Genomic DNA, 230,686 nt, shown 5'->3' with positions numbered 1-230,686 from the left:
AAATGAGCCAGGCGCTGGACTGGGCCGACGTGGCTATCACTGAAAACCAGGCGATGCCGGAAAACTTCAAAAGTACCATGCCCGCCTTTGTGGCCGATACGGTGCTGGAGTGGGCAACGCTCCAGGCGGAGGCCGGTCACAGCATCGAGCCGTATTTCGGGCGCACGTTTGAAAACATCCGCGAAAAGTGGCGTTTGCACGAAGACATTAACGCGAAATGGTTCAAGTTCGCGGGGCTTTATCTGCTGCGCGACGAACGGGGCCGCCCGCGTGCCACTGCCGTGGATGATGTGGAAACGCTTGAACAGGCCGATGCCCTGCTGGCCCAGGCGCACGCCTTTAACAATAACTCTGGCGTCAGGACCGCACGCGACAAGATTCGCGCCCGGATTAACAGCCTGACAAAGCAATAACGACTCCCGCAAGCCGGGACGGGCGCGGGGGAGGCATCAACCCTTTAGGGTTGTTGGCTATGGATCCCGTTAGCCCGTTTCTTTTGCAAACAAGGTGTAAACCATGAGTGGTCCAAGTTTCAGCATTAGCGGAAAGCCGTTAACGGTCACGCCAGCCGTGATCACCAATGGAGTGACGTTCTGGCCTGATTTGGATCTGGCTGAATTTCAGACGTCGCGCACCCTGCCAGCAGACCTGCCGCCAGACACCGCAGGCGTTGCCCTGCTGGCCGCCATTGCGGAGGTAAATACGACGCTGGCCGACGTGGTGGCCTACTGGAACGGGAAAGGATGCGAGCGGGCCGCCGATGTACCGGGCGCAAAGCTGAGAGACGAAAACCAGTTAACAGCCCAGTACAAAAAAGCAGTTTATGCGCGGGCAAAAGCCGATTTGCTGGGCGAGTTCGCCACCATCGGGCGACGTGAGTCGCACCCGGGCCAGGAAAGCCTGGACACCCGCGCCAATCTGCTGGCCGAAGCGGCCAACGTGATGCGCAACATGCTGCAACAGCCACGCGTGGGGGTACATCTGATATGAGCCAGCTTGAGAGCCTGACGGCGTTTATCACGGCGAATCTGCCCCCCGATGCCATGCAGATGTTTTCCAGTTCAATGGACGATTGCGAACTGGTCCGCAGCGCCAAAGCGCTGGGGAACAATCAGCGCCGCATCGGTGTGCTGACGTATAGCGCCCGCTTGTCGTGGGATAACTTCCCGTTTCGCGAATATTCGCCGGGGCTGATTTATGCCCTGGTGCTGGCCTGGGTGGATGAACATGCCAACGAGCTGCGCGACGAACTGAAATTACCCGATCCCACAGTGGACCCGGAATTCGACGACGAAGGAAGCTGCATCCTTGATGTGGTGGTCGGGCTGGCTGATCCGGTGATCATCCGCGAAGTGGACGACGGCCCGATCCCGTTCAGGGGCAAAGCGTGGGACATCGTCAACCCGGAAATCTGGGTCGCGGAGGAAGCGGAATTCTTTATCCAGCGTGGTGACGCGTCGTGATCCGTGGGGAGTTAAACCAGCAACAGCTAAAGCAAATGCGCGAAGCGCTGGCAAAAGCTGACCTGCCACCACGGAAGCGCCAGCGCCTTTTGTGGCGTGTCGCAAAGCTGGGAATTATTGCGGCCGCCAAACGTCACCAGCGCCAGCAGGCTGCCCCGGACGGCACGCCGTGGGCCCCGCGTAAGCGCGGCAAAGGGAAGATGTTAAAGGGACTGCCTAAGCTGCTGGCCGTCCGGGAAATGCCGGAAATTCAGGGCGTCAGGGTTTACCTCATAGGCGGCAATTACCGCAACGGAAATAAGCCCGTCGCGGCGGGTCTGGTCGGTGCGGTCCAGCAGGACGGTGCGCGGATCCAGATGAAAGCCAGCAACGCCCCGCGTAAACCGCAGACGAATCAGCCAGCGCTGCCGCGCCAGGCAAAGCGGCTGCGGGCGCTGGGGTACAAAGTCCGCAAGGGCAAGCGCTGGGTGAAGCCGTCCAGCAAACAAATCATGGAAACCATGAGTATGGCGCAGGCCGGGCTGGTTATCCGCAAGCTGAAAGGCACACCGGCCAAACGCACATGGACCATAGACATACCGGGCCGCGTTTTTCTGGGTGTCAGTAACGACGAATTTAACCAAATCATAGCGCGGCAAATGCAGGCAATCGGCTTCGGCTGGGACGTCAACGCGCAGGATATCAGGGGGTAAAAATGACGTGGCCGAATGTCACAGTTAGTCAGAAAAACCGCTACAACGGCACAACGAACGATATCGAACGCGTTGTCCTCTTTGTCGGTTATGGCAGTACCAACGCCAACAAAACCCAGGCAGTCAACACCGGCACCGATCTGGATAAGGCGCTGGGCGATACCGACAGCCTGTTAAAGCGGATTGTGGCCGCAGCCGCCAATAACGCCGGTCAAAACTGGTTTGCTTATGTGCATGTCATGCCTGAGCCAGATCCAGACGATGCAGACTACAAAGTCGATGATGCATGGATGAAAGCCGTCACGGCTGCCCAGGGCGTCGCATCCGTTGAAGGGGTTGTCCTGGCGCTTGATGTTGCAGAAAAAGCGACCATCAACCGCGCCACAGAGATGCGGGCGACCTTACAGGCTAAATTCGGGCGCTTTGTCTGGTTTGTGCTGTCTGTGGGTGGCCCGGAGGGGGACGAATCATGGGCGGATTACCAGACGCGCATGGCTGCGCTTGAAAACGGTATCGCATCGCCTGGCGTCCAGCTTGTGCCGCGACTGTGGGGCAACGAACCGGGCGTCCTCGCCGGTCGCCTTTGCAACCGTGCGGTGACCGTCGCCGACAGTCCGGCCCGTGTGGCAACCGGCGCGGTCACTGCGCTGGGTAGTGACGACCTGCCGAAAGATGGAACCGGGCAAGAAATTGATCTGGCCGTCTTGCAGGGATTGCAGGCAAACCGCTTCAGCGTGCCGATGTGGTATCACGACTATGACGGGATTTACTGGTCAGACGGTCGCACGCTGGATGTTGAGGGCGGCGATTATCAGGTCATTGAAAACGTCCGCGTCGTAGATAAGGCATCCCGCCGCGTCCGCTTACGCGCCATTCCAAAAATCGCGGATCGCTCGCTTAACAGCACGCCGGGCAGCATTGCGGCGCATGAAACCTACTTCGGCAAGCCGCTGCGCGAAATGTCGATTGCAACGCAGATCAACGGCGTGGAATTCCCCGGAGAAGTGAAACCGCCAAAAGACGGCGACGTCACTATCACCTGGACCAGTAGCGTTGCGGTACAGATTTATTTGATTGTCCGCCCGTATGAGAGTGCGAAGGAAATCGGCGTCAGCATCGAACTGGATACATCACTGGAGAATCAGGCATGAGCGGAGAACGCATTAGCGGCGGATCGTTCGATGTGAACTATGACGGCGTCATGATTCACGTCGAAAACGCAACCGTCACCATTACGGATAACAGCGCCGTGGCGCAAACGCGTGGCGTTCCGAACGGCCACACAAAGGGGTCGGTGTCGGCGGATGTGGAAATCGAAGTCGATTCCCAGAACTTTAAAAAATTCACCGCCGTGGCCCGCGCTGCCGGTTCGTGGCGCGGCATCCCCGCAAAGGACTTTTTGTTCTATGCGAACGCCGGAGACGACGAAGAAAAAATCGAGGTGTTTGGCTGCGTTCCCGCGCTGTCTGACATCGTCAACATCAACCCAAACGAGGCCAGCAAAACCACGAAGAAAATTAAATTCATGGTGACCAGCCCCGACTTTGTGGCGATTGACGGCGTTCCGTACCTGTCAGCCCGCGACACCCGCGATCTGAAAGGTTAACAAGATGCCAAATGGAGAAACATCACTGCTGGCGAAGCTGCTGCTGATCGGGGCCGTGATCGGCCTGGGGCAACTGATGGTCAGCAGTGAGCAGATCACAACCCGCCTGCTGGTCGGGCGGATGATTCTGGGGGCTGCGGTGGCCCCGCTCGCCGCAATCCCGCTGCTGAAATTTCCCGATATGCCGGAACTGGTTGTCGTGGGCATTGCCTGCGCCCTGGGCATCCTGGGGAGCGCCTTTATCGAGGCCGGTTTGAAACGCCTCGCGGAATACTGGATTAAACGATGGGGAAGCAAACGCCATGAAACTGAGTGAAAAACAACAGCTTTTCACCGTGATGATCGCAAATCTGATCCACTTCGCGGATGAAAAAGGCTACCGCCTGACGTTTGGCGAGGCATACCGCACGCCTGAGCAGGCCGCGCTAAATGCCAAAAAAGGCAGCGGCATTGCAAGCAGCCTGCATACCCAGCGCCTGGCCGTGGATTTCAACCTGTTTATCAATGGGGAGTACCAGACCGACAGCGCCGCCTATCGCCCGCTGGGCGAATACTGGGAATCAATCGGCGGCTCATGGGGTGGCCGTTTCAGTAAGCCGGACGGCAACCATTTTTCCCTTGAGCATAACGGGGTGCGCTGATGCGTAATTTGCTGGGGTTGCTGCTGATCCTGATTGCTGCCATGTCAGCAGGGTGGCAGGCGCACGACTGGCACGACGCAAAGCTAAAGCTGGCCGCCAGCGAATCGGCAGAGCAAACCCGCCAGATTGTCGCCGAAGTGACGCGGCAGTCCGGTGAAGCGCTGGAAGCAAAAATCGCGGAGCTAAAAGGTAATGAGATCCACACGGAACGGGAAATACGCACCGAAATCATCAAGCCGGTATTTAGTAACGTTTGCGCTTCTGATGGTTACGTCCGGTTGTTCAACGAAAGTGCAGATCGCGCCGAGCGAGCATTATCAGGAAAACCAGCTAACGCTTTGCCCGGTGAATCTGCCCAGACTGGCGGGGCCAACCGGTAACGACTTTGACGCGGCGTTAACTGCCTATCGGCAGATGTACACCGATTGCGCCGCACGACATAACGCCCTGGTGGGCATCATTCGACAACGTAAGGATTTAACAAAATGAGCAAGTCCCAAAAAATCACCATGACCGTGGCGGGCGTTGGCCTGAGCTTTGAGCCGAACAAAACCGCTTACAACAACCTGATTAACGAAATGACCATGACCAACAAGGTTGCGCCGATGGTCACCTATCTGGGCCGCATTGTTGATGCCGAATCCAAAGAGGCATTAAACAAGCTGATGGAAGATTACCCAGGCTGTGAAATGCAGATCGTTGAGAAGGTTAACGAAATTTACTCGCCGAAACTTGAGATCGAAGTAAAAAACTAGCGGCGCGGGTGGCGGCCATTCGCACGAACGGGCTGGAGCAATACCTTGCCCTTCGTCGCTACTACCTCCCGCATGAACCTGACGACGAAGAAAGCATCGCCCGCGCCCTATGGCTGGACGAGTATTTCGCCAAAACCAGGGCGAATAAAACGGCGGAAGGTATCGCCATTGCACTAAACGGAAGCTGATATGAGTCACCTGGATTTTACGCTGAGCCTGATTGATAAGCTGACGCGGCCACTGAAAACGGCCCAGTCTTCGCTGACTGGCTTTGCCGAAAAATCGCAGGCGTCTTTTGCAAAGATCGGCATCGGCGCGGCGGCGGTCTGGGGTGTTGCCCAGTCCATCGCGGGCGTGGTTGGGCCCGCGTATGAAATGAATGCGGCGCTTTCCGAAGTGGGCGCCAAAGGTGTGGCAGAGGACACGCTGAAAAGGTTGTCCAGCGAAGCCCTGAAATTCAGTATGCGCTACGGTAAAAGCGCGGTTGATGTGGTGAATTCCAGCTATGCGATGAAAGGCGCAATGTCCGGCCTGAGCGATGCAGATCTGCCACGCGTGACAGTGGCGGCCAACACCCTGGCGGCAGGTGTAAAAGCCAGCGGCGAGGAAGCGGGCGAATATATCGGCGCGATGGCATCCCGTTTCAACGCGGAACTGTCCAGCCTGGGGCATGTGAAATTTGCCGAAGAACTGGCCGGTAAAACGGCGTACATGGTGCAAAACTTCGGCGTGAAAATGCAGACCATGCAGGAGCTTATCGAGGGGACCAAAAACGCCGGTGCTGACTTCGGCGTCAGCATGGATGAACAGTTCGCGGTGCTGGGTACGCTTTCGCGCACCCTGGGAACGGAGTCCAGCGGCATTTACGAGCAGTTTTTGCGAAGCGCACCGGCAGCGGCTGAAAAGCTGGGCATGAGCTTTGTAGATGCGACCGGCAAAATGCTGCCAATGGGCGACATCCTGCAAAAGTTACAGGACAAATACGGGGCCAGCATTGAAGGGAACGTCAAAGCCCAGCAGGCGCTGGACGCGGCCTTTGGTGGCGGTGCTGATGTCATTAAAAAACTGTACGGCCAGCAGAATGATTTAAATCGCAGCATCACCGAACTGGGGCGCAATGACGGTATGAAACGCGCCCAGGAAATGGCCGCACGTATGGCGAAGCCGTGGGAACGCATCGTCGCCACGTTCTACGCGATGCGCGTCGCGCTGGGTAATACGCTGATCCCTATCCTTACGCCGATGATGAACCGTGTCGCCGACGTGGGGGCAAAATTTGCCCGCTGGCTGGAAATGTTCCCCAACATTGCCCGCTGGCTGGGTTATATCACCCTGGGCGTGCTGTCCTTCGGGCTGGCCGGTGCTGCAACCAATATCGTGATGGGTATTTTTGGGTTCACGATGGTGGGCCTGAGCGCTATCGCCAAAGTGCTGGGCGGTGCATGGAAAGCCCTGTTATGGACTCTTAACTTGCTGCGCCCGTCATTGCTGACAACCCGCATCGGGCTGGCCGCGCTGTGGATCCAGTCAAAGCTGTTAGCCCTGTGGACCGGCGTTTGTCGTGTCGCGCTGGCCGCCTGGAATGTGGTGTTAAAAGCCGGTGCGGTTGCCATGCGCGTTTATGGTGTGGCGACCATGTTTGCCGGTGTGGCCATGCAACTGCTGACCAGTCCGATCACCCTGATAATTGCCGCCCTGGCTTTGCTGGCGCTGGGTGTCTGGTATGTCGTGAATCACTGGGAGGAGCTGAAAGCGGCGGTCATGAATACCGAGGCTTTTGCATGGGTGATGAATGTTGCCGGTCAGGTGGGCGACGTCTTTTCCGGTGTCTGGCAATCCATCACTGACGGCTGGGCCGCCGTGGTTGCGTTCTTTGTCGGTCTGTCACCCATCGCCGCATTTGAAGGATTCGCGGACACCATCGGCGGTGTATTCAGCAAGCTTTTTGACGTCCTGAAAAATGCGTTTGCATCCACCTATAACTGGATTGCGGAAAAGCTAAACAAAATCCCCGGCGTCAATATCGACCTGAAAGCCGTTTCGCCGCCTGCTGGAGCAACGACACCGGCATCCACTGTTATTCCTGATGGTGCAGCATCGCCGCCAAAACTTAACGCACCGTCACTGCTGACGGGTAACAAAATCAATGCGGACCTGCCGCGCGGTGGCCTTATGAGCCAGGTCAAAAGTGACAGTAAAACCGTTGTGGATAGCCGTAAAACATGGGGCGATACCTATATCAACGCCCCGAATGGAATCACCCCGGCCCAGTTGGCCGAATGGCAGGAGCTTAACGCCGGATGAGTACCGAACCGTTATATATCGACCTTTTGATCACAGACGGCGATTTCACGCTGGACAGTGGCAACGAGCCGCAGCGGTGCAATAACCGAGACAGCATAGCCCAGGACATCATCCACAGCATTCTGGAAAGCGGCATCACCACCCGCCTGATCGGTGAGCGAAGCCCGACGATGCGCGGCGACGCGCTGACCCAGTTATCGCTACTGGTAGAAAGTGACGAGCGTCTGGTCCCCGGCACGATTGTGATCACAGAGGAAAGCATCACGCGGCTGTATGTCACCGCCGAAACCTACGATTTCGGCAGCGTTGGCACGGAGGTGAATTATGACTGAGAAACCGGAAGTTGATTTCGAAAAAGTCCTGAGTGACAGCGGTATGCCAACGACGGAAGCGGAAATCACAGCCGTGTTTAAAGAGACGGTTAAGGCTGAGGGATTTATTACCAATACTTCCCGCATGTCACCGTTCTGGCGTCTGATTTCGAAAATAGTCACCACACCCGTGCTGTGGTTGCAGGCTGCGCTAATCAATGTCGTCCTGCGAAACATGTTTGTGGCAACCGCCACGGGTGCAATGCTGCGCTTGCTCGCCTGGGCAGTGAACATCACCCCGAAACCGGCAAGCGCTGCCGCAGGGGTGATCCGCTTTTACAAAACAAATCCTTCGGACGTTGTGATCGTGCCTGCCGGTACGCTGATTCAGACAGAGCGTATTAACGGCGTGATCTATGTGCTATCCGTCAACGAAGACACGACACTGGGGGCGGGTCTTGGAAGCGGTCAGGTTCCCGTTACCGCGACCGACACCGGCAGCGGTTACAACCTTGCACCGGGATATTTTCGTATTTTGCCCGTGGCCGTTGCAGGTATTGCCAGCGCAGTGAATGAGGAAGACTGGTTGATCACACCAGGCGCGGACGAGGAAAGCGACGACGAGTTGCGCGACAGAACGCGCAACCAGTTCAACCTGGTGGGCAATTACCACACCGATGCTATATACCGCAGCATGATTGCGGGGGTTGTCGGCCTGAGTATTGATCGCATTTTCTTTCTGCATGACGCCCCGCGCGGGCCGGGCACAGCAAATGCCTACCTGCTGCTGGATAGCGGGGAAACATCGCAGCCCTTTATTGATACGGTTAACGATTACGTCAACTCACAGGGCCACCACGGCCACGGCGATGATTTGCAGTGCTTTGCGATGCCGGAAACGACACACGCGCTGGCGGTTAAGGTGTATGTGGAAAGCAAAGAAAATATGGAGCCGGAAGAACTGAGCCAGTTAGAAAGCGGGGTTTCAGATTTGATCCGATGTGCATTCAGGGAAAACGCCAATTATGACGTTAAAAAGACGTGGCCTTATTCGCGTTATTCCTTTTCGAACCTGGGCCGGGAGATTCACAAAGCATTCCCGGTCATAGATTCACTGAGTTTTTCACTGACAGATATTGTCAGCGAATTATCGGTCCCGCGCCTGGCCTCCTTAACAGTGGAGATCCTCAATGACTGAGTTTGCCAGACTGCTGGCCGGTTTGAAGCTGCCGTCATGGATGGACCGTGGCGACCCCGCACGGCTGCTGCGTGCCTGCGTAAAATTCTGGTTGCAGGTTTACGAGTGGATCACCTGGCCGTTAAGGCAGTTCGACCCGCTGACCTGCGTCGAGCCAGTGTTAAACCTGATCGCATGGGAACGTGACATCACACGCTTTAAAGGTGAACCGTTAAGCCTGTTTCGCAAACGGGTCAGCTACGCCTTTATTAATGCGCAGCAGGCGGGCGAGGTGGCGGGGTTTATCGCCATTTTTGAGCGGCTGGGGATCGGGTATGTCGAACTACTGGAACGCCAGGAGGGGATGGACTGGGACGTGATTACCGTCCGCGTCACCGATAGCCAGATAGCGGATAACAGCGATCTCCTGCTGGAGATTATCCGCAAGTATGGTCGAACCTGCCGACGTTATCAGTTTGAAGTGATTACCGCTCTGCCTCTGCATATCAATATTGGCTGGTATCAGGGGGATTATGTTTGCTGGCCTGCAACCCTGGGCGACGTGCAAAACGAGTTAAGCGCGACATTTAGCGCAAGTTTGGAGTAAAGGAACTATGTCACAGGCTGTTATTACAAAAGCGTTTTCAGAGTGGAAAGCCCAGCAGGCAGTAAATAATCAGCCTGTAACGCTGGATGAATTTATCTTCGCTTATATTCCCGATCTGGATGTCACTAAGCCGATTGATAACACGGAAGGGATCCCTGCTGCCGATAAGATAGTCCACCGCCAGGCGGTGAGTAAATCCGGTGTGGTAAATGCCAACTCCGTTGTGTATTCCGTCACGCTGGGCGCGGACGTTGGCGATTTTAGTTTTAACTGGATCGGCCTGATTAACAAGGCAACCAGCACGCTGGCGATGATTATTCACGCCCCAACCCAAAGCAAAATTAAGAACGCCAGCGGGCAACAAGGTAACGTCCTGGTACGTTCCATGCTCATGGAGTATAGCGGGGCTGAGTCGGCAACCAATATCACCACGCCAGCAGAAACATGGCAGATTGATTTTACCGCACGACTGGCGGCAATGGACGAGCGCCAACGGCTGGAGAATATCGATCTTTATGGCACTGCGGCGTTCTTTGGTGCGGGTTACCTGGTATCAAAAAACGGATCACAGTATTTCGTTACCCAGGGCGTGGGCTATGTCGCCGGGTTGCGCTCAGTGCTGGCCGCAAATCAGAACATCACCGTATCAACGAAGCCGGTTAAAGTCTGGCTGGATGTTGCATGGTCTGGCACGCTGACCAGCGAATGGAGGGTCCTGAGTAAAATCACCGTTGCGGCCAGCCTGGCGGACTATGCCGAAAACGGCGTCCAGCATCACGTCTTTGCCCTGGCGAGCATTGACGCCAGCGGTAATATTACGGACCTGCGACCAAAAGGCACGCTGGATGAACAGGCCGCCAGCGACGCCCTGGCAAAGCATGAAAAATCACGTAATCACCCCGATGCGACTACGTCAGAAAAAGGTTTTACACAATTAAGTAGCGAAACCGGCAGTGATTCAGAGTCTAAGGCCGCGACGCCAAAAGCGGTAAAAGCGGTCAATGACGATTTGCAGAAAGTGAAAAAAGCGCTTGGAACCGCTGCGGGGGGCGACGTTGTAACGTCAGATAAGGACACGACCCAGGGACGCATCCCTACGGTTGGGTGGATGGGGTTAGGTGCGGTTTCCGGCGTGAGCTTTACCGATGCCAACATCCCAGACTTTAACTGCACTTTCCGAATGAATGCCCAGGGGATTCATGGGCCGGTTGCGGGTGCGCCTTCAAATATTCATCAATTCCAGTATGACGCCAACGCAGGCCAGCAAATTGGCTTTCGAGCAGGCGTTGCAGAAGCTGCTATGTACCACCGTTCAAAGGTGAACGCGGTATGGGGAAACTGGCTTCAGGTGTTCGATACCGCACATCCACCATCCCCCGAGCAGGTCGGAGCGCTTCCAAATTCAGGCAGTTTATTGAGCAGTATTTTTGATATCAAAACGAGCAATTTGCATGCGGCGCTTGGAAGAGGATCGCAGGATGCGACTACCGGAATGCCTGAAAATTCAGGCAACACGCGCTTTGCAGTTTTTGCGACCCAAATTTACAGCGGGCAATTCTGGGTCACATTAATCTCGCGTGACCAGAACTACACCGGACTGGTCAATACCTCACAAAAAACGGTCGCCTGGACTCAGGTTTATAATACCGCCAACAAACCCTCAGCCGGTGATGTGGATGCGGTTTCCGCGAAGAACGGCGGCACCTTTCAGAAAGAAGTTCTTTTCCAGGGCGGTATGCGGGTTCGCTCTGAAACCGGAATTTATTCAGGGGGGGATGCTGCAAGTTTTTCAGATGCCAACATGATTTTGAAATCATGGTATGGCATCGCCTTTGCCACGACATTAACTGGTGGCGAAGGCATCACGGGTTATATCAATACCCGTAGCGGACGTCTGGAAATGAAAGAACAAATCATTCCCGGCGATTATCGCAATTTTGATGCTCGTTATTACACCCAGACTGCGGCGAATGGGCGATATGTGACAGCAATCCGCCTGGGTGCGATCGCAGAAGCGGACAATGGAAATAATGACAACGCACATGCCTCAGCCCCAAATGGTGCGGTTGTGGTGAGTGTGCAGCAAAAAACAAACTGGACGGCGGTTAAATACCGTTACCAGCAGTACAACATCAATGGGACCTGGTATACGGCGGGAGTGGTCTGATGATTTTAAAGAACTTTGCCTCTTATATTCCGACTGACGAAGATAAAAAAAATATCCATGACATGGGGCTGGGGATTGCTTTCTGGTGTACTGAGGATGGGCTGGACTGGTATGAGAGCCAGCATTTATTTGCAGCAGACTCGGTAAAACTGGCGTTCGACCAAAACAATATCGTGCGTCAGATAAGTGCAGATGTCTCAGCTATTTGTCCATCCGAGGGAATGTCCGTTGCTGAGATTAGCCCCGAAAGTGTGCCGGAAGAGTGCTGGCTAAATGCCTCTGAATGGATATTTGATGGCGTGTCCATTATCAAGCGGGCTTATTCACCGGCAGAACTGGGGGCCCAGGCAGAAAGCATTAAAACGGAGTTACTGGAAACGGCCGCAAAAAAAATCGCCCCATTGCAGGATGCCGAAGAACTTGAGATAGCAACAGCAGAGGAAAGAGAAGCGCTCAAGGCATGGAAAAAATACCGGGTACTGCTGAATCGCGTTGATACCAGCAAAGCGCCGGATATTGAATGGCCGGAGCCTCCAGAAAATGTGGCGTGATTCAGTTATCAAAATTGCCGACGATATGGCGGGCTTGAGTTGCTCAATCATTCCGGCGCACCCGTGGGTTTATGGTCTGGGCCAATCGGCAGATTCAGGGGGGTATCTGAGTCCGGCTAATGCCCTGGGTTATCTGGCGGGGAAGCTGGCAACCAGCAGCGGGAGCGGTGACATTATCGTGATGATGATTGCCGAAAATACCCATGATGGATTTATGAAATCCCTGAACGGGCTTGCCACGGTGTTTCCTGCGCCCGCATTTACCCAGGTTAGCCGCATGGCGGCTGCGGCGGCCGAACTGAGCACGGTTAAAATGCAACTGCCGTCGAAATCCAGTTCGCTGCCGGTCGCCGCGCCGCTGTCCGTTGCGACAAACCGCCTTGCGGTGAACGCGCAGCGGGTTGCCGCCGCGCAGCTAGCTGCCGCTGTCAGCACGACAACCGAAGGGCTGAAAAAACAAATTGCCGAATTCGTCCAGGCGCGTGCTGGTCTGCTTTCTTCGGTTAGTCAGTCTCTTGAAGACCTGAAAGGGGCCAGCGCGAAAGCCTGGTCATTCAGTTACACCGGCAATCACAGAATGGCGGCAATTGAATTACTAAAAGACATACCGCAGGCAACCGCCGTGCATACAGCGGCAATGATGTTTATCGGTGATTCGCTTGCAGATTTGGGGAAGATGATAAATGAGCCAGACCGCACTACTCGCGCTTAATGGTGAAGGGATCGCGATGCAAAACATGCTGGTTTCCCCTTCAATGCAGTTTCAGGAAAAAGACCAGTCAGGCCAGACATCGAGCACGACCAATTCCGAACAGGGCATCAAAGCCAAAGAATTGCGCGTGTCGGGACTGGTGACATTTGACGACGAGGCAGTTTTACAGCGCCTTTTCCAGTTGGCATCCGCTACAGAGGCCAGCGGAGCCTTAAAGACTTATCGCGTCGCCAATGCCACGGCAACCGCAATCAACTTCCGCGAAGCCACCTTCACCGGTCAGATTGATGCCGTTCCCCAGGAGGACCGCCTGGCCTGGCAGGTCAGTTTCACGCTGCGGGAAAAAAACAGCGTGCCGGAAAAACGCCAGGCACGAAAAGGCAACGCAACCGCCAGCACGAAGCAAACCGGCGCAGGGGGTAAAGGTGGCGCGGCGGCAGACGAACCAGCCGACAAAATGAGCTGGTTTGAAGAAAAAGTCCTGAAACCCGTTAATGATGCGCTGGGGTAAAACATGAAGCCAATTAAACGCCTTTTCCTGTCCAGTGACCCGGTCCACATGGTGGACTGCAATATCGTGCTTGAGCAAAACGCCTGCGGGCGTGGATTCATCACGGCCAGCACTGAAATGGATTACACCGGCAAATTGGTTCGGGTCGATGTGGGTTATGACGGGCTGGTCCTGCGCTGGTTCACCGGCTATGTTGAACGGTCGCAGCCTGCTGATAATGGAGCCTGCCGGTTGTTCGTTCGTGAACTTGTCGGGGTGTTCGATAAACTGTGGCCGTGTTCGTTCCAGCACCCAACGTTACGCCAGATCACTGACTGGTTAACGGAGCAAAGCGGGTTAACAATCGCGCCGCCTGCCGGTGCGGCTTATGCGGATAAACCTATCCCGCACTTTACCCACAGCGGAACCGGCTATCAGCTATTAGCCAGCCTGGGGCGGGCTTTCTCAATCAAAGATTATGTCTGGTATCAGTTGCCGGACGGGGCCGTCTTTACCGGCGCAGCAGAGCATAGCCTTTTTGCCGGTAAGCCAGTGGAGATCCCGCACGAATTTAGCCAGGCATCCGCAGCCGGTAATTCAATGGTTGTGCCGATGATCCAGAGCCTGCGCCCCGGTGTTGAGGTCAACGGCCAGCGCTTAAGCCAGGTTCAGCTTAACAACGACGATATGACAATCACCTGGCTGCCACGCAATAAGGCAACCGGCAAGCCACTGCAAAAATCACCGATTCAGCGCCAGATAGAAAGCGCCTACCCGGAACTGGCTTCCGGGCTGCATTTGCCAAAACTCGCCAGGGTAGAAGCGCCAAGCGAAGACGTTTCAGGGGGTAACATCGCGGACCCATTCCGGCCCCGTTACGCTGTGGATCTGCAACTGCTGGATGAAGACGGCAACGCGGCAGCCAACACGCCGGTTTATTCCGCCGTGCCGCTGCCGGTTCCAATGGCCGGTAGTGAATCGGGAATGTTTCAGTTTCCGCCGCCTGGCACGCTGGTTGAGATTGGTTTCGTGGAGGGCCGACAGGATAAGCCGTTTATTCGTCAGATCATGCCGCAGGGGCATAACCTGCCAGCGGTTAAGCCTGGCGAACAGTTACAGCAACAGCGCGATGGTGTATCACAGCGCGTTACCGTCGCCGGTGACTGGGTGCGCCAGACCGACCAGACGATAAGCGAAACATCCATGACGCGGGAAGTGACCGCAGATGATGAAAAGCGAAAGCTGGTTGCCCGTGAAACAACAGTCCAGGCCACGGATAAAACAACCGTGCTGGGAACGGCCACACTTCTGGCCGGTGCGGTTATGCATGTAAGCGAGGGAGACTACAGCGTCGGCACGTCTGGCAACCTGACAGTGACCTGCAGCAAGGACAATTCTGTCAGTGTTGGCCAGAACGTAAAACGCGACGTCGGCGGAAAGTTGGAAGACAACATCCAGGGTAATGCCGACGTCACTATCGGCGGAGCGCTTAACGAGAAAATTGCAGGCATTAAAAAAAGCGTGGCCGCAGCGCAGCAGTTGATCGGGGCGTCCGTTAAGCTGGGCAGCGAGGAAACCAACGTCCTGACGTTGCTGACCGACACCCTGGACGTTGTCCGCGAACTGGCGCAGATATGTGCGACCCATACGCACCCCAACACGGGAACCAGCGGGCAGGCATCGCAGTTCACCGGAACCGCCGAAAAAACAAACGCTTTGAAAGCAAAATACAGCCCCCTTATTGCCTGACAAAACGCAGGCGAAAACCATCACGTCACCAGACGCCACAGAACGCCCCACAGCAAGCGCAAAAACATAAGGCCGACACCGTTCGGCCTTTTTTGCGTTCGTTTAACCAGGCCCCAGAGACGAAGCGACAGAACGCAGACGGAAGCGGATCCGAGACGGAAACGGCGCTACACCGCACCCGCCTGCGGTATTTGGATCATAAAAATTTTGCAAAAGAATTTTTGCGCAAAGCAACTCGCCAGCCCGCGCCGCTGCTGGGCTTCTGCGGTCTGCTGGCGTTTGCACACCGCGCAAGGATTTGCAGCGTTTTGCAAAATTTGCCGACCAGTCAGCACCTAACCGATTGGTTAACATGATGTTTTTAAAAGGATCGTTTTGCTTTCCGTCACGATCAAAAGTGCGGAAAGGTAGCCAGTGGATTTCCGGTCAGAAAGTTGCAAGGCCAGTAGTGCCAAGGGTTGGCGACCAGTTGGCTATAAATTTGGTTTTGCAAAACACTGCGTGCTTGCTGGCAAAAAAGATCTGCAATGGGAGTGCAAAAAACCCCGCAGAAACGCGGGGTTTTCATATACGTCCCGTGGACGTTTTTTTCGATGTGTGGACGATGTGTGGACATCATTAGAAACAAATCCTTTTGTTTCATGGGATTGCGTCTAATATTAAAACAGCATTGCTGGCTTTCAGTATATACATCATCGCATTACTGGCGACTGTCATTTGCCTGGCGCAACAGCGTCCGGCTCTCACTCTGGAAACGCTGCGCGTAATCGCCAAACCAGTGCTCAACCTTGCGGAAGCTGTCGATAAACGCCTGCTTGTCTCCGTGCTCCAGCAGCGTAATGGCTTCACCAAAGCGCTGATAGTAGCGCTTGATGAGCGCCAGGTTGTTCTCGGAGGACATAATAATGTCCGCGTAAAGCTGCGGATCCTGAGCAAACAGGCGCCCGACCATCGCCAGTTCCAGACGATAGATAGGTGAAGAGAGTGCCAGCAGCTGTTCAAGCTGCACGTTCTCTTCCGCCAGATGCAGGCCGTAGGCAAACGTCGCAAAGTGACGCAGCGCCTGAATGAACGCCATGTTCTGATCGTGCTCGACCGCGCTGATGCGGTGCAGTCGCGCACCCCATACCTGAATCTGTTCCAGGAACCACTGATAGGCTTCCGGCTGACGACCGTCGCAGTAAACCACCACCTGCTTTGCCAGGCTGCCGCTGTCCGGGCCAAACATCGGGTGTAGACCCAGCACCGGGCCCGTATGCGCAGCCAGCATGGCCTGCAGCGGACCATTTTTGACGGAGGCCAGATCCACCAGGATGCAGTCTATCGGTAAAGGAGGCAGCTTTTCGATGATCTGCTCCGTCACGTGGATCGGCACGCTGACGATAACCATCCCGGCATCTTTCATAAGTTCCGGAGCATGCGCCCAGCCCTCTTTTTCCAGAATGCGCACCTGATAGCCAGAAAGCGTCAGCATTTTTTCAAACAGACGCCCCATCTGTCCTGCCCCGCCGACAATCACCACCGGACGCAGGGACGGACAGAGGGTTTTGAAGCCCTTGTCGTTTTCACTGGAGTAGGATTCCCGCATCACGCGACGCAGAACATCCTCAATCAGATCTGGCGAAACGCCCAGCGCCTGCGCCTCTTTACGACGGGAGGCCAGCATTGAGGCTTCGCGCTCCGGAACGTAAATCGGCAGGCCGTATTTGCTTTTCACCTCACCGACTTCGGCAACCAGCGCCATGCGGCGCGCCAGCAGGTCCAGCAGCGCCTTATCTACTTCATCAATTTGATCGCGCAGTGCGGTCAATTCAGCAACCATAACTAACCTCTTAAGCCAGACGCGTCGCCAGCTGGCCGTTCAAATCTTGGTGGATCTCACGCAGCAGAGCATCGGTCGTCTCCCAGCTGATGCAGGCATCCGTCACGGAGACGCCGTGCTTCATTGCGCTGCGCGGTTGTTCAGATGACTGATTGCCTTCATGAATGTTGCTCTCAATCATCAGACCGATAATCGAACGGTTGCCATCTTTGATCTGTGCGATCACGGATTCCGCAACCGCAGGCTGGCGACGGTAATCTTTATTCGAATTACCATGACTGCAATCTACCATCAGTGCCGGGCGCAGTCCCGCCTGCTCCATCTCTTTTTCACACTGCGCCACGTCCGCCGGGCTGTAGTTAGGTGCTTTCCCGCCGCGCAGGATCACATGGCCGTCCGGGTTGCCCTGCGTTTGCAGGAGGCATACCTGGCCCGCCTGGTTAATACCGACGAAACGGTGCGGCATGGCGGCAGCGCGCATGGCGTTGATCGCCGTCGCCAGGCTGCCATCGGTACCGTTTTTAAAGCCAACCGGCATCGACAGGCCAGACGCCATCTCGCGGTGGGTTTGCGATTCCGTGGTACGCGCACCAATCGCGGACCAGCTGAACAGATCGCCCAGGTACTGCGGGCTGTTTGGATCCAGCGCTTCGGTTGCCAGCGGCAGCCCCATGCTAACCAGCTCCACCAGCAGGCGACGCGCAATCTTCAGGCCTGCTTCCACATCAAACGAGCCATCCATGTGCGGATCGTTAATCAACCCTTTCCAGCCGACGGTCGTACGCGGCTTCTCAAAATAGACGCGCATCACCAGATAGAGGCTATCGCTGACCTCCTCCGCTAATGCTTTAAATCGACGAGCGTACTCAATGGCGGTTTCAGGATCGTGAATAGAGCAAGGACCGCATACCACCAGCAGGCGCGGATCGCGGCCGGCGATAATGTCAGAAATGGTCTGGCGAGAGTGCTCGATCTGAGCCTCCTGCGCGACGCTCAGCGGAAATTCCGCTTTCAGCTGGTCCGGGGTGATTAAAACCTGTTCATCAGTGATATGTACGTTGTTCAGCGCGTCTTTTTGCATGATGGCGATCCTGTAAAGCTCGTTTGCGATAGTTGTTTTCCTCAATGAGGTGAAACCACGATACCATAAAAAGTAAACATTTCAATCCAAAATACGTACACATTAGTTTACACAAGCCGATTTATTGCAAAAATCAGCCAATAAAAACGTAAACTTTAAATTACAGACAGATTTTCTTTAGCCAGGCTATGCTGAAGAAAAAAGGAGAATGGCTATGCGTTCAATTGCTCTCGCGCTGTTGTCGCTGTTTTTAACGGGCTGTCAGATCAATCCTTACACCTTCCAGCCCGACTGGACCAGCCCATCCTGGTTTGATGCCGGTAAAGAAGACGCCATGAATGGCCTGCCGGTTAAAGATAACCAGGCCCTGGCCGATAGTTTTAACGACACACACGTTGATCGTAGTGAATATCTTCGCGGCTATGCCGATGGTCAGAAGAAAGTCTGCGAAGAAGGGTTTATTCACGCGTGGGGTTTAGCCGGCAAATCTTTCCCTGCCAGCTGCGATACTGCCGAAAACGCGACAAAACTGCGTGCGTCATGGCAGAAAGGGATGGATGAAAGTATGCAATCCAGCAGGCTGAATTAAGGCTATTTTTATCCACCGGAAAATAAGCAACAGTAAGATTTAGCTTAGGTCGGCCTCAGGCTATTTCTGACATAATGACGGCTCTGACAAACAATGGTATTCTGCCCGCAACTCTTAAGGACATCTATTTCCGGAGCGATGTGGCGGATTCTGGTGAGAAATTTATTCTTGATCTCTTTTTTCCGACTCACTCTGGTGTTAATGCTGTTCCTTATGGTGGGCCCTGCGGCGGCAGGCACACTTACGGAAACGGATAAATCGGTACGTTCGATTGTCTCAGGCATTGTGAGCTATACGCGATGGCCGTCACTTTCCGGGCAGCCTAAACTCTGCGTCTACGCCACTTCTCACTATACGCACGCCCTCAGCGGCGATGAAGGCCATAGCGAGTTACCTTATACTCCCGTTATTGTACGTAACGATCGGGAAGCCCTGGCCGCGACGTGCGATGCAATTTATTTCGGGTCTGAATCACCGGCAAAACAACTTGAATTAATAAGTCAATATCAGGGCAGAGCATTGCTATTAATCTCAGAGCAAAATCCGGAATGCGTAATTGGCAGTGCCTTTTGCCTGATAATCGATCGCGGCCAGGTTCGGTTCTCCGTCAATCTGGATGCATTGACGCGCAGTGGCGTTAGAGTCAATCCGGATGTATTAATGCTTGCACGGAATAAGCAGCATGGATAAAGATTTCACTTCAACGCCGCGTCCGACGTTTAAAAGAACGTTGAGGCGAAACAGCATGATAAGCGTCATCATCACGATGACGTTAATATGGCTGTTGCTCTGTTTTGCTTCCGTCGTAACCTTAAAACAATACGCGCAAAAGAATCTCGAATTAACCGGCGCCACAATGAGCCACAGCCTGGAAGCCTCACTGGTCTTCAACGATTCCCTGGCGGCCAACGAAACGCTCGCAGCCCTGGGTAAACAGGGCCAGTTTGCCCAGGCCGAGGTTATCAACGCGCATAAAAAGCGGTTTGCCTACTGGTCCTGGAACCCGGAAGATAACAACGACACGCTGGGCGCGCTGGTCAGCCGCTGGCTTTTCCCCGTACCGGTTGCGCAGCCCATCATGCATAACGGTGCAATGATCGGCGAAATCCGCCTTACCGCGCGCGACAGTCTCATCAGTCATTTCATCTGGATGTCGTTTGCAGTGCTGACCGGCTGCATTCTTTTTGCTACCGTCGTCGCGCTTGCCATTACCCAGTCTTTGCATCACGGCATGGTCACGGCCCTGCAAAACATTACCGACGTCGTGCATGACGTTCGTACTAACCGCAACTTCTCCCGCCGGGTGAAAGACGGGCGTATCGAAGAGTTTCACCAGTTTGGTGAAGACTTCAACAGCCTTCTGGATGAGATGGAAGAGTGGCAGCTGAAGCTCCAGGCGAAAAACGCCCAGCTGTTGCGTACCGCCATGCACGACCCGCTCACCGGTCTTGCCAACCGCGCAGCGTTTCGTAACAGCATTGCGGCCTTAATGAACGACCCTTCAGCCAAAACAAACTCGGCCCTGCTCTTCCTCGACGGTGATAATTTTAAGTTTATTAACGACACCTGGGGACACGCGGCGGGAGACTGCGTGCTGATTGAAGTCGCCAGCCGGATGATGGAGTTTGGCGACAAACGTCACCAGGCATACCGCCTTGGCGGTGACGAATTCGCCATGGTGCTGTACGGCGTGCACTCTGAGCTTGAGGTTCAACACATTTGTGCTGCGCTTTCGCAGCAGTTTATCCGTCCGTTTGATCTTCATAACGGACAAAAAGCATCAATGTCACTCAGCATTGGCTTTGCTCTGGCGTGGGAAAATGCTTCCGTGGAAGCATTACTGGAGAGGGCTGACCGCAATATGTACCAGGTGAAAAACCAGCGTACGAAAACAATAAGTTAGAAAGGATACACTATGTTAAAACGTTACTTCGCGCCGATACTATTGGCCTCACTGGTTCTCGCAGGCTGTCAGTCGCCGCCGGAAGGCAAATTCACTCCTGAGCAAATTGCGGCGATGAAGTCTTACGGTTTTAACGAACTGAACGGTGACTGGTCGCTTGGCATGTCGGACACTATCCTGTTTGATAAAAATGACGCCAGACTGCGCCCGGAAAGTGAAACGCAGATCCAGTCCATGGCCTCCCGCCTGGCGGAAACCGGCCTGAACCACGCGCGAATGGACGGTCACACGGATAATTACGGTGAAGAAAGCTACAACGAAGCGCTGTCGTTAAAACGCGCCAATGCCGTGGCCGATGCCTGGGCGAAGGGCGCAAATATCCCACGCAGCAATCTCACCACTCAGGGATTAGGTCAAAAATACCCGGTTGCGAGCAACAGTACCCCGCAAGGGCGCGCTGAAAATCGCCGCGTCGCAGTGGTTATCAGCACGCCATAGGGTTATTTAGCGGATGGTTCGGCGAGCGTCACCCTGGTTGCCGCTCGCCAGCGCAGCCAGTCCACCAGAATAAACAGCGCCAGGCTCACGCCCATGACCGGCAAGGCCAGCCCCAGCAGTACGCAGATTACCACCGTAACCCCTCTTCCCCACCCGGACAGCGCCAGCCAGCTCTGACAAAGCGTCTGCACCGGATCCACGGCCGATTGCGCCGGACGACGCATCCACCACATCCGGTAACCCCAGATGATGAGCACGCACAGGGCGAGGCCGAACGCCACGAGCAGCAGCTGATTCACCAGCCCGAACAATATTCCCATATGGAAATCCACGCCCCAGCGGGTCAGTTTTGCCATTAACGGGAAATCCTCGAAACGGGTTCTGTCCAGGATCTGCATCGTAGAAGGATCAACCGCAACGGCATCGACCTGGGTCGGCCAGCTGCGATCGATTTCCGTCACCGTCCAGGCGCGATCCGCCGTTTTCGCCGGGCGGATCTCTAGCCTGTTGGCATCAATCCCTGCGTTACGCGCCGCGTTTAACACTCCGTCAAACTGCGTCAAATCCATCGCCATTTCCGGCATCATCATTCCGCCGTGATGGCCACGGTGTTCGGCATGTTCATCCACGATCTCATGTTGGCCGGAAAGCGTCGTGTTCACCTGCGGGGTCAGCCAGTTCATCTCTGCCCGCAGCCTGTCAACGTTCCCGCCAGCCCACTGGGACCAGGTCAGCCCGGTTGCTGAGAACAGCAGCATTCCGCCCAGAAGACTCCAGCCCAGCGTCACGTGCAGGCGACGTCGATTCTGGAAGCGATTATTGATCCGCCGTTTGGGTCGGGTATAAAACCACAGGGCAACACCGCCCAGCGCGGCAACCCACATCCAGGAGGCCGCAAGCTCGCTGTAGAGTCGCCCGACGTCGCCCAGCATCAGAGAGGTATGCAGGTAATCAATGGTCTGACGCAGCGGTAAAATCCCGCTGGTGCCGTATACCGTCATATCTCCCAGCACCGCCAGGCTTACCGGATCCACGAAGATAGCCCGGTTTTCCGATGGCCCAAGCGCAGGGTCAGCAAACATCACGCGGGTGGTTTCACCTTCAGCCAGCCCCGGACGCACGGCGTGCAAACGTAAATCTGATCCAACGATTTTTTCCGCCACGGCAATTTGTTCCGCCAGCGGCTGCGGCTCGCCCACGGCATTCGTGTGGAGCGCGTGCCGGTAGAGCGCATTCTCCAGCTGCGGGGTCGCCACATACAGCGTCCCGGTCAGCGCGGCAAAGAAGATAAACGGGCCGACAAACAGCCCAACGTAGAAATGGAGGCGACGCAGCAGGTTTCCCCATGCCGCGCGCGGAGTGCAGGTAGTCATACTTTTCCTTTTTAAGGCAGTAAGTTATCGATTTATTTTTTAAAGGGAAAAAGCAGACTGCCGCGGCGGCGCGCGGGTATCAGGATAAAGCCAGGGGAAAAAGTGCCAGTGACTGACCGCCTGGCGCGGCGGCTTAACGCGAAGCCTCTGCAGCATCACGCTGAGCAGGACGATCAGCGCCAGCATCACGCCAGGGACATGCGCTAACAGCACGCAGTAGCCGCACGCTTCTGCATGGTCGAGAGGCATCGTGTGCGGCGTATTGCCGTGATGCTCATCCATCGACATCATGCTCATGTCATGATGCATGCCCGGCATCGCGCTCATGGGATCTTTCTGCAACGAGACGGAGATAAGCGGCGCTACCACGATCAGCAGGATCGCAAACAGCGCGGTCAATGCCGCTGCGCGTTTCCGGTTAGGCTGATGCAGTACGTTATCCACTTCTCCTCCACTCAAGAGGCAAGCATTGTAAATGATTTATGACAAAAGGGTTAACGTGAGAAATGCGCAGGGATAAAAAAAGGGCCAGCCTTTCGGCCAGCCCTTTCTAACAGGATGTCGCTTAAGCGAATCTTAGTTCAGACGCTCTTTAATACGAGCAGACTTACCAGTACGCTCACGCAGGTAGTACAGTTTAGCTTTACGTACAGCACCACGACGTTTAACAGCAATGCTGTCAACTACCGGAGAGTGAGTCTGGAAGACACGCTCAACGCCTTCGCCGTTGGAAATTTTACGAACAGTGAATGCAGAGTGCAGACCGCGGTTACGAATAGCGATAACCACGCCCTCGAATGCCTGCAGACGTTTTTTGGAACCTTCAACAACCCATACTTTCACTTCCACGGTGTCACCTGGACGGAAGGAAGGTACGTCCTGCTTCATCTGCTCTTGTTCAAGTTGCTTAATAATGTTGCTCATAATTTAATCTCTTATCCTGGGTAAACTGATATTCGGGAGCGTATTACGCATTCCCATCATGTTCATGCTGCTGGTGCGCGTGTTCAGTTTTGAACTCGGCCAGCAACTTTGCTTGCTCTTCAGTCAGAGCCAGGTTTTCCAGAAGTTCAGGTCTTCTAAGCCAGGTTCGGCCCAGCGACTGCTTCAAACGCCAGCGACGTATCTCGGCATGGTTTCCAGACAGTAACACCGCCGGTACTTCCATCCCTTCTAACACTTCAGGACGAGTATAGTGTGGACAGTCCAGCAACCCATCGGCAAAGGAATCTTCCGTTGCCGAAGCTTCATGGCCCAGAACCCCCGGAATGAACCGGGCGACGGAGTCAATCAGCGTCATTGCGGGTAACTCACCACCGCTGAGAACGTAATCGCCGATAGACCATTCTTCGTCAATCTCGGTTTGAATTACGCGCTCATCTATCCCTTCGTAGCGCCCACAGACCAGAATCAGCTTTTGATTCGTCGCCAGTTCGCTCACGCCCGCTTGATCAAGCTTGCGTCCCTGAGGTGACAGATAAATCACCTTTGCGCCTTCACCTGCCGCGGCTTTTGCTGTGTGAATGGCGTCCCGTAAGGGTTGCACCATCATTAGCATCCCCGGTCCGCCGCCGTAAGGACGATCGTCCACGGTACGGTGCCGGTCATGAGTAAAGTCACGAGGACTCCAGCTCTGGATGCTCAGCAGGCCATTCTTTACTGCCCGGCCAGTTACCCCGTAATCGGTAATCGCGCGGAACATTTCAGGAAACAGGCTAATTATGCCAATCCACATAGCGCCGTCTTTTACCGTTTATCCGGAGAATTTAAAAACCAGGATCCCAATCTACTTCAATGGTTTGAGTAGTAAGATCGACTTTCTTGATAACCTGTCCATCGAGGAACGGAACCAACCGCTCCTTGATGCCAAATGCATCTTTCAGGTTTGCCTTAATGACGAGAACGTCATTTGACCCGGTTTCCATCATATCGATGACTTTCCCCAGGCTGTAGCCTTCAGTAGTGACTACCTGGCAACCCATAAGGTCTTTCCAGTAGTAGTCGCCCTCTTCCAGCTGTGGCAACTGCGACGAATCCACGACAATTTCACAATTAGTCAGCGCATTCGCGGCATCACGATCGTCAACGCCTTTCAGCTTGATGATGATGTCCTGATTGTGGTGACGCCAGCTTTCCAGCTCGACCTCTTCCCACTTACCGCCTTTCTGGATAAACCAGGGCTGGTAATCAAAAATGCTATCAGCGTCTTCAGTGGAGGAAAACACTCTGAGCCAACCACGGATACCGTAGCAAGAACCCATTTTTCCCAATACGATCGGTTCAACAGGTGCTTTATTGCTCATCATGACCACCGTGACAGATTAAGCTGCTTTGTTTGCTGCTTTGATCAGCGTAGCAACGCGATCGGAAACAGTAGCGCCCTGGCCAACCCAGTGAGCGATACGATCCAGATCCAGACGAGTTTCTTCTTCTGCGCCAGCGGCCAGTGGGTTGAAGAAACCAACGCGCTCGATGAAGCGACCGTTGCGTGCATTACGGCTGTCAGTAACAACAACCTGGTAGAACGGACGCTTTTTAGCGCCGTGACGAGCTAAACGAATAGTAACCATAACATCCTCTTGTGTGAATAAAACAACCGGGCCCCATCGAGGAACGGAGCCCGGGTGTCATATTAAAAGCCCGAAAATTTTACTGATTTTTGGGGAAAATGCAATCAGCAGTTGATAAGTCTGCTGTAAAAGGCCGTCGGCGGTGCAGCCAGTTTGGCGTCGGCGAGCGCGCAGAAAGCGGAGCGTACACGTAGTACGTGAGCATTTCGAGCACTCCCCGGCGTCAAAATGGCAAACAAGCCAGGCCGATTAACGTCCTGGGAATCCTGGAGGCATCATTCCTTTCATACCGCGCATCATCTTCGCCATACCGCCTTTCTTCATTTTCTTCATCATGCGCTGCATGTCGTCGAACTGTTTCAGAAGACGGTTAACGTCCTGCACCTGCATGCCGCAACCGGCTGCGATACGGCGTTTACGGGAACCTTTGATGATGTCCGGGTTAGCGCGTTCTTTGAGGGTCATCGAGTTGATGATCGCCTCCATACGCACCAGCACCTTGTCATCCATCTGCGCTTTCACGTTGTCAGGGATCTGGCCCATGCCCGGCAGTTTGCCCATCAGGCTGGCCATGCCGCCCATGTTTTTCATCTGACGCAGCTGCTCAAGGAAGTCGGTGAGATCGAAACCGTCGCCTTTTTTCAGCTTGCTGGCCAGCTTCTCGGCCTGCGCGCGGTCAACCTTGCTCTCGATATCTTCGATCAGCGACAGCACGTCGCCCATGCCGAGGATACGGGAGGCAATACGATCCGGGTGGAACGGCTCCAGCGCTTCCGTCTTCTCACCCACGCCGAGGAATTTAATCGGCTTACCGGTGATGTGACGAATGGAGAGCGCCGCACCGCCGCGGGCGTCACCGTCCACCTTGGTCAGCACCACGCCGGTTAACGGCAGCGCTTCGTTAAATGCTTTCGCGGTATTCGCCGCATCCTGACCGGTCATGGCGTCGACAACAAACAGGGTCTCTACCGGATTGATAGAGGCATGCACCTGCTTGATCTCGTCCATCATCGCTTCGTCAACGTGCAGACGACCGGCGGTATCCACCAGCAGCACGTCGTAGAATTTCAGCTTCGCTTCTTTCAGAGCCGCGTTAACGATGTCGACAGGCTTCTGCGCCACGTCGGACGGGAAGAAATCTACGCCGACCTGCTCGGCCAGGGTTTCCAGCTGTTTGATCGCCGCCGGGCGATAGACGTCCGCAGACACCACCAGCACTTTCTTCTTGTGCTTTTCGCGCAGGAATTTACCCAGCTTACCGACGCTGGTCGTTTTACCCGCACCCTGCAGGCCCGCCATCAGCACCACGGCCGGAGGCTGAGCCGCCAGGTTAAGCACCTGGTTCTCTTCGCCCATCGCCGAAACCAGTTCGTTACGAACGATTTTGACGAACTCCTGACCCGGGGTCAGACTCTTGTTAACTTCATGACCAACCGCCTTCTCTTTTACGCGGTTGATAAAATCACGAACAACCGGCAACGCGACGTCTGCTTCCAGCAGCGCCATGCGCACTTCGCGCAGCGTTTCCTTGATGTTCTCTTCAGTAAGGCGTCCGCGGCCGCTGATGTTGCGCAGCGTGCGCGACAAACGATCGGTTAAATTATCAAACATTGTCTCTCGCCTGAGTAGAAACGTTGGGCCGCCATGGGCGACACATACACAGAATTTTGCCGGAGTATAACATGAAGGCGCCTTTGTTGTTATGCAACGGTTGGAGCAGGCGTCACGTAACGTTATACTGCTTCTCTTTCTTATTAAGACAACTGTCGATGCCTATATGCCTGTTTTCGCACTGATCGCCCTTGTTGCCTACTCTGTCAGCCTCGCGCTGATCGTTCCCGGACTGCTGCAAAAAAACAGCGGCTGGCGGCGCATGGCTATTCTTTCCGCGGTGATCGCACTGATTAGCCACGCGTTTGCGCTGGAATCACGCATCATTCCCGGCGACGGCAGCGTGCAAAACCTGAGCGTCCTCAACGTCGGCTCGCTGGTCAGCCTGATGATCTGTACGGTAATGACCATCGTCGCGTCTAAAAATCGCGGCTGGCTGCTGCTGCCGATTATCTATACCTTCGCGCTGATCAATCTGGCTCTCGCCACCTTTATGCCTAATGAATTCATTACGCATCTTGAGGCCACCCCGGGGATGCTGGTGCATATCGGCCTGTCGCTCTTTGCCTACGCGACGCTTATCATCGCCGCGCTTTACGCCATGCAGCTCGCCTGGATTGACTACCAGCTGAAAAACAAAAAGCTGGCGTTTAACCATGAAATGCCGCCGCTGATGGTCATTGAGCGTAAGATGTTCCACATCACCCAGGTGGGTGTGGTGCTGCTGACGCTGACGCTCTGCACGGGCCTGTTTTACATGAAGAACCTGTTCAGCGTGGAGAACATCGATAAAGCGGTGCTCTCCATCATCGCGTGGTTTGTCTATATTGTCCTGTTATGGGGCCATTATCATGAAGGCTGGCGCGGCCGTCGCGTGGTCTGGTTCAACGTCGCGGGTGCGGGCATTCTCACCCTTGCCTATTTTGGCAGCCGCTTCATACAGCAATTTGCTGGCTAAGAAACAAAGGAGTTCCCCCTGGAACACATCTCCACCACCACGCTGATCGTTACGCTGATCGTCATGGTGGTCATCTCCGCCTATTTCTCCGGCTCGGAAACCGGCATGATGACCTTAAACCGCTACCGGTTACGTCATCGCGCTAAGCAGGGTAACCGTGCCGCACGTCGCGTTGAAAAATTGCTCCGCAAGCCGGATCGCCTGATAAGCCTGGTGCTCATCGGCAACAACCTCGTCAACATTCTTGCTTCTGCCCTCGGTACCATCGTCGGGATGCGTCTGTACGGCAACGCCGGGGTGGCGATTGCCACCGGCGTGCTGACGTTCGTGGTGCTGGTGTTTGCCGAAGTGCTGCCGAAAACCATCGCCGCGCTTTACCCTGAGAAAGTCGCCTACCCGAGCAGCTTCCTGCTGGCACCGCTGCTGATCCTGATGATGCCGCTGGTCTGGCTGCTGAACATGGTGACGCGCGTACTGATGCGCATGGTGGGAATCAAGGCCGATGTCACCATCAGCAGTGCGCTCAGCAAAGAAGAACTTCGCACCATCGTGCATGAATCCCGCTCGCAGATCTCCCGACGCAATCAGGACATGCTCCTGTCGGTTCTGGATCTGGAAAAAGTGAGCGTGAACGACATCATGGTGCCGCGTAACGAAATCGTCGGTATCGACATCAATGACGACTGGAAAGCCATCGTTCGCCAGCTGACGCACTCCCCGCACGGGCGCATTGTGCTCTATCGCGACTCGCTGGATGACGCCATCAGCATGCTGCGCGTGCGCGAAGCCTACCGTCTGATGACCGAGAAAAAAGAGTTTACCAAAGAGGTGATGCTGCGCGCCGCCGACGAGATTTACTACGTGCCGGAAGGGACCCCGCTCAGCACGCAGTTGGTGAAATTCCAGCGCAACAAGAAGAAAGTCGGCCTGGTGGTCAATGAGTACGGCGATATTCAGGGGCTGGTGACGGTCGAAGATATTCTGGAAGAGATTGTCGGGGACTTTACCACGTCAATGTCGCCTTCCCTCGCGGAAGAGGTCACCCCGCAAAACGACGGCTCGGTGCTGATTGACGGTAGCGCGAACATTCGTGAACTCAACAAAGCCTTTAACTGGCATTTGCCGGAAGATGAGGCTCGAACCATTAACGGGATGATTCTGGAAGCGCTGGAAGAGATCCCCGCGGCGGGCACGCGGGTGCGCATCGAGCAGTACGATATTGATATCCTGGACGTACAGGACAACATGATTAAGCAGGTGAAAGTCCTGCCCGTGAAACCCCTGCGCGAAAGTATCGCTGAGTAAGGCTGTAGGCCGGGTGAGGCGAACGCCTCCACCCGGCACTACGAATGGCAAATTACGCTTTCGCTTTCGCCACGGTCACCATTGCAGCGCGAATGGTACGGCCGTTCAGGGTGTAACCTTTCTGCATTACGCCCAGCACCTTACCGGCTTCCACCTCTTCGGACTCCACCATCGCAATCGCCTGGTGAACGTTTGGATCCAGCGGAACGTTGGTATCGGCAATCACTTCCACGCCAAACTTACGCACTACGTCGAGCATGGATTTCAGCGTCAGTTCGATACCTTCGATCATCGCCGCGTTGTCCGGATTTGCTTTGTCAGCCACTTCCAGCGCGCGATCGAGGCTATCAATTACCGGCAGCAGTTCGTTGACGAATTTCTCCAGCGCAAATTTATGCGCCTTCTCAACGTCCTGCTCGGTACGACGACGCAGGTTTTCCATTTCCGCCTTGATGCGCAGAACACCATCGCGTTCGCGATTCTGTGCTTCTACCAGCTGGGCTTCCAGATTCGCAATTTTTTCATCGCGCGGGTCCACCTGCTCAGCAGATGCGTCTGGCTCTACAGCCTCAACTTCATCGTGCTGTTCCGTGATAATTTCTTCAGGGGCTTGCCCCTCAGGCGTTTTCTGTTCTTTACTACTCATGAATTTCTCCGCGTTTTTCTGCATTCATCTCGCTAACTTCGCTTATTATGGGGATCAGTTTCCGGGATTCAAGGGAACAAGACAGATTGTCATCATTCATCAGGCACAAGGACCTCCAGAAAATGAATAATCATTTCAGGTGTATTGGGATCGTCGGGCATCCGCGTCACCCTACCGCACTAACGACACATGAAATGTTGTATCGCTGGTTGTGTAGCAAAGGCTATGAAGTGATGGTCGAGCAGCAGATTGCCCAGGAGCTGCAGCTAAAGAGCGTCAAAACCGGCACGCTGGCGGAAATTGGCCAACAGGCCGATCTCGCCGTGGTGGTGGGCGGCGACGGCAACATGCTCGGTGCGGCCCGCACGCTGGCGCGCTATGACATAAAGGTCATCGGCATCAACCGTGGCAATCTCGGCTTTTTAACCGACCTTGACCCGGACAATGCGCAACAGCAGCTGGCCGACGTCCTGGAAGGCCACTATATCAGTGAAAAACGCTTTTTACTGGAAGCGCAGGTGTGCCAGCAGGATTGCCAAAAGCGCATCAGCACCGCGATTAACGAGGTGGTCCTTCACCCCGGTAAAGTGGCGCACATGATCGAGTTCGAAGTCTACATCGACGAAATCTTTGCCTTCTCCCAGCGTTCTGACGGGCTGATTATCTCCACCCCGACCGGCTCAACCGCCTACTCGCTTTCTGCCGGCGGCCCGATCCTGACGCCCTCACTGGACGCCATTACCCTGGTGCCAATGTTCCCGCACACGCTCTCCGCCCGCCCGCTGGTCATCAACGGCGACAGCACGATACGTCTGCGCTTCTCGCACCGCCGTAACGACCTGGAGATCAGCTGCGACAGCCAGATAGCGCTGCCGATCCAGGAAGGTGAAGATGTTCTGATTCGTCGGTGTGATTACCACCTGAATTTGATTCATCCGAAAGATTACAGCTATTTCAACACATTAAGCTCGAAGCTTGGCTGGTCAAAAAAATTGTTCTGATTTTGCATCCAGTACTTTACTGTATATAAAACCAGTTTATACTGTATGAAAAAACAGTCATGGTTTTTCATACAGGAAAACAATTATGCTGGCACAACTGACCATCAGCAACTTTGCCATTGTTCGCGAGCTTGAGATCGATTTCCACAGCGGCATGACGGCGATCACCGGGGAAACCGGTGCAGGTAAATCCATTGCCATTGATGCCCTCGGCTTGTGCCTTGGCGGCCGCGCAGAGGGCGATATGGTGCGCATGGGCGCAAACCGTGCCGACCTGTGCGCCCGCTTCTCCCTGAAAGACACCCCTGCCGCCCAGCGCTGGCTGGAACAGAACCAGCTTGAAGATGGACGTGAGTGTTTACTTCGCCGCGTGATCAGCAGCGACGGTCGTTCACGTGGCTTTATCAACGGCACGGCGGTTCCGCTTTCCCAGCTTCGCGAACTCGGCCAGCTGCTTATCCAAATCCACGGCCAGCACGCGCACCAGCAACTCGTCAAACCAGAACAGCAAAAAGCGCTGCTGGATGGCTATGCGGGTGAGTATGCGCTTACTCAGCTTATGGCGGAGCATTATCGCCAGTGGCATCAGAGCTGCCGCGAGCTCGCTCAGCACCAGCAGCAAAGCCAGGAGCGCGCCGCACGTGCGGAGCTGCTGGCGTACCAGCTCAAAGAGCTGAACGAATTCAACCCGCAGCCGGGTGAGTTTGAGCAAATCGACGAAGAGTACAAGCGTCTGGCGAACAGCGGCCACCTGCTCTCAACCAGCCAGAATGCGCTCAACCTGCTGGCGGATAGCGAAGACGTGAACCTGCAAGGCCAGCTGTATAACGTCCGCCAGCTGATTACCGAACTGGTCGGCATGGACAGCAAGCTTTCTGGCGTCCTGGATATGCTGGAAGAAGCGGCGATTCAGATCTCCGAAGCCAGCGACGAACTGCGACACTACTGTGAACGTCTGGATCTCGACCCGAACCGTCTGTTTGAGCTGGAGCAGCGTATCTCCCGTCAGATCTCACTGGCGCGCAAGCACCACGTCACGCCGGAAGAGCTGCCGGGCTACTATCAGTCTCTGCTGGAAGAACAGCAGCAGCTTGACGATCAGGCTGACTCACAGGAAACCCTCTCTCTAGCGGTGAACCTGCACCATGAACAGGCGCTGGCGACAGCACAAAAGCTGCATGAAATCCGTCAGCATTACGCCAAGGAGCTAAGCCAGCACATCACCGACAGCATGCACACGCTGGCGATGCCGCACGGCGTCTTCACCATTGATGTCCGCTTTGAAGAGAACCACCTGACGGCGGAAGGTGCGGACCGCATCGAGTTCCGCGTCACCACCAACCCGGGGCAGCCGCTGCAGGCTATCTCCAAAGTGGCCTCCGGCGGTGAACTGTCGCGTATTGCGCTGGCGATTCAGGTGATTACCGCGCGTAAAATGGAAACCCCGGCGCTGATTTTCGATGAAGTGGATGTCGGTATCAGCGGCCCAACGGCGGCGGTGGTGGGTAAACTGCTGCGCCAGCTAGGCGAATCAACGCAGGTGATGTGTGTCACCCACCTGCCGCAGGTCGCGGGCTGTGGTCATCATCACTTTATCGTCAGCAAAGAAACCGACGGTGAAATGACCGAAACGCACATGAAGCCGCTGGATAAACGCGCGCGTCTGCAGGAGCTGGCACGCCTGCTCGGCGGCAGCGAAGTCACGCGTAACACGCTCGCGAACGCGAAAGAACTGCTGGCGGCATAAACTTTTTCGGGATCTCAGGGTCATACAGAACAACAAAAACGCCGCCAGACCGGTTTCAAAGTGGGGCAAGGTCTATTATCATCGGCATATTACATATGAGCCGCGTTCTGCTCGGGCCCGAAAAGGAATCAAATCACTATGCGTTGTAAAATGCTGACCGCTGCCGCAGCGGTTCTTCTGATGTTGACCGCAGGCTGTTCCACTCTGGAGAAAGTGGTTTACCGTCCTGACATCAACCAGGGGAACTACCTTACCCCTAACGATGTGTCCAAAATCCGTCTGGGGATGACACAACAGCAGGTCGCTTATACACTGGGAACCCCGATGATGTCCGATCCGTTCGGCACTAACACCTGGTTCTATGTATTCCGTCAGAAGCCGGGCCACGAAGATGCGACCCAGCAGACCCTGACGTTGACCTTTAGCAGCGCCGGTGTGTTAACCAACATCGACAACAAGCCTGCCCTGACCAAATAATCAGAAGTCAGAAATGCAAAAAGGTGCTCAATGAGCACCTTTTTTGTATCTGAATTCTTACGCAGAATCGTAGCCCCGGTAAGCGAAGCGCCACCGGGGGAGAAAGCGCTACTTACCCGCTTTCTCCGCACGCTGACGACGCAGCTCTTTCGGATCGGCAATCAGCGGACGATAAATCTCCACCCGATCGCCCTCTTTCAGCACATCACCCAGCTTCACCGGACGGCTGTAAATTCCAACCTTATTCTTCGCCAGGTCGATATCGTTGCGAAGCTCAAGGATGCCGGACGCGCGGATAGCCGCCTCGACGGTCGCGCCCTCTTCCAGCGTCACGCGCTGCAGGTACTGCTTCTCCGGCAGCGCGTACACCACTTCTACAGCTATCTTATGCGACACTGTAAACCTCTTTGGCGCGGGTAGTGAACGCCTGAACCATATTGGACGCCAGCTCTTTAAAGATGCGGCCAAACGCCAGCTCAATCAGCTTATTGGTAAATTCAAAGTCCAGCTGGAACTCGATGCGACAGGCGTCAGCGCTCAGCGGCGTAAACTTCCAGCCCCCCATCAGGGTTTTAAACGGACCATCCACCAGATGCATCAAAATACTCTGATTGCTGGTCAGCGTATTGCGGGTGGTGAACGTCTTGCTGATCCCCGCTTTGGAGACATCCACCGCCGCGGTCATCTGCGTCGGGCCGGACTCCAGAACGCGGCTCCCGGTGCACCCCGGAATAAATTCTGGATAAGACTGAACATCGTTCACTAACTGATACATTTGTTCCGCGCTGTAAGGCACAAGCGCAGTACGGCTAATCTGAGGCATAGCATTTCCCATGGTCACACAACGGACAAATAATAACATTTATCACCTGTTAAAAAAACGCTAAGCCTCATCTCGTGCTAAGATAGCGCGTTAGACCTCACAGGACGCAATGAGGTGACTTTTTGAAATCAGATTACCGACGGCTTTACGACACTTATGACGAAGAAAAAAGCACATAAACCAGGCTCGGCGACCATTGCGCTCAACAAGCGTGCTCGCCACGAGTATTTCATTGAAGAAGAATTCGAAGCTGGCCTTGCGTTGCAGGGCTGGGAAGTAAAATCGCTGCGCGCCGGGAAAGCCAACATCGGCGATAGCTACGTGATCCTGAAAGATGGCGAAGCCTTCCTGTTTGGCGCGAACTTTACGCCACTGACCGTCGCCTCTTCACACTACGTGTGTGACCCAACGCGCACCCGCAAGCTGCTGCTGAACAAGCGTGAGCTGGAATCCCTCTACGGACGCATCAACCGTGAAGGTTTCACCGTGGTCGCCCTGTCGCTGTACTGGAAAAACGCCTGGTGCAAAGTGAAAGTTGGCGTCGCGAAGGGTAAAAAACAGCACGACAAACGTACTGACTTGAAAGAGCGCGAGTGGCAGTTGGACAAAGCGCGCATCATGAAAAACGCAGGACGTTGATTCTGCACACTTATTGTACTATTCAATAAGTTAGCGTTCCGGGCTGGTATCCAGGAAGTGAAATCTGGTATACTTAGTTCAACACTATTGGGGCTGATTCTGGATTCGACGGGATTTGCGAAACCCAAGGTGCATGCCGAGGGGCGGTTTGCCTCGTTAAAAGCCGCAAAAAAATAGTCGCAAACGACGAAAACTACGCTTTAGCAGCTTAATAACCTGCTCTGAGCCCTCTCTCCCTAGCTTCCGCTCTTAAGACGGGGATCAAAGAGAGGTCAAACCCAAAAGAGATCGCGTGGAAGCCCTGCCTGGGGTTGAAGCGTTAAAACTAATCAGGCTAGTTCGTTAGTGGCGTGTCTGTCCGCAGCTGGCGTGCGAATGTAAAGACAAACTAAGCATGTAGTACCGAGGATGTAGAAATTTCGGACGCGGGTTCAACTCCCGCCAGCTCCACCAAAATTCTCCATCGGTGATTACCAGAGTCATCCGATGAAGTCCTAAGAGCCCGCACGGCGCAAGCCCTGCGGGCTTTTTTGTGCCTTGAATTTGTCCCGCGAAGTCCGTAAAATTTTCCGGCTACACTGCAGCATTACGCCATTAAACGTTGTTTCTCTCATGCTCAATGAGCCATTCTTTGCGTGAAATCCCCCCTCCGTAACCTGTCATCGCCCCCTCTTTTCCAATTATCCTGTGACAGGGGATCACAATCGCAATCCGGTTTGCACCATTAGCTGCAGCGACGGCGCGCACAGCATTTGGCTTATTAAGCCGTAGCGAAATGGCCTGGTAGTGTGAAGTCTGTCCATAGGGAACGGCACGCAGCTCGTGCCAGACAGATTGTTGAAAATCACTGCCCGGAGCATCTACAGAGAGATCGAACTTTCGACGGGTTCCGGCAAAATACTCGCTGATCTCTTTTACTGTCTGCCGGGTATGGCTGTTTTCTCCGGTAACAATTCTGGCGTTAAATAAACGCTGGATATCGCGAAATTCTGTTTCTAACATCCGGCGATCGGTAAACTCCAGCAGACAGACTCCCCGCTCTGTCGCGCAGACAAACATAGGCCCAAGCGTGGTGGTAAACCGGTGAATGACTATCACCTGGGTTGCCTGAGTCGGCGCTGCGCCAGTAAGCCGCTTGTAGGTGTAACCAAACCCGCTCAGGGATTCATAGCCATTGTCCAGCGCAACGTCAGTCGCCGCTCGTCCGCTTTTCAGCTCCTGCAGGGCAACGTTCACCCGCTGCATTCGCTGGAAAGCCTGGAAAGTGATGCCGTGATGTTGCAGAAACCAGCGTCTTACCCGCTCCGGGCTGATTCCATGCTGACGAAGCTCCGCGTCTGTTACGCGGGATTTTATATCGCGCCTGACAAGCGCAAGCGCCTGCTCAACGAATAATGGCGCGCTGTGCGCATTTTCCGCAGGTCTGCAGACCTTACAGGGACGAAAGCCGTCCGCCAGGGCAGATTTGGCATCTTTATAAAATTCGACATTTTCACGTTTAGGCTTTCGCGCCCGGCATACCGAAATGCAGAATACGTCAGTGGTTTTGACGCCAACAAAAAACACGCCAGTATATTCTGAAGCACGTTCAAGTAATGCCTGATACCAGATATCGCACAAATTCTTATCGGTTATTTTCATCACCAAAAAGTCCTTCAAACGTCTGACGAGATCGGATCGCATGCATGACATCAGTCAGCGTTGACTGCATGGCTGAATGAACAAAATTGCCCATTGAAATGCGGCTTGCCCCGGCCAATTTCAGCCTGCCGAATGATGGAAGATTAGGCATACACATGACATTCAGAGGCAGACCCGTTGCCTCTGCAATGAGGCTGATGCCTCTCTCTGACGTCAGGCAGGGAACAAAAAGGCCGTCAGCACCTGCAGCTTTATATCTTTGACCCCGTAATATCGTCTCCTGCAACGCATCTTCATGCCCGAGAAGGTACGTGTCAGTCCGGATGTTCAGAAACAGGCTGTAATTTTCGCTTCTCAGCGCATCGCATACTGTTCTTAGGTTACGGGAAAAATCAGAGACATCGTCGAGATGACGCCCCCCGTTTATGACTCTGCTGTCTTCGAGGTTAACGCCCGCGACGCCTGTCTGAGCAAGGCGCCTCAGATTGGCTATTATCTCTTCGGCTGAATCACCATATCCTGCTTCCATGTCAACGCTCAATGGCAGGTTGCTGACAGCCCTGATCCGGGTGACCATATAAAATAACTCATCAAACGGCACTCCCTGCCCGTCTTCATATCCTAGTGTGGACGCTATAGCTGCACTGGATGTTCCCAGTACCTGATAGCCTGCTTTTTGCGCTGCGACAGCACTGGCGGCATCCCAGACGTTGGCGATAAGAAGAGGCTCATGCTGATAATGGAGTTCTGCAAAGTTCATATTCATATCCTCTCGATAGATTGAAAATGAATCTAAGCATTGAGTAAGAACCTCACAACCGAAATTCAGACAACCATTTTTTTAGCAAAGGTCGTCTGAACGCGGAGGCGGAGCAGACCAAAACCTTTCAGGGTCAGGTTCCAGCTTTCAGCATGGCAAGGACCGCCCAATGTGCCGCATCGTCTGCGATATTTTCCGGCAGCGCATCCGCCCGCAGAGTGATATAAGCGTCAGCAGCCTTTCTGATGGCCATGCTGACGGAGTCACGATCGTGCGTTGCCAGCGTGGAAATAAGCAGACCATCAGGATCAATGCTGAGGAATTCAATGCGGCGAACCCCACGTTGCGGAAGATTTGCACGACGGAAAAGCATAGGTCCCAGCACTTGCTCCCGGAAGAATGACAGCATACCAATCGCTTCAAAGAGTTCGCCCCTTCCCAGCTTCACCACCGCATAATGAAGCCAGATCCAGGCTCTGGACTCAAACCACTCCGGCGTCATATTAGGCCAGTGAGCGCTAAATTTTGCCAGTTGACGGTCCAGAGCCCGGCTATCACGGGTAAACAGCACTGCTGGCTCTTCAACGCGTTGAGTGAGCATTTCCAGGGTGACAAATTTCAGATCGACGTGAAGGAGTTCGGGGCCATACAGGCAGATAAGCAGACGAGGCTCTCCGACATGTTCTCCGGTGAAAGCATGGAGCAGATGGCCCAGTGTTCCGGCGAGGACAATACGCTGTGCCAAGACTTCGTCATAGTAGAGAGGGTCTACCACAACGACAAAATCGAGGTCGGAGTATTTATCGAACCCGCCATGAACAAGCGAGCCGCCAGCGAGAAGGGAGTGAATCCGCGAGTCAGACTGAAACTTAAGCTTGAGTTGCTCTGCAAAATTTCTGTGTAAATCGGGTAACGTACTTAGCATACTTTTTCCTGTTCACAAAAAAGACAAAGCATTACAGAATATCGCGCTGTGTATAGGCAGGCCAGATATTTTTGCAGGAACAATAGTGTCCTAAGAGGGTTCTCCCGATGCGTTATATTGCCCTGTAAATTCGGAGAAATTTCTGGCCATCGTCGATTATTCCGATATATGACTGACATAGTCTTACCAGTAAAGGCAACAAAGCAGTCTTTATGAGATTATGACACACCCTCTGCGTTGCCCTTGTACTGCAAGAACAATATGCAAACGAGTAAACATTGTTATATGCTTTTGGCCTGTGCTGTCATAACTGGTTCATGAGGGTAAAATGGATATTTCACTTCTTACAGGACAACGGACTAACGCATGGTCAGCGACCATGATTAATCTGGAAGCTCGTAAACTCATCAATACTGCAAATATAGTAGCGGCTAACCATCTCAAGGACGGACTCACCAGAATTCAGTTTATGGAAGACATTAAGTCTTTTGTCACTGAGCAATTTTCTCTTGCGCGCAAAGCGAAATCCGACGAAGAAGGGATTTCCTATATAAAAAATCTTCGGGCAGAGAACGAAAATCTTCTGGAACAAGATCGTCTGCTCAGAACGAAAGCCGCCCAGCTTTATGCCAGGGTAGAGTTCATCAAGGAAAACAACAAAGTTGTTGGCTATGTTATCTCAGCTGTACAGGTTGTTTTTGCTGGGTTACAAGCCGCAGGTGGATTGATCCTTGCAAGCTCAATGACACCTGTCGGTGTATTGTTAGGTGCCACACTGGTTATTGATGCGGCTAATACCGTATCCAGAGAAGTTAATAATCAATTACTGAACAAACCTGGTTCGCAAGGATTTGTTGCTGACACAGCGATGTCGGTTGCTGAATTTATGGGATTTCGCGGTGAGACTGGCCTGGCTGCATATAAAACGGTAAGCCTTGCCGCAAATGCATACAGCGTATTCGGTTTACTTCGAAAACCTGGTTCCTGGCGTCTATTTTATTTCATGCGGTCAGATTTTTACAGAAAAATGGACTCAATGAGTCGGCCAAAATTGACTATGAAAATTATTGGATACGGCATAAACGCAAAAATTGTTTTTGACTTACTGTCTATTGATAATAATCCCTCGTAAAACGCCAGGCTTTATACGTTAATTTCAGGGGAGTCATCCAACAGAAGATGCCAAAGATAAATAGTACAGCAACACCTGATGAGATGATATTTTCGCGCGAAGCGAAGCACACCGCCAGGATGAACAGAACAGTGAGTACGATTGAAAGAATGAAAGTACCTTTAAAACGGTTTGAAAGTGCAGGAAGCAAAATATCCAAAGTAGTACTTTGTGTATCAACATAGCGTTTAAGCTTTTGTAGCTCTTCTTTGGTGAAACCCGATCTAAGCAACGTTTCTTCCGTTATCGCCATACTATTCTTCCTCCCTCTAATCAAAGCCAGTATACCGTGATCTTTGCAAAAAAAAACCGGCCAATTGACCAGTAGTTTATATTGTTACCCCCCATCCCTTTGACAAACATCAACACCCTCTCCCCCCTCCTGTGCAAAATTACCCACACCACCCAGCGCTACGGATTAGCCGCCTCAACCCGGAAGGAACCGCAACCATGTACAAACCCATAACCATCATAATCTTCATTCTCCTCACCCTCGCCGCCCTTGCTGAAATAGGCTTTTTATCCTTTGGATAATTCTCAGGCGAAATACTCCGCATCAGGGCACATTGATCTCATTACAGTTTTTTCCTAAAGCCATCCCGCTTCGCCTGTGCCATGCTGAATCACGCTCATAACCGATAACGTTAAATGAGGATATTATGAAAAAAACAATTATCGCATTATCTGCCGTTCTGCTGGCTTCCCCAGTATTTGCTGCGACCACACATGCAACTGACGATACCGTCGCTGCGGCGAACGCAAACGCCAACGAGGCGAAGCAAAAACTGCACGAAGAGCAGAACAAAGGTGAAGAGCTGAAGCTGAAACAGAAGCATGCTGCTGAAGGCAAAAGCGAGAGCCTGGGCAGCAAGGTCAGCGAAGATTCCCAGAAAGCCTGGCATAAAACCAAACAAGGCACTGAGAAAGGGTGGGATGCCACCAAAGAAGGCGCTGAGAAAGGCTGGAACAAAACCAAAGAAGGTGCCAGCGAGCTGGAAAAGAAAGTCACTGAGTAATCCCTTCGAAAGGCCGCGCACGCGGCCTTTTTTATTCCCCACTTCTCTGCGTTCTCAAGGCTACACTTGTCACCAGGTCCGGTTATCGCGCTCCGGTTGAAATAATGTCAACAAAGCCGAATAGATCCCGGAGGTAATGCGTTTACTCCCTGCCCCCCTAAAAGAGATCCTGAGATGCTGCGACGCCTGGTGATAGTGCTTGTTTTGGTTTGTCCGTGGGCGATGGCAGCCCCGAAGAGCTACATTATCGACACCGATAACACCGACATTCGGCTATCCTGGCATGCCTTCGGCGGCATCCTCTCATGGGCGACGTTCAGCGGCGTGACGGGCGCCGTCACGCTCAACCCGGAAAAGGACGTCGACGACCATATTCACGTTACCATTCCCGTAGCGACTCTCGTGGCCTCAAACAAGCTGCTCACCTGGCAGTTGAAAAGCGACATGTTTTTTGAATCTGAGCGCTACCCGACTATCGAGTTCATCAGCTCTCGCGTGGTCGCCCAGGGCGACGGGCGGTTCAGGGTGTTCGGCACGCTGATCGTGCGCAACATTGCCCGCCCGGTGATCTTGGAGGCCCTCGTGAAAGACCCGCACGCGCAGGCCCTCACGCTGGATGCCACGACGGCGATCTCGCGCTCGGCCTACGGGATGGATAAATTTGCGCTGGTGGTGGACGATCGGATTGCCATCGACATTGCGATTAAGACGAACGACGTGCCGTCATCCTGAGATGAGCCGCTGTAGCTGCTCCGCGTTTCCCCGCAGGTGAGACGGCGGGTTGCGGCCAATCAGGACAAACTGGTAGCCCGCCTCCTGCCACCACGCCAGGTTCATGCTGTGCCGCTGCTCCTGGCGAAGAGAGGCCGTCGTCTTCTCATCAACAGGAGAGATACAGAGCGCCATCGGGCCGTAGTCGGCGTTGATCCAGGCAATCTGCGCGATCGAGGTGGTTTCATAGCGCAGCATGCGCACCATTTTCAGCTCTGCCCCCTGCAGGACAAGCTGCGACATGTGCAGCTTCATGCCGATATCCTGCGCGGCCCGGTCCAGCCCGCGCTGCAGGACCGGTGTTGCGCTGTCCATATCCAGCAGCGTCTCAACGCTGTACAGGGACATATATTGCGCTTCCAGGTCGCGAATATGGGCGTTCTCATCCGAAGGCGCGGAAGCGGGCCGCATCAGGTAGCCCAGCCCGGAGCCGACCATCAAAAAACTGACGGACGCGGCAATCAGCGCCCGTCTACTGACGCCGATCGGCGTGGAGGACTGTGGATCGGGAATCGCTGCCAGACGCGCCTGCATCGTCTCCAGAGGGGCGTCATCCAGCAGGGAGGCAAACGCCCCGGCGAAATCCTGGCTGCTTTTCATCAGCTCGTCGGTTCGCCCGGAGAGGCGTTCGTCACTTTTCATCTGTTCTTCAAATTGCTGCGCGTCGGCGCGGCACATCTCGCCATCTATCCATGCCACGATAGCGTCGTCGTTATAGGGCGGTGCAAAACGGTGCGAGTTCAAGAGCGTTTCTCCTTTACCGGAGGCAGTGCGTCGACGGACCTGGCAAGCGTTGCCCGCGCCGTCGCCAGTCGGCTCATCACGGTACCGATTGGCACCGCCAGCGTGTCCGCCGCCTCCTGGTAGGTAAAGCCTTCGACATAAACCAAAAATACCGCGTTGCGCTGGGCTTCAGGCAGCGCGTTGACGCGCTGCATCACCCTCAGGTAATGCAGGCGCGTCTCATCCTGTTCGCGGGTGTCCGGCGCCAGAAGCTCGTCGCTGGCCACAAATCCCTGCCCCTGACGAACGTGTCGTGCCCGAAGCTCAGAGATCCAGATGGAGTGCAGTATCGCGAACAGCCACCTGTCGATGCGTGTGCCCGGCGTATACTGGCAGCTTCTTTCAAGCGCACGCACACAGGTGGACTGAACCAGCTCTTCGGCGATATCCCTGTTTCGCGACAGCACCAGCCCATAGCGCCAGAGACGCGGCAGGTGTGCGGCTAACTGTTGACGAACCTCACTGGTAGCGATGTGTTTACCCTCCACCAGAAAATCAGGATTCCGGATGGCCGTTGATGGCGGCCTGCAGGTCGCGGTACTCCTCGCAGGACTGGCCACAAATACCGGCAATCACCTTGAGCTGTTCTTTCGCGAGGTCAGGACGTCCTTTCACCATCCACGCTTCCCCGAGATACTCCCGGGCTTTGGCATAATCCGGTGCGATAGCCAGCGCGCGCTGGTAGTAACCAATGCCTTCGTCCGTACGGCCAAGTTTGCGCGTGGCAAACCCGCGATAGTTCCACGCTTCAGCCGTATTGCCATTTTTCAGCGAATCAAGCAGATTCAGCGCCGCCTGGTATTCCCCTTTCTTTGCGAGATGGTACGCATAGTTGGTTTTGTCCTGGTCGCTGAGGCTGCTGCTCTTGTCCGGCACGCATTTCTGGGTGGCGCTGTCATACACCTGTCCGGAAGGACAGTCGGGCGTTTTGCTCTCGGTACTATTATTGCCCATTGCCAGCGCCAGGGGGGACAGCAGGGAAAAAATCAGCACCGGGATCAAACGAAACGAGGTCGTGTTCATATAAAGCTCCAGGGTAAGAAGGAAGTGACGTCAGTAAACGCCCGACTGGCGATTTTTATTCATGCGCCTCGTAATTTTTTTGCTGTCGCAAAATCATGCTGACGTCGTAGCCCCAATGAAAATGAATCAGGTTATTTTATCCTTGTTTTAACGTTATTATTTTCGCGTGATAGCAGAATTTAAACCCGTCATAAGAATATATTTAATTGCGCAGGCGATATAATATATCTTATATCAAAAACGTTACCCTAACTTAAACAGATATTAAGCACAATTAAACAATAACGTTTTACATTATATTAAAAGCACCTCCTACCAATTATCACACTGCCTGGCCCACATTAATAAATAACATCACGATACGAAATTAAATGCATACAAAACAGAATGTTGCATCAGTGCCATTATTAACAACACCAATATATCAATGCCCTCCTCACTGTTTCCGCATTTATTTACGAAAGCTTAAGTTGCACAAGCCGTGTTTTCTGTCTATATCATTTTTATATCCTCAAAAATAATTCCTCTATTAATTACAGGGTTTTATACGACAAAAAACACCAATAAAAACGCTTCTCTTTCATAAGTAATTAGATTCGCTCTGATGTTGCCACTCTGAATCCTGGCGGGCATCGTGCGCGCTAAAAACAACGGTCAGTGCTGCGTTATAACAGCGACTGCGCCGGGGGCGCCCTTTACCTTCTGCAGAGATGGCTCGTCTTGCTCGCCGTTCATGACACATCTGCTGGAGTAATACCTAAATGAGCCAAATCTCTGTTATTTCAAAACTTACTGGCGTGGAAACGACCACGGAAGGCACACAGATTACGCTGAGCCATTCCTCTATCGTTGAGCTTCATGTCGAGCGAGCGAGCGTCTCCCACTTCGCGCGAAATGGTAACGATCTGCTGGTTACGCTGCACTCCGGCGAGGTGATCACCCTTAAAAATTTCTACGTCACGGACGCGCAGGGCGTGAGCCAGCTGGTATTGCAGGACAGCAGCGGTGCGTTATGGTGGATAGAAGATCCTACCGGAGCCGCCACGTACGAATCCATCGCATCTACGGACGTGCTGCTCGCGGCCTCCGGAAGTGATACCGGCGGTGCCGCCATCTGGCCATGGGCACTGGGCGGCATTGTCGCCGCAGGCGGCATCGCGGCGGCGGCAAGCGGCAGTGGTGGTGGCGGCGGCGGTGATGGCGATAATGGCGGCAATAACAATGGCTCCAACCCCAGCAACCCCAGCAAACCCACCGTTCCTGCCGATCCTGGCGATCCGGATACGACACCGCCGAATGCGCCTTCCGGTCTCAAGTTCTCTCCAGATGGCAAAACAGTCACCGGTACCGCCGAACCCGGCAGTACCATCACGCTGAAAGACGCAAACGGCAATGTCATTGGCACAGGAAAAACGGGCAGCGACGGCAACTTTACCGTCTCTCTCGGCACGCCGTTGACCAACGGTGAGCAGGTAACAGCCACCGCGACGGATGCCGCCGGCAATACCAGCCCGGGCACCACGCTCAACGCGCCGGACACCACCGCGCCCGATGCGCCAGCAATCACCAGCGTAACGGACGATATTGCCCCGCAGACGGGGGCAGTCAGTAACGGTGGCAGCACCAACGATCAACGCCCGCAGATTACCGGCACCGGCGAAGCGGGCTCGACCGTGACGATTTATGACGGCGGAGTCGCCATTGGTACGGCGGTCGTGGCCAGCAACGGTACCTGGACCTTTACCCCGTCGGCGGCCCTGAGTGAAAGTACTCACCAGATTACCGTTCGGGCAACTGACGCCGCCGGCAACACCGGTCCAGCCTCACCGGTGTTTACGCTGACGGTGGATCTTACTCCGCCGGACGCACCAACCGCGATTGTGCTGACCGACGATACGGGCCTTATCAGAGGAACAATCACGTCGGGCGTACCTACCGATGCTTCAAAGCCGATCCTGGCGGGAACGGGCGAGCCCGGTGGGACCATCACCATCTACGATAACGGCGTGGCGATTGGCACAACAACGGTGCGGCCCAACGGCACCTGGAGCGTTACGCCAGACCGCCCGCTCCAGGACGGAGCGCACTCAATTACCGTCACTGAAACCGATGCCGCCGGGAACAAAAGCGCGGCATCGGAGCCTGTCAGCTTCACCGTGGACACCACGCCGCCGTCTGCCCCAGGAAACCTCGTGGTTTCAAATGATGGCACTTCCATCAGCGGTATCGCGGAGGCAGGCAGCACGCTGACCATCCGCGAAGGTAACGTCACCCTTGGCACAGCTGTTGCCGATAGCCAGGGTAACTTCAGCCTGACGCTGACCCCAGCGAAGCTCAACGGCGAAATCCTGACCGCTGACGCCACCGACGCGGCAGGCAACACGGGGCCTGCAACCTCTGCGGCGGCACCGGATCTTACCCCACCGCAGACCCCGGTTATCGTGTCTGTGATTGATGACGTGCAGGCCACCACCGGCCCCGTGGGCCCTAACGGGCTTACCAACGACCGGGCGCCGACCGTGAACGGAACGGGCGAGGCGGGCTCGACCATCACGATTTACAACGGCAGCGATGTCCTCGGTACGGTGGTGGTTCCCTCCTCCGGCCTGTGGAGCTTTACGCCGCCCACACCGCTGACCGATGGCACGTACGTGCTGACGGCAACGGCGACCGATCCCGCCGGAAACCCGAGCGGCATATCAACCGCGTGGACAATTAACGTCGACGGGACGGCACCTGGCGCCCCGGTGATTTCACAAGTCGTGGACGATGTTCCCGGGCGTACCGGCTCGCTCGATATCAATGAGACCACCAACGACGCCACCCCGACGCTCAGCGGTACCGCCGAACCAAACGCGACGGTCACCCTCCGCGTGGACGGTGTTGCTATTGGTACGACCGTCGCCAATGGCCTCGGCGTATGGATCTTTACGCCGCCCTCGCCGATCGGTGAGGGGCCGCACGCCCTGACCGCCGTCGCGACCGACGCGGCAGGTAACACCAGCGGCGTCTCCAACACCTGGACTCTGACGATTGACAGCGTTGCGCCTGCTGCTCCGGTTATTACCCAGGTGATAGATGATGTGCCGGAGCGCCTCGGGGCGCTCAACCCGAACGACAGCACCAACGACACCACGCCGACGCTCAACGGCACGGCTGAACCGGGCTCAACCGTCACCATCCGCCTGGATGGCGCCGATCTTGTTACGGTCCCGGTCGACAACAACGGCGCGTGGACCTATACCCTCACCACGCCTCTTGGCAGCGGACCTCATACCTTTACCGTCGTCGCCACCGACGCGGCGGGTAACACCAGCCAGCCGTCAAACGGCTTCACCCTGACCGTCGATATCACTCCACCGGCGGCCGCCACCATCGCCACCGTGACCGATGACGTCGGCGGCGTTCAGGGCACGCTCAGCAGCGGCGATACCACCGATGACACCAAACCGCTGCTGCAGGGCTCCGCCCCGGCTGATGCGGTGATCACCATTTATGACGGTGCCACCCTGCTCGGTACCGCCACCCTCGACGGCAGCGGCGGCTGGAGCTTTACGCCCGTTAATCCGCTCACCGACGGCCCGCATTCCCTGACGGTTCACGCCACGGATGCCGCCGGCAATACCACCATTTCCAGCCCGTTTGTGTTGACGGTAGATACCGTCGCGCCTGCCACGCCGGATATTCCGGCAATCACCGTCAATCCTGACGGAACAGCAACGCCGCTGAACCCGGGCGAAACCACCCGCGACACCACGCCAACCCTGAGCGGTACCGGCACGGCGGGCGATACCGTGACAATCTACAACAACGGCGTCAAACTTGATGATGTCATCGTGGACGGTACCGGCCACTGGACCTGGACGCCATCAACCCCGCTGCCTAACGGCACCTATGACATTACCCTGACCGTGACCAATATGGACGGCACGGGCAACGAAAGCGCCCCGTCGCAGCCGGTAACCATCACCATTGATACCGACCCGCCGGCTACGCCTGCGGCACCGATCGTCACCGACAGCGTCACCCAGATCACCGGCCCCGTTCCCGATGGCGGCACCACCAACGATCCGCGCCCGGTGCTGAGCGGCACCGGCACGCCGAACGACGTAATCAACATCACTGACACGGTCAACGGCGGCACATCGTCAGTCGTCGGCACCGTCACGGTAGACAGCAACGGCAACTGGAGCTGGCGCCCTGGCAGCGACATTGCGGAAGGCAGCCACGTCTATACCGCCACCGCCACCGATGAGGCGGGCAACGTCTCTGACCCGTCGCCAGCAATTACGATTACCGTGGATACCGTGGCGCCGGATACGCCGGTCATTAGCGCCGTCGGCGGTGAGCCGAACGGCGGCTATATCACGGATACCACACCGACCGTGGGCGGAACCGGCGTTAACGGTGAGACGGTGATCGTCTACAACAACGGCGTCGAGCTGGGCCGCGTCGTGGTGGCTAACGGAGAATGGAGCCTGACGCTTCCAACACAAACGGACGGCCCGCTAAACATTACCGTGGCGGGCGTGGATGCAGCGGGCAACGTCAGCGCGCCGAGTTCGGTCTTTACCGTCACGCTCGATACCGTTGCGCCTGGGATACCGCAGATTAATGCCGTCTCAGACAGCCAGCTCACCAACAACGTGCTCTATACCCGCGACGGTACGCCGACCCTTACCGGGACCAGCGAACCCGGCACCACCGTTATCGTCTCCGTCGACGGTATCCCGTCGGGCGTGCCGGTGACGATACAGCCGGACGGCAGCTGGAGCTGGACAGCAGGCACAACGCTTTCGGATGGTTCGCATACGTTCACCGTCTCGTCTGTCGATCCTGCCGGCAACACGTCAGGAAGTTCAGCCCCGCTGAGCGTGACGGTGGATACCCTGGACCCAGCCGCCCCGGGCAATCTTAGCCTTGCTCAAGAAGGTACGCCCCTGACAGGCACCGCCGAAGCAGGCGCACTCATCACCGTTAAGGATAGCGGCGGTAACGTCATTGGTACCGGGGTTGCGACCGGCGGGAACTTCTCCATCGCGATCAGCCCGGCCCCGCAGGATGGCGCGACGCTGACCGTCAGCGCCACCGATGCCTCCGGGCGTACCAGCCTCGATGCGACTTACAATGTCACTGGTACGTTGCCGAATCTTCCTGATGTCCCCGTCATCACGGCGATCAACGACGACGTCGCCCCGATCGTCGGCGACGTGAAGGACAAAACCACCAACGACACCACCCCAACCCTCACCGGTACGGCTCAGGCGGGCAGCCTGATTACCCTCTATCTGGACGGTAGCGCGACGCCATTGACGACGGTAACCGCCGACGGCAGCGGCAACTGGAGCTATACGTCACCCGCGCTTGGCGAAGGGCTGCACACCTTTGAGGTGACCGCGACCCTCAATAGCCTGACCAGCGGCCGCTCTCCGGCGGCCAGCGTCACCATCGACCTTACCGCGCCGGGCACGCCAACTATCGGCGCGGTGATTGACGACGTCGGTCCGGGGACCGGCCCGCTGACCAGCGGCCAGACCACCAACGACAACCAGCCGACCCTCACCGGCACCGGCGCGGTCGGCGATACTATCTCCATCTATAACAACGGGACGCTGCTGGGCAGCGTGGTCGTCGGCAATACCGGTACCTGGAGCTACACCACGCCCGTCCTGACAGAGGGCAACCATGTCCTGACCATCCGCGAAACCGATCCGGCAGGCAACCAGAGCGGTCCTTCGGCGGGCTTCACCGTCGTGGTGGACTCCGTTTCCGCCACGCCGGTCATCACCAACGTCACGGATAACGTCGGTAACGCCGCCACCACGGTGGTCAGCGGCAGCGAAACGAACGACGCCACGCCAACCCTTTCAGGGACAGCGGATGCAAACAGCGTGGTGACCATTTTCGACGGCGGCACGCAGATTGCCGTGGTCACGGCTGACGGCACCGGCGCGTGGACGTTTACCCCTGACACCGCGCTCGGCGAAGGCTCGCACAGCTTCACCGTCCGGGCGACCGATCCGCAGGGCAACGTCAGCGCGGCCTCTGCCCCCTGGAGCGTGGTGGTTGACCTGACGGCACCGACGGTTCCAACGCTCGATAATGTGAACGACAACGCCCCTGGCGGCGTTACGGGCAACCTCACCAGCGGGCAAACGACCAACGACAGCACCCCAACCATCAGCGGCACCGGGCTGGCGGGCAGCACGATTCACATCATGAACAACGGCACGCAGATTGGCACTGCCATCGTTGACGTAAGCGGCAACTGGACCTTTACGCCGACCGCGCCGCTGGGCGACGGCAGCTACTCCCTGCGCGCGTATGCAACGGATACGGCAGGCAACGCCTCGGCTAACTCATCGGTCTTCGCCTTTACCATTGATACCGCAGCCCCTGGCGTACCGGTGGTAACCAGCGTGATTGACGATATCGGCCCGGTCACCGGGACGCTCACGTCGGGCAACAGCACCAACGACGCGCGTCCAACCTTCAACGGCACGGGCGAAGTGGGTTCTACCGTGCACGTGATCGTTGATGGCAACGAAATTGGCACTGCGGTGGTCAATGGCCAGGGCAACTGGACCTTCACCCCGGGTACCGATCTGGCCGACGGGCCACACGCTATTACCTTCAACGCCACCGACGCGGCAGGCAATACCGGCAGCACGACGACGCCGTTTAACCTGACGGTGGACACGGGCGTGCCGTCGGCGCCGGTCATTTCGACCGCAGGTGACAACGTGGGCAGCATTCAAACCCCGCTCTCTTCCGGGCAGAGCACCGACGACACCACTCCGACGCTCAACGGCACCGCGACCGCCAACGCCACGGTCACCGTGTATGAAAACGGGCAGCCGGTCGGCACCGTTCAGGCGGACGGTACCGGCGCATGGAGCTTTACGCCGTCAACGCCGCTGGCCAGCGGTAGCCATACCTGGACCGCCACGGTCACCGATGCAGCGGGCAACGTCAGCCCGACCTCGCCGAACTTTACCCTGATTGTTGATACCGCGGCACCGAACGCGCCGGTTATCAGCCAGGTGATAGACGACGTGGGCAGCATCACCGGCCCGCTCACGTCCGGGCAAACAACCGACGACACCGTCCCACGCCTTGTCGGAACCAGCGAACCGTTTGCCACGGTGAAGATCTATGAGGGAACTACGCTTGTCGGAACGGGCACCGCGAGTGACACCGGTAGCTGGAGTATCTTGCTCAACACCACGCTGACGGCGGGCGCGCACAGCTTCACCGCGCAGGCGACGGATGCGGCGGGCAACACCAGCGTGTCGTCCACCAGCTTCAGCCTCACCGTCGACACCACGCCGCCTGCGCTGCCGGTGCTGACCAGCATTCTTGATGACGTGGGCAATGCCGCAACGCCGGTTGTGAACGGCGGGTTCACCAACGACGCGCAGCCAACCCTCAGCGGCACGGCGGAAGCCGGATCGACGGTGAAAATCTTTGATAACGGCGTACAGATCGGCAGCGTAACGGCGACCGGCGGGGCGTGGAGCTTTACGCCATCCCCGGCGCTGAGCAACGGTCCGCACAATTTAACCTTTACCGCCACCGATGCGGTGGGCAACGCCAGCGCGCCCACCGCCGGGTATGTGATTAACGTCGATACCCTCGCGCCGGGCGCACCTGTCATCAGCTCGGTCATTGATGATGTCGGCAGCGTCACCGGGCCGGTGACCGGTACGAATCCGACCAACGACACGCGCCCAACGCTTAACGGGACAGCCGAAGCAAATGCCACGGTCCGGATCTACGATGGCATCACGCTGGTGGGCACGGTGACCGCCGATAGCAGCGGCAACTGGACCCTGCCGCAAACCACCACGCTGACGCAAGGAACGCATAACTTCACCGCCACGTCCACCGATGCGGCGGGCAACACCAGCGTGGCGTCAGCCGTGACGACCATTATCGTCGATACGACCGCCCCAACGGCGCCGACCGGGACCTTCAACGCCGACGGTAGCGTCCTGACCGGGACTGCGGAAGCAGGCAGCACCGTCGCTATCCGCCTTGCGGACGGCTCGACGGTCACCGCCATTGCGGGCAGCAACGGCACCTACAGCTACACCTTCATTAACAAACAGATCGAAGGCCAGACGCTGCAGATCACCGCCACCGACGCCGCAGGCAACACCTCGCTGCCGGGCTCCGCCCTTGCGCCGGTGGTGCCGCTCTCCGCCAGCAATAACGTCGAAGAGCTGGACCTCAGCACCACGGCAACCGTGACCAACAGCCAGTACAGCGATTACGGCTTCCTGCTGGTCGGCGCCGTGGGCAACGTCCTGACGCTGCTGGGCAATGATACCGCCCAGGTGAACTTCACGGTGGGCAGCGGCGGCAGCGCGGATATCGTGGTGAACGCCAACGCTACCGGGGCAGTGCTCTCTCTGCTCAACACCCTGGAGCTGGTGGTTCAGCATTACGTCAACGGCGCCTGGACCACCGTGGTGGATACCGGCCAACCGCAGTTTGCCGATCTGCTGACCCTCGGTGCAACCGGCGTATCGCTGAACCTCAGCGGGCTGGCTGACGGCAACTATCGCGTACTCAGCTACAACACCAACCTGCTGGCGACCGGCTCCTACACCAGCCTCGACGTGGCGGTGAAAGAGACCGGTCCGGGTACGGTCACGGGCGATACCAGCCTTAACGGTAACGTAATCCTCGATACCGACCCGACCGCCGGCAGCGACAACGCGCCGGCTGGAACCACCCTCTCCGCGGTCACTAACGCCCAGGGCGTCACCACCAGCGTGAACGCCGACGGCACGGTGATCCAGGGTCAGTACGGTACGCTGACCATTAACCGCGACGGTAGCTACACCTACAACCTGACCGACACCAGCGCGTCGGTCATTGGCCGGACGGAGAGTTTCACCTACACCATCACCCATAACGGCGTCAGCGCGTCGGCACAGCTGGTGCTGTCTCTGGGCGCAGGCACGGTTATCAACGGCATTGTCGCCGTTGACGACACCAACGCCCTGACCTTCGACACCACCGTGCACGAAATCAATAACGGCGCCTCGTCTCAGGGCGGCTTTACCCTGGTGGGCATTAATCTCGGCAGCACGCTGGGGCTTAACCTGCTGGACGACATGACCAACCCGATTATCTACAACGTGGAGGAAGGCACGACCCGCACCATGACCATTCAGGCCTCCGTGGGCGGCGTGGCGCTGGCGTCGGTATTCGATCTGTACGTCTATAAGTTCAACAACGCCACACAGACCTTCGAGCAGGTTCGCGTCGAGTCGGGCTGGCTGCGCGCCCCGCTGCTGGGGGGAACGTCATCCCAGCTGACGCTGAATCTGCCTGCCGGTGAGTACCTGTTCTTGCTCAATACCGCCTCGGGCATCGCCGTCCTGACGGGCTACACGCTGAGCGTCCTGCAGGATCATGTCTACAGCGTGGCGAGTATCAGCGAAACCACCACGGGCGACGTGCTGGCGAATGACCCTGTTCCGGCGGGCACGGTGGTCACCGAAGTAAACGGCGTGACGGTCAACAGCAGTGGAACAACCGACATTCAGGGGGAATACGGCACGCTGACCATCAATTCGTCCGGCCAGTACACCTATACCCTGAGAAGCGGCGTGGGGGCGGACCATATCAGCACGCCGGACACCTTCGTCTACACCGTGACTGCGCTAGACGGCTCGAAGGATACGGCATCGCTTAACATCACCCCAACCGCACGGGCGATGGATGCGGTCAACGATGTCAGCAGCACGATGGATGTAACGTCAGTGCACCATACAACCGTCTACTCGGATACGACCGTAGGCAGCGCAAGCTGGAGCACGCTGGCGCTTCCCTCATCGGGAAGTGGTAGCGGCACCTTTGTGGTGGATCCAAACACCGCCCTGCATAATGCAGTACTGCACTTCAACGTGGCCTCGCTCCTGTCACTGGGTGGATTGACGGTCAACTGGACGCTGTCACTGGACGGCACAACGATCCGCACCGGCTCATTTAACGGCGGCATATTGCTGGGCGGTAATGCGGATGTTCCTTTAACAGGTCTTGACCTGAGCGCAGGCACTTACACCCTGAGCTATACCGGTAACGTTGGTGCACTAGGTGTAGGCACCATCACTATCACCCCAAGCGTCACGGGCACCAGCTACTCTCTGTCACAATTCGACGCGACCGGCAGCCACACCGTCAACGGCAATATCTTTGACGGCACCGACTCAGGCGGCGTGCTGGATCAACTCCACTCGGTGGATACCCGACTGAGCGTGACCGGCTACAACGGCGTGGCCACCACGCTGGATCCGTATACCGGAAGCGCAACGGTGAACATCACCGGCCATTACGGCATCCTGGCGATCGGCGCAGACGGTCATTACACCTATACCCTCAACAGCGGGGTATCGCTCTCATCCATGACATCGAAGGAGACCTTCAACTACACCCTGACCGATTCTTCCGGGAGAACGGACAGCGCCACGCTGACCATCAATATGGCGCCGCAGTTCATCAGCTCGGAACACAACGACGCCATCACCGGTACGGCCTACGGCGATACGCTGATTTACCAGGTGCTGAACAGTACGGTAGGGAATGCCACGGCGGGTAACGTCAGCAGCACTGCGGGCGATCACTGGACCGGCTTCTCGCTGGCGCAGGGGGACAAGATCGACATCGGCGATCTGCTGGTGGGCTGGAACGGTAGCGCCTCGACGCTGGGGAATTATCTCCATGTCACTAATAGTAATGGCAATACCGTGATCTCCATCGACCGTGACGGTACAGGGAGCACCTACACTAATACCACGCTCGTTACGCTTGATGGCGTTCAGACCACCTACGACGAGCTTGTTAACCAGCAGCACATCATTACCTGATAGCACCTGCAAGAGATGACCCGGGCGCACAGCGCCCGGGCATAAATAATAAAGCCGTACTCTTTTTAATAGGGACATGACATGGGAATGAAGATGCCTTACTGGTGGCTCTCGTGCTGCCTGATATCTGTGCCCGCTCTCTGCGCGAACCCGGCGGCAACCATCAATACCGGACAGCTCCGCGAAACGCAGGAACTCCCCTCGCTCAATGGTCGCGTGGCCCCTGCGGCTGGCCAAGCCGCTCCCGGTTCATTACAGCTTGGCGAGGCCGTCAACCGCGCCGTCACCTGGCACCCGGCCATCAGCGAAGCCGTGGGGAAACTCTACCAGCAGAGCGAAGAGGTAGACGTCGCGAAATCAAAATACTATCCGCAGATTAATGCCGGCGTGGACAACGGCTATTCCCATGACGGCGATCAGAACGGCTTTACGCCGTCGCTGGTGCTCTCTCTCTCACAGATGCTCTACGACTTTGGCAAAGTGGACAGCCAGGTGCGCGCCGAAAGCGCGGGCGTTGCCCAGCAGCAGGCCAACGTGCTGGTGAGTATCGACACCATCGCTCACGATACCGCCATCGCCATGGTGCAGGTGCAAACCTTGCAGCAGATGGTCGAGACCGCCAAAGAGCAGCTTGCGGCCCTCTCTTCCATTGGCACGCTGACCCGCCAGCGTAACGACGAAGGGGCCACGTCGCTCTCTGACGTAGTGCAGACCGATGCCCGTATCGAAGGCGCGCGCGCCCAGCTGATGCAGTACCAGGCCAGCCTGGACAGCGCCCGCGCCACGCTGATGAGCTTTCTCGGCTGGAACAGCCTGAACGCGGTCGGCAATGACTTTCCGCAAAAGCTGGGCCGGAGCTGCGACATCGCCGAGCCGGACGACCGCCTGGTGCCCGCAGTGCTTGCCGCCTGGGCGCAGGCTAACGTCGCCCAGGCTAACCTCGACTACGCCGACGCGCAGATGACGCCAACCGTCTCGCTGGAGCCGGAGGTGCGTCACTACATGAACGATCGCTATGCGGGGAGTGAAACCCGGGATCGCACCCAGTATTCCGCATGGGTGAAAGTGCAGATGCCGCTCTACCAGGGCGGCGGCCTCACCGCCCGGCGTAACGCTGCCGGACACGCGGTGGAGGCGGCACAGTCCACCATTCAGCGCACGCGTCTTGACGTCCGCCAGAAGCTGCTGGAAGCCCGCAGCCAGGTGATGAGCCTGCAAAGCACGCTGCAAATCCAGGGCCGCCAGGAGGCGCTCAGCGCCCGCACCCGCGAGCTGTACCAGCAGCAGTATCTCGATCTCGGCTCGCGCCCGCTGCTCGACGTGCTCAACGCCGAGCAGGAGGTTTATCAGGCGCGCTTCACCCAGCAGCAGACCCTCGGTCAGCTGCACCAGCTGCAGCTCAACTGCCTGTATAACACCGGGCAGCTGCGTCATGCGTTCGATCTTGATAACCGCACCATCCAGACCGTGGAGATCCAGCCATGAAGCAGCGTGATATCCCGCAAGGTGAAAACATGACGGATGAGGCGCTGGCGCAGTGGGCGCAGGCCTTTGGTTTTGTCGCCACGCGCTACCGCGTCGCCTGCTCGCCCGGCGCGCTAATCGCAGGCGCACCGTGGCTGAAAGGCAAACCGATGGTACCCGCCCTCACCCAGCTGGCCCGCGAAGCGGGGCTGTCGTTTCAGCTCCTTACCGACGATCGGCAGGCGATCAACAGCTGGCGTCTGCCGGTGGTGGTGGCGATGCATGACGGCAGGATCGGCGTGATCGAGCATTTCGACGGGGACGATACGCTGGAGGTCAGCTTTTTCGGCGATGAGACCTACACCAACCGGCTGTCGATGACGGCGATGCTGCCCGCGATCCGGCACGTTATTGCCCTGCGTCCACTCGCCGCGCTGAAGGACAGCCGCGTGGACGCTTATATTTCAAAATACCGCCCTGACTGGCTCTACCGTCTGGTGATGCGCGACCTGCGCCCCTACAGCTGGGTCATGCTGGCTGCCCTCTTTATCAACGTACTGTCGCTCTCCGGGATCGTCTTTTCCATGCAGGTCTATGACCGGGTGATCCCCGCCCAGTCCTATCCGACGCTTTACGTCCTGACCATCGGGGTGCTGATTGCCACCCTGTTTGGCTTTGTGCTGCGCGTGGCGCGCGGGCACATTATGGATCTGCTGGGCAAGCGCTCGGATATGCGCGTTTCGGATCGCGTCTTTGGCCACGCGCTGCGGCTACGCAACAGCGCTATTCCCCGCTCCACCGGCAGCTTTATCTCCCAGCTGCGCGAGCTGGAGCAGATCCGCGAGATGGTGACCTCGTCCACCATCTCAACGATTGTCGACCTGCCCTTCTTTTTACTCTTCGTGGTGGTGCTGGCGATCATCGCCCCGCAGCTGGCGTGGATCGCCCCTGTCGCGGCGGTGATCATGGTCCTGCCCGGCCTGTTGATGCAGAAGAAGCTGGCGGAGCTGGCGAAGCAGTCGGCCCATGAATCGACCCTGCGCAACGCGGTGCTGGTGGAGAGCGTGCAGGGGCTGGAGGACATCAAGCTGATGCAGGCGGAAAACCGCTTTTTGCAGCAGTGGAACAGCTATATCCAGATCACCGCGGAATCCGGCCTGCGCACCCGCGAGCTGACGCAGAACCTGATCAGCTGGGGGATGACCATTCAGAGCCTGGTCTACGCCGGGGTGATTGTGGTCGGCGCCCCGATGGTGATCGACGGCACCCTGACCACCGGCTCGGTGGTCGCCGCGTCGATGCTGGCCTCCCGCATGATCGCCCCGATGGCGACGCTGTGCGGCGTGCTGGCCCGCTGGCAGCAGGTCAAAGCGGCAAAAGAGGGGCTGGACAGCATCATGCAGCTTCCCACCGAAAACCAGCGCGAGGAGACGCCGATCCGCCAGGACGTGCTGCGCGGTCACTACCTCTTCGAGCAGGCGCAGTTCCGCTATCAGCCGGACGATCCGCGCATGGCGCTGCGCATTAACCGGCTGGAGATCAAGCCGGGAGAAAAAGTGGCGATTCTGGGGCGCAACGGCGCGGGCAAATCGACCCTGCTGCAGGCCATGGCGGGCGGGATGGATCTGGCGGCCGGCGAGCTGCGGCTCGACGGCTTCAGCCTGCCGCATCTCGACGTCGCCGACGTCCGGCGCAACGTCGGCTTTATGACCCAGAACGCGCGGCTGTTTTACGGCACCCTGCGCGAAAACATCACCCTCGGCATGCCGCGCGCCACCGACGAAGAGATCTTTGAGGCGCTGGAGATGACCGGCGCGGCGGCATTCGTTCAGAAACTCCCCAAAGGGCTGGACTACCCGATCATGGAAAACGGCGTGGGATTATCCGGCGGGCAACGCCAGTCGATTCTGCTGGCGCGAATGCTCCTGCGCGACCCGAATATCGTGCTGATGGATGAACCCACCGCCTCGCTGGACGAGCACACCGAGCGGGAGTTCATCCAGCGTCTGGGCGACTGGCTCGGGCATCGCACCCTGATTGTCGCCACGCATCGCGTACCGGTGCTGGAACTGGTGGAGCGGGTTGTGGTGTTGAAAGAGGGGATGCTGGTGATGGACGCGCCGAAAGCCCAGGCGCTGAACAACAGCCGTATGCAGCAACAGCAGCAGCAGGCAGCAACCGGACGGGAGTGGAAAAATGAAAATCAGTCAGCGTGACGTGGCGGCAATGGACGATCTGGATAACGCCCTCGACTCCGAAAGCGGCTACACCGGCGCGCGACGGATCGTGATCTTCTCGCTGCTGATGTTTGTGGTGCTGGGCGTCTGGGCGTGGTTTGGCGTGCTGGACGAGGTGTCAACCGGCTCGGGGAAAGTGATCCCCAGCTCGCGCGAGCAGGTCTTACAGTCTCTCGACGGCGGGATCCTCACCGAGCTGAACGTCCATGAGGGCGATCAGGTGCAGGCCGGACAGGTGCTGGCGCGGCTCGATCCGACGCGTTCCGAATCGAACGTCGGCGAAAGCGCGGCGCGCTACCGGGCTTCACTGGCCTCCAGCGCCCGCCTGTACGCCGAGGTGAACGATCTCCCGCTGAAGTTCCCCCCCTCGCTGGCAAAATGGCCGGATTTGATTGCTGACGAAACGCGACTCTACAACTCCCGCCGCGCGCAGCTGGAGGATACCCAGCGGGAGCTGCGCGCCGCGTTAGATCTCGCCAATAAGGAGCTGGCCATCACCCAGCGGCTGGTCAAAACCGGCGCCGCCAGCCACGTGGAGGTGCTGCGCCTGCAGCGGCAGAAAAGCGATCTGGAGCTGAAGCTCACCGACGTGCGCTCGCAGTATTACGTTCAGGCGCGCGAGGCATTATCCAAAGCCAACGCGGAGGTGGATATGGTTTCGGCGATCCTCAAGGGCCGCCAGGACTCCGTCACCCGTCTGACGGTAAAATCCCCGGTACGCGGGATCGTGAAAAACATCAAGGTCACCACCATCGGCGGCGTGATCCCGCCCAACGGCGAGCTGATGGAGATTGTGCCGGTGGACGATCACCTGCTGATTGAAACCCGCCTGTCGCCGCGCGATATCGCCTTTATCCACCCGAACCAGGAGGCGCTGGTCAAAATCACCGCCTACGATTACGCCATTTACGGCGGGCTGCACGGCGTGGTGGAGACGATATCCCCGGACACCATTCAGGACGAAGCCAAGCCGGAAGTGTTCTATTACCGGGTGTTTATCCGTACCAGCCAGGATTACCTGGTGAATAAGGCGGGCAGGCACTTCTCGATTGTGCCGGGGATGATTGCGACGGTGGACATTAAGACCGGAGAGAAAACGGTGCTGGATTATCTGATCAAGCCGTTTAACCGGGCGAAAGAAGCGCTGAGGGAGCGGTAGTCAATCGCCGGGTGGCGGCTTCGCCTTACCCGGCCTACAAAACCTCAAACCGCACAATTAATCCCCTTACCCCTGTGGGGAGAGGGGTACAGGCTGCCAGGGCTAAGCTGTTTACCGCTCATTCCAGGCATCTGAGAACTGAACATGACCATCGACATAGCGCCATGTTATTTTGTCATAACGCAGTTGCACACTTTCCATATGACCGGTTCCCGGGCAATTACGCGTGTCGAGCATAATCGGTGTAATAGAGACGACTTTTACAGCTTCCATTAAAATATTGAAGTACTCAACTTCCTGCCCGGCATCATTAATGTGATACCACTTTATTTCTGCAGACTGCAGTGTCTGCCCTGTCGCAACCGCTCGATAAAGATAGGGGGAAGCACTATCAATCTCCTTCTCAAACAAAAATGCGGCGTGCTGACGCGTCCCGGTAAGTTTTCCTGTGGTTTCGTCAACAGGGATACTCAGGTTATGCGTTAAACCTCGTAATTCAATACTCCCTTCCCGGCGTTCTACATCAGATGAACCCTTAATAAGATTTCCTGCATCATCCTTAAGCCATAAATGGACTGGTACCGCCATCTTAACACTCCTTATTATTCATATAGCCATCGCCCTGCTCTCGCAGATTCAGCAAACATCCTTACAGTTAAAGGCGTTGAAATTTGTTCTACGGGTTTATTAGTAAACCATTTTCTGAAAAACCATGTGCGAAACCATGGATAGTAAGCATTGTAATTCATCAGAGATATATCAACGTCAAATTTAATACTGAACTTATCCATACAAAAAACTAAATCATCATCTTCGGCATATTCTTGTAAAACATCATCCAACTGTAACGGGATGAGTTTCCCGGTAAATGTCCCGAGTACCGGTAACTCGTTCTGGAAAAAAGCTAAAACCTCTTGTTCCGTTACCATAGTCGATCTTTCTCGTGAGCAATCGTGTTATAGGTTTTAATTGTCTTATAGCATATCTGAGCCAAATCACCTGCAACCATTGTCCAGCCAATGACAGGCAGTCCTCTCCCAATGAAGGCACCCAGATTAGTAACATACTTAGGTTTTAATGTGGTAATACTTGCTTCCGTTAAGGTAGGTAGTCTTACCGGTAACTGAACATTGAGATACTGGCGCAAATATTTTGAGGCTATGGACGTTCCCGCAGTGGTTCCATAAGGTTTATTTCTCGTCTTTAATAAGGGCAATCCTAAAATGATACAACTCAGCGTTACTACATCTACTATCCCTCCGAACTGTTCTTCAATTTTATCCAAAAAAATCCAGAAAAATAGCTCCCCCGCCGATATATTGCTGATCCCTTTGTAGACGTACGTTCCGTTTAATTCCTCGACCGTATCCATACGCGCCTTCCTGACAGTTTTTTAATAACAGACACCATACTCAACTCAAACGGCTATGTTGATAAAAAGAACCTTTATAAAATCCTAAATAACTAAAATTGAGATCTTTTAACGAGGAGACATTTTTTCCTGAAGCAGCCTCGCAAAATATAACTTCATCCATCTGACCTCCTTTTTATTTTGTTAAAGCAGGCGTATGTTCCTTCCACGCCAGCAAAATCTGGCGTCGGGATTGGCATCCCGGTTAAACTTAATGGCGGCGTGAGCTCTTGTTGCGCCGTGCGTCTGGCTACATTCCAATGGTGGGCTGGACGGGGGCGTCGCAAGACGCGCCTGTGTCCATTAAGGCCGGTAATGCCAACTCCGTTCAGTCCTGCCACCCGGGAAATTGGCATTTCTCTGGCAGTGTCTTAATCACTTAATGGAAACTGTCATATGACCGCCAGTAACGCACTTTTCACTACCCCATTCAGCCACAATACCGACTTCACTGAACTTGCCGACAACTGCCAACGCTATTGCGAAGCATTGGTGGAAGAGACCGATCATGCACGAAAAATAGCGCTCTGCGGTCGTCTTGCATCGACCCTCGCCCTGCTTCGCCCGATGCTGCTGAATCCGCTCGTGTAATGGGGGATTTACTCTTTGAACTAACAGGATATTTTGCTGACCAGCTAAAAGCCCCGCGCTGGCTGAGAACCGAGGCTGGCGTCGCGTTGCTGGGTTGACATGGTTTTCTCCCTCTCCCTGTGGGAGAGGGCCGGGTGAGGGCATCAAACCGCACTCATTTTATATTTATAAACAGGACGTTAATTATGAATAATCAGCAAAAACTACGCATCTCAACCACACCAGGCGAAGTGTTGCTGCACGATTATCTTAAGCCACTAAGTCTCGGCATCTCAGAACTGGCAGAGAGAATAAACACCGATCACACCACTGCTAGCGCGCTGGTAAACAATAAAATAAAACTCACCGCCGATATGGCGTTAAAACTGGCAAACGCATTCGATACCAGCATTGAATTCTGGCTGAATCTGCAACAAAACGCAGAAAACCAAGGAATGAGAATCGAACACCCCTAACATAACCTCCCCCACCTTATCTGCTAAAGTAGGCCAAACTCATTTTTCAGGAAGAAATCATGCGCCAACGAACCATTGTCTGCCCCATCATCCAGAACGACGGTGCCTACCTGCTGTGTAAAATGGCCGACGATCGCGGCGTGTTCCCCGGCCAGTGGGCCCTCTCCGGTGGAGGAATGGAGCCGGGCGAAACAATGGAACAGGCGCTGCGCCGTGAGATCCGCGAAGAGCTTGGCGAGGCGCTGGAGATCGTCTCGGTCACACCATGGGCTTTTCGCGATGACATCAGGGTGAAAACCTACGCCGATGGCACCACTGAGGAGATTTATATGATCTATTTGATCTTCGACTGCATCAGCGCCAACCGGGAAGTCACGTTTAATGAAGAGTTTCAGGAGATCGCCTGGGTTTATCCGGAATCGTTAAAAGAGCTGGATCTCAACGAAGCCACGCGCATTACCTTCGCCCAAAAGGGCCTGCTGTAAATTCAGACCGGAACACGGGCGACATACACCCCAATATAGCGCGCAAATTTCCCGAGAAACACGCCGGCAAACACGCCGCCGGAGACGATCGCCAGCGCGCTCATGGCGGGCTGCTGCATCGTCTGGGGAGAGACCGCGCTCATCACGCCCAGCACATATTTCACCCCGAACGCCAGCATCATAAACGGCAGCGCGGTGTAGTCGGCCTGGCGGTAAAGGCTGCGCGGCGCCTCCGTGCGGGTGATAACAGCCTGCTTAATCAGGAAATACCCCAGCGCGGCCCCGGCAAGGATCCCCGCAGTCCACAATGCGACAGTCCCGGGAGTCAGCGTGCGGTAAACCACCAGATCGTAAATATCCCAGATAAGAAAGATCGCCGGAATGATGGCAAGCCGCTCCAGCGTAACGGTGGCGGGCCTGCGGGCTTTAATGCCGCGAGAGATGAGGAAGATAAACAGCACCCACACCCAGACGGGCGTGTGCGTAACGACACCGATCAGAAATTCAAACATGGAGATCTCCATGGACGATCGCGGCCCGTGCCGCCCTGAACGCGTATTGCGCATAACGGCAGAAATGCCATTATGCGCAGGTCTTTTAGAGCGATTTTTTCAGGCGTTGAACCGCCTCTTTCAGATCTTCATCCGTTGGCGTCACAAATGACATGCGCAGCGTCGTTGGGTCTGGCTCATTGCAGTAGAAAAATTCGCCCGGCACAAATACTACGCCGTTACTTAACGTTTTTTCCAGCCAGCGGGTGGTATTACTACCATTATTCATTTTCGCCCACAGGAACATGCCGCCCTTCGGCTTGTGGAACGACATCACATCGCCCAGTTCGGCCTCCAGCTCGGTTGCGAACGTCTGGTATTTCTGGCGATAGGCTTCGCGGATCGTTTTAATCTGATCGGGCAGACGACCGGTTTTCAGGTACTCATACGTCATCAGCTGCGACAGCGTGCTGGTGTGCAGATCGGTGGTTTGCTTAAGGTTCACCACCGCGCGCTTCAGCCATTCCGGCACCAGTACCCAGCCTACGCGAGTCCCCGGCGCGAGAATTTTAGAGAAGGTCGAGGTATACACCACGTTCTCTTCGTTGCCGATATCTTTGGCATGGGCAATTAACGGGCGGAAGACTTCGTCGGTATAGTTAATTTCGCTGTACGGGTCGTCTTCAATAATGACGAAGTCATAGCGCTTTGATAATTCCACCAGCTGCTTACGGCGCGCTTCAGACAGCGTCACGCCGCCGGGGTTACCAAAGGTTGGAACGATATAGACCGCTTTGATAGCTTTCTTTGCCACCAGGGCCTCAAGTTCGTCGACCTTCATGCCGTCGCCGTCGGTGCCAACGGATTCAAAGTTGGCCTGCGCCAGGCCGAAGACCTGCAGCGCGGCGAGATAGGTTGGACGCTCAACGACAACGGTGTCACCCGGGTTGATTAACGCACGCGCCAGCACGTCAAGCGATTGCTGTGAACCAGAGGTCACGACTACATCATCGGCCTTACAGGCGATACCGCGCCCCTCGCAGATGCGCTGAATTTCTTCCCGCAGCCCCGGGACGCCTTCCGTCAGGCCGTACTGGAACGCCTCGCCAAAATGCTGTGATAAGACGGCATCGGCAGCAATTTTAAGCCCTTCGTGATCGAACAGATCGGGATTAGGAATACCCCCGCCCAGCGAAATCACCCCTGCCATTTTGCTATGTTTTAATAATTCACGGATGGCAGATGATTGCAGGCCCTGCGCGCTGCTGGCGAGTTTGTTTGCAGACATTCTTTGATTACCTTCTTTTTTTATATTGTGCCCAATCTTAGCAGAATATGGGCGATAAATTCCGTAAGCTTAGGCAGTTGACGTAAATCCTGACGCCACAATAAATGCACGGGTCTCGGTGCCGGAATGTACTCCTCCATCACCCGCACCAGCCTGCCGCTTTCCAGATCCTCCGCCACCAGCACCTCCGGCTGCAGCAACAGCCCCGCCCCGGCTCGCGCCGCCATGCGTAAGCCGTAGCCGTCGTTACATCTTAAGATCGCATCCCGCTTCCAGCGCACCTCCCCTTCCACACCCGGCAGCCGCCACTCGTTGCGTGCCGTCCACACCGTGTGCGAAAGACACAGATGATCCACCAGATCGGCAGGCGTTTGCGGCGTGCCGTGTCGCGCTAAATAATCCGGCGCGGCGCAGATCACCATGTTGTAGGGGCACAGGTATTTCGCCACCAGATCGTCATTGCGAACGTCACCAATGCGAATGGCCAGATCGACGCCCTCCTCCACCAGATCGACCATCCGATTGGTGAGATCCAGCTCGATGCGTACCTCCGGGTAGCGCTGTAAAAAGGTTGCCGTCAGCGGGGCAATCACGCAGCCGCCAAACGACGTGGGTGCCGTGACGCGCAGGGTGCCGGACGGTGCGGCGCGCAGCCGCTCGACTGCATTTTCAGCAATGGAGACCTGCTCCAGCACCCGCTTCGCCTCGTCGAAATAGACCCGTCCGGCATCGGTCAGGCTCTGACGGCGCGTGTTGCGCTCCAGCAGGCGGGTACCAAGCTGTGATTCCAGCAGCGCAACGTACTTCCCCACCATCACCGCCGACATCTCCAGACGTGACGCCGCGCCGGTAAAGCTGCCGCTTTCCACCACTGCAATAAACGTCTCCATACCGCGAAGCTTATCCATATTCCAAACTCCTGGTTAGCAATCTTCTAACTTTAACCCAGTTTATCTGCATTTTAATTTATTAAAGAATGAAGGCTCACAACATGAGGAGTCGGCTATGAAAATCGTCATTATTGGTGCCAGCGGTACGGTCGGTCGTGCAGTAGCGGAAGAGCTGAGTCGTCGCCACGAGGTCATCCGCGTCGGTCGCACGCAGGGAGACGAGCAGGTGGATATCACCTCGCAGGCGAGCGTCCAGGCGCTGTTTGAGAAAATCGGCCCGGTGGATGCGATTGTCTCCGCCAGCGGTGGCCTTCACTTTGGCCCGCTCGCGACCATGAAAGACAGCGACTTCAACCAGGGCCTGCAGGATAAACTGCTCGGGCAGGTGCGCCTGGCGCTGACCGGCCAGCACTACCTGAACGAAGGCGGCTCGATTACGCTGATAAGCGGGATTGTGGCGCACGAGCCGATTGCTCAGGGAGTTAACGCCACCACGGTAAACGCGGCGCTGGAAGGGTTTGTGCGCGCCGCAGCCTGCGAGCTGCCGCGCGGGATCCGCATCAACCTCATTAGCCCAACGGTGCTCACCGAATCCGCCGAAGCGTATGACGGCTTCTTCCCCGGCTTTGAGAGCGTTCCCGCCGCAACCGTGGCGAATGCCTACCGCCGCAGCGTGGAAGGGGTGCAGAGCGGGCGGGTGTATAAGGTGGGTTACTGAGCCTTACGGGCGGCGATCAGCACCAGCATCGGGCGCTCCGCCTCTTCGGCCAGCGCGGGCCAGGCGTCAATCTGCGCCTGCGTTGGCCCCCACTCGTTGACTTCGCTTACCGTTAATCCGGCCCTAATGAGCGCGTTAAGCGTGGTGCCCAGCGTGCGGTGGTATTTCACCACCCCGTCCGCCAGCCAGTTGCTGACGCGCTTGCCTTCGTCCTGATAGTGGTTCACGCCCCAGAACCGCTCGCCGCTGTCGTCGGTCAGCCAGCCCTGACGGGAGGCGCAGGTGTATATCGGGTGCTCCATCGAAAAGACCAGGCTGCCGCCGGGCTTGAGCGCGCGCTGAACCCCGGCGAACAGCGTGTCCAGTTCCGGCAGGTAGTGCAGCGCCAGGGAGCTGTAGACCAGATCGAGGCTGCTCTCGTTGAGTGTGAAAGATTCCAGATCGCTACGCTGATAGCGAACCTGTGGGTCAGCGGTAAGCTCCGCCGCGCGGGCGAGCATCTTTTCTGAGATATCGACCCCCGTGACGTCAGCAGCGCCCAATTCGCGCGCTGCGCGGCAGAACCAGCCGTAGCCGCAGCCGAGATCGACAACCGATTTGCCGGTTAAATCCGGCAGCATGGCCTTAAGCGCGGGCCACTCCGGCGCGCCGTCCAGACCCTGCACCGAGCGCGGAAGCTGGGCGTAGCCCTCGAAAAACGCCGGATTGTCGTAGATGTTTTGTGCCATGGCAGATCCCTCTTTAAGAATGTGACTCCCAGTATAAAACATTGCCGGGTGGCGCTGCGCTTACCCGGCCTACATTGGGGGGATTTTGTAGGCCGGGTAAGGCGAAGCCGTCACCCGGCTCGCTTTTAGCCCACGGTACCCCAGACCAGATTTCCGTTATGGAACGTCGCGGTACGCGGTGAAATGCGCGCCACGGCCTCGGCGGAGCAGGAGGCATCCACCAGCACAAAGCTGGCGTCGTCCTGCGCTTTTGGCCACACGCGTTCGCCCTTGTCGTTCAGCGGCAGCACGTCGCCGGTGGCGATACCGAGCGCGCGGGAGAGCGTCTGCTCGTTGGGGCGAATATAGAGCTGCGCATAGAGATTCGCTTTCTCCAGCATGTCCCCCAGACCGTACGGCGACCAGTGATCGATCACGCTGTCGGTGCCGGTCATCACGAATACGCCCTTCTCGCGCAGCTGCTTCAGCGGCATATGCAGGGTGCCAATCGGCACGGTGGAGGCGATAGTCACCTGCTGCGCCGCCATGCGGGTGGCGATCTCATCCACCTGCTGCTCGTTGAGCGTCGCCAGCGCGAAGGCGTGGCTGATGGTCAGCTTGCCCTTCAGCGCCGGCGTTTTCTCCACGGTTTCGACCATATAGTTCACCGCCGCCACGCCCGCCGGGCTGGTTTCGTGCAGGTGAATGTCCACCCCTTTGTCGTAATCCAGCGCAATCTGGAACATCGTGTCGAGGGATTTCTCCATGGCGCCGTCGACATTGGTGGGATCCAGCCCGCCCACGTAGTGCGCCCCGGCCTGCATCGCCTCGCGCATCAGCTTTTCAGAATTCGACAGCAGCAGCCCGTGCTGCGGGAAGGCGACGATTTCGCAGTCAAAACCCGCTTTGCGGCGCGCCAGCACCGCCTGCAAATTTTCCAGGTTTTTCAGGCCAGAAACCGGCTCAATGTTGCAGTGGCTGCGGGCGATGGAGGAACCTTTGGACTGGATCAGGTCGATCAGCTTTTCCGCACGCTCCTGGGTGTAGGGCTGCAGCTCCGGCAGCAGCTTCTGCTCAAGGCGGATCATGTCCTGAATCGTGGTGCCCGCCGGACGGTTCAGGGAGCGCCACGGGCCGCCGTAAAAGGTTTTATCCAGATGGATGTGCATGTCGCGCATCGCCGGGAGCATCAGCTTGCCGCCTGCGTCATAGTGCGGCAGCGTGGCGTCGGCGTGGCTCTTGTTGTCGCGCAGGGCGACGATCTTCCCGTCTTTAATTTCCAGCGTTTTCAGCTCGGTGCGGGTGCTCGTCGCTACGCTGCCGTCGACGTTAAACCCGGCCTCCAGCAGCACGTTGTCGAGGTAGTAGTGTTTTGCGGTGATGTTCATGGGTTTGCCGGTCTCGCAGGTTGGCTTTGCGGTATCCGCAGCATACGCGACGGAGCCGGTCGCGCCAAACAGCGCGCAGGCGGTGACCATTTTGCCGCTCTGGCTAATAAACTCGCGGCGGCTTTTATTTTCACTCATCTTATCTTCCTTCATTAACAATATGGGTGCCGGTTTCCCCGCGCAGCGCCGCGGGCAGGCAGTCCGGCGAGGTGACGATCACCCGCTTGCCGCCGTGGTTTAAAAATTCCAGCGAGGCGACGATTTTGGGCAGCATGCTGCCCGCCGGGAAGTGGCCTTCGTCCATATAGCGCGCCATCTGCGCCACGCTGACGGTATCCAGCGCCTGCTGGTTCGGCTTGCCGAAGTTGACGCACACCTTTTCCACGCCGGTGGTAATCACCAGCACGTCGGCACCGATCTCCCGCGCCAGCAGCGCCGTGGAGAGATCTTTATCAATCACCGCGTCGACGCTCTGGTAATCGCCCTGCGCCGAGCGCACAACGGGGATCCCGCCGCCGCCCGCGCCAATCACAACAAAGCCTTTTTGCGTCAGGGTTTTGATGGCCTCCGATTCGACAATCCGCAGCGGCTGGGGTGAGGCCACCACGCGGCGATAGCCACGGCCGGAGTCCTCAACAAAACGCCAGTCCGGGTGCGCGCGCTGCAGCTCGTCGCGCTGTGCCTCGCTGAAGAACGCGCCGATCGGTTTCGTCGGGTGCGTAAAGCCGGGATCGTTTTTATCCACCTCCACCTGCGTGACGACCGTGACCGCTTTTTGCTCCCCGCGCGCGGCCAGGCGGTTGTTGAGCGCCTGCTGGATCAGGTAGCCGATGCCGCCCTGGGTATCCGCCACGCAGTTTGCCAGCGGGGTCAGCGGGAGCCCTTCCCGCTCGTGGGCGATTTCGGCGCGGCGCAGATCCAGCCCCACCTGGGGGCCGTTGCCGTGGGTGAGCACGATGTCATAGTCCGAGGCCAGCATTTCCAGCACCGACTCCGCCACCGCTTTCACCGCCTGCGCCTGATGTTCAACCGACTGGCTGGCGTTGTCTTTGATAATGCTGTTGCCGCCGATGGCGACGACCATAAGCTCTTTCATTTTGTTTCCTTTAAAAGGTGCGTTCTGGTGCCCTCACCCCGGACCTCTCCCACAGGGAGAGGGGGATTAACAGAGATATCCAGCACATGCTTCACCACAAACATGCCGCCCATCATCAGGTATGCGGTGACGAACATCAGCGAACTGCCTTCGGCAAATCCCACCACCGGGGCGTGGATCACGCCAAACAGCGCAAGCAGTGCGCCCACGGCAGCAGCAATCGCGCCCCGCAGCGGTTTGTTGATGATGGCGAAGATGGCGATACAGCCCCACAGCATGCTGGCGAGCGGTGCGCCGTTCCCCAGATGGACTAATCCCTCGTAGTAGATCCCCTTGCTGTGCAGCACGTCGGTGCCGATTTTGGCCGCGCTGGTGCCTGCCGCCCCCATCACGCTGTTCATCATGGTCAGCGCCCAGTTGGCGATCCACGGGAACAGGCAGATGAAGATAACGGGCACCTCCACTTTGGGTGTTTCCCTCACCACCTGGTTGGCGGTGACGACGCCGATAAACACCAGAATCGGCACGATGGCGGTCATCGGAATGATGGCGAGCATAAACGCCCCCAGCCCGAACAGCGGCACGATGAACATGGTCACGCCGGAGGCCAGCGTGTAGCCGATGCTGGCCCCCATCGCTTTCCAGCCTGGGTGGCCAACGTAGACCGTCACCGGGAACGGGTTGCCCATCAGGCAGCCGAGCATGGAGGCCAGGCCGTTCGCCAGCATCACCTTACGCGTCGGGTACGCATCCCCCGCCGCATGGGCGCTTTCGATGTTCTCCAGGTCAAAGATGTAGTTCGCCAGGCCCAGTGGAACCGCCGAGGCAAGATACGGCAGCGCGTGCGGCAGGCCCTGCAGGAAGCCTTCCACGTGCACCTGCGGCGGGTTAAAGCCGAAGGATGACATGGACGCTTTTATCGCTTCCGGGCTTTGCAGGCCGGATATCCACGCCAGTGCGGTACCGGCTATCAGCAGCAGCAGGCCGGTCGGGATACGGGCGAAAATCGGCTTTTTGCCAAACCAGTTAATAAAGATCAGCAGCAATACGATGAACGACACGGTCGGCGCTTCGAATGCCTGCAGCATCGGGTTCATCGCCAGCAGCAGCAGGCCTAAACCGGAGAGGCAAGACAGCAGCACGGTACGCGGGATCATCTTGCGGATGGTTTCCCCTAAAAACGAACCGCCCGCGAGGATCATCGCCTCCACGAAGCACCACACCAGGCCAATCTGGATCGCGAACTCCGCATCGCCCGTTTGCTGGTAGACCGGCATTAAGACCAGAAAGGTCACGGTAAAAATTGACGGCGCGCTCGGGCCGGACGGCAGCGCGGTCACATCCGTACGCCCAGTGGCGCGCGCCATCTGCATGCCGAACCAGGCGTAGCAAATACTCGCCACCAGCACCGCCAGCCCGAAGGCCGGCGCGATGCGTCCATAAACAATCTCCTTCGGGATGCCGACGACAAAAATGAGCAGCCCCATCATGGTCAGCAAATTGGTCAGGTTGTTGGTCATCAACCCGAAATAGGCCGCCCAGTCACCTCTTTTCCACTCCAGTTTCATGTTTTTCATGGATGCTTGCCTTATAAAAAGTAGCGATCGCGGAAGGTCAACAGCGCCTTTTCAAAACAGCTAAACGGCGGGTGAACGATGCCCGCCCCAATCATGCCGATGCCCGCGTCTTTATGGGCAATGGCGGTGTTAATCACCGGCAGAATGCCGCTGCCCGCGACTTTAGTGATGTCGATGGCGGTTGGGATGCCCATAAACGAGAGCAGCGGAATGGTGACGTTCGGGTTTTCGCCGAGGGTGATTTCGCGCATCTGGCGGGAGAAGTCGATGGCTTCATCCACCGTCCCGCCCACCAGGGCAACAATCGCCGGGGCCGTCGCCATCGCAAAGCCGCCGATGCCGTAGGTTTCGGTAATCGCGCTGTCGCCGATATCCAGCCCGGAGTCTTCCGGCCTATAGCCCGCGAACATCGGGCCGATCACCTGCTGCGCCGGGCCGGTGAACCACTGCCCCGGCAGGCCGGAAATGCGCAGGCCAAACTCGTAGCCGTTGCGCGCCATGGTGGTAACGACGGTGCTGTATTCAATGCCGTGCGCAGCGTCCAGCGCGGCTTTACACATCGCCATCCACGTCGGGCCGGAGAAGTAGTCGCTGCTGGCGACAAACTCGAACACCTGGCGCTGCTGCTCCACCGGATAGCCCGCCTGGATCAGCCCCGGCGTCAGCGCCTGAATAAGCAGCGTGGTGCCCGCGTTGTTGCGGTTGTGGCACTCGTCGCCCATGTGCAGCGCCTGCGCCAGCATCAGGCGCAGGTCGATTTCGCCGATAATCTTCATCGCGTCGCGCAGCATCGGGCCGAGCACGTCGCGCATCCAGTTCAGGCGGTCGATTACGCTCTGGTCGTTGGCCCCCATGCGCAGGATCTTCGCCATCTGCTCGCTGAGGTTGGTGAACGCGCGGTTGCCGTAGGTTTTGTTTTCAACGATGTGCATAAACATCGACGCGGAGGTGACGCCCGCCATCGAGCCCACGCAGTCATGCTCGTGGCACGGCGAGAAGGTAATGTCGCCTGAGGCCGCCAGCCTTGCCGCGTCGTCCAGATCTTTCGCCAGCCCTTCAAACACCAGCGCCCCGGTGACCGCGCCCTTCATCGCCCCGCACATGTTTTCCCAGGAGACGGGCGGACCGGCGTGCAGAATGGTGGTGCGGGTCATCCCCGGGACAACGTTAATGGCCTGGTCATAGCCCACCAGCACCGGATGGGACTGAATAATGCGCTCAAGGGCGATTTGGTTAGCGGCGGCGATTTTCTCCGCCAGCGGTTTTTCCGCCAGCTGGTCGAGCGCTTCAACGACCTGCATATTGCCCTGCCCCGGCGGCGTCCAGTCGAGCTGGGTCACGGGAACGAGCTGTTTTTTGAGATCGTCGCTGAACATTGCAATGCCGACGTTAATGACGTTCAGCGGCTGGTTGAATAAGGTCGTCATTATGCTTTCTCCCCTTTGCAAACAAATTCGCGTGCCAGTAATCCGGTGTTGGTGCTGCTGCTGGCCCAGATGACGCCTGCGTCGGTCAGCAGCTGACACTGCTGCGCCAGCGACTGCGGATCCTGGTCGGTGCCGAGAACGTAGCCGAGGATCTCAAGCGGACGGCGATCGGCCTTCGCGATGGCCTGCGCCTCTTTGATGGCGTCGATCATCACCCCCACCGGATCCTCGTGCGCGCCAAAGCCCAGCACGAAGTCCATGACGATCACGCCCACCTCCGGATCCCGCGCCTCCTGCAGCAGGCGGCTGATGCGGTTGGTCGGGTCGATCATCGGGTGCGGCTTGCCGTTGGTGAAGTCGTCGTCGCCAAAGTCGAGGAAGGTGTGGGCTTTACTGACGCTGATGTCGCTCAGGCGCTTAGCCGGATCCGGCTGGATGTTGCTGTAGACGTCGTCGAATTTCGCAAGCGCCGCGAACATCGCCTCGTCGCACAGGGTGCCGCCGCAGAACAGGCCGCGAATGTACTTCTGCCGCGGCGTCAGGCGGGCGCGCACCTCTTCAATCAAAGGCCAGTTGAGCGGATGCAGATCGAGGGACTCTTTTTTGATGCCGGTGAGCAGGACGGCCTTCAGGGCAGCCTCTTTAGTGCCGCGCGCAAACTGCAGGCCGTCTTCTTCGGCGGGCGGTTCGCTGCGGCCGAGGAAGCAGACAACCACCGGCTTGCGGCACGCTCTGGCGCGGGCCAGCACCTTTTCTGCCACCGCTGGCGCGGGCGGCTTGGAGATCAGCGCGATAACCTGGGTGCCCTCGTCGGCTTCCAGCATATCAATGGCGTCGAGCATCATCAGGCCGCCAATTTTCTCGCTGAGATCGCGCCCGCCGGTACCAATCAGCTGCGACACGCCGCCGCCGAATTCGTGAATGCGCACGCTCAGCTCCTGGCTGCCGGTGCCGGATGCGCCGACGATGCCAATTGGCCCGCGGCGCACCGCGTTAGCAAAGCACAGCCCCGCGCCGTTGATGATGGCAGTGCCGCAGTCCGGCCCCATCATCAGCAGCCCTTTCCGGTGCGCGAGCTGCTTCAGCGCCAGCTCGTCGTCGAGCGATACGTTATCGGAGAAGAGCATCACGTTAAGATCGTTTTCCAGCGCCTGGCGCGCTTCGCGGGCGGCGAAAGTACCGTTGACGGAAATGACCGCGAGGTTGCTGTCCGGGCGATGGGTTTTAGCGCTGGCAATCGTGGCATAGCGCGCTTCATGGGAGCCTGCGCTCTCTTTACGAGTGAACAGCGCTTCAATAGCGGCCAGCGTTTCATCATTCGCCGCGTCGCCTTTAATCACGATCATCAGGTCGCCGTTTTTGGCTTCCGCTAATTCCGGCGTTAATAGCCCGAGGTTTTTTAATACGCCTTTGTTCATTTCCGTTGCCATGGCCACAAACGCCTGCTCGACGCCCGGTAATTTATTGGCTTTGGTGGAAACGGACATTAACGATACGGAGTCAAAATAGGTGTTCTTTTTTATGACGATTTTCGTTGGCATTATTTTCTCCTGAAAGCGGATAAAAGGGGGCCGCCGTCGTGCAAAATGCACGTCGGTAAAAAATACATTTGAATTAACGGCCAGCCGGAAAAGGCTGGCCGAATACGTTATGCGCCCGCCGCCAGCAGCAGGTCGGCTATCGCATCGAAGCCTTTTTCCCGCGCCAGTTCGAGCGGGGTTTTGCCGTATTTGTCGGTCATGTGCGGGTTCGCGCCGTGATCCAGAAGCAGCTTCACGATCTCCTGCTGCTTCGCACCGCCGTCGTTGAGCACGATCGCTTCCAGCAGCGGCGTCCAGCCGACAAAGTTGGTGTGGTTGACGTTGATATCGGTTTTTTCCAGCAGCTCGCGCACGATCTCCACGTGCCCTTTCTCACTGGCTGGCGTAATGCCCACGCCGCCAAAACGCGTCAGGCGGTCGAGATCCGGATTTGCCGGAAGGACAATGCGCAGCAGGGTGATATCGTTGGTCAGGCAGCTAATCAGGAAGGGGTTAAAGCAGGTCTGATCCTGTTTATCAATATCCGCCCCGGCGGAAATTAATAATTCTACGCAGGAATAATGCTTTTTCAGGCTGGCAATAATAACGGCGGTTCTTTTCTGGCGGTTGGTGGCGTTAATATCCACGCCTTTTTCCAGGCAGGCTTTTAACGCATCGCTATTGCCCTCTTCTGCCGCCAGCAGAAATTCAGTAACGAGTTCGTTCGCAGACATATTCAGACTCCCGATGTTTTTATTTCTGTTGACCTGAGAATAGCAACAGCCTGGTCATAAAAGAATCCGCTTAAAAATGATTCATCGACAGTCAATTCATTGTTGAGGTAAATTCAACAAACCGGTCAAAACGTGCGTCTGTGCAACCTTTTCCTTATGTTTTCCCGCGTTTTAGCGCCCGACACTGCATTATGCTTATGTCTGACGAAGCCTTACCGTGTGCGGCTTTCGACAAAGAGTCAGAACTGTGATCGGCTTCAAATGCGTTGTAACAGCGCTGTTAAAATATGTTCAAAACTGATGGCTAAAGGGAGTGATATATGAATTCCATCTTTACCGAAGAGAATCTGCTGGCCTTTACTACCGCCGCACGCTTCGGCAGCTTCAGCAAAGCCGCCGCCGAGCTGGGCGTGACGACCTCCGCCATCAGTTACACCATTAAGCGCATGGAGACCGGGCTGGACGTGGTGCTGTTTGTCCGCAGCACGCGCAGCATTGAGCTGACCGAGTCCGGGTTTTACTTTTACCGTAAGGCCACCGACCTGCTTAACGACTTCCACGCCATCAAGCGCGGCATAGATACCATTTCTCAGGGCATTGAGACGCGGGTGCGCATCTGTATCAATCAGCTTTTATATACGCCGCGCCACACCGCCAGGCTGCTGCAGGTGCTGAAAAAACAGTTTCCGACCTGTCAGATCACCGTGACCACCGAGGTGTACAACGGCGTCTGGGACTCCATCATCAACAACCAGGCCAATATCGCGATTGGCGCGCCGGACACGCTGCTCGACGGCGGCGGGATTGATTACACCGAAATCGGCGCCATCCGCTGGGTCTTTGCCATCGCGCCTGAACACCCGCTGGCGTTCACCCCGGAGCCGATAGCGGAAAGCCAGCTGCGCCTGTATCCCAACATCATGGTGGAAGATACCGCGCACACCATTAACAAAAAGGTCGGCTGGCTGCTGCACGGGCAGGAGGCCATTCTGGTGCCGGACTTTAACACCAAATGTCAGTGTCAGATCCTGGGCGAAGGGATAGGTTTTTTACCGGAGTATATGACCCGCGAGGCGGTAGACGCGGGGCTGCTGGTTACCCGACGTATTAATAACCCGCGTCAGGACTCTCGTATGCTGCTCGCCACGCAGCATGCCGCAACCGGCCAGGTCACGCGGTGGATCAAACAGCAGTTTGGCCCCGCGGGGGTGCTGACCCACATCTATAGCGATCTCCTCTGGCGCGAGGCCACAAATTAGTTTAGCATTTACTTAATTAAGAAAATGCTAAACTACTATGACCGAACTTGAACAGCTTCAGGCCAGCGCCGGGCAGGCCGCCACACTCTTAAAAGCGATGAGCAACCCGCGTCGGCTGCTGATCCTCTGCACCCTGTGCGGAGCGCCCGGCACCAGCGCGGGGGAACTGGCGCGAGCCACGGGGCTAAGTCCTTCCGCCACGTCGCAGCATCTGGCGCGCATGCGTGAGGAAGGGCTTATCGACAGCACCCGCGACGCGCAGCGCATCCTCTATTTCATTAAAAACGATGCGGTACATCAGCTGATCAGCACCCTGAAAACCCTTTATTGTCCGTAAGGAGCCGCCATGTCTCTTCCTCTTCTTTCACCGCACCAGGCGAACGCCCGCGTCGCTGAAGGCGCAAAACTGATTGATATTCGTGATACCGATGAGTACGCCCGCGAGCATATTCCCGCCGCGCGCTCCGTGCCGCTGGATACCTTACCCGGCAGTCTTAACGCGCAGGCGGGTGATACGGTGATTTTTCACTGCCAGTCCGGCGCCCGGACGTCGGGGAATGCCGACCGCCTTGCTCAGGCCGCCGCGTCCGCACAGGCATTTGTCGTCGAGGGAGGCATTCAGGGCTGGAAGCAGGCCGGGCTGCCGACCGTCGAAGATAAATCCCAGCCGCTGCCGCTGATGCGTCAGGTGCAAATTGCCGCCGGGCTGCTGATACTCTGTGGCGTAGTGCTGGGCTATAGCGTCTCCAGCGGCTTTTTCCTGCTCAGCGGTTTTGTCGGAGCCGGGCTGCTGTTCGCCGGTGTCACGGGCTTTTGCGGTATGGCGCGACTGCTCAAGGTGATGCCCTGGAACCGGCGTACCTCATAAGCAGTAATCGGTGAAATACGCTGTACCCGGCGTCATGCGTGGGCTAAGGTGAAGATCGCTAAAACGATGAGGAGGTAATATGTTTTCTGTCGGTGATTATGTGCAACCGCGTAAAGGCGGCCCGAAGCTGAAAGTGCTCGAAGTGAACGGTGACAGCATTGTGGCGGTCCAGGCCAGCAATGAGCAAGGCGAGAAATATACTCTGAAAGCTGCCGATCTGGCGCCGTATACCGAAGAAGGCGATTTCGGCGTCTGCTGAACAGCCAGCCGGGCGGCGTGTTCCGCCCGGCTCACCTGTTAGATCAGAAAATCATCCAGTGATTTACCGTTAGCCAGCGCGCTGGCAATAGGCTTCGGCGTGCGGCCCTGGCCGGTCCACGTTTTCTCTTCACCGTTCTGGTCAATAAAACGATATTTTGCTTCACGCGGCTTGCGCTTTTTCGCGGGTTTACCCGCCTGCGCCAGTTCAGAGCCCAGCAGATCGGTCGGTGAAATACCATCGGCTTTCATCAGTTCCAGCAGGGCATTAATTTTTTCCTGCTGCTCAGCACGCTGCTGCTCTAATTCCGTCAGCTCACTCCGTTTCTCTTCGGTAACGACCCTGACCTTTTCCAGCATTTCCTCAAGAACGTCCAGGGTTAATTCACGCGCCATGGCGCGCAGAGTTCGGATATTATTAAGATTCTGTAACGTCAAAGACATATTATTTGCAAACCTTCTCTTTAGGGTAAATAGATAAATCGTCGACAGAATAATTCATTTCCATAGAAATATCTACCCGCGAGGCCGTCCTGCCAGTAATGTAAATATAGTTAAATACTACCGTTAATATTATCTTATGACGCATATGGGATATGCACAGACTCAATCATCACATCAATATAAATGGTCAACCTTAATCAAAATTTCAGCATCCTGCGCTACGCGCAAGAGGAGCAAATCCCATCTCGACGCCACAAACATCAACCATCTGATTTACATGAAAAAAATCATCAAGCGAGACAGATTATAACGAACCGAACAAAAAACAACCAACTTTAGAGAATTTTGTGGACAAAAGGCGATTAAATAAAAATTAATCACTAGTTGTTAGTTCAAATGTAGAGATATACGCTATACACGTCAAACAAACCAACCTAAAGCACTAATCGCTTCGGGAAAATCGTTTCTTTTGTGTGCTTCTCAAGGAGTTCAGACATGTTCTCACCGCAATCACGCCTTCGCCATGCCGTGGCGGATACTTTCGCGATGGTTGTCTACTGTTCCGTTGTGAACATGCTGATCGAAATATTCCTCTCCGGAATGTCCTTCGAGCAGTCACTTTCTTCTCGTCTGGTGGCGATCCCGGTCAATATTATTATTGCATGGCCTTACGGGTTATACCGCGATGCGGTAATGCGTTTCGCGCGTCGTATCAGCCCCGCAGGCTGGGTGAAAAACCTGGCGGACGTTCTGGCGTATGTGACGTTCCAGTCGCCGGTTTACGTGGCTATTCTGCTGACGGTGGGTGCAGACTGGCACCAGATCGCTGCGGCCGTGAGTTCGAATATTGTGATTTCAATGCTGATGGGTGCGGTATACGGCTATTTCCTCGACTACTGCCGCCGCCTGTTTAAGGTCAGCCAGTACAGCCAGGCAAAAGCGTGATGTGAAGCGACTGGCGCACGCCAGTCGCGAATTTACTGTACGTCGCCAAACAGTCCCTTCAAAAATCGCTCCAGCGCCATGCGTGAGCTGAAACCATGCGGAATACCATAATGCTCATGCCGTTCGCCGCCTAAATAGAGCGGAAATTGCTGATAATGATCGCAGGTTTTAATATCCGAGGCAGGCTCAGCAAATGACAGACTTCTGTCTTTCAGCGTCGGGTGAATAATGAGAGCGGTACGTCCCATTCTTGCTTCGCGATTAACGTAAACATAATTCTCGCCACGGCGATATCCATACGCTTTTGATGTCACCTCATCCATGGTGAATCCCTCTTTTTCAAGAACGCGCGCCACCTCATCAGGTCGTAAATACATATCTTTTCCTCGTTATCTTTTCCTGCCCGGCAACCTTACAGTATTCAGCATTAGCAGGGCTTTCAGAATAATCCATAAACTGCCGGATAACGCGTGATGCGCTTCAGATATTAAATTTCTGAACTAAACTGAACGGGAACACAAAATTACGGAGGATCGTATGTTTAACAGACCGAACCGAAACGATATTAATGACGACGCTCAGGATATTCGTAATGATGTCAGCCAATTAGCGGACACGCTGGAAGAGGTGCTGAAGTCCTGGGGAACTGACGCGAAGGACGAAGCGGATGCCGCAAAACGTAAGGCTCAGTCTTTGCTCCGTGAAACCCGCGCGCGTTTGAACGGGCGTACGCGCACGACTCAGGCTGCCTGCGATGCGGTCAGCTGCGCAACGACCTTCGTGCGCGAAAAACCGCTCTGCACGCTGGGCACGGTCGCGGCCGTCGGGATCTTTGTCGGCGCCCTGCTTAGCCTGCGTAAATAATCCCTCGCGCACGTTTCTCAGCCCCGGTGGCCAATGGCTGCCGGGGCTTTTCTTTGCCTTCTTGCCTTCTTGCCTTCTTGCCTTCTTGCCTGAAAAACCCGCACAGCCTGCCCTGCCCCGCTGTGCTCATCATAGGGGCAACATCAATCTAAATTTCCCATATCTTGTATGGTTGAAACTCAAGACAACTACATCTAGTATTCCTTTTAGCAAGACACACACAACCTGACGCGACGATTCGCGCCGCAATCTCATTTTAAATGGAAATACGAATCATGAGCATTATTATTTACACTCGTAACGATTGTGTTCAGTGCCACGCCACAAAACGGGCAATGGAAAGCCGCGGGGTGGCTTTTGAGATGGTGAATATTGACCAGCAGCCCGAGGCCGCCGATACCCTGCGCGCGCAGGGTTTTCGTCAGCTGCCCGTGGTGGTCGCCGGGGAGACAAGCTGGTCTGGCTTTCGCCCGGACATGATTAACCGCCTCGCCGCGCAGGCCGCCCGGGCATGAGTGGGCTGGTTTTCTTCTCCAGCAGCTCGGAAAACACGCTCCGTTTTATTGAGCGCGTCGGGCTGCCTGCGGTGCGCATTCCGCTCAACGAGCGGGAGCGGATCCGGGTAGAGAAACCGTACATTCTGGTGGTGCCGAGCTATGGCGGCGGCGGCACGGCGGGCGCGGTACCCCGCCAGGCGATCCGCTTTCTGAACGATCCTCATAACCGCGGGCTGATCCGCGGCGTGATCGCGGCGGGCAATCGCAATTTCGGCGACGCCTTTGGCCTCGCCGGGGATGTCATCTCTCAAAAATGCGGCGTGCCGTATCTCTATCGTTTTGAGCTGATGGGGACACAGCAGGACGTCGAAAACGTGCGTAAAGGAGTGAACGAATTTTGGCAACGACAACCGCAGAACGGGTGATTCAGGCGACACCGGATTACCACGCATTAAACGCCATGCTTAACCTCTACGATCGGGAGGGACGCATTCAGTTCGATAAAGATCGTGAGGCGGTGGACGCCTTTTTTACCGCCCACGTGCGGCCCAACAGCGTGACGTTTGCAAGCCAGAATGAACGTCTCGACTATCTGGTTAAAGAAGGCTACTACGAAGAACGCGTGCTGACCCGCTACGACCGCGCCTTTGTGGTGAAGCTGTTTGAACGCGCCCACGCCAGCGGCTTTCGTTTCCAGACCTTCCTCGGCGCGTGGAAGTACTACACCAGCTATACCCTCAAGACCTTTGACGGCAAGCGCTATCTAGAGAGCTTTGAAGATCGCACCGTGATGGTGGCGCTGACGCTGGCGCAGGGCGATGAGGCGCTGGCGGAGCAGCTAGCCGATGAGATCCTCTCCGGACGCTTCCAGCCCGCCACGCCGACCTTTCTCAACTGCGGCAAGGCCCAGCGCGGCGAGCTGGTTTCCTGCTTCCTGCTGCGTATCGAAGACAATATGGAGTCGATTGGCCGGGCGGTGAACTCGGCGCTGCAGCTTTCGAAACGCGGCGGCGGCGTGGCGTTTCTGCTCTCTAACCTGCGCGAAGCGGGCGCGCCGATCAAGCGCATCGAAAACCAGTCCTCTGGCGTGATCCCGGTGATGAAGATGCTTGAGGATGCGTTCTCCTATGCCAACCAGCTTGGCGCGCGCCAGGGGGCGGGGGCTGTTTACCTGCACGCGCATCATCCGGACATTCTGCGTTTTCTGGATACCAAGCGCGAAAACGCCGACGAAAAAATCCGCATCAAAACCCTGTCGCTCGGCGTGGTGATCCCGGATATCACCTTTAAACTGGCCAGGGAGAATGCCGACATGGCGCTCTTCTCGCCGTACGATATTGAGCGTATTTATGGCAAAGCGTTTGGCGATGTGGCCATCAGCGATCTTTATGACGAGCTGGTGGCCGACGATCGCATTCGCAAAAAAACCATTAACGCCCGCGATTTCTTCCAGACGCTTGCGGAGATCCAGTTTGAGTCCGGCTATCCGTACATCATGTATGAAGATACGGTAAACCGCGCGAACCCGATTGCCGGGCGCATCAATATGAGCAACCTGTGCTCGGAGATTTTGCAGGTCAACAGCGCGTCAGCCTACGACGAAAACCTGGACTACGCGGACATCGGCAAGGATATCTCCTGCAACCTCGGGTCGCTGAATATTGCCCACACCATGGATTCCCCAGACTTTGGCCGCACGGTGGAGACCGCCATTCGCGGGCTAACGGCGGTGTCGGACATGAGCCATATCCGCAGCGTGCCGTCTATTGAAGCGGGTAACGCCGCGTCGCACGCCATCGGGCTGGGGCAGATGAACCTGCACGGCTATCTGGCGCGGGAAGGCATCGCCTACGGCAGTCCGGAAGGGCTGGATTTCACCAACCTCTATTTCTACACCATTACCTGGCACGCGCTGCACACCTCGATGATGCTGGCGCGCGAGCGCAACCAGCGGTTCGCGGGATTTGAGCAGTCCCGCTATGCCAGCGGGGTGTATTTCAGCCAGTATCTGGAAGGCGACTGGCAGCCGAAAACCGTAAAAGTGCGCGAACTGTTTGCCCGCGCGGGGATTACCCTGCCGACGCGCGAGATGTGGCAGCAGCTGCGTGACGACGTGATGCGCTACGGCATTTATAACCAGAACCTGCAGGCCGTCCCGCCGACCGGATCGATTTCCTACATCAATCACGCCACGTCGAGCATTCACCCGATCGTGTCGAAAATTGAAATTCGTAAGGAAGGCAAAACCGGTCGCGTTTACTACCCTGCCCCGTTTATGACCAATGAGAACCTGGCGCTCTATCAGGACGCGTATGAGATTGGCCCGGAAAAAATCATCGATACCTACGCCGAGGCGACGAAACATGTGGATCAGGGGCTGTCGCTGACGCTGTTCTTCCCGGACACCGCCACCACGCGGGATATCAACAGAGCGCAGATCTACGCCTGGAAGAAAGGCATCAAAACGCTCTACTACATTCGCCTGCGCCAGCTTGCGCTGGAAGGCACCGAAATCGAAGGCTGCGTGTCCTGCGCGCTGTAAGGAGAAAGGATGAAACTGTCACGCGTGAGTGCCGTCAACTGGAACAAAATCCAGGACGACAAAGACCTGGAGGTGTGGAACCGCCTGACCAGCAACTTCTGGCTGCCGGAAAAGGTCCCGCTCTCCAACGATATTCCGGCCTGGCAAACGCTCGGCCACGCCGAGCAGCAGCTGACGATCCGCGTCTTTACCGGCCTGACGCTGCTGGACACTATTCAGAATACCGTCGGTGCTCCGGCTCTGATGAGCGACGCGCTGACGCCGCACGAAGAAGCGGTGATGTCGAACATCAGCTTTATGGAGGCGGTGCATGCCCGCTCCTACAGCTCGATTTTCTCCACCCTGTGCCAGACCAAAGACGTGGACGCGGCCTACGCCTGGAGCGAAGAGAGCGAGTCACTACAGAGAAAGGCAGAGCTGGTGCTGGCGTATTATCGCGCCGATGAGCCGCTGAAGAAGAAGATCGCCAGCGTGTTCCTGGAATCCTTCCTCTTCTATTCCGGCTTCTGGCTGCCCATGTACTGGTCGAGCCGGGGCAAGCTTACTAACACCGCCGATTTGATTCGCCTCATCATTCGTGATGAAGCGGTGCACGGGTATTACATCGGCTATAAGTATCAGAAAGGGCTGGAGAAAGTCAGCGGGGCGAAGCGCGAGGAGCTTAAAGGCTTTGCGCTCGATTTGCTGATGGATCTGTACGACAACGAGCTGAGCTATACCGAGGAGCTCTACGCCGGCACCGGCTGGGAGGACGACGTGAAGGCCTTCCTCTGCTACAACGCCAACAAGGCGCTGATGAACCTGGGCTACGAGGCGCTGTTCCCGCCGGAAATGGCGGAGGTGAACCCGGCGATTCTGGCCGCGCTGTCGCCCAATGCCGACGAAAACCACGATTTCTTCTCGGGGTCGGGCTCATCGTATGTGATGGGCAAAGCGGTGGAAACCGAGGATGAAGACTGGGATTTTTAATGAACGCTAACGTTCGTTAATTTAATATAAACCCAACAATTCCCTCTCTAATATTTACAAAACAACTACACTGTAATTTCCGCGTCATATTCGCCTGAATCATTCCGATTCAGGCGAAATTTCCCGATGCAGCAGCAAAAAATTGAGAAAAATTCAAACCGCCCTCAGCCCTTTATTCATGGGAAATTCAGCCGTTTCGCTTGCGTCAAAATTCTGCCCTCAGCTCGACTCAGGGTTGTCTCAGATTCTCAGTATGTTAGGGTTATGCCCGTTAACAATTTACCATGGTAATCATATCGGCATAAACAAATAACAGGACACTCTCTATTGCATGGCAATTAAATTAGAAGTGAAAAATCTTTATAAAGTATTTGGCGAGCACCCGCAGCGCGCATTCAAATATATTGAGAAAGGCCTTACGAAAGAGCAAATTCTGGAAAAAACCGGGCTATCGCTTGGCGTTAAAGACGCCAGTCTGGCCATTGAAGAAGGCGAGATTTTTGTCATCATGGGATTATCCGGCTCGGGTAAATCCACTATGGTTCGCCTTCTCAATCGCCTGATTGAACCCACCCGCGGACAGGTGCTGATTGACGGCGTGGATATCGCCAGAATATCAGACGCAGAGCTTCGCGAGGTGCGCAGAAAGAAGATCGCAATGGTGTTCCAGTCATTCGCGCTGATGCCGCACATGACGGTGCTGGATAATACCGCCTTCGGCATGGAATTAGCCGGTACGCCCGCTCAGGAACGTCAGGAAAAAGCCCTTGATGCACTGCGTCAGGTCGGGCTGGAAAATTATGCACATGCATACCCAGATGAACTTTCCGGCGGTATGCGTCAGCGCGTGGGATTAGCCCGTGCATTAGCCATTAATCCAGACATATTATTAATGGATGAAGCCTTCTCCGCCCTCGATCCGTTAATTCGCACCGAGATGCAGGATGAGCTGGTAAAATTACAGGCTAAACACCAGCGAACTATTGTCTTTATTTCCCACGATCTGGATGAAGCCATGCGTATTGGCGACCGTATTGCCATTATGCAAAACGGTGAAGTGGTGCAGGTCGGCACGCCAGATGAAATTCTCAATAATCCGGCCAATGATTATGTCCGTACCTTCTTCCGCGGCGTGGATATTAGCCAGGTCTTTAGCGCCAAAGATATTGCCCGTCGAGCGCCAAACGGCATTATCCGTAAAACGCCAGGCTTCGGCCCGCGCTCGGCGCTGAAGCTGCTGCAGGACGAAGACCGTGAATACGGTTATCTGGTTGAACGCGGCAATAAATTTGTTGGCATTGTCTCCATCGACTCCCTGAAAACCGCGCTAGGCGAAAACCGGGGAATCGATGCGGCGTTAATTGACGCTCCGCTTGCCGTGGACGCCGAAACGCCGCTCAGCGATTTGCTCTCTCACGTGGGACAGGCGCCGTGCGCCGTGCCGGTCGTGGGTGAGGAACAACAGTACGTCGGCATCATCTCAAAAGGCATGTTGCTGCAGGCTTTAGATCGCGAGGGGGCAAACAATGACCGATCAATCTAACCCGTGGGGCACCACTGAGGCAGCGGACAGCGCTGCGCAATCTGCCGACGCGTGGGGTTCCACGCCCGCACCGACCGATGGCGGCGGCGCGGCAGACTGGCTCAACAGCGCACCCGCGCCTGCGCCAGAACACTTCAACATCATGGATCCGTTCCACAAAACGCTGATCCCGCTGGACAGCTGGGTCACGGAAGGGATCGACTGGGTGGTCACGCACTTCCGTCCGGTCTTCCAGGGGATCCGCGTCCCGGTGGATTACATCCTGAACGGTTTCCAGCAGCTGATGCTGGGCATGCCGGCGCCGGTCGCCATTATCCTGTTCTCCCTGATCGCCTGGCAGTTCGGTAGCGCAGGGATGGGGGTCGCCACGCTGATCTCGCTGATTGCCATCGGCGCGATTGGCGCGTGGTCGCAGGCGATGATCACCCTGGCGCTGGTGCTGACCGCCCTGCTCTTCTGCATTGTCATCGGCCTGCCGATGGGGATCTGGCTGGCGCGCAGCCCGCGGGCGGCGAAGATTATTCGTCCGCTGCTGGATGCGATGCAGACCACCCCTGCGTTCGTCTATCTGGTGCCTATCGTGATGCTGTTCGGCATCGGCAACGTGCCGGGCGTGGTGGTGACCATTATCTTCGCCCTGCCGCCGATTATTCGTCTGACCATTCTGGGGATCAACCAGGTGCCTGCGGACCTGATCGAAGCGTCACGCTCGTTCGGCGCCAGTCCGCGCCAGATGCTGTTTAAAGTTCAGCTCCCGCTGGCGATGCCGACCATCATGGCGGGCGTTAACCAGACGCTGATGCTGGCCCTGTCGATGGTGGTGATTGCCTCGATGATCGCCGTTGGCGGTCTGGGCCAGATGGTGCTGCGCGGCATTGGCCGTCTCGACATGGGGCTAGCCACCGTCGGCGGCGTCGGGATCGTGATCCTCGCTATTATTCTTGACCGCCTGACCCAGGCCGTCGGTCGTGATTCACGCAGTCGCGGCAACCGTCGCTGGTATAGCACCGGCCCTGTCGGGTTACTCACCCGCCCTTTCACAAAATCAAAATAAGGAACAACGATGCGACATAACGTACTTTTTGCTACCGCGTTTGCCACCCTTGTCTCCACCAGCGCGGTTGCGGCAGACCTGCCGGGCAAAGGCATTACCGTGCAGCCGGTGCAGAGCACCATTTCAGAAGAGAGCTTCCAGACCCAGATCGTCAGCCGCGCGCTGGAGAAGCTGGGCTATACGGTCAACACGCCGAGCGAAGTGGATTACAACGTGGGCTACACGTCGATTGCCTCCGGTGACGCCACCTTTACCGCGGTGAACTGGCAGCCGCTGCACGACGACATGTATGCCGCCGCCGGTGGCGACAAGAAGTTCTATCGCGAAGGGACCTTCGTGACGGGTGCGGCGCAGGGTTATCTGATCGACAAGAAAACCGCCGATAAGTACCACATCACCAATATTGAACAGCTGAAAGATCCGAAGATCGCCAGGCTGTTCGACACCAACGGCGACGGCAAGGCCGACATGATGGGCTGCTCGCCGGGCTGGGGCTGTGAGGCGGTGATTAACCACCAGAACAAAGCCTTCGATCTGGCGAAAACGGTCGACGTGAGCCACGGCAACTATTCAGCGATGATGGCCGACACCATTGCCCGCTTCAAAGAGGGTAAACCGGTGATCTACTACACCTGGACGCCGTACTGGGTGAGCGACGTCCTGAAGCCGGGTAAAGACGTGGTGTGGCTGCAGGTACCGTTCTCCTCCCTGCCGGGCGAGCAGAAAGATATCGACACCAAACTGCCGAACGGCATGAACTACGGCTTCCCGGTGAACACCATGCATATCGTGGCCAACAAAGCCTGGGCGGAGAAAAACCCGGCGGCGGCGAAGCTGTTCTCGGTGATGAAGCTGCCGCTGGCGGACATCAATGCCCAGAACGCGATGATGCACGCGGGCAAATCGTCTGAAGCGGATGTGAAAGGCCACGTGGACGGCTGGATCAAAGCCCACCAGCAGCAGTTTGACGGCTGGGTGAAAGAGGCGCTTGCGGCGCAGAAGTAAAACATTTTCCCTCACCCCGGCGCTCTGTTAGCGTTCCCTCTCCCCGTGGGAGAGGGTTAGGGTGAGGGCACCAGACCGCACAATCCCCCTAAACCGCACAATACATCACCCAACAATCCCCCAACATTCACAATCATTAGCTATTATGGTTTCCGGAAAAATAATCACTCAACTAACGATTCCTGAAACTAATGACAAAAACAACCCAAGGGCTTAGCCCCGCGCTCATCCTTTTAATGTCCGTGGCAACGGGTCTGGCAGTCGCCAGCAACTATTACGCGCAGCCTCTTCTCGACACCATCGCCCGCGCGTTCAATCTCTCCGCCAGCTCCGCAGGCTTTATCGTCACCGCTGCACAGCTGGGCTATGCCGCCGGGCTGCTGTTCCTGGTGCCGCTCGGCGATATGTTTGAACGCCGAATGCTGATCGTCTCCATGACCCTGCTGGCTGCCGGTGGGATGCTGATCACCGCCAGCAGCCAGTCGTTAACAATGATGATCGTCGGTACCGCGCTAACGGGGCTGTTCTCCGTGGTGGCGCAAATCCTGGTTCCGCTCGCCGCGACCCTCGCCTCCCCGGAAAAACGCGGCAAGGTGGTGGGCACCATCATGAGCGGCCTGCTGCTGGGGATTTTGCTGGCGCGTACCGTTGCAGGACTGCTGGCAAGCCTGGGCGGCTGGCGCACCGTATACTGGGTGGCGAGCGTGCTGATGGTCGTCATGGCGCTGGCGCTGTGGCGCGGGCTGCCAAAGGTGAAGCAGGAAAACCACCTGAACTATCCTCAGCTGCTGGCCTCTGTTTTCAGTCTGTTCACCCAGGATAAGCTTCTGCGCACCCGCGCCCTGCTGGGCTGCTTCACCTTCGCTAACTTCAGCATCCTGTGGACGTCGATGGCGTTTCTGCTGGCCGCGCCGCCGTTCAATTATTCCGAAGGGGTGATTGGCCTGTTCGGCCTGGCCGGCGCCGCAGGGGCACTGGGCGCGCGTCCCGCAGGCGGGCTGGCCGACAAGGGCAAATCCCACCTGACCACCTCCGCAGGGCTGGTTTTACTTCTGCTCTCCTGGGCGGCGATCTGGTACGGACACATTTCGGTGCTGGCGCTGATCGTCGGTATCCTGGTACTCGATCTCACCGTACAGGGCGTTCACATCACCAATCAGACCGTCATCTATCGCGTGAAGCCAGAGGCGCGTAACCGCCTGACGGCAGGATACATGACCAGCTACTTCATTGGCGGCGCTGCGGGTTCGCTCATTTCAGCATCGGCGTGGCAGCATGCAGGCTGGTCGGGGGTATGTGCGATTGGCGCCATCGTCGCCACCCTTAACCTGCTAGTATGGTGGCGCGGCTACCATCGTCAGGATGCAATTAACTAAGATTTACATTGCGTTGGCCTCTTAGGGTGTTAAGAGGCCCTTCACTCTGTTAATGTAAACGCAATCATTTATCCCAGAAATTTTAATGTGGGTGACATATTTACAATCGGCATGAATAGTTCAGACCCCCGTCCTCACATCCTCTCTTCAGCGGGTTCACACCCTACGCTTTCTGTGCTCACCGGGTCACGGACTTACCCGGCGCTTTCTGATGGTGACATAAGTTTGGCGGATATAACCGCACAAATAATTCATTTACATTATTTGTCACTATCGTTACTATATCGGCTGTAATTAATGAGGTTATGCCCAAATGGATAGTTCGTTTACGCCCATTGAACAAATGCTTAAATTCCGCGCCAGTCGCCATGAGGACTTCCCGTATCAGGAAATCCTGCTGACCCGCCTGTGCATGCACATGCAGGGTAAGCTACTGGAAAACCGTAATAAAATGCTGAAAGCTCAAGGGATTAACGAGACGTTGTTTATGGCGTTGATTACGCTGGAGTCTCAGGAAAATCACAGCATTCAGCCTTCCGAACTGAGCTGCGCGCTGGGCTCCTCCCGTACCAATGCGACCCGAATTGCCGATGAACTCGAAAAGCGTGGCTGGATTGAGCGCCGTGAAAGCGACAACGATCGCCGCTGCCTGCATCTGCAACTGACCGATAAAGGTCACCAGTTCCTGCGCGAGGTGCTGCCACCTCAGCACAATTGCCTGCACAAACTCTGGTCTGCCCTCAGCACCGCCGAGCGCGACCAGCTTGAGCACATCACTCGCAAGCTGCTCACCCGTCTGGACCAGATGGATGAAGACGGCGCCGTTCTTGAGGCGCTGCGCTAACGCGACGACACGCTCACCATTCCAGATTCATAAGAAAACCGACAGGCCAGCACGTCACACTGCTGGCCTTTCTGACGACAGGTCGGCTCAGCCGATGTGAAAATAAGAAGATCGTGGAGAACTACAATGAGCGCAAATGCGGAGAGCACTACCCCGCAGCAGCCGGGCAACAAGAAAGGCAAACGTAAGAGCGCCCTTCTTCTGTTGACCTTGCTCTTTATCATTATTGCCGTGGCATATGGGATCTATTGGTTTTTAGTACTGCGTCATGCTGAAGAGACTGACGACGCGTACGTGGCAGGGAACCAGGTACAAATTATGGCGCAGGTGTCGGGCAGCGTGACGAAAGTCTGGGCTGACAATACCGACTTTGTGCAAAAAGGCGATGTGTTGGTGACCCTCGATCCAACCGACGCCCAGCAGGCGTTTGAAAAAGCACAGACCGCGCTGGCCTCCAGCGTCCGTCAGACCCGCCAGCTGATGATCAACAGCAAACAGCTGCAGGCCAACATCGACGTGCAGAAAACGGCGCTGGCGCAGGCGCAAAGCGACCTGAACCGCCGCGTTCCGCTCGGCACGGCTAACCTGATTGGCCGTGAAGAGCTGCAGCACGCACGCGATGCCGTTGCCAGCGCTCAGGCACAGCTGGATGTGGCCATTCAACAGTACAACGCCAACCAGGCGATGGTGCTGGGCACCAGCCTGGAAAACCAGCCCGCCGTACAGCAGTCGGCGACCGAAGTACGCAACGCGTGGCTTGCCCTGCAGCGTACCAAAATCGTCAGCCCGATGACCGGCTACGTCTCCCGTCGTTCCGTCCAGCCTGGGGCGCAGATTAGCCCAACCACGCCGCTGATGGCGGTCGTGCCGGCAGACAATCTGTGGGTAGACGCCAACTTTAAAGAGACGCAGCTTGCCCATATGCGTATCGGCCAGACCGCGACGGTCGTCAGCGACATCTACGGCGATGACGTGAAGTACACCGGGAAAGTGGTCGGCCTGGATATGGGGACCGGCAGCGCCTTCTCCCTGCTGCCTGCGCAAAACGCCACCGGTAACTGGATCAAAGTGGTTCAGCGTCTGCCTGTGCGTATTGAGCTGGATTCCAAACAGCTGGCGGATCACCCGCTGCGTATCGGCCTCTCTACGCTGGTGACGGTCGACACCGCCAACCGCGACGGTCAGATCCTGGCAAGCCAGGTGCGTAGCAGCCCGGCTTATGAAAGTAACGCCCGTGAAATTAGCCTCGATCCGGTCAACAAGCTGATCGATGACATCGTGAAGGCAAACGCCGGTTAATCCGAAGGTGAGCGTTATGCAACAGCAAAAGCCGCAAAAACCGCTGGAAGGCGCGCAGCTGGTCATTATGACCATCGCGCTGTCGCTGGCGACATTCATGCAGGTGCTGGACTCCACCATCGCAAACGTGGCGATCCCGACCATCGCCGGTAACCTTGGCTCGTCGCTGAGCCAGGGAACCTGGGTCATTACCTCGTTTGGGGTGGCAAACGCCATCTCCATTCCGATTACCGGCTGGCTGGCAAAGCGCGTCGGTGAAGTGAAGCTGTTCCTCTGGTCGACGGTATTGTTCGTTCTTGCCTCCTGGGCGTGCGGCATGTCCAGCAGCCTGACGATGCTGATCTTCTTCCGCGTTATTCAGGGGATTGTGGCCGGGCCGTTGATTCCGCTGTCGCAGAGTTTACTGCTGAACAACTACCCGCCCGCCAAGCGCTCGATTGCGCTGGCGCTGTGGTCGATGACCGTGATTGTCGCCCCGATTTGCGGGCCTATCTTAGGCGGCTATATCAGCGACAACTATCACTGGGGCTGGATCTTCTTCATCAACGTACCGATTGGCGCCATCGTGGTAATGATGACGCTCCAGTCGCTGCGCGGCAGAGAAACCCGGACGGAACAGCGGCGCATCGACGCCATTGGTCTGGCACTGCTGGTTGTCGGCATCGGTAGCCTGCAGGTCATGCTCGACCAGGGCAAAGAGCTGGACTGGTTCAACTCACGGGAGATCATCATCCTGACGATTGTCGCGGTGGTGTCGCTGAGCTTCCTGATTGTCTGGGAGCTGACGGACGATAACCCGATAGTCGACCTGTCGCTATTTAAGTCGCGAAACTTCACCATAGGCTGTCTGTGTATCAGCCTCGCCTATATGCTCTACTTCGGCGCGATTGTACTGCTGCCGCAGCTGTTGCAGGAGGTATACGGCTACACCGCAACCTGGGCAGGATTAGCCTCGGCGCCGGTTGGATTGATTCCGGTTCTGCTGTCGCCGATCATTGGGCGCTTCGCCCACAAGCTCGACATGCGCCGTCTGGTGACGTTCAGCTTTATCATGTACGCCGTGTGCTTCTACTGGCGCGCGTATACGTTCGAACCGGGAATGGACTTTGGCGCCTCCGCGTGGCCGCAGTTTATTCAGGGCTTTGCCGTGGCGTGTTTCTTTATGCCACTGACCACCATCACGCTTTCCGGTTTACCGCCTGAGCGCATGGCGGCGGCATCGAGCCTGTCGAACTTTACGCGAACGCTGGCGGGCTCGATTGGTACGTCGATCACCACCACCCTGTGGACGAACCGTGAATCGATGCACCATGCGCAGCTGACCGAAGCGGTGAATCCGTTCAACCCGAACTCTCAGCAGATGTACAGCCAGTTGCAGGGAATGGGCATGACGGAGCAGCAGGCGTCAGGGTGGATTGCCCAGCAGATCACCAACCAGGGGCTGATTATCTCGGCCAACGAGATTTTCTGGATATCGGCGGGGATCTTTATCGTCCTGCTGGGGCTGGTGTGGTTTGCTAAACCACCGTTTGGTGCCGGTAGCGGCGGCGGTGGCGCGCACTAGTCCTGTGCTCAGGATGCCGGGTGGCGGCTACGCTTACCCGGTCTACGCTTACCGGGCCGCCATCCGTAGGCCCGGTAAGCATAGCGCCACCGGGCATCTACAGGCTCAATACTAGATGTGCAGTTCCTGCAGTTTTTCTTTTGGCAGGGCCAGCTCTTCGTTGCTGTTCACGCGAACATCACGCTCGATGATGTGACGCGCGATTTCCTGCGCTTCTTCCAGAGAGTGCATCTGGTAGGTCCCGCACTGGTAAACGTTCAGCTCAGGGATCTGGTTCTGCTCTTTCACCTTCAGCACGTCTTCCATCGCCGCTTTCCACGCATCCGCGACGCGCTTCTCGTCAGGCACGCCAATCAGGCTCATGTAGAAACCGGTACGGCAGCCCATCGGAGAGATATCGATGATCTCAACGCCGTTGCCGTTCAGGTGGTCACGCATGAAGCCAGCGAACAGGTGTTCCAGGGTATGAATGCCTTTCTCAGGCATCACTTCTTTATTTGGCACGCAGAAACGCAGATCGAAGACGGTGATCGTGTCGCCGTGCGGGGTGTGCATGGTCTTCGCCACGCGAACTGCAGGTGCTTCCATACGGGTATGGTCGACAGTAAAGCTATCTAATAACGGCATACGTCACCTCCGATAGTGATTTTTTTTAAAATAAACTGAACTCTTCTACAGAATGCGCGTCTGAGTATATGAAAGACGCGCATTTGTTATCATCATCCCTGAATTCAGAGATGTATATTTTGGCCACAGCGATGTGGCCTTTTTCTTTTCTGCTTAAGCCTGCTTCGCCAGAAAAGCCTCAAACGACTCGGTATCCGCCGCTTCAACCTCTTTCTGACGCATAACGGACGCATCGCGTTCCGCTACAAAATCCGCTTCGCTCAGCACTTCTAACGGCTCCTGCATCAGCATCTCACGGTACTCCGCTGAGAGTGAACGCCCCGTGCCGCCAATGCCCTGATCGATCATAGAACGCAGAATGCGTGCTGAGAACGTCAGTTCCGGATTATCAAAACTTTCCACCAGCCGATCGCAGATCTGTTGATACGCGTCGCCGCCGTCGATGCTGTCCATTGTCCGGGCAACACGCTTCAGGTCGCGGAACAGATCTTTGCCGACTTTGGTCAGCGGGAACTGTGCTGTTTCACAGCCGATACCCAGCGTCAGACCCGGTTTACGCCCTTCCAGAATCACGCGGTTCCAGTTTGTACGGGTGCAGAGCAGTTCGTCTGAGCTCATTTCCGGCGCATCCGCCAGCACGCACCAGACCATAAACAGATCCAGGAAGCGAATCTGCTGTTCATCAACGCCAATCGGTGAGAATGGGTTGATATCCAGCGAGCGTACTTCAATGTATTCAATCCCGCCGCGCTGCAGCGCATCCGACGGGGTTTCACCGCTGCGCGTTACGCGCTTAGGACGAATAGGCGCATACAGCTCGTTTTCAATCTGCAGCACGTTGGTGTTGATTTGCAGGCGCTTGCCGTCTTTTTCGAGGCCGATTTTCTCGTACTCTTCCGACGGGGTTTTGATCGCCCGCTTCAATCCTGCCACATATTCGTGCAATTCGTTAAACGTAATACCGAGATTGCTTTGCGATTTATTGGTATAACCGAGATCGCTAAGGCGCAGAGAGGTGGCGTACGGGAGATAGTACATTCCGCACTCGGTCTTCTCGAACGGCAGCGTGGTCGGTTTCCCCTGCAGGAACGAAGAACAGATCGCCGGGGAGGCACCAAACAAATACGGGATCACCCAGCCGAAACGGTAATAGTTGCGGATCAGGCGGAAATAACCTTCAGAGATCGCGTCTTTATCCGTTTCACCGCATTTCGCCTGCCAGAACGCCATTGGCAGCGAGAAGTTGTAATGCACGCCAGAGATGGTCTGCATCAACGCGCCGTAGCGGTTTTTCAGCCCTTCGCGATAGAGCGTTTTCAGCCGACCGATATTTGACGTGCCGTACTGCGCCAGCTCAATCTCCTGGCCCTGCTCGATATAGCACGGCATGCTGAGGGGCCACATACGCTCGTCGCCCATGTTGCGCGCGGTGTAGCGATGGATATCGCGCATGATCGTCAGCATATGATCAATATCACCCTCTACTGGCGTGATGAACTCCAGCAGTGCTTCAGCGAAATCGGTTGTGATCCATTTATGTGTCAGCGCCGAGCCTAACGCCTTCGGGTGACCCGTCGTCGCTAAGCTACCGTCCGCGTTAACGCGCAGCGTTTCACGCTCAAGACCACGCTGAATACCCTTCAATGCCTGAGGGTGGTTTTCCAGCCAGGCCAGCGCCTGAGATACGTCCGGGATCAAATTGACCTCCCGCCTGTCAAAGTAATGTTACTCAGCATAATTGTAATGGTTGACGATTGAAGGTCGCGTATTCATTCCACCAATTAGTGCCACCACGTCATACCCTGTAGTGTTGCCCACGCCACGAGAACATAGCGCAACGCCTTGCCAAGGCACAAAAAAAAGAGCACCGGTCCCCAGGAGATGCGCATCCATCCCGCCAGCAGACACAGTAAATCGCCTATTACAGGCATCCAGCTTAATAACAGCGTGGCAGCGCCATAGCGTTTTAGCCAGCCGACTGCCTTTTCCTGCCAGCGCGATTTTTCGCGCAGCGGAAAGAAACGCCCAAGAATAACGTTAGTCAGCCCTCCAAGGCTATTACCCATTGTTGCTATTAATACAAGCAGCCAGGGCTGACTCACGCCGGACAACAGCATCGCCACCAGCACCACTTCCGAATTTCCCGGTAACAGCGTGGCGCTTAAAAAACTGCTGGCGAATAATGAGGCGAGTGACAGCGCGTCACTCACAGCAAGCGCACATCCACCGCATCCATTCCGGCATCACGCGCGGCCTGGATACCGAAATCGGCATCTTCAAACACGACACATTTTGCCGCCGGGACGCCCATTAACTCTGCGCAAAGCAGGAAGGTATCCGGTGCGGGCTTGTGATGTTTAACATGATCGGCGGCGACCACGGCAGAAAAATAGTGGCGCAGGCCAAGATGGTTGAGTAATGCCTCAGCGATCGCACTTTCGCTACCCGTTCCTACCGACATCGGACGACGCCCGTGCCACTCTTTTACCACATCAATCAGCGGCAAAGGGCGTACGGTATCTAAAAGCATGGCTTTTACCGCATCGGTTTTTTCGCGCGCGAGCAGGTGCGGGTCGAGATCGGCCTGATTCAGTTCAATCACGGCCTGTGCAATACGCCAGGTGGGGGATCCGTTGAGGGCAATCATCGCCTGAAGATCGAAACGCATACCGTAGCGGCCCAGGACGTCAGTCCAGGCTTGACGATGCGTGGGTTCGGTATCCAGGAGAGTGCCATCCATATCGAAGATCAAACCGTCATACTGTGCGTACATCGTGCTCTCGCTAAACGATTAACAAAGCATTACTTTATCGTAAATGGTGATTTTTGTCGCTGATTGAGAGTGTGATTGCTGACGGAACGTCGAAGGAATAAACAAAGAAGGAGAAGATGGTGCATCCGGGAGGATTCGAACCTCCGACCGCTCGGTTCGTAGCCGAGTACTCTATCCAGCTGAGCTACGGATGCATCAGGGAACTACTTTCAGAAATAATAATGGTGCATCCGGGAGGATTCGAACCTCCGACCGCTCGGTTCGTAGCCGAGTACTCTATCCAGCTGAGCTACGGATGCATCAGGGTACTGCTTTCAGAAATAGTAAATGGTGCATCCGGGAGGATTCGAACCTCCGACCGCTCGGTTCGTAGCCGAGTACTCTATCCAGCTGAGCTACGGATGCATCGGGATTTACTACTGTACTGCTCGATATTCATATCACTTCTAAAGCAATATGAAGTAATAGATGGTGCATCCGGGAGGATTCGAACCTCCGACCGCTCGGTTCGTAGCCGAGTACTCTATCCAGCTGAGCTACGGATGCAAAATGGCGGTGAGGCGGGGATTCGAACCCCGGATGCAGCTTTTGACCGCATACTCCCTTAGCAGGGGAGCGCCTTCAGCCTCTCGGCCACCTCACCACACAACGCCTCTTTCGAGTGCTTCGAGTTACTCGTTAAGAGCTTCTCGTCGCTGCGTGGCGCATATATTACTTTCTGGGACTTATAAGTCAAACAATTTTCCAAAAGCTTTTATCGTTTGCACAAATCACACGCAATTCGCATGTAAAAGCCGCAAAGAGGGTGTTTTATAAGCGGATTTTGCAGGCATTTTCACAGAAAACCTATGCAGAATTGACGGCGTAAAGGCGAGTTTAGGGTAACCGAGTGGTTAAAAAGAGAGCGATTGAAATTAAACGGTAACGTTGAGCAGGAAAAATGACAGGAGGGTTGCGTCTCGCCCGACAGCGAGACGCGACAATATCAGTAACTGGACTGCTGGGATTTTTCAGCCTGGATACGCTGGTAGATCTCTTCACGGTGGACAGATACTTCTTTAGGAGCGTTAACACCAATACGTACCTGGTTACCCTTTACCCCTAAAACTGTCACGGTGACCTCATCCCCAATCATGAGGGTCTCACCAACTCGACGAGTCAGAATCAGCATTCTTTGCTCCTTGAAAGATTAAAAGAGTCGGGTCTCTTGTATCCCGGCATTATCCATCATATAACGCCAAAAAGTAAGCGATGACAAACACGTAAAGTGTAAGCAGTCACGGCATCACATTCTGTTAAACGTAAGTTTAGCCGATATACACAAACTCAACCTGACTTTATCGTTATCGATAGCACAGTGAACAAGACGCCATAACGTTACCGCTATGGCGTCTGCTTGTGCTTTGTAGTTATTACAGTTTCGCGCTTACCCAGCTTTCAACGCTGGCCAAAGCTTGCGGAAGTGCCGCCGCATCCGTACCACCGGCTTGCGCCATGTCAGGACGACCGCCCCCCTTGCCGCCCACCTGCTGAGCGACCATACCAATCAGTTCCCCTGCTTTTACGCGGTCGGTCACATCCTTAGAGACGCCCGCAATCAGAGAAACCTTACCTTCTGCCACTGTCGCCAGCACGATAACGGTAGAACCAAGCTGGTTCTTGAGATCGTCGACCATAGTACGCAGCATCTTAGGCTCAACGCCCGCCAGATCGCTGACAAGCAGTTTGACGCCCTTAATGTCTACAGCCTTGCTGGAGAGGTTTGCACTCTCCTGCGCCGCAGCCTGCTCTTTCAGCTGCTGCAGCTCTTTTTCCAGCTGACGCGTGCGATCCAGCGCAACGCGCACTTTCTCGCCCAGGTTCTGGCTATCGCCTTTCAGCAGCTGCGCGATGTCGTGCAGCTGATCGCTCTGCGCATGCAGGCTGGCAATCGCACCTTCACCGGTCACCGCTTCAATACGACGCACACCTGCCGCCGTACCCGACTCGGAAACAATGCGGAACAGGCCGATGTCACCGGTGCGCGATGCGTGCGTACCGCCGCACAGCTCGGTAGAGAAGTCGCCCATGCTCAGCACGCGAACGCGGTCGTCATACTTCTCACCAAACAGCGCCATCGCACCTTTTTTCTTCGCGTCCTCGAGTTCCATAATATGGGTCTCGATTGGCAGGTTACGGCGGATCTGCGCGTTCACCAGATCTTCCACCGCGCGGATTTCAGACGGTTTCATCGCTTCAAAATGCGAGAAGTCGAAACGCAGCACTTTGTCGTTAACCAGAGAACCTTTCTGTGCAACGTGGGTACCGAGCACGTCGCGCAGGGCAGCATGCATCAGGTGGGTTGCAGAGTGGTTCAGACGAATGCGCGCGCGGCGAGCTTCATCCACGTTAGCCTGTACGCCCTCGCCCACTTTCAGAGAACCGGAAACCAGTTTGCCCTGGTGACCAATCGCCTGACCGTATTTCTGGGTGTCGCTGACGCTGAAGCTGAAACCGTTGCCTTTCAGTTCGCCCTTATCGCCAACCTGGCCGCCGGATTCCGCATAGAACGGCGTTTTGTCCAGAATGACAACCGCATCCTGACCCGCGCTGATGCTGTCTACGGCTTTACCGTCAACAAACAGGGCGGTCACTTTGCCGGTCAGTTCCAGCGCGTCATAACCTTTGAATTCTGACGCGCTATCAACGCGGATCATCGCGTTGTAGTCCGCACCGAAACCGCTGGATTCACGCGCACGACGACGCTGCTCTTCCATCGCGGCTTCGAAGCCCGCTTCGTCAACTTTGATGTTGCGCTCGCGGCAAACGTCCGCCGTCAGGTCAACCGGGAAGCCGTAGGTGTCGTACAGGCGGAAAGCGGTTTCGCCATCCAGCGTGTCGCCCTTAAGTTTCGCCAGCTCTTCGTCCAGCAGCGCCAGACCGCGCTCCAGTGTACGCGCAAACTGCTCTTCTTCGGTTTTCAGAACCTGCTCTACCTGCGCCTGCTGGCGTTTCAGCTCATCACCGGCCGCACCCATCACGCCAATCAGTGGCCCAACGAGTTTATAGAAGAAGGTGTCCTTCGCGCCCAGCATGTTGCCGTGACGGATGGCACGACGAATGATACGACGCAGCACGTAGCCACGGTTTTCATTCGACGGGATAACGCCGTCGGCAATCAGGAACGCACAGGAACGAATGTGGTCCGCGATAACGCGCAGCGATTTGTTGTTCAGGTCGGTCGCGCCGGTAACGTTCGCAACGGCTTTGATCAGGGTGCTGAACAGGTCAATTTCGTAGTTGGAGTTAACGTGCTGCAGAACCGCGGCAATACGCTCCAGGCCCATACCGGTATCGACGGAAGGCTTCGGCAGCGGCTCCATCGTACCGTCGGCCTGACGGTTGAACTGCATGAACACGATGTTCCAGATCTCAATGTAGCGATCGCCGTCTTCTTCCGGGCTGCCCGGAGGGCCACCCCAGATGTGGTCGCCGTGGTCGTAGAAGATCTCGGTGCACGGACCGCAAGGGCCGGTATCACCCATCTGCCAGAAGTTATCAGACGCGTATGGCGCGCCTTTGTTATCACCGATGCGAATAATACGCTCGCGCGGGATCCCGACTTCTTTTTCCCAGATTTCGTAGGCTTCGTCATCGGTTTCATAGACGGTAACCCACAGACGCTCTTTCGGCAGGTTGAACCAGTTTTCACCGGTCAGCAGTTCCCACGCATATTGAATGGCATCGTGTTTGAAGTAGTCGCCGAAGCTGAAGTTACCCAGCATTTCGAAGAACGTATGGTGACGCGCGGTGTAACCGACGTTTTCCAGGTCGTTGTGTTTACCGCCCGCACGCACGCAACGCTGTGAGGTTGTGGCGCGGGAATAATTACGCTTGTCGAGACCAAGGAACACATCCTTGAACTGGTTCATCCCGGCGTTGGTAAACAGCAGAGTCGGATCGTTGTTCGGTACCAGGGAGCTGCTGGCAACAACCTGGTGTCCCTTACTATGGAAAAAATCGAGAAACGCCTGACGGATCTCAGCGGTGCTCTTGCTCATAATTATCCTGAAATCAAGCTAACGAAATGTCGTAGCCAGCCTGTATCGGTAAACCGTTGGACAGACCAGCTACTGGAAAAAGTGGGAATAAGATAAGTTTTCTTTAGTGGGAAGTAAAATCCCGCATGCGTTCAATCGGCAAAATTACGCCAGATATCCTGAATATCTTCCATCAGAAAGCCGCGGTAGAGCAAAAAGCGCTGGATTTTGACTTTTTCTGAAAATTCACGCGGCAGCGGTTCGCCGTATTTACGAATCGCCTGTTCTCTGGCCAGCTCGCACCAGTCAATATCGCATTCGCGCATCGCTTTTTCGATGGATTCCCGGGCCACCCCTTTCTGGTTCAGCTCCTGCCGGATGCGCGCGGGCCCGTATCCTTTACGGCCTCGGCTGGCGAGAAACCGTGAGGCAAAACGCTCGTCATCGAGATAGTGATGCTCATAGCACCAGGCAATCACGCGATCATAATCTTCCGCGGTGGCGTCAATCTCTTCCGGCCCGTTTTTACTCATCACCGGAGCCGACAGTTTTCGCCGCAGCTCCTGTTCACTGTGGTCACGAACGGCCAGGATGCGCACCGCACGGTCCAGTAAGCGTGCATACGCGGGTCGACGTGTTGTCGGTTCACTCATAAAAAACCTGCTGATTCAGAAATGCAAAAAGGGCCGCATCAGCAGCCCTTCATTTTTAAACGAAAGAATTAAAAGTCTTCGTTAGTTTCTTCAGCATCCGCGGCATCGACCACGAAATCAGGTTTGGAGTCCTGGTTGTTCAGCAGAAGCTCACGCACCTTCTTCTCAATCTCTTTCGCTGCAGCCGGGTTCTCTTTCAGCCAGGAGATCGCGTTCGCTTTACCCTGACCAATCTTGTCACCGTTGTAGCTGTACCAGGCGCCCGCTTTTTCAATCAGCTTCTCTTTCACGCCCAGGTCAACCAGCTCGCCGAGGAAGTTGATCCCTTCGCCGTAGAGGATCTGGAACTCAGCCTGTTTGAACGGCGCGGCGATTTTGTTCTTCACAACCTTCACGCGGGTTTCGCTACCCACCACGTTCTCGCCCTCTTTCACCGCGCCGATACGGCGGATATCCAGACGGACAGAGGCGTAGAATTTCAGTGCGTTACCACCGGTAGTGGTTTCCGGGTTACCGAACATCACACCAATTTTCATACGGATCTGGTTGATGAAGATCAGCAGCGTGTTGGACTGCTTCAGGTTACCCGCCAGCTTACGCATCGCCTGGCTCATCATACGTGCCGCGAGGCCCATGTGGGAGTCACCGATTTCACCTTCAATTTCGGCTTTTGGCGTCAGTGCGGCAACGGAGTCGACCACGATAACGTCAACGGCACCAGAACGCGCCAGCGCGTCACAAATTTCCAGCGCTTGCTCACCGGTGTCCGGCTGAGAACACAGCAGGTTGTCGATATCCACGCCCAGCTTGCGGGCATAAACAGGGTCCAGCGCGTGCTCGGCATCGATAAACGCACAGGTTTTACCTCCGCGCTGTGCCGCGGCAATCACCTGCAGCGTCAGGGTGGTTTTACCGGAGGACTCTGGCCCGTAGATTTCTACGATACGGCCCATAGGCAGACCGCCAGCGCCCAGCGCGATATCCAGAGAAAGCGAACCGGTGGAGATGGTTTCCACATCCATGGAACGGTCTTCACCCAGGCGCATGATGGAGCCTTTACCGAATTGCTTTTCGATCTGGCCCAGTGCTGCCGCCAACGCTTTCTGTTTGTTTTCGTCGATAGCCATTATTACTCCTGTCATGCCGGGAGAAGCGACTGTGCTTCACCGTGGATTTCTGTTCTGTTGGTGCAATTATACTGTATGGTCATACAGTATCAAGTGTTTTGTAGAAATTGTTGCCAGAGCGTTTTTAACGCATAAACGGTTGCCTGACGACGCACGCTTTCGCGATCGCCGCTGAAGCACTCCCGGCGGGTGATCCCTTCCCCTTTGGACGTGGCGAACCCAAACCAGACGGTGCCGACAGGCTTCACGTCGCTGCCGCCGTCCGGGCCCGCAATGCCGCTAATGGAAATCGCGTAATCTGCGCGCGCCTCTTTGAGCGCACCGATGGCCATCTCGATCACCACCGGTTCGCTGACCGCACCATGCTGTTCAAGCGTGGATTCGCGCACGCCAATCATCTGTGCTTTAGCTTCGTTACTGTAGGTCACAAAACCGCGTTCAAACCAGGCGGAACTGCCGGCAATATCGGTAATCGCTTTCGCCACCCAGCCGCCGGTGCAGGATTCCGCAGTGGTGATTGTCGCGCCACGCTGCTTCAGCGCAAGGCCAACGATCTCGCTAAGCTGCATCAATTCATGGTCAGTCATTCTCGCTCCAGGCATCAGAAAAACGTGCTGCACAAGATAGCACTTTCTCGTCAGATGTGGGGATGCACTTCAGGTTTTACGAGGGGGCTTCAGAAAAAAGCCGGTACGGACGCACCGGCGGTGGAAGGGTTATTTCATGCTGTCAGCGAGGGTGTTCACATTGTGGCGAAACGCCTTAACGTAGGTGTCTGCCACCCCACCTTTTGCCGACAAAGCTTCGGGGTAAAGCTCGCCCCCAGGCTGCGCGCCCGTCGCCGACGCAATCTGTTTAACCAGACGCGGATCGAGCTGATTTTCCATAAACCAGGTTTTCACGCCGTCGGCTTTGATCTGATTGATAATCTCAGCGACCTGCGCCGCGCTGGCTTCGCTCTCAGACGACAGCCCCTGCGGCGCCATGAACGTCACGCCGTAAGCGCGGCTGAAATAGCCGAACGCGTCATGGCTGGTCAGCACTTTACGCTTCGCCGACGGGATCTGGCTAAAGCGCGTTTTGGCCCAGTTATCAAGCTGGCTAAGCTGCGCGATATACGGTTTACCGGAGGCTTCCAGCGCGGCTTTGTCATCCGGATCGGCTTTCACCAGCCCGTTCAGGATATTTTGCGCATACAGCGCCCCATTTGCCGCGCTGTTCCACGCGTGCGGATCGGTGACGGTTTTGCCGTCCTCTTCCAGAGTGTGGGTTTTCACCCCGGCTGAAGCCACCACCAGCTGCCCCTTAAATCCGGAGGCTTTTACCAGACGGTCAAGCCAGCCTTCCAGCCCCAGGCCGTTCACCACCACCACATCAGCCTTGCTCAGGGCCGCGCTGTCTTTCGGCGACGGTTCGAAGGTATGCGGATCGCCGTCCGGCCCGACCAGCGTCGTCACGTTCACATGGTCACCGCCTACCTCCTGCGTGATATCCCCCAGTATCGAAAAGCTGGTCACCACATTCAGCGTTTTCGCCATCACGCCGTGCGACATCATCCCCAGCGCGAGCGCCACTACAAATCCTGTACGTTTCATCGTTTCCCCTTGCGTTAAAAATACGCCCGCAGGCTGCCAGCGAGCCTGCTTCGCGTACCCAATAAAATGGAAATAAAGAACAGCGCGCTGGCGGTGAGCACGATAGATGGCCCGGCCGGTAGACTCATCGCCCAGGAGAGGCTCAACCCCAGCCATGCGCAGAAAATACCGCTGATACCCGCCATCAGGAGTAAGGCAGGTAACGTGCGCACCCAGCAGCGTGCCGCCACGGCCGGAAGCATCATCAGCCCGACGGCCATCAGCGTGCCGAGCACCTGAAAACCGGCCACCAGGTTAAGCACCAGCAGCGCCAGAAACAGTCCGTGCAGCAGGCCAGGCAGCCAGCGGGCGTTCACCTGGAGCCAGGCGGTATCAAACGCTTCTGTAACCAGCCCGCGATAAAACAGCGCCAGCGTAATAAGGGTGAACATACAAACGCCCGTGACAAACAGCGCGGCGTCATTGTCCACGGCGAGGATGGAGCCAAACAGCAGATGCAGCAGATCGACATTTGACCCGCGCAGCGACACCAGCGTGACCCCCAGCGCCAGCGAGCCAAGATAAAACCCGGCAAAGCTCGCATCTTCTTTCAGCGGCGTGCGTCGACTGACCAGACCGGCCAGCAGCGCCACGGTAATTCCCGCGATAAAACCGCCAATACTCATCGCCAGCAGCGACATACCGCTGAGTAAATACCCCACGGCGACACCCGGCAAAATGGCGTGAGAAAGGGCATCGCCCATCAGGCTCATCCGACGCAGCTGAAGAAACACGCCGAGCGCGGTAGTGCTGACGGAGAGCGCCAGGCAAACCACCAGCGCGCGACGCATAAAGCCGTACTCAATAAACGGCTGAAAAAAGAGATGCCAGATCATGCCACCCTCACCCGCTCGGTTTTCCACTGGGGGACGTCAGCATCCAGCCGTAACGTCTGCGGGAAATGGCGCGACACGCGCTCGCTGTCGTGCAGTACCGCGAGCAGCGTTTGCCCCTGCCTATACATCTCCAGCATCAAATCCATCAGCACGTTGCAGGTGGCTTCGTCGACCCCAGTAAAAGGTTCATCCAGCATCACCAGCGGCGCCTGCTGCACCAGGACGCGGGCAAAGAGCATGCGCTGAAACTGACCGCCGGAGAGTTCATCAATGGTGGATAACGCCATGGACTCAAGCCCGACGCGCTCAAGCGCGCTGGCAATGCGCAATCGCGTTTCGCGACGAAACCCGGAAAAAAGCGAAATGCCCGGCCAGCAGCCCATGCTGACGACGTCCTGAACGGTCAGGGGAAACTGCGCCTCCAGCGCGTGACGCTGTGCCAGCCAGCCGATTACCGGGCGCTTACCCTGCCAGCGGAAACCGCCGCTGACGGGAGGAATAAACCCCGCCAGCGTTTTTAGCAGCGTGGATTTCCCGCAGCCGTTAGCGCCGATAATGGCGGTCATGCTTCCGCGCTCAATCGTGCCCGAGAGGGGCCGCGTAACGGGCTGGCGTTCATAACCCGCAACCAGTTCGTTCATCACGATCATGGCAATGCCACCGCCCAGCGCACGGCCAGCCCGATAAAGACAACCAGCACCAGCGCCAGCAAAAGCCGAACCAGAGCAGACAGAGAAAAAAGGGACGTTGACATGTCGACACCACATTAAATGTTATAACATAACAATAATGAAAGGCGATTAAGATGTAAATGGCGGGTTTGAAAAGGGAGTGTGGCGAAATGTTTCTGCAAAACTACCCTCTCCCGTGGGAGAGGGTCAGGGTGAGGGCATAAGGCCGCACCGTGCGTGCAGGCATGCCGGGTGGCGGCGTTGCCTTACCCGGCCTACCCGTCTGAGCAACTTACTGACTAAACGGCGACGCCGCAGGAACGCGCGCCTGCGACACCGCCAGCCCCAGCTGCCACACCGCCATTGCATAGTGGGTGCTGTGGTTATAGCGGGTGATGGCGTAGAAGTTCGGCATGCCGTACCAGTACTGATAACCGGTTCCCACATCCAGACGCAGCAGGCTCACCTGATCAACATTGCCCAGCGGCTGGGTCGGCGTTAAGCCTGCCGCCGTCAGCTGCGCAACGCTGTATTTGGTTTTGAAGCCGTTTTCCAGACCAAAAGCTTCGCCGTTTGCCTGCACCGCAACTTGCCCACCCGGCGTCCAGCCGTGCGCTTTGAAGTAGTTCGCCACGCTGCCGATGGCATCCACCGGATCCCACAGGTTGATGTGGCCGTCGCCGTTAAAGTCGACCGCGTACTGCTTATAGGAGGACGGCATAAACTGGCCGTAGCCCATCGCGCCGGCGAACGACCCTTTCAGATCGAGCGGATCGTCCTGCTCGCTGCGCGCCATCAGCAGGAAGGTTTCCAGCTCGGAAGAGAAATACTCCGCGCGGCGCGGGTAGTTAAAGGAGAGCGTCGCCAGCGCATCCAGGATGCGGGTTTTACCCATCACGCGGCCCCAGCGGGTTTCCACGCCAATAATCCCGACGATGATTTCAGGCGGTACGCCGTACACCTGCCACGCGCGGTTGAGCGCGTCTTCATACTGATTCCAGAACACCACGCCGTTTTGCACGTTGTCCGGGGTAATAAACTGTTTGCGGTAGCGCAGCCACGCGCCGTTCGGCCCGCTCGGCACCTGGGCCGTCGGCGCCTGCCTGTCCATCAGGCGCAGCACGTAGTCCAGACGCTTGGCCTGAGACAAAATTTCGTGCAGCTGCTGTCTGTCAAAGCCGTGTTTGCTCACCATTTTATCGATGAACTGCTCGGCCGCCGGGTTATTCGCGAAGTCGCCGCCCATCTGCATCATATTGTGCTGCGGCTCCAGCAGGAATCCTCCGGAAGGCGCGCCCGCCGTTTGCTGAACGGCTTCGGTCTTAGGTTTGCTACTACAGGCAGACAGCAGAATAAGCGCAGGCAACAGCGCTGCATAACGACGCTTGAACATGAGACATCCATTTAACGGGTTCGATAAGAACCCAGTATGGTAAAGCATCCGCAACACCTCAAGGAAGCGGTACGCACCTCCCCCACGCAAATCCGCGCTTTTTTCCACCGAAAATCATTGCCTCCATCAATAAACTTTCAAAATAATCCATTTTTCTTTCATTGTGAGATCTAATTAACACTTTAAAACCTTTCAAAATGATTATTATTAGCCCAGTCAGACAAAAACAAAAAAGCCCCACAGGAGAGAAGAATGATAGAAACCATCACCCACGGCGCCGAGTGGTTCATCGGGCTGTTTCAGAAAGGCGGAGAAGTGTTCACCGGCATGGTGACCGGGATCCTGCCCCTGCTGATCAGCCTGCTGGTGATCATGAACGCGCTGATCAACTTTATCGGCCAGCAGCGCATTGAACGCTTCGCCCAGCGCTGTGCCGGGAATCCGCTGTCCCGCTACCTGGTACTGCCGTTCATCGGTACCTTCGTGTTCTGTAACCCGATGACCTTAAGCCTCGGTCGCTTCATGCCGGAAAAGTACAAGCCGAGCTACTACGCCGCCGCCTCCTACAGCTGCCATTCCATGAATGGCCTGTTCCCGCACATCAACCCCGGCGAGCTGTTTGTCTATCTCGGGATCGCCAGCGGCCTCACCACCCTTGGCCTTCCGCTCGGCCCGCTGGCGGTGAGCTATCTGCTGGTCGGCCTGGTGACCAACTTCTTCCGCGGCTGGGTGACCGACCTCACCACCGCCATTTTTGAGAAAAAAATGGGCATCCAGCTTGAACAAAAAGTCCATCTTTCAGGAGCCACAGCATGAACCGGATCCGCATTGAAAAAGGCACGGGCGGCTGGGGCGGCCCGCTGGAGTTCGACGCCACCGAAGGCAAAAAGATTGTCTACATCACCGCAGGCACACGCCCGGCGATCGTCGACAGGCTGCGCGAGCTGACCGGCTGGGAAGCGGTCGACGGCTTCAAAGAGGGCGAGCCGCCGGAAGCGGAAATCGGCGTGGCGGTGATCGACTGCGGCGGCACGCTGCGCTGCGGTATCTATCCGAAGCGCCGCATTCCGACGGTGAATATTCACTCCACCGGAAAATCCGGCCCGCTGGCGCAGTACATCCTTGAGGACATTTATGTCTCGGGCGTGAAGGAGGACAACATCACGCTGGTGAACGGGACTCCCGCGCCGCAAAAAGCGGCACCGCGCGAGTACGACACCAGCAAGAAAATCACCGAGCAGAGCGACGGCCTGCTGGCGAAGGTCGGGATGGGCATGGGTTCCGCCGTGGCGGTGCTGTTCCAGTCCGGGCGCGACACCATCGACACGGTGCTGAAAACCATCCTGCCGTTTATGGCGTTCGTCTCGGCGCTGATCGGCATCATCATGGCGTCCGGCCTGGGCGACTGGATTGCCCACGGCCTCGCCCCGCTCGCCAGCCACCCGCTCGGGCTGGTGACGCTGGCGCTGATCTGCTCCTTCCCGCTGCTGTCGCCGTTCCTCGGCCCGGGCGCGGTGATTGCCCAGGTCATCGGCGTGCTGATTGGCGTGCAGATTGGTCTGGGGAACATCCCTCCGCACCTCGCCCTGCCCGCCCTGTTTGCCATTAACGCCCAGGCGGCGTGCGACTTCATCCCCGTTGGGCTGTCGCTGGCCGAAGCGCGCCAGGACACCGTGCGCGTGGGCGTGCCGTCCGTGCTGGTGAGCCGCTTCCTGACGGGCGCGCCGACGGTGCTGATTGCCTGGTTTGTCTCCGGCTTTATTTATCAATAAGAGGTTCCTGCGATGACCGTCATTTACCAGACCACCATTACCCGTATCGGCCAGAGCGCGGCCGACGCGCTGAGCGACCAGATGCTGATCACCTTCCGCGAAGGCGCTCCGGCGGATATCGAAGAGTTTTGTTTTATCCACTGCCACGGCGAGCTGAAGGGCGAGCTGAAGGCAGGAAGCCAGCTGGAGCTGGGCGAGGCGCGCTATGCCGTGACCGCCGTCGGCGACGTGGCCGAGCAAAACCTGCGTGAGCTTGGCCACATCACCCTGCGTTTCGACGGCCAGCCGCAGGCCGAGTATCCCGGTACGGTTCACGTAGCGGGCCCGGTTCCGCAGGCTGTCACCCCAGGCTGCACGTTAAAATTTGTTGCGTAATTAAGGAGAAACACATGAGTCAGGTTGCCGTTGTCATTGGTGGAGGACAAACCTTAGGCGAGTTCCTCTGCCGTGGGCTTGCCGCTGAGGGTTACCGCGTGGCGGTAGTGGACATTCAGAGTGAAAAGGCCGCCCGCGTGGCGGATACCCTCAACACCGAGTTTGGTGAAGGGATGGCGTACGGGTTTGGTGCCGACGCCACCAGCGAGCAGAGCGTGATGGCGCTGGCCCGCGGCGTGGACGAGATTTTTGGGCGTACCGACCTGCTGGTCTACAGCGCGGGGATTGCGAAAGCGGCCTTTATCAGCGATTTCGAACTGGGGGATTTTGACCGCTCGCTGCAGGTGAATCTGGTGGGCTATTTCCTCTGCGCCCGCGAGTTTTCCCGCCTGATGATCCGCGACGGCATTCAGGGGCGCATCATTCAGATCAACTCAAAATCAGGGAAAGTGGGCAGCAAGCACAACTCCGGCTACAGCGCGGCGAAGTTTGGCGGCGTGGGGCTGACGCAGTCTCTGGCGCTGGATCTGGCCGAGTACGGCATTACCGTGCATTCGCTGATGCTGGGCAACCTGCTGAAATCGCCGATGTTCCAGTCCCTGCTGCCGCAGTATGCCACCAAGCTCGGCATCAAGGCTGAGGAAGTGGAGCAGTACTACATCGATAAAGTGCCGCTGAAGCGCGGGTGCGATTATCAGGATGTGCTGAACATGCTGCTGTTTTACGCCAGCCCGAAAGCCTCGTACTGCACCGGGCAGTCGATTAACGTGACGGGTGGGCAGGTCATGTTCTGAGTTCATTCCCCGGTGGCGCTGCGCTTACCGGGGCTACAAATCCCGTAGGCCGGGTAAGGCGCAGCCGCCACCCGGCAATTAAAGGAGTCGATATGGTAACCGCACTCATCACCGTCGCCGCCCTCGCCTGGATTTGCCAGATGGCGTTTGGCGGCTGGCAGATCCACCAGTTTAACCGCGCGTTTGATGCCCTGTGCCAGAAAGGTCGCGTCGGGGTCGGGCGTTCCGGCGGACGCTTCAAACCGCGCGTGGTCGTCGCCGTTGCGCTGGATGAAAACAATAACGTCTGCGATTCACTCATTATGCGCGGCATGACGGTGTTTGCCCGACCGGTGAAAATCCAGGCAATCAACGGCATTTCGCTGCAGGAATTACGGCCTGATGTGATCTTTCCCCATGATCCACTCTGTCAGAATGCACTATCATTAGCGCTTAATCTGAAACATGGATAATTTCGTTGTGAAAGCTATAGACTTGCGAAATTATCATTTCGCAACCTAAGGAACGAAGCGCCTATGAAACCTCGTCAGCGGCAGGCGGCCATTCTTGAACATCTGCAAAAGCAGGGAAAATGTTCGGTAGAGGATCTGGCCCACTACTTTGACACCACCGGCACGACAATACGCAAGGACCTGGTATTGCTCGAAAACTCTGGCGCCGTCATTCGAACCTACGGCGGCGTGGTGCTCAATAAAGACGAAGCCGACCCGCCTATCGATCACAAAACGCTGATCAATACCCACCAGAAAGCGCTGATTGCCGAAGCTGCCGTAAAATTTATCCACGATGGCGATTCCATCATTCTGGATGCAGGCAGTACCGTCCTGCAGATGATCCCGCTGCTCAGCCGCTTTAACAACATCACGGTGATGACCAACAGCCTGCACATCGTCAACGCCCTGTCGGAGAACGACTGCGAGCAGACCATCCTGATGCCCGGCGGCACCTTCCGCAAAAAATCGGCGTCGTTTCACGGCCAGCTGGCGGAGAATGCCTTCGACCACTTCAGCTTTGATAAACTGTTTATGGGCACCGACGGCATCGACCTGAACGCGGGCGTTACGACGTTCAACGAGGTATTCAGCGTCAGTAAAGCCATGTGCAACGCCGCGCGGGAAGTGATTTTGATGGCAGACTCGTCAAAGTTTGGCCGCAAAAGCCCCAATATTGTGTGTAGCCTGGAAAGCGTTGATAAGCTGATTACCGACGCGGGTATCGATCCAGCGTTCAAGAAAGCGCTGGAAGAGAAAGGAATCGACGTGATCGTAACCGGAGAAAGAGATGAGTGATTTTCTGTTAGAAACGGGCCGCCAGACGCTGATGCTGGAACTGCAGGAAGCCAGCCGCCTGCCGGAACGTCTGGGCGAGGATTTTGTCCGCGCCGCCAACACCATTATCCATTGCGAAGGCAAAGTGATCGTGGCGGGCATCGGTAAATCCGGCCATATCGGCAAAAAGATTGCCGCGACGCTCGCCAGCACTGGCACCCCGGCGTTCTTCGTGCATCCAGCAGAGGCGCTGCACGGCGATCTGGGGATGATAGAAAGCCGCGACGTGATGCTGTTTATCTCCTACTCCGGTTCGGCCAAAGAGCTGGACCTGATTATTCCGCGCCTGCAGGAAAAATCGGTCGCCCTGCTGGCGATGACCGGGAAATCCCGCTCGCCGCTGGCGCTGGCCGCCAAAGCGACGCTGGATATTTCCGTTGAGCGTGAAGCCTGCCCGATGCACCTCGCGCCGACCTCCAGCACCGTTAACACGCTGATGATGGGCGACGCGCTGGCAATGGCGGTGATGCAGGCGCGCGGCTTTAACGAAGAAGATTTCGCCCGTTCGCATCCGGCAGGTGCGCTCGGTGCACGCCTGCTCAACAAGGTTCACCACCTGATGCGCACCGACGATGCCATTCCGCAGGTCAAACTCGATACCAGCGTCATGGACGCGATGCTGGAGCTGAGCCGCACCGGCCTGGGGCTGGTTGCGGTGTGCGATGACAACGGGAGCGTCAAGGGCGTGTTCACCGACGGCGACCTGCGCCGCTGGCTGGTGGGCGGCGGCAGGCTGGAGACCAACGTGTCGGACGCCATGACCCCGGGCGGGCTGACGCTCAACGCCGAGAGCCGCGCCATTGAAGCCAAAGAGGTGCTGATGAAGCGCAAAATCACCGCCGCACCGGTGGTGGATGATGCCGGCAGGCTGTGCGGCGCCATCAACCTGCAGGATTTCTATCAGGCCGGAATTATCTAACCCTTCAGCCCCAGACGTTTCGCCAGCCTGTGCAGGTTGGCGACGTCCATCTCCAGCGCCCGCGCGCACGCCGCCCAGCTGCGGCTGTTCTGCTCCAGCGCGCGGGTGATCATTTGGCGCTGGAACGCTTCCGTGGCCTCGCGCAGGTTCTCGTTTGCGCTCTCAGACACAGCAGCCTTCACGGTCGGGGCACTTTCCTCATGCAGTGCAAAATGCCGCGCGTGAATTACCACCTCATCCCCCGAACGCGCCGCTCGCGCCAGCACCACCGCCCGGTGAATCGCATGTTCCAGCTCGCGCACGTTGCCCGGCCAGCCGTAGCTCAGCAGGTGCGACCTCGCCCCCGGGCTTAGCACCACGCGGGAAAGCCCCATCCTGAGACGGCACTGCTCGCAGAAAAAGCCCGCCAGCAGCAGCACGTCGTCCCCGCGCTCGCGCAGCGGCGGCACGGTAAGCGGGAACACGCTCAGGCGATGGAACAGGTCGGCGCGGAACTGCCCGGCAAGCACCGCTTCACGCAGGTCGCGGTTGGTGGCCGCCAGCACGCGAACGTCCACTCTGTGGCTGCGGTCATCCCCCACGCGCTGGATGTCGCCGTACTGCAGCACGCGCAGCAGCTTGGCCTGCAGCGACAGGGAGAGCTCGCCGATTTCATCCAAAAACAGCGTGCCGTTATCGGCCATTTCGAACTTGCCGCTGCGGTTGCTGATGGCCCCGGTAAACGCCCCCTTAACGTGACCAAACAGCTCGCTTTCCGCCACGCTTTCCGGCAGCGCGGCGCAGTTGAGGTACACCAGCGGGTTCACCGCGCGCGGCGAGGCTTCGTGGATCGATTTCGCGACCAGCTCCTTACCGGTGCCGGTTTCCCCGAAGATCAGCACGTTCAGGTCTGAGGCGGCAACAATCTCAATCTCTTTTTTGAGCTGCGCCATGCCCGGAGAAAGGCCGATCATCTCCGTGTGCGCCACCTGCTCAAACGCCGCCGGGCTGCCGGGAAGAATGTTCTGGCTCTCCAGCTGTTCAATCAGCAGGGCATTGTTCAGCGCCCCGGCGGCCAGGGCGGCAATCAGGCGCAGCTCTTCGTCGCTAAAGGTGTCGAACTGGTCCGGCGACAGGCCGTCGAGGGTCAGTGCGCCAATCAGATGTTGTCCGGCAAACAGCGGCAGGCCGATGCAGGCGTGCACCTTCAGGCTCTCCTGTCCGGGAATGAGCCCGTCGTACGGGTCGGGCAAGTCGCTGTCCGCCGGGAATCGCACCACGTCACCCGCGCGGGCGATGGTTTCCAGACGCGGGTGGCCCTCAAGGGTAAAACGCCGTCCGAGCACGTCCTTCGCCAGCCCGTCGATAGCCAGTGGAATAAACTGTCGCCCCTCGTAGCGCAGCAGCGCCGAGGCGTCGCACGCCAGCACGTGGCGCAGCGTGGAGATCAGCCGCTGAAAGCGGTCCTGATGTCCGATACCGGTCTGTAGCTCAATGGCGATCTTCGCCAGCACGTCTACGGAAAAACTCATAGTGACCTCGCTGTCATTTTGACAATCCATGTTGTCATATTGACACTTTTTTTGATAGTCATAATGACTACCCACTACGGATCATAAAAATATTAATTAATTAAAATCAATAAATTAAAAGTTGGCACGTAACTTGATATAAGCAAACCATCTTATTTGAAAATGCTGTATTACGTAGAGGTTGCTATGTCTATTCTGGTTAAAAATAACATTCATTGGGTGGGTCAACGTGACTGGGAAGTGCGCGATTTCCACGGGACGGAATACAAAACGCTGCGCGGCAGCAGCTATAACAGCTATCTCATCCGCGAAGGAAAAAACGTGCTGATCGATACGGTCGATCACAAGTTCAGCCGCGAGTTCGTGCAGAACCTGCGCAGCGAAATCGACCTGGACGCCATCGACTACATCATCATCAACCACGCGGAAGAAGATCACGCCGGTGCGCTGACCGAGCTGATGTCTTACATTCCGAACACGCCTATCTACTGCACCACCAACGCCATCGACTCGATCAACGGCCACCACCACCATCCGGAGTGGAACTTCCACACCGTGAAAACCGGCGACGCGCTGGATATCGGCAACGGCAAGCAGCTGATCTTCGTGGAAACCCCGATGCTGCACTGGCCGGACAGCATGATGACCTACATGACCGGCGACGCGGTGCTGTTCAGCAACGACGCCTTCGGCCAGCACTACTGCGACGAGCGCCTGTTCAACGACGAAGTGGACCAAACCGAGCTGTTCGAGCAGTGCCAGCGCTACTATGCCAACATCCTGACCCCGTTCAGCCGCCTGGTGACGCCAAAAATTACCGAAATCCTCGGCTTCAATCTGCCGGTGGACATGATTGCCACCTCCCACGGCGTGGTATGGCGTGATAACCCAACCCAGATTGTGGAACTGTACCTGAAATGGGCGGCGGATTATCAGGAAGACCGCATAACGATCTTTTACGACACCATGTCCAACAACACCCGCATGATGGCGGACGCCATCGCCCAGGGCATCAACGAAGTTGACCCCAACGTGGCGGTGAAAATCTTCAACGTGGCGCGCAGCGATAAGAACGAGGTATTGACCAACGTGTTCCGCTCTAAGGGCGTGCTGGTGGGCACCTCCACCATGAACAACGTGATGATGCCGAAAATTGCCGGTCTGGTAGAAGAGATAACCGGCCTGCGTTTCCGCAACAAGCGCGCCAGCGCCTTTGGCTCCCACGGCTGGAGCGGCGGCGCGGTAGACCGTCTCTCCACCCGTTTACAGGATGCGGGCTTTGAGATGTCCCTCAGCCTGAAGGCGAAATGGCGTCCGGATATCGACGCGCTGGAGATCTGCCGCCAGCACGGTCGCGACATTGCCCGTCAGTGGGCGCTCGCTCCGCTTCCGCAAGCGGCACAACCATCCGAACAGCAGGACGCCTGCGCCTGTGCCGCCGCGGCAGCCGCCGATCTCGGCCCGCGCATGCAGTGCAGCGTCTGCCAGTGGATTTACGACCCAGAGCTGGGCGAACCGCTGCAGGATGTTGCCCCGGGCACGCCGTGGCGCGACGTGCCGGACAACTTCCTCTGCCCGGAATGCTCTCTCGGTAAAGACGTCTTTGACGAACTGGGTACGGAGGCAAAATGAGCAACGGTATCGTCATCATCGGCTCGGGCTTTGCCGCCCGCCAGCTGGTGAAAAATATCCGCAAGCAGGACGCCAGCGTGCCGCTGACGGTGATCGCCGCCGACAGCATGGACGAGTACAACAAGCCCGATCTAAGCCACGTCATTAGCCAGAATCAGCGCGCCGAAGATCTCACCCGCCAGACGGCGGGGGAGTTCGCGGAACAGTTTAACCTGCGCCTGTTCCCGTACACCTGGGTCACCGATATCGACGCCGCCGCCCGCGTGGTGAAAGCGAAAGAGAAGACCTGGCAGTACGACAGGCTGGTGCTCGCCACGGGTGCCTCTGCGTTTGTGCCGCCGATTGAGGGCCGCGAGCTGATGCTCACCCTCAACAGCCAGCAGGAGTACCAGGCCAGCGAAACGGCGCTTCGCGACGCGCAGCGAGTAATGATTGTCGGCGGCGGGCTGATAGGCACCGAGCTGGCGATGGATTTCTGCCGGGCGGGCAAATCCGTCACCCTGGTCGACCATGCGGCGAGCATCCTGTCGTCGCTGATGCCCGCAGAAGTAAGCAGTCGCTTACAGCATCGCCTGACCGATATGGGGGTGCATCTGCTGCTCAAATCGCAGCTACTGAGTCTGAGCAAAACCGAGGGCGGTATTCGTGCCACGCTCGACCGCAGCCGCAGCGTTGAGGTGGATGCGGTTATCGCGGCGACGGGCCTGCGCCCGGAAACCGCGCTGGCGCATCGCGCAGGCGCCGAAACAGGCCGCGGCGTGAAGGTAAATAGCTACCTGCAAACCACGCAACCCGATATTTACGCGTTAGGGGACTGCGCTGAAATTAACGATCAGGTGCTGCCCTTTTTACAGCCGATTCAATTAAGCGCAATGTATCTGGCGAAAAACCTGCTCGGCGGCAGCGCGCCGCTGAAATTACCCGCCATGCTGATTAAAGTTAAAACGCCGGAATTACCGCTGCATCTTGCCGGTGAAACGCAGCGTCAGGATCTGAACTGGCAAATTACCCTCGAACCGCAGGGAATGGTCGCGCGCGGTGCCGATAATGAGGGTCAACTACGCGCTTTTGTCGTCAGTGAAGATCGGATGAAGGAGGCTTTCGCCCTGCTGAAACTGTTACCTGCTTAACCCTCGTATTGCCGGGTGGCGCTCCGCTTACCCGGCCTACTCAACAACAAAACGGCAAACCTTGTAGGCCCGCGCAAGCGTAGCGCCGCCGGGCAAAAACTGGGCTGGGTAGTTCAGGAACGCACCACCAGCGCGTCGTAGCCGCGCCAGCGGTAGTTGACCATGGAGAGCAGCCAGCAGGCAACGAACAGCCCGACCACCACAAACCCGGCGTTGCCCAGGTTGTCGTTCACCGCGCCAATCAGATCCCAAACGCCGCCGCTGAGGGCGAATTTGTCCATCAGCAGACCCAGCGCTTCCAGCCCGCCGATAAACAGCGCCACCACCACGGAGGTGCCGGTGATGGTCATGTTGTAGTAGAGCTTGCGCTGCGGCTTGTTAAACGCCCAGCCGTAGGCACCAACCATCAGCAGGTTGTCGAGCGTATCCACCAGCGCCATGCCGCTGGCGAAAAGCGCCGGGAAGATCATGATTGACCACACCGACATCCCGCTTGACGCGCTGGCGGCAGAGATCCCCAGCACGCCAATCTCGGTGGCCGTATCAAAACCGAGGCCAAACAGGAAACCGACCAGGTACATCTGCCAGCTTTTATTCACCAGGCGGAAGGTTTTGCCAAACAGCCAGTTCATGACGCCGCCCTGGGCAGGGAGCGTGATATCGCCCTGCACGGGCCTGCCGCGTTTCAGCGCCTGAAAACTGCACCAGACGCCGCGCAGGATCACCATGTTCACCAGCGCCATCGCCAGCAGGAAAGTGGCGGAAACGGCGGTGCCAATCACGCTGCCGGTTTCGTGGAACCATTCCATGTTTTTCTGAAACGCCGTCGCGGTCGCGGCGATGGCAATGGAGGCCAGCACCACGATGGTAGAGTGCCCCAGAGAGAACCACGCCCCCACGCCGGACGGGCGTTTGCCCTGCTGCATCATCTTACGCGTCACGGTATCAATGGCCGCGATGTGATCGGCGTCCACCGCGTGACGCAGCCCGTAGCACCACGCCAGCAGGCTGGCCGCCATCAGCGCCGTGCTGCCGCTAAAGGCGTGCCATGCCCATCCCCAGGCCAGCAGGTTTGCCATTACCAAAGCCAGCAGCAGAAGCGCGGCGCGAGGTTCATTGCGTAAGAGTCGTAACATTTTAAGTCCTTTGTGAAGATGACCGGGCGGCGGCAATCGCCGCCTGCCCGAAGGAGATCGCTCCGTCGCCTGCGGGCAGGCGCGAAGGAAAAAGAAGCGTAAAGTCAGAAAGATAATGACGCAGGCGCGCGCGTAGCAGACGGTTGTGCAGCACGCCGCCGCTGAGACAGATTGTTGACAGCGACAGGCGTCGGGCATGGCGCGCGGCGAGTTCCGCCAGCCCTTTAGCCAGCGCGTCGTGAAACGCCCATGCGCGCTCGCACGGCTCTGCCTGCCAGGCCAGCCACTGCTGCCAGAAAAGCGCGAGGTTAACCGTATCCAGCGTCACCGGATGGTCGACGACCGCGCACCGCGAGGCCAGCGCTTCCAGCCGGCAGGCCGCTTCACCTTCCCAGGATTGGGTTTCAATACCCAGCGCGCAGGCGACGGCATCAAACAGGCGACCACAGGATGAGGCACGCGGCGCGTTGATGCCGCGCCCTATCGCCGTCGCCAGCAGCGGCCAGTTCTGGCGCTGTACCGCGCGCGTTTCCGGATACTGCTGCCAGTCAGGGACAAACGCCAGGCAGTGGGCGAGCAGATTGCGCCACGGCTGCCGCGCCGCCAGATCGCCGCCCGGCAGCGCAACGGCAGGCAGCCCGCCCAGACGCTCGCACGCGAGATAGCTGACCCGCAGGCACTCCCCACCCCACAGCGCGCCGTTTTCACCCATGCCGATCCCGTCCAGCGTCAGAGCGATAACGTCTCCGCCCTCACGCGGCCAGCCGTTTTCGGCCAGGCACGCCGCCGCGTGGGCGTGATGGTGCAGTACGGTTTCGACCGGCAGCCCCTGCGCCTGCGCCCATTGTTGTATGTGATAGCCCGGATGGGCATCGCACACCACGCGTTCCGGCTGGAAGGCGTAGATGTCCTGCATCGTCGAGAGCGCGCCGCGCCACTGCGCTTCGATACCCTCGTCACCGAGATCGCCAAAATGCTGGCTCAGCACCGCCTGGCTGCCACGCACCAGGCAGAAGGTGTTTTTCATCTCCGCGCCGGTGCATAGCATGGCGGGGATATTCTCGAAACCCGCAGGCAACGTGATGGCATCCGGCACAAAACCGCGCGCGCGGCGAAGCATCGCGCCGTCACGATCCATCACCGAATCGTCCATCCGTTGAAGAATATCGCGATTGTGCAGCAGGAAGCCGTCCGCAATGCTGCCCAGTTCATCCAGCGCCTGTTGATTACTGATGGCAGGCGGTCTGCCGCTGAGGTTGCCGGAGGTCATCACCAGCGGTCGCCGGCAGTCCATCATCAGAAGATGCTGGAGCGGGTTCGCGGGCAGCATGATGCCCACGGTATCCAGACCCGGTGCAATAGCCTCAGGGAAGTCAGGCAGCCAGGCTTTTGGCGTGAGCACGATGGGTGCAGCGGGTGAGTCGAGCAGCGTCTGAATCGACTCAGGCAGCTTATCCGCCTGCGGGATCATCACCGCCAGCGGCTTCGACGGGCGCTGCTTGCGTAACCGTAATTTCAGTATCGCCTGCGGGTTTTGCGCATCGCAGACGAGGTGAAAACCGCCCAGCCCTTTAACCGCGACTATGCCGCCGCTTTTCAGCATTTCCACCGCCGCGCTCAGTGCCGTTTCGCGGGTGGCAAGAACGTCGCCCGAACGCCATTCCAGCGCGGGCCCGCAGTCCGGGCAGGCGACCGGCTGGGCGTGAAAGCGGCGGTCGGCAGGATTGCGGTATTCCTTCTCACACGGCGCGCAGAGCGGGAATGCGCCCATTGTCGTGGCCGGACGATCATAGGGCATGGCGCGAATAATGGTGAACCGCGGCCCGCAGTGGGTGCAGTTGATAAACGGGTAGCGATAGCGGCGCTCGCCGGGGTCGCGCATTTCAGCCAGACACGCCGGACAGGTCGCGGCATCGGGCACAATCTGCGTGTCCATCGCCCCGCCCGCGCTGTGGCGGATGGTAAAGTCCTCCGGCAGGTGCGCCCAGGTAAACGGCTGCGCTTCAACGTGGTCGATGCGTGCCAGCGGTGGGCAGTCCTGATGCAGCCTCGCGGTAAAGGCCCCCCCATTACCCGCGAGGCGCACCAGCACGCCCTTCCCGTCATTGCAGACGTCACCGGTCAACTGAAGCGCCTGCGCCAGCTGCCAGACGAAGGGACGAAACCCCACGCCCTGCACCTTGCCGCGCACGCGCAGCTGTACACCGTTGCTGCACATACGGTTCAGAACAGGAGAGATGACGACGTGTCGAACGCCGCGCGGCGGCGCTTTTCGGCGCTCATCTGCTCAAGCTTGTCGCGATCCACGCAGACCAGCGCGTGCGTCGGGCAGGCTTCCATGCAGGCCGGGCCGGCGTCGCGGTGGTAGCACAGGTCACATTTGTTGGCTTCGGCTTTGTCCGCGCGCACGCTCAGCCCCATGCCGCTGTTGCGTACTACCGGACGAACGACCACCTCCATCGCGCCGTACGGGCAGGCGACCACGCAGGTTTTGCAGCCAATGCAGCGCTCCTGCATCACGTGCACAAAGCCTTTCTCGCGTTTAATCGCCCCGTTCGGGCAGACGTTCGCACACGGTGCGTCTTCGCACTGGCGACAGATGGCGGCGGTAGAAATATTCACGCCTTTGATGACGTGGATGCGCGGCAGGAAGGTGTCAGGGGTAAGCGACGCGCAGTCCTGCTCCGCCTGATGGGAAACCACGCACGCCACTTCACAGGTACGGCAGCCAATACACTTACTGGCATCGGCCATAATAAAACGGTTCATCTGCTTCTCCAGCATTACAGTTATGCGCGGAGATATTCATAAACCGTGCCAATAATTAACTTATTGATTTTATAGGTATTTAAAAATCAAAGCGGCGCTGTCATCGTCACTTATGACGATGACAGCTGTCGACATCAGCGGTGCGGGCCGTCAATAACCGAGTCGCGCAGGATAAGCTCGCCGGAAAAGGTTTGCTGATATTTAAACTCACCGCCGTCGAGCATGAAGATCAGGCGGCTGATGGTTTCTTTGATCATCTCCGTCACCGGAATACGCACGCTGGAAAGCGACGGTACGATGTAGGGCGCGATGGCCACGTCGTCAAAACCGATCACCGACACCGCGTCCGGTGCGGCCACGCCGCTGTCGTGCAGCTGCTTCATGGCGCCGATTGCCATGTCGTCATTACTCGCCACTAGCGCCGTAAAGCGTTCGCCGCGAGCAAGCAGTTCGGACACCGCCGCCGCGCCGCTGGCCGGGTTCCACTTCCCCTGCGCAATCAGCCCCTCGCGCAGCGGAATACCGTGCTGCGCCAGCGCGTCCCTGTAGCCGGAGAGACGCTCAACCCCGGTGGGGGAATCCAGCGAGCCGGTAATAAACGCGATCTCCCGGTGCCCTTTCGCAATCAGCTGCGACACCGCGTCCTGGCAGGAGGCTTTATGATCGGACCAGACGCTGTGGCTGCTGTTTTTCCGCAGGCGGCGGTTGAGCACCATAATGGGCTGCTCGCACTTCTCGACGATCTCATCCATCTCATCCACGCTCAGGAAGCGCGGGTAGATGATCACCGCGTCGCAGCGCATATCGAGCAGGTACTGGATCGCCTCGCGCTCTTCATCCGCGCTGTGCTTGCCGTCCGCGAGGATCAGCTGCCGCCCTTTTTCTTCCGTCATGCGCGCGGCGTGAAACAGCAGCTCGCTAAAGTAAACGCCGTGATACAAGGTGTTGGTCACCACCAGCCCCAGCGTTTGGGTACGTTTTGTCGCCAGGTTGCGCGCCAGCAAATTCGGGCGATAGCCGCTCTCTTCAATGGCCTGAAACACCCGGTCTTTGGTCTCCTGGCTGACGTAGCCATTTCCCGACAGCACCCGGGATACCGTGGCCTTCGAAACGCCTGCCCGCTTCGCCACTTCAAGCATCGTGGTCATGTTGTTATTCCGTCTGAATCTGATGAAGCGCAGTGTACTGCACTGCAAAAAAATTGTCGCAGCGGTGAAATCACGCTTTCGCTACCCCATTGCGATCTGCATCACGAAACGAAAAAATGGTCAAAAAGCGATCTTGTTTCATTCAAAGAAACTCATGATGATTATGTGGAACCGGTTTCCTACATTTCTCACAACGATAACAGGATCACATCCGATGGCCAAAAATTACGCTGCGCTGGCGAACGACGTTGTCAGCGCGCTGGGCGGCAAAGAGAACATTGTCGCCGTCACCCACTGCATGACGCGTCTGCGTTTCGTTCTGAAAGACGAAAGCCTTACCGATGCTGCGCGCCTGAAAAGCATCAGCGGCGTGCTTGGCGTGGTGCGCAACGACAACCAGTGCCAGGTCATCATCGGCAATACCGTTTCACAGGCGTACCGCGAAGTAGTGAGCCTGCTGCCAACCAGCCTGCAGCCTGCCGTACCGGAAGGCCCGCAGAAACTGACCCTGCGCCGCATTGGGGCGGGGATCCTCGACGCGCTGATCGGCACCATGTCCCCGCTGATCCCGGCGATCATCGGCGGCTCGATGGTCAAGCTGCTGGCAATGATCCTCGAGATGACCGGCGTGCTGCCAAAAGGCGCGCCGACGCTCACTATTCTGACCGTCATCGGCGACGGCGCCTTCTTCTTCCTGCCGCTGATGGTAGCAGCCTCGGCGGCGGTGAAATTCAAAACCAACATGTCGCTGGCGATCGCCATCGCGGGCGTGCTGGTGCACCCGAGCTTTATCGAGCTGATGGCGAAAGCCGCGCAGGGCGAGCACGTGGAGTTCGCCTTTATCCCGGTGACCGCGGTGAAATATACCTACACCGTCATTCCGGCGCTGGTGATGACCTGGTGCCTGTCGTATATCGAGCGCTGGGTGGATCGCATCACCCCGGCGGTGACGAAAAACTTCCTCAAGCCGATGCTGATCGTGCTGATTGCCGCCCCGCTCGCCATCGTGCTGATTGGCCCGCTGGGGATCTGGATCGGTAGCGCCATCTCCGCGCTGGTCTACACCATTCACGGCTATCTGGGCTGGCTCTCCGTCGCCATTATGGGCGCGCTGTGGCCGCTGCTGGTGATGACCGGGATGCACCGCGTGTTTACGCCGACTATCATTCAAACCATTGCCGAAACGGGCAAAGAGGGGATGGTCATGCCGTCGGAAATCGGCGCCAACCTGTCGCTCGGCGGCTCGTCGCTGGCGGTAGCGTGGAAAACCAAAAACCCGGAGCTGCGCCAGACGGCGCTGGCGGCGGCAGCCTCCGCCATCATGGCGGGGATCTCTGAACCGGCGCTTTACGGCGTGGCGGTACGTCTGAAACGTCCGCTGATTGCGAGCCTGATCAGCGGCTTTATCTGCGGAGCGGTCGCCGGCATGGCCGGACTTGCCAGCCACTCGATGGCGGCACCGGGGCTGTTCACCAGCGTGCAGTTCTTCGACCCGGCGAACCCGATGACCATCGTCTGGGTGTTCGGCGTGATGGGGCTGGCAGTAGTGCTGTCGTTTGTTCTGACCCTGATACTCGGCTTTGAGGATATCCCGGTCGAGGACGACGCCGAAAAAGCGCGCGCCCTGCAGACCGCACCGGTACAGAGCAAAGCAGCAAAAGCATAAATTGAAAGCGAGGTAAGAATGTCTGTTTTTCCACAAGGATTTTTATGGGGCGGCGCGCTTGCCGCCAACCAGAGTGAAGGTGCTTACCGTGAAGGCGGCAAGGGACTGACGACGGTCGATATGATCCCTCACGGCGCGAACCGCCTGGCGGTGAAGCTCGGCAAGGAAAAGCGTTTCTCGCTGCGTGACGACGAGTTCTATCCAAGCCACGAGGCGATTGATTTTTACCATCGCTATAAAGAGGACATCGCCCTGATGGCGGAGATGGGCTTTACGGTGTTCCGCACCTCGATTGCCTGGAGCCGCCTCTACCCGAACGGCGACGAGCCGCTGCCGAACAAAGAGGGGATTGCCTTCTACCGCGCGGTGTTCGAGGAGTGCAAAAAGTACAACATTGAGCCGCTGGTCACCCTGTGCCACTTCGACGTGCCGATGTACCTGGTCACGGAGTACGGCTCATGGCGCAACCGTAAGATGGTCGATTTCTTCGCCCGCTACGCCCGCACCTGCTTTGAAGAATTTAACGGGCTGGTGAAATACTGGCTGACCTTCAACGAAATCAACATCATGCTGCACAGCCCGTTCTCCGGCGCGGGGCTGGTGTTTGAGGAAGGTGAAAACGAAGACCAGGTGAAATACCAGGCCGCACACCACGAGCTGGTGGCGAGCGCGCTGGCGACCAAAATCGCCCACGAGGTGAACCCGGAAAACCAGGTCGGCTGCATGCTGGCGGGCGGGAATTTCTACCCGTATTCCTGCAAGCCGGAAGACGTGTGGATGGCGCTGGAGAAAGACCGCGAGAACCTGTTCTTTATCGACGTGCAGGCGCGCGGCAGCTACCCGGCCTACTCTGCCCGCGTGTTCCGCGAGAAAGGCGTGGTGATTGTGAAAGATCCTGGCGACGATCTACTTCTGAAAAACACCGTCGACTTTGTCTCGTTCAGCTATTACGCCTCGCGCTGCGCGTCGGCGGACATGAACGCGGGCAATACCAGCGCGGCGAATATCGTGAAGTCCCTGCGCAACCCGCACATTCAGGTGAGCGAATGGGGCTGGGGCATCGATCCGCTCGGCCTGCGCATCACCATGAACATGATGTACGACCGCTACCAGAAGCCGCTGTTCCTGGTGGAAAACGGCCTTGGGGCGAAAGACGTTATTGATGAAAACGGCGAGATCAACGACGACTACCGCATCAGCTACCTGCGCGAGCATATCCGCGCGATGGGCGACGCGATTGAGGACGGCGTGCCGCTGATGGGCTACACCACCTGGGGCTGTATAGACCTGGTGTCGGCCTCAACGGGCGAGATGAGCAAGCGCTACGGCTTTGTCTACGTTGACCGCGACGACGCGGGCAACGGCACGCTGGACCGCAAGCGCAAGAAATCGTTCGGGTGGTATAAGAAGGTGATTGCGAGTAACGGGGCGGATCTGGAGTAGCCCGTTTTGCCGGGTGGCGGCTTCGCCTTACCCGGCCTACAAAACCGTAGGCCCGGTAAGCGTAGCGCCACCGGGCGCTGTTCAGAGCCGGGAGAAATTCCCGTCCCCAACCCATCCGGCCAGCCGTGAATAGACCACTTCCACCGCCTCTTTCACCGGCGGCGTCATCGGGTAATAGAACCCAACGATGTCCGGCTGAATCCCCAGAAACAGCACCTCGCCCACGTCGTCTTTAATCTGATCGACCAGGTAGTTCAGCGGCATATTGTGCGTCGTCATCATAAACATCTCGGCGATGTCGTCCGGGTCAATCAGGCGGATCTCGCCGGGGTTGAGCCCCATATCGGTGGCATCGACGATTAACAGCCTGTCCGGGCGCAGTTCGCGGATGGCCACCACGTCGTTTTCCGGCGCGCTGCCGCCGTCGATGACTACCCAGCTGCCCTGCGGGTTCGCGGCGCACATCTCTGCCAGCAGCGGGCCCGCGCCGTCGTCGCCCATCATGCTGTTGCCGACACACAGTAAAACGTCAGTCACGTAATCTCCTCACCATCAGGTAGATGGCGCTCTCCTGATGAATATCGTGCAGCATGCTAAGCAGCGTTTTGCTCCACGCCTGCTGCTCGGGGGTTTGCCTGCTCAGCGCCGCGTCAAAGGCGTTGGCGAGCATCGCAATGTGGTTGGCGTCGATGACGATCTCGCCGTACTTCGGCACGCCCTCCATTTTGCGCCGCGCCGTGCTGCCCTCCTCCAGCGTGGCGATCCACGTCAGGTACTCGGGCCACGGACAGCTCAGCGCCGCCTCCAGGCAGTCGATCACCCCGAGGTGATGCCCAATCGCCAGGCTGTAATAGACCACCTGCTGCGCCGCATCCGGCGTGGCATCGTTCTCATCAATAAACTTACGGCTCAGCTGGCTGAACACCACCGTTTCACTCATCGGATACGCGCCTCATCCACAATGCTGTTCAGGTTCGCCACGATCTCATTGAGTCGCGGATCGTTTTCCGCCTCCAGCCAGCGCGCCACCTGATGGTCGCCCTGGCTCAGCAGGCGCAGATAATCGTCGGCAATCTGGCGGCCATAGCGATAGCCCGCCAGCTTCCGCGCCGTGCGGTCGACCTTCACCCGCAGCGGCTGCACCATGTCCGGGTGCAGAATGGCCGCCGGCTGGTTGTCCAGCTCGCCCGGCTCGCGCGCGTGGATTTTTTGCTCCAGCAGGCCGAGCGCCATGGCAAAGCCGTACAGCGTCGCGGCGGGCGTCGGCGGGCAGCCAGGGATGTAGACGTCCACCGGCACGATTTTGTCGGTACCGCCCCAGACGCAGTAAAGGTCGTGGAAGATGCCGCCGCTGTTGCCGCAGGCGCCGTACGAGATGCATATTTTCGGGTCCGGCGCGGACTGCCAGGCGCGCAGCGCGGGCGAGCGCATGGCGCGGGTGACGGCCCCGGTGAACAGCAGGATGTCCGCGTGGCGCGGGGACGGCACCACCTTGATGCCGAAGCGCTCGGCGTCAAACAGCGGCGACAGGGTGGCGAAGATCTCAATCTCACAGCCGTTGCAGCCGCCGCAGTCCACGCGGTAGACGTAGGCCGAACGTTTGATTTTTTTCAGCAGCGACGCCTTCATGCTGGCGATGGATTCGTCCACCGTCATCGGCACCGGAATGCCGTTGTCGTCGCGCGGGCCCAGTAGGTTTTCCATCAGCTGGCCTCTCTCATATGGCGGGTGATATCAATGCGGTCGGACGGCAGCAGGCACTTCTGACGCTTGCACTCCGGGCAGGTTTCAAAGCTTTCGCGGTGATGCTCCGCGCGGGCGTCGCCGTTGTGCTGCAGCAGCGCGATGGCGTAGTCGATCTCTTTCTGCACGGCGAACGGGCGCTTGCAGACGCGGCAGCTGCACAGGTCAAAGCGCGACTGCTGCAGGAAATCCTCTTTCTTCCACACCGCCAGCTCGTACTCCTGCGACAGTCGAATGGCGACCGTCGGGCAGACCTCCTCGCAGCGGCCGCAGAAGATGCAGCGACCGAGGTTAAACTGCCAGGCCAGCTCGCCGGTTTTGAGATCCGTTTCCACCGTTAAGGCGTTCGACGGACAGGCGTTGACGCAGGCCGCGCAGCCGATGCACTGCTGCGGGTTGTGCTCCGGCTTGCCGCGAAAGTTTTTATCCACCGGCATCGGCTCCAGCGGATAACTGCTGGTCTGCGTGCCGGTTTTGATCACTTTTTTGATAAAGGTAAACATGGCGAGTCCTTATTTCAGCGGCGAGTTCTTACGCTCGATGCTGTAGCGCTCAAGCTCTTTGTACGGCACCACCTGACTTTTCTTCTTGCGCACGTCGACCACGGTCATGCGGTCGGTGCAGGAGTAGCACGGGTCGAGGCTGCCGATGATCAGCGGCGCATCGGAAACCGTGTTGCCGCGCAGCATATAGCGCAGGGTTGGCCAGTTGGCGTAGGTGGCCGCGCGGCAGCGCCAGCGGTAGAGCTTCTGGTTGTCGCCGGTCATGCTCCAGTGAATGTCGTCCCCGCGCGGCGCTTCGGCAAAGCCGAGGGCAAATCGGTTCGGAATGTAGGTGAAGCCCTCCACCATCAGCGGGCCGCCCGGCAGGTTATCGAGGCCGAAGTCGATCATATTCAGGGCGGTGAACACCTCGTTGATGCGCACCTTGAGGCGCGAAATGACGTCGCAGCCCTGCTCGCTGTGCACGGTCATCGGCAGCAGGCCGTAGCCGACGAACGGGTGATCGGCACGGGTATCGCGAGCGTGGCCGCTGGCGCGCACCATCGGGCCGACGTTGCTGAAGTCGCGGGCGATCTCCGGGTCAAGGCGACCGATGCCGACGGTTCGCTGCTCGATGTTTGGCGTGCTGAGCAGCATGTCCACCAGCTCCTGCACGTCGCGGCGCATCTGCTGCGCCAGCTGGCGGGTTTGGATCATGTCGTCCTTCAGCAGGTCGCGGCGGATCCCGCCGATCAGGTTCAGGCCGTAGGTTTTACGCGCCCCGGTGAGGATCTCCGCCATCTTCATCGACGCCTCGCGCACGCGGAAGAACTGCATAAACCCGGAGTCAAAGCCGACAAAGTGGCAGGCCAGGCCGAGGTTCAGCAGGTGCGAGTGCAGGCGCTCTACCTCCAGCAGAATGGCGCGGATCATCTGCGCGCGCTCCGGCACCACGATCCCCATGCCGTTCTCCACCGAGGTGGTGTAGGCGGTGCTGTGGGCGAAGCCGCAGATGCCGCACACGCGGTCAGAGAGGAACGTCACTTCGTTGTAACCCATGCGGGTTTCCGCCAGCTTTTCCATGCCGCGATGGACGTAGAACAGGCGGTAGTCGGCGTCGATGATGTTCTCGCCGTCGACGAACAGGCGGAAGTGGCCCGGTTCGTCGGAGGTGACGTGCAGCGGGCCAATCGGCACCACGTTGTTCTTCTTGCTGCCGAGTTCATTGATGAATTCGTAGGTTTCGCTGTCGGTGGTCGGCGCCGGGCGCTGGCGGTAGTCCATGCTGTCCTTGCGCAGCGGGTAGAGTTCGTCCGGCCAGTCGTCCGGCAGCACCAGGCGGCGCTCGTCCGGCAGGCCGACCGGTACCAGGCCGTACATGTCGCGCACTTCGCGCTCGCCCCAGACGGCGGCAGGCACGCGCGGCGTGACGGACGGGTATTCCGGCTTATTCGGGTCGACTTCGACGCGTACGGTAAGCCAGCACTTCTCGCCCTGCTCCATCGACATCACGTAGTACACCGCATAGTTGCCGCACAGCTGGCGCTCGTCGTTGCCGAACAGCACCGACAGCCAGCCGCCCTGCCGGTAGTAGAGAAACTCCACCACTTCCGGCAGGTAGTTCACCTTAATGGTGACGGTTATCTGGTCTTTGGTTTGCCAGGACTCCTCCAGCACCACGCCGGGGAAAGCCTGATGCAACGCGGCGAGATACTGCTGACCTTTCTTTTCTTCAGACATAAAAACTCTCTTTAATCACGCCACCAGCAAGGAGACGAACGCTAAAAATGCAAAACCAAAACCGGCCCAGGTGATGCGTGACGTTTCGACAAAACGCAGGCGCGCCATGCTGTTTTCAAACAGGGCAATCACCAGCACGCCGACCAGCAGCTTGAGGGCGGCAATCACGACGGCCAGCACCAGACCGCCCGCGGAGAAGTGCGTCATCTGCCCCCACGGGAAGAAGACGCCGACAAACATCTGCAGCACCACCAGCTGTTTGAGGCTGATGCCCCACTTCAGCACCGCGAAGCCGTAGCCGCTATATTCGGTAAGCGGCCCTTCCTGCAGCTCCTGCTCGGCTTCAGCCAGATCGAACGGCAGTTTGCCCATCTCAATAAACGTGGCGAACGCGCATGCGCAGAGCGCCAGCACCAGCGGGATCGAGCGCGCCACCGGCCAGTGGTAAACGGTGTCGGTGATAAAGCTGATGTGGGTGGAACCTGCCACCTGCGCGGCGACCCACAGACCCAGCAGCAGGATCGGCTCAACCAGCACGCCGAGCATCGCCTCACGGCTGGCGCCGATGCCGGTAAACGGGCTCCCGGTGTCCAGGCCCGCAATCGCAAAGAAGAAGCGGGCGATGGCAAAGAGGTAGATAAGCGTAATCAGATCGCCGAGCACCGGCAGCGGCGATCCCACCGTGACCACCGGCAGCGCGGTGGCGATGGTCAGCATGACGCCCACCATCACAAACGGCGTCAGGCGGAAGACCCAGCCTGCGGCGTCCGGTGCCACGCTCTGACGAGAAAGCAGCTTGAAGAGATCGCGGTACTCCTGAAGCACCCCAGGCCCGCGACGGTTGTGCATCCGGGCGCGCACCACGCGGCTCACCCCGGAAAGCAGCGGCGCAGCGGTGAACAGCACCAGCGCCTGAAGAATTGCCAGTAACAGACTCATGTCAGGCTCCTCGTGAAATCACAATGACCACCAGCACCGCCAGCTCGATGACCGCCAGACGGCGGAACAGCGCGGGCGCGGCGGCACTCTGCCAGCCGGGCACCCAGCCTACCGGGTTCAGCCAGTGGCGCAGCTTCAGCACGGCGGCGAAGTTCTCCTTCACCGGCATGGCGAAACCGTGGGCGGTGATGACCATCGACTGTTCGTGTTCGTAGCCGCAGGCCCACGCCGCACCGCGCGAGCGGGAGGTGAGCCTGTCGCGTTTGAAGACCAGAATCAGGACGAGCGGCAGCAGCGGTGCGCCAATCAGCAGCAGCGTAATCATGGGCTGAGATACGGTGGTATTCGCCACGGTCAGCGGCAGCGGAATGGCGTTGCCCAGCAGCGGCAGCAGCCACGGTGCGGCGACGCCGCCCGCGATGCAGCACAGCGCCAGCGCGACCACGCTGGCACACATCAGTACCGGTGCGCAGCAGGCGTTTTCAGCTTCGCGGGTGCGCGGCGCGCCGAGGAAGGTCACGCCGTAGACTTTCGCCATGCACATCACCGCCAGCGCCCCGGTAATCGCCAGCCCGACCGCCAGCAGCGGGCCGAGCAAACGCGCGATAAAGAGATCGCTCTGACCGAGCGCGAAGAAGGACTGGTAGATCACCCACTCCCCGGCAAAGCCGTTCAGCGGCGGCAGCGCGGCCATTGCCATCAGCCCGACCAGCATCGCCAGTGAAATCACCGGCATCTTTTTGCCAATCCCGCCCAGCTTTTCGATATCCCGATGACCGGTGCGGAACCAGACGCTGCCCGCGCCGAGGAACAGGGTGCTTTTAAACAGGCTGTGGTTGACGAGATGATACAGGCCACCGATAAAACCGGCCGCTATCAGCGCCGGATGATTGAGCGCCAGCCCGGTCACGCCCGCGCCAATACCGAGCAGGATGATGCCGATATTTTCCAGCGTGTGGTACGCCAGAAGACGCTGGATATTGTGCTCCATCAGCGCGTACAGGCCGCCGACGAACGCGGTAATCATTCCGGCGACCAGCAGCACGATGCCCCACCACAGCGGCGGCTGTCCGCCGGTCAGCGTAATCGCCAGAATCCCGAACAGCCCCACTTTCATCACCACCACAGAAAACAGCGCGGCGGCGGGCGCGGAGGCATTCGCATGCGCCTGCGGCACCCAGCCGTGCAGCGGGATGATTCCGGCGAGCAGGCCAAAGCCGATAACGCCCAGCAGCCAGACGTCATTCCCCAGCTGATGCCCGTTGAGCGCAGAGAAATCCAGCGTGCCAAAGCGTTGCCACACCAGCCAGCAGGCCAGCGCAAGCAGCAGCGTCCCGAGGCGTCCCAGCGCAAACCACAGCTTGCCGGAGGCGCTGCAGCCCGTCAGGAACACGCCGCACAGCGCCATGATTTCCGCCATCACCACCAGCGCGCCGAGGTTGCTGGCGATAACGGTGCAGACCGCCGTCGCCATCAGCAGGTTAACCAGCAGGCCGTTGGCTTTGGTGTTGGGGTGACGGTGCCAGTCGATATTGAACAGGCTGATAAACACCCCGCACAGGCCAAAGGTCACCAGCCAGATGGCGTTCAGCGGCGTGATCTCCACGGTGTGGCGAATCAGCGGCATCACGGCCTCTACGGACTGGCCGCCGAGCAGGACAACGCCGCCTGCGGCCAGCGTCATCAGGCTAGCTACCGCCCCGCCGATCCCGGCGATCGCGCCGCTGAGGGTTTTATGGAATGAGAAGATCAGCGCCAGAACAGCGGCGGCAGCAAAGCAGGCTACCGCGCTGGTAATTATCATCGCCGCGTTCATTTCGCCCCCTCGTTAAGCGCCTGTAGCAGAGAAAGGTCGCCAAAATCACTGTTGATGGTCAGCTCGCGTTTACGCTTGCTGGTACGGGCGATGTCGCGAATGTTAACCAGAATCAACGCCTTAGTCGGGCAGGTGCGTACGCAGGCCGGGCCCTGCTCGTCGAAGCTGCACAGGTCGCATTTCACCGCAACGGCACGAATGCCGGGCACCCAGTCCAGCAGCGTGCTTACGCGAGCAGGAGCCGGCGGCGCGGGCGGGGCTTTTGGCGAGTTGGCGTTAGCCGGAATATGCAGCGGACGGCTGCCGGAAAATTCAATCGCGCCGAACGGGCAGGCAATGCCGCACAGCTTGCAGCTTACGCACAGGCTTTCGTTCAGCTGGACAGCGCCATCAACGCGGGTGATGGCATTCACAGGGCAGACGCCCGCGCAGGGGGCATCTTCACAGTGGTGGCAGAGCTGCGGGGCAGACTCTTTTTCATTACGCATGACGTGCAGGCGCGGCATGGACTGCAGCCCATGCAGGCGATGCGTTTCCGAACACGCCGCCTCACAGGTTCGACAGCCAATGCAGACCGTCGAGTCAGCAATTACAAAACGGTTCACCGGGTTATCCTCTGGTGATAGTCATTTTTGACGAAAAACTGTCTTGTCGACACTTCTCGACACGCAAGGGTCAGGCCACGTTCGCTGAGGCATTTCCGTCCATCAGCTGCTTCAGGTTGACCGGGAGATCGTGTTCAACGGCGGCGTACAGGCCGTTATAAACCGGCGCGATTTTTTCCAGATAGTGCTCCAGCACCTGCTGGCGATCGCGGTTGCTGACGTGGCCGTCCACCATGCCATCGGCCATCAGCTGCGCCTTCGCAATACACTGTTTTTCGCCGTCTTTTGTCTCAAGGTGGTACTCAATGGTGTGGCTGTTGAAGTTATCCGCCAGGGTAACGTTGATCGTGAAATGGCCGAACAGGACGAAGCGCATGTCGCCCTGCGCCGCGCAGCTCATCGCGTGGTGAAGACGCGCTTTCGAGAGGGTTATGCCCTGAACCAGAGAGTTGCAGTAGAGGTGCCACTGGTCCTGCAGCTGCTGATGACGCTGCGCGATGTAGTCCGCTTTTTCGCTGATTTCCCAAATAGTCATAGAAGGTATCCGTTTAATGGAGATAGCGGCTGTTAAGCAGATTCCATGCCAGTTTTTATCTTTATGATTTTAAATGGATTTAATTGCAAAACCGCTGTCAACGCCGCGGTGTCGACGTGTCATTTCGACAGCGTTGACATCGTCACGCCTTAACAAAAATCAAGCTGGCACCGTTATTGCATTCAATGGCGCAATTCATTGAGGAGGCGTCATGCACGAAATCACCCTCTGCCAGCGGGCTCTGGAACTTATCGAACAGCAGGCAGTGCAAAACCACGCGAAGCGCGTCACCGGCGTCTGGCTGAAGGTCGGAGCGTTTTCCTGCGTCGAGACCAGCGCCCTGCATTTCTGTTTTGAGCTGGTGTGTCGCGGCACGCTGGCGGAAGGCTGCGAGCTCCATATTGAAGAGCAGCAGGCGGAGTGCTGGTGCGAGCAGTGCCAGCAGTACGTCACCCTGCTGTCATCAAAGGTTCAGCGTTGTCCGCAGTGTCAGAGCACCGGTCTTCGCATCGTGGCGGATGACGGCATGCAGATCCAACGCCTCGAAATCGAGAAGGAGTAAAGTATGTGTAGCACCTGCGGTTGCGCCGAAGGCAACCTGTATATAGAAGGGGATGAACATCACCCCCATTCCGCGTTTCGCTCCGCGCCCTTTTCACCTGCCCCACGCCCTTCTGCGGCAGTGACCGGTATCACCTTCGCTCCGCAGCGCTCCGATGCTGGCGACCTGCACTACGGCCACGGGGAGGCGGGTACCCACGCGCCCGGCATCAGCCAGCGCCAGATGCTGGAAGTAGAGATCAACGTGCTGGACAAAAATAACCAGATCGCCGCCCGCAACCGCGCGCGCTTTGCCACCCGCAAACAGCTGGTGTTGAACCTGGTCTCCAGCCCCGGCTCCGGCAAAACCACGCTGTTAACGGAAACGCTCAAACGCCTGAACGGACGCGTCTCCTGCGCGGTGATCGAAGGCGACCAGCAAACCGTTAACGACGCGGCGCGCATTCGCGAAACCGGCACCCCGGCGATTCAGGTCAATACCGGCAAAGGCTGCCACCTGGATGCGCAGATGATTGCCGATGCGGCCCCGCGCCTGCCGCTGGCGGATAACGGCATTCTGTTTATTGAAAACGTCGGCAACCTGGTCTGCCCGGCGAGCTTCGATCTTGGCGAACGACACAAGGTGGCGGTGCTTTCGGTGACCGAAGGCGAAGACAAGCCGCTGAAATACCCGCATATGTTTGCCGCCGCCTCCATCATGCTGCTGAACAAAGTTGACCTGCTGCCGTACCTGAATTTCGACGTGGATAAGTGCCTGGCGTATGCCCGCGAGGTGAATCCGGAGATTGAGATCCTGCTGGTCTCCGCCACGCGCGGCGACGGCATGGACGGCTGGCTACAGTGGCTGGAGAACGAACGATGTGCATAGGCGTCCCCGGGCAAATTTACGCCATCGACGGTAATCAGGCCAAAGTGGAGGTCTGCGGCATCCTGCGCGACGTGGATCTCACGCTGGTGGGCAGCAGCGATGAAACGGGCGCCTCGCGTCTCGGCCAGTGGGTGCTGGTCCACGTGGGGTTCGCCATGAGCGTGATTAAGGAAGCGGAAGCCCGCGACACGCTGGATGCATTGCAAAACATGTTCGACGTGGAGCCTGACGTGGGCGCGCTGCTGTACGGCGAGGAGCGTTAGCCATGCGTTACGTTGATGAATACCGCGCGCCGGAGCAGGTGCTGCAGCTTATCGGGCACCTGAAAACGCGCGCGGCGCTGCTGGACTACACGGCGGAAAAACCGCTGCGGATCATGGAGGTGTGCGGCGGACACACGCACGCCATCTTCAAATTTGGCCTCGACCAGCTGCTGCCGGAGAACATCGAGTTCATCCACGGCCCCGGCTGCCCGGTCTGCGTTCTGCCGATGGGGCGCATCGACAGCTGCATCGAAATTGCCAGCCAGCCCGACGTCATTTTCTGCACCTTTGGCGACGCGATGCGCGTGCCGGGGAAAAACGGCTCGCTGCTGCAGGCAAAAGCGCGCGGGGCCGACATCCGGATCGTCTATTCGCCGATGGATGCCCTGACGCTGGCAGAGAATAACCCCGCGCGCAAGGTGGTGTTTTTTGGCCTGGGGTTTGAAACCACCATGCCCGCCACCGCCATCACCCTGCAACAGGCGAAAGCGCGTAAGCTCGAAAACTTTTTCTTTTTCTGCCAACACATTACGCTCATCCCCACGCTGCGCAGCCTGCTGGAAGAGCCGGAAAACGGGATAGACGCCTTTCTGGCACCGGGGCATGTCAGCATGGTGATTGGCACAGACGCCTACGGTTTTATCGCTGAACAGTACAATCGTCCGTTAGTGGTCGCTGGTTTCGAACCACTTGATCTACTGCAAGGTGTGACCATGCTGGTTGAGCAGAAAATAGCGGCCCTGAGTACCGTGGAAAACCAGTACCGCCGCGTGGTGCCGGATGCGGGAAATCAACGGGCGCAGCAGGCGATAGCCGACGTGTTTAGCGTCGAAGGCGACAGCGAATGGCGTGGTCTGGGGCTGATTGCCGAATCCGGCGTGCATCTGACGTCAGCCTATCGCGCGTTCGACGCCGAAGCGCATTTCCGCCCGCAGCCGCAGCAGGTTTGCGACGATCCCCGGGCCCGCTGCGGCGACGTGCTCACCGGTAAATGCAAACCTCATCAATGCCCGTTATTTGGCAATACCTGTAACCCGCAAACGGCGTTTGGCGCGCTGATGGTCTCCTCCGAAGGGGCGTGTGCCGCGTGGTATCAGTATCGCAACCAGGAGAGTGAAGCATGAATACGGTTGAAATGGCGCACGGCAGCGGCGGACAGGCGATGCAGCAGCTGATTAACCGGCTGTTTATGGAAGCCTTCAACAACCCCTGGCTCGCCGAGCAGGAAGACCAGGCGCGCATTGACCTCGCCACCCTCACCGCGCAGGGCGACAGGCTGGCCTTCTCCACCGACAGCTACGTGATTGACCCGCTGTTCTTCCCGGGCGGCGATATCGGCAAGCTCGCCGTCTGCGGCACGGCCAACGACGTGGCGGTCAGCGGTGCCGTTCCGCGCTACCTCTCCTGCGGGTTTATCCTCGAAGAGGGATTACCGATGGAGACACTCACGACAGTGGTCAACAGCATGGCGCAGACCGCGCGCGAGGCGGGGATGGCTATCGTCACCGGCGATACCAAAGTGGTGCAGCGCGGCGCGGCCGACAAGCTGTTCATCAACACCGCCGGCATGGGGGCGATCCCCGCCGATATTCACTGGGGCGCGCAGCAGCTTAGCGTGGGCGACGTGCTGATCGTGACCGGCACGCTGGGCTGCCACGGGGCGACCATCCTTAACCTGCGCGAAGGCCTGGGTCTGGACGGGGAACTGCGCAGCGACTGCGCGGTGCTCACCCCGCTGATCCAGACGCTGCGTGCCGTGCCCGGCGTGAAAGCCCTGCGGGACGCCACGCGAGGCGGCGTAAACGCCGTAGTCCATGAGTTTGCGGCAAGCTGCGGGTACGGGATCGAACTGACCGAGCGCAGCCTGCCCGTTAAGCCTGCCGTTCGCGGGCTGTGCGAGCTATTGGGCCTCGACCCGCTAAACTTTGCTAACGAAGGCAAACTGGTGATTGGCGTTGAACACGCGGCCGCGGAGGCCGTACTTGCACAGCTGCGAGCGCATCCCTTAGGGAAAGACGCGGCAATCATCGGCGAAGTCGTCGAGCGCAAAGGGGTGCGCCTGACCGGGCTTTATGGCGTGAAGCGGACGCTGGATCTGCCGCACGCGGAACCCTTACCCCGTATTTGCTAGAACCGCGCCAAAAGCGGTCAGCACTGAATGTCTCTTTTTTTGCCAGTTTCTATTGGAAAGCAATATGCCGTATACACCGATGAGCGATCTTGGACAGCAGGGCCTGTTTGACATCACGCGCACACTTTTACAGCAGCCCGACCTCGGTGCGCTGAGCGATGCCCTGACGCGGCTGGTCAGGCAATCGGCGCTGGCCGACAGCGCCGCGATTGTACTCTGGCATAGCGGAACGCACCGCGCGAGCTACTACTCAACGCGTGACAATGGCAAAACGTTTGAATACGAAGACGAAACGTATCTGGCGCATGGCCCGGTGCGCCGCATACTCTCCCGTCCTGAAGTGCTGCACTGCAGCTTTGCGGAATTCCGCCAGGCGTGGCCGAGGCTGGCGCAGAGCAACCTCTATCAGCCTTTCGGGCATTACTGCATGTTGCCGCTGGCGGCAGAGGGCCAGATTTTTGGCGGCTGCGAGTTTATCCGCACGACCGACCAGCCCTGGAGCGAGGCGGAATACGAGCGCCTGCACACCTTTACCCAGATTGTGGCCGTCGTCGCGGAGCAGATCCAAAGCCGCGTCACCAATAATGTCGATTACGACCTGCTGAGCCGCGAGCGCGACAACTTCCGCATTCTGGTCGCCATCACCAACGCCGTGCTGTCACGGCTCGACATGGATGAGCTGGTCAGCGAAGTCTCGAAAGAGATCCACCACTATTTCAAAATCGACGCCATCAGCATTGCGCTTCGCGGCCATCGCAAGGGAAAGCTGAACATCTACTCCACGCATTATCTCGATGAAGCCAACCCGGCGCACGAGCAGAGCGAAGTGGATGAAGCGGGTACCCTGTCTGAACGGGTCTTCAAAAGCAAAGAGATCCTCCTGCTCAACCTGAACGAACAGGACCCGGTCGCGCCGTACGAGCGAATGCTGTTCAACACCTGGGGCAATAAAATTCAGACCCTGTGCCTGCTGCCGCTGATGTCCGGCAACACCATGCTGGGCGTGCTGAAGCTGGCGCAGTGCGAGGAAGGCGTGTTCACTACCGCCAACCTGAAGCTGCTGCGCCAGATCGCCGAGCGTATCTCTATTGCCCTGGATAACGCCCTCGCCTATCAGGAGATCCACCGACTGAAGGAGCGGCTGGTGGATGAGAACCTCGCCCTGACCGAGCAGCTCAACAACGTGGACAGCGAGTTTGGTGAAATCATCGGGCGCAGCGACGCCATGTACAGCGTGCTCAAGCAGGTTGAGATGGTGGCGCAAAGCGACAGCACGGTGCTGATTCTGGGCGAAACCGGGACGGGTAAAGAGCTGATTGCCCGCGCCATCCACAACCTGAGCAACCGCAACAGCCGCCGGATGGTGAAGATGAACTGCGCCGCGATGCCTGCGGGGCTGCTGGAAAGCGACCTGTTCGGCCACGAGCGCGGCGCCTTCACCGGGGCCAGCAGCCAGCGGCTGGGCCGTTTTGAGCTGGCGGACAAGAGCTCGCTGTTCCTAGACGAAGTGGGCGATATGCCGCTGGAGCTACAGCCGAAACTGCTGCGCGTGCTGCAGGAGCAGGAGTTTGAGCGCCTGGGCAGCAACAAGCTTATCCAGACCGACGTGCGGCTGATTGCCGCCACCAACCGCGACCTGAAAAAAATGGTCGCCGACCGCGAGTTTCGCAGCGACCTTTACTATCGTCTGAACGTCTTCCCGATCTTCCTGCCGCCGCTGCGCGAACGCCCGGAAGATATTCCCCTGCTGGTCAAAGCCTTTACCGCGAAGATCGCGCGCCGGATGGGGCGAAACATCGACAGTATTCCTGCCGAGACGTTGCGTACCCTTTCATCCATGGAATGGCCCGGCAACGTGCGCGAGCTGGAAAACGTCATCGAACGCGCGGTGCTGCTGACGCGCGGCAATGTGCTGCAACTTTCCCTGCCTGAGGTTACGCTTCCTGACGTGACCGCGCCCGCCGCCGAGACAGCAAAAGAGGGAGAAGATGAATATCAGCTCATTATGCGCGTGCTGAAAGAGACCAACGGCGTGGTCGCCGGGCCAAAAGGTGCCGCCCAGCGCCTGGGGTTAAAACGCACCACCCTGCTGTCGCGCATGAAGCGTCTCGGGATTGATAAAGAGAGCCTGGTTTAATCGGTTTCGCCTGGCGGTAGTTCTCTGATACCGCCTTTGGTGAGGGCCTCTTTTTTCGGACGGTACTTCTCCGGCAGTTCCGGTACGGGACGACGGTCGTCAATCAGATGACGAACGGTCAGGATGGGGTGACGCCACAACATACGCGGACCGGCCCAGCGCATAACCTGCTTCATCTCTTCACGTCTGGCAGGCTGGTAGCAGTGTACCGGGCACTGCTTGCAGGCAGGCTTGTCCTCACCGAAAACGCACTTATCCAGGCGCTTATTGGCATACGCGTTGAGCGCCTGATAATACCCTTCCTCCTGAGATGCCTGCGGGCACTGCTTTTCATACAACGCGATCATTTTCGCGATGGTCTTTTTTTCTCGTGAGATACGTTTACCGGACATAACGGCTTACCGAATAATAAAGTGCATTAATAATACACCTTTCAGCGCTGGATTTCAGCGGTTGCATTTCGTTTCCTGAAGCCTGATTCCAGTTTTAGTCCTGCACCGACCGATAATCACTGGTATTTTATACAGGCATCAGAAATGACCTTTGTCCGTGTTGTCTGGAGACCCTATGCAAGAACTCACGATCGGCAAACCCTATCGCCATTTAACAGTGGGATATTTTAGAAAGCGCCATGAAGACCGCAAAACCAAGATACCGAAGCGCTACAGCGTGCATGCGGCGCTGAGCTTAAAAGGAGACTGGCTTGAAGAGGCGGGGTTTACCACCCATTCCAGAGTCAGAGTGGGCGTGGAGCATGGAAAAATTGTCATCGAATTAATGTCGGAGGGCGGCTCGTAAAGCCACGACATTTTTCTGCGCCGTACCTTTTTTTCATGCGACAATAGAAGGAACAAACGGCCACTGAGCCGATCAAAACGGTTTATTTTCAAAGAAATGGACATCATAACTCCATGAGCACAATCGACAATTTCGACGCACATACGCCGATGATGCAGCAGTATCTGAAGCTGAAAGCACAGCATCCGGAAATCCTGCTGTTTTACCGTATGGGCGATTTTTACGAGCTGTTTTATGACGATGCTAAGCGCGCATCGCAGCTGCTCGACATCTCGCTGACCAAACGTGGCGCATCGGCAGGCGAACCCATCCCTATGGCAGGTATCCCGCACCACGCGGTAGAAAACTACCTGGCGAAACTGGTGAATCAGGGTGAGTCCGTCGCCATCTGCGAACAGATTGGCGATCCGGCGACCTCAAAAGGCCCGGTGGAACGCAAAGTGGTGCGCATCGTCACGCCAGGCACCATCAGTGATGAAGCCCTGTTACAGGAGCGCCAGGATAACCTGCTGGCAGCGCTGTGGCAGGACGGTAAAGGCTTTGGCTACGCGACGCTGGACATCAGCTCCGGACGTTTTCGTCTGAGTGAACCGGCCGATCGTGAAACGATGGCAGCCGAGCTGCAGCGCACCAACCCGGCAGAATTGCTCTATGCCGAAGATTTCGCCGAAATGGCGCTGATTGAAGGTCGTCGCGGGTTGCGTCGTCGTCCGCTGTGGGAATTCGAAATTGATACCGCGCGCCAGCAGCTGAATCTGCAGTTTGGCACCCGCGATCTGATTGGCTTTGGCGTTGAAAATGCCCCGCGCGGGCTGTGTGCAGCAGGGTGTCTCCTGCAGTACGTGAAAGATACCCAGCGCACCTCCCTGCCGCATATCCGCTCTATCACCATGGAGCGCCAGCAGGACAGCATCATCATGGATGCCGCCACGCGCCGTAACCTGGAGATTACGCAGAACCTGGCGGGTGGCGTAGAAAATACGCTCGCGTCGGTCCTCGACAGTACGGTGACGCCAATGGGCAGCCGCATGCTGAAACGCTGGCTGCATATGCCGATCCGCGATACCGATACGCTGGTTTGCCGTCAGCAGACGATTGCCGCGCTGCAGGATCGCTATGCCGAGCTGCAGCCGGTCCTGCGCCAGGTGGGCGACATGGAGCGTATCCTGGCCCGTCTGGCTCTGCGAACCGCGCGACCACGCGACCTCGCGCGGATGCGTCATGCCTTCCAGCAGCTGCCGGAACTGCGCGCGCAGTTGAGTGACGTTGACAGCGCGCCGGTGCAGAAACTCCGCGAAACCATGGGCGAGTTTACCGAGCTTCGCGAACTGCTGGAGCGCGCCATTATCGATGCGCCTCCGGTTCTGGTGCGTGATGGCGGCGTGATTGCCCCAGGCTACAACGAAGAGCTGGACGAATGGCGCGCGCTGGCCGACGGTGCGACGGACTACCTCGACAAGCTGGAGATCCGCGAGCGCGAACGTCTTGGGCTCGATACCCTGAAAGTGGGGTATAATGCGGTACACGGTTACTATATTCAGATCAGCCGCGGGCAGAGCCACCTGGCGCCGATTCACTACGTGCGTCGCCAGACGTTGAAAAACGCCGAACGCTACATCATTCCTGAACTGAAAGAGTACGAAGACAAAGTCCTCACCTCGAAAGGTAAAGCGCTGGCGCTGGAAAAACAGCTTTATGACGAGCTGTTCGACATGCTGATGCCGCACCTGGCCGACCTGCAGCTGAGCGCCAGCGCGCTGGCGGAGCTGGACGTGCTGGTGAATCTGGCTGAACGCGCTGAAACCCTGAACTACACCTGCCCGACCTTTACCGACAAGCCCGGCATTCGTATCACAGAAGGCCGTCACCCGGTGGTAGAGCAGGTGCTGAATGAACCGTTCATCGCCAACCCGCTGAGCCTGTCACCGCAGAGAAGAATGTTGATCATTACCGGTCCAAACATGGGCGGTAAGAGTACCTATATGCGGCAGACGGCGCTGATTGCGCTGCTGGCGTATATCGGCAGCTACGTCCCTGCGCAGAACGTGGAGATTGGCCCAATCGACCGCATCTTTACCCGCGTCGGGGCAGCGGACGATCTGGCGAGCGGTCGTTCAACCTTCATGGTCGAGATGACCGAAACGGCAAACATTCTCCATAACGCGACGGAGCACAGCCTGGTGCTGATGGACGAAGTCGGACGCGGAACGTCAACCTATGATGGCCTGTCGCTGGCATGGGCCTGTGCCGAAAGCCTCGCGAATAAAATCAAGGCCATGACGCTGTTCGCCACCCACTATTTCGAACTGACGCAGCTGCCGGAGAAAATGGAAGGGGTTGCGAACGTTCATCTGGATGCGCTGGAGCACGGCGATACCATTGCCTTCATGCACACGGTGCAGGATGGCGCGGCGAGCAAAAGCTATGGCCTGGCCGTCGCAGCGCTGGCAGGTGTGCCGAAGGACGTGATTAAGCGCGCGCGTCAGAAACTGCGTGAGCTGGAAAGCCTTTCGCCGAATGCAGCGGCGACGCAGATTGATGGCACGCAGATGTCGCTGCTGGTGCCTGCGGAAGAGACGTCGCCAGCGGTGGAAGCGCTGGAGAACCTCGACCCGGATTCACTGACGCCGCGTCAGGCGCTGGAGTGGATTTATCGGTTGAAGAGTCTGGTTTAGTTCTCTGCGGTCTGTTTTGTCGGGTGGCGGCTTCGCCTTACCCGACCTACAAAACCGTAGGCCCGGTAAGCGCAGCGCCACCGGGCTTTTTTTTACAACAGCGGCGGGATCGTCGGCACCTGCGGCGCCTCGTCAATATCCTTCTGCGTCATGCGGAACGCCTCCGGGTAATGCTCGCGGCTGGTACGACGCAGCGGTTCGGTATCGCGCCAGGTATACAAACAATGCTGGCACTGGTAAACGGTCCATACGCCTTTCACCGGCGACGTCGCCATTACTTCAATATGCTCATCGGCACAACGTGGACAAATCATCTTTTCCTCCTTATTGGCGTGCTGCCAGCATCGCGGTCAGTTTTTCGGCCCAGGCTTTGGTTTCAGGCAGATCCTGTACCGGCTGGCTGTAGTGGCCCCGGGTGTCCGGCGCGACAGGCGTGGTGGCATCAATAATCAGCTTGTCGGTAATGCCCGCCGGGCTGGAGCCAGGATCGAGTTCAAGGACCGACATGTTCGGCAGCTGCACCAGATCGCCTGCCGGGTTCACTTTCGACGACAGCGCCCACATCACCTGCGGGAGGTTGAACGGATCGACATCCTCATCCACCATAATCACCATCTTCACGTAGCCCAAACCGTGCGGCGTGGTCATGGCGCGTAAACCGACCGCGCGGGCAAAACCGCCGTAGCGTTTTTTGGTGGAGATAATCGCCAGCAGACCGTGGGTGTACATCGCGTTCACCGCCTGCACTTCCGGGAATTCCGCTTTCAGCTGCTGGTAGAGCGGCACGCAGGTGGCCGGTCCCATCAGATAGTCAATCTCGGTCCACGGCATGCCGAGGTAGAGGGATTCGAAAATCGGCTTGGTGCGGTAAGAGACTTTGTCGATACGGACCACCGTCATGTTGCGGCCACCGGAATAGTGTCCGGTAAACTCGCCGAACGGCCCTTCGATTTCACGCTTGCGGCCCTCAATCACCCCTTCAAGGATCACTTCAGAACCCCACGGCACATCGAAGCCGGTCAGCGGCGCGGTGGCAATCGGGTACGGGCTTTCACGCAGCGCACCGGCCATTTCATACTCGGACTGATCGTATTTCAGCGGCGTGGCGCCCATCAGGGTGATGATCGGGTCGTTGCCCAGCGTAATCGCAATCGGCAGGTCTTCACCGCGCTCTTCCGCTTTATGCAGATGCAGGGCGATATCGTGCATCGGTACCGGCTGGAGGCCGAGCTTGCGCTTGCCCTTCACTTCCATGCGGTAGATCCCGACGTTCTGCTTGCCGAAGTGGTCCGGGTCGAGCGGATCGCGCGAGACAACGCACGCTTTATCGAGATAAAAACCGCCGTCACCGTCGTTCAGGCGAAACAGCGGCAGGATGTCGAACAGGTTAATGTCTTCACCGTCCACCGTATTCTGCGCCCAGGCCGGGTTGGCGCGGCGCTCCGGCGTGACGGGGAATTTATCCCAGCGGCGGATAAACTCGTCGATCTGTTTTTTTACCGGGGTGTTCGCAGGCAGCCCCATAGAAATGGCGTGGTTCTGCCAGGAGCCGATGGTGTTCATCACCACGCGGGCATCGGTAAAGCCACGAATATTGTCAAACCACAGCGCGGGCGCGCCGTCGCCAATGCGGCCGGTCGCGTTGGCTGCCGCCGCCAGATCGGGCTCGGCGTTTACCTCTTCCTCAATTTTCAGCAGTTGCCCTTGCTCATCGAGCGCCTGCAGGAAGCTTCTCAAATCATCAAATGCCATCTTTATTCTCCTGTGAAAAATGTTTCGCCTCGCGCAGCCCGTTCCAGCGGCGCGCCTTTTTATGCTCCAGACCGAACTGGTCGAGCACGCGGGTCACAATATGCTGGGTAATGTCATCGGCGGTTTGCGGGTGGTTGTAATAAGCAGGCATGGGCGGCACCATCGCCACGCCCATGCGGGAAAGGGCAAGCATGTTCTCAAGATGAATGGTGCTGAGCGGCGTTTCACGGGGAACCAGCACCAGCTTGCGCCCTTCTTTCAGCACCACGTCTGCCGCACGGCCCACCAGCCCCTCGGCGTAACCGGCGCGGATACCCGCCAGCGTTTTCATGCTGCAGGGAATGACGATCATGCCTTCGGTGCGAAACGAGCCGGAGGAGATGGTGGCGGCCTGGTCAGCCGGACTGTGGACAACGTCAGCCAAAGCAGCAACGTCCTGCGCGGTGTAAGGCGTTTCCAGCTCGATGGTGGTCTTTGCCCACTTCGACATCACCAGGTGGGTCTCCACCTCCGGCATTTCCCGCAGCGCCTGAAGCAGCGCCACGCCCAGCGGAGCACCCGTTGCTCCCGTCATTCCCACGATCAATCTCATTCATCACCTCAAATATTTGTTCGTACACGAACATTATGAATAAGCTACTCCAGGATCGGTTTTCTGACAAGATTGTTCGCATACGATCACACGAATGGCTAAAAAATGCCGCGTTAAAATTGAGAGCAATAGCGGCTATCATAGAGGGAGATTTTTTCCGTCGGAGTGTTCATGGAACTAAGACAAGAGGCGTTCCACCTGTTACGTCAGCTTTTTCAACAGCATACCGCGCAGTGGCAACATGCCTTACCGGAACTGACCAAGCCACAGTACGCGGTGATGCGCTCCATTGCCGAACATCCGGGTATTGAACAGGTGGCATTGACCGAAGTGGCGGTCAGCACAAAAGCGACCCTGGCAGAGATGCTCAGCCGAATGGAGGCGCGCGGGCTGGTCAAACGCGAGCACGATCCTGCCGATAAGCGCCGCCGGTTTGTCTTCCTGACGCCAGAAGGCGAAGCCCTGCTTGCAGGCTGTAAACCGGTTGGCAACGAGGTGGATGAGGCGTTTTTAGGACGTCTTAACAAGGCCGAGCGGGAGCAGTTCTCTGCGCTCATCAAAAAGATGATGCACGATTAATTCACGCTGGTGCGCATAAAATCGATAAAGGTGCGCACTTTCGCTGACACATGCCGGGCATCAGGATAAACCGCATAGATGCCCTGCTGCGCAAAGGTATATTCCGGTAAAACCGGAACCAGTCTTCCCGCATCAAGCGCATCGCGCGCCAGCCATTCCGGCAGTAACGCCACGCCACCGCCTGCGAGCGCAAAAGCCATCAGAGCCTGAGCGCTGTCGGCAAACAGGCGCGGCGCTTTTTTTATCTCCAGCGTTTCAGGCGCACCGCTGGCATCTCTCACCTGCCAGCGCAGCGGCGAGGCCAGACGCTCGTGAATAATCCAGTCCGCGTGGGCCAGCTGCGCAAGCGTTTCGATCGGATGGTTAACGAGCCACCCGGGCGTCGCGACGGGAAGAATAGAGAAGTGCGAAATCAGCGCGGCGTGGTTGCGCGAATCGGCAAGCGTTCCCAGCCGGATGGCCACGTCAAAGCGCTCCGAGATAAGGTCGGCGTGCAGGGACGACGAAACATGTCGCACGCGAAGATCCGGATGCTGCTGGCTAAACCTGGCCAGCAGCGGCACCACTACCTGTGAGCCATATTCGGGCGTCGTCGTGATCCGCAGCTCCCCCGTGAGTCCCGCATGATTCGCGCGGACATCATCCTGCAGCCGTTCCGCATCCTTCAGAAGCGCCACGCTGCGTTGATGAAAAAGCGCGCCCGCCTCGGTTAACGTCAGGCGGCGGGTGGAGCGCAGCAGCAGCGTAACGCCCAGCTCATCCTCAAGCTGGCGAATATTGAAGCTAACCACCGCTTTTGTCAGCCCCATTGCCTCGGCTGCAGCAGTGAAACTGCCGGTATCGGCCACCGCGACAAACATCTGCGTTCGCTGCAGGTTAATCATCATCACGCCTTTTACTGTCAAAATATTTTTGACAGTATATCGCGCTTTGTCAGGTTTATCCGTGCTTCCCGGGTCGATACGATACGCCACCTCACCGGAGGATCCACCATGACGTATCGCAGCAAAGTCGCCGTTGTTTATCTGCTGGGCTTTTTTCTTGATTTGATCAACATGTTTATTGCCAGCGTCGCGTTCCCGGCAATGGCTCACGCCTTTAACACCACGCCTTCAGCCCTTGCCTGGGTCAGTAACGGGTACATTGCCGGCCTGACGCTGGTGATCCCGTTCAGCAGCGTGCTCACGCGCCGCATCGGGCCAAAGCGCGTCATCCTGCTCTCGCTTTTTCTGTTCAGCGCAGCCTCCGCAGCGGCGGGCTTGTCTGCAACGCTTGAAAGTCTGATCGCCTGGCGAGTGCTCCAGGGCGTGGGAGGAGGATTATTGATCCCCGTCGGACAGGCGCTGACCTGGCAACAGTTTAAGCCTCACGAGCGTGCCAGACTCTCCTCGGCGGTGATGCTGGTCGCGCTGCTTGCCCCGGCCTGCTCCCCGGCTATCGGAGGCCTGCTGGTGCAGACGCTAAGCTGGCGATGGATATTTTTCGCTACGCTACCGGTCGCTATCGTGACCTTTGTTTTGGCCTGCCTGTGGCTTAAACACGAAATGCCCGCGATGAACGCGGCCAGACTGTTAAACCTGTCATTGCTCGCGGACCCGCTTTTACGTTTTTCCATGCTTGTTTATTTATGCGTGCCTGGCGTATTTATTGGGGTGAACGTCACGGGCATGTTTTATCTTCAGCACGTGGCGAACATGAGCCCCGCCGCAACGGGGATGCTCATGCTGCCGTGGTCCGCGGCATCGTTTATCGCCATCACGGCAACGGGACGCTATTTTAACCGTATTGGCCCCCGACCGCTGATTGTCGTCGGCTGCCTGCTGCAGGCGACGGGTATTCTGCTTTTGATTAACGTCAGTTCGGCTACGCTGCTGCCTGCCGTTGCGTTTACCCTGATGGGCGCGGGGGGAAGCCTGTGCAGCAGTACGGCTCAGAGCAGCGCTTTTCTGACGACGCGCCGGGAAGAGATGCCGGATGCCAGCGCGCTGTGGAATCTCAATCGTCAGCTGAGTTTTTTTGCCGGTGCCCTGCTGCTGGCGCAGGCGCTAAACCTGGCGCAGGCCTGGCTGCCGCCGCTCGCCGCGTGGCACGGGATGTTTATTTTTGCCGCAGGCATGACTTTGCTGCCTGCACTGTACGTTTTTCGTCTTAACAATACGCAGGTGCTCACCCAGCTGCGACAGGAGAATTCATGACGCCTTTCGAACACGATATTATCGACCTCCACATTGCGCTTGAAGACTGGTTAGGCAAAGGTGAAGGTGATTCCGACGCCCTGCTCGCCCGCTTCCATCCAGATTTCCTGATGATCCCGCCGGGCGGCGTTCATATCGACTATGTCGGTCTGGTCAGTTTTCTGGAAAAACAGCGCGGAAGCCGTCCCGGACTGAAGATCGTCATTGACGAATTATCCACGATCGAGCGCTGGGATCGTGGCGCGGTGCTGCACTACCGGGAGACGCAAACCCGGCCCGACCTGCCCGTCAACGTGCGCTGGTCAACCGCGGTGCTCAATCAGGAAGGCGATCGGATAGTGTGGCGCCTGCTGCACGAAACGGCGCAGCCGTAGCCCAAAAGAAAAAGGCCCGTCTCACGACGGGCCTTTTTTGACGAAAGGTTGCTTATTCGCGGAACAGCGCTTCGATATTCAGACCTTGCCCCTGCAGGATTTCACGCAGGCGGCGCAGACCTTCAACCTGAATCTGACGAACACGTTCACGGGTCAGGCCAATTTCACGGCCGACGTCTTCCAGTGTCGCAGCTTCATACCCCAGTAAACCGAAACGACGTGCCAGCACTTCACGCTGTTTGGCGTTCAGCTCGAACAGCCATTTGACGATGCTCTGTTTCATGTCATCGTCCTGCGTGGTGTCTTCCGGACCGTTGTCTTTTTCATCGGCCAGGATGTCCAGCAGCGCTTTTTCGGAGTCGCCACCCAGCGGGGTGTCAACGGAGGTAATGCGCTCGTTGAGACGCAGCATACGGCTTACGTCATCAACCGGTTTGTCGAGTTGTTCGGCAATTTCTTCTGCGCTTGGCTCGTGGTCCAGTTTATGGGACAACTCGCGCGCGGTGCGCAGATAAACGTTCAACTCTTTGACGATGTGAATCGGCAGGCGGATCGTACGGGTCTGGTTCATAATAGCCCGTTCGATGGTCTGACGAATCCACCAGGTCGCGTAGGTTGAGAAACGGAACCCGCGTTCCGGGTCAAACTTCTCAACTGCGCGGATGAGACCTAAGTTGCCCTCTTCAATCAGATCCAGCAGAGCCAGACCACGATTGCCGTAACGGCGGGCAATTTTCACGACCAGTCGCAGGTTACTTTCGATCATGCGACGACGCGAGGCCACATCACCACGCAAAGCACGACGTGCGAAATAGACTTCTTCTTCGGCCGTTAGCAGTGGGGAGTAACCAATCTCCCCAAGGTAAAGCTGAGTCGCGTCCAGTACACGCTGTGTGGCGCCCTGCGATAACAGCTCTTCTTCAGCCAAATCGTTATCACTGGGTTCCTCTTCTACTAAGGCTTTTTCGTCAAAAGCCTCTACTCCGTTCTCATCAAATTCCGCGTCTTCATTTAAATCATGAACTTTCAGCGTATTCTGACTCATAAAGGTGGCTCCTACCCGTGATCCCTGAACGAGACACCCTGGCTGGCATGCCCCGTCAAATTATCGCTGCGGCAAATACTGCAGCGGGTTTACGGATTTCCCCTTGTAACGAATTTCAAAATGCAAGCGTGTAGAACTGGTTCCGGTGCTACCCATGGTAGCGATTTTTTGCCCCGCCTTAACTTCTTGTTGTTCCCGGACCAGCATTGTGTCGTTATGGGCGTAGGCACTCAGGTAATCATCGTTATGTTTGATGATAATAAGATTACCGTAACCGCGCAGAGCGTTACCGGCATACACAACGCGTCCGTCTGCGGTCGCGATGATAGCCTGTCCCTTACTCCCTGCGATATCGATCCCTTTATTTCCCCCTTCGGAGGAAGAGAAGTTCTCGATAACCTTGCCGTCAGTTGGCCAGCGCCATGCAGAGATTGGCGAACTGGAGGTCATACTGCTGGCAGTCGGTTCAGTAGAGCTAACCACAGGTGCCGTTACTGGTGCTGTGACAACAGTCGCAGTCCCTTTATTATTCGGCAACATTTTGTTAGCAGTCTGATCACCTGAATCCTCAGAATACGTAATTACAGGTTGTGAAGCAACCACCGTGGTGGATTTTTGTGCAGGCTTAACGCTGTTATTTTGAGCCGTCACATCGGCCGCAGAAACGGTGTTGCCAGGCGTAAGCGGCGTGCCCGTCGCGTTGCCCACCTGGAGCGTTTGCCCGACTTCCAGACCATACGGGGCCTGGACGTTATTGCGCTGCGCGAGGTCACGGAAATCGTTCCCGGTGATCCACGCAATGTAGAACAGCGTATCGCCGCGTTTCACGGTATAGGTGCTGCCACCGGTATAGCTGCCTTTCGGAATGTTCCCATACTGACGGTTATAGACTATGCGGCCATTTTGGGTCTGAACAGGCTGTTCCACTGGCTGAATCTGCGTCGGCTGCGTCATTGGACGCTGAACCGGCTGGATTGGCGGATTTTGTTGCGCCGTAGAGGTGCCCATTTTAGGCGGAGGTGTGATCAACATTCCGCTGGACGTGTTACCCGAGCCGCTGTTTCCACCGACAGAACTGACGGGCGCAGGCGCGTTGTTAGAGCTTGTACAGCCTGCCAGCCAGAGCGAAACCAGTGATAATGCCGCAACACGGCTGATGGTGAATTTAGGGCTTCCCGCGCTCATTTATCCCCCAGGAATGTGTTAACTACCAGTGACTTAAAATTTACCGTGATGGCACGAATCTTTCGCGCCACACCATACGCTGAATTTGCCTTAATAACCCTGGATAATTCCGAGTCTCAGGCCAACTCCCCCTTTACCAGAGGCACAAAGCGCACGGCTTCCACGGTGTCGATAATAAACTCGCCGCCGCGCCGACGAACGCGCTTCAAAAGCTGCTGCTCGTCCCCGACAGGCAGAACGAGAATGCCCCCCTCATCCAGCTGCGACAACAGGGCTGCAGGAATTTCAGGCGGGGCCGCCGTCACGATGATTGCGTCAAACGGCGCGCGCGCCTTCCAACCCTGCCATCCATCACCGTGCCGTGTCGAAACATTATGTAAATCAAGTTGTTTCAGGCGACGACGCGCCTGCCACTGTAAACCTTTAATCCGCTCAACGGAGCATACATGATGAACCAGATGCGCCAGGATCGCGGTCTGATATCCCGATCCGGTGCCAATCTCCAGCACGCGGGAGTCGGGCGTCAGCTCCAGCAGCTCCGTCATGCGCGCCACCATGTAAGGCTGCGAAATCGTCTGGCCCTGCCCGATGGGAAGCGCCACGTTTTCCCACGCTTTGTGTTCAAACGCCTCGTCTACAAATTTCTCACGCGGAACCTGAGCAAGCGCTTCAAGCACGTGCTCGTCGCGGATCCCCTGCGAGCGGAGTTGTTCCAGAAGAGTTTGTACACGTTTGTTTACCATTGCGCGTTCACTCCTGCGCGATCCAGCCAGCCCGACACCACATCATGCGCGCTATACGCGGTTAGATCTACGTGCAGCGGGGTAACCGAAACATAGCCTTCATCTACCGCGGCAAAGTCGGTATCCGGACCCGCATCGCACTTATCGCCGGGAGGGCCAATCCAGTAAAGCGTGTTGCCGCGAGGATCCTGCTGCGGGATCACCTGATCGGCAGGATGTCGGCTACCGCAACGGGTGACGCGAATGCCTTTAATTTCATCGAGAGGAAGATCAGGCACGTTGATATTGAGGATGCGCCCGGTACGCAACGGCTCGCGGCCGAGCGCCCGCAGGATCGAACAGGTCACCGCGGCGGCGGTGTCGTAGTGCGTATTGCCGTTTAACGAGACCGCCAGCGCCGGGAACCCCAGATGGCGCCCTTCCATTGCGGCCGCCACGGTACCGGAGTAAATCACGTCATCGCCGAGGTTAGGACCGGCGTTAATGCCGGAGACGACGATATCCGGACGCGGACGCATCAGCGCGTTCACGCCAAGAAAAACGCAGTCGGTTGGCGTCCCCATCTGCACGGCAATATCGCCATTTTCAAAGGTAAAGGTGCGAAGCGACGACTCCAGCGTCAGAGAGTTAGACGCTCCACTGCGGTTACGATCGGGTGCCACGACCTGCACATCCGCAAATTCGCGGAGGTGTTTCGCCAGGGTCTGAATGCCCGGCGCGTGGATCCCGTCATCGTTACTCAGCAATATTCGCATAATCACCCGAGGTGTTGATAAGTTCCCTGACAACACTGGTGGCAAAGCTACCTGCCGGTAGCCAGAAGCGTAACTCGACGGTTACGTCATCCCACCAGTTCCAGCTTAACTGCTGCGGATAAAGCAGCATCGCGCGGCGTGCCGCTTCGACTTTTTCCCGCACCAGCAAAGATTGCAATTCTGGCGCATCCGCTACGGCTGACTGCTCGGCGGCCAGCGCGTCGCCCTGGGTTCCCCAGTCGCTCGTACCGGGCAGCGCGGCGGTAATCATCAGCGCTTTTGCGTCCACGCGCGATTGCACATCGGCCATTTCTTCGGCCGTTGCCACAAACCAGCTCCCGCGTCCCGCTAATTGTAGCGCATCGCCAACAACAACTTGATTCGCGTCCGGTTTTTTCAGCCTTTCGCTCACAATCTGATTAAACAACGCACTGCGGGCCGCCGACAACCAAAAACTGCGTTTATTCCTGTCGCGCACCGGTGCATCGCTTTGCGCCCAGCGCAGTGCACCCTGCAGGTTGCTGCCGCCAATGCCAAAGCGCTGCGCGCCAAAGTAGTTCGGTACACCGCGTTCACTGATAGCGTTCAGACGTTTTTCAACGTCTTCGCGGTGGGACACGTCACGCAGCACCAGCGTAAAGTCGTTCCCCTTCAACGCCCCCAGACGCAGCTTGCGCTTGTGGCGGGCGAACTCCAGTACCTTACAGCCTTCAAGCTCAAATTTGCTTAAATCAGGCATCGTATTGCCGGGAACTCGCGCGCAGAGCCACTGTTCAGTGACGGCGTGTTTATCTTTCTGCCCGGCAAAGCTCACTTCGCGGGCATGAATTTTGAGGAATTTTGCCAGCGCGTCGGCCACAAAGCGGGTATTGCAGCCATTTTTCAGAATACGTACCAGGATATGTTCGCCTTCGCCATCCGGCTCAAAGCCCAGATCCTCCACCACGAGGAAATCTTCCGGGCTGGCTTTCAGCACCCCGTTCCCCTGCGGTTTACCGTGCAGGTATGTCAGGTTGTCGAAGTCCGTCATTTGCTCGCCTTCACCAGCAGCGCCACGGCTTCACAGGCAATCCCTTCGCCACGCCCGGTAAAGCCCAGCTTCTCGGTCGTCGTCGCTTTGACGTTCACGTCGTCCATATGGCAGCCCAGATCTTCTGCAATAAACACGCGCATCTGCGGAATGTGCGGCAGCATTTTCGGGGCCTGGGCAATAATCGTCACGTCAACGTTGCCGAGGGTGTAGCCTTTCGCCTGAATACGGCGCCACGCTTCGCGCAGCAGCTCGCGGCTGTCCGCCCCTTTAAACGCCGGGTCGGTGTCCGGGAACAGCTTGCCGATATCACCCAGCGCGGCAGCGCCCAGCAGCGCGTCGGTCAGCGCATGCAGTGCCACGTCGCCATCAGAATGCGCCAGCAGTCCTTTTTCATAAGGAACGCGCACGCCGCCAATGATAATTGGGCCTTCTCCGCCAAAGGCGTGTACATCAAAACCGTGTCCAATTCGCATTATGCCTTCTCCTGATGGGTCGAACGGGTAAGATAAAATTCCGCGAGCTGTAAATCTTCCGGACGCGTCACTTTAATATTATTAGCGCGTCCTTCAACAAGCTCAGGGTGGAAACCGCAATATTCCAGCGCAGAGGCTTCGTCCGTGATGGTCGCACCTTCTTTAAGCGCACGCGTTAAGCAGTCGTGGAGTAATTCGCGGGGGAAAAATTGTGGCGTCAGCGCGTGCCATAAATCGACGCGATCGACGGTGTGGGCGATAGCCTGTTTGCCCGGCTCGGCGCGCTTCATGGTGTCGCGCACCGGCGCGGCCAGAATCCCGCCAACCTTGCTTGTTTCGCTCAGGGCCAGCAGGCGCGCAAGGTCGTCCTGGTGCAGACACGGACGCGCCGCGTCATGCACCAGCACCCACTGCGCGTTTCCGGCGGCCTGAATGCCCGCCAGCACGGAATCGGCGCGCTCGGCACCACCGTCAACGACGGTAATCTGTGGATGATTTGCCAGCGGCAGCTGCGCGAAGCGCGCATCGCCAGGGCTGATAGCGATGATCGCACGCGTCACACGCGGGTGCGCCAGCAGCGCTGCCACAGCGTGCTCGAGGATCGTTTTATCGCCAATAGAGAGGTACTGCTTGGGACATTCTGTCTGCATGCGCCGGCCAAAACCTGCGGCCGGCACCACGGCGCATACGTCCGAAAAAGTTACTGCCATGTCGTAATCCTGGGCCTGATTATCGATTGTTTTGTGCTGAGCCCTGATTGCGTTTAGACGCATCCGGAACCAGACGATAAAAGGTTTCGCCCGGCTTAGTCATACTGAGTTCATTGCGTGCGCGTTCCTCAATCGCCTCTTGCCCGCCATTGAGGTCATCAATTTCAGCAAAGAGTTGATCGTTTCGCGCCTTAAGTTTGGCGTTTGTTGCCTGCTGAGCCGCGACGTCATCGCTCACCCGGCTATAGTCGTGCAGTCCGTTCTTACCGAACCACAGCGAATATTGCAGCCAGATTAGCAAAGCCAGCAACAGCAGCGTTAGTTTACCCATCCTGCCCCCTGAAAAACGGCATCATCATCCCAAGACTTCCCCAGAGCACTACGCCGGGGTAACAGAGATGCCGCAACATCGCGGGCAAATGTACCACATTTTTTCCGCAGAATCGTCCTGCACAATATCGTTACACAGTTGGTTACGGTTTGAATTATGGCTGAAGTTAGCCCATGAGCCACAAAAATAACAGACCAAACATCAGAACCACCGTCACAATCGTGACCACGGTGCTGTAGAGGAGCTTACCGTTGAGCAGAGAGTGCAGCGCAATGCCGACGACAACCGCCACGGGCATTAACGCCAGAAAGAAAGGCCAGGTGTAGAGAAAGAAGAACAGCGTGTTGCCGCCGTAGATGAGAAACGGAATGCCAAGCGCCAGCAGCCATGAGACGAAGCCAATGATGGCCCCAGGAAATGACCAGGTCGTTTCGTCGTCGGTCGCGAGCGGCTCCGACCCGGTGGTGGTGATGTAATGTTCACTGTTGCGCATAGCTAATCCTGTGACCGTGACTCATCGTTCGGGAAGACAGCTCCCGAACGATACCGTCTCAGGATCTGATAATATCGTCCCGTCGGAGCAGGTCTAATAATTGGCTTACTAAATTTGTTACCAATTGTTGACCTTCCAGGTGAATATCAGGCGATTCAGGCGCTTCGTATACCGCGTCAATTCCTGTGAAGTTGCGCAGTTCTCCGGCACGCGCTTTCTTGTACAGCCCTTTCGGGTCGCGCGCTTCGCAAATCTCCAGCGGCGTATCGACAAATACCTCGATAAAGCGGTCCTGGCCCACGCGTTCGCGCACCATCTGGCGCTCAGCGCGGTGCGGAGAGATAAACGCGGTCAGCACCACCAGCCCGGCGTCAGCCATCAGGCTGGCGACTTCGCCCACCCGGCGGATGTTCTCTTTGCGGTCATCGTCGCTAAACCCTAAATCGCTGCACAGGCCGTGACGCACGTTGTCGCCATCCAGCAGGTACGTGCTTACGCCCTGCTGATGCAACGCCTCTTCCAGCGCGCCCGCCACCGTTGATTTCCCCGAGCCGGACAGCCCGGTAAACCACAGCACAACTCCACGGTGACCGTGGAGCCGTTCGCGCTGGGCGACGGTCACCGGATGAGGATGCCAGACGACGTTCTCATCATGGGCGGCCATTACTTGCCTCCCAGCAGATCGCGTGCGCCCCAGTGCGGGAAGTGTTTGCGCACCAGCGCGTTCAGTTCCAGCTCGAAGGCGCTGAATTCAGACGTCGCGGCAGCCTGTTTAATCGGTTCGCGTACCATACCGGCCCCGACGGTAACGTTGGTCAGCCTGTCGATAAAGATCAGCCCGCCCGTGACCGGGTTCTGCTGATACGGATCCAGCACCAGCGGCTCGTCGAAGGTCAGATCGACCAGACCGATGCCGTTCAGCGGCAGCTCGGTGACGTCACGCTGGGTGAGGTTATTGATATCCACCTGATACTGAATACCGTCCACGCTGGCGCGGGTTTTCTTGCCGGCAATTTTGATGTCATAGCTCTGGCCAGCGGTCAGGGGTTGCTCCGCCATCCACACAACATCGACGGAGGCACCCTGCACTGCCGCCAGCGTTTCCTGCGCGTCGACCAGCAGGTCGCCCCGGCTGATATCAATTTCGTCTTTCAGCACCAGCGTTACGGCTTCGCCGGCGCCCGCGTCCTGCAGGTCACCGTCGAAGGTGACGATGCGGGCGATAGTCGATTCCACGCCGGATGGCAGCACCTTGACGCGCTGACCTACCTTCACGGAGCCTGACGCGAGGGTGCCGGAGAAACCGCGGAAATCGAGGTTTGGACGGTTCACGTACTGCACCGGGAAGCGCATCGGCTGGGTATCGACCACGCGCTGAATTTCAACGGTTTCCAGCACCTCCAGCAGCGTAGGACCGCTGTACCACGGCATGTTCGCGCTCTGGGAGGCGACGTTATCCCCTTCCAGCGCCGAGAGCGGTACAAAGCGAATATCCAGGTTGCCCGGCAGTTGCTCGGCAAAGGTCAGATAGCTCTGGCGGATCTCCTCAAACTTCTCTTCGCTGAAGTTCACCAGATCCATCTTGTTGACCGCCACCACCAGGTGTTTGATCCCCAGCAGCGTCGAGATAAAGCTGTGACGACGGGTCTGATCCAGCACGCCTTTACGCGCGTCCATCAGCAGGATCGCCAGGTCGCAGGTGGAGGCGCCGGTCGCCATGTTACGGGTGTACTGCTCGTGCCCCGGGGTGTCGGCAATAATGAATTTGCGCTTCTCGGTAGAGAAGTAGCGGTAGGCCACGTCGATGGTGATGCCCTGCTCGCGCTCCGCCTGCAGGCCGTCCACCAGCAGGGCCAGGTCGAGTTTTTCGCCCTGGGTGCCGTGGCGCTTGCTGTCGTTATGCAGGGAAGAGAGCTGATCTTCATAAATCTGGCGCGTATCGTGCAGCAGGCGGCCAATCAGGGTACTTTTCCCGTCATCCACGCTGCCGCAGGTCAGAAAACGCAGCAGGCTTTTGTGTTGTTGCGCGTGCAGATACGCTTCCACGCCGCCTTCGTTGGCAATTTGTTGAGCAATAGTGGTATTCATGGCGGCTCCTTAGAAATAACCCTGACGTTTCTTCAGCTCCATGGAGCCTGCCTGGTCGCGGTCAATCACGCGTCCCTGTCGCTCGCTGGTGGTGGACACCAGCATCTCTTCGATGATCTCCGGCAGCGTCTGCGCGCTGGATTCCACCGCGCCGGTCAGCGGCCAGCAGCCGAGGGTACGGAAACGCACCATCTGTTTTTTGATTACCTCACCCGGCTGCAGGTCGATGCGATCGTCGTCGATCATCATCAGCATGCCGTCGCGCTCCAGCACCGGGCGCTCGGCGGCCAGATACAGCGGAACGATTTCGATGTTTTCCAGGTAGATGTACTGCCAGATATCCAGCTCGGTCCAGTTGGAGAGCGGGAAGACGCGAATGCTTTCGCCTTTGTTGATCTGACCGTTGTAGTTGTGCCACAGCTCCGGGCGCTGGTTTTTCGGGTCCCAGCGGTGGAAGCGGTCGCGGAAGGAGTAGATACGCTCTTTGGCACGGGATTTCTCTTCGTCACGGCGCGCGCCGCCGAAGGCCGCGTCAAAACCGTATTTATTCAGCGCCTGCTTCAGCCCTTCGGTTTTCATGATATCGGTGTGCTTGGCGCTACCGTGCATGAACGGGTTAATGCCCATCGCCACCCCTTCCGGATTTTTATGCACCAGCAGCTCGCAGCCGTAGGCTTTCGCGGTACGGTCGCGGAACTCGTACATTTCGCGGAATTTCCAGCCGGTATCCACGTGCAGCAGCGGGAACGGCAGCGTGCCCGGATAAAACGCTTTACGCGCCAGATGCAGCATGACGCTGGAATCTTTACCGATGGAGTACATCATCACCGGGTTAGAAAACTCGGCGGCCACTTCGCGGATGATATGGATACTCTCCGCTTCGAGCTGCCGCAGGTGTGTAAGACGTTTTTGGTCCATAACCGTTCCTTAAGCCAAATTTACAACAGAAGAACCAAAGCCTTCTGTATCGGTTGTGTGTTGGAACCAGGCGAGCGTGCTGTGCAGCTGCACCACTTCTCCCACCACGATCAGGGCGGGCATCGGGGCGTCTTTCGCCAGGGTTGCAAGATGTTCCAGCGTGCCCGTCGCAACGTGCTGATCGACGCGCGTGCCGCGAGAAATGACGGCAACGGGCGTCGTCGCCTCGCGACCGTGCTGAATAAGCTGTTCGCTGATATCCGCCGCCTTCATCGTGCCCATGTAAATCGCCAGCGTCTGGCGGCTCTGGGCGAGATGCGACCAGTCGAACGGCGTGCTGTCGGCCTTGTAGTGGCCGGTCACAAAGGTCACGCTCTGGGCGTAATCGCGGTGGGTGAGCGGGATACCGGCGTAGGCCGTTACCGCAGAGGCCGCCGTAATGCCGGGCACCACCTGGAACGGTACGCCCGCTTCGGCTGCCGCCTGCAGCTCTTCGCCGCCGCGACCGAAGATAAACGGATCGCCCCCTTTCAGGCGCACCACGGTTTTACCCGCTTTGGCGGCGTCAACCAGCATCTGGTTGGTCTCGTGCTGCGGCACCGAGTGCTCGCCAGCCCGTTTGCCGACGCAGATTTGCTCCGCGTCGCGACGGATCAGCTCGCGCACGCCGTCGGTGACCAGATGGTCGTAAAACACCACGTCCGCGTCCTGCAGCACCTGCAGGCCACGCAGCGTCAGAAGCCCGGCATCGCCCGGCCCTGCCCCCACCAGAATGATCTCCCCGCCCGTGCTGCCGGGGTTATCCAGCTCGTCCTCGAGGATTTTCTGCGCCGCCGTCTCATTACCGGCATGCATCAGGCTGGCAAAGCGGCCGCGAAATACGCGTTCCCAGAAGCGACGGCGTTCCGTCACGCTGGTCAGGCGCGTTTTCAGGTGGTTACGCCAGAAGCTGGCTTTTTCCGCCATGCGCCCGAGGCTGGTCGGCAGCAGCGCTTCGATTTTTTCACGCAGCACGCGCGCCAGCACGGGCGCGGTGCCGCCGGAGGAGATCGCCACCAGCAGCGGCGAACGGTCAACGATCGACGGGAAGATAAACGAGCATAATGGCTGGTCGTCCACCACGTTCACCAGGCGGTAACGGGCCTGAGCGGCGTCCGAAATCCGCCGGTTCAGGTCGCGATCTTCGGTCGCCGCAATCACCAGCACTACGCTGTCGATTTGAGATTCGTCAAAATCCGCTTCTGCTACTACCCGCACCTGCGCCCCTGCGCGCTGCAGAAACGCGATTTTGCGATCGGCAATTTCACCCGTGCCTACAACCAGCACCGGCTTCTCTTTTATCGCGGCAAATAAGGGCAGATAGTCCACAAGCAACAACTCACTAACAACGAGGAATAAAGGGACTATAGGGGGCGGCTTAGACCGAATGAAATTACGAATTGGAATGAGTAGTTACTCAATGGAATAACGCCGTGAAAAAGCTAATACCAAAAAATGCTTAACACGCGAAATTTCGGGCATTTAAGAGCAATTCAAATTGTGTATGGACGATCACAGTTTCATACTAAGCGGGTTATTATTTTGCTCAGTTTTTAAGGACTCACTATGTTTTCCGCAATGCGCCACCGTATTGCTGCCCTGGCGCTCGGCGTTTGCTTTATTCTTCCGGCCCAGGCAAAAAACCAACCTTATGGTGAAATCGCCACTCTGCAGGCGCGGCATATTGCCACCGTCTTCCCCGGCCGCATGACCGGTTCGCCTGCGGAAATGCTCTCCGCGGACTATCTTCGCCAGCAGTTTGCCGACATGGGTTACCAGAGCGATATCCGCGCGTTTCACAGCCGCTACGTTTATACCTCCAGAAATAAAACCAAAAACTGGCATAACGTGACCGGCAGTACGGTTATCGCGGCGCATGAAGGGAGTGCAAACGAGCAGATTATTATTATGGCGCACCTTGATACCTACGCCCCGTTGAGCGATGGCGATACGGATAACAACCTCGGCGGGCTGACGCTGCAGGGCATGGACGACAACGCGGCAGGCCTGGGCGTGATGCTCGAACTGGCCGAGCGGATGAAGGATATTCCAACCCAGTACGGTATTCGTTTCGTGGCCACCAGCGGTGAAGAAGAGGGCAAACTCGGCGCTGAGAATCTCCTTAAACGCATGAGCGCAGAAGAGAAGAAAAATACGCTGCTGGTGATTAACCTCGATAACCTGATCGTCGGCGATAAGCTTTATTTCAACAGCGGGCAGAGTACGCCGGGTACCGTGCGGAAACTGACGCGCGACCGGGCGCTGGCGATTGCCCGCAGCCATGGGGTTTATGCCACCAGCAACCCCGGCGGTAACCAGGATTATCCGCGGGGAACAGGCTGCTGCAACGACGGGGAAGTGTTCGACAAGGCTGGCATTCCGGTGCTGTACGTGGAAGCGACAAACTGGGGATTGGGCAAGAAAGATGGCTATCAGCAGCGGGCTAAATCGAAAGCCTTCCCGGACGGAACAAGCTGGCACAACGTGATGCTGGATAATCAGCAGCACATTGATAGCGCGCTGCCGCAGCGGATTGAACACCGCAGCCGTGATGTGGTGAAGGTGATGCTGCCGCTGGTGAAGGAGCTGGCGAAAGCGGGGAAAGCCTGAGGTCGTTAAGCCCGGTGGCGGCTACGCCTTACCGGGCCTACGTATCAATCGAGCCTTTGTAGGCCCGGTAAGCGCAGCGCCACCGGGCGAAATGACATTATCCTTCGTGCAGTCCGCACTCGCGCTTCAGCCCAAAGAATCGCGTCTCTTCTTCCGCCATTCCCGGTTCCCATTTGCGCGTGGTGTGGGTGTCGCCCACCGACAGATAGCCCTGGTCCCACAGCGGATGGTACTTCAGCCCGTGTTTTTGCAGATACTGATACACCGTCCGGTTATCCCAGTCGATAATCGGCAGCACTTTAAACACCCCGCGCTGGACCGCCAGCACCGGCAACGTTGCTCGGCTGCCGGACTGCTCGCGGCGTAGCCCTGCAAACCACGTCTGCGCATTGAGCTCTTTCAGCGCCCGGTTCATCGGCTCAACTTTGTTGATCTCATTGTATTTCTCAATGCCCTCAACGCCCTGCTCCCACAGCTTACCGTAGCGCGCCTCCTGCCAGGCCGCGCTTTCCGTCGCGCGGTAAACTTTGAGGTTCAGCTTGAGCTTGTCCGTCAGCTCGTCAATAAACTGGTAGGTTTCCGGGAACAGGTAGCCGGTATCGGTGAGGATCACCGGAATGTCCGGACGGATCTGATTCACCAGATGCAGGCTGACCGCCGCCTGAATACCAAAGCTCGACGACAGCACATAGTCTCCCGGCAGGTTTTCCAGCGCCCACGCCACGCGCCCTTCGGCGTCCAGCTTTTCAAGGTGGGCATTGGTTTCTGCCAGCGCCAGAATGCGTTCGACTTTTGGCAGGTCATTAAGGGCGTTTAGATCGAGTACGGACATAAGAACCTCGTTTGCCTGTTTTGCCGGGCGGCACTGCGTTTGCCCGGCCTACAAAACCCGTAGGCCCGGTAAGCGAAGCGCCACCGGGCAAAGGATGGGTTACTCCCAGAAATCCCTTGCGGGATCGAGCACCGGGCGAATGATGCCCGCACGCACCGTAAAGTCGCCGAAGCCTTCACCCGCTTCGCGCTCTTTCGCCCAGCGCCCGACAAGCTCGTCGATGGAATCAAGAATTTCCGGTTCCGTAATATTTTCACGGTACATACGCGGAATGCGCGTGCCGATACGGTTACCGCCAAGGTGCACGTTGTAACGACCCGGCGCTTTCCCCACCAAGCCCAGCTCGGCCAGCATCGCGCGACCGCAGCCGTTCGGGCAGCCGGTGACGCGCATAACAATATGCTCGTCCGGAATACCGTGTTTTTCCAGAATCGCCTCCACTTTGTCAGTAAATGACGGCAGGAAACGCTCCGCCTCGGCCATCGCCAGCGGGCAGGTCGGGAACGACACGCAGGCCATCGAGTTTTCACGCTGCGGTTTAACCGCATCCATCAACCCATGATCGCGCGCCAGCTTCTCGATCTTCGCCTTCTGGCTCTCCGGCACGCCGGCAATAATCAGGTTCTGGTTAGCGGTAATGCGGAACTCGCCTTTATGGATCTTAGCAATTTCCAGCAGACCGGTTTTCAGCGGACGGCCCGGATAATCCAGAATACGGCCGTTTTCGATAAACAGCGTCAGGTGCCATTTATTATCGATACCCTTCACCCAGCCAATGCGATCGCCGCGACCGGTGAATTCGTAAGGGCGAATCGGCTCAAACTTGATGCCTGCGCGACGCTCCACTTCCTCTTTGAACGTCTCAACACCCACGCGCTCCAGGGTGTATTTGGTTTTCGCGTTTTTACGGTCAGTACGGTTGCCCCAGTCGCGCTGGGTGGTCACTACCGCTTCCGCCACGGCGAGCGTGTGCTCCAGCGGCAGGAAGCCGAACTCGCTCGCGGTGCGGGCGTAGGTTTTCTTGTTACCGTGCTCAATAGACAGGCCGCCGCCCACCAGCAGGTTAAAGCCAATCAGCTTGCCGTTTTCGGCAATCGCCACGAAGTTCATGTCGTTGGCGTGCAGATCGATATCGTTCTGCGGTGGGATCACGACCGTGGTTTTAAACTTACGCGGCAGATAGGTCTGGCCGAGGATCGGTTCTTCGTCCGTGGTCGCGACTTTTTCCTGATCGAGCCAAATCTCCGCGTAGGCGCGGGTACGCGGCAGCAGGTGTTCAGAGATCTTCTTCGCCCACTCATAGGCTTCGGCGTGCAGCTCGGACTCATACGGGTTCGAGGTGCAAAGCACGTTACGGTTCATGTCGTTGGCGGTCGCCAGCGCGTCCAGCCCGACCGAGTGCAGCATCTGATGCACCGGCTTGACGTTCTTCTTCAGAATACCGTGGAACTGGAAGGTCTGACGGTTGGTCAGGCGGATGCTGCCATAAATCGTATTTTCACCCGCAAACTTGTCGATGGCCTGCCACTGTTTGGTGGTGATCACCCCGCCCGGCAGACGGCAGCGCAGCAGCATCGCATGACGCGGCTCCAGCTTCTGTTCTGCGCGCTCGGCGCGGATGTCGCGATCGTCCTGCTGGTACATGCCGTGGAAGCGGATCAGCAGGAAGTTGTCGCCTTTGAAACCGCCGGTGAGACCGTCATTCAGATCTTCAGCAATGGTGCCGCGCAGATAGTTGCTTTCCAGCTTCATGCGCTCGGCGTCTGTCAGTTTACCTTCGACCACCAGTGGCCCTGGATGTTTTTCGCTCATTAGTAGACATCTCGCTGATAACGGCGCTCAACGCGCAGCTCACTTAAAAATTCATCCGCCGTTTCGGCATCCATACCGCCGAATTCGGCAATCACTTCCAGCAGTGCCTGCTCAACGTCTTTCGCCATGCGATTGGCGTCGCCGCAGACATAAATGTGGGCACCGTCATTGATCCAGCGCCACAGCTCTGCGCCCTGTGCGCGCAGTTTGTCTTGTACGTATACTTTTTCTTTCTGGTCGCGGGACCAGGCCAGATCGATGCGGGTCAGTACGCCTTCTTTCACATAGCGCTGCCACTCAACCTGGTAGAGGAAATCTTCAGTAAAGTGGGGGTTGCCGAAGAACAGCCAGTTTTTACCCGGCGCGCCGTCTGCCGCGCGCTGCTGCATAAAGGCGCGGAACGGCGCAATGCCGGTGCCTGGGCCAATCATGATGACCGGGGTTTCCGGGTTCGTCGGCAGGCGGAAGTTGTCGTTGTGCTCGATAAAGACGCGCACTTCGCCCTCTTCTTCCACGCGATCGGCCAGGAAGCCAGAGGCCCCACCCGCACGGGCACGGCCTTCGATGTCGTAGCGCACCACGCCCACGGTAACATGTACTTCACTCTCCACTTCTGCCTGGGAAGAGGCGATGGAGTACAGGCGCGGGGTCAGCGGACGCAGCAGGCCGATCAGCGCATCGGCATCCAGCTGAGCCGGAGAGAAACGCACCATATCGACAATTGGCGTCGTCGCGGCGTAATGCTGCAGTTTCGCTTTGTCACCCACCAGCGGCAGCAAGGATTCGCTGCGCGTTAAGGTGGCGTAATTTTCGACGATATTCGGGGTGTTCACCGTCAGCTCGAAATGCCACTGCAGGGCGTCTGAAAGCGGCTGAGTTTTGCCGTCAACGGTGACAGGCTCGTCACCCTTCAGCCACAGCAGCTCAACCAGCTCTTTCACCAGCGCCGGATCGTTCTGATACCAGATACCCAACGCATCGCCCGGCTGATAGCGCAGGCCAGAGTCGCCGAGATCGATTTCGATATGGCGCACGTCTTTTTCCGAGTCGCGGCCGGTAATTTTCTGATTCACCGACAGACTCGCCGTGAGCGGCGCCTCTTTGGTGTACGGGCTGGTGTGAATGTCGTTGACGGCACCCGTCGCGGTGAACGCGGCCTGCGCCGACGTCTCTTTCGGCACGCGCGCTTTCAATACCTCAACGATGCGCGCGCGCCATTCGGCGGCGGCGGTCTGGTATTCAACATCCGCGTCAACGCGGTCCAGCAGGCGCTCCGCGCCCAGCTCCGCCAGCTTGCTGTCGAAGTCTTTACCGGACTGGCAGAAAAATTCATAGGAGGTATCGCCCAGGCCAAAGACGGCAAAAGCCGTGCCATCCAGCTTCGGCGCTTTTTTCGAGAACAGGAACTTATGCAGCGCCACCGCTTCTTCAGCGGGTTCACCTTCCCCCTGCGTAGAGGCAACCACCACCAGCAGTTTTTCTGACGCGATTTGCTTAAATTTATAATCCCCGGCGTTGACCAGGTTCACGTTCAGTTTGGCGGCCAGCAGGTCGTCACGCAGCGCTTCGGCCACGCGGCGGGCATTGCCCGTCTGCGAGGCGGAAATCAGGGTAATGGCCGGAATTTCAACGGCCGTTACCGGTGCACCCGCCACAGCGCCAGGCTGCTGATTGAGCATTCCCCAGAAATAACCGGAGACCCAGGCAAGCTGAGTGGGAGAAAAATCAGAGGTGGCAGCCTGAAGGCGCGCCAGTTGCTCCGGGTTCAGGGGAAGCAAATTTGAAGGTGGGGCCTGTGTTGTCATGCGTCGTTATGTTCCAGTAGCCAAGCGGACTTTAAGCGAATAAATCCAAACTGAAGATAAGGTTAACGGCGAGGATAATAACAATTAAAGAAGGGATGGAAATAATAAATAACCAAATGGACTAACCTGTTTTACTTATCGTTCTTAACAGTAAAAGCGATTAATTAACCCGTTGAAATATAATACGAAAATTAACGAAAACTGGACGTTTAGCGGCTCAGTATCTATTGAGCCGTTTTAGTTAATGCTAAAAATTGTGCTTTCCGGTACTATGCGGCGGTTTTTTCCGCATTACTGAGAGCGATCATGTCCACCACACTGTTTAAAGATTTCACCTTCGAAGCCGCCCACCACCTTCCGCATGTCCCAGAAGGGCATAAATGCGGCCGTCTGCACGGGCATTCGTTCATGGTGCGTCTTGAGATCACCGGTGAAGTTGATCCGCATACCGGTTGGATCATGGATTTTGCCGAGCTGAAGGCGGCGTTTAAGCCGACCTACGATCGTCTGGATCACTACTACCTGAATGATATCCCGGGCCTTGAAAACCCGACCAGCGAAGTGCTGGCAAAATGGATTTGGGATCAGATGAAGCCGCTGGTGCCGCTGCTGAGCGCGGTGATGATCAAAGAGACCTGCACCGCTGGCTGTATCTATCGCGGGGAGTGATGCTTGCCGGGTGGCGCTGACGCTTACCCGGCCTACAAGAGCCCCGAACCATAGGCCCGGTAAGCGCTAACGCCACCGGGCTTTTTTTTAGGCAATATTCAGATACTTGTGCGTCTGCATCGACAGGCGCCAGTTACGCGCAATACAGGTTTCAATGCACAGGCGCGTCGCGTCGTCTTTCTGGCTGATCGGCTGAAGCGCAATGACGCGCTGCTTTTCATCCGTCAGCGTTGCCAGCAGTTCATCCAGCGCCTCGATATCACGCACGCGCCCTACCGGGTGCTTAATCTCATCCGCGCGTTCCAGCGCCTGAGACAGCACGTCATACCCGCCGCGCATATTCACTTTTGGCGATACCGTCACCCAGGTCGTGTGTGAACAGCGCACTTCATGGGTGCCGCTGGTTTCAATCTGGCAGCTGTAGCCGTTCTTTTCGAGCAGCTCGGTCAGCGGCGTCAGATCGTGGATGCAGGGTTCACCGCCGGTGATCACCACGTGGCGCGCCGTCCAGCCCTGACGACCAATAATGGCCAGCAGATCTTCTGAACTGCCCGCGCCCCACTTATCGCTCTCTTTGGTTTTCGCCAGAATACTAAACAGCGACACTTCCCGATCTGCGAGCTTATCCCACGTATGTTTGGTATCACACCAGGCACAGCCAACCGGGCATCCCTGTAAACGAATGAAAATAGCGGGAACGCCGGTAAAGTAACCCTCGCCTTGCAGGGTCTGGAACATCTCGTTAATCGGGTACTGCATAGTCATCTCAGTAAAGGGGATAAACGATAAGTATCGCAGATCCCCGCCGGATGGTCATGCTCCATCGGTGCTTTGCGCGCCAATCGCCGCCATAAAACGCTCGGTAATTTGCTGTGGACGGGTGATCGCGCCGCCGACGACGACCGTATGCGCGCCCAGCGCCAGGCATCTGGCCGCGCGTTCAGGCGTATCCACGTTACCTTCGGCAACCACGGGTACCGTCACGGCAGCCAGCACGGCCTTCAGGAACGCGCAGTCGTTCTCCGGAAGCGAATGGCCCGCCGTTTCCGCCGTATAGCCGTAAAGCGTGGTGCCGACGCAGTCAAAGCCAAGCGCCTGCGCCGTCACGGCTTCACTCACGGAGGCGATATCCGCCATCAGCAGCACCGAGGGATAGCGCGAGCGAATGCGCGTGACCAGCGTTTCCAGGGATCCCCCACCGGGACGCTCCCGCGCCGTCGCATCAAGCGCAATGATTTCCGGAGAGACGCTCATAAGCTCATCCACCTCTTTCATCGTGGCGGTGATAAACACTTCGCTTTCCGGGTAATCCCGTTTGATGATGCCGATGACCGGCAAAGAGACCTGCTGCTTAATGGCCTCGATATCCACCACGCTGTTGGCACGAATGGCAGCGGCCCCGCCCTGCGCCGCCGCCAGCGCCATCCGCGACATAATAAACGGGCTGTGCAGCGGTTCATTCTCCAGCGCCTGACAGGAGACGACCAGTTTTCCCTTCAGGTTATCCAGTACAGTTTTCATTACGATAAGATCTCTTCCACTTCGTTTTTGATAATCGTGACGTGCGGGCCATAAATGACCTGAACACCGTTACCGCGCACGATAACGCCGCGCGCGCCGGTGGCTTTCAGCGCCGCGTCATTCACTTTGCTGCCGTCCTTCACCGTGACGCGAAGCCGCGTGGCGCAGCAGTCCACCTCTTCCAGATTGTCTTTTCCGCCTAATCCAGCGATCACCGCAACGGCGCGCTCGCTCTGCGAGAAGGTCACCTCATCGGCCACCGCCTCCTTTTCCCGACCCGGCGTGGCGAAATCGAAGCGGTTAATCAGGTAGCGGAAGGTGAAGTAGTAAAGGAAGAACCACGGCACGCCGACCAGCGGAACGAACATCCAGTTGGTTTTGGCCTCCCCCTGCAAAATGCCGAACAGCACGAAGTCGATAAACCCGCCGGAGAAGGTTTGTCCGATGGTGATATGCAGCATGTGGGCGAGCATGAACGCCAGCCCGTCAAACAGCGCATGAATGACGTAAAGCACCGGCGCAATAAACAGGAAGGAGAACTCGATAGGCTCGGTAATCCCGGTCAGGAACGAGGTTAACGCCGCAGAGAGCAGCAGCCCGGCAACGCGCTTTTTGTTCTCCGGTTTTGCCGTGTGGTACATCGCCAGACACGCGCCGAGCAGGCCAAACATCATCGTAATAAAGCGCCCGGACATGAAGCGCGACGTGCCCTCATAGAAATGCTGCGTGTTCGGGTCGGCCAGCTGGGCAAAGAAGATCCGCTGTGTGCCCTCAACCAGGTGACCGTTGACAATCTCACTGCCGCCGAGCGCGGTGGTCCAGAACGGCAGATAGAAGATGTGGTGCAAACCAAACGGGCCCAGCATGCGCAAAATGAAGCCGTACAGCAGGGTGCCCAGATAACCGGTGGCATCCACCAGGCCGCCGAGACCAAAAATCAGTTTCTGGAAATGCGGCCAGACCACGGTCATGAGCGCGCCGACGAGTATCGCCGCCAGGGAGCTGATAATGGGGACAAAGCGCGAGCCGCCAAAGAACCCGAGGAACTGCGGAAGCGCAATTTTATTAAACCGATGATGGAGCGCGCAGGTCACCAGCCCAATCACCACGCCGCCAAACACGCCGGTTTCCAGCGTCTGAATACCCAGCGTCATGCCCTGCCCCACAGCGCCCGGGTTCTCGTGCGCCTGTTTGCCGGTGAGGATCAGCAGCGCGTTGATGGTGGCATTCATCACCAGAAACGCGAGCAGCGCCGCCAGCCCAGCCGTGCCCTTATCGCTTTTTGCCAACCCGACGGCTACGCCAACCGCAAACAGCACCGAGAGGTTCGCAAACACAATTGAACCGGCGCTGCTCATGATGGTGAAAATGGCCTGCAGCCAGCCCACGTCTAGAAACGGATAAGCCGTCAGCGTATTGGGATTCGATAGCGCGCCGCCTATCCCCAGCAGCAGACCCGCCGCGGGCAACACGGCGATGGGCAACATAAAGGATTTACCAAAGCGCTGCGCTTTTTCAAACCATCCCCCCGAAGAAGCGCCACTGAACATTTGCATCATTTTTTCATCTCCCCTTTAATTGATGAAAATTTTTACCACATAAATATTATTACGTGAAAATTATCATCAAAAACCAGGAAGCCGATCATACTTTTTCAAAATGACTGGCATCTTTCCCCTCCTTTCCGCCACACTAGTCGCAGCGAAACACATTAAGGACGTGGCATGTCGGACCATGAAAATCTGCTGCTGAAGCTCCGCCAGGAGGCTTCCGGGTACAGCCCAACGCAACAAAAACTCGGCGAGTTTGTCCTCAGCGATCCCGCCCGGGTGCTCTACCTGACGATCACTGAGCTGGCGCGCGAGAGCCACACCAGCGAGGCCAGCGTCACGCGCCTTTGCCGGACGCTGGGCTGCAAGGGCTATAACGAATTTAAAATGGCGCTTGCGCTGGATATTCAGCAGGGCCAGCCCGCGCGTCAGGCGGGGGATGAGATTGATAACGTCGTGGATGAGTCGGTGCAGGCTTTGCAGGATACCGCCAGACTCCTCGACCGCACGCTGCTTGAAAAGGCCGCGCTGGCGCTGCACCAGGCGCAATCCGTTCAGATTTATGGCGTCGCGGCCAGCGCGATCCTCGGGGAGTATCTGCATTACAAGCTGCTGCGGCTGGGTAAACCCGCACAGCTGTTTAGCGATATGCACCGCGCGGCCATGAATGCGACAACGCTTTCGAAAGAGACGCTGGTTGTGGCCATCTCCAGCTCGGGTTCAACGCGGGATCTACTCCACGTGGTGAAGCTTGCCCGCAAGCGCGGCGTGAAGGTTCTGGCACTCAGCAATACGCCCCGCAGCCCGCTGGCGTCTCTGAGCGACATGCTGCTGGTTGCCGCCAAACCAGAGGGGCCCCTTAGCGCAGGCGCGCTCAATGCTAAGGTGGGGGTGATGCTGCTGGTCGAGCTGCTGACCACGTCCATGATTGCGCTGGATGGTCATTACGGCGACGTTAGCCAACAAACAGCCAGCGCCACGCTTCCCCTTTTGCTCTGAAAAACATTCGCAGGCTAAATAAATCAGCCTGCGAATGATTTGAGTTAAGTGGTGTTTAAATCATTTATTTGGTAAATGTTTGGTGTAACAAATTATTATTTTTATTACATTTTGAATTAAGTTAATCATTTGACACCACACCAATAAAAATCATTAAAATCAATTGATTAAAATTTATATTTTAATAAAATGAATTTTTACCATTTCATTAATGTCCAATATATCCACCCGATTTCCTTTTCTTAAAATAAGCTTAAGACGCCATTGATTTCGGCGTTTTATTATTTAAATGCCGTTTACTTTTGCGCGCCTACAATCCGCCTCATCAATCATAATGAGACGGTATTAATGAAGATGTTATTGATTACAGGCGTGACCGGATTTCTGGGCGGTGCAGTTCTTGAAAAAATCCTGACCAACGATCAACCCGTAAAACTGCTTTTGCTCGCGCGTGCCGGCAATCCGCAAAGCGGACTGCAGCGCGTGCTGGAGAATATGCGTAAGTTCAACGTTCCTGAGGACAAACTGGCCTCCCTGAGCGTGGATAATATCCTGATTGGCGATCTCAGCCAGCCAGAGGCCTTTCTTAACGATCCCCGTCTGGATCGGGTCACGCATGTCGTTAACTGTGCGGCCGTCGCCTCATTTGGTAATAACCCGCTGATCTGGAAGGTCAACGTTGAAGGTACGCTCGCGCTGGCACGCCGCATGGAGCAGGTCGCAGGACTGCAGCGTTTCCTCCACGTCGGCACCGCGATGTCATGCACGCCGGAGCAGGATTCACTGGTCGCCGAAAGCGCTGAATTCAGAGAGAATGCTGAACACCTGGTGGAATACACGTTTTCGAAGTCAACCATTGAACAGCTGATGCGTCAGGAGTGTCCGAACCTGCCGCTGCTCATCGCCCGCCCGTCCATCGTCGTCGGCCATACCCGTCACGGCTGTACGCCGTCGAGCAGCATTTTCTGGGTCTTTAGCATGGGCCTGATGCTGCAGAAGTTTATGTGCTCAATGGAAGACCGGATCGACGTTGTTCCGGTGGATTATTGCGCCGATGCGCTGTTAATGCTGCTCAACAGCAACGCGCGTCCAGGAGAAGTGGTACACATTTCTGCGGGAGAAGAGAACAGCGTTCGCTTTGCGGATATCGATCAGGCAATGGCGCAGGCGCTGGAGAAAGCCCCCGTCGGGGATAAATATGCGCAGGTCAGCTACGAAACGCTGGTCAGAATGCGCCGCGAGTTGAAACATATTTTTGGGCCGTGCAACGAACGTCTGATGCTGAAAGCCATGCGTTTATACGGTGCGTTTGCCACGCTTAACGTGCGCTTCAGCAACGATAAGCTGCTGAGCATGGGGATGCCGAAGCCACCCCGTTTTACGGACTACATCGCCCGCTGCGTGCAAACCACCCAGGGGCTGACCATTCCGGAGCAAATGGCGGTCGATTTTAAATAGCCAAAAAAAATGCCAGTCATTCGACTGGCATTTTCATTTTAAGGCTTAAGCAATTATGCCTGGCCTTTGATCTCTTTCAGACCGTTGTATGGTGCTTTCTCGCCCAGCGCTTCTTCGATACGAATCAGCTGGTTGTATTTAGCAACACGGTCAGAACGGCTCATAGAACCGGTTTTGATCTGGCCTGCAGCGGTACCCACAGCCAGGTCGGCAATGGTAGCGTCTTCAGTTTCGCCAGAACGGTGAGAGATAACAGCGGTGTAGCCAGCGTCTTTCGCCATTTTGATCGCAGCCAGAGTTTCGGTCAGAGAACCGATCTGGTTGAATTTGATCAGGATGGAGTTAACGATGCCTTTCTCGATGCCTTCTTTCAGGATCTTGGTGTTGGTTACGAACAGGTCGTCACCAACCAGCTGGATTTTGTCGCCCAGTACTTTAGTCTGGTATGCGAAGCCAGCCCAGTCAGACTCGTCCAGACCGTCTTCGATAGACACGATTGGGTACTGTTTGGTCAGGTCTTCCAGGAAGTGAGTGAACTCTTCAGAGGTGAACGCTTTGTTGCCTTCGCCAGCCAGAACGTATTTACCGTCTTTGTAGAATTCAGATGCTGCACAGTCCATCGCCAGGGTGATGTCTTTGCCCAGCTCGTAGCCAGCAGCTTTTACTGCTTCTGCGATAACAGCCAGTGCTTCTGCGTTAGAACCCAGGTTTGGCGCATAGCCACCTTCGTCACCAACAGCAGTGTTCATACCTTTAGCTTTCAGAACTTTAGCCAGGTTGTGGAACACTTCAGAACCCATACGTACCGCTTCTTTCAGGGATTTCGCGCCAACTGGCTGAATCATGAATTCCTGAATATCAACGTTGTTGTCTGCGTGCTCACCACCGTTGATGATGTTCATCATTGGTACAGGCATGGAGTATTTGCCTGGGGTGCCGTTCAGTTCAGCGATGTGCTCGAACAGTGGCTGACCTTTCGCCGCCGCAGCTGCTTTGGCGTTCGCCAGGGAAACAGCCAGGATTGCGTTCGCACCGAAGTTAGATTTGTTTTCAGTACCGTCCAGATCGATCATGATCTTGTCGATGCCAGCCTGGTCTTTGGCGTCTTTGCCAAGGATTGCCTGAGCAATCGGACCGTTTACAGCGCCAACCGCTTTCAGTACGCCTTTGCCCAGGAAGCGGGATTTGTCGCCATCGCGCAGTTCCAGCGCTTCGCGAGAACCGGTAGAAGCACCTGATGGAGCAGCAGCCATACCAACGAAACCACCTTCCAGGTGAACTTCGGCTTCAACGGTCGGGTTACCACGGGAGTCGATGATTTCACGACCGATGACTTTAACGATTTTGGACATTAGATTTTCCTCAGTACAAGTTAAACTAAAACTCCAGACAAACAACGCGTACCAAAGGTACGCGTTGCCGTTCTAACTTTTTTTACTTCGCCTGACGCTTCTGGTAGTCGCTGGCGGCCTTCACGAAGCCTGCAAACAGCGGGTGCCCGTCACGTGGCGTTGAAGTAAATTCCGGGTGGAACTGGCAGGCGACAAACCAAGGATGGTTTGGCACTTCAATGATCTCGACTAACTGATCATCCCCGGAGCGGCCCGCAACACGCAGGCCCGCGGCTTCAATAGGTTTCAACAACATGTTGTTGACTTCATAGCGGTGACGATGGCGCTCGGTGATGACCGGCTCGCCATACAGCTTGCGAACCACGCTATCGTCAGACAGCTGGCAGGCCTGTGCGCCAAGACGCATGGTGCCACCCAGATCGCTTTTCTCGGTACGGACTTCGACGTTACCTTCTTCGTCACGCCATTCAGTGATAAGCGCCACCACAGGGTACTTACAGTCTGGCACAAATTCCGTAGAGTTCGCGTTTTCCATTCCCGCTACGTTGCGCGCAAATTCGATCAGCGCAACCTGCATACCCAGACAGATGCCGAGGTATGGGATATTGTTTTCACGCGCATAGCGCGCGGTGGCGATCTTGCCTTCTACACCACGGTAGCCGAAGCCGCCAGGGATAAGGATAGCATCCAGATCTTTCAGGATTTCAACGCCACGCGTTTCTACATCCTGCGAATCAATCAGCTTGATGTTCACGGAGACACGGTTCTTCAGACCACCATGTTTCAGCGCTTCGATCACTGACTTATAGGCATCTGGCAGTTCAATGTACTTGCCGACCATACCGATAGTCACTTCGCCTGCCGGGTTGGCTTCTTCATAAATAACCTGTTCCCATTCAGACAGGTTAGCTTCCGGACAGTTCAAGCTGAATCGTTTACAAATATAATCGTCCAGGCCCTGCGATTTCAACAGGCCCGGGATTTTATAAATGGAATCGACATCTTTCATTGAAATAACGGCTTTTTCAGGCACGTTACAGAACAATGCAATTTTCGCACGTTCGTTCGCCGGAACCGCGCGATCGGAGCGGCAAACCAGGATATCTGGCTGAATACCAATAGAGAGCAGCTCTTTCACAGAGTGCTGAGTCGGCTTGGTTTTCACTTCACCTGCGGCGGCCATGTACGGCACCAGGGTCAGGTGCATGAACAGCGCGTTTTCACGGCCAATATCTACCGCCAGCTGACGAATCGCTTCCAGGAATGGCAGGGATTCGATATCACCCACGGTACCGCCGATTTCAACCAGCACCACGTCGTGGCCTTCGCCACCCGCAACAATGCGTTCTTTGATTGCGTTCGTGATGTGCGGGATAACCTGAACGGTTGCCCCCAGGTAGTCACCACGGCGCTCTTTACGCAGAACGTCGGAGTAGATGCGGCCAGTCGTGAAGTTGTTACGACGGGTCATTTTGGTGCGGATGAAACGCTCGTAGTGGCCAAGATCCAAATCGGTTTCAGCGCCGTCTTCAGTAACGAACACTTCCCCGTGTTGGATTGGGCTCATGGTGCCCGGATCGACGTTGATGTACGGATCCAGTTTCATCATGGTCACATTGAGGCCACGGGCTTCAAGAATGGCTGCGAGGGAGGCTGCGGCAATGCCTTTACCCAGAGAGGATACGACCCCGCCGGTCACAAAAATATAGTTCGTTGTCATGCTGAACCTGAGAAGTTAGGGTGAAACGATGGAATAACCAGGACGGGAAAGTAGTATACCCGAACACGGCGAGCGCCACAAACTTTCATTCTCCGTCTCCATTCCAGGCCATGACAAACATAAGGAGTGAGAAAATAGCCCCTTTTGGGTAAATGTTTTTGACGCAAATCAAGCGCTTGTCATTTAAAAAATCACACAAATTGCGCTTGATCGCAAAATCTCGTTAGAGATCAGATTCCTGGCGCTTTACTTCCTGCCAGACTTCTTCCATTGCCTCGAGGTCAATGCCGGTCATTTCCAGGCCTCGCGAGGCCACAATCCGCTCAACTTCGCGAAAGCGTCGTTCGAATTTTATGTTGGCTTTTTGCAGTGCGGTTTCCGCTTTTACACCCAGGTGGCGAGAAAGGTTGACGGTCGCAAACAGCAGGTCGCCCATCTCTTCCTCAAGCTTTGCTTCATCCACCACCGCCTGCTGCGCTTCGTGCATGACTTCATCAATCTCTTCGTGCACTTTATCCAGCACCGGGCCGAGGGAGGTCCAGTCAAAACCCACTGCTGAGCAGCGTTTCTGGATTTTATGCGCGCGCATCAGCGCGGGCAGGCTCAGCGGAATATCATCCAGCGCCGAGTGCTGAGATTTTTCCGCCCGTTCGGCGCTTTTGATCTGCTCCCAGCGGGCCAGCACTTCCGCGCTGTTCCCTGCGGTCGCATCGCCAAAGATATGGGGATGACGGCGCTCCAGCTTGTCGCTTATAGCAGCGCAGATATCGTCAAAGTTAAAGCGCCCTTCTTCCTGCGCCATTTGCGCATAGAACACCACCTGGAACAGCAGATCGCCCAGCTCGCCGCGCAGGTCGTCAAAATCTTCACGGGAAATCGCGTCCAGCACCTCATAGGTCTCTTCAAGGGTGTAAGGGGCGATGGTGGCGAAAGTCTGCTCTTTGTCCCACGGACAGCCGTTTTCCGGGTCGCGCAGGCGTTTCATGATGCCGAGCAGGCGGTCGATTTGAGTCATAGTTTTTTCCATTAAAAAACAAGCCGGGTGGCGGCAAAGCCTTACCCTGCCTACAGAAGAGTGTGTTTAACCGCCGTGCAGACGACGCGCGTCAATCACATCCGGCACCTGGTTCAGTTTGCCGAGCACGCGGCCCAGCACCTGCAGGTTGTAGATTTCGATAGTCATATCGATGGTGGCAAGCTGCTCGCGGGTATCGCTGCGGCTGGCGACGCCCAGCACGTTGACCTTCTCGTTGGCGAGAATGGTCGTGATGTCGCGCAGCAGGCCGCTGCGGTCGTTGGCAGTGACGCGCACCACCAGCGAATAGCCAGCGGAATAGCTCTCACCCCAGACCGCTTCCACGATGCGCTCCGGCGCATGCGACTGCAGCTCGGCAAGCTGATCGCAGTCGGAACGGTGAATCGAAATCCCGCGTCCCTGGGTGATAAAGCCGACGATATCGTCGCCCGGGATCGGCTGGCAGCAGCGGGCAATGTGGTGCATCAGGTTACCGACGCCTTCAACCACCACGCGACCGTTGTCTTTGCTGCGCTGCTGCGGCGCATAGGTTTTCTGCTGCAGCTGCTTCAGCGCCGCCGCGTCCTGCTCTGCCGCGCTTGGCTTATTGAACTGCGCCTGCAGGAAGTTCACCATCTGATTCAGACGGATATCACCGCCGCCAATGGCCGCTAACAGCTCGTCAAGCTCGTTGAAGTTGTAGCGCGGCAGCAGGAATTTCTCCGCCTCTTTCAGGCTTATCCCGATATGCTCCAGCTCGTCGTCAAGGATCTGGCGACCGGCAAGGATGTTCTTGTCGCGGTCCTGTTTACGGAACCAGGCGTGAATTTTCGAGCGCCCGCGGCTGGTGGTGACGTAGCCCAGGTTAGGGTTAAGCCAGTCACGGCTCGGGTTAGGTTGCTTCTGGGTAATGATTTCAATCTGGTCACCCATCTGCAGTTGATAGGTGAACGGTACGATGCGTCCGCCGATTTTCGCCCCGATGCAGCGGTGTCCCACATCGCTGTGGATGTGGTAGGCAAAATCAAGCGGCGTAGAGCCCGCAGGCAGGTCGACAACATCCCCTTTCGGGGTAAAGACATAGACGCGGTCGTCAAAGACCTGGCTGCGCACTTCGTCGAGCATCTCGCCGGAGTCGGCCATCTCTTCCTGCCACGCAATCAGCTTGCGCAGCCAGGCAATGCGGTCTTCGTGGCCAGAACGCGCCCCGCCGGAGGTACCTTCTTTGTATTTCCAGTGCGCGGCCACGCCCAGCTCGGCGTCTTCGTGCATCTGCTTGGTGCGGATCTGAATCTCGACCGTTTTGCCGCCAGGGCCAAGCACAACGGTATGGATAGACTGATAGCCGTTCGGTTTGGGGTTGGCGACATAGTCATCGAACTCATCGGGGAGATGACGGAAGTGAGTGTGTACTATCCCCAGCGCGGCGTAGCAGTCCTGCAGACGCTCCGCCACGATACGCACGGCGCGCACGTCAAACAGCTCGTCAAAGGCGAGGTGTTTCTTCTGCATTTTGCGCCAGATGCTGTAGATATGCTTAGGCCGCCCGTAGACTTCGGCGCGCACGTTCTCTTCTTTCATCGCCTGGCGCAGGCCGCCGACAAATTCCTCGATATAGTGCTCGCGATCGATACGACGCTCATGCAGGAGTTTGGCAATACGTTTATATTCCGCCGGGTGCAGGTAGCGGAAGCAGTAATCTTCCAGCTCCCATTTCAGCTGACCGATCCCTAAGCGGTTTGCCAGCGGCGCATAGATGTTTGTACACTCTTTGGCGGCCAGCACGCGCTCGTCTTCCGGCGCATCCTTCACCTCACGCAGGTGGGCAATACGTTCGGCAAGCTTGATGACCACGCAGCGGAAGTCATCTACCATGGCCAACAGCATCCGGCGAACGTTATCGACCTGTTCAGAGGAGACGGAATCGGTATGGGCAGCTTTAAGCTGGCGGATAGCCGCCATATCGCGCACGCCGTGGATCAGCGCGACGACGGATGTCCCGACGCTGTCGCGCAGCACGTCTTCGCTGACCACGTCCGCATCCGCGAGGGGGAAGAGAAGCGCGGCCTGCAGCGTTTCGATGTCCATGTTCAGCATGGACAGGATTTCAACCATCTCCACGCCGCGCCACAGGAGAAGATCGGCGTCCGAATGCCCCTGCGTGGTGCGCAGACAATAGGCCCAGGTTTCGGTTAAGCGTTCACACGACTGCTGGCTGGAAATTCCCAGACTTGCGATCCATTTTTGTGGGTCAAACTCCCCAGCTTTATTGAGATGTGCACTTCTTACCGCAACCATTGTCCTCTCCTTTAGGGACCAGGGCCTGTCGAAGTCGACAAGCCAAACAAATTAGATGTGCTCGAACAACACCATCGATTCCAGATGACCAGTGTGCGGGAACATGTCCAGCATTGCCAGACGCTGAATCTGGTAACCCGCGCTGATTAATGCCTCACTGTCCCGGGCAAGCGTTGCCGGGTTACAGGAAACATAGACCACACGCTTCGGCGCGAGTTTAATAATATGTGCCATTACACCCGGAGCACCGGCACGCGCCGGGTCGAGCAAAATTTTATCAAAGCCCTGTTTTGCCCACGGCTGTTGGGTGACATCTTCCTCAAGATTTTGATGAAAGAATGTCACATTTTGCAAGCCGTTCTGCTGTGCGTTCTCCTGCCCTTTAGCCACCAGCGCCTCAACGCCTTCCACGCCGACGACGCTGGCCGCTTTTCGCGCCAACGGCAGCGTGAAGTTGCCCATTCCGCAAAACAGATCGAGCACCCGATCGCTTTTCTGAACATCCAGCCACGTCAGCGCTTTCTCAACCATCTGCTGGTTTACGCCATCATTCACCTGAATGAAATCCCGCGGGCTGAACGTTAAGCGTAGCCCGTTTGACGCATACCAGGGCGCCTCACCGGTAACCTGCTCAAGTATCTCGCTTTGTGGTGCAAGGAAAAGCGCCAGGTCGTGGGAATGCGAAAAGCGTTCCAGTTTTTCGCGATCTTTTTTCGACAGCGGCGCGGTATGGCGCAGGACCATCAGCGGTCCATTGTTGGCCATGACCAGCTCGACGTGCCCGAGGTGGCGAACGCCGTCCAGCCCGGAGAGACAGGTGCGCACTTCAGGAAGCAACGCCTCAAGATGGGGCACCAAAATAGGGCACTGCTTCACATCGACGATGTCACTGGAGCCGGCCTTGCGAAACCCCATCTCCAGCCGCGCCGTTTTGGGCTGATAGCTGAGGCTCAGGCGCGCGCGGCGGCGATAGCCCCAGGGTTCGTCCGCGAGGATCTCGTTAACGTCATGTTTAAGCTGACGCGCCAGCGCGCGGCTTTTGCTTTTTTGCTGTAATTCTGTGCTCGCATGCTGTTGCTGGCAGCCCCCGCAAACGCCAAAATGTGGGCAGCGGGGCTTCACGCGCTCCGGGCTATCGTTGAGGCGATGCTTAACCTGTCCGCGCGCGAACTGGCGTTTATCTTCCGTCAGCGTAATTTCTGCTCGTTCTGTAGGCAGTAAACCTGTTATAAACAGAGCCTTACCATTGTGACGTGCCACTCCCTGACCAAACGGATCGAGGTCCGTGGCTTCAACAGTGATGATTTGACGCGTCGTCACGCGTCGCTTTGCAGAGTAGAATTGCGCCATCGCCGAGATTTTTCTCACATAAACATAATTATCTTAATTGTCCCATAACGGAACGCCATGACCAACTACAGCCTGCGCGCGCGCATGATGATTTTGATCCTCGCCCCCACCGTTCTCATCGGTTTGCTGCTGAGTATCTTCTTTGTGGTGCACCGCTATAACGATTTGCAGCGACAGCTGGAGGATGCAGGCGCCAGCATTATCGAACCGCTTGCCGTTTCCAGCGAGTACGGCATGAACCTGCAAAACCGCGAATCCATTGGTCAGTTAATCAGCGTACTCCACCGCCGCCACTCGGACATCGTACGCGCCATTTCCGTTTACGACGAACATAACCGCCTGTTTGTCACCTCGAATTTCCATCTCGATCCGGCGGCTCTGAAGATCCCGGACGGTACGCCGTTCCCGCGCCACCTCACCGTGTTGCGGCGCGGCGATATCATGATCCTGCGCACGCCGATCGTATCGGAAAGCTATTCACCCGATGAGTCCGCGCAATCCGACGCCAAATCCAGCAACAATATGCTGGGGTACGTGGCGCTGGAGCTGGATCTCAAGTCGGTCCGGCTACAGCAGTACAAAGAAATCTTCATCTCTGGCGTGATGATGCTGTTCTGCATTGGCATTGCGCTGATCTTCGGCTGGCGCCTGATGCGCGACGTGACGGGCCCCATCCGCAACATGGTTAACACGGTTGACCGCATCCGCCGGGGACAGCTCGACAGCCGGGTGGAAGGGTTTATGCTGGGCGAGCTGGATATGCTGAAAAACGGCATCAACTCGATGGCCATGTCGCTGGCGGCGTATCACGAAGAGATGCAGCACAACGTTGACCAGGCGACGTCGGACCTGCGCGAAACGCTGGAGCAGATGGAGATCCAGAACGTTGAGCTGGACCTGGCGAAAAAACGCGCTCAGGAAGCGGCACGTATTAAGTCGGAATTCCTGGCCAATATGTCGCACGAGCTGCGTACGCCGCTCAATGGCGTGATCGGCTTCACCCGCCTGACCCTGAAAAGCGAGCTCAACCCGACTCAGCGCGATCACCTGCACACCATCGAACGCTCGGCCAACAACCTGCTGGCGATCATCAACGACGTGCTGGACTTCTCCAAGCTGGAAGCGGGCAAGCTGATCCTCGAAAGCATTCCCTTCCCGCTGCGCAGTACGCTGGATGAGGTGGTGACGCTGCTCGCGCACTCGTCGCACGACAAAGGACTTGAGCTGACGCTCAACATTAAAAACGACGTGCCGGATAACGTTATTGGCGATCCGCTGCGTCTGCAGCAGGTCATTACCAACCTTGTCGGGAATGCCATTAAATTCACCGAAAGCGGTAACATCGACATTCTGGTAGAAAAACGCTCGATCAGCAGCAATAAGGTCCAGATTGAAGTCCAGATCCGCGATACCGGCATCGGTATTCCGGAGCGGGATCAGTCGCGTCTGTTCCAGGCGTTCCGCCAGGCGGATGCCAGTATCTCCCGCCGTCATGGCGGTACCGGCCTGGGGCTGGTGATCACGCAACGTCTGGTGAACGAGATGGGCGGCGATATCTCTTTCCACAGCCAGCCAAACCGCGGCTCAACCTTCTGGTTCCACATTAACCTGGATCTCAATCCGAACGTACTGACCGATGGCCCGGTGACGGACTGCCTGAAAGGCAAGCGTCTGGCCTACGTCGAACCTAACGCGGCGGCGGCGCAGTGCGCGCTCGATATTTTAAGCACCACGCCGCTGGAGGTGGTCTACAGCCCAACCTTCTCAGCGCTTGCCGTTGAGCACTACGACATTCTGCTGATGGGGATCCCGGTCACCTTCACCGGCGAACTGACCATGCAGCAGGAGCGGCTGGCGAAAGCCGCCTCAATGACCGACTACCTGCTGCTGGCGCTGCCCTGCCATGCCCAGCTCAATGCTGAAGAGTTGAAAAATGACGGGGCCGCCGCGTGTCTGCTGAAACCGCTCACCGCGACCCGCCTGCTGCCCGCGCTCACGGAGTATTGCCGTCTTAGCCAGCATGCCCTCCCGCTGATTGACGATGAGCAAAAATTACCGATGAGCGTGATGGCGGTGGATGATAATCCGGCCAACCTGAAGCTCATTGGCGTATTGCTTGAAGACCAGGTTCAGCATGTGGAGCTTTGCACCAGCGGCGCGCAGGCGGTTGAACAGGCTAAGCAAATGCAGTTTGATTTGATACTGATGGATATTCAAATGCCGGGCATGGATGGCATTCGGGCCTGCGAGCTGATCCACCAGCTGCCGCATCAGCAGCAAACGCCGGTCATTGCGGTCACCGCGCACGCGATGGCCGGTCAGAAAGAGAAGCTGCTGAGCGCCGGAATGAATGATTATCTGGCGAAGCCAATCGATGAAGAGAAACTTCATAACCTGCTGTTACGCTATAAGCCGGGTCATATTGGCGGGACGTACACGGTATCCAGCGAGCCGGTTGAAATCAGCGTCAACCAGAACGCGACCTTTGACTGGCAGCTTGCCCTGCGCCAGGCGGCAGGTAAACCCGATTTGGCCCGCGAAATGCTGCAAATGCTGGTCGCGTTTCTGCCGGAAATTCGCAATAAGGTGGAAGAGCAGCTGGTGGGTGAAAACCCGGAAGATCTGCTGGACGCGATCCACAAGCTGCACGGCAGCTGCGGTTACAGCGGCGTGCCGCGGCTGAAAAACCTTTGCCAGCTGCTGGAGCAGCAGCTTCGCGCCGGTACGCCGGAATCGGAGCTTGAACCGGAGTTCCTGGAGCTGCTGGATGAGATGGATAACGTAACGCGGGAAGCGATGAAGGTGCTGGGTAACTGAGGTAAAAGCCCGGTGGCGCTACGCTTACCGGGCCTACAATTGCGGGTGCGGCCTGATGCCCTCTCCCACGGGGAGAGGGAGAACTACATTCCCTGCCCCACCTTCAGCACCGCCGCGATATTCCTTGCGGTCATCCTGACGTTCTCGCTGGCATTTTCCAGCGCGTCTTCCAGTGAGCAGATCGTGTAGATCACGCTAAACACCGCATCAATGCCGTGATCGTGTACCACGCCAACGTCCGCCGTCAGGCTTCCTGCAATGCCGATGACGGGTTTGTTAAAGCGTTTCGCCACTTTCGCTACGCCCACAGGGACTTTGCCGTGGATCGTCTGGCTGTCGATGCGACCCTCTCCCGTGATCACCAGATCCGCATCGGCCACCTGGTCAGCCAGGTGTAGCGCATCGGTCACGATCTCAATGCCCTGGCGCAGCTGCGCGCCGCAAAAGGCGTACAGTGCGGCCCCCATGCCCCCCGCCGCGCCGCCGCCAGCAAGGTTTAGCACATCAATATCCAGATCCCGGGCAATGACCCTCGCATACTGTGCCAGCGCGTTGTCCAGGGTAGCGATCATCTCGGGAGTAGCCCCTTTTTGCGGGCCAAATACGGCTGACGCGCCATCCTTTCCGGTGAGCGGATTCGTCACATCACAGGCGACTTCTATCCGGCACTCCGCCAGACGGCTGTCCAGCCCGCTCAGGTCGATACGCGCGAGTTTTCCCAGCTCGCCCCCGCCCTGTCCAAGGGGCTGCTCGCTGGCGTCCAGAAGCTTTGCCCCCAACGCCTGCACCATCCCTGCTCCGCCGTCATTGGTGGCGCTGCCGCCAATGCCGATGATGATATGCTTAACGCCAGCATCCAGCGCGTGACGGATAAGTTCGCCCGTGCCCCACGAGGTGGTTTTCAGGGGATTACGCTGCGAAGGGACGACCAGCTCCAGGCCGCTTGCCGCCGCCATTTCAATAAAGGCACTCTGCTCGTCACCGGATAAGCCATAAAATCCGTCCACGCGCTCACCCAGCGGGCCGGTCACCGGAACGTGCACAATGCGTCCCTGCGTTGCCGCGATCATCGCCTCAACCGTTCCTTCGCCACCGTCCGCGACCGGCAGTTTGACGTAAACCGCCTCGGGAAAGATCTCGCGAAAACCACGTTCTATCGCTGTCGCAACCTCAAGCGCACTCAAACTTTCCTTATACGAGTCCGGTGCGATAACAATTTTCATAAGCCATCCTTACGCATAGTCGTTACGTTAAGCATACACCACGTAAAAGACCGCTCGTGGGAGCGGTCCCAATGCGTTTATCGTACCATGCACGGACGTTTATTGTCGAATGTCCAGTCCGGGATCAGGTACTGCATCGCCATCGCGTCGTCGCGCGCGCCCAGACCGTATTTCTGATACAGCTCGTGGGCCTTCATGACCTGGTCCATATCCAGCTCAACTCCCAGCCCCGGGGTGGAAGGCACCTGCACCATGCCACCTTTGATCTCAAACGGCTGCTTAGTCAGACGCTGGTTACCTTCCTGCCAGATCCAGTGCGTGTCGATAGCTGTAATCGTGCCCGGCGCGGCGGCGGCAACGTGCGTGAACATCGCCAGCGACACGTCGAAGTGGTTGTTAGAGTGCGAGCCCCAGGTCAGGCCAAACTCGTGGCACATCTGCGCCACGCGCACCGACCCCTGCATCGTCCAGAAGTGCGGGTCCGCCAGCGGAATGTCGACAGACTGCAATGACAGGGTGTGTCCCATCTGACGCCAGTCGGTCGCAATCATATTGGTCGCGGTCGGCAGCCCCGTTGCGCGGCGGAATTCCGCCATGACTTCACGTCCTGAGAAGCCTTGCTCAGCCCCACACGGATCCTCAGCATACGCCAGCACGCCCTTCAGCTGCTTACCAATTTTGATCGCTTCATCAAGCGACCATGCGCCGTTCGGATCCAGCGTCACGCGCGCCTGCGGGAAACGTTTTGCCAGCGCGGTGACGGCTTCCGCCTCTTCCTCACCGGCCAGCACGCCGCCCTTCAGTTTGAAATCATTGAAGCCATATTTTTCGTAAGCGGCTTCCGCCAGGCGCACCACCGCATCCGGGGTCATCGCCTCGTCGTGGCGGAGTCGGTACCAGTCGCATTGTTCATCCGGCTGGCTCTGATAAGGCAGTGGCGTCAGCCTGCGGTCGCCAACAAAGAACAGATAGCCCAGCATTTCCACTTCGCTGCGCTGCTGGCCCTCGCCCAACAGCGACGCAACGTTAACGCCCAGATGCTGGCCCAGCAGATCCAACATGGCGGACTCAATCCCGGTCACCACGTGAATGGTGGTGCGCAGATCGAAGGTCTGCAGGCCACGCCCTCCGGCATCGCGATCGGCAAAGGTGTTGCGCACGGTGTTGAGGACATTTTTGTACTCACCCAGCGTTTTGCCCACCACCAGCGGAATGGCATCTTCCAGCGTTTGGCGGATCTTCTCCCCGCCCGGAATTTCGCCCACGCCCGTATGGCCGGAATTGTCTTTGATGATGACAATGTTGCGGGTAAAGAATGGCGCATGCGCGCCGCTCAGGTTCATCAACATGCTGTCATGGCCCGCAACCGGAACGATCTGCATGGCGGTGACTACAGGGGTAGAAAAAGTACTCATCGTTCAATCCTTTTATCAGTGACGTCCGAAAACAGGGCGCTTACGGTCAAATGTCCAGCCGGGGATCAGGTACTGCATCGGGCCCGCGTCGTTACGCGCGCCGCCCGGCAGCTTTTTATACGCCTCATGGGCTTTATGGATCTGATCCCAGTCAATCTCCACGCCCAGGCCCGGCGCATCCGGTACGGCAATCTTGCCATTGATGATTTCCAGCGGATTTTTCGTCAGGCGAGCTTCCCCTTCCTGCCAAATCCAGTGGGTGTCGATGGCGGTCGGGTTACCCGGTGCCGCCGCGCCAACGTGGGTAAACATCGCCAGCGAAATGTCAAAGTGGTTGTTCGAGTGACAGCCCCAGGTCAGCCCCCAGTCATCGCACAGCTGCGCCACGCGCACTGCGCCTGAAAGCGTCCAGAAGTGCGGATCCGCCAGCGGAATGTCGACGGCGTTCAGCATCACCGCGTGACCCATTTCACGCCAGTTGGTAGCGATCATATTGGTCGCTACAGGCAGCCCGGTGGCGCGGCGGAACTCGGCCATGACTTCACGGCCCGAGAAGCCCTGCTCCGCGCCGCAGGGGTCTTCCGCATAGGTCAGGACATCCCCCAGCCCTTTGCACAGGCTAATCGCTTCATCCAGCAGCCATGCGCCGTTGGGATCGACGGTGATCCGTGCATCCGCAAAGCGTTTTTTCAGCGCCCGGACCGTTTCAATCTCCTGCTCGCCGGGCAGCACGCCGCCCTTCAGCTTGAAATCCTTAAAGCCGTAGCGATCCTGCGCCGCCTCGGCCAGCCGCACCACCGCGTCGCTGGAGAGCGCTTCCTGGTGGCGCAGCTGATACCAGTCGTGATCGCCCGAGGATCGCGACAGATAGGGGAGATCGGTCTTATTTCGATCGCCAATGTAGAACAGATAGCCCAGCACGGTAACCGCATCGCGCTGCTTGCCTGGCCCCAGCAGCTCGCAAACCGGAACATTGAGCGCCTTACCCAGTAAATCGAGCAGGGCGGCCTCCAGGGCGGCGACCGCGTTGACCCGCAGTTCAAACGTCCAGGCACCTTTACCGAACGTATCAAAGTCTGCCGACTGATTGCCCTTATGCACCCGCTGAACCACCTTGTTCAGACGGGCGACCTCCTGGCCTACGACCTGCGGAATGGCATCGACCAGCGTCTGGTAAATCACCTCTCCGCCAGGGGCCTCTCCCACGCCGGTATTCCCTGCGCTGTCTTTCAGCACGACGATATTACGGGTAAACCAGGCGTTATGCGCACCGCCAATATTGAGCAGCATGCTGTCCTGCCCGGCCACCGGGATGACCTTCATCTCCGTGACGGTTGGACTCGATTGCGTTGTCATCATCCACGCTCCGCAACAGGTTTAAGTTCGACGCGTTTGATATCCCCCACCAGCACCAGGTAACTCAGCACCGCCACCAGCGCATGCACACCCACGTAGATCAGCGCACCGTTGAAAGAGCCGGTGGTGCCGACGATGTAGCCGATAGCGATTGGCGTAACAATCCCGGAGATGTTGCCGAACATGTTGAACAGCCCGCCGCTCAGGCCGCTGATCTCTTTCGGCGCCGTATCCGCCATCACCGCCCAGCCCAGCGCGCCAATGCCTTTGCCGAAGAAGGCCATCGCCATAAAGCCGATGATCATCCATTCGGCATTGACGTAGTTACAGAACACCATGGTCATGGAGAGCAGCATGCCGAGCACAATCGGCGTTTTACGCGCGATGTTCAGTGACCCCGTGCGGCGCATCAGCCAGTCGGAAATCACCCCGCCGAGCACGCCGCCGACGAAGCCGCAGATTGCCGGGACCGAGGCGACAAAGCCCGCTTTCAGAATCGACATGCCGCGAGCCTGCACCAGGTACACCGGGAACCAGGTGATGAAGAAGTAGGTTAAGGCGTTAATACAGTACTGGCCCAGATAGATGCCGATCATCATGCGCGAGCCGACGAGCTGCTTGATCTGCGCCCATTTCTGGCTGAACGGGACTTTTGCTTTTGCGGATTTCTGATCCATATTGATCAGCGCTCCGCCTTCCGCGATGTACTCCAGCTCCTTTTTGTTCACGCCAGGATGCTGGTTGGGTTCGTGGATCACTTTCAGCCAGACGAAGCTGATGACGATCCCAAGCCCGCCCATGAAGAAGAATACGTGCGACCAGCCTACCTCATGCGTCAGCCAGCCCATGATTGGCGCGAAGATCACCGTTGCGAAGTACTGTGCGGAGTTGAAAATCGCCACCGCCGTTCCCCTCTCCTGCGCCGGGAACCATGCCGCCACAATGCGGCTGTTCCCCGGGAAGGAAGGCGCTTCCGCTAACCCCACCAGGAAGCGCAGCGTGAAGAGCGCCACGATAATGCCGAAGCCGCTGAAGATATCGACGAAACCCTGCAACAGGGTAAACATCGACCAGATAAAGATGGACCAGAAATAGACGCGTTTAGATCCAAAACGGTCCAGCAGCCAGCCGCCAGGAATTTGCCCGATGACGTAGGCCCATGAGAATGCGGAGAAAACGTAACCCATGCCCACGGGATCAAGGCCGATATCTTTTGCCATTTCCGAACCGGCAATTGACAGCGTGGCGCGGTCACCATAGTTAAAGGACGTGACGATAAACAGCATCACCACTATCCAGTAGCGGGCGTTGGTGCGCTTTTCAGCGCTGCTCGCTGCGTGGCTTAATGTACTCATTGTTGCACTCCTGAAACATAGCTTTCGCCTGGTTCATTCTGTACAGCACCGGTAGGGTAATCAGAATGAGACTTGTGTTTTGTCGTTTTGGTACGGCCTGAAGCCGTTTTATAGTGACCGGGAAAGTATATGAAGGAGTGCCTCTTCTCCTCACCGTGCAAAAACACAACATTGCAGGAGGAAGAAGACGTAATTTGGGGCATAAGCCTAATGGAGTGGAAGGTGGTTCACGGAATTGGCGTTTGGCGCGGTATGTAGCGCCGGGTGGCGGTTCCGCCTGACCCGGCCAGGAAAACCCGTAGGCCCGCGCAAGCGAAGCGCCGCCGGGCAGCGTGTTATTTGAGAAGTGAGGCCCAGTTCTCCACCCACGGGTTTGATTCGCTTTCTGGCTCCGGGTGCTCCCCGGCATCAATCAGCAGCATCTCGCCGACGCGCTGGGCGCTCTGTTCCTGCAGGAGCGCATCGAACTGCTTGCCGCCGCCGCAGAAGTTGGCGTAAGAGCTGTCGCCCAGGGCAATGATGCCGTAGTGCACGTTCGGCTGATAGCCAAGCTGGTCTTTAATGCCCTGGAACAGCGGCACGATGCTGTCCGGCAGATCGCCCTGCCCGGTGGTGGAGGTCACCACCAGAATGTATTTATCTTGATACTTTTCCCAGTCCGCCAGTTCCGGGTCTTCATAGACCGTGGCTTTATGGCCCTGGCCGGCGAGTATTGCCTCAGCCTCTTCCGCTACCAGCAGCGAGTTGCCGTACATTGTGCCGACAAAAATGCCTACTTCAGCCATGATATTTTCCCATAATGAATGCGTTTACCGTTCATCCTGAACGTTGCCCGATACAAACTCAACCCTTTCATTTTCGGGGAGCTGTCCCAGCCAGCCAAACTGTGACAGCGCCTGCATCCAGACGTCGTCCAGCCCCGCACGGAGAGTCAGCGGTTCGCCGGTAAACGGGTGCGTCAGGCTCAGCTCGCTCGCGTGCAGCATCAGACGATGGCAGCCAAAGTGTTCGGCCGCGCTGCGGTTCTGGCGCAAATCACCGTGTTTGCTGTCGCCAATAATCGGGTGGCGCAGGTGCGCGAGATGGCGTCGCAGCTGGTGCTTACGCCCGGTTTTAGGCAGAAGCTCAACCAGGCTGTAGCGTGTGGTCGGAAATTTGCTGGTTGCCACCGGCATTTCGGTCGTCGCCATGCCGCGATAATCCGTTACTGCGGGCTGCGGACCTTTGTCATCGCGGGCAAATTTATCGGCGATTTTGTCCAGTTCCTCCACCAGCGGGTAGTCCAGCGTGGCGGACTCGGTCAGCCAGCCACGGACGATCGCATGGTAGCGCTTTTGCATCTGGTGCTGTTCGAACTGCTGTGACAGCAGGCGTCCCGCCTCGCTGGAAAGCCCCATCAGCAGCACGCCGGAGGTCGGCCTGTCGAGACGATGGGCGGTAAAAACATGCTGACCAATCTGGTCGCGAACGGTCTGCATCACCACCACTTTCTCATCACGATCGAGCCAGCTGCGGTGTACCAGCCAGCCTGACGGTTTATTTACCGCCACCAGCCACTCGTCTTGATAGAGGATCTCAAGCGTCATGCATCTTCACCGGCAAACAGGGTATCCAGTTTTTCCAGTTCGACCAGCATCACGTCGCGCGCGGGGTGCGTCGCCTCAAGCGCCATTTCATAGTAGGGAGAGACAGCAAACGCCTGCGGCAGCGGGTGACCGCCCTCAAGCAGGGCGTGCATGCGCGGAATTAACACCCACTGCAGCCACTCAAACGGGGCCAGCGTATCCAGGCAGAAGGGCTGGGTGCTCGCGAACGCTTCTGGCTGCGGCGCGGTCTCCTGCCACAGCTGATGTTGGCGCAAAAGGGCTTCGATGGCGTGCAACTGGGCACGAACGCTATCGTGTTGCGTCATAGTAACCTCAACTGAAAAAGTGAACGGCGCGCAGCATAGCATTGCGGAAGGCAGAAATAAAAAAAGGGAGCACTGTAAAAACAGTGCTCCCGGTTCGTTCCGCAGCATTCCAGCTACAATTCGTGCTCCCTGCTCATCCGTGACAACTTTTCCTGAAGCCCGAAGGCCTGGTCATCCGTAAACCGCTGCATCCTGCACACATCTTCCTGACATGTTTGTTTCATCCTGAAACGTCCTGGCCTTCCTGACCCACCGACCATCCTGACCGGCTCTCGTTCTCCTTCCTGGAGGTGTCCCTTACGCATCCTGCGTTATCCACTTTGCTTCATCCTGAAGCCTTCCTGCTGCGTCATCCTGACGAGTCCTGTGTGAGAAACGTCATCATCCTGATGTTCGTTTTTCGTGTCGGCGTCCTGTCGACGGAGATAGAATCCGCTATTCCGCTTCGTCTTACAACCCACCCTTTCGGGGTTGTAAGCCGTAAGAAATCCCTAAAAACAATGCAGTGAAGCATTAATCCATTGAAAAATAGAGTGATATTAATCTGAATTAAATAAGGTAATACTGAATGTTCCAGCGATCTCTCACAAACCTTGTAAGAGATCTCTCACACGCGCTATAGCATCATGGATTACAGAAGTGGCTCAAGTCGGGTGAGGAAATCCGCAAGAGAGGGGGCGAGAGTCTCGCGATTGCGGGTACCGATAGTCTCTTTAACCACTTCACCTGACAGGTTGCAGACGGATAACACATCCAGTTCACTGTCCAGCGTGGCAATAAAGAGCGTCGGAGAAAGCTTAAGGCGTTTTTGCGTGACCAGATGACCAATCAGGTTTTCCTGAACACGCTGCAGATCGTCTTCGCTCCAGGTCTGCAACAGCGTCAGCGTGATATCAGCAAAGCGCGCGGGCATATCCCCTGCGAACTGCGTGGTATAAAACGCGTGAACCGCTGGTTGTATCACAATGTCCATCGCCCGTTCAACCGCATTTACATTTTGCTCGCCGGTATTGGGCTTCGGCTGCCAGATAACGTAGTCGTCGAGCGAAGAGATAATGCACGGCGAGGGTACGCCATATAAATCAGCACTTTGCGGCCACGAGCCCTGCTTTTCATGCCATGCGTCGCAATAGCGGGTCGTGAAGGTAGTGAGGGCATTTGCAGTTTCGATGTCCACCGATTTCTCTCTTCTTGTCAGACAGGATAAACTCAGCCCATAAGTGTACCTGTAAAGTGGCTATGAAACATGTCTTACGAAAATCATCAGGCGTTAACCGGCTTAACGCTGGGTAAATCGACCGATTACCGCGATACCTACGATGCAGGCCTGCTGCAGGGCGTGCCGCGCAGCCTGAATCGCGATCCTCTGGGTCTGCATGCGGACGCATTGCCATTTGTCGGCGGCGATATCTGGACGCTGTACGAACTCTCCTGGCTCAACGCACGCGGTCTGCCGCAGGTGGCCGTGGGCCACGTTGAGCTGGATTACGCCAGCGTTAATCTCGTCGAGTCCAAAAGCTTTAAGCTCTATCTCAACAGTTTTAACCAGACAAAATTCAACAGCTGGGACGACGTTCAGCACACCCTGGAACGTGATTTAAGCGCCTGCGCGCAGGGAAAGGTAAGCGTTTCACTGTATCGCCTGCACGAGCTGGAAGGGCAGCCGGTCGCCCACTTCAACGGGACCTGCATCGACGATCAGGATATTGAGGTGGATAATTATGAATTCAGCGCCGATTACCTCGAAAACGCGGCGAGCGGAAAGGTGGTCGAAGAGACGCTGGTCAGCCATCTGCTGAAATCCAACTGCCTGATCACCCACCAGCCGGACTGGGGCTCGGTGCAGATCCAGTACCGCGGCCCGAAAATCGACCGGGAAAAATTGCTGCGCTACCTGGTGTCGTTCCGCCATCACAACGAATTCCACGAGCAGTGCGTGGAGCGCATCTTTAGCGATATTCAGCGTTTCTGCCAGCCAGAAAAACTGAGCGTTTATGCGCGCTACACTCGCCGCGGCGGGCTGGACATTAACCCGTGGCGCACCAACACCGATTTTGTGCCAGCAACAGGACGGCTGGTGCGTCAATAATATAAATATTTTCACAATATGCGCGGTATCTTCCGCGCTTTAGGTTGTGAAACGTCACGCGGCAGGGCTATTGTAATCAACAGGGAAAGACGATAATCGTCCCGTAAGGAGCTCACTTGATTACACATATTAGCCCGCTTGGCTCAATGGATATGTTGTCGCAGCTGGAAGTGGACATGCTTAAGCGCACGGCCAGCAGCGATCTTTATCAACTGTTTCGTAACTGTTCACTTGCCGTACTGAACTCCGGAAGCCTGACAGATAACAGTAAAGAACTGCTGTCCCGCTTCGAAAGCTTTGATATCAACGTGCTGCGCCGCGAGCGTGGCGTGAAGCTTGAAGTCATCAACCCGCCGGAAGAGGCCTTTGTCGACGGGCGCATCATTCGTTCACTTCAGGCTAACCTGTTTGCCGTGCTGCGTGACATCCTGTTTGTTAACGGGCAGATCCACAACGCAGGCCGTTTCCAGCATCTCGACCTGGAAAGCTCGGTCCATATCACCAACCTGGTGTTCTCCATTTTGCGTAACGCCCGTGCCCTGCACGTTGGTGAAGCGCCGAACATGGTCGTTTGCTGGGGCGGTCACTCCATTAACGAAACCGAATACCTTTATGCGCGTCGGGTAGGAACGCAGCTCGGCCTGCGCGAGCTGAACATCTGTACCGGCTGTGGTCCAGGTGCGATGGAAGCGCCGATGAAAGGTGCCGCAGTGGGGCACGCGCAGCAGCGTTATAAAGAGGGGCGGTTTATCGGCATGACCGAGCCGTCAATTATCGCCGCTGAGCCGCCTAACCCGCTGGTTAACGAGCTGATTATCATGCCGGATATCGAGAAGCGTCTTGAGGCGTTTGTCCGTATCGCCCACGGCATTATCATCTTCCCGGGCGGCGTGGGGACAGCGGAAGAGCTGCTCTACCTGCTGGGTATTCTGATGAATCCGGCCAACAAAGATCAGGTTCTGCCGCTGATCCTGACCGGGCCAAAAGAGAGCGCCGACTACTTCCGCGTGCTGGACGAGTTTATCGTGCACACGCTGGGTGAAGCCGCGCGTCGTCACTATCGCATCATCATTGACGATGCCGCAGAAGTGGCGCGCCAGATGAAGAAAGCGATGCCATTGGTGAAAGAGAACCGTCGCGATACCGGCGATGCGTACAGCTTTAACTGGTCAATTCGCATCGCGCCAGACCTGCAGATCCCGTTCGAACCAACGCATGAAAATATGGCGAACCTGAAACTCTACCCGGACCAGCCGGTGGAAGTCCTGGCTGCCGATCTGCGTCGTGCCTTCTCCGGGATTGTGGCGGGCAACGTTAAAGAGATGGGCATCCGCGCCATTGAACAGTACGGGCCGTACAAGATCCACGGCGACCCGGAGATGATGCGCCGTATGGACGATATGCTGCAGGGCTTCGTCGCTCAGCACCGCATGAAGCTGCCGGGCTCCGCCTACATTCCTTGCTACGAAATCTGCACCTAACGCTTAGCAGCGTCTCATCAAAACCGGGTCGCCCTCTCGCGCGTCCCGGTTTTTTTTTACCGAAGCAATTCATAGGCATCTCTTATGACTTTTACAAACTATTCACAAACGCAAACGATTACCTTCTTTTTACAACCGTGAGTTATCAGCCTTAATCCAAATTACCCGCCAGAAAATCCTAAAAACTCATTTCTTTACAGCTAAAGACACCTATATCGCGGGTCAGTCTTTCAGCTCACATGTCGTTGATGGTAGCCTTCGCGCCCGTAAATTCTCTTTGATGTTTTTTTAACAGATAAATGGTCTAAAGATGCCCACATCATAAGTGGATTATTGCATTTGGGATCACGATCACTGATAGATTCATAACTAGAATGTATCTTTCCGCCCGCCAATAGTTACGGGCGAAAATTATTAAAAAACCGTCACTGAACGAATTTCATATTACCGTCAGGCACTTTTTCATCGGATTTGACTAAAAAACCTGACAATTCGCTTCCTCCAGGAGATATAGATGGAAACCACTCAAACCAGCACCGTTGCTTCGATTGAATCCCGAAGTGGTTGGCGCAAAACGGATACCATGTGGATGCTTGGCCTTTACGGCACGGCAATCGGCGCTGGTGTACTGTTCCTTCCTATCAACGCAGGCGTCGGCGGTCTGATCCCGCTGATCATTATGGCTATCATCGCTTTCCCGATGACCTTCTTCGCACACCGCGGTCTGACCCGCTTCGTGCTGTCCGGTAAAAACCCGGGCGAAGACATCACTGAAGTGGTTGAAGAGCATTTCGGCGTTGGCGCAGGTAAACTGATTACCCTGCTCTACTTCTTCGCGATTTACCCTATTCTGCTGGTCTACAGCGTGGCGATCACCAACACCGTTGAAAGCTTCATGATGCACCAGCTGCACATGACGCCGCCTCCGCGTGCGATTCTGTCTCTGATCCTGATTGTGGGCATGATGACCATCGTGCGCTTCGGTGAGCAGATGATTGTGAAAGCAATGAGCGTACTGGTCTTCCCGTTCGTTATTGCTCTGATGGTGCTGGCTTGCTACCTGATCCCGCAGTGGAACGGCGCAGCGCTGGAAACCCTGTCCCTGAGCAGCGCATCGGTAACCGGTAACGGCCTGCTGATGACCCTCTGGCTGGCGATTCCGGTGATGGTGTTCTCTTTCAACCACTCCCCAATCATCTCATCTTTCGCTGTTGCGAAACGTGAAGAGTACGGTAATGGCGCAGAGAAGAAGTGCTCCAGCATCCTGGCACGCGCTCACATCATGATGGTGCTGACCGTGATGTTCTTCGTCTTCAGCTGCGTACTGAGCCTCTCCCCGGTGGATCTGGCGGCAGCAAAAGAGCAGAACATCTCTATTCTGTCTTACCTGGCAAACCACTTTAACGCACCTGTTATTGCGTGGATGGCGCCTATCATCGCGATTATCGCCATCACCAAATCCTTCCTGGGCCACTACCTCGGCGCACGTGAAGGCTTCAACGGTATGGTGATTAAATCTCTGCGCGGTAAAGGCAAGAGCATTGAAATCAACAAGCTGAACAAAATCACTGCACTGTTCATGCTGCTCACCACCTGGGCGGTAGCAACGCTGAACCCAAGCATCCTGGGCATGATTGAAACCCTGGGCGGCCCGGTCATTGCGATGATTCTGTTCCTGATGCCGATGTACGCGATTCAGAAAGTCCCTGCGATGCGTAAGTACAGCGGTCATGTGAGCAACGTCTTTGTAGTTATCATGGGTCTTATCGCAATCTCTGCGATCTTCTACTCCCTGTACACCATGTTCTAATTATCACCCGCGCCGTCTTCGGACGGCGCACTCCTCCCTCTCTGACTGAAAGCAATGGACGCATCATGATTAGCGTATTCGATATCTTCAAAATCGGTATTGGTCCTTCCAGCTCTCACACCGTCGGACCAATGAAAGCCGGTAAGCAGTTCACGGATGACTTGATTGCACGCGGCATCTTGCATGACATTACCCGCGTGGTTGTCGATGTATACGGCTCGCTTTCCCTGACCGGGAAAGGCCACCATACCGATATCGCCATTATCATGGGCCTGGCGGGAAATCTGCCGGATACCGTTGATATTGATGCGATCCCTGGCTTCATCCAGGATGTGAACACCCACGGTCGCCTGCTGCTGGCGAACGGTGAGCATGAGGTTGAATTCCCGGTTGACCACTGCATGAATTTCCATGCGGACAACCTGTCGCTGCACGAAAACGGCATGCGCATTACCGCGCTGGCCGGCGACAAAGCGGTATACAGCCAGACGTATTACTCTATCGGCGGCGGTTTTATCGTCGACGAAGACCACTTTGGTCAAACCGATAACGCCTCTGTCGAGGTGCCCTATCCGTACAAAACGGCGGCGGATCTTCAGCGTCACTGCCAGGAGACGGGCCTTTCCCTCTCCGGCCTGATGATGAAAAACGAGCTGGCACTTCACAGCAAAGAAGAGCTCGAACAGCACTTCACTAGCGTCTGGGAAGTGATGCGCGGCGGTATTGAGCGTGGGATCACCACCGAAGGCGTTCTGCCGGGCAAGCTTCGCGTGCCGCGTCGTGCGGCAGCGCTGCGCCGTATGCTGGTGAGCACCGACAAAACGACAACGGACCCAATGGCCGTCGTAGACTGGATCAACATGTTCGCGCTGGCGGTGAACGAAGAGAACGCCGCAGGGGGCCGAGTGGTCACCGCGCCGACTAACGGTGCCTGCGGTATCGTTCCGGCGGTGCTGGCGTACTACGACAAGTTTATCCGTGAAGTAAACGCGAACTCACTGGCGCGCTACCTGCTGGTCGCCAGTGCGATTGGTTCGCTGTACAAGATGAACGCGTCCATTTCCGGTGCGGAAGTGGGCTGTCAGGGTGAAGTCGGCGTGGCGTGCTCCATGGCGGCGGCGGGTCTGGCCGAACTGTTGGGTGCAAGCCCGACACAGGTGTGCATTGCTGCGGAAATCGGCATGGAACATAACCTGGGGCTGACCTGTGACCCGGTTGCCGGACAGGTACAGGTGCCGTGCATCGAACGTAACGCGATTGCCTCCGTGAAGGCGGTGAACGCAGCACGCATGGCGCTGCGCCGCACCAGCGAGCCGCGCGTCTGTCTCGATAAGGTTATCGAAACCATGTACGAAACCGGTAAAGATATGAACGCCAAATACCGCGAAACCTCTCGCGGCGGCCTGGCGATGAAGATCGTGACCTGCGATTAAGCCTCTCAGGAAGCCTCGTTTTGCGAGGCTTCTTCCTGTTTTCCCCACCATTCATAGTTTCACGCTGCTGACAGTGTTACCCTTCACGCATTAGATAGAAGGGAGATTATCTGTGGCCGTTCATTTACTTATCGTCGATGCTCTTAACCTGATTCGCCGTATCCATGCGGTACAGGGGACGCCTTGTAAAGACACCTGCCTGCACGCGCTGGAACAGCTTATTCGCCACAGTGAGCCCACCCACGCGGTCGCGGTATTTGATGACGAAGCCCGCAACACGGGCTGGCGACACCAGCGTCTGCCGGACTACAAAGCCGGACGCGCACCGATGCCGGACGATCTTCACGCTGAGTTGCCCATGCTGCGCGCTGCATTTGAACAGCGGGGCGTCCCCTGCTGGGGCGCACAGGGAAATGAAGCCGACGATCTCGCGGCCACCCTGGCCGTCAAGGTGGCAAGTGCCGGGCATCAGGCCACTATCGTTTCAACTGACAAAGGCTACTGCCAGCTGCTCTCCCCCACTATCCGCATTCGCGACTATTTTCAAAAACGCTGGCTGGACGCGCCGTTTATTGCCAGCGAGTTCGGCGTCTCGCCTGAGCAACTGCCGGATTACTGGGGGCTGGCAGGCATCAGCAGTTCTAAGGTTCCGGGTGTCGCCGGTATTGGGCCGAAGAGCGCCGCGCAGCTGCTGACCGATTTTCAGAATCTGGAAGGGATTTACGCCCGTCTGGATGAGGTGCCAGAAAAGTGGCGCAAGAAGCTGGAGGCGCATAAAGAGATGGCGTTTATCTGCCGGGAAATCGCAACGCTACAGACGGATTTACAGCTGGACGGGAATTTACAGCAGCTGCGTTTAGAACGTTAAAACCACTACACGGTTTTGTAGGCCCGGTAAGCGCAGCGCCACCGGGCCAAACAACACGGACTATCGCTCGTCGCGACGTCCGCCGACCGCAGCCCACCAGCGACGAATATGCACCGTCACCTCTTCACGGTCGTGATACAGCTGACGCGCCTGGATCTCCACGTTAATACCGTGTTCGTCCATCTGCTCCTGAATGTACGCCAGGTTCTGCGACACTTCCTCATAGCGCTTTTTCATCGGCAGCTTGAGGTTGAAAATGGTCTCACGACACCAGCCGTTCGCCAGCCAGGAGGCCATCAGCGCGGCGACTTTTGCCGGCTTCTCAACCATATCGCACACCATCCACGAGATGTTGTTTCGGTTCGGGCGATAGCGGAAACCGTCTTCACGCAGCCAGGTGACCTGCCCGGTGTCCATCAGGCTTTGTGCCATTGGGCCGTTATCAACGGACGAGACCCACATATTGCGTTTCACCAGCTGATAGGTCCAGCCGCCCGGGCACGCGCCAAGGTCGACGGCGTACATGCCGTTAGCCAGACGCTCATCCCACTCATCTGCCGGGATAAAGACGTGGAACGCCTCTTCCAGCTTGAGCGTGGAACGGCTTGGCGCATCGGACGGGAAGCGCAAACGCGGGATGCCCATAAAGAAGGGAGAGTTGTTGGTGGTGTACGAATAGCCTGTATAGCAGCAGCCCGGTGCGATAAAGAAGATATGCACCACCGGACGCTTCGGCGTTTCGTAGTTCGTCAGCACGCCCGCATCACGCAGCGCCGCACGCAGCGGCACGGTGAACTTACGGCAGAACTTCATCAGCTCTTTACTTTCGTTGGTATCCGCCACTTCAACGCGCAGATCGCCGCCCTTCTCCACCACGCCCTGCAGCATGCCGACAACAGGCGTGATGCGGTCTTCCGGCGGAAGATCCTTCAGCAGCTCACCCGCAACAAACATCTGGCGAGCGAAGATCAGCGAGCTGAACGGCAGCTCGCGCGCCAGCTTGTCTGCGTCTTCAGGCTGATAGCACTCGAATATCACATAGCCCGCGTTCTCTTTTACGCGGGCAAAGCCGAAGACTTCGCGCTTCGCCGCTTTATCGGTAATTTCCGCGGCGCACTCTTTCTCAAACCCCGGGCGACAATATAAAACAACCTTATTCATGAACAACGCCCTTGCGTTTCAGACGGATAGCTCCGATAAACATTAATACCCAACCCGCCAGGAAGCTGAAGCCGCCGACAGGTGTAACGAACGCCCACAGGCGCAGATGTGAGAGCGCAAGGCAGTACAGGCTACCGCTGAACAACACGGTACCCAGCGCCATAAACACGCTGCTCCAGTAAAACCAGATACTGATACGACGCTGCATCGCCACCGCCAGCCCAAAAATAGCCAACGTGTGGAACGCCTGATATTCAAGGCCGGTCTGGATCCAGCCCATCTCTACTGCGCCCAAAGACTTGCTTAATACATGTGCGCCAAAGGCGCCCAGTGCTACAAAAATAAAGCCACTCACCGCGGCAAAAATCAGCATGAATCGGCTGGTCATGTTTAAGTCCTGAATTGATGCGTGCCCGGCACACAAACGTTATTGCTCATACCTGAAGCGGAATTTTTCTTGCTCGGTTGCCGCTTTCGCCAGTATCCACTGCCGGAAGGCGGCTATTTTACCCAGTTCTGCCTGACTGTCATGACAAACCAGATAAAACGCATTCTTGCTGACCAGTACATCATTAAAAGGGCAAACCAGGCGGCCTGCCTCAATTTCGGACTGCGCCATAACGTTGTTTGCCAACGCCACGCCCTGCCCGTGAATGGCAGCCTGTAACACCATCGCACTGTGGCTAAAAATGGGTCCCTGCTGCACGTTTATATGTGTAAGACCTAATTGACGGGTATAAGTTTGCCAGTCGCGGCGAGAGGCATCATGCAAAAGCGTATGCTGAGCCAGGTCAGCGGGAGACTTCAGCGCCTTTTCACCTGTTAACAGCAGGGGAGAACAGACCGGCAGGAGATATTCTGCGTATAATTTCTCAACACGCAAGCCCGGCCAGTTACCGCGACCATAAAAAATGGCGACATCCACGTCATCGGCCAGTTTGTCCTCCTGACGATCTACCGCCTGGATTCGAACGTCGATCCCCGGATAAGCTGAGTTAAAGCTTGAGAGTCTCGGCACCAGCCAATGAATGGCAAAACTGGGCAATAAACTAACAGTCAGGGCACCTTTTGCACTGCGAGCCTGCAGCTTACGCGTGGCTTCCGTAAGCTGGGAAAAAATCTCTTTAATATCCTGAAAATAGCTCTGCCCCTCTTCGGTCAACAGCAACGAACGGTTGCGTCGACGAAACAGCTTAAGGCCCAGAAAATCCTCCAGAGACTTGATTTGGTGACTTACTGCGGCCTGTGTCACAAAAAGCTCATCTGCTGCGCGGGTAAAGCTCAGGTGACGTGCTGCTGCATCAAAAACACGTAATGCATTGAGGGGTGGCAATCGCTTTGACATGGTTATCTGGCTTAGATGTTAACGGATTTTAACAAACAGGAAACAACGTTTAACCTATTAGTTTTTTTTATCTGAGCCATTATAATTTGTCCGTTGAGGAACTACCAGCAAATACCTATAGTGGCGGCACTTCCTGAGCCGGAACGAAGAGCTTTTTTCGGAATGCGTGTTCTGAAGGGCTTTTGGCTTACGGTTGTGATGTTGTGTTGTTGTGTTTGCAATTGGTCTGCGATTCAGACCACGGTAGCAACGCTACCAATTTTTCACTTCCTGTACATTTACCCTGTCTGTCCATAGTGATTAATGTAGCACCGCCAATTTGCGGTGCTTTTTTTTGCTTATCGATCTGTTAATGCTCGATCTCTTTCATCTCTTTCACGTCCGTGCGGTTGATCTGCTGCTTGTTCCCGTTAGCATCTTTGTACGAAATCATCCCGGTATCATTATCGGTAGTCGGTTTCCCTTCCGAAACGATAGAACGACCATCGTTGGTGTGCATCACGTAGTTGTTACCAGAACACGCGCTCAGGGCAAAGGTAAACGCACAGGCAGAAATGATTGCAGCTGTCTTATTCATGATTATTCTCCTTTAGCAATTAATGCTATTCAAACCTCGATTTATAACAGGCTAAAACATCCGCCTAACACTATTTAGCATAACCTGCTTTTTTGAGGTCGTAAGGATAAGCAGACAATTCTGATAGATATCAACCTCCTTGCCCTGCCGCTGAAATTGCGCGACGATCGCTATATTGAAATGAGGAATCCCATGAACGCTTTCAGTCCTGCGCAGTTCCGCGCACAGTTTCCGGCCCTGGCCGATGCCGGTATTTACCTGGATAGCGCCGCCACCGCCCTTAAGCCACAGGCGGTGATTAAGGCCACGCAGCAGTTCTACAGCCTGAGCGCCGGGAACGTGCATCGCAGCCAGTTTGCCGAAGCGCAGCGATTAACCGCGCGCTACGAAGCCGCACGCGATCAGGTCGCGCGCCTGATCAATGCCGAAAGCGGGAAAAACATCGTCTGGACGCGCGGCACGACCGAGGCCATCAATATGGTGGCCCAGTGCTACGCGCGCCCGCTGCTTCAGCCGGGCGATGAGATCGTCGTCAGCGAAGCGGAACATCACGCCAACCTGGTGCCATGGCTGATGGTGGCAGAGCAAACGGGTGCACGCGTGGTGAAACTCCCACTGGGTGCAGATCTTCTGCCCGACGTGGCCCGTCTCCCCGAGCTGATTACTCCCCGCAGCCGCATTCTGGCGCTCGGACAGATGTCGAACGTCACGGGAGGTTGCCCGGATCTGGCTCAGGCCATTCGCATCGCCCATGCTAGCGGGATGGTGGTGATGGTCGACGGCGCTCAGGGCGTGGTGCACTTCCCTGCCGACGTGCAGGCGCTTGATATCGACTTCTATGCCTTCTCGGGACATAAGCTTTACGGACCAACCGGTATTGGGGCGTTGTACGGCAAGCCAGAACTGCTGGCAAAAATGACGCCGTGGCTCGGTGGCGGCAAAATGATTACCGAAGTGTCGTTCGATGGCTTCAAAACGCAGGACGTTCCCTATCGTCTGGAAGCCGGTACGCCGAACGTGGCGGGGGTGATTGGCTTAATCGCGGCGCTGGAGTGGCTGGCTGAAACCGACATTGTCCAGGCTGAAAGCTGGAGCCGGGGGCTGGCGACGCTGGCAGAGGAAGAACTCAAAAAGCGCCCGGGCTTCCGCTCGTTCCGCGTTCAGGACTCCAGCCTGCTCGCCTTTGATTTTGCGGGCGTTCATCATAGCGACATGGTGACGCTGCTGGCCGGGTACGGCATTGCCCTGCGTGCCGGACAGCACTGCGCCCAGCCGCTGCTGGCGGCGCTCGGCGTTAACGGTACGCTGCGCGCCTCGTTTGCGCCGTATAATACCCAAAGCGATGTCGACGCGCTGGTTGCCGCCGTTGACCGCGCCCTTGAAATACTGGTGGATTAATGACTAGCGCTGCTTTAGCCGGACATCCGTTTGGCACGGTCATCACAGAAGAGACCTTAAAACAGACCTTCGCCCCGCTCCAGCAGTGGGAAGATAAATATCGACAGCTGATCCTGCTGGGTAAACAGCTCCCTGCGCTTTCAGACGATCTCAAAGCGCAGGCGAAAGAGATCGCAGGCTGTGAAAACCGCGTCTGGCTGGGCGTGAGCGTCTCTGGCAAGAAGCTGCACTTCTTCGGCGACAGCGAAGGCCGCATCGTCAGGGGCCTGCTGGCCGTATTGTTGACAGCAGTGGAAGGAAAAAGCGCGGCGGAATTGCTGGCACATTCGCCGCTGGCGCTATTTGATGAGCTTGGGCTGCGCGCGCAGCTCAGCGCCTCGCGCGGTCAGGGGTTGATCGCGCTCGGCGACGCGGTACTGGATGCCGCACGTCAGGCTCAGGCCTGACGTTCCGCCTTCGCCATCATTTTCTTGAGGGCGTGAGACACCGCCACAAAGCCGAAGGAGGCGGTCACCATAGTGGCCGCACCAAACCCGGAGGCGCAATCCATTCTCTTTGGCCCTTCCGCCGTACTCTTCATTGCGCAGACTGACCCATCCGCCTGCGGGTAGACCAGCGCTTCGGTCGAGAACACGCAGTCAACGCCCAGCTTGCCTTTGCTGTTCTTCACCACGTTAAAATCGCTCTTCAGGCGTTCGCGCAGCTTGGCAGCCAGCGGATCCTGAATGGTTTTCGCCAGATCGGCCACCTGGATCTGCGTCGGATCGATTTGCCCGCCCGCGCCGCCCGTCGTGACCAGCGGCACCTTGTAGCGACGGCAGTATGCGATCAGCGCCGCTTTTGGCCGCACGCTGTCGATGGCGTCAATCACATAGCTGTAGCCTTTGCTCATATACTCCGCGACGTTATCTGCCATCACAAAGTCATCGATCACCGTCACGCGGCACTCCGGGTTGATCAAACGGATACGCTCCGCCATGACCTCAGACTTCGCCAGGCCGACGCTATCGCGCAGGGCGTGGATTTGACGGTTGGTGTTGGTGACGCAAACGTCATCCATGTCAATCAGCGTGATTGCGCCAATACCGGTTCTCGCCAGCGCTTCTGCCGCCCACGACCCCACACCACCAATGCCCACGACGCAGACATGCGCATCCGCAAACAGCTGCAGGGCTTTTTCACCATATAAACGTGCCGTACCGCCAAAACGCTGGCGCCAGGCGTCGCTGATTACCACAGACATAAAACCTCAGATGTAAAAAGGGTGAGGTTTTCCTCACCCTGAACAGTAATCCGTATTGCGCTCAGAATACCACAATCAGCCGCTGAATACGTTTCCAGCACCCGGCGCCGCCTTCAGTACCCATACGCGTCCGTAGTGGTTATACCAGCCCGCACGATGGCCTGCGTCAGGGCCAATACCCTGATAGATGTCGAAGTGCTGGCCTTTAATCGCCCCGCCGACGTCCAGCGCCACCATCAGACGCAGCTCATACTGGCCGCTGAACTTGCCGTTGTTGTCCAGCAGAGGGACCTCCGCCAGCAGCGTGGTGCCTGCAGGAATAATCGAACGATCCGATGCTACCGACGCGCGGCCAATCAGCGGAACGGCACTCGCCCCTTTCACCGGCGCGAAGTTTTGCGGTTTGAAGAAGACGAACGACGGGTTCTGCTCCAGCAGCTCACGCACCTCGGCTTCGCTGTGTTTCTCGCCCCACTCGCGGATAGCCTGCATCGACATGTCTTCTTTCTTCACTTCACCGCGGTCGATCAGCACCTTGCCAATACTGCGATAGGCGTGGCCGTTTTTACCGGAATAGCTGAAGAAGTTAAGTGGTGAACCGTCGCCAAAATCAATATAGCCGCTGCCCTGAACGTCCATGATGAAGTTATCCATCAGGGAGTTGCTGTAGGCCAGAACGTAGTTTTCGCTCAGCGCACCGGCGTAGATCTCAGCACGAGACGGCAGACGACCGCGTTTTGGCGGCATACGGTAAATAGGATACTGGAACTCGCCCTGACGGGAGTGTCGCGCCTGGATAACCGGGGTGTAATAGCCGGTAAACTGGACGTTGCCGTAGTTATCGGCCCCTTCCATCTGCCAGGCATCGATACCAAACTGGCGCATGTTGCGCGTATCGCCGCCTGCTTTCAGCCAGTCCTGTACCGCGCTATAAACACTGTTCTGTGAGCTATACAGACGCGGCGACGCGTTGCGGATCTGGTAGACCTGCTCGGAGAAATCACCGGCATTAATCGGTGCGCCGACAGCATCAGGCTGATTAACTAAAGAGAAAGGCTGGGATAACTTCCCGTCTTTATACTGTTGACCGCGATCGGTCGGTTTGGAAGAACAGGCCGCAAGAATCGCTACCATTGCGCCCGCCATCAGATACTTCGCCCAACGTCCTTTCATTATATCTCGTCTTTAAGTTGCCCATTTCCGCGTGATGAAGATAACAAACCGCCAGGGCTAATGAAATGCGATCGCATGCCCTTTGGCAAATTTTGCGCAAAAAATAGTCCAAACAGAGCCATGTCGTTCAATTTGCATACAAAATCATGATTTATGTGAAAAAGGGGTTGCATCACAAACCTATCCGAGTATAGTGCGCATCCACGGACGCGGGGTGGAGCAGCCTGGTAGCTCGTCGGGCTCATAACCCGAAGGTCGTCGGTTCAAATCCGGCCCCCGCAACCAATTAAAATTTGATGAAGTATCTTCTACGACTGTAGAAAGACGGACGCGGGGTGGAGCAGCCTGGTAGCTCGTCGGGCTCATAACCCGAAGGTCGTCGGTTCAAATCCGGCCCCCGCAACCAATCAAATTTGAAGAAGTAAGTTTCTACACGAGTAGAAAGACGGACGCGGGGTGGAGCAGCCTGGTAGCTCGTCGGGCTCATAACCCGAAGGTCGTCGGTTCAAATCCGGCCCCCGCAACCAATACTTCTAAAAACAATAAACACCCTTAAGGGTGTTTTTTTGTATCTGTAGTTTGTGAGTTTGCCGGGCGTTTACCCGGCTGAAAGATTTACCCGCGCCGCGCCAGCGTCGCCCCGTCTGAGAAATACGCCCGTATCCCCGCCAGAATCGACTCCGCAACTTCCTGCTGGAATTTTGCCGTCTTGAGCTTACGCTCCTCTTCAACGTTACTGATAAACGCGGTTTCTACCAGAATGGACGGGATATCCGGTGCCTTGAGTACCGCAAACCCGGCCTGTTCAACGCTGTTTTTATGCAGCTTATTGATATTGCCCAGCTTGCCCAGCACCGCTTTACCAAACTTCAGGCTATCGTTAATGGTCAGCGACTGCACCATATCGAACATAGTATGGTCGACGTAGCGGTCGCCGCTTTTGCTCACGCCACCAATCAGGTCAGAGGCGTTCTGGCTGTCAGCCAGGAATCTTGCTGCGGTACTGGTCGCGCCTTTGGTTGAGAGCGCAAACACCGACGAGCCGCTTGGCTGGCGGCTGGTAAACGCATCCGCATGGATCGACACGAACAAATCGGCGCGCTGCTTCTGCGCTTTCGCCACCCGGACCTTCAGCGGAATAAAGACGTCTTCATTGCGCGTCATATAGGCGCGCATATTGCCTTCTTTATCAATCAACGCTTTCAGGCGACGGGCAATTTGCAGCACCACGTCTTTTTCACGCGTGCGGTATTTCCCCACCGCGCCGGAGTCTTCGCCGCCGTGGCCTGGATCGAGCATGATCACAATCGGACGATCGCGCCCTGCTTTCCCCGGCTGCGGACCGCTTTGCGCAGGTGGAACCTGACGCTGCAAATCGCCCTTGTTGTAATCCTCCAGCAGGGCAAGAAGCGGATCCTGAATATCCGTCGCATTGGCCGGGTAGAGATCCATCACCAGGCGCTCTTTGAAGGTCGCAACGGGCGCCAGGGCAAACAGCTGCGGCTTAACGTTCTGCTTCAGTTCAAACACCATGCGCACGGTTTGCGGATCAAACTGCCCGACGCGCGCCGATTTAATAAACGGATCGTCGCCGCGGATCTGCGCCGCCATACCCTTCAGCACGGAGTTGAGGTTAACGCCTTCGAGATCCACCACCACGCGTTCAGGGTTGCTGAGGGCAAATTGCTTATATTTCAGCACGCGATTGGATTCGACCGTCACGCGCGTATAGGTCGACGACGGCCAGACGCGCACCGCCACCACCTGACTGGTGGCGGCAAGACCGACCTGACTGACGCTAAGCAACCACATTGCCCCGGCCCCTTTTAACAAACGGCGGCGGCTTATTGCTGAATTGGATCCCGACATGCTTCTCCCGAGCAAGAACACTGACTGATATACAAAATGTCCAAATTGACCGAAAACTTTAACGAATGACGCATAAACTGTCATCTATAAAAGGGTAAACAATCATACGCTAACGCACGGATTACTTACTAATTTCTGTGGGTCGCGGAAAATTTGCGCTTGCACACGCGACCACAATCGAATAAAAATACAGAAATTACGAATAAACATTCATTAAGGGTTGTGCCATGGTGAAGGAACGTAGAACCGAACTGGTCCAGGGATTCCGCCATTCTGTTCCCTATATCAACGCCCATCGGGGAAAAACGTTTGTCATCATGCTTGGCGGCGAAGCCATTGAGCATGAAAATTTTTCCAGCATCGTCAACGACATTGGCCTGCTGCACAGCCTCGGGATCCGCCTGGTGGTGGTGTATGGCGCGCGTCCGCAGATCGACGCCAACCTGGCCGCTCATCACCACGAGCCGATTTACCACAAGCATACCCGCGTTACCGACGCCAAAACCCTTGAGCTGGTGAAACAGGCGGCGGGTCTGCTGCAGCTGGATATTACCGCTCGCCTGTCCATGAGCCTGAACAATACGCCGCTACAGGGTGCGCATATCAACGTCGTGAGCGGCAACTTTATCATTGCCCAGCCGCTCGGCGTGGACGATGGCGTAGATTACTGCCACAGCGGCCGCATTCGTCGTATTGATGAAGAAGCTATTCATCGCCAGCTGGACAGCGGAGCCATCGTGCTGATGGGCCCGGTCGCCGTTTCCGTGACCGGCGAAAGCTTTAACCTGACGTCTGAAGAGATTGCCACGCAGCTGGCGATCAAGCTGAAGGCGGAAAAAATGATTGGGTTCTGCTCCTCCCAGGGCGTCGTGAACGATGAAGGAACAATCGTACCGGAACTCTTCCCGAACGAAGCTCAGGCTCGCGTAGAAGCGCTGGAAGCCGAAGGCGATTACCACTCCGGCACCGTCCGCTTCCTGCGTGGCGCCGTGAAGGCCTGCCGCAGCGGCGTGCGCCGCAGCCACCTGATCAGCTATCAGGAAGACGGGGCCCTGCTGCAGGAGCTGTTCTCCCGCGACGGTATTGGTACACAGATTGTGATGGAGAGTGCGGAACAGATCCGCCGCGCCACCATCAACGACATCGGCGGCATTCTGGAGCTGATCCGCCCGCTGGAACAGCAGGGTATTCTGGTGCGTCGCTCACGCGAACAGCTGGAGATGGAGATCGACAAATTCACCATTATTCAGCGCGATAACCTGACCATTGCCTGCGCCGCGCTCTATCCGTTCCCGGAAGAGAAGATCGGTGAAATGGCCTGCGTGGCGGTGCATCCTGATTACCGTAGCTCTTCACGCGGCGAAATGCTGCTTGAGCGCGTGGCGGTACAGGCGCGCCAGATGGGGCTAAGCAAGCTGTTCGTCCTGACGACGCGCAGCATTCACTGGTTCCAGGAGCGCGGATTCACACCGGTGGATATCGATTCCCTGCCGGAAACGAAGAAAGAGATGTACAACTATCAGCGTCGTTCAAAAGTGCTGATGGCCGATCTGGGATGATACGACGCCCTCACCGTCCGGCGAGGGCTTTCGTTCAGAGGGACTCAAATATCGCGCCCAGCCCGCTTCGGCGTTCCGTACGGGTGGCGATCGCCTGCACCAGCCCCCTTTCATCGGTATACAGCGACAGGCGCTGACGCGCGCGCGTAATGGCGGTATAGATCAGCTCGCGGGTAATGACGGGTGAAAGCTGCGTGGGCAGGATCAGCGCCGCATGGTTAAACTCGGAGCCCTGCGATTTATGCACCGTCATCGCCCAGGCGGTTTCATGCTCGGGCAAACGGCTGGGCTGGAAAGACTTCACGCTCCCGTCCGGCATCTGGAACCAGACGCGCAGGCCCTGACCGCAATCGAGCGCAATCCCGATATCCCCGTTAAACAACCCCAGCGCGCTGTCGTTGCGGGCGATCATCACCGGTCGCCCTTCATACCATCGCGAGTGCGGGGTACGGTTAATTTTGCGTTTTTGCGCCAGCAGCTGTTCCAGCCTGTCGTTAAGACCCCGGACACCAAACGGGCCTTCCCTCAGCGCACAGAGCAGCTGGTATTCGCCAAACGCGGCAATGACCTGCTCCGGCGTACTTTGCTGTTGTACGCCCGTCAGAAAGCGCTGGTACCCCTGCAGGGCATCGTCAAGCATCGCCTGATACTCTTCCCCGCTTTGCAGCGATTTTTTCTCAATATCCGTAAAGGTTCCGTCAAATACCGCCGTGGTGGTGCGCCGGTCTCCCCGGTTCACCGCTGCCGCAAGCTGGCCGATGCCGGAGTCGCTGCCGAAACGGTAGCTTTTTTGCAGCAGACACAGGCTGTCGCGCAGCGCCCCTGCTAGCGAATGGTTTTCAGACGTGAGCGAACATCCGGTGAGACGGGCCAGCTCCTGAGCGCGCTCAGCGGTATATCCCAGGCTGGCATACGTGCAGATATCACCTAATACGGCCCCGGCCTCTACCGAGGCAAGCTGATCGCGATCGCCGAGGAAAATAACCCGCGCGTGCGGCGGGAGCGCATCGATCAAACGCGACATCATCGTCAGGTCAATCATCGACGCTTCATCCACCACCAGAACATCAAGGTGCAGCGGGTTACCGGCATGATAGCGCAGACGCTGGCTACCCGGCTGTGCGCCAAGCAAACGGTGCAGCGTGCTGGCTTCATTGGGGAAAAGCGCAAGCTGATCCCCGGTTAGCGGCATTTTTTGCAGCGCGCCGCCTAACGATTCCGTCAGACGTGCCGCCGCTTTACCGGTGGGGGCCGCCAGGCGAATACGGCATTTTTGCTCACCCGATAGCTGAATCAGCGCTGCAAGCAGTTTTGCCACAGTGGTCGTTTTCCCGGTGCCCGGGCCGCCAGAAATCACCGAGATCCGTCGCGTTAAGGCCACGGCTGCCGCCACTTTCTGCCAGTCTGTCTCGTCGTCAGAGATAAACAGCGTATCCAGCGTTTGCCGGAGCTGTGCTTCATCGCAGGGAAGCGGGGCGTTGGTCTCGCTGAAAAAGCGCGCTACCGTCAGTTCGTTACGCCACAGCCGGTTAAGATACAAACGCTCGCCGACAAGGATCATCGGCGTCCCGGTATCGTCGCCGCTCACGGCAGGCGAGCCGAGTAATATCGCCTGCCAGTCCACTGCGTCACCCAGCAGGGCGAAACACGCCTGTAAAGCCGGAGGCATCTTCTCATCCACCGCCAGACGCGACAGCGGCAGACACACGTGCCCCTCCCCCGCGTCTTTGCTCAGAATGGCGGCGGCAAGCATGACGGCAGGCTCCTCACCTGCCACCATCATGGCAAACTGCACATCCAGGTGGCGCAGCAATCGTTGTTCAACCGCGTCCAGCAGTAGCGCCTGCATTGTCATGCCACCTCCTCCGTGCTTGCAGCAAACAGGTTATCCATTTTTTCAATCAGTTCCGCAGCCGGACGCGTACTAAAGACGCCGGAACGCGGGTCGTTAGCATCCACTCCGCGCAGGAACAGGTAAATTACGCCGCCGAAATGCGCGTCGTAGCGGTAATCGGCCATGCGATGACGCAGGTAACGGTGCAGCGCCAGGGTATAAAGCTGGTACTGCAGATCGTAGCGATGCATTTGCATGGCAGAGGCCATCGCATCTTGCGTGTAGGCTTCGCTGCTTTCACCCAGCCAGTTCGATTTGTAATCCAGCAGGTAGTAGCGCCCTTCGTGGCGGAAAACCAGGTCGATAAAGCCTTTGAGCATCCCCTGCACCTGGCGGAAGTTCAGCGGCGGGCACCCGGCCGATAACGGATCGTACTCGCGGATCAGCGCATCAAGCGCCTCGGCTCTGAGCGGGCTGGCGATGGGGAGATAAAATTCCATCTCCACCTGCTTATCTTTGGCGGTCAACTGACTCAGCGAGATCCCCTGCGCCGTGAGCGGCGCGTGCAGTACAGCGCGGATCCAGTCGGTGAGAACCGGCTGCCACTGTGCGTCGTAGCCGCCACTTTGTAACATCTTCAGCACCCACTCTTCGGAAACCGGCTGGGTAAAATCCAGCTCTTCAAACAGGCTGTGCAAAAACGTGCCCGGCGAGGCGCCGCGCGGGAACTGGTGCGGCGTAAGCACCGGCTCAACGGGTACGCTACCGGCTCCTGCGGCATCCACGTCCAGTTTTGGCATCAGATCCTGTGCAATACTCTGCCCGTGCTGCTGTAAACCGGAGTAGCTGGTGACGCGCCAGTCGTCGGCAATGGTACGCACAACCTGGCGGGCATGGAGCGCTGACTCACGCAGCTCCGGCATCTGCCAGCGGCTGTTGTCGGGCTGCGACGGAATATGCAGGGCAACATGCTCTGTGCAAAGTGATTCGATACACTGGCGCAGGCCCGCCGCGTCTTTGGGTTCGCCGTGCTGAATAAGCCGCCCCAGCGCGCTCAGATGAAAATCGCTCTCCCCGGTCTTTTCGCCACGGCGACGGAACAGAGGCGCAACGCCCAGGCTGCAGTGCCAGATCGAACGGGTCAGCGCTACATAGAGCAGGCGTAAATCTTCCGCCAGGCGTTCAGCCTCTGCCAGCTCAACGCTGGACTCCGCGTTGCTGAGATCGAGCACCGCCTCAAAAGACTCGCGGTCGTGGTAAAAAGCCTGATCCTGTACGCGGTAATTGGCAATAAACGGCAGCCAGACCAGCGGATATTCCAGGCCTTTCGATTTGTGAATGGTGACGATCTGCACCAGATGTTTATCGCTCTCAAGGCGCATCTGCTGGCTGGACGAATTGCTGTTCGGATCGGCAATCTGCTGCGCCAGCCAGCGCACCAGCGCGTGCTCGCTCTCCAGCTGCGTACCCGCCTCCTGCAACAGCTCGCTGATATGTAAAATATCGGTCAGCCGGCGCTCGCCGCCCGCTGTCGCCAGCATATTCTCCGCAATGTGGCGCTGAGCCATGAGCTCTCGCACCATCGCCATGACCCCGCGCTTCTGCCATTTCTCCCGGTAGCGAACAAACTCTTCCACCACGGCATCCCATGCGGCTTCGTCATTGTTAAGCGCATCAATGTCACGCGCATTCAGCCCGAGCATTGCGCTGGCTAATGCGCTGCGCAGCATGCTTTCCCGCTCCGGGGCCAGCACGGCCTGCAGCAGCCATAGCATCTCCTGCGCTTCCAGCGTTTCAAAGACGCTGTCGCGGTTTGAGAGGTAGACGGAGGGGATATTCAGTAGCGTCAGGGCGTCGCGGATGAGCGCGGCCTCCTGACGGCTGCGCACCAGTACCGTAATATCGGATGCCTTTACGGGGGTGGGTTGATCCCCCTTCCACAGCAGCGCTTCACCGCGCGCGCCCGCACTTAGCCAGTCACGGATTTGCGCGGCACAGTGCTGGGCCATGGCATTTTGATAGTCAGCAGCGCCGCAGCCTTCCCCATCCAGCAGCCAGAAGTTCATGGCAGGCTGCGTCTCGCCGTTGAACTCGAAGCGCAACGAGGCATTTTTCTCGGCGAATTTTACCGGCTGAAACGGGATCTCCCGGAACATAAACGCCGTATCCATGCGGCTGAAGAGCGCGTTGACGCTTTCCACCATGCCGGGAGAGGAGCGCCAGTTGGTGTCGAGCGTGTAGTGCGCGTCAACCTCGCTGCGGGCTTTCATGTAGGTGAAAATATCCGCACCGCGAAAGGCGTAAATGGCCTGTTTCGGATCGCCGATTAACAACAGCGCGGTGCCGGGCTGCTGGCGCCAGATACGGCGGAAAATGCGGTATTGCTGAGGGTCGGTATCCTGAAATTCGTCAATCATCGCCACCGGGAAACGGGTGCGAATGGCGGCGGCAAGCGCTTCGCCGTTTTCACTGCACAGCGCCGCATCGAGGCGGCTCAGCATATCGTCGAACCCCAGCTCACCCCGGCGGCGTTTTTCACGCGCGACGGCGTCGCGAATTTCAGTCATCGCGCGAGCGATCATCAGATCGTTGAGCGTTAAGGGCTCAGCCAGCAGGGATTCAATCGCCACAAACAGGGGATGCTCAGGCACAATGCCGTCGGCTTTGGTCCGCTCAACCAGGAAACGCTGGGAAAATTTCTCCAGCGCGTCCGGGAGCTGATAGCTTCGCGTCTCTTCCTGCGCCCAGGCGCTGATCTTGTCGATCCATTTACCCTGATTGCCACGGTTAAACTTGCGTCGGTCAATCCCGGAATTTTCGATGATTGCGTCAATCTCGCCGACGGACTCAATCCATTTTTGCTTGATGTCGGCAATCTGCGCGACGATTTTTTCATGCCGTGAGGCCAGCGTTTCATCCGCAGGCGGCGGGGATTTTATGACCGGCGCTTCCCCCTGCAGATAACGATCGATAGCGCGCAGCAGCGCCTCCGGGCCCTTCCACAACGCATGTACCGCTTCGGCGATATCGCGCGGCAGCGGGTAGCAGTGGCGACGCCAGAAATCCGCGCAGGCCTGATAGCGAAGCACGGATTCATCTTCAATAAGCTGCTGTTCAAACAGCATGCCGGATTCAAACGCATTCAGGCTCAGCATGCGCTGGCAAAAACCGTGAATGGTGAAGACGGACGCTTCATCCATCTGCCGTTCGGCGAGGAGCAGCCACTGGGCTGCCTGTTGCTTATCGGCAATCTCTTCCAGAAGGCTCGCGTAGAGAGGGTTATCCGTGCTCTGACGCAGACAGGCGATGCGCAGCTCGTGGATATTGGTACGAATACGGCCCCGCAGCTCAGCGGTGGCAGCCTCGGTGAAAGTCACCACCAGCAGCTCTTCCACGCTCAAAGGGCGTGGAAAAGCCGCGTTGCCGCCAAGCCCCAGCAGCAGACGCAGATAGAGGGCGGCAATGGTGAAGGTTTTTCCCGTTCCCGCTGAGGCTTCAATCAATCGTTCACCCTGCAGAGGTAAACGTAAGGGATCAAGGGACTCAGCGGTATCGGTCATTCTTTCTTACTCCAGGGCATAGATTGCTGCAGCGCGCTGACGCTCTTCCAGACTTTCCAGCCTTTCGGGTTCACGTACTCCGTTTTCCCGTTCTGGCTACCGGAAACCTGGGACAGAATGGTCATACCCTGCGGCTTAATGACCGCCTGATGGAAGAAGTCGGCAACCTTCTGCGGCGTCAGCTGTTTTATCTCGGCCACTACTTTATCACGCGAATCAAATTTCAGATTACCGCGATCGAAATCTTTGCTCAGCTGCGAGGCCTCTTCACCCAGCGTTTGCGGCGGCTGCATCACCTGCGCGATGACGGCCTGCTGGATCTGGGCAAACTCATCCGGCTTCATGGCGCGCAGTTTTGCTTCCACCTGCGGGAAGAAGGCCTGGTAACGCTGCCAGAGATACGCTGGCTGTTTATCGCTGCTTTGCAGCAGGAAGCCCAGACCCCACTGTCGGCCTACGTTCATGGAGAAGGCAAACACCGCGTAGCCAAGCTGCTCTTCTGTACGCAACTGGTTATAGAACCACGGCTGAATAATTTGCCCCAGCACGGCACTCTGCGCTGAGCTGGCGAATTCATCATAGCCCGTTGGCACAAACACTGCGGCCAGCGCGGAATCCGTGCTGTTACCCGCCTTTTCAAAAATCACATTCTGTTTTTTCTCAACCAGCACGTCCTGGTTGCGGCACCACTCGTCGCCCTTCGAACCGAGCTGAGTACGCACATTCTCCGCCAGCGTTTTGGCCTGATCCTCACTCATGTTGCCGACGATCAGGAACTCCGGACGCGTGTTGGTTTTCAGCGCGTCACGGTAAGCCAGCACGTCTTTTAAGGTGATCGAAGGCAACAACGCGCGGCGGTCTTCACGCTGGAAATAAGGAACTTGCGACAGCATTTGCGCTGGCATAAGCGCCAGATCGTAGGCTTTACCCTTCTCCGCAGAATCCATCATCTGCGCATACCACGATTTGGCCTGCTCAAGCTGCTCTTCCGTCGGCGTGTAGCTGAAATACCCCTCCAGCAGTGCCTGGAACAGCTGAGGCAAACGCTGGGTATAGCCGTTTGCATTGAGCATCAAACCGTTGTTGGCGTTGGTGGAGAAGCTGATGCCGCCCACGGCCGCCTGGTTGCTAAGCTGATCGAGCGCAATCCCGGCGAGATAGTCATTGAGCGCGAACATCACCTGATTTTTAGCGCTATTCATCGCTTTCGGGTTACGCAGCACCACGCTGACATCGGCCTTTGGCTCGCTTGCGAAATAGCGGCTTGGGGTATACACCACGCGCAGCGTCGGCTCATCAATGATGAGCGCCGGGTGCGGGTAATCTTTAGTCGTTTTGATCAGCGAGAAGTCATCCGGAATATAGGGGTTCAGCTCCGGCAGCTTCAACGCAATCTCCCCGGCCTTCTTCTGCCAGTCGGTGAAGGTCTGCGCGCTGATTTTGTCTACCTGATAAGGGGCATCGACAAAATATGCCGTCTTGTTATGCGGTTCGTTCGGGCTGATGTACCAGATGCGGGCATTCTCCGGCGTCATCATCGCCAGGCGGGCTTTTACCGCCTCGGCGTCATACTGGTCGGCAATATTCACCGCGTCGAGGGTGTGTTCCACCGGCACGCGGATCATGGTATCCGCCAGCCACTCAACGTAATCCATGTCGCGGGTAATGGACGGGTAACGGAAATCGAGATCCAGCACGTGGGCGAGCTCATCAAAATAGCGCTTATCGACGCCTTTCTCACGCAGTAAAGAGAGGTAGCTGAAGATTGCCGCCACCACTTCATCACGGTTTGCCAGCCCTTTGTCGGTCAGGGTGGCGGAGATCGCCAGCACGCCGCTATTGCCGTTCACAACCGGATCGGAATCGGCGCGAATACCTTCCACCAGCCCCTGTTTTTGCAGCCAGTCAGAAAGCGTACCCGGGCTACGGTTACCTATCAGGTAGGTCACCAGCTCATCGGTTTTACTGCGAAACTGTGCGGTGTTGTTATCAATACGGAATTCTACGCGCAGCACTTTGCGCGGCATTGCCGGCACGTAGTGGATAACGATCCCTTTTTGCGCGTCCGTGACAACCGGTACGTCTATCTGCGGCAGGTTGATATTTTTATTCGGCACCTGGCCAAACGTTTTAGCCGCCATGCCTGCCAGTTCTGGCAACGGTTTATTGCTGTAGATGACCGCTTTCATCAGGTTGGCGGAGTAGTATTTATCGCGAAACGCGTGCAGGGCATCAAGCACCGGGCTGTTCGGTTTGTCGCTTAACGTCTCCAGGTTACCGCCGGAGAAACGCGAACCCGGGTGCGCAGGGTTGATGGTTTCAGCGCTGACCTGGGCCATGCGCATGCCGTCTCGCGTGCGGGCCATGGTCAGCTCGGCATTCACCGCATTGCGTTCACGATCGGCATACTTTTTATCCAGCAAGGGGGCGGCGATGGAATCAGCAAGGCGATCGACCGCGCCTTCCAGCGCATCATTTTCGACTTCAAGATAAAAGGCCGTGCGGTACGGTGCCGTGCTGGCATTGTGGCTGCCGCCATGCATTTTCAGAAATTCGGACAGGCTATCTGGCTGCGGGTATTTTTTTGACCCCATCAGCGTCATATGTTCCAGATAGTGTGCAAGCCCAGGATGAGCGTCAGGATCTTCCAGCGATCCAACCGGCACCACTAATGCCGAAAGGGATTTCACCGCCTGCGGATCGGAAACCAGCAGTACGGTCATGCCGTTATCAAGACGAATAGCCTGATATTGACGGGTATCTTTTTCGCTTTTACGAATAGTTTCCTGAACGGGTTGCCAACCGGAGTCTGCCTGAGTGACAGATGCCCAGAGGGCGACAAACAAAACAAACGCTTTAAACAAGGTGCTGCCTGGCATTACGACCTCTTTATCACGGCTACATCATTAACACATTGCGTGCTGGACACGCCAACATCTCTTTATTGGGTACATCAGTCCGTGATAAGAAGTGCATCATAAATGAACACCCCATGCTGCGCAATTTTTATACAGCGCTCAGGACTGATTAAATTTAAACAACGGCAGCAGGTAGCGCTGCGCCTCTTCCGTGATAGCCTCGAAGTACTCTGGCTCAAGCGTTCGCCATAAGCGTTGATACCAGACATCTTCACCTTCGCCACGCACCATCATGTTACCTTCATAGGCCTGCAAAAATTTACTGCGTGCTTTCTGCAGCGAAGACTCATCCGTTAACATCGCATCATTCTGCGCGTCATAACAGGCTTTTATCCACGCACCGCCACTTTCCGGCAGTAACAGGAGCGGTTTGTTCATTCCCTGACGGTAGCCCTCAATGTACAAAGACAGATACCGTAACGCCTGTTCAGACTCCATCGGCGGGAAGCGCCATTCGCCCTCTTTGCGCACGAAAATCCGGCTTTCACCTTTATGACCACCCGCACTGTAGACAAGATGTTCCAGCCAGAGTTGCAACCCCTGTGAAACGCTCAGCATAGAGGGTCGCCAGCGCAGCAGCCCGTCCGGCTGAACCTGGGTTAACCAGCCCGTGAGCTCTACGCCATTGCAGTTGAGATCGATTTCAATACTTTTCCCCGGCTGCCGACACGCTCTCACCCGCTCTGCCAGGGCGGTCATCTCCTGACACTGCGCCTCCCAGACAATTTCCCCGAACGCCCCATAGGGCAACTGCCCTGCAGCACGGTAGCGACGGTATAGTTTGTCAGCATCTTCCTCTTCAACCAGCGCATTCAGCAGCTGGAGGTTTAGCTGATAGCGCTCCAGCCCTTCCAGCGTAAAAGGCTCGGCATCCGGAATTTCGCTCTCTTCAGAACGGAAGTTGACCTGCAATCGTTGCTGGAAGAAGGCCCGCACCGGATGCGCCCAAAACCGCTGAAGCTGTTCGAAAGTCAGGGTTTTAGTGGGCTGCGGGTCAAGCTCCTGAATAAAATCGGTATGTGCACTCCCCTCCTTTTTCGCCGCTGGTAGCCACTCCTGTGCATAGCTCTGGCGCTCGCTGACCGTGTAGTTCACCGGGTCAAACGGCATGCGGCTGTGGAAACAGGTGATATGGGCTTTAACCCTCTGCTCGCTTTCGTCGCAGTTGCGCTCTTCATCTCCCGGTAGATAGTGACTCTGGCCGATATAGTCCACCAGCTCCTGCACCAGAACGGAGGGGAAACGCTCGCTGTTATCCTGAATGGAACGGCCGATATAGCTGATATAGAGCTTATTCTGGGCAGAAATGAGCGCCTCAAGGAAGAGATAGCGGTCATCATCACGGCGGCTACGGTCGCCCCGCTTTGGATTTGCGCTCATCAAATCAAACCCCAGCGGTGCCAGCGCGCGCGGATAAACGCCGTCGTTCATGCCAAGCAGACAGACCACTTTAAATGGGATAGAACGCATTGGCATCAGGGTGCAGATATTGATGGGGCCCGCCAGGAAACGCTGGCTGATTCGCTCCTGGTCCAGCCGCTGCGTCAGCTCATCCCTCAACAGCGACAGCGGGATGGCCTCCTGATAGTGGGAATCCACGCCTTCGTCGATGATAGCCTGCCACTGCGTTTCAATGAGTGCCATCGCCGCTTCGGTGTCACCGTCTGGCAGGAAGAAATCACTAAGCAACGCCCTGCAAACCGGAAGCCACGCGTCAAGCGGACGCGGCTGCAGCAGCTCGTGTCGCCAGCGGTTAAGCTGCATCAGGAGTGACGCTAAATGCCCCACCAGTTCAGCAATTAACCCGCTGGACTCATCATAAGGCAGCACCTCGTTCCACTCGCCCTGGCTGCTCTCCATGGCATAGCCCAGCAGCATACGCGTCAGGCCAAATCGCCACGTGTGCTGCCCGGTTGGGGGAAGTTCGAACTCCTGAACGTTATCGTCATCGATCCCCCAGCGAACGCCAGACTCATTCACCCACTGGCGAAGGTAGCGTAGGCCCTCTTCATTGATGTTGAAGCGTGCAGCCAGCACGGGAACATCCAGTAACGCCAGGACATCTTCGGAGATAAAGCGGCTATCCGGCAGTGAAAGCAGAGTGATAAATGCCTGCAATGCCGGATGCGACTGGCGGGCGCGACGGTCAGAGATAGCGTAAGGCAGGTATCGCTCGCCCGTCGCACTGCCAAAGACGGCCTGAATAAAGGGACTGTAGCTGTCGATATCCGCCACCATCACCACGATATCGCGTGGCGTCAGTTCGGGATCGTCCTGCAGCATCGCCAGCAGCTGGTCGTGAAGCACTTCGACCTCACGCTGTGGGCTATGGCAAACATGGATCGTGATGCTGCGATCGTCAGCGTCCAGCTTCCGCTTGCTGTCGCTGCGTTCGAACTCGTTCGCCGTCACGCCCATCACGGCACGGTTTTCCAGATCCAGAATATCCAGCTGAATATGGTGAAGCAGGCTATCGGGGACAATCTCGACAAAGGCATCCACGTCGCCTTCACCTGATGAAGTGATGTCTGAAAGCATGTGAATGTAGTCACGCCCCAGCTTCCCCCATGAGGCAAGCAGCGGATTGGGCAGGTTCTGGATTCCCTCTTCATCGAAAAGCTGCCCGGCAGTCGAGCCGTCTTTGAATAGCGGAACGGAACGTTCTTCAAAAAGGCGCTTTCTTTGGCGGGTAACCAGCCGGGCAAGCCAACGTTCGTCGAGGATATCCCCCCAGTATTGTCGGCAGGGGTTGGTAAACAAAATATGGATATCAATATGCTTGCCCAGCGCATGCAACGCCTTCAGATAGACGGGGGGTAATGCGGATATCCCGCAGATAAAGACGCGTGACGGCAGTCGGGCCGGGCGTTCCGACGTATTTTCAAGTATCGAGATGAACCGATCGTACAGATTGGCACGGTGCCACTTCGGCTGGCCAAGTTTCTCAGTATGCTCTACCAGCGCTTTCCACAGCGGTGCCTGCCATATTTGCGCCTCCGGCAACCCTTCAATCAACTCGCCCGCTTCCCAACGAATTAACCAGTCAGAACGGTAAACAAGGTATTGGTCGTAGAGATCGGCGGTGCGCGACGCCAGCTGGAACAGCTTGCGCTTATCGGTATCGTCATTGAGGTAGTGGCGCAGCATGGCGAATTCATCGCGCTGCAGCATGTCCGGCAGCAGCGCCATCAGCTTCCAGCTCATGCTCTGCTTGTTGAAGGCGCTCTGCTCCGGTATGTCCGGCAACACGCGAACGAACATGTCCCAGATAAAGCTCGCGGGCAGCGGGAAATCAATGTTCGCGGCTATGCCAAATTTACGGGAAAGCGACATTTGCAGCCACTGTGCCATACCGGTGCTCTGCACCAGCACCATTTCGGGCTCAAAAGGATCGTCAAGCCGCTCGCGCTCAACGATAAACTCCATCAGTGCTTCCAGCACGTCCAGACGATTTGAGTGGTAGACCCTTAACATAGACGCTCCCGACTACTGGCTAACCGGGCAATGCAGACGCGTTATCTCACCGCGCCGCCCCAGAGGAGAAATAAGTGTAACCGTGATGCTGACACATCCTGCGTGCGTTGTCTGCCCCCGACTGGCCTGCCAGCCTGCGGGGAGAACATTTGTTAAGAGCTGAGACTGATTCCAGGCATGGTGCCAAAGCTGGCGATACTGGTTAAACACGCTAAACCGCGCCGCCAGCGCCCGGTGATAACCCGACAGAGCCGTCACGACGATTACCAGCAGCATCATCGCCAGCAGGACCTCCACCATGCTAAACCCTTTTTCTCTGCTCACGGCAGCTGACATAACGCGCTCTCCTTAAGGGGACAAAAATCACTCCAGCCGTGAGGCGAAAAGCGAACTTTCCCGTCGACAATCTCTCCCGCACGCCAGAGCAACAGGTCGCTGTCTCCGGCAATCAGTAACACACGCCCCTCACTCAAATGGCGCAAACACACTCGCCACGACAATGTGTTTTTGCACTGAACCTGTGGCTCTGACGACCAGCTCTGAACCCGTCCCCACTCAAGCGCGGACTGTACCGTCGCCTGCTGCTGAAGCGAGCGGCTCTCGCCGCCAACGAGCGCGCTAAACGTTGTAAGCTGCTGATTGAGCCCCGTGAGGATCAGGGTGCCGAGCACCAGTAAAAGCAGAACCAGCGCCAGCGAAGACATTCCGCGCTGACGGTTCACAGGTTGTACCCCGTGACCGTATACGAAGCCTCCCAGGGCTCCCCCTGCCCGCCTTTACGTATCGCGGCCAGTTCGATATTTACCTCTGGCGCAAAACCGGCATGTTCCACTTTCCTCACTACAAAATGCGCGATCGTAAGCCTGTCCGGGTCCGTGAGCTTTTCCCATCCTTTTCCTTCGCACGACGTCGCCCCACGCTGGGTTTCCAGCGCCCCCGATTCCAGACGAAAACCGGTGCTGTCATTTTCTGATACCGTGTTATCCCAGCTGCCGTTACTGTTGGCATCCCACCGCACGATGACGCAGCCTCCAAGCCTCGCTGTCACCAGCGCCTGTCCCTGACAGTTTCCCGCACAGTACCCCGCACGCTGAAGCTGCTTGCCCAGGGCAAACAGGTGTTGCCAGACCTCTTCCTCCAGCTCTCTCTGGCCGGATTGCACTAAGACCGCCCGCTGCAAGCCGGGTAAAAAACGCGATGCGCTTATCAGCAAAAGGCTGCTAATCGCCGTGGCAATCAGAACTTCAGTCAGTGAGAAACCGCGCTGCCTCATCAACATGAACCTCCCTCAGAAACCTTACACATCCTGATGCGTCCTCCATTTGAGACGATAATCAGCCATGCTCCTGCACGGCTTTGAACGCGTATCCGCCCCGCCCATGCCGTATCCCTTAATCCAAAGAACGCCAGCGACGGCGTGACCTCACTGACCTCGACCTCAGGCCAGAGCAGAATCAGTACAAAGGGACTGCCCTTCTCACAGCCCTGCACGGCAGAGCTCACCAGACAGTCCCGCCCCCCCACTTGCTGACGGGTAATTTGATGGTCGCGGTTGTGGCGGTTGGCATGGTTGCGCAAAAACAGCAGGTAATCTCGCACCTGGCTGGCGGTTTGCCACAGCCGCTGCTGCCGTTGCCAGCTGTCCCAGCCGTACAGGCCTGAGGCGCTGAGGATAACGACAAGCGAAACCGCGACCAGCGTTTCGATAAGCGTAAAACCGTTCTCTTTTTTCATACCGGGAGTGTGGCGAAGCGCCGTGAACATGACGAGCGACGGATCCTCTTTTTACGAGGCGTTATCCGGAGAATTGGGAGAGTTGCAGCGCGTTGCACGCTTTGTGGATAACGCCTCGGGAAATGGGATAAAGGCAAAAAAAAACCGGCGCTAAACAGCACCGGTTATGTCACGCTTTATCGCATCAGATAGCGACGGGCGCTTTAATGCCCGGATGCGGGTCGTAGCCCTCAATCTCGAAATCATCAAAGCGGTAGTCGAAGATTGATGCCGGTTTGCGTTTGATAATCAGCTTCGGCAGCGCACGCGGCTCGCGGGTCAGCTGGAGATGCGTCTGTTCCATATGGTTGCTGTAGAGATGGGTATCCCCACCGGTCCAGACAAAATCACCCACTTCCAGGTCGCACTGCTGCGCCATCATGTGGACCAACAGCGCATAGCTGGCAATGTTAAACGGCAGGCCGAGGAACACGTCACAGGAGCGCTGGTAGAGCTGACAGGAAAGCTTTCCATCCGCCACATAGAACTGGAAGAACGCGTGGCATGGTGCCAGCGCCATTTTATCCAGCTCGCCGACGTTCCAGGCGGAAACGATGATTCGGCGCGAATCCGGATCGTTTTTCAGCTGGTTCATCACGGTGGTGATCTGGTCAATATGGCGGCCATCAGGCGTTGGCCATGCGCGCCACTGCTTGCCGTAAACCGGGCCCAGGTTGCCGTTTTCATCTGCCCATTCGTCCCAGATTGAGACGTTATTTTCGTGCAGATACGCAACGTTGGTATCGCCTTGCAGGAACCAGAGCAGTTCATGAATGATCGAGCGCAGGTGGCAGCGCTTTGTCGTCACCAGCGGGAAGCCTTCTTGCAGATTGAAGCGCATCTGGTGGCCAAAAATGGAGAGCGTACCGGTACCGGTGCGGTCGTTTTTCGGCGTGCCCTCATCGAGCACTTTTTTCATCAATTCAAGATACTGTTTCATGGTTCCTCAGGAAATTTGTTGCTGTGGACGACGACGATACGCCCAAATCATCATAATGGCACCCGCGACAATCATCGGAATGGAGAGGATCTGCCCCATGCTGATGTACTGTACCCACTCGCCGGTAAACTGTGCGTCTGGCTGACGGAAGAACTCGACGATAATACGGAATGCGCCGTAGCCGATCAGGAACAGGCCGGAGACAGCGCCCATCGGACGCGGTTTGCGGATAAACAGGTTGAGGATGATAAACAGCACTACGCCTTCCAGCGCCAGCTCGTACAGCTGAGACATATGGCGCGGCAGCACGCCGTAGGTATCGAAGATGGACTGCCACTCCGGGTGTGATGGCAGCAGCGCGATATCTTCTGCGCGAGAGCCCGGGAAGAGCATCGTGTACGGCACGCTCGGATCGACGCGGCCCCACAGCTCACCGTTGATAAAGTTGCCCAGACGGCCAGCGCCGAGACCAAACGGGATCAGCGGTGCGATAAAATCTGAAACCTGGAAGAAGTTGCGTTTGGTCCGTTTGGCAAAAATCACCATTACCAGGATCACCCCAATCAGGCCGCCGTGGAAGGACATGCCGCCGTCCCAGACGCGGAACAGATAGAGAGGGTCATTCAGGAATACCGGGAAGTTATAGAACAGCACATACCCAATACGGCCACCGAGGAACACGCCGAGGAAGCCCGCATAAAGCAGGTTTTCAACTTCGTTTTTAGTCCAGCCGCTGCCCGGACGGCTGGCGCGACGGCCAGCGAGCCACATGGCAAAAATGAAGCCCACCAGGTACATCAGACCGTACCAGTGAAGCGAAACAGGTCCTACTGAGAAAATGACCGGATCAAATTCCGGAAAATGCAGATAACCACTGTTCATCTGTCACCACAAGATGTTGTTATTCCGCTGAAAGTGGACAGCGGTAGAAATGCGATTCTGCTGTAAGCAGAGGCTCCAAAGTTGCGAATCATAGCACAAGGCGGGCGCGGGGGATGCGCCAGAGATGTAAAAGATGTGTATAGGGTTTGATGCACGCTGGCGCCCTCACCCACAGGGAGAGGGCGAAAGACGATTAGCGGCCACCGCGGATCAGGCCGCCCATACCGCGTCGTTCCATAAACGCCGCGACCTGATGACGAACCTCAGCGGCCAACTGCGCGTCAAGGCTGCGTTCAGCCAGCTCGCGAGCATCATTGATGTCGATATGCCGCAGCAGGTATTTCACGCGGGCGACCGCGCGACCGTTCATCGACAGATGGCGGTATCCCAGACCAATCAGGATCGCAACACACATGGAATCCCCGGCCATTTCACCGCACAGGCGTAAATCAATGCCGTACTGTTCCGCTTCACGGGCAATCATCGCTAACGCGCGAATAATCGCCGGATGCAGGCTGTCGTAGATACTGGCGACGCGGGTATTGTTACGGTCAACGGCCAGGATATATTGCGTCAGGTCGTTCGTGCCGACAGAGATAAAATCAACACGGTTTGCCAGCTGCGGCAGCATAAAGACCATAGACGGCACTTCAAGCATCACCCCGATACGGGGTTTCGGGATCGCGTAGCCGATCATCTCTTCCACCTCACGGCCCGCACGTTCGATCAGTCGCCGGGACTCGTCGATCTCATCAATGCTGGTGACCATCGGCAGTAAGATGCTGAGATTGCCCGTCGCCGCGTTGGCGCGCAGCATCGCACGCACCTGGATCAGGAAAATCTCCGGCTGGTCGAGCGTAATGCGGATCCCACGCCAGCCCAGGCACGGGTTTTCTTCGCTGATCGGCATATAGGGCAGCTGTTTATCCGCCCCGACGTCCAGGGTTCGTAGGGTGACAGGTTTGTCGTTAAACATCTGCAGCATCCCCTGATACTGCGCCACCTGCTCCTCTTCCGAGGGGAAACCGCTCTGCAGCATAAACGGAATTTCAGTACGGTACAGGCCAATACCGTCGATGCGGCTGCCAAGCTTTTCCTCATGCTCAGGGCTTAAACCGGCGTTGAGCATGACTTTAATCCGCTCACCGCTCTTTAGCTGTGCGGGCAGGTTAACGTCATCTTCCGCCAGCTTGCTTAATTCATTCTCTTCGCTGATAAGACGCTGGTATTCCTGGAGCAGAACCGGCTCAGGATCGACCAGCAGCTCACCGCGATAGCCGTCAACCACCAGCGTACGGCGGTGCAGTACCGACGGCTGAATATCCGCCCCCATAACGGTAGGAATACCCAGTGCGCGCACCATAATGGCGGCGTGGGAGTTGGCGGCACCATCGCGCACCACCACACCGGCCAGCCTGTCCTGAGGCAGTTCAGCCAGCGTCGTTGCCGAGAGTTCATCGGCGACCAGAACAAACCGTTTTGGCCAGGCATTCGGCCCCTGAATGGTGTCATCAAGATGGAACAGCAGGCGCTGTCCCAGAGCGCGGAGATCTCCAGCCCGCTCTTTCAGATAACCGTCGGTCAGTGCCGCAAATTGGTCGGCAAATTTTTCGATGACCTTCTTAACCGCCCACTCCGCGACCGAGCCTTTATCCACTTCTGCAAACAGCTCACGACGCAGACGCGCATCGGAGAGCAGGTGCGAATAGAGGTCAAAGATGGCCGCCGTCTCTTTTTGTGCGCCTGCGGCAAAGCGCTTGCTGTAACGACGAAATTCATTCGCCGCCTCTTCCAGCGCGGCGGTAAGACGCTCGCGCTCAAGCGCTTCATCAAGCGTTGAGGCTTCGTAAACCTGCTCCATTAGCGGCAGCGTGGCGTCCATCCAGCCTTCCGCTATCGCGACGCCTGGCGAGGCAGGAAGGGCACGAATGCGCGTATGGCGATACTGACCAAAAAGCGCGGCAAGCTGGGACTGGGAGAGGATCGCCGCCATCTGCGTGGCCAGCGTGACGAGGAAAGACTCTTCGCTTTCATCGTACTGACGTAGCTCGCGCTGCTGGACAACCAGCACGCCAAGCAGCTGGCGACGCTGGATAATCGGCACGCCAAGGAAAGCGCGGAAGCGCTCTTCTTTTACGGAAGGGATGTATTTAAAGCTGGGGTGTTTTTGTGCGTCAGCAAGGTTGATGGGTTCAGCCAGCCGGCCAACCAGACCGACGATACCTTCATCAAATGCCAGCGTTACGGTGCGTCCACGTGGTTTTTTCAAACCACGGGTCGCCATCAGGTAATAGCAGCGCCGATCGTGGTCGGCCAGATACACCGAACAGACCTCGGTCTCCATCGCAAGACAGATGTCAGTGACCAGAATATTCAGCGCCTCGTTCAGACGCGGAGCACTGGCCACCTTCTCGACTATTTCTCGCAAGCGGGTGAGCATGATTTGCGTAGCTTAACCTCTTTTACGTCGCCATGCAGGTGCGCTCTGCGGCTTAGGCGGGATCTCCTGAAGCTGCATTACCACACTTGCAAACTCTTTCATCACCCTACGGTAAACATCGCGTTTAAATGACACGACCTGACGAACAGGATACCAATAGCTCACCCAGCGCCAGCCATCGAACTCCGGCGTACTGCTGGTTTGCATATTGATGTCTGAATCGTTGCCCACCAACTGCAACAGAAACCACTTCTGTTTCTGGCCGATACAAACCGGCTTTGTGTCCCAACGCACCAAACGTTTCGGTAACTTGTAACGCAACCAGTTGCGGGTCGAAGCCAGGATGCGAACATCTTTTCGGCTTAAACCGACCTCTTCAAAAAGCTCCCGGTACATCGCTTGTTCTGGGGACTCTCCTGGATTGATCCCGCCTTGCGGGAATTGCCAGGAGTGCTGACCATATCGCCGGGCCCACATTACCTGGCCCTGACGATTACAAATTACTATTCCTACGTTCGGGCGGTAGCCATCGTCATCAATCACCGGACTACCCCAAACTAAACCTTATATATGAATGATTGTTTCACACTACAGGGAGGCGGTAAACCACTCTCTTACAGGGCTGCAGCCTAATAACATTTGAATAACTCACAAATAAGTGCTGAGTTATAAACAGATGAGCGTCAGTGAAGGGAATTTTATTCACCTTTTCTGTGGATATAGTTGTGAAGAAGTGTCTGATTACCGATGAACAACCTCAAACAACACCGTGCCCCCTTTTTTACCGCAATTCAATAATGTAATTATTTTCATATAGTTAAATGCATTACCATGAACATAAAACAGAATAGCGTGACGATCGTCACATCAGGGATCGTCGTGCTGATGAAAGATCGAACAGCGTCGGTTTTATCCACAGATTGTGCCAATAAGTTAGTCACAATTTGTTTGAAAATTCGATTTTCATCGCACGTCAAGGCTGTAAATTGAAACAGTAGTCAGGGTTATGCCCAGTTATCCCATTTTTCTGTGGATAACATGGTGTAAGATCCTGTTCATTGTCAGTGACCAGATTTGAACAACCTGTTTTATGACACAGATGGAACGATTTTAAACCCATAAAAAAACCTATAAATCATAGACATGGAATATTGGTACAGAAATAGTTAAACTCTATCCACAGGGGACAATTTCTTCGTTCGTTTTTTAATCAAAAGGTTATCTTCATGCATCCGCTTACACCCTTGCTCTCACCGCCGTCCAGCGAGGGCCAGTTGCTCCAGCAGGCACAGCGACTGGCAGGCTTTTCGCTTGGCGAGCTGGCGGCAATGGCCGGGCTTCAGATCCCGAAGGATCTCAAGCGGGATAAAGGCTGGATCGGCATGCTGCTTGAGCTGTGGCTGGGCGCCAGCGCAGGGAGCAAACCCGAGCAGGATTTTGCAGCACTTGGCGTGGAGTTAAAAACCATCCCTGTAGACCGCCAGGGCAAGCCCCTTGAGACCACCTTCGTCTGCGTTGCGCCATTAACCGGCAACACCGGCGTGACGTGGGAAACCAGCCACGTTCGCCACAAGCTGAAGCGCGTGTTGTGGGTACCGGTTGAAGGTGAGCGTCAGATCCCCCTGGCTGAGCGTCGCGTTGGCGCGCCGCTGCTCTGGAGCCCGAACGAAGATGAAGAGCATCAGCTGCGGCTGGACTGGGAGGAGCTGATGGACATGATTGTGCTTGGGCAGGTAGAGCGCATCACCGCCCGACACGGAGAAGTATTACAACTGCGCCCGAAAGCGGCCAACAGTAAAGCGCTTACCGAGGCAATCGGCGCGCGGGGCGAGCCGATACTGACGTTGCCGCGCGGTTTTTATCTCAAAAAGAATTTCACCGGCGCACTCCTGGCACGTCATTTCCTGTTAAAAACATAGTTTTTTACTTATTTTGCGAGCTCTCAAACATAATCGACTGCTTTTTAAGATTTTACCGCTTCCTCAAGTCGCCATATCGGGTTAAAACTAGATTATGATTTGATACGCGCCAGATGAGGACGATAACGATGAAAAAATGGGCAGTGTTAGTTTCAGCAGTCGGTTTAGCGTTTGCCGTATCGGGCTGTAGCAGCGATTACGTTATGGCGACAAAAGACGGTCGAATGATCCTGACCGACGGCAAACCCGAAGTCGACGATGATACCGGTCTGGTCAGCTACCGCGACCAGGAAGGCAATAAAATGCAGATCAATCGCGACGAAGTATCGCAAATTATCGAGCGATAAACAAAGAGAGGTCAGTCGCTTGCTGGCCTTTTTGATTTTTTTCTTCCCCTTTTGCTTCCCCTCTGCCATGTTTATATTCCTTTGTCGGGCACGCCCTGACGCGGTCTATAAGTCTACTGAGGAAGCCGGCTATGCATTATCACCGTATCCCCCACAGCGCTCTGGAAATAAGCCAACTGGGGTTGGGCACGATGACATTTGGTGAACAAAACAGCGAAGCCGATGCCCATGCACAACTCGATTACGCGGTCAGCCAGGGGATTAACCTGATTGATGTCGCGGAGATGTACCCTGTTCCGCCACGTCCGGAAACGCAGGGGCTTACCGAAACCTACGTCGGTAACTGGCTGGCAAAACACGGCAACCGTGAAAAGCTGGTGATTGCCTCAAAAGTCAGCGGTCCCGCGCGCAACAACGATACCGGGATCCGCCCGAATCAGATCCTCGATCGCAAGAATATCCGCGCCGCACTGGACGCCAGCCTGAAGCGCCTGCAAACCGACTACCTCGACCTGTATCAGGTGCACTGGCCGCAGCGCCCAACCAACTGCTTTGGTAAGCTCGGCTACAGCTGGAATGAGAGCGCCCCCGCCGTAACGCTGCTGGAAACGCTGGAAGCGCTGACCGAGTGCCAGCGCGCGGGAAAAATTCGCTACATTGGCGTCTCTAACGAAACGGCCTTTGGCGTAATGCGCTATCTGCACCTTGCAGATAAACACGATCTGCCGCGTATCGTCACCATCCAGAACCCTTACAGCCTGCTTAACCGTAGCTATGAGGTGGGTCTGGCCGAAGTGACGCAATATGAAGAAGTGGAACTGCTCGCCTATTCCTGTCTCGGCTTTGGCACGCTGACGGGGAAATACCTGAACGGCGCGAAGCCGGCCGGGGCACGAAATACCCTCTTTAGCCGCTTTACCCGCTACAGCGGCGAGCAGACGCAGAAAGCCGTTGCAGCCTATGTGGATATCGCAAAGCGTCACGGTCTTGACCCTGCGCAGATGGCGCTGGCCTTCGTGCGTCGTCAGCCGTTTGTTGCCAGCACCCTGCTGGGCGCGACCACGATGGAACAGCTGAAAACCAATATTGAGAGTTTCCATCTGAACCTGAGTGAAGAGGTGTTAGCGGAGATTGAAGCGGTGCATCAGGTATACACATACCCTGCACCGTAATAAAAGCAAAACGGCAACGCGCGTTGCCGTTTTTAGGGTTTGCTCCCTCTCCCTGTGGGAGAGGGCCGGGGTGAGGGCATCAGGCCACACTTATCAACGCCGACGCTGCCAGATCCATAATCCCGCAATCGCCAGCGCAAACAGCCCACCAAACCCTACGCCAATCCCCACCACCGGCACACCCACTTTTACCGCCAGCGAGTAGAGCCCCAGCATTATCAGCATCGCCAGGTTTTCGCCCAGGTTTTGTACGGCGATGGCATTCCCGGCCCCGACGGTCTGTTTGCCACGCTCCTGCAGCAACGCGTTCAGCGGCACCACGAAGAAACCGCCCAGAATACCAATCAGAATGAGGAGGACATACGCAGGCAATAATGCATGTTGCAGCGAGAAAATCAGCACCACGACGCCAATCAGGATCCCTGCGGGCATGCAGCGTGCTACCGTCTCGAGCGTCACCAGCTTCGCTGCCGCGCCGGCCCCCACCACAATGCCGATGGCCACCATCGCATTCAGATAGGTCGGCGTCGCGTTGTCAGTAATCCCCAGCGCCACGGGCACCCACAGCACCAGCAGGAAGCGCAGCGTGACGCCCGCTCCCCAGAACATACTGGTTCCCATCAGGGAGAAACGCGTTTCACCGTTACGCCAAAGCACGCGACAGGCGGTAAAGAAACTGCCGGTCATCGGCTTAAAGCGCCAGGATTGCCCCGGGCGAGCCACCGGCAGTTTGGGAATAAACAGGTTCGCCACGACCGCGCCGCCATACACCGCCGCGCATACGCCCAGTGCCGCCAGGACATGCCAGTCGGCCAGTACGCCGCCCGCAACGGATCCGAGCAGGATAGCCGCAATGGTTGACGACTCCATCAGGCCGTTGGCTTTCACCAGCTTATCGCCCGTGGTCAGCTCTCCGAGAATGCCATACTTCGCCGGGGAGTAGGCGGCAGCGCCAATGCCCACCAGCGTGTAGCCAATAAACGGATTGAAGCCAAAGCAAATGCTGGCGGCACCCAGCAGCTTGAGACCGTTCGCAAACATCATCACCCGGCCTTTGGGGAAACTGTCCGCCACCTGCCCTACGAACGGAGCAAAGATAATGTAAGCGCCCACAAACACCATCTGCAGGATCGGCTGGCTCCAGTCGGGGTAAAACTCGGCTTTCAGCAGCGCCAGAGTGGCAAACAGCAGCGCGTTATCACCGAACGCAGAGAGAAACTGTGCGGCGATGACGGCCATCATGCCTTTCGACCTGAGCGATGTGTTAGTGTGTACTGACTCACGCATTTTGCTGTTCCGCCTCTTCTACCATACCTTTCAGGGTCACGAAATCGGGCTTCCCGCTACCCAGCACCGGGAGCTGCTTCAGGAAGCGAATATCGCGCGGCACGGCCAGTTCAGGGATACCGTGTTCACGCGCGTGGCTCAGTAACCTGTCGCGCTTAAGCTCAGCGTCGGTCGTAAACAGCACCAGCGCCTCGCCTTTGCTGGCATCGCTCTTCACCACCGTCGCATGCATCTTGTCCGCGGACACGGCCGTCGCCAGCTGCTCAACCATTTCCAGAGAGACCATTTCACCGGCGATTTTGGCGAAGCGTTTCGCGCGTCCCTGAATCTGTACAAAGCCTTGTTCATCAAAACGGACAATATCACCGGTGTCGTACCAGCCGGTTTCAACCTCGCCGTTGACGTTTTCCGCCGTCGGCACCTCCAGCACGCCTGGGTTTTCCACGCGCAGGTAACCGTTCATCACGTTTGGCCCTTTCAGCTGCAGACGGCCACCGTCCTCAATGCCCGGCACGGCCAGCAGACGCGCATCCATTCCCGGCAGAATTCGGCCCACCGTCCCCGGCTTCGCCGCCATCGGTACGTTAATCGAGACCACGGGAGCACACTCGGTAACGCCATAACCTTCGAGAATGCGCAGACCGAACTTGTCCTGCCAAATCTGCCGCGTGCTCTCCTGCAGTTTTTCCGCACCGGCCACCACATACCGCACGCGATAGAAGTCATACGGATTGGCGAAACGCGCATAGTGGCCCAGGAAGGTCGAGGTGCCGAACAGGACGGTGCAGTTACGGTCATACACCAGCTCCGGCACAATGCGGTAATGCAGCGGGCTTGGATAGAGGAACACTTCTGCGCCGGTCAGCAGCGGCGTAAACAGCCCCACCGTCAGGCCAAAGGAGTGGAACAGCGGCAGCGCCGACATAAAACGGTCATCCGCGGTAAAGTCGGCAATGCTTTTAATCTGCTCAACGTTCGCCAGAATGCTCTTGTGGCTGTGGACGACGCCTTTCGGGTTGCCCTCCGATCCCGACGTGAAGAGGATAATCGCATCATCTTCCGGCTGCTGTTTGACCTGCGCCAGACGCGGCATCAGCAGGTGAGCAAAAATCCACAGCTTGTCGCCGGTGGTCACGTCCGCTTTCAGATCTTCCAGGAAGACCCAGCGTACCTGGGTGAGCTGCTCGGGAAGATGCCACAGCTTGCCTTTGTCCAGGAACTGACGAGAGGTAAAGACGGTATTAATCTGGGCTGCGGTGATGGCGCTGGTCAGCCCTTTCACCCCCGCCGTGTAGTTCATCATTGCCGGGATGCGCCCCCGGGAAACCGCACCAAAAATCACCGCCGCGCTGATGCCTGCGTTAGGCAGCATCAGGCCAATCTTTTCGCCCTTCTTGCTGTACTTCTCCAGAATGCGGCCCACAAACAGGGTCTTGGTCAACAGCTTGCGATAGGTATCCGGGGTAAAGTTGATGTCTTCGATGCAGTTTTTCTTCGCGCCATAGCGGTGCTGCGCGGAAAGTAGAGATTCGTACAGCGTTTCGCGCGGGCGCACGGCCATGCGCGCTTCCATCATAATCTGGTGCAGCATTTCCCCGGCGATTTTACGGCGATCGCGGGCACGCGGTGCGTCGGGCATCGGTAGCGACGTTGGCGGCAGAATATGCAGCGTGATTTTTGGGAACAGACGCTGCTTCACCAGCCCCTTCAGGCGGCTGAAATGGCTCAGCTCTGCGCCTTCAATGCGCAGCGGCACCACGGTCGCTTTTGACTTCGCCGCGACAAACCCCGCGCCGTCGTAGATTTTCATCAGCGAACCGGTCACTGAAATCCGCCCTTCCGGGAAAATGACCACCGGACGCCCCTGCTCGACCAGACGCACCAGATGCTTAATCATCATCGGCTTTGTCGGGTCGAGCGGCACAAAATCAATCAGCGGCGTGAGCCAGCGCATGTACCACTGCTGGCTAATGGAGGTATAGACCGCAAACACCGGGCGCACGGGCAGAAACAGCGCCAGCAGGATGCCATCTATAAAGGAAACATGATTTGGTGTGATAAGAACGCGTTCGCCGCGAAGCGCCTGGGCATCGCCAGTAACGCGGATGCGAAAGAGAATACGGAATAGTGTACGAAAGAACCCAAATAGCATCTCAACTCCCTTTGCCAGCCAGTGTGGAGGGTTGATAGTAAATGGTGGCAGATTACACGAGAAGTGATATGGGAGCGACAGCAAAAGTGGAGGCGAAAAAAAACCTGCGCATCCGCGCAGGTTGGTGCAAGAGATGAGTACGAAACCGTACTAAGAATTCTCACCAATCAATACCTCTGGGATCTCAACTGTATCAACCTCTTTAACGTCCTCGCTATCGGACAATCGCAACAGCCTGAGGCAAAGTGTAACCAAAGGTTCAGAATGACATTTTTCAGACACGACTGCGCGTGTAACGATTACACTACCAGGGTTGTGCTGCGTCACGTTTGTGGAGAGCGGAAATCCGCTCCCCTTGAATGCGCGCCGCTTTTCCGCAACACTATTTGGTGTGTAAACGCTTACCCCCAATAAGAAGGTAATGAATGGCGACAATAAAGGATGTGGCCCGTCTGGCAGGTGTGTCGGTGGCAACCGTCTCCCGCGTGATTAACGACTCACCGAAAGCCAGTGACGCATCACGCCAGGCGGTACAAAACGCCATGGAATCCCTGAACTATCATCCCAATGCCAATGCCCGCGCGCTCGCCCAGCAGTCCACAGAAACCATTGGTCTGGTGGTAGGCGATGTCTCCGATCCCTTTTTCGGCGCGATGGTGAAAGCCGTTGAACAGGTTTCTTATCAGACAGGTAATTTTTTGCTGATCGGCAATGGCTATCATAATGAGCTAAAAGAACGCCAGGCCATTGAGCAGCTGATCCGCCACCGCTGCGCGGCGCTGGTGGTTCACGCCAAAATGATCCCGGATGCCGAACTGATTCATCTGATGAAGCAGATCCCCGGAATGGTCATTATCAACCGCATTATTCCCGGGTTTGAAAAACGCTGCGTGGCGCTCGACGACCGCTACGGCGCGTGGCTTGCGACCCGTCATCTGATTCAACAGGGCCACACCCGGATTGGCTATCTCTGCTCAAATCACCCGATTTCTGATGCAGAAGACCGCCTGCAGGGCTACTACGATGCCCTGCGCGAAAACGGACTGCCGTGTAACGATCGCCTGGTTGCCTACGGTGAACCGGATGAGAGCGGCGGTGAGCAGGCCATGACCGAGCTGCTGGGTCGCGGACGGAATTTCACGGCGGTTGCCAGCTATAACGACTCTATGGCCGCTGGGGCAATGGGGGTGTTGAATGACAACGGGATTGAGGTACCGGCAGAAATTTCGCTGATTGGCTTCGATGACGTGCTGGTCTCTCGCTACGTGCGCCCGCGTCTGACCACCGTGCGCTACCCGATTATCACCATGGCCACGCAGGCCGCCGAGCTGGCGTTAGCGCTGGCTGAACAGCGCCAGCCGCCGGATATTACGCATCTGTTTAGCCCGACGCTGGTTCGCCGTCACTCCGTTGCCTCACCTGCGGAAGCGCAGAGCGAATAGCGGTAGAGGTGAACCCGCGTGTTGGGGTATTCCAGCCCATCACCGATATACTGCCAGCCGTAACGTTCGTAAAAGTCGCGGCAGGCAGACCAGAGGTGCAGTTCTTCATATCCCGCCTGTGCCGCCCAGGTAATAACGTGCTGCTGTAACCGTCCTGCCAGCCCCTTACCTCGCGCCGCGTCGTCGACGTAGAGCGCCGCCAGCCACGGAAAGAGATCCTGACGGGTGATCAAATCGCAGCGCCAGAGCCCTACCGTACCAAGAAGCTGTTCGTCTTCTACGGCGATAAAAGTCAGCGGTAATGCTCCCGGCGTCTGGCTGTGCTCAACGATGCTGTGGAAAAATTCCCGAGGGAGCCCTTCGCCAAAGGCCTGACAGAGCCAGTCGGTGACCTGCTCCGCATAGTGCGGTGCCTGGTAAAGCGGGAGAATGACACTCTTTTTCACGTTTCACCTGCGTTTTCTCATGTATCTGCTGGCCTGTAGCTCCGGCCCGGTTCGGCGATTATTTTACCAGACTCAGACTATTTAGTTTTACTTCAGGCAGGCCAGACGCATCGTTACTAAAAAGCGTGATCGTGGCGGAGTTTTTGCGCTTCCCGCATCGCTTATACGCCCTGAGGTCTGTGTTAAACTGCAGACCATTACGTGGAAGCAGGAATGTAGAATGGCAACAATGCTGGATGTCTCACTGCGTGCGGGCGTGTCGAAGGCTACCGTCTCGCGCGTGCTGAACGGCACAGGTCAGGTTAAAGAGAGTACGCGTCAGCAGGTGTTTGCGGCGATGGAAGAGCTGGGCTATCGCCCGAACTTTCTCGCGCGTTCACTGGCTAACCAGACCAGCAACAGCATTGGTCTGGTCGTCTCCACCTTCGACGGCTTTTACTTTGGCCGCCTTCTCCAGCAGGCGTCGCGGCAGACCGAAACCCACGGGAAACAGCTGATCGTCACCGATGGTCACGACGCGCCGGAACAGGAAGAACAGGCGGTACAGATGCTGGCCGATCGCCAGTGCGATGCCATCGTGCTTTACACGCGCTATATGAGCGAGAAAGCGATCGTCAAACTGATGGACACCGTGAAAACGCCGCTGGTGGTCATTAACCGTGAAGTGAGCCAGGCGCCGGATCGCTGCGTGTTCTTCGAACAGCAGGATGCGGCGTTTAAGGCCGTGGATTACCTGATCGGCCAGGGACACCGGGAGATCGCCTGTATCACCGTGCCGATCCATACCCCAACCGGGAAAGCGAGGCTGATGGGCTATCGCAAGGCGCTGGAAAAGCACGGCATCCGCCTGGACGAACGTCGGAT

The 230,686-nt window shown here is 57.1% G+C and carries 217 protein-coding genes, 8 tRNA genes, 1 other RNA gene and 1 pseudogene (2 of these 227 cut by a window edge); 102 read left to right on the top strand and 125 right to left on the bottom strand.

Going from position 1 to position 230,686, the window contains the following annotated elements:
• The 20 genes from gpM to AB8846_RS08050 form a co-directional block, all read left to right on the top strand.
• Nucleotides 1-413, top strand: the 3' portion of a protein-coding gene (gpM, locus tag AB8846_RS08145) for a phage terminase small subunit (protein WP_370732476.1). Its footprint begins 292 nt before the window's first position; only the last 413 of its 705 coding nucleotides appear in the window; its start codon lies beyond the left edge, outside the window; the stop codon is at nt 411-413.
• 103 nt (nt 414-516) lie between these two features.
• Nucleotides 517-990 (top strand): head completion/stabilization protein, encoded by a 474-nt coding sequence (locus AB8846_RS08140; RefSeq protein WP_213751522.1) that lies wholly within the window; start codon nt 517-519, stop codon nt 988-990.
• The gene (locus tag AB8846_RS08135; RefSeq protein ID WP_370732475.1) at nt 987-1,463 is read left to right on the top strand and encodes a phage tail protein; all 477 of its coding nucleotides are present in this window, start codon (nt 987-989) and stop codon (nt 1,461-1,463) included. The genes AB8846_RS08140 and AB8846_RS08135 overlap by 4 nt, the downstream gene beginning before the upstream one ends.
• Nucleotides 1,464-1,498: 35 nt before the next feature.
• Nucleotides 1,499-2,155 (top strand): hypothetical protein, encoded by a 657-nt coding sequence (locus AB8846_RS08130; RefSeq protein WP_370732496.1) that lies wholly within the window; start codon nt 1,499-1,501, stop codon nt 2,153-2,155.
• 2 nt (nt 2,156-2,157) lie between these two features.
• The gene (locus AB8846_RS08125) at nt 2,158-3,306 is read left to right on the top strand and encodes a DUF2586 domain-containing protein (RefSeq protein WP_370732474.1); all 1,149 of its coding nucleotides are present in this window, start codon (nt 2,158-2,160) and stop codon (nt 3,304-3,306) included.
• On the top strand, nt 3,303-3,761 hold the full coding sequence (locus AB8846_RS08120; protein ID WP_032638419.1) for a phage protein: 459 nt from the start codon (nt 3,303-3,305) through the stop codon (nt 3,759-3,761). Before AB8846_RS08125 ends, AB8846_RS08120 begins: the two co-directional genes overlap by 4 nt.
• A gap of 4 nt (nt 3,762-3,765) precedes the next feature.
• The gene (locus tag AB8846_RS08115; protein WP_048962605.1) at nt 3,766-4,077 is read left to right on the top strand and encodes a holin; all 312 of its coding nucleotides are present in this window, start codon (nt 3,766-3,768) and stop codon (nt 4,075-4,077) included.
• Nucleotides 4,064-4,402 (top strand): M15 family metallopeptidase, encoded by a 339-nt coding sequence (locus tag AB8846_RS08110; protein WP_370732473.1) that lies wholly within the window; start codon nt 4,064-4,066, stop codon nt 4,400-4,402. The genes AB8846_RS08115 and AB8846_RS08110 overlap by 14 nt, the downstream gene beginning before the upstream one ends.
• Nucleotides 4,402-4,782, top strand: a complete 381-nt coding sequence (locus AB8846_RS08105; RefSeq protein WP_370732472.1) for a hypothetical protein — start codon at nt 4,402-4,404, stop codon at nt 4,780-4,782. The genes AB8846_RS08110 and AB8846_RS08105 overlap by 1 nt, the downstream gene beginning before the upstream one ends.
• A 105-nt stretch (nt 4,783-4,887) precedes the next feature.
• Nucleotides 4,888-5,157 carry a putative phage tail assembly chaperone gene (locus tag AB8846_RS08100; RefSeq protein WP_059445693.1) on the top strand — a complete coding sequence of 90 codons (270 nt, stop codon included), beginning with the start codon at nt 4,888-4,890 and terminating at the stop codon, nt 5,155-5,157.
• A gap of 8 nt (nt 5,158-5,165) precedes the next feature.
• Nucleotides 5,166-5,345, top strand: a complete 180-nt coding sequence (locus AB8846_RS08095) for a hypothetical protein (protein WP_032638407.1) — start codon at nt 5,166-5,168, stop codon at nt 5,343-5,345.
• Between the two features lies 1 nt (nt 5,346).
• A complete protein-coding gene (locus AB8846_RS08090) occupies nt 5,347-7,461 on the top strand; it encodes a phage tail tape measure protein (RefSeq protein ID WP_370732471.1) in 2,115 nt (704 codons plus the stop codon).
• Nucleotides 7,458-7,793, top strand: coding sequence for a DUF2590 family protein (locus tag AB8846_RS08085; protein ID WP_032638403.1), 336 nt, complete (start codon nt 7,458-7,460; stop codon nt 7,791-7,793). Before AB8846_RS08090 ends, AB8846_RS08085 begins: the two co-directional genes overlap by 4 nt.
• The gene (locus AB8846_RS08080; protein WP_370732470.1) at nt 7,786-8,970 is read left to right on the top strand and encodes a baseplate J/gp47 family protein; all 1,185 of its coding nucleotides are present in this window, start codon (nt 7,786-7,788) and stop codon (nt 8,968-8,970) included. The genes AB8846_RS08085 and AB8846_RS08080 overlap by 8 nt, the downstream gene beginning before the upstream one ends.
• A complete protein-coding gene (locus AB8846_RS08075; protein ID WP_370732469.1) occupies nt 8,963-9,556 on the top strand; it encodes a phage tail protein in 594 nt (197 codons plus the stop codon). Before AB8846_RS08080 ends, AB8846_RS08075 begins: the two co-directional genes overlap by 8 nt.
• A 7-nt stretch (nt 9,557-9,563) precedes the next feature.
• Nucleotides 9,564-11,723, top strand: coding sequence for a phage tail protein (locus AB8846_RS08070; protein WP_370732468.1), 2,160 nt, complete (start codon nt 9,564-9,566; stop codon nt 11,721-11,723).
• On the top strand, nt 11,723-12,274 hold the full coding sequence (locus AB8846_RS08065; protein ID WP_370732467.1) for a tail fiber assembly protein: 552 nt from the start codon (nt 11,723-11,725) through the stop codon (nt 12,272-12,274). Before AB8846_RS08070 ends, AB8846_RS08065 begins: the two co-directional genes overlap by 1 nt.
• Nucleotides 12,264-12,986, top strand: a complete 723-nt coding sequence (locus AB8846_RS08060) for a hypothetical protein (protein ID WP_370732466.1) — start codon at nt 12,264-12,266, stop codon at nt 12,984-12,986. The genes AB8846_RS08065 and AB8846_RS08060 overlap by 11 nt, the downstream gene beginning before the upstream one ends.
• Nucleotides 12,958-13,497: a hypothetical protein gene (locus AB8846_RS08055; protein WP_032638393.1), complete on the top strand. Its 540-nt coding sequence runs from the start codon at nt 12,958-12,960 to the stop codon at nt 13,495-13,497. The genes AB8846_RS08060 and AB8846_RS08055 overlap by 29 nt, the downstream gene beginning before the upstream one ends.
• Before the next feature lie 3 nt (nt 13,498-13,500).
• Nucleotides 13,501-15,225: a hypothetical protein gene (locus AB8846_RS08050; RefSeq protein ID WP_370732465.1), complete on the top strand. Its 1,725-nt coding sequence runs from the start codon at nt 13,501-13,503 to the stop codon at nt 15,223-15,225.
• Between the two features lie 700 nt (nt 15,226-15,925).
• Here the strand turns inward: AB8846_RS08050 and tyrA are convergent.
• Nucleotides 15,926-17,047: a bifunctional chorismate mutase/prephenate dehydrogenase gene (gene tyrA, locus AB8846_RS08045; protein WP_370732464.1), complete on the bottom strand. Its 1,122-nt coding sequence runs from the start codon at nt 17,045-17,047 to the stop codon at nt 15,926-15,928.
• Nucleotides 17,048-17,057: 10 nt separating this feature from the next.
• Nucleotides 17,058-18,128: a 3-deoxy-7-phosphoheptulonate synthase AroF gene (aroF, locus tag AB8846_RS08040; protein ID WP_063930426.1), complete on the bottom strand. Its 1,071-nt coding sequence runs from the start codon at nt 18,126-18,128 to the stop codon at nt 17,058-17,060.
• A gap of 214 nt (nt 18,129-18,342) precedes the next feature.
• Here aroF and AB8846_RS08035 point away from each other — a divergent pair, with 214 nt between their 5' ends.
• The 4 genes from AB8846_RS08035 to AB8846_RS08020 all read left to right on the top strand — a co-directional run bounded on the left by AB8846_RS08035 (nt 18,343) and on the right by AB8846_RS08020 (nt 21,118).
• Entirely contained in the window at nt 18,343-18,717 is a 375-nt protein-coding gene (locus AB8846_RS08035; RefSeq protein ID WP_063144131.1) for a DUF2799 domain-containing protein, read from the top strand.
• A gap of 138 nt (nt 18,718-18,855) precedes the next feature.
• Entirely contained in the window at nt 18,856-19,407 is a 552-nt protein-coding gene (locus tag AB8846_RS08030; protein ID WP_228057921.1) for a YfiR family protein, read from the top strand.
• Nucleotides 19,400-20,620, top strand: coding sequence for a diguanylate cyclase DgcN (dgcN, locus tag AB8846_RS08025; protein WP_370732463.1), 1,221 nt, complete (start codon nt 19,400-19,402; stop codon nt 20,618-20,620). The genes AB8846_RS08030 and dgcN overlap by 8 nt, the downstream gene beginning before the upstream one ends.
• Nucleotides 20,621-20,632: 12 nt before the next feature.
• Nucleotides 20,633-21,118 carry an OmpA family protein gene (locus tag AB8846_RS08020; RefSeq protein WP_121424411.1) on the top strand — a complete coding sequence of 162 codons (486 nt, stop codon included), beginning with the start codon at nt 20,633-20,635 and terminating at the stop codon, nt 21,116-21,118.
• A gap of 2 nt (nt 21,119-21,120) precedes the next feature.
• Here the strand turns inward: AB8846_RS08020 and AB8846_RS08015 are convergent, their stop codons facing one another.
• From AB8846_RS08015 to ffh, 7 genes are all read right to left on the bottom strand, one after another.
• The gene (locus tag AB8846_RS08015; protein ID WP_370732462.1) at nt 21,121-22,491 is read right to left on the bottom strand and encodes a PepSY-associated TM helix domain-containing protein; all 1,371 of its coding nucleotides are present in this window, start codon (nt 22,489-22,491) and stop codon (nt 21,121-21,123) included.
• Between the two features lie 39 nt (nt 22,492-22,530).
• Nucleotides 22,531-22,935 (bottom strand): DUF2946 domain-containing protein, encoded by a 405-nt coding sequence (locus tag AB8846_RS08010; RefSeq protein ID WP_370732461.1) that lies wholly within the window; start codon nt 22,933-22,935, stop codon nt 22,531-22,533.
• Between the two features lie 132 nt (nt 22,936-23,067).
• A complete protein-coding gene (gene rplS, locus AB8846_RS08005) occupies nt 23,068-23,415 on the bottom strand; it encodes a 50S ribosomal protein L19 (protein ID WP_002914145.1) in 348 nt (115 codons plus the stop codon).
• Between the two features lie 43 nt (nt 23,416-23,458).
• A complete protein-coding gene (gene trmD, locus AB8846_RS08000) occupies nt 23,459-24,226 on the bottom strand; it encodes a tRNA (guanosine(37)-N1)-methyltransferase TrmD (protein WP_014832949.1) in 768 nt (255 codons plus the stop codon).
• A 31-nt stretch (nt 24,227-24,257) separates the two neighbouring features.
• Nucleotides 24,258-24,797, bottom strand: a complete 540-nt coding sequence (gene rimM, locus AB8846_RS07995) for a ribosome maturation factor RimM (protein WP_029741020.1) — start codon at nt 24,795-24,797, stop codon at nt 24,258-24,260.
• 15 nt (nt 24,798-24,812) lie between these two features.
• Nucleotides 24,813-25,061: a 30S ribosomal protein S16 gene (rpsP, locus tag AB8846_RS07990; RefSeq protein WP_003863133.1), complete on the bottom strand. Its 249-nt coding sequence runs from the start codon at nt 25,059-25,061 to the stop codon at nt 24,813-24,815.
• 249 nt (nt 25,062-25,310) lie between these two features.
• Nucleotides 25,311-26,672: a signal recognition particle protein gene (gene ffh / locus AB8846_RS07985; protein ID WP_014884878.1), complete on the bottom strand. Its 1,362-nt coding sequence runs from the start codon at nt 26,670-26,672 to the stop codon at nt 25,311-25,313.
• A 166-nt stretch (nt 26,673-26,838) separates the two neighbouring features.
• On the opposite strand from ffh, the gene AB8846_RS07980 reads away from it, so the two are divergent.
• Nucleotides 26,839-27,630, top strand: a complete 792-nt coding sequence (locus AB8846_RS07980) for an inner membrane protein YpjD (protein ID WP_063144210.1) — start codon at nt 26,839-26,841, stop codon at nt 27,628-27,630.
• An 18-nt stretch (nt 27,631-27,648) separates the two neighbouring features.
• Nucleotides 27,649-28,935: an HlyC/CorC family transporter gene (locus tag AB8846_RS07975; protein WP_032640969.1), complete on the top strand. Its 1,287-nt coding sequence runs from the start codon at nt 27,649-27,651 to the stop codon at nt 28,933-28,935.
• A gap of 52 nt (nt 28,936-28,987) precedes the next feature.
• On the opposite strand, the gene grpE is transcribed toward AB8846_RS07975, so the two are convergent.
• A complete protein-coding gene (gene grpE, locus AB8846_RS07970) occupies nt 28,988-29,581 on the bottom strand; it encodes a nucleotide exchange factor GrpE (RefSeq protein ID WP_023333122.1) in 594 nt (197 codons plus the stop codon).
• A gap of 122 nt (nt 29,582-29,703) precedes the next feature.
• On the opposite strand from grpE, the gene nadK reads away from it, so the two are divergent.
• The 3 genes from nadK (at nt 29,704) to bamE (ending at nt 32,806) form a co-directional block, all read left to right on the top strand.
• A complete protein-coding gene (nadK, locus tag AB8846_RS07965) occupies nt 29,704-30,582 on the top strand; it encodes an NAD(+) kinase (protein WP_008502500.1) in 879 nt (292 codons plus the stop codon).
• A gap of 85 nt (nt 30,583-30,667) precedes the next feature.
• The gene (gene recN, locus AB8846_RS07960; protein ID WP_370732460.1) at nt 30,668-32,329 is read left to right on the top strand and encodes a DNA repair protein RecN; all 1,662 of its coding nucleotides are present in this window, start codon (nt 30,668-30,670) and stop codon (nt 32,327-32,329) included.
• A gap of 138 nt (nt 32,330-32,467) precedes the next feature.
• Entirely contained in the window at nt 32,468-32,806 is a 339-nt protein-coding gene (gene bamE, locus AB8846_RS07955) for an outer membrane protein assembly factor BamE (RefSeq protein WP_370732459.1), read from the top strand.
• Between the two features lie 108 nt (nt 32,807-32,914).
• On the opposite strand, the gene AB8846_RS07950 is transcribed toward bamE, so the two are convergent.
• The gene (locus AB8846_RS07950) at nt 32,915-33,202 is read right to left on the bottom strand and encodes an RnfH family protein (RefSeq protein WP_370732458.1); all 288 of its coding nucleotides are present in this window, start codon (nt 33,200-33,202) and stop codon (nt 32,915-32,917) included.
• Nucleotides 33,192-33,629, bottom strand: coding sequence for a type II toxin-antitoxin system RatA family toxin (locus AB8846_RS07945; RefSeq protein WP_024908332.1), 438 nt, complete (start codon nt 33,627-33,629; stop codon nt 33,192-33,194). Before AB8846_RS07945 ends, AB8846_RS07950 begins: the two co-directional genes overlap by 11 nt.
• Nucleotides 33,630-33,785: 156 nt before the next feature.
• On the opposite strand from AB8846_RS07945, the gene smpB reads away from it, so the two are divergent.
• Nucleotides 33,786-34,268, top strand: a complete 483-nt coding sequence (gene smpB, locus AB8846_RS07940; protein WP_008502505.1) for an SsrA-binding protein SmpB — start codon at nt 33,786-33,788, stop codon at nt 34,266-34,268.
• A gap of 89 nt (nt 34,269-34,357) precedes the next feature.
• Nucleotides 34,358-34,721: a transfer-messenger RNA gene (gene ssrA / locus AB8846_RS07935) on the top strand.
• A gap of 141 nt (nt 34,722-34,862) precedes the next feature.
• Here the strand turns inward: ssrA and AB8846_RS07930 are convergent.
• The 3 genes from AB8846_RS07930 to AB8846_RS07920 form a co-directional block, all read right to left on the bottom strand.
• Nucleotides 34,863-35,909 (bottom strand): bifunctional transcriptional activator/DNA repair enzyme AdaA, encoded by a 1,047-nt coding sequence (locus tag AB8846_RS07930; protein ID WP_370732495.1) that lies wholly within the window; start codon nt 35,907-35,909, stop codon nt 34,863-34,865.
• Nucleotides 35,893-36,669: an isocitrate lyase/phosphoenolpyruvate mutase family protein gene (locus AB8846_RS07925; protein ID WP_370732457.1), complete on the bottom strand. Its 777-nt coding sequence runs from the start codon at nt 36,667-36,669 to the stop codon at nt 35,893-35,895. Before AB8846_RS07925 ends, AB8846_RS07930 begins: the two co-directional genes overlap by 17 nt.
• A gap of 133 nt (nt 36,670-36,802) precedes the next feature.
• Nucleotides 36,803-37,594, bottom strand: a complete 792-nt coding sequence (locus tag AB8846_RS07920) for a nucleotidyltransferase domain-containing protein (protein ID WP_370732456.1) — start codon at nt 37,592-37,594, stop codon at nt 36,803-36,805.
• 328 nt (nt 37,595-37,922) lie between these two features.
• Here AB8846_RS07920 and AB8846_RS07915 point away from each other — a divergent pair, with 328 nt between their 5' ends.
• On the top strand, nt 37,923-38,726 hold the full coding sequence (locus AB8846_RS07915) for a DUF4225 domain-containing protein (protein ID WP_059312486.1): 804 nt from the start codon (nt 37,923-37,925) through the stop codon (nt 38,724-38,726).
• On the opposite strand, the gene AB8846_RS07910 is transcribed toward AB8846_RS07915, so the two are convergent.
• Nucleotides 38,704-39,018 carry a hypothetical protein gene (locus tag AB8846_RS07910; RefSeq protein ID WP_059312485.1) on the bottom strand — a complete coding sequence of 105 codons (315 nt, stop codon included), beginning with the start codon at nt 39,016-39,018 and terminating at the stop codon, nt 38,704-38,706. The genes AB8846_RS07915 and AB8846_RS07910 overlap by 23 nt on opposite strands.
• 406 nt (nt 39,019-39,424) lie before the next feature.
• Here AB8846_RS07910 and AB8846_RS07905 point away from each other — a divergent pair, with 406 nt between their 5' ends.
• Both AB8846_RS07905 and AB8846_RS07900 read left to right on the top strand, forming a co-directional pair.
• Nucleotides 39,425-39,781 carry a hypothetical protein gene (locus AB8846_RS07905; RefSeq protein ID WP_029740047.1) on the top strand — a complete coding sequence of 119 codons (357 nt, stop codon included), beginning with the start codon at nt 39,425-39,427 and terminating at the stop codon, nt 39,779-39,781.
• Between the two features lie 174 nt (nt 39,782-39,955).
• Entirely contained in the window at nt 39,956-40,513 is a 558-nt protein-coding gene (locus tag AB8846_RS07900) for a YceI family protein (RefSeq protein ID WP_370732455.1), read from the top strand.
• Here AB8846_RS07900 and AB8846_RS07895 read toward each other — a convergent pair.
• Genes AB8846_RS07895 through AB8846_RS07885 form a run of 3 tightly spaced genes read right to left on the bottom strand, consistent with a single transcriptional unit; the run spans nt 40,505 to nt 42,358 of the window.
• Nucleotides 40,505-41,296 (bottom strand): anti-sigma factor, encoded by a 792-nt coding sequence (locus AB8846_RS07895; RefSeq protein WP_370732454.1) that lies wholly within the window; start codon nt 41,294-41,296, stop codon nt 40,505-40,507. The genes AB8846_RS07900 and AB8846_RS07895 overlap by 9 nt on opposite strands.
• On the bottom strand, nt 41,293-41,823 hold the full coding sequence (locus AB8846_RS07890) for a sigma-70 family RNA polymerase sigma factor (RefSeq protein WP_370732453.1): 531 nt from the start codon (nt 41,821-41,823) through the stop codon (nt 41,293-41,295). Before AB8846_RS07890 ends, AB8846_RS07895 begins: the two co-directional genes overlap by 4 nt.
• Before the next feature lie 7 nt (nt 41,824-41,830).
• Entirely contained in the window at nt 41,831-42,358 is a 528-nt protein-coding gene (locus AB8846_RS07885) for a tetratricopeptide repeat protein (protein ID WP_023294382.1), read from the bottom strand.
• A 761-nt stretch (nt 42,359-43,119) separates the two neighbouring features.
• Here AB8846_RS07885 and AB8846_RS07880 point away from each other — a divergent pair.
• From AB8846_RS07880 to AB8846_RS07865, 4 genes are all read left to right on the top strand, one after another.
• Nucleotides 43,120-53,238: a BapA/Bap/LapF family large adhesin gene (locus AB8846_RS07880; RefSeq protein ID WP_370732452.1), complete on the top strand. Its 10,119-nt coding sequence runs from the start codon at nt 43,120-43,122 to the stop codon at nt 53,236-53,238.
• Between the two features lie 81 nt (nt 53,239-53,319).
• On the top strand, nt 53,320-54,723 hold the full coding sequence (locus tag AB8846_RS07875) for a TolC family outer membrane protein (RefSeq protein ID WP_063144147.1): 1,404 nt from the start codon (nt 53,320-53,322) through the stop codon (nt 54,721-54,723).
• Complete coding sequence (locus tag AB8846_RS07870) at nt 54,720-56,918, top strand: type I secretion system permease/ATPase (protein ID WP_370732451.1); 2,199 nt, start codon at nt 54,720-54,722, stop codon at nt 56,916-56,918. The genes AB8846_RS07875 and AB8846_RS07870 overlap by 4 nt, the downstream gene beginning before the upstream one ends.
• 10 nt (nt 56,919-56,928) lie before the next feature.
• Nucleotides 56,929-58,098, top strand: coding sequence for an HlyD family efflux transporter periplasmic adaptor subunit (locus tag AB8846_RS07865; protein WP_086374946.1), 1,170 nt, complete (start codon nt 56,929-56,931; stop codon nt 58,096-58,098).
• 111 nt (nt 58,099-58,209) lie between these two features.
• Here AB8846_RS07865 and AB8846_RS07860 read toward each other — a convergent pair whose 3' ends face one another.
• From AB8846_RS07860 to AB8846_RS07850, 3 genes are read right to left on the bottom strand one after another with little or no spacing between them, the layout of a single operon-like run.
• On the bottom strand, nt 58,210-58,686 hold the full coding sequence (locus tag AB8846_RS07860) for an Hcp family type VI secretion system effector (protein WP_370732450.1): 477 nt from the start codon (nt 58,684-58,686) through the stop codon (nt 58,210-58,212).
• A gap of 14 nt (nt 58,687-58,700) precedes the next feature.
• Entirely contained in the window at nt 58,701-59,027 is a 327-nt protein-coding gene (locus AB8846_RS07855; protein ID WP_063144151.1) for a DUF1493 family protein, read from the bottom strand.
• Nucleotides 59,021-59,470, bottom strand: coding sequence for an STM2901 family protein (locus tag AB8846_RS07850; RefSeq protein WP_370732449.1), 450 nt, complete (start codon nt 59,468-59,470; stop codon nt 59,021-59,023). The genes AB8846_RS07855 and AB8846_RS07850 overlap by 7 nt, the downstream gene beginning before the upstream one ends.
• A gap of 435 nt (nt 59,471-59,905) precedes the next feature.
• Between AB8846_RS07850 and AB8846_RS07845 the strand changes: the two are divergent.
• From AB8846_RS07845 to nudI, 3 genes and pseudogenes are all read left to right on the top strand, one after another.
• Nucleotides 59,906-60,198, top strand: a pseudogene (locus AB8846_RS07845) (hypothetical protein).
• Nucleotides 60,199-60,285: 87 nt separating this feature from the next.
• Complete coding sequence (locus AB8846_RS07840; protein WP_074147269.1) at nt 60,286-60,555, top strand: HigA family addiction module antitoxin; 270 nt, start codon at nt 60,286-60,288, stop codon at nt 60,553-60,555.
• Between the two features lie 59 nt (nt 60,556-60,614).
• On the top strand, nt 60,615-61,040 hold the full coding sequence (nudI, locus tag AB8846_RS07835) for a nucleoside triphosphatase NudI (protein ID WP_063144154.1): 426 nt from the start codon (nt 60,615-60,617) through the stop codon (nt 61,038-61,040).
• 2 nt (nt 61,041-61,042) lie between these two features.
• On the opposite strand, the gene AB8846_RS07830 is transcribed toward nudI, so the two are convergent.
• From AB8846_RS07830 to AB8846_RS07820, 3 genes are all read right to left on the bottom strand, one after another.
• Nucleotides 61,043-61,552, bottom strand: a complete 510-nt coding sequence (locus AB8846_RS07830; protein ID WP_370732448.1) for a DUF6622 family protein — start codon at nt 61,550-61,552, stop codon at nt 61,043-61,045.
• Nucleotides 61,553-61,637: 85 nt separating this feature from the next.
• Nucleotides 61,638-62,819, bottom strand: a complete 1,182-nt coding sequence (locus AB8846_RS07825; RefSeq protein WP_370732447.1) for a PLP-dependent aminotransferase family protein — start codon at nt 62,817-62,819, stop codon at nt 61,638-61,640.
• A gap of 20 nt (nt 62,820-62,839) precedes the next feature.
• A complete protein-coding gene (locus tag AB8846_RS07820; RefSeq protein ID WP_331411488.1) occupies nt 62,840-63,727 on the bottom strand; it encodes a LysR family transcriptional regulator in 888 nt (295 codons plus the stop codon).
• Nucleotides 63,728-63,824: 97 nt separating this feature from the next.
• On the opposite strand from AB8846_RS07820, the gene AB8846_RS07815 reads away from it, so the two are divergent.
• On the top strand, nt 63,825-64,427 hold the full coding sequence (locus AB8846_RS07815; RefSeq protein WP_063144158.1) for a short chain dehydrogenase: 603 nt from the start codon (nt 63,825-63,827) through the stop codon (nt 64,425-64,427).
• Here AB8846_RS07815 and AB8846_RS07810 read toward each other — a convergent pair.
• The 7 genes from AB8846_RS07810 to AB8846_RS07780 form a co-directional block, all read right to left on the bottom strand.
• On the bottom strand, nt 64,421-65,155 hold the full coding sequence (locus AB8846_RS07810) for a class I SAM-dependent methyltransferase (RefSeq protein WP_370732446.1): 735 nt from the start codon (nt 65,153-65,155) through the stop codon (nt 64,421-64,423). The genes AB8846_RS07815 and AB8846_RS07810 overlap by 7 nt on opposite strands.
• Before the next feature lie 125 nt (nt 65,156-65,280).
• A complete protein-coding gene (locus AB8846_RS07805; protein WP_370732445.1) occupies nt 65,281-66,660 on the bottom strand; it encodes an amidohydrolase family protein in 1,380 nt (459 codons plus the stop codon).
• Between the two features lies 1 nt (nt 66,661).
• Nucleotides 66,662-67,618, bottom strand: coding sequence for a carbamate kinase family protein (locus AB8846_RS07800; protein WP_370732444.1), 957 nt, complete (start codon nt 67,616-67,618; stop codon nt 66,662-66,664).
• Complete coding sequence (locus AB8846_RS07795; protein WP_063144162.1) at nt 67,615-69,195, bottom strand: hypothetical protein; 1,581 nt, start codon at nt 69,193-69,195, stop codon at nt 67,615-67,617. Before AB8846_RS07795 ends, AB8846_RS07800 begins: the two co-directional genes overlap by 4 nt.
• Before the next feature lie 11 nt (nt 69,196-69,206).
• Entirely contained in the window at nt 69,207-70,622 is a 1,416-nt protein-coding gene (locus AB8846_RS07790; protein ID WP_370732443.1) for a DUF1116 domain-containing protein, read from the bottom strand.
• Nucleotides 70,622-72,163, bottom strand: coding sequence for an acyl-CoA synthetase FdrA (gene fdrA, locus AB8846_RS07785; protein WP_370732442.1), 1,542 nt, complete (start codon nt 72,161-72,163; stop codon nt 70,622-70,624). The genes AB8846_RS07790 and fdrA overlap by 1 nt, the downstream gene beginning before the upstream one ends.
• A 107-nt stretch (nt 72,164-72,270) precedes the next feature.
• Nucleotides 72,271-72,876: an ankyrin repeat domain-containing protein gene (locus AB8846_RS07780; RefSeq protein WP_063144165.1), complete on the bottom strand. Its 606-nt coding sequence runs from the start codon at nt 72,874-72,876 to the stop codon at nt 72,271-72,273.
• A gap of 320 nt (nt 72,877-73,196) precedes the next feature.
• Between AB8846_RS07780 and AB8846_RS07775 the strand changes: the two genes are divergently transcribed.
• The 4 genes from AB8846_RS07775 to AB8846_RS07760 all read left to right on the top strand — a co-directional run bounded on the left by AB8846_RS07775 (nt 73,197) and on the right by AB8846_RS07760 (nt 75,262).
• Entirely contained in the window at nt 73,197-74,135 is a 939-nt protein-coding gene (locus AB8846_RS07775; RefSeq protein ID WP_370732441.1) for a LysR substrate-binding domain-containing protein, read from the top strand.
• A gap of 37 nt (nt 74,136-74,172) precedes the next feature.
• Nucleotides 74,173-74,472, top strand: a complete 300-nt coding sequence (locus AB8846_RS07770) for a helix-turn-helix transcriptional regulator (protein ID WP_063144167.1) — start codon at nt 74,173-74,175, stop codon at nt 74,470-74,472.
• Between the two features lie 9 nt (nt 74,473-74,481).
• Entirely contained in the window at nt 74,482-75,003 is a 522-nt protein-coding gene (locus tag AB8846_RS07765; protein WP_370732440.1) for a rhodanese family protein, read from the top strand.
• A 79-nt stretch (nt 75,004-75,082) separates the two neighbouring features.
• Nucleotides 75,083-75,262 (top strand): hypothetical protein, encoded by a 180-nt coding sequence (locus AB8846_RS07760; protein WP_063144169.1) that lies wholly within the window; start codon nt 75,083-75,085, stop codon nt 75,260-75,262.
• A 38-nt stretch (nt 75,263-75,300) separates the two neighbouring features.
• On the opposite strand, the gene stpA is transcribed toward AB8846_RS07760, so the two are convergent.
• The gene (stpA, locus tag AB8846_RS07755) at nt 75,301-75,705 is read right to left on the bottom strand and encodes a DNA-binding protein StpA (RefSeq protein ID WP_063144170.1); all 405 of its coding nucleotides are present in this window, start codon (nt 75,703-75,705) and stop codon (nt 75,301-75,303) included.
• 495 nt (nt 75,706-76,200) lie between these two features.
• Here stpA and alaE point away from each other — a divergent pair, with 495 nt between their 5' ends.
• The gene (alaE, locus tag AB8846_RS07750) at nt 76,201-76,650 is read left to right on the top strand and encodes an L-alanine exporter AlaE (protein ID WP_008502567.1); all 450 of its coding nucleotides are present in this window, start codon (nt 76,201-76,203) and stop codon (nt 76,648-76,650) included.
• A gap of 32 nt (nt 76,651-76,682) precedes the next feature.
• Here the strand turns inward: alaE and AB8846_RS07745 are convergent, their stop codons facing one another.
• Nucleotides 76,683-77,027: a DUF2002 family protein gene (locus AB8846_RS07745; RefSeq protein WP_023333165.1), complete on the bottom strand. Its 345-nt coding sequence runs from the start codon at nt 77,025-77,027 to the stop codon at nt 76,683-76,685.
• A 160-nt stretch (nt 77,028-77,187) separates the two neighbouring features.
• Between AB8846_RS07745 and AB8846_RS07740 the strand changes: the two genes are divergently transcribed.
• From AB8846_RS07740 to emrB, 12 genes are all read left to right on the top strand, one after another.
• The gene (locus tag AB8846_RS07740; RefSeq protein WP_023333166.1) at nt 77,188-77,514 is read left to right on the top strand and encodes a DUF883 domain-containing protein; all 327 of its coding nucleotides are present in this window, start codon (nt 77,188-77,190) and stop codon (nt 77,512-77,514) included.
• Between the two features lie 275 nt (nt 77,515-77,789).
• Nucleotides 77,790-78,029, top strand: a complete 240-nt coding sequence (gene nrdH / locus AB8846_RS07735; RefSeq protein ID WP_023294398.1) for a glutaredoxin-like protein NrdH — start codon at nt 77,790-77,792, stop codon at nt 78,027-78,029.
• Complete coding sequence (nrdI, locus tag AB8846_RS07730) at nt 78,026-78,436, top strand: class Ib ribonucleoside-diphosphate reductase assembly flavoprotein NrdI (RefSeq protein WP_370732438.1); 411 nt, start codon at nt 78,026-78,028, stop codon at nt 78,434-78,436. Before nrdH ends, nrdI begins: the two co-directional genes overlap by 4 nt.
• Nucleotides 78,409-80,553, top strand: a complete 2,145-nt coding sequence (gene nrdE, locus AB8846_RS07725; RefSeq protein WP_370732437.1) for a class 1b ribonucleoside-diphosphate reductase subunit alpha — start codon at nt 78,409-78,411, stop codon at nt 80,551-80,553. Before nrdI ends, nrdE begins: the two co-directional genes overlap by 28 nt.
• 9 nt (nt 80,554-80,562) lie before the next feature.
• Complete coding sequence (gene nrdF / locus AB8846_RS07720) at nt 80,563-81,522, top strand: class 1b ribonucleoside-diphosphate reductase subunit beta (protein ID WP_370732436.1); 960 nt, start codon at nt 80,563-80,565, stop codon at nt 81,520-81,522.
• A 331-nt stretch (nt 81,523-81,853) separates the two neighbouring features.
• The gene (proV, locus tag AB8846_RS07715; RefSeq protein WP_370732435.1) at nt 81,854-83,065 is read left to right on the top strand and encodes a glycine betaine/L-proline ABC transporter ATP-binding protein ProV; all 1,212 of its coding nucleotides are present in this window, start codon (nt 81,854-81,856) and stop codon (nt 83,063-83,065) included.
• A complete protein-coding gene (gene proW, locus AB8846_RS07710; RefSeq protein ID WP_370732434.1) occupies nt 83,049-84,119 on the top strand; it encodes a glycine betaine/L-proline ABC transporter permease ProW in 1,071 nt (356 codons plus the stop codon). Before proV ends, proW begins: the two co-directional genes overlap by 17 nt.
• Nucleotides 84,120-84,128: 9 nt before the next feature.
• A complete protein-coding gene (gene proX, locus AB8846_RS07705; protein ID WP_370732433.1) occupies nt 84,129-85,124 on the top strand; it encodes a glycine betaine/L-proline ABC transporter substrate-binding protein ProX in 996 nt (331 codons plus the stop codon).
• 191 nt (nt 85,125-85,315) lie between these two features.
• Complete coding sequence (locus tag AB8846_RS07700) at nt 85,316-86,500, top strand: MFS transporter (protein WP_045889178.1); 1,185 nt, start codon at nt 85,316-85,318, stop codon at nt 86,498-86,500.
• Between the two features lie 313 nt (nt 86,501-86,813).
• Nucleotides 86,814-87,344 carry a transcriptional repressor MprA gene (mprA, locus tag AB8846_RS07695; protein ID WP_023308933.1) on the top strand — a complete coding sequence of 177 codons (531 nt, stop codon included), beginning with the start codon at nt 86,814-86,816 and terminating at the stop codon, nt 87,342-87,344.
• Nucleotides 87,345-87,470: 126 nt separating this feature from the next.
• A complete protein-coding gene (gene emrA / locus AB8846_RS07690) occupies nt 87,471-88,643 on the top strand; it encodes a multidrug efflux MFS transporter periplasmic adaptor subunit EmrA (RefSeq protein ID WP_370732432.1) in 1,173 nt (390 codons plus the stop codon).
• A gap of 16 nt (nt 88,644-88,659) precedes the next feature.
• Nucleotides 88,660-90,207, top strand: a complete 1,548-nt coding sequence (gene emrB, locus AB8846_RS07685) for a multidrug efflux MFS transporter permease subunit EmrB (protein ID WP_063144179.1) — start codon at nt 88,660-88,662, stop codon at nt 90,205-90,207.
• A 111-nt stretch (nt 90,208-90,318) separates the two neighbouring features.
• Here emrB and luxS read toward each other — a convergent pair whose 3' ends face one another.
• The 18 genes from luxS to mltB form a co-directional block, all read right to left on the bottom strand.
• Nucleotides 90,319-90,834 carry an S-ribosylhomocysteine lyase gene (gene luxS / locus AB8846_RS07680; protein WP_047646219.1) on the bottom strand — a complete coding sequence of 172 codons (516 nt, stop codon included), beginning with the start codon at nt 90,832-90,834 and terminating at the stop codon, nt 90,319-90,321.
• Between the two features lie 153 nt (nt 90,835-90,987).
• The gene (gene gshA / locus AB8846_RS07675) at nt 90,988-92,532 is read right to left on the bottom strand and encodes a glutamate--cysteine ligase (protein WP_331411463.1); all 1,545 of its coding nucleotides are present in this window, start codon (nt 92,530-92,532) and stop codon (nt 90,988-90,990) included.
• 83 nt (nt 92,533-92,615) lie between these two features.
• Nucleotides 92,616-93,044: a YqaA family protein gene (locus tag AB8846_RS07670; protein WP_008499541.1), complete on the bottom strand. Its 429-nt coding sequence runs from the start codon at nt 93,042-93,044 to the stop codon at nt 92,616-92,618.
• On the bottom strand, nt 93,041-93,607 hold the full coding sequence (gene yqaB / locus AB8846_RS07665) for a fructose-1-phosphate/6-phosphogluconate phosphatase (protein WP_032648006.1): 567 nt from the start codon (nt 93,605-93,607) through the stop codon (nt 93,041-93,043). The genes AB8846_RS07670 and yqaB overlap by 4 nt, the downstream gene beginning before the upstream one ends.
• A gap of 117 nt (nt 93,608-93,724) precedes the next feature.
• Nucleotides 93,725-93,801, bottom strand: a tRNA-Arg gene (locus tag AB8846_RS07660).
• Between the two features lie 28 nt (nt 93,802-93,829).
• Nucleotides 93,830-93,906, bottom strand: a tRNA-Arg gene (locus AB8846_RS07655).
• A 29-nt stretch (nt 93,907-93,935) separates the two neighbouring features.
• A tRNA-Arg gene (locus AB8846_RS07650) sits at nt 93,936-94,012 on the bottom strand.
• A 64-nt stretch (nt 94,013-94,076) separates the two neighbouring features.
• Nucleotides 94,077-94,153 (bottom strand) — tRNA-Arg (locus tag AB8846_RS07645).
• Between the two features lie 4 nt (nt 94,154-94,157).
• Nucleotides 94,158-94,250, bottom strand: a tRNA-Ser gene (locus AB8846_RS07640).
• Nucleotides 94,251-94,592: 342 nt separating this feature from the next.
• Nucleotides 94,593-94,778, bottom strand: a complete 186-nt coding sequence (csrA, locus tag AB8846_RS07635; protein ID WP_000906486.1) for a carbon storage regulator CsrA — start codon at nt 94,776-94,778, stop codon at nt 94,593-94,595.
• Nucleotides 94,779-95,019: 241 nt separating this feature from the next.
• On the bottom strand, nt 95,020-97,647 hold the full coding sequence (gene alaS, locus AB8846_RS07630) for an alanine--tRNA ligase (RefSeq protein WP_045888112.1): 2,628 nt from the start codon (nt 97,645-97,647) through the stop codon (nt 95,020-95,022).
• Between the two features lie 131 nt (nt 97,648-97,778).
• The gene (recX, locus tag AB8846_RS07625) at nt 97,779-98,279 is read right to left on the bottom strand and encodes a recombination regulator RecX (protein WP_213328624.1); all 501 of its coding nucleotides are present in this window, start codon (nt 98,277-98,279) and stop codon (nt 97,779-97,781) included.
• A gap of 68 nt (nt 98,280-98,347) precedes the next feature.
• Nucleotides 98,348-99,406 carry a recombinase RecA gene (recA, locus tag AB8846_RS07620; RefSeq protein ID WP_370732431.1) on the bottom strand — a complete coding sequence of 353 codons (1,059 nt, stop codon included), beginning with the start codon at nt 99,404-99,406 and terminating at the stop codon, nt 98,348-98,350.
• Nucleotides 99,407-99,495: 89 nt separating this feature from the next.
• Nucleotides 99,496-99,993 carry a nicotinamide-nucleotide amidase gene (pncC, locus tag AB8846_RS07615; protein ID WP_023308944.1) on the bottom strand — a complete coding sequence of 166 codons (498 nt, stop codon included), beginning with the start codon at nt 99,991-99,993 and terminating at the stop codon, nt 99,496-99,498.
• 129 nt (nt 99,994-100,122) lie between these two features.
• Complete coding sequence (locus AB8846_RS07610; RefSeq protein ID WP_370732430.1) at nt 100,123-101,001, bottom strand: metal ABC transporter substrate-binding protein; 879 nt, start codon at nt 100,999-101,001, stop codon at nt 100,123-100,125.
• A 14-nt stretch (nt 101,002-101,015) separates the two neighbouring features.
• On the bottom strand, nt 101,016-101,876 hold the full coding sequence (locus AB8846_RS07605) for a metal ABC transporter permease (RefSeq protein ID WP_039263400.1): 861 nt from the start codon (nt 101,874-101,876) through the stop codon (nt 101,016-101,018).
• Nucleotides 101,873-102,526 (bottom strand): metal ABC transporter ATP-binding protein, encoded by a 654-nt coding sequence (locus AB8846_RS07600; RefSeq protein ID WP_370732429.1) that lies wholly within the window; start codon nt 102,524-102,526, stop codon nt 101,873-101,875. Before AB8846_RS07600 ends, AB8846_RS07605 begins: the two co-directional genes overlap by 4 nt.
• 313 nt (nt 102,527-102,839) lie before the next feature.
• Nucleotides 102,840-103,940 (bottom strand): lytic murein transglycosylase B, encoded by a 1,101-nt coding sequence (gene mltB, locus AB8846_RS07595; RefSeq protein WP_201283073.1) that lies wholly within the window; start codon nt 103,938-103,940, stop codon nt 102,840-102,842.
• A gap of 252 nt (nt 103,941-104,192) precedes the next feature.
• On the opposite strand from mltB, the gene srlA reads away from it, so the two are divergent.
• The 7 genes from srlA (at nt 104,193) to gutQ (ending at nt 109,128) form a co-directional block, all read left to right on the top strand.
• Nucleotides 104,193-104,756 carry a PTS glucitol/sorbitol transporter subunit IIC gene (gene srlA / locus AB8846_RS07590; protein WP_023333189.1) on the top strand — a complete coding sequence of 188 codons (564 nt, stop codon included), beginning with the start codon at nt 104,193-104,195 and terminating at the stop codon, nt 104,754-104,756.
• Complete coding sequence (locus tag AB8846_RS07585) at nt 104,753-105,712, top strand: PTS glucitol/sorbitol transporter subunit IIB (protein WP_063144185.1); 960 nt, start codon at nt 104,753-104,755, stop codon at nt 105,710-105,712. The genes srlA and AB8846_RS07585 overlap by 4 nt, the downstream gene beginning before the upstream one ends.
• A gap of 12 nt (nt 105,713-105,724) precedes the next feature.
• On the top strand, nt 105,725-106,087 hold the full coding sequence (gene srlB, locus AB8846_RS07580) for a PTS glucitol/sorbitol transporter subunit IIA (protein ID WP_023308951.1): 363 nt from the start codon (nt 105,725-105,727) through the stop codon (nt 106,085-106,087).
• A 14-nt stretch (nt 106,088-106,101) separates the two neighbouring features.
• The gene (srlD, locus tag AB8846_RS07575; RefSeq protein WP_063144187.1) at nt 106,102-106,881 is read left to right on the top strand and encodes a sorbitol-6-phosphate dehydrogenase; all 780 of its coding nucleotides are present in this window, start codon (nt 106,102-106,104) and stop codon (nt 106,879-106,881) included.
• Nucleotides 106,882-106,973: 92 nt separating this feature from the next.
• Nucleotides 106,974-107,333, top strand: coding sequence for a transcriptional regulator GutM (gene gutM, locus AB8846_RS07570; protein WP_045286053.1), 360 nt, complete (start codon nt 106,974-106,976; stop codon nt 107,331-107,333).
• Nucleotides 107,334-107,396: 63 nt separating this feature from the next.
• On the top strand, nt 107,397-108,170 hold the full coding sequence (locus AB8846_RS07565) for a DNA-binding transcriptional repressor (protein ID WP_008499558.1): 774 nt from the start codon (nt 107,397-107,399) through the stop codon (nt 108,168-108,170).
• A complete protein-coding gene (gene gutQ, locus AB8846_RS07560; RefSeq protein WP_063144188.1) occupies nt 108,163-109,128 on the top strand; it encodes an arabinose-5-phosphate isomerase GutQ in 966 nt (321 codons plus the stop codon). Before AB8846_RS07565 ends, gutQ begins: the two co-directional genes overlap by 8 nt.
• Here the strand turns inward: gutQ and norR are convergent.
• A complete protein-coding gene (norR, locus tag AB8846_RS07555) occupies nt 109,125-110,639 on the bottom strand; it encodes a nitric oxide reductase transcriptional regulator NorR (RefSeq protein WP_370732428.1) in 1,515 nt (504 codons plus the stop codon). The genes gutQ and norR overlap by 4 nt on opposite strands.
• Before the next feature lie 186 nt (nt 110,640-110,825).
• On the opposite strand from norR, the gene norV reads away from it, so the two are divergent.
• Together norV and norW are read left to right on the top strand one after the other, a co-directional pair.
• Complete coding sequence (norV, locus tag AB8846_RS07550) at nt 110,826-112,271, top strand: anaerobic nitric oxide reductase flavorubredoxin (protein ID WP_331411444.1); 1,446 nt, start codon at nt 110,826-110,828, stop codon at nt 112,269-112,271.
• A complete protein-coding gene (norW, locus tag AB8846_RS07545) occupies nt 112,268-113,401 on the top strand; it encodes an NADH:flavorubredoxin reductase NorW (RefSeq protein WP_370732427.1) in 1,134 nt (377 codons plus the stop codon). Before norV ends, norW begins: the two co-directional genes overlap by 4 nt.
• A 113-nt stretch (nt 113,402-113,514) precedes the next feature.
• On the opposite strand, the gene AB8846_RS07540 is transcribed toward norW, so the two are convergent.
• The 4 genes from AB8846_RS07540 to AB8846_RS07525 form a co-directional block, all read right to left on the bottom strand.
• Entirely contained in the window at nt 113,515-114,537 is a 1,023-nt protein-coding gene (locus AB8846_RS07540) for a HoxN/HupN/NixA family nickel/cobalt transporter (RefSeq protein ID WP_063144191.1), read from the bottom strand.
• Nucleotide 114,538: 1 nt separating this feature from the next.
• Entirely contained in the window at nt 114,539-116,755 is a 2,217-nt protein-coding gene (gene hypF / locus AB8846_RS07535) for a carbamoyltransferase HypF (RefSeq protein WP_370732426.1), read from the bottom strand.
• A 5-nt stretch (nt 116,756-116,760) separates the two neighbouring features.
• Nucleotides 116,761-117,306, bottom strand: a complete 546-nt coding sequence (hydN, locus tag AB8846_RS07530; protein ID WP_029739520.1) for an electron transport protein HydN — start codon at nt 117,304-117,306, stop codon at nt 116,761-116,763.
• Nucleotides 117,307-117,440: 134 nt separating this feature from the next.
• Nucleotides 117,441-118,454 carry a LacI family DNA-binding transcriptional regulator gene (locus tag AB8846_RS07525; RefSeq protein ID WP_370732425.1) on the bottom strand — a complete coding sequence of 338 codons (1,014 nt, stop codon included), beginning with the start codon at nt 118,452-118,454 and terminating at the stop codon, nt 117,441-117,443.
• A gap of 214 nt (nt 118,455-118,668) precedes the next feature.
• Between AB8846_RS07525 and ascF the strand changes: the two genes are divergently transcribed.
• Both ascF and AB8846_RS07515 read left to right on the top strand, forming a co-directional pair.
• Nucleotides 118,669-120,120: a PTS cellobiose/arbutin/salicin transporter subunit IIBC gene (gene ascF / locus AB8846_RS07520; RefSeq protein ID WP_370732424.1), complete on the top strand. Its 1,452-nt coding sequence runs from the start codon at nt 118,669-118,671 to the stop codon at nt 120,118-120,120.
• A gap of 18 nt (nt 120,121-120,138) precedes the next feature.
• A complete protein-coding gene (locus tag AB8846_RS07515; RefSeq protein ID WP_370732423.1) occupies nt 120,139-121,563 on the top strand; it encodes a 6-phospho-beta-glucosidase in 1,425 nt (474 codons plus the stop codon).
• A gap of 81 nt (nt 121,564-121,644) precedes the next feature.
• Here AB8846_RS07515 and hycI read toward each other — a convergent pair whose 3' ends face one another.
• The 9 genes from hycI to hycA form a co-directional block, all read right to left on the bottom strand.
• Entirely contained in the window at nt 121,645-122,100 is a 456-nt protein-coding gene (gene hycI, locus AB8846_RS07510; RefSeq protein ID WP_213328636.1) for a hydrogenase maturation peptidase HycI, read from the bottom strand.
• A complete protein-coding gene (locus AB8846_RS07505) occupies nt 122,093-122,503 on the bottom strand; it encodes a formate hydrogenlyase maturation HycH family protein (RefSeq protein ID WP_148401027.1) in 411 nt (136 codons plus the stop codon). Before AB8846_RS07505 ends, hycI begins: the two co-directional genes overlap by 8 nt.
• Entirely contained in the window at nt 122,500-123,267 is a 768-nt protein-coding gene (locus AB8846_RS07500; protein ID WP_063144196.1) for an NADH-quinone oxidoreductase subunit B family protein, read from the bottom strand. Before AB8846_RS07500 ends, AB8846_RS07505 begins: the two co-directional genes overlap by 4 nt.
• On the bottom strand, nt 123,267-123,809 hold the full coding sequence (locus AB8846_RS07495) for a formate hydrogenlyase complex iron-sulfur subunit (RefSeq protein ID WP_370732422.1): 543 nt from the start codon (nt 123,807-123,809) through the stop codon (nt 123,267-123,269). Before AB8846_RS07495 ends, AB8846_RS07500 begins: the two co-directional genes overlap by 1 nt.
• A 9-nt stretch (nt 123,810-123,818) precedes the next feature.
• Entirely contained in the window at nt 123,819-125,528 is a 1,710-nt protein-coding gene (gene hycE / locus AB8846_RS07490) for a formate hydrogenlyase subunit HycE (RefSeq protein ID WP_063144198.1), read from the bottom strand.
• Between the two features lie 15 nt (nt 125,529-125,543).
• A complete protein-coding gene (locus AB8846_RS07485) occupies nt 125,544-126,467 on the bottom strand; it encodes a respiratory chain complex I subunit 1 family protein (protein WP_370732421.1) in 924 nt (307 codons plus the stop codon).
• Between the two features lies 1 nt (nt 126,468).
• Nucleotides 126,469-128,283 (bottom strand): formate hydrogenlyase subunit 3, encoded by a 1,815-nt coding sequence (hycC, locus tag AB8846_RS07480; RefSeq protein ID WP_370732420.1) that lies wholly within the window; start codon nt 128,281-128,283, stop codon nt 126,469-126,471.
• Nucleotides 128,280-128,888: a 4Fe-4S dicluster domain-containing protein gene (locus AB8846_RS07475; protein WP_023308971.1), complete on the bottom strand. Its 609-nt coding sequence runs from the start codon at nt 128,886-128,888 to the stop codon at nt 128,280-128,282. Before AB8846_RS07475 ends, hycC begins: the two co-directional genes overlap by 4 nt.
• A gap of 70 nt (nt 128,889-128,958) precedes the next feature.
• Nucleotides 128,959-129,423 (bottom strand): formate hydrogenlyase regulator HycA, encoded by a 465-nt coding sequence (gene hycA / locus AB8846_RS07470; protein ID WP_029739532.1) that lies wholly within the window; start codon nt 129,421-129,423, stop codon nt 128,959-128,961.
• A gap of 211 nt (nt 129,424-129,634) precedes the next feature.
• On the opposite strand from hycA, the gene hypA reads away from it, so the two are divergent.
• The 6 genes from hypA to flhA all read left to right on the top strand — a co-directional run bounded on the left by hypA (nt 129,635) and on the right by flhA (nt 135,383).
• Nucleotides 129,635-129,985, top strand: a complete 351-nt coding sequence (hypA, locus tag AB8846_RS07465; protein ID WP_048979273.1) for a hydrogenase maturation nickel metallochaperone HypA — start codon at nt 129,635-129,637, stop codon at nt 129,983-129,985.
• Nucleotides 129,986-129,988: 3 nt separating this feature from the next.
• Nucleotides 129,989-130,852 carry a hydrogenase nickel incorporation protein HypB gene (hypB, locus tag AB8846_RS07460; RefSeq protein ID WP_370732419.1) on the top strand — a complete coding sequence of 288 codons (864 nt, stop codon included), beginning with the start codon at nt 129,989-129,991 and terminating at the stop codon, nt 130,850-130,852.
• Complete coding sequence (locus AB8846_RS07455; RefSeq protein ID WP_370732418.1) at nt 130,843-131,115, top strand: HypC/HybG/HupF family hydrogenase formation chaperone; 273 nt, start codon at nt 130,843-130,845, stop codon at nt 131,113-131,115. The genes hypB and AB8846_RS07455 overlap by 10 nt, the downstream gene beginning before the upstream one ends.
• Nucleotides 131,116-131,117: 2 nt before the next feature.
• Nucleotides 131,118-132,239 (top strand): hydrogenase formation protein HypD, encoded by a 1,122-nt coding sequence (hypD, locus tag AB8846_RS07450; RefSeq protein WP_370732417.1) that lies wholly within the window; start codon nt 131,118-131,120, stop codon nt 132,237-132,239.
• Nucleotides 132,236-133,246: a hydrogenase expression/formation protein HypE gene (gene hypE, locus AB8846_RS07445; RefSeq protein ID WP_370732416.1), complete on the top strand. Its 1,011-nt coding sequence runs from the start codon at nt 132,236-132,238 to the stop codon at nt 133,244-133,246. Before hypD ends, hypE begins: the two co-directional genes overlap by 4 nt.
• A gap of 64 nt (nt 133,247-133,310) precedes the next feature.
• Complete coding sequence (gene flhA, locus AB8846_RS07440) at nt 133,311-135,383, top strand: formate hydrogenlyase transcriptional activator FlhA (protein WP_063144205.1); 2,073 nt, start codon at nt 133,311-133,313, stop codon at nt 135,381-135,383.
• Here flhA and AB8846_RS07435 read toward each other — a convergent pair.
• On the bottom strand, nt 135,380-135,775 hold the full coding sequence (locus AB8846_RS07435; RefSeq protein ID WP_370732415.1) for a nitrous oxide-stimulated promoter family protein: 396 nt from the start codon (nt 135,773-135,775) through the stop codon (nt 135,380-135,382). The genes flhA and AB8846_RS07435 overlap by 4 nt on opposite strands.
• A gap of 175 nt (nt 135,776-135,950) precedes the next feature.
• Between AB8846_RS07435 and AB8846_RS07430 the strand changes: the two genes are divergently transcribed.
• Both AB8846_RS07430 and mutS read left to right on the top strand, forming a co-directional pair.
• Complete coding sequence (locus tag AB8846_RS07430) at nt 135,951-136,181, top strand: SymE family type I addiction module toxin (protein ID WP_370732414.1); 231 nt, start codon at nt 135,951-135,953, stop codon at nt 136,179-136,181.
• Between the two features lie 113 nt (nt 136,182-136,294).
• The gene (gene mutS / locus AB8846_RS07425) at nt 136,295-138,856 is read left to right on the top strand and encodes a DNA mismatch repair protein MutS (RefSeq protein ID WP_063144208.1); all 2,562 of its coding nucleotides are present in this window, start codon (nt 136,295-136,297) and stop codon (nt 138,854-138,856) included.
• Nucleotides 138,857-138,948: 92 nt separating this feature from the next.
• Here mutS and AB8846_RS07420 read toward each other — a convergent pair whose 3' ends face one another.
• The 3 genes from AB8846_RS07420 to AB8846_RS07410 are packed head-to-tail and all read right to left on the bottom strand — an operon-like array spanning nt 138,949 to nt 141,200.
• Nucleotides 138,949-139,170 (bottom strand): non-oxidative hydroxyarylic acid decarboxylases subunit D, encoded by a 222-nt coding sequence (locus AB8846_RS07420; protein ID WP_003862116.1) that lies wholly within the window; start codon nt 139,168-139,170, stop codon nt 138,949-138,951.
• Between the two features lie 10 nt (nt 139,171-139,180).
• A complete protein-coding gene (locus AB8846_RS07415; RefSeq protein WP_023308982.1) occupies nt 139,181-140,608 on the bottom strand; it encodes a non-oxidative hydroxyarylic acid decarboxylases subunit C in 1,428 nt (475 codons plus the stop codon).
• Nucleotides 140,598-141,200 carry a non-oxidative hydroxyarylic acid decarboxylases subunit B gene (locus AB8846_RS07410; RefSeq protein WP_063144741.1) on the bottom strand — a complete coding sequence of 201 codons (603 nt, stop codon included), beginning with the start codon at nt 141,198-141,200 and terminating at the stop codon, nt 140,598-140,600. Before AB8846_RS07410 ends, AB8846_RS07415 begins: the two co-directional genes overlap by 11 nt.
• A gap of 171 nt (nt 141,201-141,371) precedes the next feature.
• On the opposite strand from AB8846_RS07410, the gene AB8846_RS07405 reads away from it, so the two are divergent.
• The gene (locus AB8846_RS07405; protein ID WP_023308984.1) at nt 141,372-141,779 is read left to right on the top strand and encodes a MarR family winged helix-turn-helix transcriptional regulator; all 408 of its coding nucleotides are present in this window, start codon (nt 141,372-141,374) and stop codon (nt 141,777-141,779) included.
• Here the strand turns inward: AB8846_RS07405 and AB8846_RS07400 are convergent.
• Nucleotides 141,776-142,663, bottom strand: coding sequence for a LysR family transcriptional regulator (locus tag AB8846_RS07400; protein WP_370732494.1), 888 nt, complete (start codon nt 142,661-142,663; stop codon nt 141,776-141,778). The two genes, AB8846_RS07405 and AB8846_RS07400, sit on opposite strands and share 4 nt — an antisense overlap.
• Before the next feature lie 108 nt (nt 142,664-142,771).
• Between AB8846_RS07400 and AB8846_RS07395 the strand changes: the two genes are divergently transcribed.
• Both AB8846_RS07395 and AB8846_RS07390 read left to right on the top strand, forming a co-directional pair.
• Complete coding sequence (locus AB8846_RS07395) at nt 142,772-143,974, top strand: MFS transporter (RefSeq protein ID WP_370732413.1); 1,203 nt, start codon at nt 142,772-142,774, stop codon at nt 143,972-143,974.
• The gene (locus AB8846_RS07390; RefSeq protein ID WP_370732412.1) at nt 143,971-144,348 is read left to right on the top strand and encodes a DUF4440 domain-containing protein; all 378 of its coding nucleotides are present in this window, start codon (nt 143,971-143,973) and stop codon (nt 144,346-144,348) included. Before AB8846_RS07395 ends, AB8846_RS07390 begins: the two co-directional genes overlap by 4 nt.
• Nucleotides 144,349-144,400: 52 nt before the next feature.
• Here the strand turns inward: AB8846_RS07390 and rpoS are convergent, their stop codons facing one another.
• The 13 genes from rpoS to cysG form a co-directional block, all read right to left on the bottom strand.
• Nucleotides 144,401-145,393, bottom strand: coding sequence for an RNA polymerase sigma factor RpoS (gene rpoS / locus AB8846_RS07385; RefSeq protein WP_008499600.1), 993 nt, complete (start codon nt 145,391-145,393; stop codon nt 144,401-144,403).
• 60 nt (nt 145,394-145,453) lie between these two features.
• Nucleotides 145,454-146,578, bottom strand: coding sequence for a murein hydrolase activator NlpD (nlpD, locus tag AB8846_RS07380; protein WP_029741538.1), 1,125 nt, complete (start codon nt 146,576-146,578; stop codon nt 145,454-145,456).
• Nucleotides 146,579-146,694: 116 nt separating this feature from the next.
• Nucleotides 146,695-147,321: a protein-L-isoaspartate(D-aspartate) O-methyltransferase gene (locus AB8846_RS07375; protein WP_063144737.1), complete on the bottom strand. Its 627-nt coding sequence runs from the start codon at nt 147,319-147,321 to the stop codon at nt 146,695-146,697.
• On the bottom strand, nt 147,315-148,076 hold the full coding sequence (surE, locus tag AB8846_RS07370) for a 5'/3'-nucleotidase SurE (protein WP_063144736.1): 762 nt from the start codon (nt 148,074-148,076) through the stop codon (nt 147,315-147,317). The genes AB8846_RS07375 and surE overlap by 7 nt, the downstream gene beginning before the upstream one ends.
• On the bottom strand, nt 148,057-149,106 hold the full coding sequence (gene truD / locus AB8846_RS07365; RefSeq protein WP_370732411.1) for a tRNA pseudouridine(13) synthase TruD: 1,050 nt from the start codon (nt 149,104-149,106) through the stop codon (nt 148,057-148,059). The genes surE and truD overlap by 20 nt, the downstream gene beginning before the upstream one ends.
• Nucleotides 149,103-149,582, bottom strand: a complete 480-nt coding sequence (gene ispF / locus AB8846_RS07360) for a 2-C-methyl-D-erythritol 2,4-cyclodiphosphate synthase (protein ID WP_063144734.1) — start codon at nt 149,580-149,582, stop codon at nt 149,103-149,105. Before ispF ends, truD begins: the two co-directional genes overlap by 4 nt.
• Nucleotides 149,582-150,292, bottom strand: a complete 711-nt coding sequence (ispD, locus tag AB8846_RS07355; protein WP_370732410.1) for a 2-C-methyl-D-erythritol 4-phosphate cytidylyltransferase — start codon at nt 150,290-150,292, stop codon at nt 149,582-149,584. The genes ispF and ispD overlap by 1 nt, the downstream gene beginning before the upstream one ends.
• Nucleotides 150,293-150,311: 19 nt before the next feature.
• Nucleotides 150,312-150,623 carry a cell division protein FtsB gene (gene ftsB, locus AB8846_RS07350; RefSeq protein WP_008499609.1) on the bottom strand — a complete coding sequence of 104 codons (312 nt, stop codon included), beginning with the start codon at nt 150,621-150,623 and terminating at the stop codon, nt 150,312-150,314.
• Between the two features lie 166 nt (nt 150,624-150,789).
• The gene (locus AB8846_RS07345; RefSeq protein ID WP_008499610.1) at nt 150,790-151,116 is read right to left on the bottom strand and encodes a DUF3561 family protein; all 327 of its coding nucleotides are present in this window, start codon (nt 151,114-151,116) and stop codon (nt 150,790-150,792) included.
• 58 nt (nt 151,117-151,174) lie between these two features.
• Nucleotides 151,175-151,780: an adenylyl-sulfate kinase gene (gene cysC / locus AB8846_RS07340; protein ID WP_370732409.1), complete on the bottom strand. Its 606-nt coding sequence runs from the start codon at nt 151,778-151,780 to the stop codon at nt 151,175-151,177.
• Nucleotides 151,780-153,204 (bottom strand): sulfate adenylyltransferase subunit CysN, encoded by a 1,425-nt coding sequence (cysN, locus tag AB8846_RS07335; protein ID WP_370732408.1) that lies wholly within the window; start codon nt 153,202-153,204, stop codon nt 151,780-151,782. The genes cysC and cysN overlap by 1 nt, the downstream gene beginning before the upstream one ends.
• Before the next feature lie 9 nt (nt 153,205-153,213).
• Entirely contained in the window at nt 153,214-154,122 is a 909-nt protein-coding gene (cysD, locus tag AB8846_RS07330; RefSeq protein WP_370732407.1) for a sulfate adenylyltransferase subunit CysD, read from the bottom strand.
• Nucleotides 154,123-154,131: 9 nt separating this feature from the next.
• Nucleotides 154,132-155,490 (bottom strand): siroheme synthase CysG, encoded by a 1,359-nt coding sequence (gene cysG, locus AB8846_RS07325; RefSeq protein WP_370732406.1) that lies wholly within the window; start codon nt 155,488-155,490, stop codon nt 154,132-154,134.
• 237 nt (nt 155,491-155,727) lie between these two features.
• Between cysG and AB8846_RS07320 the strand changes: the two genes are divergently transcribed.
• Nucleotides 155,728-156,771: an aminopeptidase gene (locus AB8846_RS07320; RefSeq protein WP_370732405.1), complete on the top strand. Its 1,044-nt coding sequence runs from the start codon at nt 155,728-155,730 to the stop codon at nt 156,769-156,771.
• A 97-nt stretch (nt 156,772-156,868) separates the two neighbouring features.
• Here the strand turns inward: AB8846_RS07320 and cysH are convergent, their stop codons facing one another.
• The 3 genes from cysH to cysJ form a co-directional block, all read right to left on the bottom strand.
• Nucleotides 156,869-157,603 carry a phosphoadenosine phosphosulfate reductase gene (cysH, locus tag AB8846_RS07315; RefSeq protein WP_023308999.1) on the bottom strand — a complete coding sequence of 245 codons (735 nt, stop codon included), beginning with the start codon at nt 157,601-157,603 and terminating at the stop codon, nt 156,869-156,871.
• Nucleotides 157,604-157,702: 99 nt separating this feature from the next.
• Nucleotides 157,703-159,415, bottom strand: coding sequence for an assimilatory sulfite reductase (NADPH) hemoprotein subunit (gene cysI / locus AB8846_RS07310; RefSeq protein WP_370732404.1), 1,713 nt, complete (start codon nt 159,413-159,415; stop codon nt 157,703-157,705).
• Nucleotides 159,415-161,220 (bottom strand): NADPH-dependent assimilatory sulfite reductase flavoprotein subunit, encoded by a 1,806-nt coding sequence (gene cysJ / locus AB8846_RS07305; protein ID WP_370732403.1) that lies wholly within the window; start codon nt 161,218-161,220, stop codon nt 159,415-159,417. Before cysJ ends, cysI begins: the two co-directional genes overlap by 1 nt.
• A gap of 306 nt (nt 161,221-161,526) precedes the next feature.
• Between cysJ and queD the strand changes: the two genes are divergently transcribed.
• Nucleotides 161,527-161,889, top strand: a complete 363-nt coding sequence (gene queD / locus AB8846_RS07300) for a 6-carboxytetrahydropterin synthase QueD (RefSeq protein ID WP_023309002.1) — start codon at nt 161,527-161,529, stop codon at nt 161,887-161,889.
• Between the two features lie 87 nt (nt 161,890-161,976).
• Here the strand turns inward: queD and queE are convergent, their stop codons facing one another.
• Genes queE through AB8846_RS07285 form a run of 3 tightly spaced genes read right to left on the bottom strand, consistent with a single transcriptional unit; the run spans nt 161,977 to nt 164,969 of the window.
• Complete coding sequence (queE, locus tag AB8846_RS07295; protein ID WP_023333236.1) at nt 161,977-162,648, bottom strand: 7-carboxy-7-deazaguanine synthase QueE; 672 nt, start codon at nt 162,646-162,648, stop codon at nt 161,977-161,979.
• 54 nt (nt 162,649-162,702) lie between these two features.
• Nucleotides 162,703-163,410, bottom strand: a complete 708-nt coding sequence (locus AB8846_RS07290; protein WP_370732402.1) for an N-acetylmannosamine-6-phosphate 2-epimerase — start codon at nt 163,408-163,410, stop codon at nt 162,703-162,705.
• Entirely contained in the window at nt 163,410-164,969 is a 1,560-nt protein-coding gene (locus AB8846_RS07285; protein WP_370732401.1) for a PTS transporter subunit EIIC, read from the bottom strand. The genes AB8846_RS07290 and AB8846_RS07285 overlap by 1 nt, the downstream gene beginning before the upstream one ends.
• 165 nt (nt 164,970-165,134) lie before the next feature.
• On the opposite strand from AB8846_RS07285, the gene AB8846_RS07280 reads away from it, so the two are divergent.
• Together AB8846_RS07280 and AB8846_RS07275 are read left to right on the top strand one after the other, a co-directional pair.
• Entirely contained in the window at nt 165,135-165,959 is an 825-nt protein-coding gene (locus AB8846_RS07280; protein ID WP_024909265.1) for a MurR/RpiR family transcriptional regulator, read from the top strand.
• Between the two features lie 348 nt (nt 165,960-166,307).
• The gene (locus AB8846_RS07275; RefSeq protein WP_331411375.1) at nt 166,308-167,417 is read left to right on the top strand and encodes an SDR family oxidoreductase; all 1,110 of its coding nucleotides are present in this window, start codon (nt 166,308-166,310) and stop codon (nt 167,415-167,417) included.
• A gap of 53 nt (nt 167,418-167,470) precedes the next feature.
• On the opposite strand, the gene eno is transcribed toward AB8846_RS07275, so the two are convergent.
• The 5 genes from eno to rlmD form a co-directional block, all read right to left on the bottom strand.
• Nucleotides 167,471-168,769, bottom strand: a complete 1,299-nt coding sequence (eno, locus tag AB8846_RS07270) for a phosphopyruvate hydratase (protein WP_010434599.1) — start codon at nt 168,767-168,769, stop codon at nt 167,471-167,473.
• An 82-nt stretch (nt 168,770-168,851) separates the two neighbouring features.
• Entirely contained in the window at nt 168,852-170,489 is a 1,638-nt protein-coding gene (gene pyrG / locus AB8846_RS07265; RefSeq protein ID WP_063144726.1) for a glutamine hydrolyzing CTP synthase, read from the bottom strand.
• Nucleotides 170,490-170,712: 223 nt separating this feature from the next.
• A complete protein-coding gene (gene mazG / locus AB8846_RS07260; RefSeq protein WP_063144725.1) occupies nt 170,713-171,504 on the bottom strand; it encodes a nucleoside triphosphate pyrophosphohydrolase in 792 nt (263 codons plus the stop codon).
• Nucleotides 171,505-171,570: 66 nt separating this feature from the next.
• Nucleotides 171,571-173,802, bottom strand: coding sequence for a GTP diphosphokinase (gene relA, locus AB8846_RS07255; RefSeq protein ID WP_331411371.1), 2,232 nt, complete (start codon nt 173,800-173,802; stop codon nt 171,571-171,573).
• 51 nt (nt 173,803-173,853) lie between these two features.
• On the bottom strand, nt 173,854-175,152 hold the full coding sequence (gene rlmD / locus AB8846_RS07250) for a 23S rRNA (uracil(1939)-C(5))-methyltransferase RlmD (protein ID WP_370732400.1): 1,299 nt from the start codon (nt 175,150-175,152) through the stop codon (nt 173,854-173,856).
• A 57-nt stretch (nt 175,153-175,209) separates the two neighbouring features.
• On the opposite strand from rlmD, the gene barA reads away from it, so the two are divergent.
• Nucleotides 175,210-177,969, top strand: coding sequence for a two-component sensor histidine kinase BarA (gene barA / locus AB8846_RS07245; protein WP_063144722.1), 2,760 nt, complete (start codon nt 175,210-175,212; stop codon nt 177,967-177,969).
• Between the two features lie 83 nt (nt 177,970-178,052).
• Here the strand turns inward: barA and AB8846_RS07240 are convergent, their stop codons facing one another.
• The 8 genes from AB8846_RS07240 to syd all read right to left on the bottom strand — a co-directional run bounded on the left by AB8846_RS07240 (nt 178,053) and on the right by syd (nt 186,407).
• A complete protein-coding gene (locus tag AB8846_RS07240) occupies nt 178,053-179,192 on the bottom strand; it encodes a glycerate kinase (protein WP_370732399.1) in 1,140 nt (379 codons plus the stop codon).
• A gap of 77 nt (nt 179,193-179,269) precedes the next feature.
• Nucleotides 179,270-180,607, bottom strand: a complete 1,338-nt coding sequence (gene gudD / locus AB8846_RS07235; RefSeq protein ID WP_370732398.1) for a glucarate dehydratase — start codon at nt 180,605-180,607, stop codon at nt 179,270-179,272.
• A gap of 15 nt (nt 180,608-180,622) precedes the next feature.
• Nucleotides 180,623-181,963, bottom strand: a complete 1,341-nt coding sequence (locus AB8846_RS07230; protein ID WP_370732493.1) for an enolase C-terminal domain-like protein — start codon at nt 181,961-181,963, stop codon at nt 180,623-180,625.
• Nucleotides 181,963-183,318: a galactarate/glucarate/glycerate transporter GudP gene (gene gudP, locus AB8846_RS07225; RefSeq protein WP_023309021.1), complete on the bottom strand. Its 1,356-nt coding sequence runs from the start codon at nt 183,316-183,318 to the stop codon at nt 181,963-181,965. Before gudP ends, AB8846_RS07230 begins: the two co-directional genes overlap by 1 nt.
• A 335-nt stretch (nt 183,319-183,653) precedes the next feature.
• The gene (locus AB8846_RS07220) at nt 183,654-184,103 is read right to left on the bottom strand and encodes a flavodoxin (protein ID WP_063144719.1); all 450 of its coding nucleotides are present in this window, start codon (nt 184,101-184,103) and stop codon (nt 183,654-183,656) included.
• Nucleotides 184,104-184,127: 24 nt separating this feature from the next.
• The gene (truC, locus tag AB8846_RS07215) at nt 184,128-184,904 is read right to left on the bottom strand and encodes a tRNA pseudouridine(65) synthase TruC (protein WP_370732397.1); all 777 of its coding nucleotides are present in this window, start codon (nt 184,902-184,904) and stop codon (nt 184,128-184,130) included.
• A complete protein-coding gene (locus AB8846_RS07210; protein WP_063144717.1) occupies nt 184,901-185,230 on the bottom strand; it encodes a YqcC family protein in 330 nt (109 codons plus the stop codon). The genes truC and AB8846_RS07210 overlap by 4 nt, the downstream gene beginning before the upstream one ends.
• A gap of 631 nt (nt 185,231-185,861) precedes the next feature.
• Nucleotides 185,862-186,407 carry a SecY-interacting protein gene (syd, locus tag AB8846_RS07205; RefSeq protein ID WP_370732396.1) on the bottom strand — a complete coding sequence of 182 codons (546 nt, stop codon included), beginning with the start codon at nt 186,405-186,407 and terminating at the stop codon, nt 185,862-185,864.
• A gap of 69 nt (nt 186,408-186,476) precedes the next feature.
• Between syd and queF the strand changes: the two genes are divergently transcribed.
• The 5 genes from queF (at nt 186,477) to xni (ending at nt 192,911) form a co-directional block, all read left to right on the top strand.
• The gene (queF, locus tag AB8846_RS07200; protein WP_370732395.1) at nt 186,477-187,319 is read left to right on the top strand and encodes an NADPH-dependent 7-cyano-7-deazaguanine reductase QueF; all 843 of its coding nucleotides are present in this window, start codon (nt 186,477-186,479) and stop codon (nt 187,317-187,319) included.
• 116 nt (nt 187,320-187,435) lie between these two features.
• Nucleotides 187,436-188,800 carry a nucleotide 5'-monophosphate nucleosidase PpnN gene (ppnN, locus tag AB8846_RS07195; RefSeq protein ID WP_023309027.1) on the top strand — a complete coding sequence of 455 codons (1,365 nt, stop codon included), beginning with the start codon at nt 187,436-187,438 and terminating at the stop codon, nt 188,798-188,800.
• A 514-nt stretch (nt 188,801-189,314) separates the two neighbouring features.
• The gene (locus AB8846_RS07190; protein WP_063144713.1) at nt 189,315-190,610 is read left to right on the top strand and encodes an HAAAP family serine/threonine permease; all 1,296 of its coding nucleotides are present in this window, start codon (nt 189,315-189,317) and stop codon (nt 190,608-190,610) included.
• A 65-nt stretch (nt 190,611-190,675) separates the two neighbouring features.
• Nucleotides 190,676-192,043 (top strand): L-serine ammonia-lyase II, encoded by a 1,368-nt coding sequence (gene sdaB / locus AB8846_RS07185; RefSeq protein WP_063144712.1) that lies wholly within the window; start codon nt 190,676-190,678, stop codon nt 192,041-192,043.
• Between the two features lie 112 nt (nt 192,044-192,155).
• Nucleotides 192,156-192,911 carry a flap endonuclease Xni gene (xni, locus tag AB8846_RS07180; RefSeq protein ID WP_063144711.1) on the top strand — a complete coding sequence of 252 codons (756 nt, stop codon included), beginning with the start codon at nt 192,156-192,158 and terminating at the stop codon, nt 192,909-192,911.
• A 60-nt stretch (nt 192,912-192,971) separates the two neighbouring features.
• On the opposite strand, the gene rlmM is transcribed toward xni, so the two are convergent.
• The 4 genes from rlmM to AB8846_RS07160 all read right to left on the bottom strand — a co-directional run bounded on the left by rlmM (nt 192,972) and on the right by AB8846_RS07160 (nt 195,994).
• Nucleotides 192,972-194,072, bottom strand: a complete 1,101-nt coding sequence (gene rlmM, locus AB8846_RS07175; RefSeq protein WP_063144710.1) for a 23S rRNA (cytidine(2498)-2'-O)-methyltransferase RlmM — start codon at nt 194,070-194,072, stop codon at nt 192,972-192,974.
• Nucleotides 194,065-194,460 carry a DUF423 domain-containing protein gene (locus AB8846_RS07170; protein ID WP_023309031.1) on the bottom strand — a complete coding sequence of 132 codons (396 nt, stop codon included), beginning with the start codon at nt 194,458-194,460 and terminating at the stop codon, nt 194,065-194,067. The genes rlmM and AB8846_RS07170 overlap by 8 nt, the downstream gene beginning before the upstream one ends.
• 39 nt (nt 194,461-194,499) lie before the next feature.
• The gene (gcvA, locus tag AB8846_RS07165; protein ID WP_023309032.1) at nt 194,500-195,417 is read right to left on the bottom strand and encodes a glycine cleavage system transcriptional regulator GcvA; all 918 of its coding nucleotides are present in this window, start codon (nt 195,415-195,417) and stop codon (nt 194,500-194,502) included.
• Nucleotides 195,418-195,766: 349 nt separating this feature from the next.
• Nucleotides 195,767-195,994 (bottom strand): YgdI/YgdR family lipoprotein, encoded by a 228-nt coding sequence (locus AB8846_RS07160; protein WP_008499648.1) that lies wholly within the window; start codon nt 195,992-195,994, stop codon nt 195,767-195,769.
• A gap of 192 nt (nt 195,995-196,186) precedes the next feature.
• Here AB8846_RS07160 and csdA point away from each other — a divergent pair, with 192 nt between their 5' ends.
• The gene (gene csdA / locus AB8846_RS07155) at nt 196,187-197,392 is read left to right on the top strand and encodes a cysteine desulfurase CsdA (RefSeq protein WP_370732394.1); all 1,206 of its coding nucleotides are present in this window, start codon (nt 196,187-196,189) and stop codon (nt 197,390-197,392) included.
• On the top strand, nt 197,392-197,838 hold the full coding sequence (gene csdE / locus AB8846_RS07150; RefSeq protein ID WP_370732393.1) for a cysteine desulfurase sulfur acceptor subunit CsdE: 447 nt from the start codon (nt 197,392-197,394) through the stop codon (nt 197,836-197,838). Before csdA ends, csdE begins: the two co-directional genes overlap by 1 nt.
• Here csdE and tcdA read toward each other — a convergent pair.
• Nucleotides 197,829-198,635, bottom strand: coding sequence for a tRNA cyclic N6-threonylcarbamoyladenosine(37) synthase TcdA (gene tcdA, locus AB8846_RS07145; protein ID WP_370732392.1), 807 nt, complete (start codon nt 198,633-198,635; stop codon nt 197,829-197,831). The genes csdE and tcdA overlap by 10 nt on opposite strands.
• A 75-nt stretch (nt 198,636-198,710) precedes the next feature.
• Nucleotides 198,711-199,808 (bottom strand): murein transglycosylase A, encoded by a 1,098-nt coding sequence (gene mltA / locus AB8846_RS07140; protein WP_063144707.1) that lies wholly within the window; start codon nt 199,806-199,808, stop codon nt 198,711-198,713.
• Between the two features lie 208 nt (nt 199,809-200,016).
• Here mltA and AB8846_RS07135 point away from each other — a divergent pair.
• From AB8846_RS07135 to AB8846_RS07125, 3 genes are all read left to right on the top strand, one after another.
• Nucleotides 200,017-200,093: transfer RNA gene (locus tag AB8846_RS07135), tRNA-Met, on the top strand.
• A 44-nt stretch (nt 200,094-200,137) separates the two neighbouring features.
• Nucleotides 200,138-200,214 (top strand) — tRNA-Met (locus AB8846_RS07130).
• Nucleotides 200,215-200,258: 44 nt separating this feature from the next.
• Nucleotides 200,259-200,335: transfer RNA gene (locus tag AB8846_RS07125), tRNA-Met, on the top strand.
• An 88-nt stretch (nt 200,336-200,423) separates the two neighbouring features.
• Here the strand turns inward: AB8846_RS07125 and amiC are convergent.
• The gene (gene amiC / locus AB8846_RS07120) at nt 200,424-201,677 is read right to left on the bottom strand and encodes an N-acetylmuramoyl-L-alanine amidase AmiC (RefSeq protein ID WP_134348866.1); all 1,254 of its coding nucleotides are present in this window, start codon (nt 201,675-201,677) and stop codon (nt 200,424-200,426) included.
• Nucleotides 201,678-201,904: 227 nt separating this feature from the next.
• Between amiC and argA the strand changes: the two genes are divergently transcribed.
• Nucleotides 201,905-203,236, top strand: a complete 1,332-nt coding sequence (gene argA / locus AB8846_RS07115; RefSeq protein ID WP_063144705.1) for an amino-acid N-acetyltransferase — start codon at nt 201,905-201,907, stop codon at nt 203,234-203,236.
• A gap of 34 nt (nt 203,237-203,270) precedes the next feature.
• On the opposite strand, the gene recD is transcribed toward argA, so the two are convergent.
• The 12 genes from recD to rppH all read right to left on the bottom strand — a co-directional run bounded on the left by recD (nt 203,271) and on the right by rppH (nt 221,600).
• Nucleotides 203,271-205,091: an exodeoxyribonuclease V subunit alpha gene (gene recD / locus AB8846_RS07110; protein WP_370732391.1), complete on the bottom strand. Its 1,821-nt coding sequence runs from the start codon at nt 205,089-205,091 to the stop codon at nt 203,271-203,273.
• Complete coding sequence (recB, locus tag AB8846_RS07105) at nt 205,088-208,630, bottom strand: exodeoxyribonuclease V subunit beta (protein WP_370732390.1); 3,543 nt, start codon at nt 208,628-208,630, stop codon at nt 205,088-205,090. Before recB ends, recD begins: the two co-directional genes overlap by 4 nt.
• The gene (ptrA, locus tag AB8846_RS07100) at nt 208,627-211,509 is read right to left on the bottom strand and encodes a pitrilysin (RefSeq protein ID WP_370732389.1); all 2,883 of its coding nucleotides are present in this window, start codon (nt 211,507-211,509) and stop codon (nt 208,627-208,629) included. Before ptrA ends, recB begins: the two co-directional genes overlap by 4 nt.
• Nucleotides 211,510-211,647: 138 nt before the next feature.
• Nucleotides 211,648-215,022, bottom strand: coding sequence for an exodeoxyribonuclease V subunit gamma (gene recC / locus AB8846_RS07095; RefSeq protein ID WP_370732388.1), 3,375 nt, complete (start codon nt 215,020-215,022; stop codon nt 211,648-211,650).
• Between the two features lie 12 nt (nt 215,023-215,034).
• Entirely contained in the window at nt 215,035-215,358 is a 324-nt protein-coding gene (locus tag AB8846_RS07090) for a prepilin-type N-terminal cleavage/methylation domain-containing protein (protein ID WP_370732387.1), read from the bottom strand.
• Nucleotides 215,343-215,744, bottom strand: a complete 402-nt coding sequence (locus tag AB8846_RS07085; RefSeq protein ID WP_370732386.1) for a DUF2509 family protein — start codon at nt 215,742-215,744, stop codon at nt 215,343-215,345. Before AB8846_RS07085 ends, AB8846_RS07090 begins: the two co-directional genes overlap by 16 nt.
• Nucleotides 215,741-216,301: a prepilin peptidase-dependent protein gene (locus tag AB8846_RS07080; protein ID WP_370732385.1), complete on the bottom strand. Its 561-nt coding sequence runs from the start codon at nt 216,299-216,301 to the stop codon at nt 215,741-215,743. The genes AB8846_RS07085 and AB8846_RS07080 overlap by 4 nt, the downstream gene beginning before the upstream one ends.
• A complete protein-coding gene (locus tag AB8846_RS07075; protein ID WP_370732492.1) occupies nt 216,295-216,756 on the bottom strand; it encodes a prepilin peptidase-dependent protein in 462 nt (153 codons plus the stop codon). The genes AB8846_RS07080 and AB8846_RS07075 overlap by 7 nt, the downstream gene beginning before the upstream one ends.
• Before the next feature lie 184 nt (nt 216,757-216,940).
• Nucleotides 216,941-217,735 carry a thymidylate synthase gene (gene thyA / locus AB8846_RS07070; RefSeq protein WP_014885081.1) on the bottom strand — a complete coding sequence of 265 codons (795 nt, stop codon included), beginning with the start codon at nt 217,733-217,735 and terminating at the stop codon, nt 216,941-216,943.
• A gap of 6 nt (nt 217,736-217,741) precedes the next feature.
• Nucleotides 217,742-218,617, bottom strand: a complete 876-nt coding sequence (lgt, locus tag AB8846_RS07065; protein ID WP_023309046.1) for a prolipoprotein diacylglyceryl transferase — start codon at nt 218,615-218,617, stop codon at nt 217,742-217,744.
• Nucleotides 218,618-218,810: 193 nt separating this feature from the next.
• Nucleotides 218,811-221,057 carry a phosphoenolpyruvate--protein phosphotransferase gene (gene ptsP / locus AB8846_RS07060; RefSeq protein WP_023309047.1) on the bottom strand — a complete coding sequence of 749 codons (2,247 nt, stop codon included), beginning with the start codon at nt 221,055-221,057 and terminating at the stop codon, nt 218,811-218,813.
• A gap of 12 nt (nt 221,058-221,069) precedes the next feature.
• Nucleotides 221,070-221,600 (bottom strand): RNA pyrophosphohydrolase, encoded by a 531-nt coding sequence (gene rppH / locus AB8846_RS07055; RefSeq protein WP_013098553.1) that lies wholly within the window; start codon nt 221,598-221,600, stop codon nt 221,070-221,072.
• Between the two features lie 683 nt (nt 221,601-222,283).
• Here rppH and mutH point away from each other — a divergent pair.
• The 3 genes from mutH (at nt 222,284) to AB8846_RS07040 (ending at nt 224,495) form a co-directional block, all read left to right on the top strand.
• On the top strand, nt 222,284-222,976 hold the full coding sequence (gene mutH, locus AB8846_RS07050) for a DNA mismatch repair endonuclease MutH (RefSeq protein WP_370732383.1): 693 nt from the start codon (nt 222,284-222,286) through the stop codon (nt 222,974-222,976).
• A 128-nt stretch (nt 222,977-223,104) separates the two neighbouring features.
• The gene (locus tag AB8846_RS07045) at nt 223,105-223,323 is read left to right on the top strand and encodes a YgdI/YgdR family lipoprotein (RefSeq protein WP_008499668.1); all 219 of its coding nucleotides are present in this window, start codon (nt 223,105-223,107) and stop codon (nt 223,321-223,323) included.
• A gap of 131 nt (nt 223,324-223,454) precedes the next feature.
• Complete coding sequence (locus AB8846_RS07040; RefSeq protein ID WP_038417288.1) at nt 223,455-224,495, top strand: NADP(H)-dependent aldo-keto reductase; 1,041 nt, start codon at nt 223,455-223,457, stop codon at nt 224,493-224,495.
• 93 nt (nt 224,496-224,588) lie between these two features.
• Here the strand turns inward: AB8846_RS07040 and lplT are convergent, their stop codons facing one another.
• Complete coding sequence (gene lplT, locus AB8846_RS07035; RefSeq protein WP_370732382.1) at nt 224,589-225,782, bottom strand: lysophospholipid transporter LplT; 1,194 nt, start codon at nt 225,780-225,782, stop codon at nt 224,589-224,591.
• Nucleotides 225,775-227,934, bottom strand: coding sequence for a bifunctional acyl-ACP--phospholipid O-acyltransferase/long-chain-fatty-acid--ACP ligase (gene aas, locus AB8846_RS07030; protein WP_370732381.1), 2,160 nt, complete (start codon nt 227,932-227,934; stop codon nt 225,775-225,777). Before aas ends, lplT begins: the two co-directional genes overlap by 8 nt.
• Before the next feature lie 425 nt (nt 227,935-228,359).
• On the opposite strand from aas, the gene galR reads away from it, so the two are divergent.
• Nucleotides 228,360-229,376, top strand: coding sequence for an HTH-type transcriptional regulator GalR (gene galR, locus AB8846_RS07025; RefSeq protein ID WP_063144692.1), 1,017 nt, complete (start codon nt 228,360-228,362; stop codon nt 229,374-229,376).
• Here galR and AB8846_RS07020 read toward each other — a convergent pair.
• On the bottom strand, nt 229,337-229,822 hold the full coding sequence (locus AB8846_RS07020) for a GNAT family N-acetyltransferase (protein ID WP_370732380.1): 486 nt from the start codon (nt 229,820-229,822) through the stop codon (nt 229,337-229,339). The genes galR and AB8846_RS07020 overlap by 40 nt on opposite strands.
• 220 nt (nt 229,823-230,042) lie before the next feature.
• On the opposite strand from AB8846_RS07020, the gene AB8846_RS07015 reads away from it, so the two are divergent.
• On the top strand, nt 230,043-230,686 hold the 5' portion of the coding sequence (locus AB8846_RS07015) for a LacI family DNA-binding transcriptional regulator (protein ID WP_370732379.1). It continues 394 nt past the right edge of the window; the window shows 644 of its 1,038 coding nt (coding positions 1-644); the start codon lies at nt 230,043-230,045; the stop codon falls past the right edge of the window.

Origin of the sequence: Enterobacter sp. KB-221C9 (assembly GCF_041320715.1) — a bacterium.
Lineage (GTDB): Bacteria > Pseudomonadota > Gammaproteobacteria > Enterobacterales > Enterobacteriaceae > Enterobacter > Enterobacter asburiae_D.
Note: the sequence above shows the minus strand (reverse complement) of the source record. Positions and strands in the feature narration are given on the sequence as shown.

Coding starts and splice junctions, on each gene's coding strand:
- AB8846_RS08065 (WP_370732467.1), top strand. CDS start 11,723: ATGATTTTAAAGAACTTTGCCTCTTATATTCCGACTGACGAAGATAAA.
- AB8846_RS07075 (WP_370732492.1), bottom strand. CDS start 216,756: ATGAAAAAAGAGAACGGTTTTACGCTTATCGAAACGCTGGTCGCGGTT.
- recN (WP_370732460.1), top strand. CDS start 30,668: ATGCTGGCACAACTGACCATCAGCAACTTTGCCATTGTTCGCGAGCTT.
- AB8846_RS07905 (WP_029740047.1), top strand. CDS start 39,425: ATGAAAAAAACAATTATCGCATTATCTGCCGTTCTGCTGGCTTCCCCA.
- csrA (WP_000906486.1), bottom strand. CDS start 94,778: ATGCTGATTCTGACTCGTCGAGTTGGTGAGACCCTCATGATTGGGGAT.
- hypD (WP_370732417.1), top strand. CDS start 131,118: ATGCGTTACGTTGATGAATACCGCGCGCCGGAGCAGGTGCTGCAGCTT.
- rlmD (WP_370732400.1), bottom strand. CDS start 175,152: ATGGCGCAATTCTACTCTGCAAAGCGACGCGTGACGACGCGTCAAATC.
- AB8846_RS07230 (WP_370732493.1), bottom strand. CDS start 181,963: ATGACAACGCAATCGAGTCCAACCGTCACGGAGATGAAGGTCATCCCG.
- AB8846_RS07040 (WP_038417288.1), top strand. CDS start 223,455: ATGCATTATCACCGTATCCCCCACAGCGCTCTGGAAATAAGCCAACTG.
- nrdI (WP_370732438.1), top strand. CDS start 78,026: ATGAGTGGGCTGGTTTTCTTCTCCAGCAGCTCGGAAAACACGCTCCGT.
- emrB (WP_063144179.1), top strand. CDS start 88,660: ATGCAACAGCAAAAGCCGCAAAAACCGCTGGAAGGCGCGCAGCTGGTC.
- AB8846_RS08070 (WP_370732468.1), top strand. CDS start 9,564: ATGTCACAGGCTGTTATTACAAAAGCGTTTTCAGAGTGGAAAGCCCAG.
- AB8846_RS08080 (WP_370732470.1), top strand. CDS start 7,786: ATGACTGAGAAACCGGAAGTTGATTTCGAAAAAGTCCTGAGTGACAGC.
- ptsP (WP_023309047.1), bottom strand. CDS start 221,057: ATGCTCACCCGCTTGCGAGAAATAGTCGAGAAGGTGGCCAGTGCTCCG.
- AB8846_RS07275 (WP_331411375.1), top strand. CDS start 166,308: ATGAAGATGTTATTGATTACAGGCGTGACCGGATTTCTGGGCGGTGCA.
- AB8846_RS07825 (WP_370732447.1), bottom strand. CDS start 62,819: ATGTCTGCAAACAAACTCGCCAGCAGCGCGCAGGGCCTGCAATCATCT.
- AB8846_RS07855 (WP_063144151.1), bottom strand. CDS start 59,027: ATGGTAACGGAACAAGAGGTTTTAGCTTTTTTCCAGAACGAGTTACCG.
- mazG (WP_063144725.1), bottom strand. CDS start 171,504: ATGACTCAAATCGACCGCCTGCTCGGCATCATGAAACGCCTGCGCGAC.
- AB8846_RS08060 (WP_370732466.1), top strand. CDS start 12,264: ATGTGGCGTGATTCAGTTATCAAAATTGCCGACGATATGGCGGGCTTG.
- srlB (WP_023308951.1), top strand. CDS start 105,725: ATGACCGTCATTTACCAGACCACCATTACCCGTATCGGCCAGAGCGCG.
- AB8846_RS07765 (WP_370732440.1), top strand. CDS start 74,482: ATGTCTCTTCCTCTTCTTTCACCGCACCAGGCGAACGCCCGCGTCGCT.
- AB8846_RS07190 (WP_063144713.1), top strand. CDS start 189,315: ATGGAAACCACTCAAACCAGCACCGTTGCTTCGATTGAATCCCGAAGT.
- nrdH (WP_023294398.1), top strand. CDS start 77,790: ATGAGCATTATTATTTACACTCGTAACGATTGTGTTCAGTGCCACGCC.
- AB8846_RS07420 (WP_003862116.1), bottom strand. CDS start 139,170: ATGATTTGTCCACGTTGTGCCGATGAGCATATTGAAGTAATGGCGACG.
- AB8846_RS07280 (WP_024909265.1), top strand. CDS start 165,135: ATGTCGGACCATGAAAATCTGCTGCTGAAGCTCCGCCAGGAGGCTTCC.
- nrdF (WP_370732436.1), top strand. CDS start 80,563: ATGAAACTGTCACGCGTGAGTGCCGTCAACTGGAACAAAATCCAGGAC.
- recC (WP_370732388.1), bottom strand. CDS start 215,022: ATGTTAAGGGTCTACCACTCAAATCGTCTGGACGTGCTGGAAGCACTG.
- AB8846_RS07840 (WP_074147269.1), top strand. CDS start 60,286: ATGAATAATCAGCAAAAACTACGCATCTCAACCACACCAGGCGAAGTG.
- argA (WP_063144705.1), top strand. CDS start 201,905: ATGGTGAAGGAACGTAGAACCGAACTGGTCCAGGGATTCCGCCATTCT.
- srlA (WP_023333189.1), top strand. CDS start 104,193: ATGATAGAAACCATCACCCACGGCGCCGAGTGGTTCATCGGGCTGTTT.
- rimM (WP_029741020.1), bottom strand. CDS start 24,797: ATGATGAGCAATAAAGCACCTGTTGAACCGATCGTATTGGGAAAAATG.
- AB8846_RS07455 (WP_370732418.1), top strand. CDS start 130,843: ATGTGCATAGGCGTCCCCGGGCAAATTTACGCCATCGACGGTAATCAG.
- queD (WP_023309002.1), top strand. CDS start 161,527: ATGTCCACCACACTGTTTAAAGATTTCACCTTCGAAGCCGCCCACCAC.
- AB8846_RS07920 (WP_370732456.1), bottom strand. CDS start 37,594: ATGCTAAGTACGTTACCCGATTTACACAGAAATTTTGCAGAGCAACTC.
- AB8846_RS07980 (WP_063144210.1), top strand. CDS start 26,839: ATGCCTGTTTTCGCACTGATCGCCCTTGTTGCCTACTCTGTCAGCCTC.
- proX (WP_370732433.1), top strand. CDS start 84,129: ATGCGACATAACGTACTTTTTGCTACCGCGTTTGCCACCCTTGTCTCC.
- AB8846_RS07605 (WP_039263400.1), bottom strand. CDS start 101,876: ATGATCTGGCATCTCTTTTTTCAGCCGTTTATTGAGTACGGCTTTATG.
- AB8846_RS08035 (WP_063144131.1), top strand. CDS start 18,343: ATGCGTTCAATTGCTCTCGCGCTGTTGTCGCTGTTTTTAACGGGCTGT.
- recB (WP_370732390.1), bottom strand. CDS start 208,630: ATGACCGATACCGCTGAGTCCCTTGATCCCTTACGTTTACCTCTGCAG.
- hypB (WP_370732419.1), top strand. CDS start 129,989: ATGTGTAGCACCTGCGGTTGCGCCGAAGGCAACCTGTATATAGAAGGG.
- AB8846_RS07740 (WP_023333166.1), top strand. CDS start 77,188: ATGTTTAACAGACCGAACCGAAACGATATTAATGACGACGCTCAGGAT.
- aas (WP_370732381.1), bottom strand. CDS start 227,934: ATGCTATTTGGGTTCTTTCGTACACTATTCCGTATTCTCTTTCGCATC.
- AB8846_RS07915 (WP_059312486.1), top strand. CDS start 37,923: ATGGATATTTCACTTCTTACAGGACAACGGACTAACGCATGGTCAGCG.
- AB8846_RS07375 (WP_063144737.1), bottom strand. CDS start 147,321: ATGGTAAACAAACGTGTACAAACTCTTCTGGAACAACTCCGCTCGCAG.
- luxS (WP_047646219.1), bottom strand. CDS start 90,834: ATGCCGTTATTAGATAGCTTTACTGTCGACCATACCCGTATGGAAGCA.
- cysC (WP_370732409.1), bottom strand. CDS start 151,780: ATGGCCGCCCATGATGAGAACGTCGTCTGGCATCCTCATCCGGTGACC.
- norR (WP_370732428.1), bottom strand. CDS start 110,639: ATGAGTTTTTCCGTAGACGTGCTGGCGAAGATCGCCATTGAGCTACAG.
- recX (WP_213328624.1), bottom strand. CDS start 98,279: ATGAGTGAACCGACAACACGTCGACCCGCGTATGCACGCTTACTGGAC.
- AB8846_RS07435 (WP_370732415.1), bottom strand. CDS start 135,775: ATGTCCGGTAAACGTATCTCACGAGAAAAAAAGACCATCGCGAAAATG.
- cysH (WP_023308999.1), bottom strand. CDS start 157,603: ATGTCCGTACTCGATCTAAACGCCCTTAATGACCTGCCAAAAGTCGAA.
- ftsB (WP_008499609.1), bottom strand. CDS start 150,623: ATGGGTAAACTAACGCTGCTGTTGCTGGCTTTGCTAATCTGGCTGCAA.
- AB8846_RS08085 (WP_032638403.1), top strand. CDS start 7,458: ATGAGTACCGAACCGTTATATATCGACCTTTTGATCACAGACGGCGAT.
- AB8846_RS07400 (WP_370732494.1), bottom strand. CDS start 142,663: ATGATTAACCTGCAGCGAACGCAGATGTTTGTCGCGGTGGCCGATACC.
- AB8846_RS07925 (WP_370732457.1), bottom strand. CDS start 36,669: ATGAACTTTGCAGAACTCCATTATCAGCATGAGCCTCTTCTTATCGCC.
- AB8846_RS08055 (WP_032638393.1), top strand. CDS start 12,958: ATGAGCCAGACCGCACTACTCGCGCTTAATGGTGAAGGGATCGCGATG.
- AB8846_RS07410 (WP_063144741.1), bottom strand. CDS start 141,200: ATGAGATTGATCGTGGGAATGACGGGAGCAACGGGTGCTCCGCTGGGC.
- cysD (WP_370732407.1), bottom strand. CDS start 154,122: ATGGACCAAAAACGTCTTACACACCTGCGGCAGCTCGAAGCGGAGAGT.
- truD (WP_370732411.1), bottom strand. CDS start 149,106: ATGACGGACTTCGACAACCTGACATACCTGCACGGTAAACCGCAGGGG.
- AB8846_RS07880 (WP_370732452.1), top strand. CDS start 43,120: ATGAGCCAAATCTCTGTTATTTCAAAACTTACTGGCGTGGAAACGACC.
- queF (WP_370732395.1), top strand. CDS start 186,477: ATGTCTTACGAAAATCATCAGGCGTTAACCGGCTTAACGCTGGGTAAA.
- AB8846_RS07865 (WP_086374946.1), top strand. CDS start 56,929: ATGGACGATCTGGATAACGCCCTCGACTCCGAAAGCGGCTACACCGGC.
- AB8846_RS07930 (WP_370732495.1), bottom strand. CDS start 35,909: ATGAAAATAACCGATAAGAATTTGTGCGATATCTGGTATCAGGCATTA.
- norV (WP_331411444.1), top strand. CDS start 110,826: ATGTCTATTCTGGTTAAAAATAACATTCATTGGGTGGGTCAACGTGAC.
- AB8846_RS08100 (WP_059445693.1), top strand. CDS start 4,888: ATGAGCAAGTCCCAAAAAATCACCATGACCGTGGCGGGCGTTGGCCTG.
- AB8846_RS07090 (WP_370732387.1), bottom strand. CDS start 215,358: ATGTCAGCTGCCGTGAGCAGAGAAAAAGGGTTTAGCATGGTGGAGGTC.
- AB8846_RS07320 (WP_370732405.1), top strand. CDS start 155,728: ATGTTTTCCGCAATGCGCCACCGTATTGCTGCCCTGGCGCTCGGCGTT.
- csdE (WP_370732393.1), top strand. CDS start 197,392: ATGACTAGCGCTGCTTTAGCCGGACATCCGTTTGGCACGGTCATCACA.
- AB8846_RS08050 (WP_370732465.1), top strand. CDS start 13,501: ATGAAGCCAATTAAACGCCTTTTCCTGTCCAGTGACCCGGTCCACATG.
- smpB (WP_008502505.1), top strand. CDS start 33,786: ATGACGAAGAAAAAAGCACATAAACCAGGCTCGGCGACCATTGCGCTC.
- AB8846_RS07885 (WP_023294382.1), bottom strand. CDS start 42,358: ATGAACACGACCTCGTTTCGTTTGATCCCGGTGCTGATTTTTTCCCTG.
- tcdA (WP_370732392.1), bottom strand. CDS start 198,635: ATGTCTGTGGTAATCAGCGACGCCTGGCGCCAGCGTTTTGGCGGTACG.
- mltA (WP_063144707.1), bottom strand. CDS start 199,808: ATGAAAGGACGTTGGGCGAAGTATCTGATGGCGGGCGCAATGGTAGCG.
- stpA (WP_063144170.1), bottom strand. CDS start 75,705: ATGTCTTTGACGTTACAGAATCTTAATAATATCCGAACTCTGCGCGCC.
- lgt (WP_023309046.1), bottom strand. CDS start 218,617: ATGAACAGTGGTTATCTGCATTTTCCGGAATTTGATCCGGTCATTTTC.
- AB8846_RS07790 (WP_370732443.1), bottom strand. CDS start 70,622: ATGACGACCTTATTCAACCAGCCGCTGAACGTCATTAACGTCGGCATT.
- gcvA (WP_023309032.1), bottom strand. CDS start 195,417: ATGTCAAAGCGATTGCCACCCCTCAATGCATTACGTGTTTTTGATGCA.
- amiC (WP_134348866.1), bottom strand. CDS start 201,677: ATGTCGGGATCCAATTCAGCAATAAGCCGCCGCCGTTTGTTAAAAGGG.
- AB8846_RS07045 (WP_008499668.1), top strand. CDS start 223,105: ATGAAAAAATGGGCAGTGTTAGTTTCAGCAGTCGGTTTAGCGTTTGCC.
- emrA (WP_370732432.1), top strand. CDS start 87,471: ATGAGCGCAAATGCGGAGAGCACTACCCCGCAGCAGCCGGGCAACAAG.
- AB8846_RS07805 (WP_370732445.1), bottom strand. CDS start 66,660: ATGAGTGAAAATAAAAGCCGCCGCGAGTTTATTAGCCAGAGCGGCAAA.
- recD (WP_370732391.1), bottom strand. CDS start 205,091: ATGACAATGCAGGCGCTACTGCTGGACGCGGTTGAACAACGATTGCTG.
- AB8846_RS07900 (WP_370732455.1), top strand. CDS start 39,956: ATGCTGCGACGCCTGGTGATAGTGCTTGTTTTGGTTTGTCCGTGGGCG.
- dgcN (WP_370732463.1), top strand. CDS start 19,400: ATGGATAAAGATTTCACTTCAACGCCGCGTCCGACGTTTAAAAGAACG.
- ispD (WP_370732410.1), bottom strand. CDS start 150,292: ATGGCAGTAACTTTTTCGGACGTATGCGCCGTGGTGCCGGCCGCAGGT.
- gutM (WP_045286053.1), top strand. CDS start 106,974: ATGGTAACCGCACTCATCACCGTCGCCGCCCTCGCCTGGATTTGCCAG.
- AB8846_RS07795 (WP_063144162.1), bottom strand. CDS start 69,195: ATGAAAAACATGAAACTGGAGTGGAAAAGAGGTGACTGGGCGGCCTAT.
- AB8846_RS08020 (WP_121424411.1), top strand. CDS start 20,633: ATGTTAAAACGTTACTTCGCGCCGATACTATTGGCCTCACTGGTTCTC.
- cysN (WP_370732408.1), bottom strand. CDS start 153,204: ATGAATACCACTATTGCTCAACAAATTGCCAACGAAGGCGGCGTGGAA.
- mprA (WP_023308933.1), top strand. CDS start 86,814: ATGGATAGTTCGTTTACGCCCATTGAACAAATGCTTAAATTCCGCGCC.
- AB8846_RS07810 (WP_370732446.1), bottom strand. CDS start 65,155: ATGGCACAAAACATCTACGACAATCCGGCGTTTTTCGAGGGCTACGCC.
- AB8846_RS07080 (WP_370732385.1), bottom strand. CDS start 216,301: ATGTTGATGAGGCAGCGCGGTTTCTCACTGACTGAAGTTCTGATTGCC.
- AB8846_RS07585 (WP_063144185.1), top strand. CDS start 104,753: ATGAACCGGATCCGCATTGAAAAAGGCACGGGCGGCTGGGGCGGCCCG.
- AB8846_RS07525 (WP_370732425.1), bottom strand. CDS start 118,454: ATGACCACGATGCTTGAAGTGGCGAAGCGGGCAGGCGTTTCGAAGGCC.
- AB8846_RS07505 (WP_148401027.1), bottom strand. CDS start 122,503: ATGAGTGAAACGGTGGTGTTCAGCCAGCTGAGCCGTAAGTTTATTGAT.
- alaS (WP_045888112.1), bottom strand. CDS start 97,647: ATGAGCAAGAGCACCGCTGAGATCCGTCAGGCGTTTCTCGATTTTTTC.
- hydN (WP_029739520.1), bottom strand. CDS start 117,306: ATGAACCGTTTTATTATGGCCGATGCCAGTAAGTGTATTGGCTGCCGT.
- surE (WP_063144736.1), bottom strand. CDS start 148,076: ATGCGAATATTGCTGAGTAACGATGACGGGATCCACGCGCCGGGCATT.
- AB8846_RS07540 (WP_063144191.1), bottom strand. CDS start 114,537: ATGTTACGACTCTTACGCAATGAACCTCGCGCCGCGCTTCTGCTGCTG.
- AB8846_RS08030 (WP_228057921.1), top strand. CDS start 18,856: ATGTGGCGGATTCTGGTGAGAAATTTATTCTTGATCTCTTTTTTCCGA.
- nudI (WP_063144154.1), top strand. CDS start 60,615: ATGCGCCAACGAACCATTGTCTGCCCCATCATCCAGAACGACGGTGCC.
- lplT (WP_370732382.1), bottom strand. CDS start 225,782: ATGCGTGAGTCAGTACACACTAACACATCGCTCAGGTCGAAAGGCATG.
- AB8846_RS07700 (WP_045889178.1), top strand. CDS start 85,316: ATGACAAAAACAACCCAAGGGCTTAGCCCCGCGCTCATCCTTTTAATG.
- AB8846_RS08135 (WP_370732475.1), top strand. CDS start 987: ATGAGCCAGCTTGAGAGCCTGACGGCGTTTATCACGGCGAATCTGCCC.
- rplS (WP_002914145.1), bottom strand. CDS start 23,415: ATGAGCAACATTATTAAGCAACTTGAACAAGAGCAGATGAAGCAGGAC.
- AB8846_RS07170 (WP_023309031.1), bottom strand. CDS start 194,460: ATGACCAGCCGATTCATGCTGATTTTTGCCGCGGTGAGTGGCTTTATT.
- bamE (WP_370732459.1), top strand. CDS start 32,468: ATGCGTTGTAAAATGCTGACCGCTGCCGCAGCGGTTCTTCTGATGTTG.
- AB8846_RS07515 (WP_370732423.1), top strand. CDS start 120,139: ATGTCTGTTTTTCCACAAGGATTTTTATGGGGCGGCGCGCTTGCCGCC.
- AB8846_RS07875 (WP_063144147.1), top strand. CDS start 53,320: ATGGGAATGAAGATGCCTTACTGGTGGCTCTCGTGCTGCCTGATATCT.
- thyA (WP_014885081.1), bottom strand. CDS start 217,735: ATGAAACAGTATCTTGAATTGATGAAAAAAGTGCTCGATGAGGGCACG.
- AB8846_RS08090 (WP_370732471.1), top strand. CDS start 5,347: ATGAGTCACCTGGATTTTACGCTGAGCCTGATTGATAAGCTGACGCGG.
- AB8846_RS07600 (WP_370732429.1), bottom strand. CDS start 102,526: ATGATCGTGATGAACGAACTGGTTGCGGGTTATGAACGCCAGCCCGTT.
- AB8846_RS07850 (WP_370732449.1), bottom strand. CDS start 59,470: ATGGATACGGTCGAGGAATTAAACGGAACGTACGTCTACAAAGGGATC.
- AB8846_RS07415 (WP_023308982.1), bottom strand. CDS start 140,608: ATGGCATTTGATGATTTGAGAAGCTTCCTGCAGGCGCTCGATGAGCAA.
- AB8846_RS07800 (WP_370732444.1), bottom strand. CDS start 67,618: ATGAAAGAGCTTATGGTCGTCGCCATCGGCGGCAACAGCATTATCAAA.
- sdaB (WP_063144712.1), top strand. CDS start 190,676: ATGATTAGCGTATTCGATATCTTCAAAATCGGTATTGGTCCTTCCAGC.
- AB8846_RS08115 (WP_048962605.1), top strand. CDS start 3,766: ATGCCAAATGGAGAAACATCACTGCTGGCGAAGCTGCTGCTGATCGGG.
- AB8846_RS08110 (WP_370732473.1), top strand. CDS start 4,064: ATGAAACTGAGTGAAAAACAACAGCTTTTCACCGTGATGATCGCAAAT.
- AB8846_RS07345 (WP_008499610.1), bottom strand. CDS start 151,116: ATGCGCAACAGTGAACATTACATCACCACCACCGGGTCGGAGCCGCTC.
- tyrA (WP_370732464.1), bottom strand. CDS start 17,047: ATGGTTGCTGAATTGACCGCACTGCGCGATCAAATTGATGAAGTAGAT.
- AB8846_RS07290 (WP_370732402.1), bottom strand. CDS start 163,410: ATGAAAACTGTACTGGATAACCTGAAGGGAAAACTGGTCGTCTCCTGT.
- recA (WP_370732431.1), bottom strand. CDS start 99,406: ATGGCTATCGACGAAAACAAACAGAAAGCGTTGGCGGCAGCACTGGGC.
- relA (WP_331411371.1), bottom strand. CDS start 173,802: ATGGTTGCGGTAAGAAGTGCACATCTCAATAAAGCTGGGGAGTTTGAC.
- queE (WP_023333236.1), bottom strand. CDS start 162,648: ATGCAGTACCCGATTAACGAGATGTTCCAGACCCTGCAAGGCGAGGGT.
- galR (WP_063144692.1), top strand. CDS start 228,360: ATGGCGACAATAAAGGATGTGGCCCGTCTGGCAGGTGTGTCGGTGGCA.
- AB8846_RS08125 (WP_370732474.1), top strand. CDS start 2,158: ATGACGTGGCCGAATGTCACAGTTAGTCAGAAAAACCGCTACAACGGC.
- hypA (WP_048979273.1), top strand. CDS start 129,635: ATGCACGAAATCACCCTCTGCCAGCGGGCTCTGGAACTTATCGAACAG.
- AB8846_RS07285 (WP_370732401.1), bottom strand. CDS start 164,969: ATGATGCAAATGTTCAGTGGCGCTTCTTCGGGGGGATGGTTTGAAAAA.
- alaE (WP_008502567.1), top strand. CDS start 76,201: ATGTTCTCACCGCAATCACGCCTTCGCCATGCCGTGGCGGATACTTTC.
- nlpD (WP_029741538.1), bottom strand. CDS start 146,578: ATGAGCGCGGGAAGCCCTAAATTCACCATCAGCCGTGTTGCGGCATTA.
- AB8846_RS07815 (WP_063144158.1), top strand. CDS start 63,825: ATGAAAATCGTCATTATTGGTGCCAGCGGTACGGTCGGTCGTGCAGTA.
- pyrG (WP_063144726.1), bottom strand. CDS start 170,489: ATGACAACGAACTATATTTTTGTGACCGGCGGGGTCGTATCCTCTCTG.
- AB8846_RS07775 (WP_370732441.1), top strand. CDS start 73,197: ATGAATTCCATCTTTACCGAAGAGAATCTGCTGGCCTTTACTACCGCC.
- mltB (WP_201283073.1), bottom strand. CDS start 103,940: ATGTTCAAGCGTCGTTATGCAGCGCTGTTGCCTGCGCTTATTCTGCTG.
- norW (WP_370732427.1), top strand. CDS start 112,268: ATGAGCAACGGTATCGTCATCATCGGCTCGGGCTTTGCCGCCCGCCAG.
- ptrA (WP_370732389.1), bottom strand. CDS start 211,509: ATGCCAGGCAGCACCTTGTTTAAAGCGTTTGTTTTGTTTGTCGCCCTC.
- AB8846_RS07210 (WP_063144717.1), bottom strand. CDS start 185,230: ATGACGCAACACGATAGCGTTCGTGCCCAGTTGCACGCCATCGAAGCC.
- AB8846_RS07495 (WP_370732422.1), bottom strand. CDS start 123,809: ATGTTTACCTTTATCAAAAAAGTGATCAAAACCGGCACGCAGACCAGC.
- AB8846_RS07485 (WP_370732421.1), bottom strand. CDS start 126,467: ATGAGTCTGTTACTGGCAATTCTTCAGGCGCTGGTGCTGTTCACCGCT.
- AB8846_RS07390 (WP_370732412.1), top strand. CDS start 143,971: ATGACGCCTTTCGAACACGATATTATCGACCTCCACATTGCGCTTGAA.
- AB8846_RS08075 (WP_370732469.1), top strand. CDS start 8,963: ATGACTGAGTTTGCCAGACTGCTGGCCGGTTTGAAGCTGCCGTCATGG.
- AB8846_RS07610 (WP_370732430.1), bottom strand. CDS start 101,001: ATGAAACGTACAGGATTTGTAGTGGCGCTCGCGCTGGGGATGATGTCG.
- AB8846_RS08105 (WP_370732472.1), top strand. CDS start 4,402: ATGCGTAATTTGCTGGGGTTGCTGCTGATCCTGATTGCTGCCATGTCA.
- AB8846_RS08120 (WP_032638419.1), top strand. CDS start 3,303: ATGAGCGGAGAACGCATTAGCGGCGGATCGTTCGATGTGAACTATGAC.
- grpE (WP_023333122.1), bottom strand. CDS start 29,581: ATGAGTAGTAAAGAACAGAAAACGCCTGAGGGGCAAGCCCCTGAAGAA.
- rpsP (WP_003863133.1), bottom strand. CDS start 25,061: ATGGTTACTATTCGTTTAGCTCGTCACGGCGCTAAAAAGCGTCCGTTC.
- hycA (WP_029739532.1), bottom strand. CDS start 129,423: ATGACTATTTGGGAAATCAGCGAAAAAGCGGACTACATCGCGCAGCGT.
- hypF (WP_370732426.1), bottom strand. CDS start 116,755: ATGTGCAGCAACGGTGTACAGCTGCGCGTGCGCGGCAAGGTGCAGGGC.
- AB8846_RS07430 (WP_370732414.1), top strand. CDS start 135,951: ATGCAAGAACTCACGATCGGCAAACCCTATCGCCATTTAACAGTGGGA.
- csdA (WP_370732394.1), top strand. CDS start 196,187: ATGAACGCTTTCAGTCCTGCGCAGTTCCGCGCACAGTTTCCGGCCCTG.
- ascF (WP_370732424.1), top strand. CDS start 118,669: ATGGCCAAAAATTACGCTGCGCTGGCGAACGACGTTGTCAGCGCGCTG.
- gutQ (WP_063144188.1), top strand. CDS start 108,163: ATGAGTGATTTTCTGTTAGAAACGGGCCGCCAGACGCTGATGCTGGAA.
- ffh (WP_014884878.1), bottom strand. CDS start 26,672: ATGTTTGATAATTTAACCGATCGTTTGTCGCGCACGCTGCGCAACATC.
- flhA (WP_063144205.1), top strand. CDS start 133,311: ATGCCGTATACACCGATGAGCGATCTTGGACAGCAGGGCCTGTTTGAC.
- AB8846_RS07770 (WP_063144167.1), top strand. CDS start 74,173: ATGACCGAACTTGAACAGCTTCAGGCCAGCGCCGGGCAGGCCGCCACA.
- eno (WP_010434599.1), bottom strand. CDS start 168,769: ATGTCCAAAATCGTTAAAGTCATCGGTCGTGAAATCATCGACTCCCGT.
- AB8846_RS07395 (WP_370732413.1), top strand. CDS start 142,772: ATGACGTATCGCAGCAAAGTCGCCGTTGTTTATCTGCTGGGCTTTTTT.
- AB8846_RS07830 (WP_370732448.1), bottom strand. CDS start 61,552: ATGTTTGAATTTCTGATCGGTGTCGTTACGCACACGCCCGTCTGGGTG.
- AB8846_RS07820 (WP_331411488.1), bottom strand. CDS start 63,727: ATGGATAAGCTTCGCGGTATGGAGACGTTTATTGCAGTGGTGGAAAGC.
- gudD (WP_370732398.1), bottom strand. CDS start 180,607: ATGAGTACTTTTTCTACCCCTGTAGTCACCGCCATGCAGATCGTTCCG.
- rpoS (WP_008499600.1), bottom strand. CDS start 145,393: ATGAGTCAGAATACGCTGAAAGTTCATGATTTAAATGAAGACGCGGAA.
- AB8846_RS07945 (WP_024908332.1), bottom strand. CDS start 33,629: ATGCCTCAGATTAGCCGTACTGCGCTTGTGCCTTACAGCGCGGAACAA.
- pncC (WP_023308944.1), bottom strand. CDS start 99,993: ATGACTGACCATGAATTGATGCAGCTTAGCGAGATCGTTGGCCTTGCG.
- AB8846_RS08015 (WP_370732462.1), bottom strand. CDS start 22,491: ATGACTACCTGCACTCCGCGCGCGGCATGGGGAAACCTGCTGCGTCGC.
- AB8846_RS07870 (WP_370732451.1), top strand. CDS start 54,720: ATGAAGCAGCGTGATATCCCGCAAGGTGAAAACATGACGGATGAGGCG.
- hycE (WP_063144198.1), bottom strand. CDS start 125,528: ATGTCTGAAGAAAAGAAAGGTCAGCAGTATCTCGCCGCGTTGCATCAG.
- AB8846_RS07860 (WP_370732450.1), bottom strand. CDS start 58,686: ATGGCGGTACCAGTCCATTTATGGCTTAAGGATGATGCAGGAAATCTT.
- aroF (WP_063930426.1), bottom strand. CDS start 18,128: ATGCAAAAAGACGCGCTGAACAACGTACATATCACTGATGAACAGGTT.
- AB8846_RS08130 (WP_370732496.1), top strand. CDS start 1,499: ATGCGCGAAGCGCTGGCAAAAGCTGACCTGCCACCACGGAAGCGCCAG.
- fdrA (WP_370732442.1), bottom strand. CDS start 72,163: ATGCCAACGAAAATCGTCATAAAAAAGAACACCTATTTTGACTCCGTA.
- ispF (WP_063144734.1), bottom strand. CDS start 149,582: ATGCGAATTGGACACGGTTTTGATGTACACGCCTTTGGCGGAGAAGGC.
- hycC (WP_370732420.1), bottom strand. CDS start 128,283: ATGAACGCGGCGATGATAATTACCAGCGCGGTAGCCTGCTTTGCTGCC.
- yqaB (WP_032648006.1), bottom strand. CDS start 93,607: ATGTACGCACAGTATGACGGTTTGATCTTCGATATGGATGGCACTCTC.
- AB8846_RS07745 (WP_023333165.1), bottom strand. CDS start 77,027: ATGTATTTACGACCTGATGAGGTGGCGCGCGTTCTTGAAAAAGAGGGA.
- truC (WP_370732397.1), bottom strand. CDS start 184,904: ATGACGCTTGAGATCCTCTATCAAGACGAGTGGCTGGTGGCGGTAAAT.
- hypE (WP_370732416.1), top strand. CDS start 132,236: ATGAATACGGTTGAAATGGCGCACGGCAGCGGCGGACAGGCGATGCAG.
- nadK (WP_008502500.1), top strand. CDS start 29,704: ATGAATAATCATTTCAGGTGTATTGGGATCGTCGGGCATCCGCGTCAC.
- proW (WP_370732434.1), top strand. CDS start 83,049: ATGACCGATCAATCTAACCCGTGGGGCACCACTGAGGCAGCGGACAGC.
- AB8846_RS07760 (WP_063144169.1), top strand. CDS start 75,083: ATGTTTTCTGTCGGTGATTATGTGCAACCGCGTAAAGGCGGCCCGAAG.
- barA (WP_063144722.1), top strand. CDS start 175,210: ATGACCAACTACAGCCTGCGCGCGCGCATGATGATTTTGATCCTCGCC.
- trmD (WP_014832949.1), bottom strand. CDS start 24,226: ATGTGGATTGGCATAATTAGCCTGTTTCCTGAAATGTTCCGCGCGATT.
- AB8846_RS07405 (WP_023308984.1), top strand. CDS start 141,372: ATGGAACTAAGACAAGAGGCGTTCCACCTGTTACGTCAGCTTTTTCAA.
- cysI (WP_370732404.1), bottom strand. CDS start 159,415: ATGAGCGAAAAACATCCAGGGCCACTGGTGGTCGAAGGTAAACTGACA.
- AB8846_RS07500 (WP_063144196.1), bottom strand. CDS start 123,267: ATGGAAAACCTACTGGGCCCGCGCGACGACAACGGCATTCCGGTGCCG.
- AB8846_RS07160 (WP_008499648.1), bottom strand. CDS start 195,994: ATGAATAAGACAGCTGCAATCATTTCTGCCTGTGCGTTTACCTTTGCC.
- AB8846_RS07565 (WP_008499558.1), top strand. CDS start 107,397: ATGAAACCTCGTCAGCGGCAGGCGGCCATTCTTGAACATCTGCAAAAG.
- srlD (WP_063144187.1), top strand. CDS start 106,102: ATGAGTCAGGTTGCCGTTGTCATTGGTGGAGGACAAACCTTAGGCGAG.
- AB8846_RS08140 (WP_213751522.1), top strand. CDS start 517: ATGAGTGGTCCAAGTTTCAGCATTAGCGGAAAGCCGTTAACGGTCACG.
- mutH (WP_370732383.1), top strand. CDS start 222,284: ATGCATCCGCTTACACCCTTGCTCTCACCGCCGTCCAGCGAGGGCCAG.
- AB8846_RS07240 (WP_370732399.1), bottom strand. CDS start 179,192: ATGAAAATTGTTATCGCACCGGACTCGTATAAGGAAAGTTTGAGTGCG.
- mutS (WP_063144208.1), top strand. CDS start 136,295: ATGAGCACAATCGACAATTTCGACGCACATACGCCGATGATGCAGCAG.
- proV (WP_370732435.1), top strand. CDS start 81,854: ATGGCAATTAAATTAGAAGTGAAAAATCTTTATAAAGTATTTGGCGAG.
- AB8846_RS07910 (WP_059312485.1), bottom strand. CDS start 39,018: ATGGCGATAACGGAAGAAACGTTGCTTAGATCGGGTTTCACCAAAGAA.
- AB8846_RS07220 (WP_063144719.1), bottom strand. CDS start 184,103: ATGGCTGAAGTAGGCATTTTTGTCGGCACAATGTACGGCAACTCGCTG.
- cysJ (WP_370732403.1), bottom strand. CDS start 161,220: ATGACAACACAGGCCCCACCTTCAAATTTGCTTCCCCTGAACCCGGAG.
- AB8846_RS07780 (WP_063144165.1), bottom strand. CDS start 72,876: ATGTCTGCGAACGAACTCGTTACTGAATTTCTGCTGGCGGCAGAAGAG.
- rlmM (WP_063144710.1), bottom strand. CDS start 194,072: ATGAATAAGGTTGTTTTATATTGTCGCCCGGGGTTTGAGAAAGAGTGC.
- gudP (WP_023309021.1), bottom strand. CDS start 183,318: ATGAGTACATTAAGCCACGCAGCGAGCAGCGCTGAAAAGCGCACCAAC.